A 230,686-nucleotide genomic window follows, 5' to 3' on the forward strand; every position below is an offset into this window, starting at 1 on the left:
TGGAACTTTATTTGCAGGTATTTATAGAGGATTTGTGAATTTGTATAAAAGAGGGAAAACATCTCGTATACCTAAAATGATTGCGGCATCTTCATCTCATAAAAATCCAATTGTAGAATCATATCTTCAAGGGTTGGATCATTGTAAAGATTTGAATCCGGCTGCTATTAAAGAAACGAAATATAACGAGCCATTGATCAACTGGCATAGTTTCGATGGCGAAGAGGCTTTATATGCTTTGCAAGAATCTGAAGGAGAAGCTTTTAATATTAGTGACAAAAAATTAAAGGAGATGACTTCTCTTTTACATAAAAAGGAAGGATTTAGAATTTTACCAGCTTCCACAGCTGGTTTGATCGGACTTCTTGAATTAGATGAAAAAATGAATTTTGAGCCCGATCGTTTTGTGGCGGTGCTCACTGCAAAAAATTAAATAGATAGATGAAAAAAGTTATTGACGGTAAAGCACTGGTATATTGTGAGGGAGCATTTAATACTCCTAATGGTAAAACAGCACATGGTTTGGTTCGTTTTACCGAGCGTTATGAGGTGGTTGGGGTATTAGACGAAAAATATGGTGGTAGAGATGCTGGTGAGGTTTTGGATGGTAGACCTAATGGAATTCCGGTTTTTAGAGATTTAGAGGCTGCAATTGCTACTTTGACCGCAAGTAATAATCTGCCAAGTTACTTAGTAATTGGTTTGGCACCAGATGGTGGTAAATTGCCAAAAGAGGCTAAATCGACTATTAAGGCTGCATTGCAACAAGGTTGGAATGTGGATAGTGGTCTGCATGATTTTCTAACTAATGACCAAGAACTGGTTGCATTGGCAAAAGAAAAGAATGTGAAGATCAGAGATGTTAGAAAGACTCCGGATCGTGACCAATTACATTTTTTTACAGGCGATATTGAAAAAGTCAATTGCCTAAAATTAGCAGTTCTTGGTACAGATTCAGCGTTGGGTAAACGTACCACTGCTTGGATATTGGTACATGCGTTTCGTAATGCCGGTAAAAAGGCTGAAATGATCGGAACAGGTCAAACAGGATGGATGCAAGGTGCTAAATACAGCATGGTTATGGATAGCTGTATCAATGATTTTGTATCTGGCGAAATTGAGCATGCTGTGGTAAGTGCATGGAAAAATGAAGATCCAGATGTTATCGTTATTGAAGGTCAAGGTAGTTTAATGAACCCAGCCTATCCTGGTGGATTTGAAATTCTAGCTGCTGGCAGACCAGATTATGTAATTCTGCAACACGCACCAAAAAGAGTAGAGTATGACGGATTTCCAGGGTATAAATTACATTCTTTAGAGGAGCAAATAAGGGCAATTCAGGTTATTTCCGGTAAAGAGGTAATTGCGATTACCGTTAACCACGAAGACATGAAGAAAGAGGAAATTCTAGATGTTTGTAAAGCAATAACAATAGAAACTAAATTACCTGCTTTTGATGTTTTAGAGTACGGAGCTGAAGATTTAATTTCACTTCTGATGGCAAAGTTGAAATGAGAATAACCAATATTTCTTTTGAGCGTTTAGATCTTAAATTATCTGACCCTTATACCATTGCGTATGAAACTATTGATCGTACCAGCAATTTTATTCTAAAGGTTGAAACTGATGGAAAAATAGTTGGTTACGGTTGTGCAGCACCAGATCCTGTGGTTACTAATGAATCGCCCAGTGATGTAACTTATGCTATTAAAAATATCATTATTCCTTATTTACAAGGAAAAGACCCATTTACTTATGCACTGCTATTATTAGAGCTGAAGGAATTATTGGGCAAAAGGTCATCGGCTTTGGCTATGGTAGATTTGGCATTGTTCGATATTATGTCGAAAAAAGCCGAGGTGCCTTTATATAAGTTTTTAGGCGGATTTCGTAATCACATAGCTACTAGTATTACCATTGGTATTATGGGCTTGGACGAAACCTTATCTTATGCTAGTGAATTTATAAAACAAGGTTTTACAATTCTTAAAATAAAAGGCGGGTCTAATTTAGAAGAGGATATTGCTAAAATGAGATCTATTCATGAGAAATACCCTAACATCGAATTAAGGTTTGATGGAAACCAAGGGTATTCTGTGAAAGAATCTGTAGATTTTGTAAAAGCTACGGCAGCCATTGGTATAGAAATTTTTGAACAGCCAACAAAAGTCGAATCAGAAGAAAGATTAGGTGAAGTAACCGACCAGGTCAGTATTCCTGTTATGGCAGATGAAAGCTTAAAAACATTGACTGATGCATTTCGTTTAGCACAGAATGAGCGTGTGGATATGGTCAATATTAAATTGCAAAAAGTGGGCGGTATCTGGGTTGGTATGCATATCAATTCCGTTGCTAAAGCCGCTAAATTAGATGCCATGGTGGGCTGTATAGATGAATGCGGATTAGGTATTGCTGCAGGGCTACATTTTGCCTTGTCAAGACCTAATATTGTGTATGCTGATCTTGACGGACATTTAGATATTATAGATGACCCATATCATTCTATTTTTAGATTGGAAAAAGGAATTTTATATCCCACCGAAAAACACGGGTTGGGTTTTTCTGAAGCTAACATTTAATCATTTTCCATGTATTTAACTTTACTTGCCGTATTTATCGTTGGGTATCTTTTTATAGCATTAGAACACACGATTAAAATTGATAAAGCCGCCACAGCATTACTTACCGGTACGCTATGTTGGGTGATTTTTATAATTGGGAGAGATTCTTTTCTTGTAAATATTTCAGGAGACGAATCTATTCATTTTGTAACAGAGAGTCTCCGTGAGAATTTAGGGGAGATTTCAGAGATTTTATTTTTCTTACTTGGTGCCATGACCATTGTTGAAATTATCGATGCTCATGAAGGCTTTTCGGTAATTACAGATAAGATTACCACAACCAATCGTGTAAAGTTATTATGGATTCTGTGTTTATTGACCTTCTTTCTATCTGCAGCTTTAGATAACTTAACTACAGCTATTGTAATGTCTGCTTTACTAAGAAAGTTAATACACGACAAAAAGGACCTTTGGATGTTTGCAGGGCTTCTTATTATTGCCGCAAACGCAGGTGGTGCGTGGTCACCAATTGGCGATGTAACAACCATTATGCTTTGGATAGGTGGTCAGGTAACGGCTATGCATATTATTAAGGAAATTTTCTTGCCAAGTTTGGTTTGTTTATTGGTGCCATTGGCCATAATATCTTTTCGTTTTAAAGGGCATATTACCAAACCAACGGAACATTATATTTTAGATTCTCATGGATATCAAGTAAGTAGTTTTGAGAAAAACTTGGTTTTTGCTATTGGTATAGGCGCACTTTTATTTGTACCAATCTTTAAGACCATTACCCACCTACCGCCATTTATGGGAATACTTTTAGGTTTAAGTGTTGTTTGGATAACTACAGAAATAATTCATAGAAATAAAACTATTGAAGAAAAGAAAACCTTGGCAATTTCTAATGTGTTGAGAAGAATTGATACGCCCAGTATCTTATTCTTTTTGGGGATATTGGTAGCAGTTGGTGCATTACAATCTGCTGGACATTTAGGTGATATGTCTCGCTTGTTAGATGCTAATTTTGATAGCATTTATGCAGTTAACTTCATCATTGGGGTGTTATCTTCGATAGTAGATAACGTACCACTTGTTGCGGGTACAATGGGAATGTATAGTTTAGAAACCTATCCGCCAGATGCTGATTTCTGGGAATTACTTGCTTATTGCGCAGGTACAGGTGGTAGTATTCTTATTATAGGTTCAGCTGCAGGGGTTGCCATTATGGGCATCTTGAAAATTGATTTTATGTGGTACCTAAAAAATATTTCTTTACTGGCTTTTATTGGCTATGTAGCAGGTATACTCACTTTTATGTTGATCAATTAAATATTACTAATCTTCTAATTGCTCAATAAGATTGGCAACTAAAGCTGTCCAGCCTGTTTGGTGAGAAGCCCCTAGACCACGACCGTTTTCTCCATGAAAATACTCGTAAAATAATATCAAGTCTTTAAAATTAGGGTCTTGGTAGTATTTCTCATAGTTCTTGTTAATGGCGCGGTTGCCATCGGCATCTTTCTCGAACATATGAATGAGTCGTTTGCTCAACTCATCACTCACCTGTTTTAGGTTGAGCAATTTTGAGCTTCCCGTTGGGTATTCAAAAAGAAAATCATTACCATCATACCATTGGTATTCGCGAAGTGCCTGAATGAATAAGTAATTCATAGGCATCCAAATAGGACCACGCCAGTTAGAATTGCCTCCAAATAGGGAAACGGTAGATTCCGCTGGTTCATAGTCAATAGAGTAGTCTATACCATCTATATGAATTTGATATGCCTTTTCGTGCACCTTAGATAAAGATCTTATGCCGTATTCACTCAAGAATTCTTTCTCGTCTAAAAGTGCGGTTACCAATTTTTGCATTCGGTCTTTTGGAACTAACGATAAAAGTAAATCACCATTTTCTTCATACTGCTGTATAACCTCGTATTTTAAATTCTCTGCACGGTATTTTTTAAACCAAAGAACACTTGCTTTAAATTTCGGGAACTTATCTAGAACGCTTTTTTTAATAGTTAGTACTGCGGCTAATGACAACATACCGGCAATTGATCGTACTTTTATAGTGGTAGATTGCCCATCTGGTAAGGTTAAGCGATCATAGAAGAACCCTTCAACATCGTCCCAGGTATTGGCTTTATCGGTATCCATTTTATTCAGAGCTTCCGCTATGAATACAAAATGCCCAAAATATTTGGTTGCCATATCTTCATAAGAATCATCATGTTCTGCGATTCGCAAACTTATTTCTAGCATATTCAAGCTATACATCGCCATCCATGCAGTACCATCTACTTGATCTAATGAACCACCACCGGGTACACCATGGCTACGATCAAATACTCCAATATTATCAAGACCTAAGAACCCGCCTTGAAAAACATTGTTGTCATTTCTATCTAAACGGTTTACCCACCAATTGAAGTTCAGCGATAACTTATTGAACATTCTCTTTAAGAACTTGATATCTGGTTCACCGGTAATAGATTTATCTGTGCCATAAATTTGTAAGGTTGCCCATGCCTGTACTGGCGGATTCACATCACTGAAATTCCATTCGTAAGCAGGTATTTGTCCGTTAGGCGACATATACCATTCTTTAGTGAACAATAGTAATTGTTCTTTAGCAAAATCTGGGTCTATTGAAGCGAACGATACACAGTGAAAAGCAGAATCCCAAGCGGCATACCAAGGGTATTCCCAAGCATCTGGCATGGAAAGTATATCGTGGTTTCGTAAAGTTTTCCAATGGCTATTACGCCCGCTTAACCTTTCTTTTGGTGGAGGTGTGGTTTTGTAATCCCCTTCCAGCCATTTTTCTACTTCGTAATTATAATATTGTTTCGTCCAAAGCAAACCTGCAAATGCTTGTTTTAAGATAGCCTTTCTATCTTCGGTTGCTTTTGGTGCAATGTTCTCATAAAATTGAGCGCATTCATTTTGTCTTTTCTTAAATATGACATCAAAATCATCAAAAGGTTCTTGCAGATTTTCTTCCGTTAATCGCAATTGAAAAGTTGCAGATTCACCACCTCCTATAATCTTTTGATACATTGGGGCAAACTTGGTGCCCGAGTTATTTTTGGTAGCCAGGTCATAGTCATTATTGCACACGGCGATGTTGAATAAGTCTTTTTTAAACGGATGATCATTCACATCTTTATAAACCCTTTCTCTGTTGGTTTCGTTTTCAGTAAATAATAACTTGTCTGCAGGCTGAAAATAGAAATTGTATTTACCCACGTACGGGTGATCTATAACTACCGAAGTGTCTTTGCCTTTTTTAACGGTTGCTATTACCGGTTTCTGAGACATTTCTTTAAATGACCAATGATTACGCATAATCATCTGTGGCAATAAGGTTATGGGAGCAGGTTTGCTATTTCTGTTTGTAATGGTAATTTGAATAAGAATATCGGTTTCATTGCCTTTCGCATATTCTGTACTGACATCGAAATAGGTGTTGTCATCAAAAATACCCGTGTCCAATAATTCGAATTCCAGCTCTTTACGATTGCGCTTTTGATTTTCCTCGATCAATTGATTATATGGATATTCTTTTTGAGAATATTTGTACAAATACTTCATATAAGAGTGCGACGGAGTATTTTCTAAATAGTAGTATAGCTCCTTTACATCTTCACCGTGATTTCCTTGCGGTCCTGTTAACCCAAAAAGGCGTTCTTTAAGAATAGGATCTTTTCCGTTCCATAAAGCAATACTAAAACACATATTGCAATAGCGATCGCTAATACCTGCTATGCCATCTTCTCCCCAACGAAAAGCGCGACTTCTAGCATGGTCATGCGGTAAGTAGTTCCAAGCATCGCCACCCGCACTATAATCTTCCCGTACCGTTCCCCATTGACGTTCACTTAAATAGGGACCCCATTTTAACCAGTCTTTTTCTTCTTTTTGATGTTGTGCTAAACGTTCTTTTTCTGGGTTCTTCATGCGGAATTTAATTAAGTAATTGCAGGATGTTGGTCGTACAGGATATTATAAACTATTGTTTGCTGGTGTCAATTTTAAAAAGTTCTGCAGCATTTTTCCAAAGAATCAGTTCTTTTTTTTCGTCGGCCAAATCTAATTGACCCATAAATTTTAAATAGGATTTCATATTAGAGATGGGCCAGTCCGTTCCATAAAGTAAGTATTTTGGGTCGCCTGCATAGGTAATCATTTCTTCGATTTCCTTTTTCATGTAGCGTTCAAACTTATCGGAGAAATCACCCAAAACCAATCCGGATATATCTGCGTAAACGTTTTTGTTTTTATAAACGACCTCCATACAATCTTTGATCCACGGGTTACCTACATGGCAAATGACAATTTTTAATTCTGGATAATCAACAGCTAAATCATCAATATGAATAGGGTGGGAGTATTTTATTTTTCCGGTAGGGGCGTAGGTGTCACCAGAGTGAAACATGACAGGTACATCATACTCAATTGCCATTTCATACATTAATTTAAAACGAATATCATTCGGGTAAAATGGCTCGTAACCAGGGTAGAATTTTAATCCTTTAATGAATCCTTTTTCAAGGTAATCGCTAATCTCAATAACATCTCTGTGGTTATAATGTAAATAACTAATGCCTGATACCACACCTAGATTGTTATATCCTTTAATTGCCTCTACTACTTGTTTGGTACTGGGTCTATGTTCATTGACTTTATATGACGTAAGTACTAAGGAATAATCAATGTTATTATCCTTCATGTTTTGTGAAAGCTTGTCTAAACTCTCGTTTAATGACACCACTCTGTCTTCATGATAGTTGTTGATGTGGGTATGTACGTCTATAATCATTTGATTTTTTTAAATAAAATTGAGTCATAATTCAATTTTATTTAAAACAGAATCATAACTAACAATAAAGAATAAGTGGTTTATAAATGTTAGGTTATATTATCGATTAATAATTTTTGAAATTACCAAACGTAGAAAAATATGAATGTCTTAATTAACACATGTATTTAAAACTTTCTATAATCTTAATCAGTTGCCAGTAATTATATCATCAAGTAAATCGTCTACGCCATATACTTTTGATTTGACAATTTGATATAACTCATTAAAACTTTCGAATACTTCCTTGGTTTTAAAATCTGAAACCTTATAAACTATAAATTTAGTATCTGGCCATACTTCAATTTTCGATAAGTCTTCAATTGAAATGTCTTTTTCTGGATATAAGTATAAGAGTATTTCATTTGGCTCTTGATTACTTTCGTGAATAGACCATTTGTATTTATTATTGTAAACAAAAAATATTTCTTCTTCAGTTTGTATAACGTTTGTAATTCTATCTTGATTTTCAATCATAGAATTGATTGCTTGTATGATTTTCATTTTTTTATAATTTTATTATATGAATCAAAATCTAAATTCCTGATACTTTCTCTTAATTCATGGACTAAACTCCTTTTTTTAGGTTCGTTAAGAGATTTTGGTTTATCAATAAAACCTTCAATCTTCAAGATTATATTTTTTAAATTTTCTTTTAAAAAATCATTACCAGTAGTTTGACCTTGGATTTCGTGGAGAATATTTATTACCTCAATTTTTTGTGTTGAATCACTTGCATTGAAATGATTTAACCTATCTAATTTTGATTTCAATTCAGATAATGTTAATTGAGTAGAATAATTTAGCAATAAATTAAATGCATTGGATATTTTACTTCTTTGAAATAAAAAAAGATAAATAGCAATTCCAGAAGCCACAATTGTAAAAATATCGGCAATCAAACTTACTATTTCACCAGATTGCAGCATGTTTCGTATTTTACAATTAGTATTAAAAAATTTTTTTTTGGTCTGTATTTTATTGAGTTCTAAACCGCCCTTTGCACTACCTCAAATACTTTATTGGCATCACACTTAATTGTTTTAGAAGGAAATTTTAATATTAAGGCATAGTCATGTGTTGCCATTAATATGGTTCTACCAGACTTATTGATTTCCTGTAAAACTTTCATAACCTCTACACTGGTTTGTGGATCAAGGTTTCCGGTAGGCTCATCGGCAATAATTAATTCTGGGTCGTTTAATAATGCACGTGCAATAGCAATACGTTGTTGTTCCCCACCAGAAAGTTCATGTGGGAACTTAAATCCTTTGGTTTTCATTCCTACTTTTTCAAGCACGTTAGAAACCTGAGTATCCATTTTTGCCTTATCCGTCCAACCAGTTGCTTTTAGAACAAAAAACATATTCTGGTTGATATTACGGTCTGGTAATAGTTTAAAATCTTGAAAAACAATACCTAATTTTCTACGTAAAAAAGGAATGTCACTTTCCTTTAAAGTTTTAAGGTTGAATTCACCCACATGACCTTCACCTTTTTGCAATGGTAAATCGCCATAAAGTGTTTTCATGAAGCTACTTTTACCGCTTCCGGTCTTACCAATGAGGTAAACGAATTCCCCCTTAGCAATTTTTAAGCTCACTTCGCTCAACACCAAGCTCTCTTTTTGAAAAATAGAGGCATCCTTAAGTTCTAAAACAATCTCTTCCATAACGCAAATGTTGATATAAAAGTAATAAGTTCCATTTGATATTAGAGAACCCTTAATCAAAATCTTTTCTTTTGTATAGGTATTGCACATACTTAGGTACAATTTTTGTCGTTATCACATGTGATAACGGTACTTCTAAATAGTAACAGAACACTATGCTTAAAAAAATCACCGCTTTTATTCCAATGGTACTCGGTTTGGTCGCATTGACCACAGCCCAAGAGTCTAAGATTTACACCCATGAACAAAAAGCATTTCAAGACGCGCTAGCGCTTTACAACAACGAACAATATCAAGCGGCACAGACCATTTTTGAAAAGGTCAAAGTGTCTACAAAAGACGAGGAGACTGCTGCCAATAGTGCATATTATGCAGCCAATGCGGCAGTACGCCTAAACCAGATCGGTGCAGATCGATTAATGGAAGATTTTGTTGAAAAATATCCTACGTCTACCAAGCGTAATTCTGCTTTTGCAGATGTGGCAGAATATTATTTTCAGACAGGGAAATATCCTTATGCTTTAAAATGGTACGACAAGGTTGACCAGAACTCATTGTCTCGTGGTGAGCTGGATAAGTTCAATTTCAACTATGGGTATTCGCTATTCTCATCCCGTAAGACAAAACAGGCAGAAAAGTATCTTGAAAAGGTAACTACTTCTCAGGTATATGGGTCTCAGGCAAAATATTACTTGGGGTATATCTCTTATCAAGAAGATGATTACGAAACGGCAAATCAGCGTTTCGATCAAATTACCGATCAAGATGTTTTAGAAGAGAAGTTGAGCTATTACCAGGCAGATATGAATTTTAAACTTGGTAAGTTCGAAGAGGCAATTGCCGTGGCTAAAAAACAAATACCAAAATCTGATAGAAGGGAAGTTTCTGAACTAAACAAGATTATAGGGGAAAGCTATTTTAACCTGAAGCAATACGAAAATGCAATTCCGTATTTAACCGAGTATAATGGTAAAGGTGGTAAATGGAGCAATACCGATTACTACTACCTGGGTTATGCTTATTACAAGGGAGGAGATTATGCGAGTGCTATAGCCCAATTCAATAAAATTATTGGCGGTACCAATAGCGTTGCACAGAATGCTTACTACCATTTAGCAGAGTGTTATTTAAAGCTTGATAAAAAGCAAGAAGCATTGAACGCTTTCCGTAATGCTTCTCAAATGGATTACAGTGCCGAGATTCAGAAAGATGCATTTTTAAATTATGCACGTTTGAGTTATGAGGTGGGTAATGCCTATGAGCCGGTACCACAGGTAATAACTAATTACTTGAAAACTTACCCGAAAGATGAGCATCAAGAAGAAATGCAGACCTTATTGGTAGATTCATACATTACTTCAAAGAATTTTGAGGGCGCAATGCAATTGCTAGAAGAGAATAAGAATTATGCTAGTAAAGCGGTATATCAAAAAGTAGCTTACTATAGAGGTATTGAACTTTTTATGGAAGGTGATTACAATGCTGCAGCAGAGAATTTCGGTAAATCTTTAAACAGTGCAGAAGATATGTTGTTCAAAGCAAGAGCAAATTATTGGAAGGCGGAAGCTGATTATAATAGCAACAGATTTGATGATGCCGCAAAAGGATTTTTAGCTTTTAAGAATAATCCGTCAGCAAAAAATACAGAAATGTATGCCGATGTAGATTATAACTTGGCATATGCATACTTCAAGCAAAAAGATTATACCGATGCTATTACCTATTACAATGCATTTACCGCTAACGGAAATGCAGAGGTAGAGAAATTGCATGATGGATTTTTAAGATTGGGAGATAGCTACTACGCTACTAGTAAATACTGGCCAGCTATTGAAACATATAACAAAGCACTTGCATTAACAGGTCCTGAGAAAGATTATGCTTTCTACCAAAAAGCAATGAGCTACGGTTATGTTGATAGAGGTGCAAGCAAAATTGAGAATTTAGAGGAGTTCGTAAACCAATACCCGAGATCTAGTTTTAAAGATGATGCCTTGTTTGAGCTGGGTAACACCTATGTATCGCAAGGGCAAGAGAACAAAGGTCTTGAGGCTTATGATAGATTGATTAGTGAATACAGAGGTAGCTCTTTAGTGCCACAAGCATTAATGAGACAAGGTCTGGTTAATTATAATGCGAGTAGAAACGAAGCTGCTTTAGCGAAGTTTAAAACTGTTGTTCGTGATTTTCCAAAAACACAAGAAGCCATACAAGCGGTAGCTACTGCAAAATTGGTCTATGTTGACATGGGGCAAGTAAACGAATATGCAGAATGGGTACGCGGACTTGATTTTGTTGAGGTGACCGATGCCGAATTAGACAACGCCACTTTTGATGCTGCGCAAAAGCAGAATTTAGAGGGTAATGTAGATGCTGCTATTAAAGGGTATAAAAATTACATTCAGCAATTCCCAACTGGATTACATGCTGTTGACGCCAACTTTAGTCTAGCACAATTGTACTTTGGTAAAGGGGAGAAAGAATCGGCTTTACCATATTATAAATATGTTGCCGATAGAAGTACAAGTGAGTATGCAGAACAAGCATTAACCCGTGTTTGCGAGGTTTATATTTCTAAAGATGACTACCAAATTGCTTTGCCATATTTATTGAAATTAGAGAGTCAGGCAAATATTCAGCAGAATAGAACATTTGCACGCTCTAACTTAATGAAAGGCTATTATGGTGAGAAGAATTATCCAAAGACTTTAGAGTATGCCGACAAGGTATTGTCTACACCAAGTATAGATAATAGAATTAAGAGTGATGCACATATTATGATCGCTAGATCTGCCATTGCTACCAATGACGAGCAAAAAGCAAAGTCAGCATATGCAGAGGTTTTAAAAATTGCATCTGGGGCTACGGCTGCAGAAGCATTATACTATGATGCCTATTTTGAGCATAAAGATGGTGCTTATGAAAACTCAAATGTCGCCGTACAAAAACTGGCTAAAGACTATGCGGTTTATAAAGAGTGGGGTGGTAAAGGTTTAGTGTTAATGGCTAAGAATTATTATGCACTAAATGATGCCTACCAAGCAACTTATATTCTTGAAAGTGTGATTACAAATTTTAGTCAATATCCAGAAATTGTATCAGAGGCAAGGGCAGAGCTTGCTATTATAAAGTCGAAAGAGGCTAAGAGTAACTCATCAGTTGATCCTAATTAAAAACTACGTACACCAGTAAAAGAACACCTATGTACAACAAACATATATTTGCGCTTATTTTTTTAACGCTTGGTTTTCAAGTTGTTTTTGCTCAAGAGGAGGAAAAGGATTTGGGAACGGAGACCGTAACGGTTACCAAAGCATATACGCCAACCGTTTCAGATGCTTTTAAAATTAAATCGGTTCCTAATATGAACGATTCTATCGTACTACAGAAAAAACCGATTACCTATAGCATTTTTTCAGTGCCTGTAGCGTCTACGTTTACACCATCTAAAGGCACGGCATCTAAAGTGGAAAGATTGCCGCCGCCAGTACTATATAATTCGTATGCTTCTTTAGGAGCAGGCTTATATGGTAATGTATTGGGTGAATTTTATACCAGTAGAACCATTAATAGAGATGAAAATTTTGATATTGGTTTCAATCATTTATCCTCACGAGGTGGAATTGATGGTGTTGAGTTGAATGATACTTTTTATGATACCAGATTAGATGCATCATATGCAAAACGCGACCGCGATTTAGATTGGGGAGCGGCAATTGGGCTACAACATCAATTATATAATTGGTACGGTATAGAGCCAGGCGTGTTCAGTGAAACAGTTATTAATAGTATAGACGAACGTCAGAACTATTTTATGGGTGAGGCAAGTGGTCACATCAATGTAGAAGATGCTTATTTTAAAAGAGCGGACTTAACTTACCGTAGATTTTTTAATGCTGTAAGTTCTGGAGAAAACAGGGCTATCTTTAATACAGGTTTTGAGTTTCCTGTAAACGACGAGGTATTCAATGCCAAGGTAAAAGTTGATTATGTGGGCGGTACTTTTGAGAACGCAGATGTTAGCAGTACTACTAATGACAATGGAATTTCTTATGGAAATTTACAAGTAGGTGTTAATCCGTCTTTAAAAATGTTACGTGATGACCTATCATTGAACTTGGGAGTGAATTTAGTATACGGAATGGATTTAGAGAATAGCGAAAGTAACTTCTATATCTATCCTGCGGTAACCGCATCATATCGTTTGTTAGATGAATCTGTTATTGCTTATGGTGGTGTTACGGGTGAGTTGAAGCAGAATTCTTATTATGATTTTGTGGAAGGCAATCCGTTTGTTTCTCCAACGCTAACCGTTGCTCCAACAGATAGTCAGTATAATGCCTATGTCGGCTTTAAGGGGCAATTATTGCCAAATTTAAGTTATAACGTTAAAGGGTCTTATTCGGCAGAAAATAACAAACCATTATATGTTTTAAACCCTAGAAACGATTTTAGGTCTGATGAGAAAGGGTATTATTACGGAAATTCATTTGATCTGTTTTATGATGATATAAAGACATTGGGCATATTTGGGGAATTGAATGTTGACGTAAACCGTAATTTCACTTTGGGTGTTAATGCTGAGGTTTATGACTATAATACAGAAACGGGAAACCCAGCTTGGAACTTGCCAAACTTAAAAGCATCTCTTTTTATGGATTATCAGATTGGAGAAAAATGGTATGCGGGAGCTAATTTATTTTATGTTGGCGAACGTGATGATTTTTCATCAAACGTAATTCAGAATGCACTGCCTAGCGATTTTCCTGCTACACAAATTACTTTAGACGGCTTTTTCGATGCAAATGCGCATATTGGCTATCGCTATACAGATCAATGGTCTTTCTTTATAAAAGGGGCAAACCTATCTAATAATGATTACCAACGTTGGGCTAATTTTCAAGTTCAAGGTATTCAGGTTTTGGGAGGAGCAACGTATAAGTTCGATTTCTAGAATCTTATAAAATTTATATTTCAAAAAGCCCTTCTATTTATTTAGAAGGGCTTTTTGATATGTCTAATCTTAATTTTATAGGATTTCTGTACTTTAGGGAATCTGTACCATACTCATGTTAGCTAAAACTCAACATATAAAACTTTTACTATCGCTACTGTTTGTTATGCCTTTCTTTGGGGTTGCACAAAACCTGGTTCTAAATCCTAGTTTTGAAAGGTATATAAATTGCCCTGTTAAATTGGGGAATCTAGAAAAGGATGTTGAAGATTGGAATATGCCTACACTTGGTTCTACAGATTATTTTAATGGTTGTAGTAAAGTCATGGGTACTCCCGAGAATTTCAATGGCCAGCAACCAGCTAATTTTGGAGTTGGCTATGTTGGGTTTTATATGTATGCCCCAAACGATTATCGCGAGTATATAGAAGCACAAATGAGTTCTACTTTAAAGAAGGGGGAACAATATAATATCTCATTTTATGTAAGCCTGGCAGAACGTTCAGATTTTGCAGTAAAGGAATTTGGTATACGGTTTACCGAGCTTCCTGTTTCCGTAGAGACGAGTAAAGTATTGTCTGGCTTGCATTTTTCTAAACTACAAGGAGATATATCCGAAGAACTTGAAATCACATATTCAAAGTATTATTCCGATGAAATAAAATGGGTTAAGCTAACTACAGAATATGAGGCTACCGGAACTGAAAATTATATGATTATCGGTAATTTCAAGAATAATAAACGGACACAGAAATATCAAACAAAAAGAAAAATTACCAAAGGGTCTTACTACTATCTTGATATGGTCTCAGTAAAGAATGTTAATTCAAAAAATGAAAATGTAATAGTCTCCAATGATAGAGAATATCAACTAGATAGTATTCATGTTTTTAAAGATATCTACTTTAATTTCAATAAATCTAAAATTAGAGGAAACCACCAACAAGAAATGGAGTCGCTATTGTCTTACTTGAAGTCAAATACAGATATTAATATTAAGATTATAGGTCATACGGATAATAAAGGCACTGATGTTTTTAATCAAAAATTATCCATAAAACGAGCTTCTGAAATAGTAGCTTATTTAAGTAAAAATGGAATCCCTGAAAAAAGAATCACTACAGAAGGGCATGGTAGCCTAAAACCCATTTTTACTAATAATACTGAAGCCGGTAGATTTCTCAACCGGCGTGTAGAATTTGTTCTTAGTAAAAAAGATTAGTAATCTGAATATTCAGTAGGGTACAAAAGATAAATATCTGCATGGCTAACCGTGTTTTGGTATTTGTCGATTACTGAAATTTCTTTCCATTTATCAGAAGACCCAAAGTCTTTCCAAAGTGCATCTCTCTTTTCCATGTTGGTAAAAGTGGTCATATACATTAGGTTAGGCATTTTGTCGCCAGAGATAACATCTGCATAAAAAACGGCATTGAAGCCTAGGCTTTCAAAAAGTTCAACTTCACCGCCTTCATTAAACATATTAACTTTTCTATTGTACATGGCTTCTGTTGGGCCTTCATAGCTTCGTAACTCGTAAACCCTATCAACACGTTTGCCCTCAACCTTACTAGGCTTCATTTTTGGCATATCAGGAAAAGCTCTCAATAGTATCGAGCTTATTCTTTCATATGGTTTTTTGTCATGTGTAGCATTTATGTATTCAGCACCTGCAGATAAATGTGTTTTGTCTACTGCAAGCATCGACTCCAATTTGTCAAACTCGGCTAATGATTGAAACGGAATCAGTACATAAATTTTGTCACTTACCTTAAACTTATCAGGTCTAACCTTAAAGACGCCTACAGGTTTAATACCCATTCTTTTTAAAGCAGGTAAATACGCATGTTCTAAGTAATTGTCGACCATTTTTTCTTGGTCGTCATTTTTAATGGTATAGGTTTTTAGTTCGTAGTACTCTTTTTCTTGAGCATAACCAGAAATTGATGAGATAACCATAATCAAAAGTGTAAGCAATGGTAACCGAAATGTATTCTTCATGAAGTTGTGAGTTTGTTTTAGAATTAGAAAGTTAATCATAAAAAAAATGATGCCTATGATGTATTTTTGTAGTAGTAATTTTTCTATGTCAAACTTCCTTAAAAAATCATTAATTGATCCAGCCAAAAGTCCCGTTTTTTATGGTTATGTAATTCTGGTAATTGGTACAATTGGTATCTATTGTAGTATTCCCGGGCAAACAATTGGGGTATCCGTTTTTACAGATCCGGTAAAAGATGCACTGGGGCTTTCTAGAAATCAGTTTAGTAATGCTTATATGATTGGTACCATTGTTAGCTCTTTAGTTATAGGTAGGGCAGGAGTTTGGTTTGATGTCTATGGCGCAAGATATGTAGCTTTCTTTGCATCACTTTCATTAGGTGTAACCCTGTTTTTATGTTCATGGTCTGCGGTAATGAGTTCATATATTAAAGAAGTGCTTTCTGTGGATACATGGATGGTACCTTTTACGTTAATGACGGTCCTTTTTTTCTTATTGCGTTTTGCTGGGCAAGGTGTATTGACCATGGCTTCACGAAATGTAATCATGATATGGTTCGATAAAAATAGAGGCAAGGTAAATTCGTTTAGTAGCGTAGCACTTTCTTTTGGGTTTTCTTCATCTCCATTATGGGTAAATGCCTTAATTGAAGGATATGGTTGGGAGAGTACTTGGCAGTTTTTGGCAATTGGCTTACTAGTTTTTAGTATGTTTATTTATACTTTTTATAAAATATCTCCTGAGAAACATGGTTTGTTACCAGACGGCGCAAAATCACTAACTGTAGAAGAGGAAGAGAAGAAAATAGTTCCTAAACAATTTACACTTGAAGAAGCAAAAAAAGAAAGGGCTTTCTGGATGTATGGTTTAACCCTTGCTTTCAATAGTTTTTTTATAACTGGACTAACTTTTCATGTAGTATCAATTTTTACTCATGAAGGTTTTGTGAAAGAGGATGCAATTGCTATTTTCTTACCAGGCTCAATGGTAGCGGTAACGGTATCTACTTTGTTTAATTTTCTAAGTGATTATTTACCATTAAAACTGTATTTATACCTTATGCTACTTGGTGGTTTTTTAGCATCCTTAGGGTTCTTGTTTCTATCTACGGCTGCTGGTGTACCTATGTTAATTGCTGGTTTTGGTATTCTTGGCGGATTCTTTGCAGTGCTTAATGCAGTGGCATGGCCTCGGTTTTTTGGCAGGGCTCATTTGGGTAGTATTACCGGTAAAATAATGAGTATTTTAATTTTAGCGAGTGCTTTGGCACCAAGTATTTTTAGTCTATGCCTCTCTACATTTGGGTCTTATAAAATGGTAGGGTACTTAGGTTTGGCTTTCTTAATATTTTTGGTAATAGCCTCTGTTAAGGCAGATAATCCGCAATAAGTAGTCATTTTGAAAACTTAATGCTTAACATCTTGCAGTTCAAGTAGAAATCGATTTATCTTTACAGTAAAATAGTACAAATGGATTTGAATTTAGCAGTATTAATTGATGGTGATAATATTCCGTCTGCCTACGTAAAGGAAATGATGGAGGAGATTGCTAAATATGGCAACCCAACTATAAAACGTATTTATGGTGATTGGACCAACCCAAGATTAGGAAAATGGAAAAATGTATTGCTTGAAAATGCAATTACTCCCATTCAACAATATGGTTACACCCAGGGGAAAAATGCTACAGATTCTGCCATGATTATTGATGCTATGGATATTCTGTATACTGGTAAGGTTAATGGCTTTTGTATTGTTAGTAGTGATAGTGATTTTACTAGGTTGGCTACTAGATTAAGAGAAGCAGGTATGCAGGTCTTTGGTATTGGTGAACGCAAAACACCTAATCCGTTTATTGTTGCTTGCGATAAGTTTATTTATATAGAAATTCTTAAAAGCAGAACTGAAGAAGAATCATCTGATACAGCTGATAAGACACCTGCCGAAAAAAATACTGTTGATAAGATTACCCCAAAAGCATTACGTTTTATAGCTACTACAATTGATGATGTTGCAGATGACGATGGTTGGGCATTTTTAGGTGATGTTGGTAGCTTACTACAAAAGAAGCAACCAAACTTTGATTCTCGTAACTACGGTTTTCAAAAATTAACTCCATTAATCAACTCAATTCCTCATTTTGAAATTGAACGTCGTGAAGATTCCAAAGGGCGTAAAAAATTAATTTACGTGAAAATTAAGGAGAAGGGTAATTCTAAATCCAAAAAATAAATCGTTTTCATTTTTCAGTAAAATTGCAGCAGAACAATCTTATTAGTTTTTGTATTTTTCCATACAAATTCTGACATCATGATTCGTACGCTTTGGCTTTTGTTATTTATTGTTGTTTTTAATTCCTGTAAGGATATTTCAAAGCAAGATAAACCCATTATACAAAAACCTATAGCTGATGTTTTTGCTGAGTTTTATGAATTCAAGAAAAGCATCAATCCTATAGAGGCTACAAAGGCTGGGTATTCAAAATATAATGATACCATAGCTAACTATATTTCTGACGACTACATCTTACATTTAAAAGACCGCTACACTTACTTTTTAGATGAATTAGGTAAATATGATTCTACCCAAATAAGTTCAGAAGATTATATGAGTATGCGAGTAATGGAGTGGGACTGTACTGTTAAATTAGAAGGGGTAATGAATCCTATGGTTACCGTTGCATCTCCTATTTATGACTTGCCAAGTTTTGAATTAATGCCGCTTTTTCAAATACAATCTTTGCATTTGTATGTTGCGCAATTAGCAAGTGGTGTAAGTGTACAGCCATTTAAATCCATAGAAGATTATAACAATTGGTTAAGTAGGTTAGATGATTACTTGATTTTTTTAGATACTTCCATTGATAAAATGAAAAGAGGTATGGATACGGGCGTTGTTTTGCCAAAGGTTTTAACGCTTAAAATGTTGCCTCAAGTTCGGTCGTTCATTGATGTTCCACTTGAAGAGAATCTTTTTTATCAGCCCGTATTAAATTTCCCTGATGGACTATCAGATGTTGATATGGACATTATAACAAGTAATTATGCAGCGTTTATAAAAGATAAACTGACACCAAAGTATGAAATGTTAAATACATTTTTGACAGAGGAATATTTACCTGTTTGCAGAGATACGGACGGACTACAAGATTTGCCTAATGGAAAAGAAACATATCAATATTTAATAAAATTACATACGACTACCAACATGAATGCTGATGAAATTCATGAACTTGGCTTGTCTGAAGTGGCTCGTATTTCAAAGGAAATGGATTCCGTTAAAAATGAAATTGGTTATAAAGGCGATTTAAAATCGTTCTTTAATTCATTGAGAAATAAAAAAGAATTGATGCCATTTTCAAAACCAGAACAGGTAATAGAAAGTTTTAATGCTATAAATAACCGTATTGCCTTACGTATAGATTCATTATTTAACCTAACTCCTAAAGCTGGCTTTAATGTCAGGAGAACAGAAGCCTTTAGGGAAGCATCTGCAAGTGCAGAGTATGTGCCAGGATCGAAAGACGGATCTAGAGCCGGTATATTTTATGTTCCAATTCCTGATGCTAAATCATATAACGTTGTGCATGATGAGGCGCTGTTTTTACATGAAGCTATACCTGGACACCATTTTCAATTAAGCTTACAGCAAGAGAATACCAATCTGCCGGAATTTTTACATCCAGAAAGTATGGGTGTTTTTGTAGAAGGTTGGGCATTGTATGCAGAATCGTTAGGTAAAGAGTTGGGTATTTACACTGATCCGTACCAATATTTTGGAATGTTAAGTATGGAGATGCATAGGGCAATAAGATTGGTAGTAGATACGGGGTTGCATGCTAAAGGTTGGACAAGAGAAAAAGCAATTGAATACTCCCTTGATAACGAAGCAGAATCTGAAGAAAGTATAATTGCTGAAATTGAGCGTTATATGGCAACACCAGGTCAAGCCCTATCCTATAAAATGGGTCAATTGAAAATTAGGGAATTAAGAACGAAGGCAGAAAAAAGCTTAGGCTCTAATTTTAATATTAAGGAATTTCATAGTCAAATTTTAAATTCAGGTAGTTTACCTTTGGTTTTATTGGAAGAAAAAATAAATAATTGGATTGTACTACAACAAAAATAATGTAGTTAAAGCCTTACAATTAAATAAAATATAAAAATAAAATCGACGTTTAGTTTACATAGTTAACATAACCATTAATGAAAATTACCCGTTTTATATTTCAAGGAGTACTACTAGTATTTGTTTTTTGCTCATTTTCAACAATTGAATCTAATAGAACTACCTATTCTAATCAACAAATATTAAATGAAACTACTACTAATGATTCTGTAGTGGGCGTGTGGAAATATTCGATGTCTAATGTTGATGCACCTTATGAGAATGGGGTATTCTTTATTACTCAAAAAGAAGACTCTTATGATGTGGCCTTAAAATTATCTACAGGTATACTAACAGGTCAAGATGTAATTGTAACTGAAAACGGCATTGATTTCAATGTAAATTTTGAAGGATTAAAACGTGTTTCTTTTGTGCTAATAGTCAAAGGAGATAAAATTATGGGAGAGACCTTTTCTGAAATAGGCTCCAGTGAAATTTATGGAGTGCGTCAAATTCCAGGGCGTTAAAGATTTAAATCTTTCCAAAAAAATACTTAGTTTTCAATATAATTTAAAGAGGGTGGTATGCCCATGCTTTAATGATTTTGCTAACTAACTATTCTATTTTGAAAAAACTACTTCCTGTTCTACTTGTATTGTTGTCTGGTTGCGAACTCATGAAAGAGAAAGTTGACCTTGTTATTGTAAACGCTAAGGTTTATACTGTTGATGATTCTTTTTCTGAAGCACAAGCATTTGCTGTGCAAGATGGTAAATTTATTGCCGTTGGTACTACAGATGAAATTAGAGATGTGTATACTTCTGATCAGTTAATTGATGCAGATGGTAGGGCAATTACCCCTGGTTTAATTGATGCACATTGCCATTTTTATGGATTAGGACTTACCCAGCAAATAGTAGATTTAGTAGGAACTACAAGTTTTAAAGAGGTGTTGGAGCGTGTAAGGGCTTTTCATACTGCCAACCCAAAGTCGTTTGTTAGAGGTAGAGGTTGGGATCAGAATGATTGGGAAATAAAGGAATTTCCGACCAAAGCACAATTAGATACTATTTTTCCAGATATACCTGTTGCCTTAGAACGTGTGGATGGTCACGCCTATTTGGTAAACCAAAAGGCTTTAGATATGGCTGGTATAGATTGGAGTACCAAAGTTGAAGGTGGTGAAATCGTAAAATTATGGAAGAATGGTTTTTCTGGTATTACTGGAATTTTAGTAGACAACCCAATGACGCTTATTGATAGTATAATGCCATTGCCATCTCTAGAAGATAATATTAAGGCGTTGAAAGATGCGGAGAGAATTAGTTTAAACCATGGACTTACCACCGTTAACGATGCAGGTTTAAGTAGAAGTACTATAGAATTGATCGATAGTCTTCAGCAAGCTGGCGAATTGTCAATTAGGGTATATGCTATGGTAAGCAATAATAAAGAAGATGTAGATTATTTTATAAATAAAGGTCCTATAAAAACTGATAGATTAAATGTTAGGTCTATAAAGGTTTATGGTGATGGAGCTTTAGGTTCTAGAGGGGCTGCGCTAAAAGAAGAGTATAGTGATTTGCCTGGTCATTTTGGAGCTATGATTACTCCCGTTGAAGATATTGAGGCTTTGGCAGAAAAACTTGCATTATCAGAATATCAAATGAATACGCATGCTATTGGCGATTCTGCCAATATTGCGGTATTAAGAGCCTATAAAAAAGTGTTGCAAGGTAAATCTGATAGGCGATGGAAAATTGAACACGCTCAAGTATTAACAGAGGGGGATTTTGATTATTTTGAAGATGGTATTATTCCTTCGGTACAACCAACACATGCAACTAGCGATATGTATTGGGCTGAAGACCGCTTGGGAGAACGCGTAAAAGGTGCTTATGCCTATAAAACATTGTTGAATAAAGCGGGAACCATAGCTTTAGGAACCGATTTTCCTGTAGAAAATGTAAGTCCGTTTTTAACTTTCTACGCAGCAGTTGCTCGTATGGACACTAGTGGGTATCCAAAAGGAGGTTTTCAAATGGATGAAGCATTGTCTAGGGAAGAAGCCTTAAAAGGGATGACAATTTGGGCAGCATATTCCAATTTTGAAGAAGATGAAAAAGGAAGTATAGAGGCAGGAAAATTTGCCGATTTTGTGATTTATGATAAAGATATGATGACTGTACCGGTAGAGGAAATTCCTACCATTCGTGCAGAACAAACTTTTATAAGTGGTATAGTTAGATAAAAGTATATGCTTAAAAAAAAAGCCTCGGTCCATGACCGAGGCTTTTTTAATTTATATGAATTGCTAAATTACATAGTAATAGGAACAGCAACTCTTGTTTTGTCCCAGCCCATTACTAATTGAGCACCACCGTTAGCATCTTTGAATGCGATAGAGAATTCTTCAAGAGATGAGGTGTCAGAACCATTAGGCACTGTCACACGAGCAACATCAGCAGCTTCATCGTAAAAATAAGAACCCCATTGGTTTAAGTTTTTGTTTAAAATAACTGTCCACTCGTCTGCACCTGGTATAGTGAATAATGAATATGTACCAGCTTTAACATCTTTTCCACCGAATTTTACATCTTTGTAAAATGTAATTTCAGGAGCTTCATTTGCTCCTGTTCTCCAAACTTTTCCTGTTGGAGCTAATTCTTCCATAGAACGACCTTTTAATTGTGGTCTTCCGTAAATGATACGAACAGCCTTTTCAGATACCTTGTAATCTGTTGGGTAAGCAGCCATATCCATTGGGCTCTTGTCGATTCCTGAGAAATCTTGAGCAGATACCGTAGTGGTTAAAACTATGGCTAAAATTAATGTTGCGAGTGTAAATACTTTTTTCATAATAATTGTTTTGGTTTTCTAGGTCATAAAACTAAGCAGTTCCTTACAGTCCTATTAATAAAAAGAAGTTAAATTTTAGATAGTTACATTTCAACAGGTTTTAAACAGAATAAAGTTAAAAAACCTTTGAATTTGAACTGAATATCATTTTTATTATTACAATATGTAAGCATAATTCAAGTATATGTTTGTTAATTGAAACTATAAATAGATATTTGTATTCGAATTGATATAATAATTAGATTATGTGTGGAATTGTATGTGCATTTGATGTTAAGGAAAGTACAGAAGTACTTAGGCCTCAACTTTTAGAAATGTCAAAGAAAATAAGACATAGAGGTCCAGATTGGAGTGGCATCTATGCAGATGATAAAGCTATATTGGCGCATGAGCGTTTGGCTATTGTTGATCCAGCTTCTGGAAAACAACCTTTATTGAGTCCTAATGGTAAATTGATATTAGCTGCCAATGGTGAAATATATAATCATAGAGAGTTACGTAAGCAATTTGAAGGTAAGTACGATTTTCAAACGGAGTCTGATTGTGAAGTTATTTTGGCTTTATACCAAGAAAAAGGAGTAGACTTTTTAGATGAGATGAATGGTATTTTTGGCTTCACTATTTATGATGCTGAAAAAGATGAATATTTTGTGGCTCGTGATCACATGGGAATTATTCCATTGTATATGGGCTGGGATAAGAACGGTACATTTTATGTTGCTTCTGAATTAAAAGCTTTAGAAGGTACATGTACCAAAATAGAATTGTTCCCTCCAGGACATTATTTACATAGTTCTGACGGAGAATTAAAAAGATGGTACTCTAGAGATTGGATGGAGTATGATGCGGTAAAAGATAACGCAACTAGTATACAAGAGATTAAAGAAGCATTAGAAGCAGCTGTTCACAGACAGTTAATGTCAGATGTACCTTATGGTGTATTATTATCAGGTGGTTTAGATTCTTCTGTAACCTCTGCCATCGCTAAAAAATATGCCCAAAAGCGTATTGAAAGTGGTGATACTACAGATGCTTGGTATCCACAATTGCATTCTTTTTCTGTTGGACTAGATGGATCACCAGATTTAGCAGCTGCTCAAAAAGTTGCAGATCATATTGGTACAGTACACCATGAAATTAAGTTTACTATTCAAGAAGGTTTAGATGCTATAAAAGATGTAGTGTATAACTTAGAGACTTATGATATTACTACAATTCGTGCTTCTACGCCTATGTATTTAATGGCTCGTGTTATTAAGTCGATGGGGATAAAAATGGTATTGTCAGGTGAAGGAGCAGATGAACTGTTCGGTGGATATTTATATTTTCATAAGGCACCAAATGCTAAAGAATTTCATGAAGAGACCGTTCGTAAATTAAGCAAGCTTCATATGTATGATTGTTTGCGTGCAAACAAATCTTTGGCATCTTGGGGTATAGAAGGTAGAGTTCCGTTCTTGGATAAAGAATTTATGGATGTAGCTATGCGTATTAACCCACAAGATAAAATGATCAACGGTGAGCGTATGGAGAAATGGGTTGTTCGTAAAGCTTTTGAAGATATGTTGCCAGAAAGTGTGGCATGGAGACAGAAAGAACAATTTTCTGATGGTGTAGGATATAGCTGGATTGATACCTTGAAAGTAGTGGTTAACGAAGAAGTAAGTGACGAACAGTTGGCAAATGCTAAATTCAGATTCCCTCTTCAAACACCAACATCAAAAGAAGAATTTTACTATCGTTCTATATTCGAAGAGCATTTCCCTTCAGATGCAGCTGCTTTGTGTGTGCCACAGGAAGCTTCTGTAGCTTGTAGTACCCAAATTGCTTTAGAGTGGGATGCAGCTTTCAAAAACATGAACGATCCTTCTGGTAGAGCTGTAGCAAATGTTCATTCAGATGCATATGTTAAACAATAGGGTTTGAATTAGTCATAGTATCTATTGTTAAAACCCCGTCTACTTAGTAGACGGGGTTACTTTTTATAGCACATATGAATCTAATGTTTTACATATTGTCTATCATTTGCTTTAATTTTTCTTTAGACTCTCCGGTCTTTTCTTGTATTCTACCAAGTAATTCATCAGATTTACCTTCAGCGTACTTTAGGTCATCATCTGTAAGGTCTGCATATTGTTGTTTAAGCTTACCTTTTGCTATATTCCATTTCCCTTTAAATTGCTCTTCATTCATGATATATTGTTTTAAGATTTATAGCTAAGTTAGTATCGATATGTAAATGAAATCTTAATATTTTTAGTATTCAATCGATAGCGCACACATTGATTTTGATACCGTTAATTATGGGCTGGGATTGTTAAGAGATCATTAATTTTTAAATGGATTTCTTGAGATGAAAATGTAATTGTACTGGCTCAATTTCGAAGTTATATCGGGAATTGCAGTATTCTTTTATCGTTTTACCTAAATAAATGAGGATTCAATAGTTATGTCTATTCTGTGTTTTAAAGAACAGACTGTAATTTTCCACAATAATTGTTGATAACTTACAATTGCTCAATTGCTAGAAAGTCCATATTTCATGGGGTATTGCGTATATTTGTAAGATTGCAAAATTTGAAGTAAAACAACCTTAATTTTATGAGCGAAGAAGCAAATAAGAAAAATTATTCGGCAGATAGTATTCAGGCCTTAGAGGGAATGGAGCACGTACGTATGCGTCCATCCATGTATATAGGTGATGTTGGGGTCCGTGGTTTGCACCATTTGGTATATGAAGTAGTAGATAACTCTATTGATGAGGCTATGGGTGGTCATTGTGACACTATTAGCGTAATCATAAACGAAGATAATTCCATAACCACAAAAGATAACGGTAGGGGTATACCTGTTGATCTTCATAAAAAAGAAGGTGTATCTGCATTACAGGTCGTAATGACCAAAATTGGTGCGGGTGGTAAATTTGATAAAGATTCTTATAAAGTTTCTGGTGGTCTTCACGGGGTTGGTGTTTCTTGTGTTAATGCACTTTCTGATCATTTGTCTGCAAAGGTATTTAAGGAAGGTGTTATTTGGCAGCAAGAATATTCTAGAGGTAAGGCTTTGTATCCTGTAAAACGTATTGGCGAAACTACAGAAAGAGGTACAGAGGTAACTTTTCACCCAGATGATACCATATTCACTCAAACAATAGAATATAGCTATGAGACTTTAGCCAATAGAATGCGTGAGCTTTCTTTCTTGAATAAAGGGGTAACCATTTCTATTACCGATAAGCGTCAGAAAGACGAAAAAGGGGAATATGTTGGTGAAACTTTTTATTCTGATGAAGGTCTTAAAGAGTTTGTTAAGTTTTTAGATGGTAACCGTGAGTCTTTGATTCAAGATGTTATTGCAATGGAAGGGGAAAAGAATGATATTCCTGTTGAGGTTGCAATGATTTATAATACGAGTTATACTGAAAATTTACACTCGTACGTAAACAATATTAATACACACGAAGGTGGTACGCATTTATCTGGTTTTAGAAGAGGTTTAACTTCTACTTTAAAGAAATATGCAGATGCTTCTGGAATGTTGGATAAATTAAAGTTTGAAATTCAAGGAGATGATTTCCGCGAAGGTTTAACTGCAATTGTTTCCGTAAAAGTTTCTGAACCTCAATTTGAAGGTCAAACTAAAACTAAATTAGGTAACCGTGAGGTTTCTGCGGCTGTTAGTCAAGCTGTATCGGAAATGTTGACCAATTACCTAGAGGAGCATCCAGATGATGCTAAAATTATCGTTCAAAAAGTAATTCTTGCAGCTCAGGCTAGACACGCAGCTTCTAAAGCGCGTGAAATGGTACAGCGTAAGAATGTTATGAGCGGTGGCGGATTACCAGGTAAATTATCAGATTGTTCTGAACAAGATCCTGAAAAATGTGAAATATTCCTTGTCGAGGGAGATTCGGCGGGTGGTACCGCAAAAATGGGTCGTGATCGTAATTTTCAAGCGATTCTTCCTTTAAGAGGTAAGATTTTGAACGTTGAAAAAGCCATGCAACATAAGGTTTTTGAAAATGAAGAAATCAAGAATATGTATACTGCTTTGGGTGTTACCATTGGTACAGAAGAAGATAGTAAGGCATTGAATCTTGCTAAACTAAGATATCATAAGGTAGTCATCATGTGTGATGCCGATGTCGATGGTAGCCATATTGAAACATTAATATTGACCTTCTTCTTCCGTTATATGCGAGAGTTGATTGAGAGTGGTCACGTTTATATTGCAACGCCGCCATTATACTTAGTGAAAAAAGGTCAGAAAAAGAGATACGCTTGGAGTGATAAAGAGCGTGACGAAATTGCTGAAAGCTACAGTGGTGGAGTTAGTATTCAACGATACAAAGGTCTTGGGGAAATGAACGCCGAGCAATTGTGGGATACTACTATGAACCCTGAGTTTAGAACCTTACGTCTAATTCAAATTGATAATGCGACAGAAACAGATCGTGTTTTCTCAATGCTTATGGGTGATGAAGTACCGCCTAGAAGAGAATTTATTGAGAAAAATGCTGTTTATGCAAACATTGACACATAGAAAATACCATTTACACAACAAAAACCTGCGTCTACGGCGCAGGTTTTTTAGTTTTAAGAAAATTTACAATTATGAAAAATTTACTTACTTGTGTTTTTCTTGGAACTTGTATAACGGCTACCGCACAAGCAGACTTTAATAATGTGCTATCAGCAGGCGTAGAGGATGCAGAAAGATTTACTACCGATTATATGGAACCACTCTCTGAAAGTGTGGTGTATAGTATTTCTACAGGATGGTACAATACGGCCGATGCAAAACCTTTAGGTGGGTTTGAAATCTCGATAGTTGGAAATATCACTGGTTTTAAAAATAAAGAGGATAAGAAGACTTTTCTTTTAGATCCAAATGATTATGAGAATCTAGATTTTGTTGATAATCCAGGTGTGGCAAGAGAGGTTTCTACTGCATTAGGTGATATTTCAGGAACAGAAATGTTCGTTGAAGGAGAAGTATTGGGTGTTACGGTTCGAGAGACGTTTGAATTACCATCAGGATTAGCTGGTGAAGATATTAATTTCGTTCCATCAGGCTATGTGCAAGCAAGTGTAGGCTTGATAAAAGGGATAGAGATAAAAGCAAGATTTCTTCCTAAAATGGAATACGAGGATGCTTCAATAGGTTTATACGGAATTGGTATTCAACATGATATTACCAAATTATTGCCTGCAGATAAAATTTTACCTGTTGCTATTTCTGCAGTTATTGGGTACACTAATATTAGTGGTGATTATGACCTGACCAATGCAAGGCTAATAGATGGAGAAAATCAGCGAATAGAGGCACAGATTAATAGTTGGGTATTTGGTGGCGTAGTTTCAACTAAACTCCCAATAATTAATTTCTATGGCGGTGTTAATTATATTACAGGAAAATCTGTTACTGATGTTCTTGGAACTTATAGGGTAACGAGTGGTCCTTTTGCATCAGAAACCTATGTAGATCCTTTTTCTATAACCAAGAAGGTGAGTGGTGTAACCGGTACTTTAGGTACTAAACTAAAATTAGGTTTTTTTAGGCTGAACGCTGAATATAATTTAGGAGAGTTTAATACTGCAACCGTAGGTATTAATTTCGGTTTTAGATAAAGACAAGTTATAAATTTAAAAAGGTCCGATAGAAATTATCTCTAATTCCGTCGGACCTTTTTTTGTGCTTTAAATAAGCGTAGGTAATACTTTTTAAAAGCTAAGTTAGAACAACAATGGGTATAAAAAAGACTGCCCAGATCCCTCCGGACAGCCTTTTTCCCATGGCCCTGTTAAAATCGTTTATTCCCTTATAGCCAATGTAGCACCATCTTTCTTTAGAAGATAGAATCCATCTTCAGTAGCTTTAATGGTAATTACATTGTTGGGCTTGCCGTCAAGACCTTTATACTCTACAGTATAAATATCGTCTTGCTTGGACCAGTTGAAATCTGTTTTTAAGGTAATGGTATTGCCGTCAATTTCATGATATCTTCCTAAGAACACATCATTGAAAATCCATTCTTTACGTACGGTTTGTTTCGCAGAATTTTCTGTTGTAATAGTGTTAGATTGAGACCATATCCCAATAATGGGGTCGGTATTCTGTTCTATCCTAGAACAGTTTGCAAGCAACACTATGGCACAAATGGCCAACAAAGAGAGGAACTTCTTAGTCATAAGTAGGTTAATTTAATTTTGGATTTGGGATCCACAGTTATTAACGTGATGAATTTTGTGTTATTACTTTAATTCGACGTATGGTAACTATTTGACGATTTCTTCGTTAAAGCGCAATTTTTTTTAACAAGACGTGTATTTTATCGATGTTTTTTAGGGCTTTCAAGAGTAATTAAATCACAGGTCCGATAGCATATTTTATCAATAAATACCTATTTTTGGAGTGAAAATTCAATAAACATAGGGTGGGCGTTCCATTTTATATATAATAATTCATAAAATAAGAATAAATGAAAGTTACAGTTGTAGGTGCTGGTGCAGTAGGTGCTAGTTGTGCAGAATACATTGCCATTAAAGATTTTGCGTCAGAGGTGGTTATTTTGGATATTAAAGAAGGTTATGCTGAAGGTAAGGCTATGGATTTGATGCAGACAGCATCATTGATGGGGTTTGATACTAAAATCTCGGGTAGTACTAATGATTATGCTAAAACTGCCGATAGCCATATTGCTGTAATTACCTCTGGTATTCCAAGAAAACCAGGAATGACTAGAGAAGAATTAATAGGTATTAATGCAGGTATCGTAAAAACAGTATCAAGCAACCTTTTAAAGCATTCTCCAAATGTTATCATTATTGTTGTAAGTAACCCTATGGATACTATGACATATTTGGTACATAAGACTACTGGTTTGCCTAAAAATAGAATTATAGGTATGGGTGGTGCTTTAGATAGCGCACGTTTTAAATATCGTTTAGCAGAAGCAATGGAAGCTCCTATTTCTGATATTGACGGTATGGTAATAGGTGGTCATAGTGATACTGGTATGGTGCCATTAACATCTCATGCAACTAGAAACAGTATTCGTGTTTCTGAGTTCTTGTCAGAAGATAGATTGCAACAAGTTGCAGACGATACTAAAGTAGGTGGGGCAACTTTAACCAAATTATTAGGTACAAGTGCATGGTACGCGCCAGGTGCTGCAGTTTCTTCTATGGTACAGGCAATTGCATGTGATCAGAAGAAAATGTTTCCTTGTTCAACAATGTTAGATGGTGAATATGGCTTAAATGATATCTGTATTGGTGTTCCAGTAATTTTAGGAAAAGACGGAATTGAAAAAATAATAGATATTCCTCTTAGTGATGCTGAAAAAGCAAAAATGAAAGAGAGTGCCGCTGGAGTTTCTAAAACAAACGGACTTTTAGAGTTGTAGTTCATATACTCATATATAATAAGAAGCCTTTATAGTTCAACTATAAAGGCTTCCTTTTTGTAAGAGGTTGAGCTTTAGAAATATTTATATTGTAGAAAATAGACTACCTAGTATAATCTTTCTTTTTATATTTGCCGCATGAATGCAAAATGGTGCGTAAGTACTTTAATTATTATTCTAGCCTTATTCGGGCTAAGTCAAGAGCAATCAAAGGCTTCTAATCAACAAATTGTATTACAATTTACTGATGTAGAATTAGCTTCAGAAAGTGCTCATGATGATGTTTTGGCAGCTATAACCAAGAAGTTGCAAGTATTGGGTGTTGATGCTATTGAAATCATAGAAAATGATGGCAGACAACTAAGTATTCGTTATTATAGTGATGTTGATGCAATAAGAGTTGAAGAGTTTCTTTCTCAAGAAGACCAACTGTCATTAACAAATGAAGATGAATTTCCTTCAGATTACCCAAATGAACAACTTCCGGAAAAATATAACCTAGTAGTATCGGATCTTCATCAGCAAGCTGAGGGAGGATTTAAGTTACAAGCAAATCTTGTTTTAATTCAAAAGCAAGACTATAGTAGATTTTATAGCCCGGTAACTCTACATTATAACAATACAATTGTTTTTAAACAAGAAACTGTTGTTAATGTAGCTTTTAAGATTAATAGAAACATTGCAATTGCAATAGATAATACTTCACCAATTATTCCAGAAGTTAGGGCAGGACCTAATGTTTATGGGAATAGCTAATTCCGCTAAAAATTTCACTAAGGAACGTAATTACTTTGCGTAAAAGTAATTTGTTTTAGATTTTAAAAATATTCAAAACAATAATCAACATAAATTAAATTATTACAAATGCAAAACAAAGGACTTATAAAGCTTTTTGCTTTATTATTTGGGTTAGTTAGTATCTACCAGCTATCCTATACTTTCATAACAAGTAAAGTAGAAAAAGAGGCGAATGTCTTTGCTGCAAGCCGTGTTTCGGAAGCAGAAGATGGTTATATAGCGCAAAGAGAAATTGTAGCTGCAAACTACCTAGATTCAATTGGTAACAATACCATTTTAGGGTATACTAATTATCATGAAGCAAAAAAGAAGGAATTAAATAAAGGTCTTGACCTTAAAGGTGGTATCAACGTAACGTTACAGATTTCTATTAAGGATATCCTTAAAGGTTTGGCTAACAATACAAAAAGCCCAGTTTTTAATAAAGCATTGGCTGATGCAGATGTTGCTTCTAAAAGTAGTGATGATACATATATCGATTTGTTTTTTGAAGCTTTCGATAAGATTAAGGGAGAAACTAAATTAGCTTCACCAGATATCTTCGCAAACAAAGGTCTTAGTGATGAAATTAATTTTCAAATGTCTGATGATGAGGTTAAGCCTATCATCCGTAGAAAAATAGATGAGTCTATAGTTTCTGCTTTTGAAGTACTAAGAGAACGTATAGATGGTTTTGGTGTTACCCAACCAAATATTCAAAGAGAAGGAAATTCTGGTCGTATTTTGGTTGAATTACCAGGTGCTAGAGATATCGCTCGTGCACAAGACTTATTATCAAGTACTGCTCAATTAGAATTTTGGGAAACATACAAACAGAGCAATACAAGTTTTAGTACTTTTCTTATTCAAGCAAACGAAAAATTAAAGACGATTGTTGAGGTTAAGCAACCGGAACAAGTTAAAGAGGAAACAGAATTAGATTCGTTATTATCTGATGTATCTGCAGATTCTTTAGATTTAGCTACTCAAGTAAATCCGTTATACGAATTATTGATTCCTGCTAACCCAGGAAGTAATGCAATGTTTCGTGCTGCTATTAAAGATACGGCAACAATTGGCTCGTACTTAAGAATGCCAGAAATTAGAAGGTTGTTGCCTGCTGATATTCAGTTTACAAAATTTGTATGGGAAAGACCATCAACTGAAGATACCGAAGTAATAGATTTATATGCTTTAAAATCAAATCGTGATGGTACGCCAAGAATTAGTGGTGATGTAGTTAGTGATGCTAGAGCAGATTTCGATCAGTTCAGCAAGCCAGCTGTTTCTATGACCATGAATACTAAAGGTGCCAAAGAATGGGAAAAATTAACTGGTGATGCATATACTAACCAAACTGGTATTGCTATTGTTTTAGATAACAAGGTATATACTGCTCCTGGTGTTTCTTCAGGTCCTATCTCTGGTGGTCGTTCAGAAATTACGGGTGACTTTACAGTAAATGAAACTAAAGATATTTCTAACGTACTAAGAGCTGGTAAACTTCCTGCTTCTGCAGAGATTATTCAATCAGAAATTGTTGGTCCTTCTTTAGGACAAGAAGCTATTGACAGTGGTTTTATGTCTTTCTTGATTGCTATGGCAATCGTGCTTTTATGGATGATCGCATACTACGGTAAGGCTGGTGTTTTTGCAGATGTCGCTTTGTTATTGAACATCTTATTGATTTTTGGTGTGTTAACTAGCTTAAATGCGGTATTAACATTACCTGGTATTGCAGGTATCGTTTTAACTATTGGTATGTCGGTGGATGCTAACGTACTGATCTTTGAGCGTATTAAAGAAGAATTGGCTAAGGGTAAAGGCAAGAGTCAAGCGGTTGCTGATGGTTTTGGTAATGCATTGTCCTCTATTTTAGATGCGAACATTACAACTGGTTTAACTGCAATTATCTTATTCATTTTTGGTTCAGGACCAATTAAAGGTTTCGCAACTACATTATTAATAGGTATTATAACATCTCTATTTACAGCAATATTCATCACTCGTTTATTAGTTGATTGGTATATTGGAGGAAAAGGTAGAAGCTTAGATTTCTCTACAGCTATCACTAAAAATCTTTTCAAAGGAATCAATATCGATTTCTTGGTAAAAAGAAAGATAGCTTATGTACTTTCTGGTATACTAGTAGCTGTTGGTTTGTTTTCTTTGTTATTCGGACCTGGATTACAAAAAGGTGTAGATTTCATCGGTGGTCGTTCTTATACAGTTCGTTTTGAACAAGCGGTTAATCCTTCTGAAATAGCATCTGAATTAAATACTGTATTTGGTAGTGGTACAAACGTGAAAACTTACGGTGAATCTAACCAAGTAAAAATTACTACACCTTATAAAGTAGATGTTGAAGGTATTGAAGTTGACACTGAAATTCAGGATAAATTATACGCATCTCTTCAAAAGTACTTGCCAGATGGTATTAGTAAAGAAGCTTTTAAACTAGGTGGTGTAGATGCTGAAGCTGTTGGTATTTTGGCATCGGTTAAGGTTGGTCCTACGATTGCAGATGATATTCAGAAAAATGCGTTTTTAGCTATTTTAGGTTCATTGGCAGTAGTATTCCTATATATCTTATTTAGATTTAGAAGATGGCAATTCTCATTGGGTGCTGTAATTGCAGTATTCCATGATGTATTGATAGTACTAGGAGTGTTCTCTATATTTGGTAAATTAATGCCATTTAATATGGAAATTGATCAAGCATTTATAGCGGCGATTCTTACCGTAATCGGGTACTCATTGAATGATACCGTGGTTGTGTTTGACCGTATTCGTGAGACATTGGCAGAACGTGGCTGGAAAGGTGGTTCAAATATCAATTACGCTATAAACAGTACGTTGAGTAGAACATTAAATACTTCGTTAACTACCTTGGTAGTATTATTGGCTATCTTCATTTTTGGAGGAGAGTCATTAAGAGGATTTATGTTTGCAATGATCGTTGGTGTAGTTGTAGGTACATACTCATCGGTGTTTATTGCAACTCCTGTAATGTTCGATGCATTAAGCAAGAAAATTACTTCTGGAAAACAAGAATAGATACAACTAACTCAAGCAGAAAAAGCCGTTCAGAAATGAACGGCTTTTTTTATTTTTATAATATGAGATTAAATTATTTTACCCAAAGATCCATTTTCACTGGGTATAAGGTTTAAAATCCGTTTGGGTTTTAGACCTTTTTCTTTTCTATGGGAAACAAAGATTATAGCGGTATCTGTTTCTTCTGAGAATTTATTGACCAATGCAACCAATAAAGCAGCTGAATCATCATCCATACCTGCCGTTGGTTCATCTAAGATTAAAATTGGTGGTCTTTTTACCATAGCACGGGCTGTCATAACCAATCTTTGCTTACCTGTAGATAAGGTATTAAAATATGCATTCTTTAAGGCATGTAGGTCTAGTAAGGTTAGCCACTGCTTCACAATTCTTTTTTGTAATTCTGTTGGTATCGTATAGAGTCCTACAGAGTCCGTTAATCCAGAGATAAGCATATTTTCTATAGAGTGCCTGCCGTTGAATTTATTGGTCATTGCAGGAGCGTAATAACCGATTTTGTTTTTAATATCCCAAACACTTTCTCCGCTTCCTTTCTTGTTTCCGAAGAGATAAATATCTTGCCCAAATGCTTTTGGGTTGTCTCCAAAAATCATGGAAAGAATGGTAGATTTTCCACTACCATTAGTACCAGATAGTTGCCAGAAATCACCTTTGTTAATTGTCCAATTAATATTGTTTAATATTCTTATCTCTCCGTAAGCGACATTTACATTTTTGAAATTGATTAATGGATTTTGAAAACCGGAATATGTTGTTATAGCATTTGGAATGCTAACTTGGCTAAAGGCTTCAATTGAAGAGTTTTCGTTAAATTCTATATTTTTAATAACAGAAAATTCATCCTTATCAAGTTTTCCATAGTTGTTTATAAATGAAAGAGTGTCTGCCTTGCGACTTGCTAATAGAATAAACGAAATATAAGAAGAGTGAGATTTAAGGATATCTTTTAGTTGCGCTTGGAAAGTTATATCTAAATTATCAAAAGGGTTATCTAATATTATATAATCAGGGTTTTTACTTAGTAAATGATGTAATAAAGCTCTTTTTTGTTCACCACTAGACATGCTCTCAAGAGATTGATGCGCAGTACTAATAATTTTTTTATCATGCTTATCTTCTTCATCAATAAGTTTTTCTAAAGTAAAAGGGGAGAATAATTTTCCCGTTTTATTTTCAAATTCAAGAAAATTTATAGGCATTTTCCCTTTTTGAAAATTTTTTAAAAAACCTTTCTTGTTAGAGTTATTATCTAAATATATTACCCAATGATTCATTTATGCATGTATTCTAAAAATATGAACTTCGTTGTTGTGGTAGGTGGTTGTAAAGTCTAAAAACATTCCGTTTTTTAAGGCTGTCTTTTGCGAGGGGATATTATTGATCTGAATAATAGAAATTAGGCTTTTCGCCCATTGTTTTTCAAAAGCTACCAATTTGCATTTTTCTGCGGCTTCAAAAGCAAAACCTTGCCTCCAGAATTTTGGAAGAATGGAATAGCCTATTTCTAACTCTTGTTTATCATCTACTTGTTGTACCAATAAACCGCAAAGCCCAACCAAAGTGTTGGTATTCTTTAAAAATAGTGCGTTCATTCCGCCTAAATTTTCATTGTAGCGCTCAAAGATTCTGTCAAATTGTTTTTGACAGGCTACTTTAGGGTCTTTTGGTAAACCAGACCAATATTGACTACTTAAAGGTTCTTTGTGAAATGGAAGCCACTTTTCAAAATCAGCTGGTTGTACTTTTTTAAAAAGTAACCGTTCAGATTCTTCACTGGTCAATAAGTATGCTGACATTGTTGTAGTAAATAAGATAAGTAGAGGAACGCTGGGGCTACTTTCTATTGAAACTTATGCTATCACCTATAGATAGCCCCAATTCTTGCGCTAAACCACTATTAACTTCGAGTACGTATTTTATAGGAACTTGTGACGATAACCCGTTTTCGTTTAATGGTTGTGCATTTTCTTGAAAACTGGCGATCCTTTGGTTTTCTTTTATATAAATAATATCTAAAGGGAACTCTGTATTCTTCATATAAAAAGAATGCATAGATTCATCTGGAAAAATAAACAGCATTCCTTGATTATTTTTCATTCCCTTTCTGTACATAAGTCCCGTTTGGGTCTCATATTCAGTTTCTGCAAATTCAATATTGAATTTAGTTTTTACGGTGTCGCTAGCATTTAAGTAAACGGTTAAGTCCCCTTCATGCGTGAATTCAATATTTTGAGTAGCTATAGTTTTTTTAGAATCTTCTTTACAAGAAAAAACTAGCATTGACAATGTTATTATAAAAACCCAGCTCTTGTTGATTTTATTAAACATTAAGCAGTTTTTGTTTTTCTGAACATAAAATAAAACCCAATAATAATAAATGGTATACTTAACCACTGACCTGTGGAAAGTAATCCTAACGATTCTTCAAAACCACCTTGACTTTTCTTAACGAATTCTACGAAGAAACGTACTGTCCATAGCAACACAAAAAATAAGCCGAATAAGTAACCTGGTTTGTTCTTTTTGTCTGTCTTCCAGTATAAGAAATAAAGTAAAATGAAGATAAGAATATAACCGATACCTTCATACAATTGTGCCGGATGACGGTAAGGAATTTCGGCTAAATACTGAGAAAATTGCGGATTGTTTTCAATAGCGGCATAGGCTGCGTTTAATGTTTTTTCTCCTGTAATGCCCAGAGCTTTTGAAGGGTGTAAGTCATCAGAATCGCGAATGAATTTGGTGGCAAAGATGAAATTTTCATCAACTATTTTACCATTTATTTCAGAATTGAAAAAATTTCCAAGTCGTACACAAAAGCAACCAATGGCAACAGGTATAACCATCCTGTCAAAAATCCATAACATGCTAAATTCCGGATATTTTCTTGTATACAAATAAGTACCAATGATAATACCAATTGTAGCACCGTGACTTGCTAAGCCAGTGAAACCGGTAAATTCATAGCCATTTATTAACCCGAATAATAAGCTGCCAGAATCACTTTCACGAACCGGAATTAAAATTTCTACCAAGTGGTTAGAATAGTATGCCCAATCATAGAAGAAAACATGACCTAATCTAGCACCTAACATGGTACTTAAAACCGTGTAAATGAAAAGAGAATCTAATTGTTCTATAGATTTTTTTTCGTTAAGGAAAATCTTTTTCATAAGAAACCAGCCTAATGCAAAGGCGGTAATCCAAAGAAGATTGTAATACTTTATTTGTATAAATCCGATATTGAAAAGTGTTTCATTCGGATTCCAAGTAATTCCTAAGAAATGCATGTGTTGAATTTTGAAAGGCTAAGATAAGAAATAGCCATTAGACAAATCGATTTTGAAAAATAGAGTTGTCATAAATATTATAGAAAGTTGCTGTTTTAAGAATGAATTAATATTTCCCGTTCATGGAACGGGATCGTACCCTTTACCACCCCAGGGATTGCAGCTAAATATGCGTTTTGTCGCAAGCCAACCTCCTTTAAATAGCCCATGTTTTTTTAAAGCTTCTAATGTATATTGCGAGCAAGTAGGGGAGTACCTGCAGGTAGCAGGCGTATATGGTGATATGGCCAGCTGGTAAAAACGAACAAGTAATACAAAAGGCGTAATCAGTATTTTTTTGATAGATATCTTCACAGTGAATAATTGATAGTACAAATTTACTACAAAAGTGCTAACCCTTTAAAAGAAGAAGTCCGGATGATTAACAGCCGGACTTCATTACATTAAATAATCACTTTTTAAGCTCCGATTCTGATCGGTTCTAGGTGTTCTGCCTCTTTTTCAGTATACAGTCTAGATTTAATAATAAAACGTATGCCCATTGGTATTTCTAATGAAAAACTTGAACCGATACCAGGTGTAACATCAAGCGTTAACTGAGTATGTTTCCAATATTCATATTGATCTCTTGACATATGAAAATCACAGCCTTCTATATTGCCTAGACAAACATCGTTATCATCTAGCATTAAATCGCCTTTCTCAAAACACATAGGGGCGGACCCATCACAACACCCACCACTTTGGTGGAACATGAGTTCTCCATGTTTTTCTTTGAGTTCAGCAATAACTGCAGCTGCTTTTTCGGTTACTAATACTCGTTTCGTTTTCATCTTGTTTCGGTTATTAAAAGAATCCCATTTTCTTTTTATCGTAAGAGATAAGCATGTTTTTTGTTTGACGATAATGTGCTAACATCATTTTATGGTTTTCTCTACCAATACCAGATTTTTTATATCCGCCGAAAGGAGCATGTGCAGGGTATAGGTGGTAGCAGTTTACCCAAACTCTACCTGCCTTAATGGCTCTGGAAATTTGATATGCTTGGTGTGTATCTCGTGTCCAAACTCCGGCACCTAATCCATATAATGTATCATTGGCTATTTCAATTGCTTCCGCCTCATCTTTAAAAGTAGTAACACAAAGAACAGGTCCAAATATTTCTTCTTGGAAAACACGCATCTTATTATTTCCTTTCAAGATGGTAGGTTGTACATAATAACCACCTTCTAATCCTTCATTATAAGCTTGATCACCACCGGTTAGCACTTCGCAACCTTCTTCTTTTCCTATTTGAATATAGTTTAGAATTTTCTCAAACTGATCATTAGATGCCTGTGCACCCATCATTGTATTAGGGTCTAACGGATGTCCTATTTTAATTGCTTTTGTGCGTTCTATTACTCGTTCAATAAATTTATCATAGATGCTTTCCTGTACTAACATTCTCGATGGACATGTACATACCTCACCTTGGTTTAAAGCAAACATGTTAGCGCCCTCTAAACATTTATCGAAGAATTCATCATCGGCATCCATGATGCTCTCAAAGAAAACATTTGGAGATTTACCACCAAGTTCTAAGGTTACGGGAGTGATATTTTTGGAAGCGTATTGCATAATTAATTGTCCGGTGGTGGTTTCTCCGGTAAAAGCAATCTTGTCAATTCTTGGGCTTGATGCTAGTGGCTTTCCTGCTTCTGCTCCAAATCCATTTACAACATTTAGTACGCCATCTGGCAAGATACCTTCAATAATCTCCATAAGAATAAGAATGCCCACTGGTGTTTGTTCTGCAGGCTTGAGAACAACACAGTTACCAGCCGCCAGTGCTGGTGCTAATTTCCATGTAGCCATTAATAAAGGGAAATTCCAAGGAATAATTTGACCGACGACACCAAGTGGTTCTGTTACATTTAAAGCGACCGTGTTAGAATCTAATTCACTGACCGATCCTTCTTCTGCTCTAATAACACCTGCAAAGTATCTAAAGTGGTCTACTGCTAAAGGTAAATCTGCAGCTCTGGTTTCACGTATGGCTTTACCATTGTCCCAAGTTTCTGCTCTCGCTAAAACTTCTAGATTTTGTTCTATTTTATCTGCAATTTTTAAAAGCATATTACTTCTCTCCGTAGCAGAAGAGGTATTCCATGATGGGGCTGCTTGCCATGCGGCATCAATAGCTTTCTCAATATCTTCCGCAGTGGATCTTGGTATTTTCGTAAATGCTTTTCCGTCTACAGGTGAAATATTATCAAAATACTCACCTTTGCTAGGTGCCACCCATTTTCCACCAATAAAATTTTCGTATTGATTTTTGAATTTAGGTTTTTGAAGTACGTCTTTTTCTACAGTTGCTGTTGTGCTCATATTATGTGATTTAAGTTAATAATAGATGTAAGTTTTTATGATATTCTAAATGTACTTACCAAGTTCTTATTACATCTGACGCATTCTACGAATAATGTGAACTATTCTATCAATAATTGATTTTATGATTTTTTTAAGTATAAATTTTTGTAAATTCCATAAAATAAAATCAAAATAACTGTGATTCAATTATCCGACAATTTCTTTAATGGAAGACGTTTAGAGACAATGGTGGAAAACCAAACCTCTTATACCATGAATAATGCGGCTATGCATGTTTTTGAAACACATGAACAGGCAGCTAGTGTTTTATTGAAATTTGAACAACCTGTTTTAGCAAGTATGATTCAAGGAAAGAAAATTATGCATCTGCGCGATTTTGAATCATTTGATTTTTTACCTGGAGAATCTTTAGTATTGCCAGCCAATGAAGGCATGTGCATTGATTTTCCTGAGGCTATGGCAAAAAATCCTACGAGGTGTTTAGCTATGGCCATTTCAGAAGATAAGATTAAAAAAGTATTAGAGTTTATGAATGAAAACATGCCCAAGAGTACCAAAGAGCCATGGGGATTAATGGATTATAATTTTCATTTTGTAAACGATAGAGGAATTTTTCAAATTATACAGCGCCTATTGTTTTTGTTTTCTGAAGACCATCCTTCAAAAGACTTGTTCGTTGATAACATGTTGCGTGAACTTATTATTAGAATATTGCAGACTAACGAACGTAAAATATATAGTAATGCAACCTTGACCATTAAGAAAGAAAGTAGGTTAACCGAGGTCATTAGATATATTAGAGATAATGTTCATAAAGCTATACAAGTGGATGATCTTAGTAAAATAGCCTGTATGAGTCCATCTCATTTTTATAGAACGTTTAAATTAGAGCTGGGTATTTCTCCTGTTGAATTTATTAATAACGAGAGAATAAAATTAGCAGTTGGGTTATTGCAAGACCCAAGTAGAAGTATTAAAGATGTATATCTGGACTGCGGATTTGAAAGTAGGTCCTATTTTAATAGAGTATTCAAAACAAGGCAAAACTTAGCACCTGGCGAATACCAGTCTAAAATACAAAAATCTAGATTTTTAGATTAATATTAAAGGCTATATGTAGTTCCTTCTTTACCGTCTTTTAATTGAATACCTAACACTGCAAGTTGGTCACGAATTTTATCTGATGTGGCAAAATCTTTATTTTCTCTTGCTGTCTTACGTAATTCAATCAATAATTCTACAACACCGCCTAATTTCTCAGAATCAGCATCAGAACTACTTTTGTTTTCAAGACCTAAAACATCAAACACAAAACTATGAAGGGTGCTTTCTAATTCTGCTCTATCTTCTTCAGTAATTGATTCTGAACCTTCTTTAATTAGATTTATATGCTTAACAGCGTCAAATAATTTTGCTATTAAAATTGGCGTATTAAAATCATCGTTCATTGCAGCATAGCACGAAGATTTCCATGCACCTATGTCAAAATTAGTTGACTTGGCAGTGTTTAAAGATTTAACAGCATTAATGGCTTCCATCAATTTATTAAAACCTTTTTCTGAAGCCAAAAGCGCATCATTACTCATATCTAAAATACTGGTATAATGAGCTTGCATCATAAAGAAACGCACCATAGAAGGTGAGAACGGCTTGCTAAGAATTTTGTTTTCACCAGAGAATATCTCTCCAGGTAGAATACTATTTCCTGTAGATTTTGCCATCTTTCTACCGTTCAAGGTTAACATATTTGCGTGTAACCAATAGTTTACGGGGCTTTGATCATTACAAGCTTCTGCCTGTGCAATTTCACATTCATGATGTGGGAATTTTAAATCCATTCCGCCTCCGTGAATATCAAAGGTTTCACCTAAATATTTAGTGCTCATGGCTGTACACTCTAAATGCCACCCTGGAAATCCATCTCCCCATGGCGAAGGCCATCTCATAATATGTTGTGGTTCGGCCTTTTTCCACAATGCAAAATCTTGTGGATTATGCTTATCGTCTTGTGCGGCAAGATCGCGTGTGTTGGCGATCATGTCTTCAAGCTTGCGTCCACTTAATTTACCATATTCATGCTTTTCATTGAACTTAGCAACATCAAAATATACAGAACCATTGGTTTCGTAAGCAAATCCTTTTTTAAGAATATCCTTAATAATTTCAATTTGCTCTATAATATGGCCTGTAGCTGTAGGTTCAATACTAGGAGGTAAGAAATTGAATTTCTCCAAAATATTATGAAAGTCAACAGTATATCGTTGAACAACTTCCATAGGTTCCAATTTTTCTAAACGTGCTTTTTTTGCAATTTTATCTTCGCCATCTTCCGCATCGTCAACCAAATGGCCGGCATCGGTAATATTACGAACATAACGTACTTTATAACCAAGATGTCTAAAGTATCTAAAAATCATATCAAAAGACATGAAAGTTCTACAATTACCTAAATGCACATTACTATACACTGTAGGTCCACAAACATACATGCCAATATGACCTGTGTTAATGGGTTTGAAAACTTCTTTTTTACCTGTTAAGGAATTGTATACTTTGATTTCTTGACTTTCGTATAATTGCATGAAGCTATATGCTATTAAAAATGGGTATCTAGATTAAGGTAATTCAAAAACTCACGGCGTACCAATTCTTCTTTGAATTTACCGCCATATTCTGCCGTTACGGTACTACTATCGATATCGCGTATACCTCTAGAGTTTACACAAAGGTGTTTTGCATCTATTACACAAGCAACATCTTCAGTACCTAAAGCTTTTTGTAATTCTCTTACAATTTGAATATTTAAACGTTCTTGAACTTGAGGGCGTTTAGCATAATAATCAACTATACGGTTCATTTTAGAAAGACCTACAACCGTACCTTTAGAAATATATGCAACGTGCGCTCGACCTACAATAGGTAGTAAATGATGCTCGCACGTAGAATATAGGGTAATGTTTTTTTCAACTAACATTTCGCCATACTTGTACTTATTATCAAAAGTAGAAGCCTTAGGTTTCTTGGCTGGGTTTAAACCACCAAATATTTCATTTACATACATTTTAGCAACTCGGTTAGGAGTTCCTTTTAAGCTGTCGTCAGTTAAATCTAAACCTAACGTAAGCATGATTTCACGAACGTTTTCGCGAATGCGTTCAATCTTTTCGGCATCATCAAGGTCAAATGCATCTGAACGTAATGGAGTATCTTCTGAAGTGGAAATATGATCATTTCCTAATTCCTCAAATTGATTTTCCAATGTATCCTCAATTTTCATTTTATCTATCTTTTAGAAGCTGCAAAGATATACAATATGTGCCACTTTATAACTAAATGCGGGCATTACACAACATTAATTAGCCATAACGTTAAGGTCTAGTTAATTTTATTTTTCCAATTTAAAAGGCCTTTATGACCAAGTATGGTATAACCATTTTTTTAATTAGCTTACTTTGCTTCTTTACTTCGTTCGCTCAAGTGTCCGCAGATTGTGCAAATGCGGTACCTATTTGCTACAACACACCGGTAAACGGAGGTACTAATGGTTACGGAATTGATGATTTTAACGGAGCATCTATTTCTGGGTGTATTACACAGGGTAGCGGAACAATAGAAACCAATTCTGCTTGGTATAAATTTAAAATCGGGGAAATTGGTCAATTAGGCTTTAATATAGGATTCGATTCTAATGAAGATTGGGATTTTGCCTTGTACAGAACTAATGACTGTAGTTCATTAGGAGAACCTGTAAGATGTAATTATTTTGATAATTCTGATGATAGTAGTTATATAGGTGTTGGTGAAGATCCTACCGGATTGGATAATATACAATATGATGATTGGTTAGATGTTGAGCCAGGAGAAGAGTATCTCTTGATGATTAATAATTTCAGTAATAATAATTCCGGATTTTCTATTCAATTTTCAGGAAACATTTTTGTAGAGTTCCCTAATTCAGCCTTGGATTGTGATATAATAGATAACTTATTAGGACCACCTGTAATTGCATGTGATAACGAAACGGTTATTTTAGATGCAACTACTACGGATGCATTAGATTATGAGTGGTACTTAGATGCTGGTGCCGGCTTTCAACTTATTCCTGGTGAAAATGACCCGCAATTATCAATAGCTGTTTCTGGAATGTATCGTGTTTTAGTGATAAGACCATTAGGAAATAATTTAATTAGTGAGACACAGGTAGCATATGCGCCATCACCAGAAACGTTTCCTTTAGAAAATGAGACTGCTTGTTTAGATGGTACGGCTATAGATTTTAATGTAAAAGATGCTGAAGCTTTAGGAAGTCAAAGTCCTTTAGAATTTAGAGTGTCTTATCATGATAGTTTTGAAGATGCCTTTGATGGTACCAATGCACTTTCAAAAGAGTTTATTCCATTACAAGAAGCGCAGACTATTTATGTTAGAACTACCTCTTTAGAGAATTCAATGTGTTTTGATGCTTCAGAAACTTTTGAAGTAAACGGAATTGAGTTACCGTTTTTAGATTTTGATACAGAAGTTTTTATATGTGGTGATGAACCTGTTGTTACCATTGGGCAACGTATACCAAATAGTGATTTTTCATATGAATGGAGTTCAGGGCAAACCTCTTCTTTAATTACCGTTGCAGAACCAGGTGTGTATACTTTGTCTGTTACCAATACACAAGGTTTAATTCAATGTATAACTGTTCGTTCTGTGACCGTGGTTTTTTCTAGTCCGCCAGTTATTTCAGATATCACTATTGAATATGAAGATGATGCATCTAATGTTGTATCCGTTTATGTGGAAGAAGAAGGTGATTTTCAGTATCAAATAGATAATGATATACCACAGGGTAATGGCGTCTTTAATAATTTGTTTCCAGGCGAACATACTATAACGGTCAGCGATATAAATGGATGCGGTTCTGATACTAGAGATATCGTTGTTGTTGGTTTTCCAAAGTTTTTCACTCCCAACGGAGATAACGTAAATGATACTTGGAAAGTCGATGGGTTGTCTGCCTTAGATAATCCTGTAATTACAATATATGATCGTTACGGTAAATTACTGTATCAAATAATTAATGACTCCAGTGGATGGAACGGTACATTAAATGGATCTTTATTACCAGAATCTGATTATTGGTTTAAGCTTTCCTATACTAATTCTTTAGGGGAGAATACTAGCGCATCATTCATCAATAATCACTTTACTTTAAAGCGTTAAGCCTAATAATTAGGCTCAAAAAGTGCATTTTATCGATTAAATACCAGAATCTTTGTTGTAAGATACTAAAGCGGAGCATGTGTAGTTATAATATACATTACCTATACTAATAGATACGCTTTTATGAGAACACTTATTTGTTCTATATGTTGTATGTTTCTTTTCTATTGGAACGCAACTGCACAAAATTCTGCCGATTGTAGAACGGCTATACCTGTTTGTGCCGATCAACCTATTATGGGTATTGCTGGTGGAACCGGTGATGTTGATGATTTTGATCCTGATGTTATTCTTCAAACTGGGTGCCTTGAAAAAGGTAGCCTTTCTTCCGCAAATATTGAGTTTAATACCTCTTGGTTCGTTTTTAGAGCGGGAACAGGTGGTCAGGTTGGTTTTGATATTGAAGCTTTAGCGACTTCAGGATCTACACCTACGGCCGAATGGGATTTTGCTGTTTATGGTCCAGATGTAGATTGTGCTGATATTAGCAATGGTACCGCGCAACCTATTCGATGTAATTATGAAGTAAACGACACTAATTTTACGGGATTAGGTGTAAACCCTGATAGCGGTCAAGAAGGTCAAGCATCTTTAACCGGTAGTCAAAATACTTATGATGAATATTTAGACGTACTTCCTGGAGAGATATATTATATTTTAATAAATAATTTTGCTGATAATTTTACGGGAGACCCTGAACCTTTTATGTTGACTTTTACGGGTAGTTCTGTTAGTGATAATCAAGATACTGCTTTAGATTGTACTTTGCGTGATGAGTTTTTGGGATTGGATATCATTGCTTGTGAAGGTGATGATGATATAACTATTAGTGCATTGAATTCTCCTGCGGGCGCAGATATTGCAAGTGTAGAATGGACTGTTGATTATGAAGATGATGGTGTTGTTGATGATACGCTTACCGGTTCTGGTGATTTTGGAGCAGAACTAATTGTTGCTAGTCCTAATTCGGGTCGTTATTTCGCTACAATTACAACCATAACAGGTACGCCGCCAACTGTTAGAGATGATAGTGGAGTGTTAATTACATTTTTTGGCACCCCAATTTTAGACCGAGTAGAAACATTGGATACTAATCTTTCAATTGATCCAGACCAAAACAATGTTGAGTTTTTTGTGGACGGTGATGGGGATTATGAATATGCTATTAATAATGGCGTATTTCAAGATGATGCTGTTTTTATGAATGTGCCTCCAGGAATTAATACTGTAATTATCAATGATAAAAATGGATGTGGTATAACTGATCCAATTGAATTTTTGGTAGTAGGTTACCCTAAGTTCTTTACTCCCAATGGTGATGGAACAAATGATGATTGGAATGTAAAAGGTATAGAAACATTAAATAACCCAGTTGTATTTATATTTGATAGGTATGGCAAGCTATTAAAACAATTAGGTGCAGCCGATGGTTGGGATGGTAATTATAACGGTCAACAAATGCCTTCTACAGATTATTGGTTTCGTTTTGAATATGGAGAACAAGAAGATAATTTAATGGTTGCCAAAACAAGGAAAACACATTTTTCTTTAAAGAGATAACAAAAAAAAGGGAAGCAAATTTGCTTCCCTTTTTTTATAAATATAATCTTTTAACTTAAAAGTTAATGGTATAACTTAAAGTAGCGTTTGTTATGCTCCTGTCTATTGTTGCGGGTGTGGTAATACCGGCGTTAAATAGTCTTTCGCTAACATCTTGTTGAGATTGACTAAGAGCAAAATCTAATTTACTTCCGCCAAAATTATATCCTATACCTGCAGAAACAGCATTTAAATCTCCAATAGTATTTCCATTGGCATATGGGCTTTGTTCAAAACGATATCCAGCTCTAAAGCTTACTTGTTGAACTCTGTATTCACCACCAAGTCTAAATGTTGAAACTGAACCAAGATCACTAGAAATTTGAGTATTTACAGATTGAAAACTTGGGTCGTTTGTAGGGCGTAATTCAGATTGAGAAAAATCTTGATATCCGTAATCAAAACTTAATAGACCGTCCTTGGCAAAAATTACTGCTAAACTACCTGTTAATTTACTAGGTGTTTTTACGGTATAGCTTTCAAATAGGTTAACAATATTGAAATTGATAAAATTAATATCATCGTCTGCTAAATCAGAATTAATGCGTTGAGACAAATCGTCTTCTAATCTATACCAAGTAGGGGACTGGTAGCTACCGCCTAATCTTACGTTATCATTCAATTTTGCAATAGCTCCTAAGCTAAAGGAGAAACCGTTACCTTCTGTTTGTAAATAATTATCAAATGTTGTGCGTGTAATTTCAGAATTAGGCTCGTATCCACTTTCAGTAAACTGATCATATTGCGTATATAATACATTGTGAAAGTTTAAAGAAGCACCTATGTATATATTCTCTTTGTATTGAGACGCTGCGTTTAAAGTGAATTTACTATTGTAGCCAGAAGTTCTTCTTAAGAAATCTTGTTCCACTCTATCATAAAGACTGTTGCTAATATAATTGGTGTTATTATCAGCATCTGTCTCTGGGTCAAAAATACCGCCATAATAGCCTAAAAAAGCTTGCTGGTCACTAAAACCTTGAACTGCACCTATATCCAGATAGCCTTCTTCAATAAACTCTCCTTCTTGTAAAAGAATTGATCCAAAAGGTGTGCCTCCTGCATATTCTAAAAAATACGTATCAATACCATCTACTGCACTTCCGGTAACATAATATTCGTTATCAAAATTATCGACAACATCGTAGTTGAAGGCCAAAGTAAATTTTTGCCAATCAGAATTAGAGTCGGTGTTTTTAAAAACAAAAGCACCACCTATTTGATTTAATTCTATGTTGTTGTCTTTTGTAATTAAAGCATCTCCAAAATAGCGAGCGTCGTTATTTGTATGATAGTTAGATCCTGTTACGGTAAAAAGGCTGTTGTTAAATACAGCAGACCCAGCAGGATTTACGTTTAAAGATGATAAGTCGCCACCTAATGCGCCAAATGCACCACCCATAGCTTGAAAACGGGCAGTACCTTGAAGGTTTTCGGTACCATAACGTAAAGCGTCATTTATATTTTGTGCACTACCAATGGCACATGAAGCTAGTATTATGAAAGTTAAATATCTTTTCATAGCAATATTCAATTTTAAAAATAATGTTAGATTTTAGTTTCTTCTTCCGCTACTTCTGCTAGATGAACCTGAAGATCTTGATGAAGAACCACTGCTAGAACTTCTGGTGCTGCTACCAGAACTTCTGTAAGAACTTCCGCTAGAGCTACTTCTTCCAGAGCTATAGTTACTACTTCTAGAGCTACTTCCAGAACTACGGTAAGATCCACTTCCAGAACTTCTTGTGCTTCTGCCAGAAGAATAACTTCTAGATGTGCTTCCAGAATTTCTATACGTAGAAGTTCTAGGCACAGCTACTCTACTACTTGACCTTGCAGAGCTAGGGCTGCTACTATATCTACTACTACTACTACTACTTCTTGTTGAGGAGTTGCTGCTGTATCTTGGAGTGGCTCTAGTGCTTCTACTTGTTCTGTATGCTCTATTTTGATCAACGCCTACAGTTCTTCGCGTTGTCGTATTTCCTGAATATGTTCTTGAGCTACGTGTATTTGCAGAGCTTCTAGCGGTTGCTGTACGAGATGTGTTGCTTCTGTATCTTGGAGAATCACCTCTTGTGTTTACATTTGATCTTCCACGTAATGCAGTTGAAGACAAACCGCTGTTATTTATATTTGCTCTTGTGTAATTTCCTCTTCTAGAATTATTTAATGCATAATTTCTATTAGAAAAACGATTATTTCTGCCGTAATATCTATTGCCGTAGCCATACCCGTATCCATAACCATAATAAGGTCTGTGCCATCCAAATCCAAATCCTCTATATCCTGCGTATCCGAATCCGAAACCTGAATATCCCCAATTGTTCCATCTGTTCCAGCCCCAAGGTTGGTTCCATCCGTAATTATAAAAACCTCCGTAACCCCAGTTGTTCCAACCCCATCCAAAAGAATTGCCATAACCCCAGTTATTCCAACCGTTATTATGAATATAAATGCTAACATCGGCATTATTGCTACCCCAACTTCCGTAACCTTCGTAATCATTGGTTGTGGCGTAATAATCAGTTAGTTGATCTTCTGGTATAGTATCGTCTATTTCATTGCTAGAATAAGAATCAACATCAGTGAAAATTTCACTGTCCAATATTTCATCATACTGATTTGCTTTTTCACCAAAGTAATTAGAATAGGTATCCGTTTCGGGATTATTCTGATTATAATTTTTCTGTTGAGGTCTTCTTTCTGTGGTTGGTGCGTCATCTGAATATATGCCGTCATTGTCGTAGTATGAAGATTGTTGGTATGAACCGCAAGAAGCTGCCAATACAGCTAGGGTCACCATCATTGTTATGTTTCGAATTTTGTTGTGGGGCAAAGAATATATCATCGGATCAAAATTATATTGTTGAACATATTAAAAATAACTAGTTTTACTCAATTATTGTATAGTAATATTCACAAAATTTGTGCCAAAGTCCAGATAATGAGTAAAAATTTGACAAAGAGAAGCGAGGATTATTCCAAGTGGTATAATGAATTAGTGGTTAAGGCAGATTTAGCCGAGAACTCTGGTGTAAGGGGTTGTATGGTCATAAAACCATACGGCTATGGTATTTGGGAGAAAATACAAGCAGGGTTAGATAAAATGTTTAAGGAGACAGGTCATGAAAATGCCTATTTTCCTTTATTCATTCCTAAATCCTACTTAAGTAAAGAAGCTAGCCATGTTGAAGGGTTTGCTAAAGAATGTGCGGTTGTTACGCATTATCGATTGAAAAATGCAGAAGATGGTAGTGGGATCATTGTTGATCCAGATGCCAAATTAGAAGAGGAATTAATTGTTAGACCAACTTCTGAAACCATAATTTGGGATACCTATAGAAAGTGGATACAATCCTATAGAGATTTGCCATTATTAATAAACCAATGGGCAAATGTGGTACGATGGGAGATGCGTACTAGATTATTCTTAAGGACAGCTGAGTTTTTATGGCAAGAAGGGCACACCGCTCATGCAACCGAAAAAGAAGCAATTGAAGAGGCAGAGCAAATGATGAACGTTTATGCGGATTTTGTTGAAAACCATATGGCGATACCTGTCATAAAAGGAACTAAAACAGAGAGTGAAAGATTTGCCGGTGCTATAGAGACATATTGTATAGAGGCATTAATGCAAGATGGTAAGGCTTTACAAGCAGGTACATCGCATTTCTTAGGGCAGAATTTTGCAAAGGCTTTTGATGTGAAATTTGCTACTAAAGAAGGTGGTAAAGAATATGTATGGGCAACTTCTTGGGGGGTTTCTACAAGATTAATGGGTGCCTTGGTAATGACACATAGCGATGATAATGGATTGGTAATTCCACCAAAATTGGCGCCTATACAAGTTGTTATTGTACCAATTTACAAAGGAATGGATCAATTGGACCAAATATCCGATACGGTTAATCCATTAGTAAAAGAATTAAGGGCTAAAGGTATTTCTGTGAAATTTGATAATAGGGACACACATAAGCCAGGATTTAAGTTTAATGAGTATGAAATGCGTGGAGTTCCTGTTAGATTGGCAATTGGACCAAGAGATATGGAAAATGGCACGTATGAAGTTGCAAGAAGGGATACATTGCAAAAAGAAACAGTTTCTGCGACTGATGTAGTAGCTAAAATTGAATTTTTAATGGAGGATATTCAGAAGAATATGTTCCAAAAAGCACTCGATTATAGGGCTGATCATATTACAGAAGTGGATTCTTATGATGAATTCAAGAAAGTTTTGAATGAAAAAGGTGGATTTATTTCAGCTCATTGGGATGGTAGTAAAGAAACTGAAGAACGTGTAAAAGATGAGACAAAAGCTACGATAAGGTGTATTCCTATTGATGCGAAGGAAGAAAAAGGTGTTTGTATGGTTACTGGAAAACCATCTAATAAAAGGGTACTATTTGCTAAAGCGTATTAATTTTTTCAAAAAATTATAATCAGGTGTTGTGATAGTAAAAAATATTTGTATTTTTGCATCCGCAATTGCGCAAAGTATGGTCCGTTCGTCTAGGGGTTAGGACGCCAGGTTTTCATCCTGGTAACAGGGGTTCGATTCCCCTACGGACTACTAATTAACATTTGGATGTATTTCCAAGCATTGACATATAATGGTCCGTTCGTCTAGGGGTTAGGACGCCAGGTTTTCATCCTGGTAACAGGGGTTCGATTCCCCTACGGACTACAAAAATTGAATGGATGAGAATCCGAAGAAATTATAATAAATTATAAAATGGCAAATCACAAGTCGGCATTAAAGAGAATCAGAAGAAACGAAGCAGTTCGTTTACGTAACAGATATCAGCATAAAACTACGCGTAACGCTATAAAAAGATTACGTGGAGAAGAATCTAAGAAAGATGCAGAGGCTCTTTTTCCAAGTGTTGTTAGTATGATCGATCGTTTAGCAAAACGTAACATTATACATGATAATAAAGCTGCCAACTTAAAAAGCAAATTAGCTAAGCACGTAGCTGCACTTTAATTTAGCTTTAAGTTAAAAGTATAGAGCCTTCCTTTAATTAGGAAGGCTTTTTTTGTTTAGTTTTTTTAAATTGTTTCGTTCGTTATTCTTAGTCTCTTCATGAATAATAGCCCTAGAATAATACAAGAGTAGAAAATTCCAATAGTGGCGTAATGGTATTTAGATAAATTATAAGCGGTAAATAACTCGTAATTAAAGGATAATATATACATGGTAATTGGGTAACACGTATAAAAAATTAAAATACCAACACTGATCCAAAATAGAAGATTTGTATGTAATGGCAACTTGTGTTTAATCGTAATTAATTTATACAAATAGATTATTGCTGCGTATAACAAGATTATTGAGCCTGCAATAATTCCAAAATTTTGAGGTTCCGTAAAAAAATCTTGATAAAATAAATTTACTATACATGTTATTACAAAAAATACACTACCGTATTTAATTATCTTCTTTGTTATTGGATATTTACTTAAATGGTAATAAATGTAAAAGAAGTAAAGAAAAAATATAATATCGAATACATTAAAAATGATAGTATTGTAATTGTGAAATTCTTGCTTGTAAATAAGTTGAATGTCATCTACATCTCTAACTATTAAGCCTAGGACTTCAGACAAAAAAGTATATGCGAGTAGAATTGGGAAATATCTTAATACAGTATCATAATAGCGTTGATATTTAGCTATGGACAGAACCAACGCTATAAAATAGAGTAATATAAAATAATTCTCCAATAGGTATTCCAGCATAATTCAGCTCAAGTGTTTACAAGATGATTAATTTTTTGGTGGTGGTACGCCTGAGCCTCTATTGAGCGTTAAACTTTGTTGACCTTGAATGTTTAAAGGTTTTGCGGCTGTTTTTGAAATTGGTGCAAATGATGCATGCGCTTTGTTGTTTTCATTTGTATGTATGCTGTAACCTTTTATATTTTCAAAATCATTGTTTAAAGGAACTGCTTGTTTGCCTTTTGCACCTTGCCCTATGTAGAACAGATAATCTCGTTTTCCATCATTATAGGTTGGTGAAAGCATAATTGAATTCTGTCTTGGGTGTTTAATGGAATCTTTTGAATTCGGGAAAAACACATCATCTGGGTAATTAGAATAGTATAATCTTAAAGTCGATATTTCTACGTTGGCATCTGCAGCTTCCTGTTCAATAAATTTTAGATACTGCTTTAAGATTTTATAATCGTAATATACATATCTGCCAACATCAAATTCTTTGTCATCTTTATAATGCTGGTTTATAGAATCTTCGTAATGTTGAATTAGAGGAACCCTTCTTTTGCTATAAGAATCAAACATGTTTTTAGCTTGTGATACTTCTACAATTTGAGCAGGAGCTTCTACAGTGGGTTTATCATTTTTATCAGGCTCATTGGGCTTTTGTACTTGGTTACAGCTAACAAGCGCTGTGAGCATCAAAATAAAGGTGATTCTAGTCAGTAACATGGTTGGTCTTTTCATTTTCCAGGAATTAGATTAATTAGTTAGAAAATAGAAAAAAGACTGGGGGAGATATCTTTCTCTAATTATGATAAAGATATTAAAAATAATGTAGGACTGCTCATAGATGACTTTGGGTTTTAAAGGAGTTAAGATTATGGAAGTTTATAAAAACAAAAATCCCGATTTCTAATAGAAATCGGGATTTTAAAATTATTTATAAAATTCTATTGATTCATAGTCATCAAGAACTCTTCATTATTTTTTGTTTGCTTAAAGCGTTGCTCAATAAATTCCATTGCTTCCACAGGGTTCATATCCGCAAGGTATTTACGCATAATCCACATACGCTGTAAAGTGCTTTCGTCTAAAAGCATATCATCTCTACGTGTACTAGAAGAAGTAAGGTCAATGGCAGGGAAGATTCTTCTATTGGCAATCTTACGATCTAATTGAAGTTCCATGTTACCAGTACCTTTGAATTCTTCAAAAATTACTTCGTCCATTTTAGAACCGGTCTCCGTTAATGCAGTAGCAATAATAGATAATGATCCGCCACCTTCGATATTACGTGCTGCACCAAAGAATCTTTTTGGTTTGTGTAATGCATTTGCATCAACACCACCACTTAATACTTTACCTGAAGCTGGTTGTACAGTGTTGTAGGCTCTTGCTAAACGTGTAATGGAATCTAAAAGGATAACAACATCATGACCGCATTCTACCAAACGTTTTGCTTTTTCTAAAACAATGTTGGCAACACGTACATGTTCTGTTGGTTCTTTGTCAAATGTAGAAGCAACAACCTCGCCACGTACATTACGCTGCATATCGGTAACCTCTTCTGGTCGTTCATCAATTAATAATATAATTTGATAAACCTCTGGGTGGTTTGCTGCAATACCATTAGCTATATCTTTTAAAAGCATGGTTTTACCAGACTTTGGTTGAGATACGATCATTCCTCTTTGTCCTTTTCCAATAGGAGAGAACAAATCTATAATACGAGTAGATATCGTGCTTTGACGCTCAGCTAAATTAAATTTTTCTTGAGGGAATAATGGAGTCAAATGTTCAAAGGACACTCGGTCACGAACTATTTGAGGGTCGATTCCGTTAATTTTATTCACCTTAATAAGCGGAAAATATTTTTCCCCTTCTTTTGGTGGTCTTACATTACCCAATACGGTATCTCCAGTTTTTAAACCGAAAAGACGAATCTGAGACTGAGAAACATAAATATCATCAGGAGAGGATAGGTAATTATAATCAGAGGAACGTAAAAATCCGTAACCATCTTGCATAATATCTAAAACTCCTTCACTAGCTATAATAGAATCGAACTCATATTCAGGTTCCTTATACCTATTCTTTAAGTCCTTGTCAAAATTGCTTTTGTCATGGGTAGGTCTAGGGTTTGGCTTCTTATTCTGATTATTATTCTGCTGAGGATTCTTTTGCTTATTAGGCTGGTTAGCAGGTTTTGGCCTAGGTCTAGGTCTTTTTTGCTCTACTGGTTCTTTTGACTCAGTTGCTTGCGTTACCTCTTTTTTTGCTGGAGCTACTTTTGTAGGCTCAGTTTTTGCAGGGGCATTTCCATCCTTGTCCGTGTTTTTTTCAACACGTGGTCTAGGTCTAGGTTTTGGTTTTGGCTTCGGCTTTTCTTCTGCTGGTTTGCTTACTTCTTCAGTTTTTGAAGGAGCTATAGCTGCAGCCACTTTAGGATTAGCTGCCTGTAAGTCCAAAATTTGATAAACTAAGTCTAGTTTTTTCAAGGTTTTGAATTTAGGAACCTTTAGTCCTTTAGCAATTTCCTGAAGCTCAGGTAGCTTTTTTGATTTTAAATCTGAAATCTCAAACATTAAGTAGTAGAATAAATTATAAGTAGTTTGTATTGTAAGAAGTAAATAATTTTATTTGGATAATCTCAAGGAATGTTTTCCTTATTGGTAGGCGTTATGACTTGATAACGTAGCAATATTACAAATTATTTTGAATTAAATGGCTATAATTTTTGAAAAGACCTGTATTTTTGCAGTGTAAAGTGGTAATTGATTTATGATTCAAAGAATACAAAGCCTTTATTTAATAGTTGTAGCAATACTTACAGGTGTTCTACCGTTCTTCTTTAACCTATGGGTTAATATAGATGGGGCAGAAGTATTCGCGAATAATGAAATGCTTATTTCTATTGCCTTTTATGCGAGTGCAGTATTAGCTGTTTGGGCTATAGTACAATTTAAAAAAAGAAAATCTCAGTTTGTTATAAACAGGCTGAACATGATATTAAATGTTTTTTTATTAGGATTTTTCGTTTACCGATCACTAAACTTATCCGGAGAGACCTTGGTCTCTGAGAAGGGTATTGGGATGCTGATTCCAGTATTTTCTATCATTTTTTTGGTCCTTGCAAATAGGGCTATAAAGAAGGATGAAGATCTTGTAAAATCTGTGGATCGCTTACGTTAAGCCTATAATCTTAGTAGTATTAGTGCGTTAAAACCCGGGGTAGTTTCCGGGTTTTTTTATGCCCTTTTATTTCTGAAAACAAGTTTCTTCTTTTCAATTATCACAAAACTGTTGCAGGATTTTAGCCTAATGTGATAAACTCTTTATGTTTTCTTGAATTCTTCGTGATACCGCATTTTTATGTTTGTTCCAAGAAACAGAAAGGCTAACGATAGCCGTTAGTTATGCTGTTTAAAACAAAAACAAATTTAAAAATTACGATTATGAAAAACAGAAAATTTACTCTTGTATTATTAGCTAGTGCCATGACAACTTTTTTTATTAGTTGCTCTGATGATGATGCTGAAGTAGTAACAGTGACAGAAACGGTGGTTGAAACAGAAACTGTTGAAGTGGATTCTTCTTTGCCAGTAGGTGATTTGATGGTAACATTAAGTGGAAATTTGGTTGCTGAGAGTGGTACACCAACACAAGGTTTGGTTGAAGTTGGTGTTGATGCAGAAGACGTTAATTTTGTTCGTTTTGCAGATGATTTTACAACCGAGCTTGGCACTGGAACAGTAGGTATTTTTCTTTCTACATCAGATGTTTTTACTGCTGATCCTGCTAATGGAAATCCAGATTTAATGCTAATTGGTAATGTTGCGGATAATGGTGAAATGTTCATTAAATTGAGCGATACGCCCGATGCTAAATACACACACATCATTCTTTGGTGTGCTACAGCTAACATACCATTTGGTAATGTAGCTTTAAACTAAAATAACATATTACTGCCTTTGGGAATAGAGACACATGATTCTGTTTTTCTATGTCTCCCAAAGGCTTTTTTTCGGGATACACTTTCTGTATTTCCTGAAATTTAATATCACAGAATTATGAAAAAAATAAAAAATTTAATTTTTGTATTTTTTTGCTTCTCTGCCGTTTGCTTACAAGCCCAAAGTGGTTGGACGAGAGAAGCCAAAGGATTATATCTACAAGCTTCGGCATCACATTTTTCTTCTAATGATTATTATACTACAGAAGGTAGATTAGCTGATCAAGGAAGTACTTTTAATACAAGTGCTTTTTTAATTTATGGAGAATATGGAATATCTAATAGACTTACCGCTATTGTTGATTTACCGTTAGTTCGTTTAAATAGTTTTAGTACAACAGAAACTGTAGGCGGTGTTGGTAACATTCAGCTTGGTGTAAAGTATAAGTTGTTAAAAAACTTTCCATTGTCTTTACAAGTAGCATTAGATATTCCTAGTAATGATGGCAACAATTTTGCGCAATCAAAAAATGCAAATGATTTTGGGGAATTTGATGAGATAAATTTACCGCTTTCTGATGGTGAGTTTAACATTTGGACCACCTTAGCTGCATCTCATGGATTTAAAAATGGAAAATCATATGTTTCTGCATTTTCAAGCGTAAACTTTAGAACAGAGAATTTTAGTAACCAGTTTCAGGCTGGGGCAGAAGTAGGTCATTTGTTCTTTAATAAATTGTATTTGATAGGGAAGTTGAAAATTCAGGAAAGATTGTCTTCTGAGAATAATGTACAAAGCGGATCATTTTTATTTGGAGAGGGAACAACGTTTACAAGTTATGGTATTACCTCAATGTATAAGTTGACCGATCATTTAAACTTAGTGGCTCAATATTCAGATTACGCAGGTTTTTTAGTAGAGCGTAAAAATATATATGACGGTGGTACATTTTCATTAGGGGTGGCGTTTGAATTATAATTTGCGGTATTACAGGGTGTGTTCATTTAAATTCGCCCTGTTTCTATCTTTTGCCAAGTTCTATAACTTCTAAATCTTTTATATTATCCTCTTCAATAATAAAACGTAACATGGTTCGCATTTGGTGAAAACCGTGTTTTCCGCAAGCACCAGGGTTCATGTGCAGAACGCCTAATTTTTTGTCCATCATTACTTTTAGAATATGAGAATGCCCAGAAATGAATAATTTCGGAGGATTTTCTCTTATCATATCACGAGTTCTAATGTTGTATTTAGGGGGATAGCCTCCTATATGTGTTATAAGTACATCAACACCTTCGCAAAAAAATCTATTGTTTTCTGGAAATTCTTTTTGGATTATATGGTCGTCTATGTTACCATATACACCTTTTAAGGGTTTTAATTTTGCTATGGCATCAGTAACATCTAAAGTTCCTATATCGCCGGCATGCCATACTTCATCTGCCCATTTTACATGTTTTAAAATGGCGTCATCTATATGGGAGTGGGTATCGGAAAGTAAAAGAATTTTGGTCATTAAAAGTTTAGGTTTGATGAAGATTTAAGTTTTACTCTGAGTAATTGGCTAAAGGTGATTAAACGTATCCTTTTTAATACCTTTGCAGTATACAAAATTAGTACATCCTTTTGAGATTCTTCATTCAATTTTCATACTTCGGTAAAGCTTATCATGGCTGGCAGTATCAGCCTAATGCCATAACAGTGCAAGAAGTACTTGAAAAAGGTATGTCTAAACTTTTAAATGTCCCTATTTCACTTATGGGCGCAGGTCGTACAGATACAGGTGTGCATGCAAAAGTTATGTATGCCCATTTTGATGTTAATAGTTTAGACAATATTCCAGAATACATTTTTAGATTAAATTCTTTCTTGCCAAGCGATATTGCAGTTGGTCGTATTTTTGAAGTTAAGGATGATGCTCATGCTCGTTTTCATGCTACATCACGTACTTATGAATATCATATAACAAAAAAGAAAGACCCTTTTTCTTCAGATTTAGCCCATTTTATTAAGAAAGAGCTGGACTTGGAGCAAATGAATATGGCTGCAAACCTGTTACTGGGAAAGAAAGATTTCGAATGTTTTTCAAAATCGAATACTGATGTTTTTACTAATATTTGTGATTTGCAGAAAGCGGAATGGACATTAGAAAATAACACTCTTGTTTTTACGATCACGGCAGATAGATTTCTTAGAAATATGGTTAGAGCTATCGTAGGAACACTATTAAATGTAGGATTGGGTAAATATTCTGCCGACTATGTTAATACCATATTAAAAAGCAAGGATAGAACAAAAGCTGGTGTTTCTGTTCCTGCAAAAGGACTATATTTGACCTCTATTGTTTACCCCAATACTATTTTAAAGAATGGATAAGGATTCTGGAAAAGCATTTGACACTCGTCTTTTTAAACGCTTACTAGCCTATACAAAACCGTATAAAATCACTTTTTATGGCGTTGCTTTGGCTGCCATTTTATTGTCTGTTTTTGCCATTCTTACTCCTTTAATTGTTAAGAAAATAATTGATGAAGCCATAAAGGGCAACAACGAAGAAATGTTGTTGTACCTAACGATTGCTATGCTGGTGGTTTTATTAGGGCAAGTAATATGTCAATTAGCTTTTAATTATTATGCCAACTGGCTAGGAGAATCTGTTATCAAGGATATCCGTATTGATCTATTTAAGAAAATGCTCTCTTTTAAAATGAAGTATTTTGATAACTCTTCATTGGGTGTTTTGGTGACCAGAGCCGTAGCAGATATGCAAAGAATTGGAGAAATTTTTAGTCAAGGCTTTTTTGTGATTGTGGCAGATTTACTTAAAATGGTCGTTGCGGCAGTTGTAATGCTATTTATAAATTGGAAGCTCTCATTGATTGTTTTTGCTTTATTACCAATAATAGTATATGCAACAAGATGGTTTCAAAAGGCAATGAAAGTTGCGTTTACCGAAGTTAGGGCAGAGGTTTCTAACTTAAATTCTTTTGTTCAAGAACGTATTACGGGAATGAAAATAGTACAACTATTTACCCGTGAAAAAATTGAGAGCGATAAGTTTAGAGAAATTAATGAGAAGCATAAAAAGGCTTGGTTAAAAACAGTTTGGTACAATTCTATATTTTTTCCAATTGCAGAGATAGTTTCGTCTTTAACCGTTGGGTTAATCGTGTGGTATGGAGGTTTACAGAATGTGGCAAATATTACAACCGATATTGCAGGTACGATTTTTGCTTTTATCATGTTGATTGATTTATTGTTTAGACCACTACGTCAAATTGCAGATAAGTTCAATACACTTCAAATGGGTATGGTAGCTGCAAATAGAGTATTTAAAATATTAGATACAGACAGCCATATACAAAATGTTGGTTCTTTTGAGAAAGATGTAGTTAGTGGAGATATTAAGTTTGATAATGTTCGTTTTGGGTATTTGGAAGACGAAGAAGTTTTACACGGAGTTACTTTTGATGTAAAAGCAGGGGAAACCGTTGCTATTGTTGGTGCTACAGGTGCTGGTAAAAGTACTATCATCAATTTATTAAATAGATTTTACGAAATCAATTCAGGTTCTATTATGGTTGATGGTGTTGATATTAAAGAGTATAATTTATCTTCTTTACGTAAACATATTGCCGTAGTATTACAAGATGTCTTCTTGTTTGCCGATACGATTGCAAATAATATTTCTTTAAAGGATGCTACCATAAGTGTAGATGATATCGAAAATGCAGCTAAAGCTATTGGTGTAGATGAATTTATTTCTAGTCTCCCTGGCGGATATCAATACAATGTAAAGGAAAGAGGTACTATGCTTTCTAGCGGGCAACGACAACTAATAGCATTTTTACGTGCATATGTTAGCAACCCTAGCATTTTGATATTAGATGAGGCTACATCGTCCGTAGATACATATTCTGAGCAATTGATTCAATTGGCTACAGATAAAATTACACAAGGAAGAACATCAATTGTAATTGCTCACCGTTTGGCTACAATTAAGAAGGCAGATAAAATTATTGTAATGGATGCCGGTAACATAGTTGAGACAGGTACACATAAAGAACTTCTTAAAAAAGGTGGTTATTATAGTAATCTGTACGAGGCTCAGTTCTTAGCTGAGGAGGTTGCTTAATCAAGGAGTCATTTTCTGAAATGTGTCCGTGAAAAAAGCCAAATAAGCAGATATTCCGATTATAAAAAACGTAAACACAGCGCCTAATAAAACTAGAAATAATAATAGTTTTAGTATGGTTTGTTTTATAGTGAGATTAAAGATTTTGTAAAATACCCAAGTAAAAAATAAAATTTGGAAAATCATATTTCCAAAAGAGACATAATACAGCATTTTAGAACTCCAAATAGTCAACAGATATAAGGTGTTGATGAGAATCGACATTTGAGAGTATGCATAAATGTTGATTACAAAATGTTCACTCAGATTAAATTGTTTTTTGTTGATAAATACAAGTCTAGATATCAGTGCTAGAAATGGAAGCATGGCTATATATGCGAGACTTTGATATTTAAACAGATAAGTATTCCATTGTTTTTGAAAATCCTGTCCCATTTTTTCTGCTTCGGTCATAGAATCTCCACTTTGATATAGAAAATCAAAGTCTAAAGCTTTTGGGAAAAATTCTGTGTAAACATAAACAAACAAACCCCCAAGGGTAATGGCTATTGTGAAATAGCTAATGGGGTTTAAATACTTCTTTCTAACACCATTAATGTAACCTCCAATAACTACATCTGGTTTTGTAAAAAGGTGTTTGAAAGTTATAAGAAAGGTGTTGTCAATGTTGAAAAATCGCTCGGTGGCATCATACCATAGATTTTTCACGGTAAGCCTATTTCGAATTACTTTAGCCCCACAATCGGGGCAGTAACTATAATCTGTTCTTAGGTTGTTTTGACAATTTTTACAATCCATTAAGCTAAATCTTGTTTAATCATATTACTTAACTGTGTAATAGAATCATAAAGAACAAATTCACCGTTTTTGATATAGGAAATTAAACCGGTTTCCTCACTAACCACTATGCTTAATGCATCGGTCTTTTCACTAATGCCAACGGCAGCTCTATGTCTTAATCCAAATCTTAGCGGAATATTACGCTCATTAGAGACAGGAAGAATTACCCTGGTTGCTACAATATAATTTCCAACTATTACTGCAGCGCCATCATGTAAGGTGCTGTTCTTATAGAAGATACTTTCTAGAATTGGTTGGTTAATTTCAATATTCATTCTATCCCCCGAACTTTTAATGAAATCTAATGAGTTGCTACGCTCTATTACTAAAATAGCACCTGTTTTAGTACTTGCCATTTTTTCACAAGCTTTAATTATAGCGTCTACATCCGTATCGGTAGATATACCTTCTTGTTTTAAAAACTTAAAGTGTTTTACAAAATTTCTTTTGTTAGCAAAATTGGTAGACCCGATCATTAATAAGAATTTTCTAATCTCTTGTTGAAAAACGATGATTAGCGCAATAAGTCCTACTTGCATAAATGCACCAACCATACTGCTGATCATTTGCATGTCTAACAATTCGGTCAATTTCCAAAAAGCCCAAACTATTACAATTCCAATAAAAATGTTGATAGCAACAGATCCTCTAACCAACTTATATATGTAGTATAGAAGTACGGCAACAAAAATGATGTCTAAAACATCTGTAATCTTAAAGTCAATAAAATTTAAAAAATCCAATCGGTACTTTTTTAGTAAAATTAAGAAAATAGATTACAAGTAATTCATATAAACTTAGGCATTTAATTGTTCATATAGTTTTACACATTCCAAAGCTTCTTTTACATCATGCACCCTTAAAATATTTGCACCTTTTTGTAGGCAAACCATATGTAATGCCGTTGTGCCGTTTAACGCTTGGTCAGCAGTAGTTTTTAGTGTTTTGTAAATCATTGACTTTCTGCTAATGCCTGCTAAAATAGGATGCTCAACAAAATTCATAATTTCCATTTGTTTTAAAAGTTCATAGTTTTGTTCTAAGTTCTTTGCGAAACCAAAGCCTGGGTCAATAATGATATCTTTGATTCTTAAAGCTTTTGCTGCTACAAGTCTTTCTGAAAAAAAGGAAAGAACCTCCTTTAAGATATCATCATAGTCTGTATGTTGCTGCATGTTTTGTGGTGTACCCCGCATATGCATCATAATATAGGGTACATTTAATTTTGCAACGGTAGGTAACATTTTGTCATCTTGTAATCCTGCAGAAATATCATTAATAATTGCAGCACCATTTCCAATACATTCTTTAGCCACCTTACTTCTAAATGTATCAATTGATAAAATAGTTTTTGGAAATTTTTGCAGAATCAAGCTTACTATGGGTAAGATGCGTTTTAGTTCAATTGCCTCATCTACTTCTAAAGCGCCAGGTCTTGTGCTATATGCACCAACATCTATAAAAGTAGCGCCATCGTTTAACATTTTTTCGACCTGATTTAAAATACTAGACTCATCTTTATATTTTCCGCCGTCATAGAAAGAATCTGGAGTAATGTTTAAAATACCCATTATTTTGGGCTGGTCTAGAGATATAAGATTACCGTTGCAATTTATGGTCATTATCAATATTTAATAGGAATTTGTGGCATTTTCCAAGTTTAAACCGTCAATCTTGATGGTTACAATTTTTTAAGCGAAATTTACACAAATTAGAAAGAATTACATGCTAGATACGGCAAAGGAATACGATGAGGTAATTGAGGTTTGTTTAAATCTGTACCAGAAAAAAATGTCAGATTACGGTAGTGCGTGGCGAATTTTGAGATTGCCATCACTTACAGATCAAATATTCATAAAAGCGCAACGTATACGTGGCCTTCAAGAAAATGATGTTCGTAAGGTTGATGAAGGTGAACAATCGGAGTTTATCGGTATCATAAATTATTCTGTTATGGCATTAATTCAACTTGAATTGGGTGTTGCTGAACAACCAGATTTAAACACAGAAGAAGCGGTAGCATTATATACTAAGCATATTAAGATTACTAAAGATCTAATGCTAAATAAAAACCATGATTATGGTGAAGCTTGGCGAGATATGAGAGTAAGTTCGCTTACAGATTTAATTTTGCAAAAATTACTTAGAGTAAAGCAGATTGAAGATAATAAGGGAAAAACTTTAGTAAGTGAAGGTATTGATGCCAACTATCAAGACATGATTAATTATGCAGTTTTTGCATTGATACATTTAGGGTCAGAATCAGATAAATAAGAGTAAGAATGAAGTATTTAGTAGGGGTCGTTAGAATTTTTGTAGGTATTCTTTTTATTATTAGTGGGTTTATTAAATTGAATGATCCGGTAGGATTCTCATTTAAACTAGAAGAATATTTTAGTCAAGGTGTTTTGGACCTTCCTTTTTTGACGCCTTTTGCCTTGGCAATATCTATTCTTGTAGTTATTGTAGAAGTAATGGTTGGGGTCATGCTAATTTTGGGGTACAAGCGCAAAATTACGGTTTGGACCTTGCTGGCAATGATAATTTTCTTCACTTTCCTTACGTTCTATTCGGCTTACTTCAATAAAGTGACCGATTGTGGTTGCTTTGGAGATGCTATAAAACTGACTCCCTGGGAATCATTTACAAAAGATATTGTTCTCTTGGTACTGATTCTAATTATTTATATTGGCAGAAAATATATTACTCCGTTGGTAAATTCAAAAACGTTGATGACTTTGTTGATCGGGTCTTTACTTGCTTGTGTGGCTTACGTGTATTACGTATTAAATCACTTGCCGGTTATAGATTTTAGACCATATGAAATTGGTAAAAATATTGAAGAGGGCATGAGTACGCCAGAAGATGCACCAAAGGCAATCTTTGAATATAAGTGGAAATTTAATGTAAACGGCAATCAAGAAATTTATGTCACTAATGGAGATTACCCAACTGTTGACGGAGAATTTATTGATGTTGAAACTAGTGAGATTCAGGCTGGGTACGAACCACCTGTTCATGATTTTACAATTGAACAAGAAGGAGAAGATTTTGCAAGTTCATTATTACAAGAACCAAAGTTGGTCATGGTCATCGCTTATGATTTAAGAAAATCTAACCTTGAAGTTTTTAAGGAAATTAAAACGGTTACAGATAAAGCTTTAAAATCAGGTTACAAGGTCATTGGAATGTCTGCTTCTGGTCCTGATCAAACAGATGCGTTAAAGAAAGAGAATAATCTTGGATTCGATTTTTACTTTACAGATGAGACTACGTTGAAAACCATAGTAAGATCAAACCCTGGTATATTGGTTTTAGAGAAGGGTACAATAAAACAAAAAGTACATTATAACGATTTAGAAAATTTAGTATTCGAGTAAGATTTTAAACGGAAATAGTATAATTAGAAATATAATAACATGAGAGCAAAGATAGTAGCAGGTAACTGGAAGATGAATAAGAATTTAGCTGAAACAGAAGCGCTTTTGGCAGAGTTATCGGCAAAATTACCAGATACAAATGCAGAGGTAATGGTAGCACCTACATATGTTAACTTAGCTAGTGCGGTACGTACTTTAGAATCTTCTAAAATAGAAGTTATTGCACAGAATATGCATTATGCGGAAAGCGGTGCTTTTACTGGTGAGATATCTGCAGATATGTTATTGGATATAGGTATTGATACAGCAATAATTGGACACTCTGAAAGAAGAGCATATTTCGGCGAAAGTGATGAGATTCTATCAAAAAAAGTGATTACGGCCTTAAACAAAGGTATTCGCGTAATGTTCTGTTTTGGTGAAGAATTAGAAGATCGTAAATCTGGAAACCATTTTAAATTGGTTGAAAGTCAGTTGAAAAATGTACTATTTAATTTAGAGCCTTCAGCTTGGACAAATATCGTGTTGGCATATGAGCCAGTTTGGGCCATAGGTACTGGTGAAACAGCTTCTCCGGAACAAGCTCAAGAAATGCACGCATTTATACGTAAAACTATTTCAGAAGCTTTTGATGCTACTATAGCAAATAATGTAACCATTCTATACGGTGGTAGCGTTAAGCCAGGTAATGCTGTAGAAATTTTCTCTAAGCCAGATGTTGATGGTGGTTTAATTGGTGGAGCTTCATTAGTAGCTGACGATTTTATTGCAATCATTAAGGCTATATAAGCGAAAAAGTAAAAATGAGCGATACAGTATATATTGAATACCGTTTTACGGTAAAACCAAAAGAACCGGCATCAGACCTTCTTATAGCAGAATTGGGTAATGTTGGTTTTGAAAGTTTTGTTGAAGAAGAAGATGATGTGTTGGCGTACATTCAGAAAACTGATTGGTCTGAAAATATCTTAGAGAATGTTCAGATTCTTGATAATCCCAGATATTCATTTACTCACGATTATAAAGAGATTGAGCAAGAGAATTGGAATGCCACATGGGAGCAAAATTTTCAACCTATTATAGTTGATGATGTTTGTATGATCAGGGCTCCTTTTCATGAGAAAATTAAGGTTGAATATGACATTGTTATTGAACCTAAAATGAGTTTTGGTACAGGTCATCATGAAACAACCCATATGATGCTTCAGCATATTTTGCAGTTAGATGTAAAAGATAAAACTGTTCTAGATATGGGAAGCGGTACAGGCGTATTGGCTATTTTAGCAGGTATGAGAGGGGCAACAACAATTGATGCTATAGATATCGATAATTGGTGTTACTTAAATGCCAAAGAGAATGTTGAGCGTAATAATATGGATTTTATATCTGTGTATGAAGGTGATGCTGCGTTATTAAAAGGGAAAAAGTACGACTTAATAATAGCAAATATCAATAGAAACATATTATTGGCAGATATGCCTAAATATGTACAATCTTTAAATTCTGGAGGGGTATTGTTATTAAGTGGTTTTTATACAGAAGACTTAGATATGATTACACAAAAGTGTGTCGATTTAGAGTTAAAGTTTGAAAAAAACCTTGAACGTAATAATTGGGTTGCAGCAAAATATGTAAATTAGACAGTATTAATTAAATTAATATGAGCACTAAAGAAGAAATTTACGAAGAACTACTTTTAGAAGAAGAGACGGTTCAGCAAAATGAAATCGTTCTTTTCAATGATGAGGTGAATACTTTTGATCATGTAATAAATACATTAATTTCTGTATGTGAACATTCGCCAGAACAAGCAGAGCAATGTTCTTTAATTGTACACTATAAAGGAAAATGTACTGTGAAGACGGGGGAGTATGAAGAACTTAAACCACAATGTTCAAAATTGTTACAAGCGGGTTTAAGTGCTGAAATTACTTAAGACTGAGATTTTATTCATTATCTATTAAAATAAAAAAGACCCCTTATTTCTATAAGGGGTCTTTTTATTAGATTAATCTAAAAAATAAATTATATGATAGATAGAAGTTTATACCAATGGTACACCATTCAGTCTCTTTTCAATCTTCTTCTTTTTCTCGGTTAATCTTTTCATTACGTCCATTAAATTAGAATCCTTAGTTTCTTTATAAACCTCGTTGATGCTCAAGATAAGTGCTTTCGCCTCTCTTGATGCTTCTACTCGGTCACTAGTGGACATATTGCTCATTTTTCGACTTTCAAATTCCTGAGCTTTTTCAAGTAACTCCATGTGATGCTTTTTTTTCAAAGTTAACATAATATTCAAATTACGCAATTCTTTGTTGATTGTATATAGTTATGAGGCTATTAGATAATAGTATTTATGAACAATTTAACAAAAATGGGGGGTTTAGAACCTTTTTTTCGGAAGGGAGTGCGATTTTTATTTCATTTTTTTAATCTGTGATTTATAAATTTATAATTTGAGGTGATTTTTTAGTTTAATTCTGTTATTCAAGGTCTTAAATTATATATCAGATAAATTGTAGTACTTTAATTGATGATTAATCTAATTTTAAGTCTATTTAGTTGCTAAATATTTAAAATTGGATATATTTGTGTAATCGATTGCATTAATTTACAACGCGAATTATTTTTTGTGAAAATTTAGTGTTTTTTCATTCTAGAATAGTAATGCAATACGTCGTTTAATATCAAATAAAGGGAAACCTTCAAACAAAAAGTAATGAGTAAGTCCGTAGTAAATAATAAAACATTCATAACAGAAGATTTTCTATTAGAAAATAAATTCTCCCAACGATTATTTCATGAGTATGCGGCTCAAATGCCAATTATAGATTACCACTGTCATTTGCCACCTAATGAAATTGCAAACAATCGTCAGTTTGAAAATCTGACTAAGATTTGGTTAGATGGTGATCATTACAAATGGCGTGCAATGCGAACTTTTGGTATAGATGAAAAGTATGTTACGGGTAATGCATCAGATAAAGACAAATTTATTGAATGGGGTAAAGCGGTACCTTATACATTGAGGAATCCTTTATATCATTGGACACATTTAGAGTTACAACGCTATTTTGATATTGATACTTTATTAAATGCCGATACGGCAAATGATATTTATGATGAGGCCACGGCAAAACTACAAACACCTGAGTATAGTTGTCAAAGTCTTATTAAAAAAATGAATGTTGAAGTTATTTGTACAACTGAGGATCCAATTGATAGTTTAGACCATCATACTACTATTAAAAATAGTGATTTTGATACTACTGTAAGTACTGCATTTAGACCAGATAAGGCAATCGTAATTTCTAGCGAAACTTATCTTGAATATATAGAAAAGCTATCTACAGTTAGTAAAGTGACTATTAATTCATACAAAGCTTTGTGCGATGCACTTTTGGTAAGATTAGATTATTTTGAAGAGAATGGCTGCACTCTTTCTGATCATGGTTTAAGTTATGTTCCTTTTAGCACATTTACAGATGCTGAGATAGAAATCATTTTTCAAAAAAGAGTTGCTAAAAAACAATTGTCTTTAGAAGAGGACGAGAAATTTCAAACGTCCATTTTATTGTTTTTATGTGAAGAGTATCATTCTCGTGGATGGATACAGCAATTTCACCTTGGGGCATTACGAAATAATAATGCTAGAATGACACGTATTCTAGGTCCAGATACTGGCTGGGATTCTATAGGTGATTATTCTCAAGCTAGAACACTTTCTAGTTTCTTAAATGCTTTAGATGCTAAAGACAAGCTTACTAAGACTATTTTATATAACCTTAATCCTGCAGATAATGAGGTATTGGCAACCATGATCGGTAACTATAATGACGGTAAGATAAAAGGTAAAATGCAGTTTGGTTCTGGTTGGTGGTTTTTAGACCAAAAAGATGGCATGACAAAGCAGTTGAATGCGCTATCTAATATGGGATTGATAAGTTGTTTTATTGGTATGTTGACAGATTCTAGATCTTTTCTTTCATACCCTAGACATGAATATTTTAGAAGAATTGTATGTAACCTTTTTGGACAAGAAATGCAGAGGGGCGAACTACCACAAGATTTTGAATTGGTTGGTAAAATAATTCAAGATATAAGTTACAATAATGCCAAAGCTTATTTTAAATTTTAAGCAATAAAAGCTATGAAAACTAAAAAAATTGTACTGTTATTCATTTTAATTGGCACCTTTTTAGGTTGTGAAATACAAAGTGATGTAAAGACTTTGCGTTTGGGTCACGGTCTAGATGTTAGCCATTCTGTACACAAGGCAATGGTAAAAATGGGCGAAGATTTATTAAAGCGCTCAGGTGGTAAACTTAAGCTTGAAATTTATCCTAGTCAACAATTGGGTACAGAACGAGAATGTTTGGAGCTTTTACAGATCGGTAGTTTAGATATGACCAAAGTATCTGTTGGCGTTTTGGAGAATTTTGCTCCTAAAATGAAGGTTCTAGGTCTTCCTTTTTTGTTTAGAGACCGTCAACATTCATTTAATGTACTTGACGGACCTATTGGTGAAATGTTGTTGAATGACGGTGAAAAATATTGGCTAAAAGGTTTAGGATATTATGATGCCGGTAGCCGTAGTTTTTATACTATGAATAAACCTATTGAAAAACCAGAGGATTTAGTTGGTGAAAAAATACGGGTTATGGAAAGTGCTACTGCCGTTAATATGGTAAAAGCCCTTGGCGGTTCGCCAACTCCAATTTCATGGGGAGAATTATATACTTCGTTGCAACAGGGAGTAGTGGATGGTGCAGAAAATAATCCTCCTAGTTTTTATCTGTCTAGACATTATGAGGTTTGTAAATACTATTCTCTAGATGAGCACACCGTATTGCCAGATGTTTTATTAATGGGTACATATGTTTATGACAAATTAAACGAACATGAGCGAAAATGGCTTAAAGAAGCAGTGACAGAATCGGTGAAATACCAACGTATTCTTTGGGCAGAAGCTGAAGAGGAAGCATTACGCGAAGTTCAAAAAGCGGGAGTACAAGTCATTAGACCAGATAAATCATTATTTGCGGAAAAGGTAAAAGGTATTTTCGAAGGGTATAAAGATGATAAAGATATTTACCCACTTATCAAACAAATTCAAGAAACTAAATAGTTTACTATGCGAAACAAAATAGATTCCATTTTGGGCAAGACATTGGTGCTTATCATGTCGATTATGGTCATAAATGTACTATGGCAAGTATTTACAAGATATGTAACGGGCAATCCAAGTTCTTTTACAGATGAGCTGGCGCGTTATCTTATGATTTGGATTGGTGTACTTGGAGCTGCATATGTTTCTGGACGTAATTTACATGTAGCCATAGATATTTTACCGCTTAGACAGAATAAGAAAACACAGAAGAGACTTAAAGTTATTGTTACCGTACTGATTATACTTTTTGTTCTTTTTGCTTTTGTAATTGGCGGTTCACGCTTGGTGTACATATCCTATGTTCTAGGGCAACAATCACCAGCTTTACAGGTGCCATTGGCACTTGTTTATATTATTATTCCAATTAGTGGATTATTGATTATGTATTATAAAATTTCTGACTTAAAAAATATTGAATCATGATGGAGCATTTACCAATTCTTGTTTTAGTTATTAGCTTCATATGTTTATTGTCAATTGGTACTCCGGTAGCTTGGAGTATTGCTATTTCATCTTTATTGACAATGCTGGTAAGTATACCTGCAATGCCGGCATTTACCACGGTATCTCAACGTATGGCAACTGGTCTCGATAGTTTTGCCCTCTTGGCTATACCTTTCTTTGTGCTTTCTGGTGAACTGATGAATAAAGGTGGTATTGCCCACAGACTCATTGCTTTTGCAAAAACTTTGGTAGGGTCATTTCCTGGCGGCTTGGCTTTAATTAACGTAATTGCTGCAATGTTAATGGGAGCTATCGCTGGTTCGGCAATGGCATCTGCATCTGCAATGGGAAGTATTTTAGGTCCAGAAATGGAAAAAGAAGGGTACTCTAAAGAATTCGGTGCAGCAGTAAATATAACATCAGCGACCACAGGTTTAATTATTCCACCAAGTAATGTATTGATCGTTTATTCATTAGCAAGTGGTGGTGCGTCTATTGCAGCTTTATTCTTGGCAGGATACATTCCAGGTATTATGACAGGTTTATTTCTAATGATAGTTGCATCTTTTTGGGCGAAAAAGAAGAAATATAAAGTAGGTAAACGCAGTAGTTTAAAAGAGGTAGGTAAAACATTTATTGATGCATTACCTAGTCTTTTTATGTTGGTCGTGGTTATTGGAGGTATTGTTACAGGGATTTTTACAGCTACAGAGGCTTCTGCTATTGCTGTATTATACAGTTTAATTTTAGGTTTTATTTACAAGGAGATTACCTTGCCAAAACTACCTCAAATTTTATTGGATTCTTCGGCAACAACTGCAATTGTAATGTTATTGATAGGTTCTTCTATGTGTATGTCATGGGCATTGTCTTATGAAAACATTCCACAGGATATTAGTAGCGGACTTTTAAGTTTAAGTGATAATAAAATTGTTATTCTGTTGATTATAAACTTATTGTTATTGTTCGTAGGTATTTTTATGGATATGACTCCTGCGGTATTAATATTCACTCCAATATTTTTACCAGTTGTAACAAAACTAGGTTTGGATCCTGTTCACTTTGGTATTATCATGGTTCTTAACTTATGTATAGGATTGTGTACACCACCTGTAGGGTCGGTCTTATTTGTTGGGGTTGGTGTAGCCAAAACTACCATTGAGAAAGTCTTTAAACCTTTATTGCCTTTGTTTATAGCAATGATTATTGCACTGTTTTTGGTAACCTATATTCCACAGTTAAGTTTATGGTTACCTAGCTTATTTGATTTATAATTTTATACTAAAAATCATGCAGAAATTAAATAGAAATAATATTGAGGTTTCTGATGTGTTACCTATAAAAATTGTTCAATTTGGGGAAGGTAATTTTTTGCGAGCCTTTGTAGAATATGCCTTTCAGACTTTAAATAATGAAGTAGGGTTTAATGCTGGTATTGCCGTGGTACAACCTATTGACAAGGGTATGGTGTTAATGTTAAATGATCAAGACGGTCTGTATACACTTTTTACAAAAGGCTTAGAGAATGGTGTTGCTGTTGAGAAAAAAGAACTGATTACTAATATAGTATCGGGCATTGATCCTTATTTAAATTTCAATGATTTTTTAAATCTATCGAGAGAGCCGGAATTAGAATTTGTAATTTCAAACACTACAGAAGCAGGTATTTCATTTGTGGAGATAGATGAATTTAATATGGCTCCGCCAAGTTCGTTTCCGGCAAAGCTTACAAGATTATTATTTGAACGTTTTACTTATTTTAATGGGGCAAGTGATAGAGGTTTAACCATAATACCATGTGAACTTATCAATTATAATTCAGATACTTTAAAACAAATAATCCTGGATTATATCTCTCTTTGGAATTTATCAAAAGAATTTAAATATTGGATTTTAAATTCCTGCACATTTCACAATACATTGGTAGACCGTATTGTACCTGGTTATCCTAGAGATCAAATTGAAGCTTATAATAAGCAGTTAAACTATCAAGATAATTTAATTGTAAGCGCAGAAACCTTTTTTTTATGGGTAATAGAGGGTGATGAAGCGTTAAAGAAGAAATTACCATTTCATAAAACTAGCTTAGACGTTAAAATTGTAAATGATATGCAGCCTTTTCGTACCAGAAAAGTTCGTATTTTAAATGGTGCGCATACTGCTATGGTTCCATTTTCATTATTGTACGGTAACGCAACAGTGAAAGAAACTGTGGAGGAGGATTTTACGGGACCATTTATTCGTTCTTTAGTATTTGACGAAGTTATTCCAACTTTAGAAATGGAAAAAGAGGAGCTGAACGAATTTGCTAATGCAGTTTTTGATCGATTTAGAAATCCGTTTATAAAACATCAGTTAGCAAGTATTGCTTTAAATTCTATTTCGAAATTTAAAGTTAGAGTGCTGCCAAGTTTGCTCATGTACCACCAAATAAAAGGAAATTTACCGACTAAAATGGTATTTGCATTTGCTTGTTTAATACGATTTTACAAAGGAAATTATAATGGAAATGTTATGCCCGTTAATGATGATAATGATGTTGTTTCCGAAATGGCGTTGCTATGGAAATTATGTTCCATGAATGAAATTGCCACGAAAGTTTTGGGTAAAACTCAGTATTGGGGGCAAGATTTAAATGAGATTGAAGGTTTGACCAATGCTATAACAACATCTTTAGAACTCATAGAAGAATACGGTATAGAAAAAGGATTTTTGAAATTAGGTCAGTCGTAAATACAAGGCAATGCAAAAGAAAATAATTAAAGTTCAGGAAGAGGATAATGTGGCAATTGCTTTGATAGACCTTGTAAAAGGAGACCGTTGTGAATACAATGGTGAAGAGATAATTATTTTATCTAACACGAAGGCAAAACACAAAATAGCATTCGTTGATTTGGCTATCAATGATTCTATTTATATGTATGGCGTATTGGTTGGTAAGACAGTTGTTTCAATCGCAAAGGGTGATCTGTTGACCACGGAGAATGTAAAACACCAAAGTGATAAGGTGGTGGCTAAAACCAAAAACATAGTTTGGAATGCACCCAACATTTCCAATTGGAAAGACAGAACTTTTATGGGGTATCATAGGGCAGATGGTCAAGTGGGTACCCAAAATGTTTGGTTATTTTTTCCATTGGTCTTTTGTGAGAATAGAAATATAGAAGTACTTAAAGAGGTTTTTGAAAAAGAACTTTCTATGGGGAAGGAGCGTAAGCAAAGACAATTGCTACGTAATCTTATAAATGGTAATGATGTAGATTTTAATGATGGTAAACAGCAAGTTTCTGAGCAAACTTTTGATAATGTAGATGTAAAGTTTATAACTCACCAAGGGGGTTGTGGCGGTATACGTCAAGACTCACATACATTAGCCAAATTATTGGCAGGTTATGTGAAAAATCCTAATGTAGCTGGTGCAACGGTATTAAGTTTAGGTTGTCAAAATTTACAGATAGATATTTTTAAAGATGCCTTGAATTCTATTGATTCCAATCTAGACAAACCAGTGCTAATTTACGAACAGCAGCAAATGGGTACGGTAGATGATATGTTGAATATCATAATCAAAGATTCATTTGCGGGTATTAAAGCAGCTAATTCTATTGAACGTAAACCAGCACCAATATCAAAATTGAAAATGGGTTTGGAATGTGGAGGTTCAGATGGTTTTTCAGGTATTTCTGCAAATCCAGCTTTGGGTTATGCTTCAGATTTTTTAGCTGCTGTTGGTGGTTCACCAATTCTTTCCGAATTTCCAGAGTTATGTGGTGTTGAGCAAGAGTTGGTAAATAGATGTGTAGAAGATGGGGACGCAGAAAGGTTTATGTTTTTAATGAAAGCGTATGAGGCTTCAGCAGAGGCGGCTGGTTCAGGATTTGATATGAATCCGTCACCAGGCAATATTAAAGATGGTTTAATTACCGATGCAATGAAATCTGCGGGTGCTGCAAAGAAAGGGGGTACATCACCTATTGAAGCTATCTTAGACTATGGTGAGTATGTTACTAAACCGGGCCTAAATCTACTTTGTACACCAGGTAACGATGTAGAAAGTACAACAGGTATGGTAGGTTCAGGTGCCAATATCGTTGTTTTTACAACTGGCTTGGGGACACCAACAGGAAATCCTATTGCTCCTGTTTTAAAAGTTTCTTCTAATTCTATATTGGCGGAGCATATGCCTGATATTATCGATATAGATACGGGTGCTGTTATTAGGGGAGAAAAGACCATTCAAGAAATGGGAGAGGAGATTTTGGAATATGTAATTCAAGTAGCCAGCGGTGAGAAAAAGGCAAAAGCTGATATTTTAGGTCAAGATGACTTTATTCCGTGGAAAAGAGGGGTTTCACTTTAATAAAGTAGCAAATGTTACTACTGCTTACTTGATGATTTTCTAATAATTAGTTTGGCAGGCAATACAACGTTTTCATCTATTCCACTTTCATCATTTTCAATTTGCTTTAAAAAAACTTTAGCAGCCATTTTACCCATTTCCATAGGTGATTGGTCTACAGAACTAATGGATGGTTCCAGAAATTGAGTGAAAGGTTCGTTACTGAAACCTACTACACAAAAATCTTCTGGTATTTTTACAGATATACTTTGAAGATATTTTACAGCTCCCAATAAGCCGTTATCCGTGGAAGAGAAAATAGCATCTGGCGGTACGGGTAATTTCATAAGTTTTTCTGCAGCCTCCTTTCCTGCTTCCATATCACTGGTTAACGAAATTATATAATCACTATGGTATGCAATTCTATGTTTTAAAAGGGCATCTTTATAACCATTTAGTCTATTGTTATAGAGTTCAATATTTTGGTCTACATAAAAATGGGCTATTCTTTTACAACCTTGATATATTAAATGCTCGGTAGCATCAAAACCACCTTGATAATCATCTATAGTTACCGTACTGGTGCCATCAAAATTCAAAACACGATCAAAAAATATAAAAGGGGTAGATTTTTTTAATTCTTGATTTAGTTGCTCTTTATTCTCGTTGGTAAAAGATGTAGAGATAAGAATACCATCTACTTGGGCATTTATTAAATTTTGAATAATCTTTTTTTCACGGTCAACATCTTCATGGGTCTGGGATATAATTACGTGAAATCCTTTTGGGTACAGTTCATCTTCAATACCTCTAATAACAGATGCGAAAAAGTTTTTATTAATGAACGGTACAACTACACCTACATTTTTGCTTTTACCGCTTTTAAGGGCCAATGCTAATTTATTCTGCTTGTAATTCATTTTTGCAGCAGTAGCATGTACAAGCTCTCGTGTTTTTTTACTGATTTTAGGATTATTGTTTAAAGCCCTAGAAACAGTAGCTGCTGTTATTTTTAGCTCTTTTGCAATGTCGTAAATAGTAGCTTTTTTGCTCATAGGAAAGTGTATTACGAATTTACGATTATTGAATTAAAAAAAAGTAAAGTAGAAAGCTTAATAATTAGCACGTTTTAAATTTTAGAAATTTAATAATTCACTGTTTTTCTGTGTTGTTTATTTTCACGAAATTCAAGGGATAGAAACTCCAATTTTACTACATATTTTTATATTTACAGGTAAACATGGTATCTTATGTTTTTAGCGAAAATGAGTAACACTACAATATTATTTATCATTATTTTAATGCCTTATTTAGCTCATCATTCCAATTTTGAAAATATGATTAAAAAAGATTTAAAAGATGCTGTTACGATTGAAAAAAGAAGTTATGGTACAACTACAGATGGTGAACTAGTAGATCAATTTAGCTTAAAAAATAAAGGAGGAATTGAAGTTCGTATTATAACCTTTGGTGGAAGAATTACTGAAATAAACACAGCTGATAAAAATGGTAAACTAGAAAATGTTGTTTTAGGCTTTAATAGCTTAGAACAATATGAGAAAAAGAACCCATTTTTTGGTGCTTTGGTAGGTCGTTATGGAAATCGTATATCTAAAGGAAAATTTAGCTTAAATGGAACGGAGTATTTATTGGCTAAGAATAATGGAGAAAACAATTTACATGGTGGTTTAAAAGGCTTTGATAAAGTAGTTTGGATAGTTGAAAATGTAGAGGAATCTACTTCTTTTGCTTCTTTGAAATTGAGTTATTACAGTGCGGATATGGAAGAAGGTTTTCCTGGTAATTTAAAAACTACCGTTACATACACGTTACATAGTAACAATAGCTTGGACGTATTGTATGAAGCAACTACTGATAAAACCACAGTAATTAATTTAACACAGCATTCTTATTTTAACTTATCAGGTAATTTTTCTCAGTTGATAGAAAATCACGAAGTTGAAATAGATGCGGATAAATTTGTTCCGGTTGATGCTTCGTTAATTCCTACGGGTGAATTGGCTTCTGTTGAAAATACCCCTTTTGATTTTAGAAAGTCAAAAATTGTGGAGACTGCTATCAATAGGGAACATAAACAATTAAAAATAGGCGGTGGTTTTGATCATTGCTGGGTACTCAATGGTAAAGGGTATAGATTGGTAGCAAAAGCACATCATAAAGAATCGGGTCGTGTAATGGAGGTTTTTACCGATCAACCTGGTATGCAATTTTATACTGGTAATTTTTTAGATGGTACTTTGCCAGCCCCAAATAACAGAGTTTACGTAAAAAGAAGTGGTCTTTGCTTTGAGACACAGCATTTTCCAGATTCTCCAAATCAACCACAATTTCCAGATACAACTTTAGAACCAGGACAGAAATATGAAACTAAAACTACTTTTAAATTTTATATTAATAGTTAATTTTAGACCAGTTCCTTTCCATTTTTAGGACATTATTTATTTGGTATTATTTACATGGCAATCTCGTGTTAGTAATTTTTGTTATCGCGATAATTTAAATCGGTATTGACGAATATATTTATTCATAAAAAAAGAACATCATGCAAAAACCAAATAAAAGATTAGAAGGTCAAACTTGTATAGTTACTGGCTCTAGTGACGGTATCGGTGAAGCGGTAGCAAAAGCTATGGGAATGGAAGGCGGTAATATCGTTGTCAATTATCACAGCAGTAAAGAAGAAGCAGAGGAAGTTGCCCATTGGATCAGTACAAACTCTAATTGCGGTAGTGCAATAGTCGTTAAATGCGATGTAAGCAAAGAAGATGATGTAAAGAACATGTTTAAACAAACAATTGCAGAATTTGGTACTGTAGATGTCTGCGTAGCTAATGCTGGTTTGCAATTAGATCACCCATTACATGAGATGCCTTTAAAAGATTGGCAGCGTGTAATAGATGTGAATCTTACAGGTCAGTTTCTTTGTGCAAAAGAAGCTATTATAGAATTTAAACGAAGAGGTATGAGACCAGAGGTTTCTAAATCTCTTGGTAAAATAATTCATATGAGCTCGGTTCATGAGGTAATTCCATGGGCGGGTCATGCAAATTACGCAGCTTCTAAAGGCGGATTGGTAATGTTGATGCAAACTATTTGTCAAGAATACGGTCCAGATAAAGTAAGATGTAATTCAATAGCTCCGGGAGCAATAAAAACAGATATCAATAAAGAGGTTTGGAGCACAAAAGAAGGAAGAGATGGTATGTTGAAACTTATACCCTATAAACAAATTGGTGTGCCAGACGATATTGGAAGCGTTGCCAGTTGGTTAGCATCAGATGAATCTGAATATATTAATGGAACGACAATTTTTGTAGATGGAGGCATGACATGTTACCCAGGTTTTACGGCAAATGGGTAGTTGTGAATAAAAAAAGCCGCCCAATTAGGCGGCTTTTATATTTATAATTCAAATGATTATTTCATCATTGGCTTGTAATCAAATTTTTGTCCACCAACAGATGCATCTGCCATTAAACCAGCTTTTGGTAAAGCGAATACGGCAACACCATCTCTATATTTGGCATTAACTGAAACTCCAGATTTTAAAGCAACCGCAGAAGCTTCTGCAGAGAATTCAAAATCACCTTCTTTAAACTCAGCTAAATCATCTGCTGTCTCAAAGAATATTACTTCGGTAATTGCTTGTCCACCAGCTTGTAATCCTACACTTAATTTTTTCAAATCAGCCATTCCAATCATAGTACCATTTTCATATACTACCCCATTACCAGATGCTCCACCAATTATAAACCCTCCTTTACCTACATTAGGAAAAATCACATAACCTGCAGAATTATTGAAGAAATTGTCTAAACCAACTTCCATTTTCATTAGTTTATCTTTTGCCTTATTGGCATCTTTTATAACTTTTTGGTCTTTGCTGTTTTGTGCATTTAGCCCTACTGCTAAGAATAACAAGGTTGTAAATGCAATCGATTTTAAAATTTTCATATGTTCTAGATTTTAGGTTTAATAATTTTTATTAACAGTACAAAGCTAAATTTTACTTGTGTAATGAATTGACTTATTAGCCTTAAATCTTAATTCAAATAAGTGTTAAATATATGTGAATCAGTTAATTAGAAGTTAAATTATGATTTATGTAAGAGAATAATTTCTTCTAACTTGTTTATTGATAGGAATTTATCTAGTAAATTGATTTCTTAAAAATTTGTTAATTATTACTAATAGTTATATATTCAATAAATAATCTAACTCATAACATAATAAGATGGGGAACCAAGAGAATTTTTTTGATTCAAAAATGATAGCAAACCTAATTATAGCTTTCGCTTTGTTATTTTCTGCCATTTATTATTTCAATTACGCTCAAGAAATTGAAGATGACATTAATACTGTTATTGTAAATTCTCTTAAAGATGCAAGCAATAGCTTGGCTGAGCAGGAGACTGCACATAAATAATTTAAATTTCTGACCATAACTATAGGCTGCCAATTCATAGTGATCGGTAGCTTTTTTTATGCCTCTTTCAATTATCTTTTACCCACAAGAACATTAGTTACTAACGCTGCTACTATCATTAGGATACCTAAAAGGCTCCAAAGAGAATAGATGTCTCCGAACCAGAAAATACCGACCATAATTGTAAATATGACTTCAATGTACTTTAAGGGAGCAACTAAATTGGTTTTGGCAATTTGAAATGCTTTGGTCATAAAAATCTGTCCGAAAAAACCAAAAACCCCTAAACTTAGAAGTATTAACCAGTCCATACCTTCCGGGTTAATCCAATTATTAATACTTAGTAGACCACCAATAACAGTACCTGTGAACATAAAATAATTAACAATAACCAAAGGGTGGTCACTGTTTCCTATTTTTCTAATTAGTACATATACTAAACCGCTAAACACAGAAGCCGCTAAAACTAGAAGTAAGCCTGTAGTGTTTATATTTTGATCAAATCCTTTTAAAACCAGTACTCCCGCAAAAGCAAATAGAAATAGAAACCATTGAATTGGTTTTAATTTCTCTTTAAGTAAAAAGACGGCAAACATTGCGGCATAAATTGGAGCAAGATATCTTAGGGAAACAGCGGTTCCAACTGGTAGGTATTGTAAAGACATAAAAAACAAACTCATAGCCGTTAAACCAACTAAAGCTCTATATATCATTAATTTACGACTATTTCCGAATATAGGTATGCCTTTAATTAAAATTAGGGCGGTTCCTAAAACAAGTGAGCCAATAGCTCTAAAGAAAACAATTTCGAAAGTAGGGTAGTGATTTAGGTATTTTACGAAAGAATTCATTAAACTAAATGAAAACGTACTAATAATCATATATAATATTGCCTTCTTCACAGTCTTAATTTGTGATTGCAAAGTTACTCGTGACAAATAGAATTAAGTCTTAATACAATGAAAAATAACTATTTAACTATAAGTTTTACGATACCCATAATTTTATAGTTATATATGTTGCTGTTCAATGACATATTGAAGATTAAGGTTCATAAATGAAAATAAACCCTTATGTTTTTTGATTAATCTATTTTCTATATTTTTCTGTTAATAAATGTTCTGTATTTAGTTATAATAGGTTGAACGTTATGTATCATTTTAAGAAATCTCTTAACTTGGCAGAACAAAACAAATTGATTGGTTTAAGCCATTTTTTTAATTGGAACTTAATCTTATCAGATTGAAAAAACAGAATTAATATGAACGAATTGTTATCGTTGAAAGATAAAAATTATGCCCTATCTGGGGGAACAGGAACCTTGGGTGGTTCAATTGCTAAATATTTAGTGGAAAATGGAGCAAGAGTTCTTTTATTAGGTAGATCAGAGGAAAAATTAAAAGAGAAGCAAGAGGAGTTAAATAGTCTTGTTGCTGATAGTACATTTATTTTTAAGGTAGATGTAATGGATGAGAGTGATCTTATCAATTTGAAGAATAAAATTAAAAAAGAATTTAACCACTTAGACGGGTTGGTGAATCTTGCCGGAGGAAATATACCAGGAGCTACTTTAAAACCTGATCAAACAGTTAGAGATATCGCTATGGATGATACTAGAAAAGTAGTCGATATTAATTTATTCGGTACCGTTACACCAACGGTTATTTTAAGTGAGTTAATGGTAAAACAAGGTTATGGTTCTATTGTGAATATTTCATCTATGGCTGCCAAGCAAACTATTTCTAGGGTTCTCGGGTATTCTATGGCCAAAGCTGCAGTTGATATTTTTACGAAATGGATGGCAAATGAACTAGCGTCTAAACATGGAGATAAAATTAGGGTGAATGCAGTAGCTCCTGGTTTTTTCATAGGAAATCAAAACAGACGATTACTTACTAATGAAGATGGTTCATTTACAGATAGAGGTAATAGTATTATTAAAAACACCCCAATGGGTCGTTTTGGTGATGCATCAGAACTTAATGGTATGGTTCATTATTTGCTTAGTGATGCCTCAAGTTTTGTAACTGGTAGTATCTTTGATGTAGACGGCGGATTCAGTTCTTTTTCAGGTGTTTAAATAGTATTTAATAGTTAGAACAGTATTTATTTTTGCAATCGATTACATATGTAATATGTGATGATTTGTAACATGTAGAACGTATGGATTATTTAAAGAAAACCTTTCGCTGGTTTGGACCTGATTTTGGAGTTAGCTTAATAGATATAAAGCAGCTTGGTATTGAAGGTATTGTAACGGCATGTCAAGAAATTCCAGTAGGTGAGGTATGGCCATTAGCTTCAATTGCTAACTTGAAATCACAAATTGAAGCTAACGGAATGGAATGGTCCGTTGTTGAAAGTGTTAATATCCATGCAGATATTAAGTATGGGCTTACTAACAGAGATCGGTACATTGCTAATTATATTCAAACGCTTAAAAACCTTGCTGAAAATGGTATTTATGATGTTTGCTATAATTTTATGCAATTAATTGATTGGACACGAACCGATTTAGATTTTAAATTACCCTCAGGAGCATCAGCTCTAAATTTTGATCCTATCGCGGCAGCAGCTTTTGATTTATACATATTGGCTCGTGAAAACGCAGAACAATCTTATTCAGATGCTATTTGTAAACAAGCCAAAAATTATTTTGAGGCACTAACGGATATTGAAAAAATAAATCTAAAAAATGCGATTTTGGCTGGTATGCCAGGTTCTAGGAAGTTGATTGCCTTAGATGATTTTAAAACAAATCATGCGGCTGTTTTAAAAATTGGTAAGGAAAGTTTACAAAATAATTTATCTTATTTTTTAAATGCTGTAATACCAGAAGCGGAAAAAATTGGCATTCGTATGGCAATCCACCCAGATGATCCACCATTTTCAGTTTTTGGTGTTCCAAGAATCGTTTCTAATTACCAAGATATTAAGTTTATACTTGAGTGTTGTCCATCCACTAGTAATGGATTAACATTCTGCTCAGGGTCGTTAGGAGCATCCGAAGAAAACAACCTGGTTAAGATGATTGAAGATTTCGGGGATAAAATCCACTTTCTACATTTAAGAAATGTTAAGCGTTTAGAAGATGGTAGTTTTTATGAAGCTGATCATTTAAATGGTTCAGTACCTATGCAAGAGGTAATGAAAGCTATTATAATAGAACAACAGAAAAGAGTAAACAACGGTAAGGGCATCGTTAATATTCCTATGAGACCTGATCATGGTCACGTACTTTTAGATGACAAAAAAAGAATAGATGAATTCTACTCCGGTTACTCCTTAATAGGCAGGGCAATAGGTTTGGCTCAACTTTCTGGTTTGGAATTAGGTATTAGGAATGGTCTTAAATTATAATTCTTAGTATCGAAAAAATAAATTAATATTTAGGTTATAATCACATATAGTTTCATGCGCATATCATTTTTATTCTTACTAATTATTTCATCACTATTATTTTCTTGTCAATCTAAGTTTAATGAAACTATAGTTGCTTTAGATTCTTATAAAATTGAAGACGGATTTAATTTAAAAGTGATAGCTGCAGAGCCACTTTTAAAAGCGCCGGTGGCTATAGATTTTGATGCAAAAGGTCGAGTTTGGGTAGCACAGATGCCGGGTTACATGAATGATTTACAAGGGTCTGGTGAAGAAGACCCTTCTGGTAGTATTGTTATTCTGGAAGATTTGGATAATGACGGTATTGCTGATCATTCAAAAGTTTTTATGGATAGCCTAGTGATGCCCCGTGCATTGGCACATGTCTATGGCGGATTGTTATATGCAGAACCACCATATTTATGGTTTGTTGATATTAAAGATGATAAGCCTGTAAATAAGGTGATGGTAGATTCTATGTATGCTGTTGAGGGAAATCCGGAGCATCAACCAAACGGACTAGAATTAAATATTGATAATTGGATTTATAATGCGAAATCTAATTTTAGATATAGAAGAAAAGCTGGGAAATGGGAAAAAGAACCTACAACTTTTAGGGGACAATGGGGTATTACCCATGATAATTTTGGGAGGTTATATTACAATGATAATTCTAGAATATTACTAGGGGATTATGCTCTGCCAAATACATTTATCAATAATAAATTTTTCACGCCAAAATCTAGTTTAGATAAGCTTCTGACTAGTGATCAAAGGGTATATCCTGTATTTGCTGGTTCGGTTAATAGGGGGTATGCAAAAGGTGTTTTAAATGCTGATAGCATTTTAGTAAATGCAACCGCTGCATGCAGTCCTTTAGTGTATAGGGGAGGTGAGTTTACAGAATCTTATGACGAAAATGTTTTTATCTGTATACCAGAAGGTAATTTAGTAAAGCGAGCACTATTGACTTTTACGGGAGATTCTGTTATTGCAAAACAAGCTTGGCAAGAAAAGGAATTTATAACTTCTACCGATGAAGGTTTTAGACCTGTAAGTTTAAAAAATGGTCCAGAAGGTAGTATGTATATAGTGGATATGCATAGAGGGATGATAGGTCATCATGCGTACATGAGTCCGTATCTAAGAGATAAGGCAAAGGCTAAGGAATTGGACACTATTATAAACTTTGGGAGGATACTAAAAGTTGCTCACGAGAATTCTACAGCTGATAAAATACCTGACTTTAATGCTTTGAACGGAAGTGAACTGGTGAAATTACTATCTAACGATAATGGTTGGATTCGAGACCGTGCACAGCATTTTCTAATTTTTAAAGAAGTTAAAGATGTAATTGATGAAGTAAAAGAAGTAGCACTTAATTCTGAAAATCAGTGGAGTCAAATTCATGCATTGTATGTGCTGGAGGGCTTGAATGCCTTATCGTTTGATTTCTTGATAACCATAATAGATAAGAGTAATAGTCAAGTAGCTTCTCATGGCTTGGTCCTATTAAAGGAATTTGCATCCACAGCGCATATAGAAAAGGCGCTAGTTTTATTTAATAATGTGATAGAACGTAATGAAATAGAATTGGACTTGTACTTAGGGAATAGTTTAGGAACTTGGATGAGTTTAGATGAAAGGAAATTCACACCTGTTATGATGAAAATCTTAACAAGAAAACCGGACAATAACACTTTAGCAGATGCTGTAATTGGTGGTTTGTCTGCTGTAGATACAGAGGTCTACAACAATTTCGTTATCATGGATAGTTTAAAGCATACGCCGTTTGTAAACAAGTTGGCAAGAACTATTTCAGATAAGAATGCAGGTAAGATGAACGCCATTTTTACTAAAGAAAAAACTAAAGAAGATACCCGCACTAGTGGTGCAAGAATGTTTTTTCAAATTTGTGCATCTTGTCATGGAGCCGGAGGAAAGGGCATAGAAGGTTTGGCACCTCCTTTAATGAACTCTGAGCATGTAAAAAATACAGAGAGATTGGCCCTTATAATATTACATGGTCTTGAAGGACCTGTACACGTTAATGGTGAACTTTATAATATAAACTTGGCAATGCCTGGTCTTATACGTAATGAGAGTATAACCGATAAAGATATTGCCAATATTATATCATATGTAACCAATGCTTTTTCTGATAAACCAAAAAGATTGAGCACCACACGTATACAGGAACTAAGAAATGTAAAGTCTTCCTCTGGTATGGAATTTACAGAGAAAGAACTTCAAGCACTTGATAAATAATTACCAAGCTATTTAAAACTTTTTCTAATGCCCATTTCTAGACCTCGTAGCTCAGCTAAACCTCTTAGTCTACCTATGCCAGAGTAACCTGGGTTTGTTTTCTTTCTTAAATCATCTAACATTTTATGGCCATGATCTGGGCGTAATGGCATTCTAGTATCTGTTCTGCCAGAGGCTTTTCTCTTTTCTTGTTCTTTTATCAATGCCTGCATAACCAAAAACATATCTACATCTCCTTCTAAATGATTTGCTTCATGAAAATTACCATCGGCATCACGCTGTGTACTTCGTAAATGAATAAAATGAATACGATCACCTAAGCGCTCTATCATTCCTGGTAAGTCATTATCTGGTCTAACACCAAATGAACCTGTGCAAAATGTAAGTCCGTTGTTTGGGCTATCAACAGCATTGTAAAGGTCAATGATATCTTGCTCTGTACTTACAACTCTTGGAAGTCCTAAAATAGGAAATGGAGGGTCATCAGGATGAATACACATACGCACACCAGCCTTTTCAGCTACCGGAATAATATTAGATAAAAATTCGAATAAATTATCTTTAAGTTCTTTTGGTCCAATAGCGTCATAGGTAGCTAAAATTGTATTGAACTCTTCTAGAGAATATCCTTCTTCTGCACCAGGTAGACCAGCTATAATATTGCTGATTAATTTGGTTTTATCGTCTTCAGAAAGCGACTTTAAGTATTCTTTAGCGGCAGTTTTTTGGGCTTCTGAGTAGGTATCTTTAGATCCTGGTCTTTTCAATAGAAATAATTCAAAGGCCGCGAAAGCAGCAGCTTCAAAACGTAGTGCGGTAGAGCCATCTTCTATTTCATAATCTAGATTGGTCCGTGTCCAATCTAATACAGGCATGAAGTTGTAACAGACCGTATCTATACCACATTGACCGAGGTTAGCAATGGTTTGTTTATAGTTCTCATAATAAACTTTATAATCCCCTTTTTGGGTTTTTATTTGTTCATGAATGGGAACGCTCTCTACAACAGACCATGTTAAGCCAGCGGCTTCTATTATATTTTTACGCTCAATAATTTCCTCTACCGGCCATACCATGCCATTAGGAATATGATGCAAAGCACTAACTACACCTGTTGCACCTGCTTGTCTAATATCTGATAATGATACGGGGTCATTTGGACCGTACCAACGCCATGTTTGTTCCATTTTTCTAAATTATATTTTATTAAACTCCACTAAAAGCACTAAAACCTCCGTCAATTGGGACTACTACGCCAGTTACAAATTTTGATGCCTCTGCGCATAGGTAATGAATAGTACCATTTAATTCGTCCGTCTCACCAAATCTTTTCATGGGTGTATTTCTAATAATGGTATCACCTCTGTCAGTAAAATTACCGGTTTCTTGGTCAATTAAAAGATTTCTATTTTGATTTCCGATAAAAAAACCGGGAGCAATAGCATTAACACGTAAACCTTCTCCAAATTTTGTAGCTAATTCTACAGACAACCATTTCGTGAAATTATCTATAGCTGCTTTTGATGCAGAATAGCCTACCACCCTAGTGATTGCACTTTGTGCAGTCATTGATGATATATTAATGATAACACCTTGTTTATTCTTTACCATTTCTTTGCCGAAAACCATTGCGGGTAGAATGCTGCCAAATAGATTAAGGTCTACCACTTTTTTAAAGTGATCAATGTTTACATCAAAAATAGTTTGGTCAACACCTATAGTTGCACCAGGCATATTACCGCCTGCAGCATTTATTAGGATATCTATTTTACCATGTTGCGCTATAATTTCATCTGAAACTCTAATTAGACTTTCTTCATCTAAGGCATTACACACAAAACCGGATACATTATCGCCTATGGTTTTAAGTTTTTCAACGGCTGCGTTTACAATGTCTTCTTTGTAATCTAAAATAACGATTGTAGCGCCATTTGAAAGTAAGTAATTAGCCATTTCACCGCCAAGTACTCCGCCACCTCCGGTAATTAATATTACTTTGTTTTCTATACTAAATAAGTTCATATTGTACTATTTATTGTTTCAATTCAATGGTATGAACACCACTTGTAAAGTATACAGTGTTATTGGTTATTTTTACCTTTTTACCATTATGTTTAATTTTTGAAAAAATTGGGGGAACTGTAAATTCTGCGGTCATTTCCTTAGGAATCTCAATGCTGTAATGCTCTGTATTCTTGTCTTTTTTAAAGCTAGCGGTTATGATGCCGTTTTTTGTAGGTACTTTAATATTGGAAAAAGTTAAGTCTGCCAATTGAGGTTTAATTTCAGCTACTTTAAAACCGGCTATTTTTGGTTTTATACCCCACATGTAACGAGTAGTAATGTTCAAAGGCGCTGTACCCCAAGCATGATTCCAATCAGAATTCGGTTTGTACTTTACATCCCAAGCTTCTAAAGTCATGGTTGCACCTATTTCAATCATATTCCACCAACTTCTATCGCTTTCTGTTTCTGTGATTAGGTCTAATGCGTACTGTGCCTCGCCACTTTTATATAATCCTTCTAATAAGTATTGAGACCCATAAACACTACAAGCCATTCCTCTGGTTTTTATAAAATCTGTAACGGATTTAATATGTTCTTTAGGTACTAGACCAAAAGCTAGTGGCATCATATTGCCATGTAAAGAAGAATGAGTAGAGTTTTCTCCATCTAAGTAATACCCTTTTTTAGTATCAAATAGTTTAGTGTTAATAACGCTCTTGATGGTTGCAGCCTTATTTTGAAAAAATACAACATCATCGTCTTTTTCAAGAAATTCAGCAACCTTTGCCATTAGGACAAGGTTGTAGTAATAAAAAGAATTAACGACTGTATTCACTGGTACTATTTCATAACCATCTCTTTCGCCTTCTGCGGTAGCCAATTCCCAACCTGTATCTTTTTGTGCCGGTGGCCAATCTATAATGTCTTTAATTTTGGTGTCTGGTTTCTTGAAACCTAATTTTATAATTAACTCTTCGTTCATTTGCGGAGAAGAAGAGCTGATGAGTCCGTCTTCACGTTCCAAATCCATTAAAGTCTTTAACTTTAGATTCTCATAATGCTCCTTCAGTGGTTCCAAATCGCCCGTATACATATAATCTGCATAAAACATGGGTACGGTATGTAGCAACCATTCTGTAGGCCAAGTTGGGTTTTTTATAAAGTAGGCATTGGTTCTTCTTCCCATAGCATAAAGACTATCTACGCTATAATGACTTAGTTGATTTATATAGGCATCTGCTTCATACGGTATTCTTTCACGGTCACCATCTATATAATAACCCGTAAAACTGGTAGCTTTAATAGTATGCTTACAAAGTTTCCATATAGAGTCTAATATTGCATTTGATGAGGAGAAACTACTTGCTTCTTCATTAAAATTATTATGTGTCGCTTTTTGAAAGACTTCTATATTTTCAATAGGTATTTTTAAATTCTCAATTTCACAATACCTAAAAGGCATAACTACGCCTATACTATTAGGTAACAGTATAGCTGCACCAGATGTATTTCTTTTGTTAGGGATCACTTCAATATTGGTAATCGTATTTGCTTGTAGATTATGCAATACAATTCTTTGATATCTAATAGACCCACCTGGATTTCTGTCTATTCTATTTTGTGCATTTAATTTTTCACCAAGGTGAATGACTAACGAATCGTTTTGAGTTGTCGTACTTTTCAATTCAACTGTACCAAAATATGCTTTACCAAAATCTAATAAATACGTGTCTGTTGATACTTCACTTATTTCAACAGGACTGTTGAAAGTAGTTCTCAAATTGATATCACTGGTACTATTTTGAGCTTGACAATAGAAAATAGAAAGGGTGATAAGACATATGCAAATATGCTTTTTCATAGGTTTTACGGTAAGTTGATTTATGATAAGTAGTACTAGATACTATGTTGTTTAAAACATAGTATCTAGTTTATTTACTTTTAGATTGTACTACACCTTTATCATTCTAGATACTTTCCAAACTCTATAGAAAAGTAGATGCAGTAGTGTTTTTAATCTTATTAATATGAAGAGATTATACAGGTTTAATTTCCCAACCTGGCTCATAGGATCTAGACCATAATTTCATAGCCTCTCTATTAAATATACGACCAGTTGTTTCATCTATTTCAAAAGAGTCATCTATTCTTGACGCTATATTTGCGTAATGCGTAAGCATTTGGCTAATAGCACCTTCATCTATTGGTGAAGTTAATTCAGCTTTACCTCTTATTGCATCAAAAAAGTTAACCGTGTGCAATGTTGACATATCGCCACCACCACCAAGTGCTGTACCTGCTTCTTCATTCGCTGAAATATTTTCTTTGATAAGACCTCCTTTTTGGTCGAATAATTTATATCCGCCACGATCAATGTAAGCTGTACCTTCAGAACCAGCTACTATTGTACCTCTACCATATTTGTTGCCGTATTTATGATATCCGGTTCTACTGTTACCGTCCCATTTTATGGTTTTATTGCCAGCAAATTTAAATGTAGCTTCCATAGTATCATACATTTCCCAGCCATCATCTTTGTAGTGATATTTACCTGCATCAACAGATACCTTTTCAGGATATTTTACACCTAATGCCCATCGTGCAATATCTAATTCATGGGTAGCATTATTACCCATTTCTGCGGTACCATAATCCCAACCATACCAGTGCCAGTTATAATCCCAAGTGTTATCTGTATATGCTCTTCTTGGAGCAGGACCTTGAAATAAATCCCAATCTAAACCTTCTGGCGGATTTGCTTTTGTTTGATGTGGTACACGACTTCTGGCACTAACATAAAAAGCAGTTGCTTTATATACATCACCAATAACACCATTGTGAATTTCTTTTATTATTTCTTGAGACTCTGGTGCTGAACGTTGTTGGTTACCCATTTGCACCACTTTATTGAATTTCTTTTGATAAGCAACAACCAATTCTCCCTCACGAGGATTATGGCTACACGGCTTTTCTAAAAAAACATGTTTACCGGCTTGCATTGCCATACATGCACCAGGAGCATGCCAGTGATCTGGAGTTGACATAAATATAGCGTCAACCTCTTTATCATCTAGAATTTTACGAATGTCATTTTCTAATTGTGGCTTATAATTAATTTTAGAAGCCAATTCGGTAGCAGCTTTATCTCGCTGACTTTTCATGACATCACATAAATATTTAAGCTCTACGTTATTTTTTTTATGGGCTATTGCTGGTATATATGCACCATATCTTCTTCCCAAACCTTGTATTGCAACATTAATTCTGTCGTTTGCACCTATTATTTTGGAATAACTCTTAGCTGTCATAGCATTTGCACTAGAGCCAACTAAAGTAGCCCCAACGGCTCCAATTGCAGTCTTCTTTATAAAATCTCTTCTATTTGAACTCATGTTGTTTATTCTTTAGTATTACTAATTGAACGAATCTTTACATTTTTGAAAGAAACCAAATCACCGTGGTCTTGAAGTAAAATTTGACCTTTGTCCAATTCTCCAAAATTGGGCCACTTAGCATATTTACTTTCAGAAACTAACTTTCTGTATGCATCGCTCTTTCGTTCGTATTCTAAAACCTTTGTACCATTTAACCAATGTTCTACGTGGTTATCTTTTGATATAATGTAAGCTGTATTCCATTCACCAATTGGGTTAATAGGTTTATTTACATCAGCCTGAATTAAATCGTATAGTGAACTTACCGTTCTACTACCTTCATGATTTCCTAGTTTAGCATCTGGATGTAGGTTGTCATCTAATATTTGATATTCTAGTCCTATAGAAGAACCTTCACCTTTATTAATATTGGTATCTACATAATACTTGATTCCACTGTTAGCACCAGGTGTCAATTTAAAATCTACTTTTAATTCAAAATCTCCATACAGTTCTTTGGTAACAATATCACCACCGGCAGAAGATTCTGCGCCTCCTGAAGAAAGAACACTTAAAATTCCATCTTCAATTTTCCAACCCTGTTCTGGGAACTCTTCTAGCTTGGCACCTCTCCACCCGTTGGTAGTTTCTCCATCCCAAAGTAATTTCCATCCATCTTTTTTCTCATCAATAGTTAATTGATTTTTGGTGATGATAGGAGTAAGTGGCGATTTTCTAGAATATTTAGAAACGCTATCGGTAACTATTTTTACATTTTTCCAAATAATATCCGTTCCAGCTTTTTGGTCATCATGTATACTGTGTACTTGCAAACAGATAAATCCTTTTGCAGTTTTATCATCAATTAAGTAAGCTGCAGGAACATCGTTTACCCAGGTTTTAATAGTGTCGCCAATTGCTTCTATACGATAATGGTTCCAGTCGTTTTGCTTAAACGCTTTTTGCGCAGCCGGGTTGTCTGTCATTGGGTTTAACCATCCACGTCTAGACTCGTCATATATACCACCGCTCCATGCTCTTTCAGATGGATCAATTTCAACTTGGTATCCATGTACTCTACCATCTCTATAGGTAGGTATGCTATTACTTCTAATCTGTATACCAGAATTCATAGTCGAATCAACTTTATAGTCTAATTCTAAAATGAAATCATCATACATTTTATCTGTGGTCAAAAATGTATTCGGTGTATCATGGGTGGTAGTGCCTACAATTGCACCGTCTTTTACATTATAGGTAGCATCGCCACCTAGTTTATGCCAACCGTTTAAAGTTGTGCCGTCAAATAAATCTACCCAAGGGGTTTCATCTTTAGTGTTTTCGGTACAGCTAACTATTAATGCTAGTGCTGTTACCATCAGTAATTTACTGGTTGAAAGGTAATTTTTCATTATTAATTTATTGGTTTTGGAATGGCTCTACAAAGTACAGCGATTGTGGTTTTAAGGGATGGACATTTTAATACAAAGCATGGATTTAGCATTCTAAACGTTAAATGGTGTTATGTATTGAAAAATGAAAATATGTAATTTTTTGTCTAATAGCTATATGAAATATTTAAAAATTAAGGAGATTATTTGATGATTTAGCAAGATAAAAATAATTCATTTTTTTATGGCTGTCCATATTTCCGATGAATATGTCCATTCGTTAACATGGTCTTAACAATACATTAGTAGTCAATTAACTTAACAATAACAAAAATGAAAAAACTAAAACTATTAATGGTATTCCTTTTATTGGGCATGTCATCAGTACTATGGGCGCAGAGTAGCGTAACGGGTACGGTGGCAGATGACCAGGGTATGCCTATTCCAGGAGCATCTATTGTAGTAAAAGGAACATCAAATGGTACGGTAACGGATTTTGATGGAAATTTTAGCATTTCAGTAGAAGAAGGAAATGTATTAAGTGTATCCTATTTAGGTTATAAACCTGTAGAGGTAGCTTATTCCGGTCAATCTAACATATCGGTAACTATGACAGAAGATACTGCACAGTTAGATGAGGTTGTAGTAATAGGATATGGGTCTGTAAAGAAAAGTGACTTGACCGGTGCTGTTGCTTCAGTTGATAGTGAAACACTAACAGAACAGAGAAAGACCGATATTGGTCAAGCAATTCAAGGTCGTATTGCGGGTGTTGATGTTAGAACATTAAACTCTAAGCCTGGTGCGCCATTATCTATTAAAATACGTGGTAATACGGTTATTACTGCAAATCAAGGTGGTGAGCGTGATGGTGTAAGTGATGATTTAGCAGATGATCCTTCTAAACCGCTATTTGTGGTTGATGGAATATTTTTTGATGACATCAGTGTTTTAAATCCTTCTGATATTGAGCAGATGGATATTTTAAAAGATGCTTCCGCAACCGCTATTTATGGTTCTAGAGGTGCAAACGGTGTTGTTATCATTACAACTAAAAGTGGAATTGAAGGCAAAACTGTTTTTACTTATGATTCTTCTTTTGGTTTGCGTTCGGCAACTAACATACCAGAACTTTACTCGGGTCCTGAATATGTTCAGTTTGTTGATGATGTTTTAAGAGCAAGAGCATGGCAAGGTACAGATAGAACTGTTGCATCTTATAATAGTGTAGAAGTAGATAGGTCTACAGAAATTCAATCTTCTAACGAAGAAGCATCAAATGTTGCAAATGGTAGATATACTGATTGGATGGATACATTTAGAAAATCTGGCTTACAAACAAGCCATACCGTTGGTATGTCTGGTGGTAGTAATGGTTTGGTCTACAATGGATCTATAGGTTATTTACATGACGAAGGTGTTATGGGAATAGAAGAGTACGAAAGGTATAACTTAAGTGCTTCGCTATCTAAAAAGGTATCTGATAAGGTAACTGTAGGTATTAAATCATATTTAGCCCTTTCTGAAAGAGAGCAGGGTAGTAGAGAATTGTTTAGAAGTACGTTACGTTTAGCGCCAACGGTTAATCCTTATGATGAAAACGGAGAGCCTATTCTATTTCCAGATGATCAAGATTTAAGATTTGTTAACCCTATATATGATGCGGAAGGTGCATGGAGGTTAAACAATAGATCTTTAGACGTTATTGCAAATGTGTTTTTCAACTATAAGCCAAACGATTGGATCAACTTTAAAACACAATTTTCACCAAATATTTCTGCACAACGTTTTGGAGAATATCGTGGCTTGTTAACGAAGTCTTCTAGAAATGATCCTTCAAGAATTCAGTCTCATTATCAATCAGATTTTAAAACATCTTATACTTGGGATAATATTCTTGATTTCGATTTTGATATTGCTGAAGGTCATAATCTTAAAACAACTTTAATCAATTCTATATATTATTCTAACCCTGAAGGGAGTGATATTCAAGTACGTAATTTTGATACTGATGCTTACTTATTCTTTAATACACAAGGTGGCTCTGATGTACCTAGAGACTATGGTAGTTTTTATGAAAAGGAGACATTAGCTTCTTTTGCAGGTCGTTTAAACTATAATATAAAAGATAGATACCTATTTACTTTTACAGGTAGATACGATGGTTCATCTAAATTGGCAGTAGGTAATAAATGGGCATTCTTTCCATCGGCAGCTTTTGCATGGAGAGCAAGTGAAGAACCATTTTTAAAGGATGTAGACTGGCTTAGTAATTTAAAACTACGTTTAAGCTATGGTGAGTCTGGTAACGATAAAACAGTTAATCCATATAGTTCACTTGCCTTCTTATCTCAAGACAGTTATTTGTTTGGTGATGATTTTAGCATTGGTAAATCTGTTGCAGGTCTTTCTAATGCAGATTTAACTTGGGAAATTTCTAAAGAATATAACTTTGGCTTAGACTTATCGATCCTTAACAGTAGAGTTAATTTTGGTTTTGAATACTACAGTAAAGAAACAGAAGGAAGTATTCTTGCCCGTCAATTATCTTTTGTAACCGGTTTTGGTGATTCTGGTACCATAGGTAATTTTGGTTCTGTAAGAAACAGAGGTGTTGAACTTACTTTAAACACTGTTAACGTACGTACAGATAATTTTACATGGCGTACGAATATTAACTACACTAAAAATGATAATGAAATACTTGCCCTTTATGATGATATAGACCAGATTTTGGTTGGGTCAGATTCTAGATTAAACGGTGTTTTACAAGTAGGCGCACCAATTGATGCTACATTTGATTATGAAGTTGACGGTATTTGGCAAATAGACGAAGCTGCAGAAGCAGAATCTTTTGGACTATTACCTGGACAATATAAATATGTTGATCAAAATGGTGATGGTGTAATTAATCAAGAAGATAAAAGGGTTATTGGTTCTCAATCCCCAGATTGGATTGCAGGTATGACAAACACGTTCAATTATAAGAATCTTGAAATGAACGTGCAAGTGAATACAAGACAAGGGGTATTCGGTCATTCAGAATTTCATCAAAATTTTGCGAGTTTCAATGGTGACGGTGCTGTATTCAACAGCTTAAAACAAGATTATTGGACACCTAATAATCCTGATGCTAAATATCCTTCACCAGAATATGGAGAGTCTTCTTATCCTTGGTTCTATGAAGATATGTCGTTTGTAAGAATTGGTAATATTGGTCTTGCCTATTCATTTCCTCAAGACCTTTTAGACAAGTTGAAAATGTCCACGTTACGTTTATCACTTGATGTTCAAAATCCATTCACTTTTACCGATTTTGCTGGTCCAGATCCAGAAACAGGTTTGCAGAATTCCTATAACATGGGGTATTCGGTTAAAACAGTTTTATTCGGATTAAAATTATCGTACTAATTTTTAAACTATAAAAAGATGAAACTATTTAAATATATAAAGATTATAACGGTCTTCTTGGTTATGCTGTCGCTGTCTTATGCATGCGAGGATTATTTAGAAGAAGAAATATACTCAGACATTACTTCTGAGAATTTTATTACTCAAGACAATGCAGATCAATTAGTGATCGGTGTATATAGTAGTCTGCGAAATGTATATAATGAGTATACGTACCAATTTTTGGGCACAGATATTTTTACAAGTAAAAGTGAAATATTCTCTTTTAGCGCAACTAATGACTATTTCAATTTAAACTCTGGCACAGGCTTAGCGGTTTGGTCAAATAACTATAGTGTAATTGGTAAAGCGAATACCGTTATTAATAGGTTTGAAAATCAAATAAGCTGGAGCGATGCTAATTTAGGCGATAGAGATTATGGTATTGCACAAGCAAAAGCACTTAGAGGTTTGGCATATTTTAATTTAGTGCAGCAATATGGTGGTGTAGTTATAGAACTGGAAGAAGCCCAAACTATTCGTACAGATTATGCTAGGTCTTCTGAGGCTGAAACATATGCTCAAATAATTTTAGATTTAGAAGAGGCTATTCCTACATTGATAGATAACCCTAGTACAGGTAGAATATCTAAAAGAGCGGCACAACATTTATTGGCAGAGGTATATCTTACAAGAGCGTACACATCTGCAGGTAGTTCTGCCGATTTTGATACTGCTGCAGCATTGGCTGAGCAGGCAATTGGTAATTATGATATTCGTAGTCAATCATATGCTGAGGTTTTTGATTATGATAATCAAGAAAATGATGAAATATTGTTTGCCGTACAATATGGAAATAGCGGTTTAGCGGCAGATAAAAGCAATAACAAGCATTCACTTTTTATGAATCAGGTTTTTAATTATCCTGGTGTAAATAGAACTACAACTCCATATGGTGTAAGTAGTTTTGGAGCAATGCCTACTCCTTTCTTTTATTCTTTGTTCGCTGATAATGATACAAGAGAAGATGCCACAATACATCGTGCAATTATTGCAGATAGCGATGAGCCAGATGGTCCAGATAATATTGTTGCTGGTGATACGATTGTGTATTACCCAAAGAATGCTTTAGATGCGGAAGAATTGGCAGAACGTTTAGATCGATATTGGGTATACCAACCAGATCAATATCTTTTTGGATTACCAGAAGATGTACCGGGAGTTAATTATTTATACTCTTTGAATATTGAACGTACAAATTTCCCAATATTCAAGAAATTTGATGATCAAGATTTTAATGAAGATACCGACGGTGCTAGAGATACATTTGTATACAGAGTAGCAGGTACACATTTAATTGCTGCAGAGGCTTATTTAGGAGCAGGTAATACTGCAGCTGCATTAAATCATTTAAATATAGTTCGTGAGCGCGCTACTGGCGTGGCAAATGAATATACCTCGGTTACTATTGACGATATTTTAAATGAAAGAGCATTAGAGCTTGCAGGTGAAGATAATAGATGGGCCGTGCTTAAAAGAACAGGTAAGTTAGAAGAGCGAATAGAACTTTACAATCCTCATGTTATTGATCATGGAGCTTTTGATGCTAGTATTCATTTATTAAGACCTATACCTGCAAATGAATTGCAGTTGTCAGATGGTTCTTTGGTGCAAAACCCTGGTTATTAATATTTAGTAGTTGTATAAAATAAATAAGAAGTTAGTTTTTATTGAGTGAGTTAATATGGGCAGGTGTAAAACCTGCCTGTATTTTACACTATATCCGATAAAGACTAGATTCTTCTGTCTTAGCCAAAAAATGTTCATTAATTAATATTCAATTTAAACGGAATTTTGAGATTCGCTTTTCTTTATCAGTTAATTTGAAATTTAGATATTCGATTTCATTGAATAACTTATCATATTTATTCTATCGCAATATTATATTCTAAAGTAGTAGTTGCAACTGTATTTTATCTTATACCTAATATGAGCAAATATGTATGTGACTTTAAAGATTCATTGTCCCAAAACCTAAGTAAATAGAAAGACCTAAACGAATGATTAAAAAATATAGATTAACACAATTCTTATTACTTGCCATGTGCATGGTATTTTGCCTGGCATGTAATACTGGTGTTGAACAACCATCAACTGTTTATTTAATTACAGGTGAAAATTCTAATGCTGTTGAAATTTCTACCATAAATGATTTAAAGAAAGACTTAGAAAAAGTTTTAAAAGAGGAGGTGCACATTGTAAAAGAAGGTGTGGAAATTCCGAATAAATCTTTGGTTTTTATAGTAGGTACAGCAAATTCCAATACCATTATCACGGATATGGCGACAAATGGGGAATTGGTTTTAACAGATTTACAACCAGGTCCTCGTGGTGGTATTTGGTCTAAAAATACATACACCGATTCTGATGTCATTGTAATAGCGGGATCAGATGTACAGGGATTACAATATGCAATATATGATTACTCAAATCAGGTCTTAGGCGTAGATCCATTAGAATATTGGACAGGTAAAACACCGGTAGCATTAAAAGTTAATGATATTTACAATTTTGAACCAAAAACAATTGAACCACCTAGAGTTCCCAACTTAACATATTTTGAAAATGATGTAGATGAATTGGCAAACTACAGAGGTGAGTTATTAAAATACGATTGGGAGAGTTATACTGAAATGATCAATTCTCTGGTACGCCTTCGATACAATTCAATTCAACTTTTTGATATGTTGGGTAGACCCGAGTTTTTTATTAGACCCGAGTATAAAGCCTTAAAACCAGATTATCAAATAGATATTGATTATGTGGAGAAAATGATAGATTATGCCCATGAGAAAGGAATGAAGATAGCTGTAGATTTTGCTTTAGGTTATCAAATCCATCCTATGGATGCCGAGAAAGCAGATTGCTGGAAAACATATAAAGCAGATTGGTTACAGGCTTGGCGCTATTATTTTGAACATACACCATTGTCAAAAACAGATATTTTTATTTTACGACCACGGCATCAAGTTTGGGATTGGGAATATGAAAGTACTTGTGGAGAAAGCAAAATTGAAGTATTCAATGAGGTTTATGCTGCTTTTGGAGAATTAGTGGATGAATATAAACCCAATTCTGAAAAAGTACTCGTATGTTATTCTGATGGTATGGAAATGTGGAACGAAGGTTTTAGACCTCCTACAGATTGGACAGTACTTTGGTCTGATCACGGATTTGGTGAATTTGAACATTTACCAAATACTACAGATGGTTATGATTTTGGCACCTATATGCATGCCGGTTATTGGTTGAACCATACCGTTCACAATCCTTATCCAGGGAAGGTGGAATTGGTAATGAAAGAAATGTTTCAGAAATATGAAGCTGACAATTATTGCTTGGTTAACGGTCAAAATTTCAGGCCATTTTTGTTGAACCTGGTCGCTTATAGTGAAGTATGTAACAATCCAGATACGTTTAATGCAGATGCTTTTTACAAAGAATGGACAGAACAATATTTTACACCTAAAGCAGCTGAACACGCCGTTCAATCAATGAAATGGTTAAGCGAAGCTCAAGAAGGTAGAAAAGGGTATGTAGAACATTTATGGGAAATTAGAGAAGCTGTTTCATACCTTTCTAATGCACCGATCGTAAGACCAGGTAAATCTCCTGTACCATTTGATTATAATCGTGTAATTGGAGATGTGGAGAATGTAAAACGAGTGAAAGAAGTTTTAGAGAAATCACTTTCAGAGGCAGAATTAGGATATGAACTATTGAAGAGAAACGATAATTTTTACCATTCTTATATTCTTCTACCTGCTCAGCTTTATTCTGATTTAATAACTTTTGAAACAGAATTACACAACATGGCATTGCTTAAAAAGCAGTTTGAAACTACTAAGGATATAAAGTATTTAAACGAAGCAATTTCTTTGCTGCCAACGGCAAAGAATAAACTTAAAATCGTTTTTGATCATAGAAGTTCTGGTGATATCGATGACAAATGGAAGAATTGGTATTCGATAGCAAATAGAAGACAAAACAATGGTTTTCCTACCTATGAAATGCTAGATGCGATTGAGGCTAATCTTAATAAAATGACACTTTAAATTGAAACTAATGACATTTGCTCACACATTAAAAAATAGCGTTGTCTTACTAAGTATTTTAATCTTGTTTTTAGGCTCTTGTAAACAACAGGTCAATGAAACCAAACCGGTCAGTGCTCCAGAAATTGACTATGCGGCAAAGGTATATCCGCTTTTAGATACAGAAAATTCTAGGTGGTTTTACTTCTCATCGGCAAGTAGACCTTTTGGTATGGTCAACCTGAGTCCAGACACCCAAATTGGTGGCGCTTGGGGAAGTGGTTACCGATATAAGACAGATACTATAAAAGGTTTTAGCCATATTCATGCATGGCAAATGTCTGGTATTTCAGTGATGCCCGTAACTACCAATGAGAAAACCAAAGATGATATTTTTAAAGATTTTTATTCAAAATTCAATCATGATAATGAGGTTGTTATACCAGGTTATCATAAAGTTGAATTAGACAGATATGCAATAGAGGCTCAACTATCGAGTACTAAAAGAGTTGGTTTTCATCAATACACTTACCCGGATAACGAAGAGGAAAAGGCCATACTTTTTAATTTAAATACGTTATTAGGACCAAGTAGTAACATAGATGGAGTTTTGAATCAAAATTTTGACAATGAACTTTCAGGAAAAGTTACGATGGAGCCTACGCATAGGCGTCCAAAACCTATGACCGTTTATTTTAAAGTACAGCTGAATACTCAAATATCTTCTATTGAAAAAGATGATAGTACAGGAAATTATCTCATCATATTAAATGAAAATAAGAATGATGTTTTAATGAAAGTGGGTATTTCTTATACCTCGGTTGCCAATGCTGAACTTAATATAATTACAGAATTACCTAACTGGCAATTTGAAAACGTAAGAAGTGAAGCAAAACAAGAATGGAATAGTTTATTAGGCAGAATTGATGTTAAAGGCGGTTCTGACCAAGATCAAAGAAGATTTTATACAGATTTATGGCATGCTTTACAGGGACGCAGAATTATAAATGACGTAAATGGTGCTTATCCTGATAATACTGGCGAAATTTTTAGGATTGGACAATTGCCATTAGATGCTAATGGTACACCTAAGTTCAATCATTTTAATTCAGATTCTTTTTGGGGAGCACAATGGACTTTAAACACGTTGTGGGGCTTGGTGTATCCAGAAATAATGTATGACTTTTCAAATTCTTTAATGCAGTATTATAAAGATGGCGGACTCGTACCACGTGGTCCTTCGGGAGGTAATTATACCTACGTGATGACAGGGGCAAGTGCTACACCTTTTATGGTTACTGCAATACAAAAAGGAATTATTGTAGATGAATTGGAAGACGTTTACCAAGCTTTAAAGAAAAATCATTTAGCTGGAGGAATTATGGAGAAAGCCGGCTATGAGCACACTACTAATGTTGGTGGTGGCTTAGAATATTATATGGATCAAGGTTATGTGCCTTACCCTATTCCAGAAGGTAAATTTGGTAGCCATCAAGACGGTGCTAGTTTAACCATGGAATATGCGTACCAAGACTGGACGTTGGCGCAATTAGCGAAAAAGATGGGTCACAAAGAAGATTATGATTATTTCTTGGCGAGATCTTCTAGTTATAAAAATGTTTTTGATTCCGAAATAGGATGGATGCGTCCCAAAAATGTTGATGGAAAATGGAAAGCCGATTATGATCCATACCAAGCAGAAAATGGCTTTATAGAATCTAATGGAGCACAATCTACATGGTTTGTCCCTCATGATATAAAAGGACTGGCAAGCTTAATGGGAGGTGAAGATGCTGCTATTAGAAAGCTAAATGAACAGTTTGAAACTGCAGAAGATTTAGGTTTTACGGCGGGTACATCACATTCGGTAGAATTACATCCTGAGTATAGTAGAATTCCAATCAATTTTGGAAATCAACCTTCAATACAATCAGCTTTTATTTTTAGTCAATTAAATAGACCAGATTTAACCCAATTTTGGTCAAGAAAAGTGGCGAAAACTGTATTTGGCGGCTTATCACCATCCACCGGATACAATGGAGATGAAGACCAAGGATTAATGGGCAGTTTGGCTGTACTTATTAAAATTGGAATATTTCAAATGAACGGTGGTACAGAAGCTAATCCTGAATACCAAATAGGAAGCCCTATTTTCGAAGAGGTTACTATTAAATTGAATAAAGATTTTTATAGTGGCGACCTATTTACCATAAAAGCGAACAACAATAGTGATGCTAATTTTTATGTATCAGAGGCCGAGTTTAACGGAATATCAATAAAAGCTAATAGCTTAAGACATGAAGATATTGTAAAAGGGGGCGAGCTAATTTTGGAAATGACCAATACAGTAAAATAAAAATATGAGAATCAAGGTATCAGTTCTATTGGCTCTTTTTTGCTCTACAATTTATTCACAAATAAATAATAGGGTAGATTTAGAACAGGATTTTATGGATATGGGATTTGGGATATTTGTGCATTGGAGCGTTGATTCCCAATTAGGTAGTGTAATAAGTCACTCATTGGTAGGAGCATCAGATGATTATGTTAATCGGTATTTTAATGAACTTCCTAAAACATTTTATCCAGATAAGTTTAACGCAGACGAATGGGCAAGGTTATTTAAAATAACTGGTGCTGAATACGTTGTATTTACTACCAAACACCATAACGGATTTTGCATGTGGAATACGGAAACCACTGATTTTAACATCATGAATACTCCTTACGGTAAGGACATTACTGGTGAGCTTTTTAATGCATTACGTAAGCAAGGGCTAAAGGTAGGTGTGTATTTTTCTCCTGAAGATTTTAACTTTTTAAATAAGCAAGGAGAACTCATTTCAAGAAATAGTAGAATGAGTCAGATTACAGAAAATGAAGAACTGCTGGAGTACGATAAAATACAGGTCAAGGAATTGGTGAGCAATTACGGACCTATTGACGTAATATTTTTCGATGCTTTTAAAACAACACCTATAGTACAGTATGTACATTCTTTAGACCCAAATATTGTAGTTACAAGAGGAGAAATGGAAACTCCAGAACAGAGTATACCCAATACAGCAATGCAAGGACCATGGGAAACCTGTATGACCATGGGAACCCAGTGGCAGTATAAACCTACTAATGAGTCTTATAAAACTGGAACTGAATTAATTGAAAAACTAATAGAAATAAGAGCAAAAGGAGGTAACTTTTTAATGAATGTTGGTCCTAAGCCTAATGGCGAAATTCCAATAGAACAAGAAGAACGGTTAAGAGAAATTGCCCTTTGGATGTATGTAAATAGTGAAGGGATCAAAAACGTAAGACCTGTGCCAACTATAATTAAAGATGGCGATATGTGGTTTACTAAAGGTAAAGATGAAAATACGGCATATGTTTTTATAACTGGTCAAAAAGATTGGTTTAAAGGTTTTAGAAGAAATTTTCTGCTTAAAAATATGAAGGCAACTAAAAATACGGCTGTTTCTGTTTTAGGGCAGAATGATTTAGTGGTTGAATATTGGCCGGAAAACACACCTAAATCTCAATTTGTTCAACATAAAGATTTACTGGAAATCTCAATAAGTAGAGCACAACGGCTCTACAATGATAAGGTTTGGCCTAACCCTATTGTGGTTAAGGTGACAAATGTGGAATTTATTAAATAGTAAGGCCGTCTGAGTAAGTTTATCAAAATACGATTTATGTCGATTAAGAAAATTGTACCATTATTCGCAATATTTATATTGATTCCCTTAGCTGGTTTCTCACAAAATCAATGGGAATTTCAAAATCAAGATTTACCGTTAGAAACAAGGGTAGATGATTTAATGACTAGACTATCTATTGAAGAAAAGGTTTCTTTGTTGATATCTACTTCAGAGGCTATTCCAAGATTAGAAATAGAAAATTATTATCATGGTAACGAAGCGTTGCACGGTGTAGTAAAAGGTGGTCGATTTACTGTTTTTCCGCAAGCAGTGGCATTGGCTTCAACATGGAATCCTAATTTAATACAACAAGTTTCAACCGCTATTTCAGATGAAGCTAGGGGTAAATGGAATTTCTATAACCAAGGTAAAGATCAAAAGAATGTTTATAGTGATCTATTGACATTTTGGTCTCCGACCATTAATATGGCTAGAGACCCACGCTGGGGTAGAACTCCTGAAACTTATGGTGAAGACCCATATTTAACGAGTAGAATTGGTGTTTCCTTTGTCAAGGGATTACAAGGCGATGATGATAAATATCTAAAAGTAGTTTCTACACCGAAGCATTTTGTAGCCAATAACCAAGAAGAAAATAGGTTTGCTTACAACGCCAATATTTCAGAAAAATCTTTACGGGAATATTATTTCCCTGCATATAAAATGGCTGTTCAAGAAGGTAATGCCCAATCTATTATGAGTGCATACAACGCTTTAAATGGAGTGCCTAGTACTGCAAATGGTTGGCTATTGAATACTGTTCTAAGAGATGAATGGGGTTTTGAGGGTTACGTAGTTAGTGATTGTGGTGCGCCCACCTATATTCAGAAATCGCACAAATATGTGAATACAAAAGAAGAGGCTGCCAAGGTAGCTCTAGAAGGTGGACTTGATTTGGAGTGTGGAGACGATATTTATGCTGAACACCTAATAAAAGCATATGAAAATGGGCTGGTGTCCCAAGAAAATTTAGATAAGGCGGTAAAAAGGGTTTTAACCGCTCGTTTTAAATTAGGGATTTTTGATAAAGTTGACGACAACCCTTATACTAAAATCTCGCCAGATGTAATTGGATCTAAAAAGCATCAAGAACTGGCATTGGAAACATCTAGACAATCTATGGTTTTGTTGAAGAATCAAAATGATATTTTGCCTTTAAATGTAAGTGATATTAAAAAAATTGCGGTTGTTGGTTTTAATGCTAATCAAGTTGTTTTTGGTGATTATAGTGGTCTTCCCGTAATTAAACCCATATCACCTTTAGAAGGTATTAGAAATAAAGTCGGTGATAAGGCAGAGGTCACTTATGTAAAATGGAAAACGGCGGCTAGAAACTTAAATTTAATTGAAGCTGAAAATTTAGTGAATGACCAAACTGGTGAACCGGGTTTGTACGGAGAATATTATGATGACAAGTTTTTAGAGGGCACGCCACAAACGCGCGTTGATAAAGTGGTGAATTTTGACCCGGTAAATAATCCACCAGATCCGTTTACCAACTTTCGTCATAAATCTATGCGTTGGTCTGGTTACATAACTCCAAACTTTTCAGGAGTGTATAAGATTGGGGTGAATTCTGATGATGGGGTTCGTATGTGGTTGAATGGTGAATTGGTAGTTGATGAATGGCACAACCGTGGTATGACCACAGACCAGGTAGAATTAGATATGGAGGCGGGTGAAAAATACGCTATTAAATTAGAGTATTTTGATAATGGAGGCGATGCCATTTGTCAATTGCTTTGGGAAGTACCAGCAACTACAGACGATTTATATACGGAGGACAAGCAGGTTGCCAAAGAGAGCGATTATGTGATAGCTGTAATGGGTATTAATAAATCAATTGAAAAGGAAGGTCGCGATAGAACTTCGTTAGCGTTGCCAGAAGACCAGGTCAATTATTTAAAAGAAATATATGCCGAGAACAGAGATCTAATTGTTGTTTTGGTTGCTGGTAGCTCTTTGGCTATTAATTGGATGGATGAAAATGTACCTGCAATTATAAATGCATGGTATCCGGGTGAAGCCGGCGGTACTGCCATTGCAGATGTATTGTTTGGAGATTACAATCCTGCAGGTAGATTGCCATTTACCTTTTACAAATCGGTTTCAGATTTACCTGATATGGATGATTACGAGGTGTCTAATGGTAGAACATATATGTATTTTAAGGGAGACGTACTGTATCCTTTCGGATATGGATTAAGTTATACCCAATTTAAATATGATTCTTTAAAAGTAAAGTCTGAATCTGATGCTGTTTTAATATCTGCAACAATTAAAAATACCGGGACATTTAGTGGCGATGAGGTAGTGCAGTTGTATTATACGGTTAATAATTCAGCTGTAAAAAGACCTATTAAAAAATTGATAGGGTTCGAAAGAATCAGCTTAAATGTTGGAGAATCAAAAACTATTGAATTTAAAGTGACTAAAAATGACCTGCAGTATTGGGATGAAAAAGCTAATCAATGGTCGTTCGAAAAAGGCGAATATCAATTTATGATAGGGTCATCTTCTAAAGATATACGACTTCAAAAATCAAAAAAAATAAAATAATGAAACAGACCATTGCTTTGTGTATGTTGTTATTTGCTTTTGCATTCGTAGGCTGTAAGAGCAAACATGTGTCACTAAACGATATTCAAGTAATAGGTAGTCATAATTCATATAAAATTGCGATTGAAAGACCGTTGTACGACTACTTACATACGGTGGAACCAAAGAAAATAGAAAGTTTGCAATACACCCATATTTCTTTAGAGGAACAATTGAATTTAGGTTTACGGAATTTAGAATTGGATGTTTTTTATGATCCAAAAGGAAATCATTTTTCTAACCCTAAAGGATTAGAAATAGTAAGATCTCTTGGTCAAGAACCTTTGACTTTTGATGTGGAAGAAAAGTTGAAACAACCCGGACTTAAAATGTTTCATGTTCAGGATATTGATTTTAGAAGCCACTATTTATTGTTTTCTGATGGATTAAAAGCCTTGAAAAAATGGTCGGATAACAACCCAAATCATACTCCTTTAATTATTCTCATCAATACGAAAGATCAAAAAGTATTACAAACCAGAGAACCTTTGTCATTTGATAAAAGCGCCTTAAATGCGCTTGATGATGAAATAAAAAGTGTGCTTCCTGCAAGTCAATTAATAACTCCAGATGATGTTAGGGGTGATTTTGAATCCCTTGAAAAAGCTATTTTAACAAAGGGGTGGCCAAGCTTGAATAGTGTAAAAGGGAAGTTCTTATTTGTATTGGATGAAAAAGAAGAGCGTATTCAGAATTATTTACAAGGTCATGAATCGCTTAGGGGTAGGGTGCTTTTTGTGAATAGCAAAGAAGGTAATCCTGAAGCTGGTTTTAGAATAGTAAATAATCCGATTAAAGAGTTGGCGTATATAAAAGAACTGGTTTCTAAAGGGTATATGGTTCGTACTAGGGCAGATGCCGGTACCAAAGAAGCAAGAACAAATAGCTATGAAAAATTTGAGAAGGCAAAGGCATCGGGAGCGCAAGTAATCTCTACAGATTATTATGTGCCTTCCACATTATTTGATTCTGATTATAAAGTGATTTTTGAAGATGGAACGTATGAGAAAATTAAGAAAAAGTAACTTAATAAAGAAGATAGTTGTAACGCTCATTTACATTCAAGTGGCAGTATTAGCGGCACAAGAGCAAGCTACTTCTGATTTTGTACTAGTAGCGGGAAATACGATTGCCTCTATTTTAGTAGATAAGAAAGATGCAAAGGTTGTAACTATAGCATCAAATATATTTGCAACTGACGTTTATAACATCACAGGAAAAAAGCCTGTTGTCTCCACTAAAGATAGTAGGTCTGAAACTACAATAATTGCCGGTACAATAGGTAAGAATAAATGGATTGATAGCATGATCGCTGCTGGTAAAATTGATGTTTCTGAAATTGAAAATCAATGGGAACGATATAGTATTCAAATAGTTGAAAACCCAACATCCACCATTAAGAAAGCTTTAGTTGTTGTAGGTAGTGATAGAAGAGGAACAGCTTATGGTATTTTAGAACTTTCCAGAAATATAGGCGTATCTCCATGGGAATGGTGGGCAGATGTTACACCAGAAAAAAAAGAGTCGCTCTCAATTTCTATAGAAGAAGAAGTTTCAAAATCTCCTTCCGTAAAGTATAGAGGAGTCTTTTTAAACGATGAAGATTGGGGATTACAACGTTGGGCAGCTTTAAATTATGAGCCAGAAACTGGTGATATAGGTCCAAAAACTTATGCCAAAGTATTTGAATTGTTATTACGATTAAGGGCAAATACTATTTGGCCTGCCATGCATTCTAGTACTAAACCTTTTTATTCGTATCCAGAAAATAAGTTTGTGGCAGATGATTATGCCATTGTTATTGGTACATCGCATGCTGAACCCATGCTTAGTAATATAAATACCGAATGGAAACATGACGAAATGGGGGAGTATAGGTATGATACCAATTCAGAAACCATTAAGAGTTTGTTCACCAAAAGAGTAAAAGAAACAGCCAAATTAGAAGGTATTTACACTACGGGTATGCGTGGTGAGCATGATTCTCCAATGATCGTTGGTGAGGATGATACTGATGCTCAAGTACATTTATTGGAACGTGTAATTACCGACCAACGAGCCATTTTAAAAAAGGAGACCAAGAAAGAACCATCAAGTATTCCACAAGCTTTTGTGCCATATAAAGAGGTGTTGAATTATTACCAAAGCGGACTAAAATTACCTGAGGATATCACTTTGGTTTGGACCGATGACAACTACGGGTACATTCGTCAATTAAGTAATCCGCAAGAGCAAAAAAGAGCTGGTGGAGCTGGGGTATACTATCATACCTCATATTGGGGTAGGCCGCATGATTATTTGTGGTTGAATTCTACCAATCCGGTTTTAATGTGGGAAGAAATGTCCAAAGCTTACGAGTTCCAATCTCGTGATATTTGGATTCTAAACTGCGGTGATATAAAACCACATGAATATAACATTGAACTGTTTTTAGATATGGCTTGGAATATGGAGGACTTTAAAGAAAGTTCGTCTGTAAAAGAGCATACCAAAAATTGGTCTTCGCGTGAATTTGGTGAAGCATCTGCAGCTAAAATAACAGATGTATTATTTGAAAATAACCGCTTGGCGTATATAAGAAGACCGGAGTTTATGGCGTGGAGCCAGGTGGAGCCCGTAACTAAAGAAGGCGAAACAGAATTAACACAGTTTCATTATGGTGATGAGGTTTCAGCACGCATAGAAAGCTATCAAGGTTTAATTGATATTACTGAAAGTTTATATACTGAAATACCAGCCTATAGAAAAGATGCTTTTTATCAATTGGTGTATTATCCGGTTATTGGCGCTTCAAAATTAAATCAGAAATGGTCGTATAGTTTTAAGAACAAGTTTACCGCAAAGCAAGGCAGACAAAGTGCTAATGCTTTTGGGGCTTTATCTGAAGAAGCTTATAATCGAATTCGTAAAGAAACCGATTACTACAATACAGTGCTTAAAAATGGTAAATGGAATCATATTATAACGATGGCTCCACGTTTTCTTTCTGTTTTTGCACAGCCAGCAACATCAACTATTACTAGCAGCGAAAAAACTAGTTTGGGTTTAGCCTTGGAAGGGTATCAGATGGAGGTTAATGATAAGGTAATTAATAGCTATGCAGATGTACTTCCTGTTTTTAATAGCTATACTAAGAGTACTTATTATATTGATGTTTTTGCAAATGGTAAGGGTACGGTTAATTGGGAAGCAAAACCCAAGGCAGATTGGATTCGTTTATCAGAAAGTAAAGGGACCTTAACTTCCGATAATTTAGAAAAACGTATTTGGGTCAGTATCGATTGGAGTAAAGTTCACCAAGGCGAGAATAAAAAAGAAGCTCCACTAGGGCACGACTTTCAATTGATTCCGCCGAGTTATAAGGTGAATAGTGCTATTGAATTTATATCAGAAGGGAAAACTACTACCATTGGTGTATCTGCTTACAATCCTAAATTCGAGGCATTAAAAAACTACAATGGTTTTGTTGAGGATAAGGGTTATGTATCTATACATGCCGAAAACTTCACCAGAATGAAAGAAGGTAATGAGGCAAATTGGAAGTTATTTGAAGGAATGGGCTATACCAATAAGGTCATAACTGCACTTCCTAGAACTGCAACGCCTTTGGTAGATTTAGAGGAAATAAAAGCGAATAGTCCGGTTTTGGAATATGATTTTTATACTTTTAATTTTGGTGAGGTAGATGTGAATATACAAGCGGTGCCCACTCATGCCCCATATGCTGGAATAGGTGTTCGCTGTGCAATTTCTATTGATGATGCTACACCGGTATTTGTAGATTTTGAAACTACAGGTCGTAGTGAGGAATGGAAAGAAAATGTGCTTAAAAATGCATCGGTACAAACGGCAAAACAAATTGTAAATAAGGCAGGAAAACATACATTGAAAATATGGATGGTAGATCCTGGAGTACTAATAGATCAAGTGTTGATAGATTTAGGTGGATGGAAAAAGAGCTATGCGTTTCCGAAAGAAACGGTCAAAAAGTAAATCAAATTAGTATAAGATGGCACTATAGATTTTTATGTGTTGCTGTGCTATTTTTGATATTTTCTTGTGATAATAATAGAGAAGAGGAATTTAAAGAAACGAAAATTGCATTCATTGCAGATGCCCATTTTCAAGATATCTATGCACATTTCGCAGATGCCGATTACAAAGGAATAGAAAACCCACAAACGGGCGGCTTTGTGAACATTCGTACCATGAATGCGCAATTACAGTCTACCAGAATATTCAATGAAAATTATTTTGCATTTATTGAAGCACTAGATGATATTGTAACCAAGGGAATTAAATTAGTAGCATTGCCAGGAGATTTTAGTGATGATGGGCAACCTGTTCACGTTAAGGGTTTACGAAAGATTTTGGACAAGTATTCTAAAGACCATGGAATACTCTTTTTTGCAACTACGGGAAATCATGATCCTGTAAAACCTTTTACACAAGAAGCGGGTAAAACAGATTTTTTAGGTGTAGGAGGTAAAGAGCAAATTATTACAAGTTCTATTAAAAATATTAAGGGTACTGTCGCGGGTCAGCTTACACCGATTATTACTTCGGGAATTCAAAAATGGGGATACCAAGATATATTAAATGAAATGTCTGCCTTTGGTTTTTATCCAAAGAAAGAATATTTGTATTGGGAAACTCCTTTCACTGAATATGCTTACGAAGAGTATACTTTTGATACAGCGATAAAAGCATCTACATTAAGCAAAAGAACCTATGCTATTGATGAATTTAATAAGCACCCAGATGCTAGTTATTTGGTAGAACCAACTGAAGGCGTTTGGTTATTGGCACTAGATGCCAATGTATATCTGCCCAAAAAAAAAATATCAGAAGTTTCTGAAAATGCCAATGATTTTGAAGGTGCCAGTATTGGTTACAATAACGTGCTTTTACAAAAAAGACATTTAATTGATTGGGTGAAAAAAGTATCAGAGAAGGCTAAAAAAATGAACAAGGTCTTAATTGCTTTTAGTCATTACCCTATGGTAGATTTTAATGACGATGCATCAGAAGAAATGATACATTTTTTTGGTGGAAATAATATGCAATTACACCGAGTACCAAAAGAAGAGGTAGCAGAGCTATTTGCAGATGCAGGTATTGAAATTCACTTTGGTGGTCATATGCATATTAATGATACTGGTGTAAGAATAAGTACAAAAGGAAACACTTTATACAATATTCAAACTCCGTCATTGGCAGCTTATGCACCTGGTTATAAGATTTTAACTATACATTCTACGAATGATTTTGAAGTAGAGACTGTGGTGATTGAAAAAGCCAAAAACTTCAATAGTTTGTATTCTTTATATGAGCAAGAACATGATCATTTAAAAGAAACGCAAGCACCTGAAATTTGGAATAAAGACATTTTAACAGCTGAGAATTATAGAGATTTTACACAATGGCATTTAAAGGAATTGGTTAGGCTTCGTTTTTTGCCAAATGATTGGTCTCAAAAATTTGTTGAATCTTTTATACATAAAACAGGTGAAGAGCTTTTAATGGCTCAAAACGATGATCTTGACAATAGTTTTAATAGCGCCAATTTATCTAGAGGTGATTTTAAGGCCTGGACGGGTTTTGACATGATATATGATTTTTATCGCTTAAGAAGTGCAGATGAATTGGCTTTTACAGATATTGGTGAAGCTCGTTTAAAACAATATGAAATAGTTTGTAAGCAGTTGAAAGAATCTGAAAATAGCGCTTACAGACTATGGGCCAATATTTTCGAGAAGAGTATAAATGGCAAACCTTCCGATCATTTTAAAATAGATTTAAAACAAGGTACTATTGAAAGTATAACACCTTAATAAGGTAATAAAAAACTATTGCCAGAAGCTTTTGTACATTTATAATAAACCTAACTCAAACATTTAAAACAGTACATGCGAAATGTTTTCTGCATATTTATAAGTATTATTTTATTTGCTGCAAGCCTAACGGCTCAGGATATAAAATTTGAACATTACAATGACGACAGTGGGTTGTCTCATAATGCTGTTAGGCATATTGTACAAGATAAACATGGGTTTTTATGGTTAGGTACATTCGCTGGTTTAAATAGATTTGATGGCTATGAGTTTAAATCTTACTTAAGCTCTTCTACAGATAAGACCAAACTACATAATGATGATATTACAGCTTTAGAGTTAGATGAGGATTCTAACAGCTTATGGATCGGTACCAGAAATGGTCTGTCCCTTTTTAAAACCGATACCCACACATTTAGCACCTATTTGCCAGAAAAGAATAATGAAAACAGTCTTCCAGAAGGAGAGATAAGATCTGTTTATGTCGATAAATTTAAAAGGATTTGGGTTGGTACAAAGAACAGTGGACTCTATATTTTAAAAAGTAAAACGGATACATTCAAGAAAGTAGAAATTAAAAATTTCAACTATATAAAGGCAATTGTTGAAGATAAGAACGGAGATATATGGATAGGTAGTTATGAATCTGGTGGTGTAGCTAAATTGACTTTGGGCGCAGAAGGAGAAATTATTCAAAAAAATATATATAACCTTTCGATACCAAATTCGGTTGAAAAAAATCCGTACTTAAACTTTATATATGAAGATGCAAAATCGGATATTTTCATAGGTACTAGAGTAGGACTCTATAAACTAAATAAAACCACTAATGAGTTTGTAAACCTTGAAATTGAAGATCCTGGGATTAAAGATGGTTTAGGACCTTATTTTCTTTCAGTAACTCAAGCACCAGATGGTAAATATTGGGTAGGTACATTAGGAGGTTTACTAGTTTGCGATCAGTTAGAAGATATAGGTAAAGGTGAATTTAAATGGCATTATTCCGTATTGCCAGATGATACCTCTTTGGTAGATAATTTGGTGTCAGCACTATTTTTTGATGATTCAGGAGTGTTATGGATTGGTACTGAAGATGGTTTGGATAAATATGATCCATTTGAAAATCAGTTTAATAGCAATAAGGACATTTCCTTACATATAAATAATCAGGTTCCAAGAATTAGAGGATTTAGCAAAACCTTTGATAATAAAGTGGTAGTTGCAACAAGGCACAACGGACTTTTTATATCAAATGAAGAAGATTTTTTACCGCTTTATAACAACCAAAAAGATATTGCAAGTATTTATTCTATAGATGGCACTATATTTTACTGTGGTTTATGGAATGGGAATTTATTGGTATATGATTATAAAGCAAACTCGGCTAAAGAAATTTCGGTTGGTTTTGAACAATCACCAATATTTGCTTTTGAGGCGTTAGATGAAAATCATTTACTATTGGGCTCTTTTGGGGAGGGAACTGTGTTATTGAATACCAAAAGCCTTAAGAAAGCAGATAGTACAGCTATAATTTTAAATGGATATCAAATAAATGAAATCGTTAAGCAAGATGATTCCAATATTTGGTTTGCTACCGAGACTGGGGTTGTTCACTTTTTAAGGGATAAAAACACTTTTGAATATTATAAATCTACTGATACACCAAACGTAGGATTGCTACATGATAATGTGAGTGATATTATGTTTGATAACGAAGGGCGACTGTGGGCGGCAACAAGAAAAGGTATTAGTCTTTTTGATTTTGAGACCAAAGAATTTAATCCTTTAGAGGAACCTGTAGAGTTAAGGGATAAGTGGATAACCGATATGCTTACCTATACCAATGGTGATATCTGGTTTAACATGAACAGTAACAGTGTAGCCAGGTTAAAATCAAATTTAAAAAATTACAATATTTATGATGTTAAAAGTGGTAATAGGTTAGATGTTTTTAGCTCAAGTGGTTTTTACAATTTTGAAAATTCCAATATATATTTAGGAGGAAAGAATGGAATTATCTATTTTTCACCATATGCCATAAGTGAGAACAAAGTTGCCAAAAAGCCAATGATTACTGAGTTTAAGATTCAGAATGAGGTGATACATCCAGGTACTGAAATTAATGGCGAAATTCCATTAAAGAAAAATTTAAACGAAACTAAAAGTGTAACCTTAGATTATAAGAATAGAAATTTTTCACTTCAATTCTCTGCACCTTCATACGTAAATGAAAAGCTTAACAAGTTTGAATATATGCTAGAAGGTTTTGATGAAAACTGGATTTCTACAACCAGTAATTCAAGAACCGTACAATACACCAACTTGTTTCCTGGCGACTATACTTTTAAAATTAAATCTAGTAATAGTGATGGTTTTTGGAGTGATGTAAATTCATATAATATTACAGTAACTCCTCCTTTTTGGTTAACCTATCAAGCATTGATATTATTTCTAGCCTTATTCGCTTTAATCATATATTTCATAAGGAAAGAAATGAAAAACAGGTTGCGTTTAAAGCAAGAACTTGTTACCGAAAAAGTAAATAGGGAACGCGATATTAAGTTGAATAATGAAAAGCTTCGCTTTTTTACAAATATATCTCACGAGCTAAGAACTCCTTTGACTTTAATATTAGGTCCTGCAAAACAGTTGTTAGAAGAAAGCAACGAAAACAGTAGCGAGTATCAAAAAAGCAGATTTAATCTAATTCATCAAAATGCAAGTAGACTTTTAAATTTAGTGAATCAGGTGCTAGATTTTAGAAAGGCACAAACGGGTGAATTAAAACTTAAGGTTTCTAAAACAGATGTGCTATTATTTACCACCAACACGTTTGAATCTTTTAAGGAGTTTGCTTACAATAAGCAAATAGAACTGAATATTAATAGCGAAGTAGAGACGCTATTTGGTTGGATAGATAGAGATAAATTCGACAAAATTTTATATAACCTTTTGTCTAACGCCATTAAGTTTACCAACAAATACGGTCATGTAGATTTATTTCTAAAGCTAAAAGAAAACAATAGTGAAATATTGGTTATTGAAGTTAGCGATGATGGTATTGGTATACCCTTAAAAAGTCAAGAAAAAATATTTACCAGATTTTACCAAGCCACCAATAGTAAAGAGAACAATACAGGTTCAGGTATTGGTCTGTCACTTGTAAAATCTCTTGTAGAATTACATAAGGGAACTATAGTTGTAGAAAGTAAACCTAATGAAGGGAGTACGTTTACGGTAGAAATACCTATTAGTCGAGATAGTTATACTAAAAAAGAGGTCTTTGAATTTATTTCTAATACTGAGGTAGAAGAGCCAGAAACGTTTATTCCTATTAAAAGAAAAACAACAAATACAGAAATCAAGGATAAGATTTTAGTGATTGAAGATAATATTGAATTAAGAAAATATCTTATTGACTATTTATCTGCGTACTACAAGGTGTATGAGGCTGAAAACGGTAAAGAAGGATTGCAGCTTTGTAGAAAAATTAAACCAATGTTGTGCGTTGCCGATGTTATGATGCCGGTAATGGACGGTCTAGAATTTTGTAACGAATTAAAGAACGACGAATTTATTAGTCATATCCCAGTGATTCTTTTAACCGCATTATCGGAAAATGAAGATAAGGTTAAGGGCTATGATGTTGGGGCAGATTCTTACCTAGTAAAACCCTTTGACCCCTCATTATTGAAATCGGTAATTGTAAATACCATTAAAACTCGTTTAGAGCTCAAAGCTAAATTTTCTGACGAGGTAGAGAGCGAAATAGGGTTGCTCACTCACTCACCCATTGATAAAGAATTAATGGAGCAAATCACTACTATTATTGAAAAGAATATAGATGATGTAGATTTAACTACTAATTATTTATGTCAAGAATTGGGTATGAGCTCTTCAAAACTATACCGCAAAATAAAAGAGCTTACAGATTTAGCGCCAAACGAATTCATACGTACTATTAGATTAAAAAAATCTGCACAGTTATTAAAAACAAAAAAGTATAATGTGTCTGAAGTCACCGATTTAATTGGCTTCAATGATCCCCTATATTTTAGTAGGTGTTTTAAGAAGCAATTTGGTTTCCCGCCCAGTAAATTATTGAAGTAGAGATTTTTAGGTTTCTATGGTTTGTTAAGTAATCCATATTTATGATGGTATTATCCATTAATTTATGACATAAATACTATAAATTGCAAGTAGATATACTGTACATATCAAAACAACAAATCAACTTACTCAAAAACATTAATAACAACTTTTATGGAAAAAGCGTTGAACAACAATCAGAACCATCCCATGGATAATATTGATGATTGGGAAGATAACTTACTAGAGAGATACCCTGATCCGGAAGAAACTACAAAAGAAAAAGAAGAGTTTAGAAACTATGTCGACTCTGATAGGATGGACACCGTTAAAGAGTTTTATAAAATAAATCATGAATTTCAAACATATGATTTTGTAGTTGAAAAGGAGAAAGAGTTTCTACAATTCAATAAAAAGGAAATGTCAATTTGGGAGGCTGTAGACTTTCTAAATACATTGGTAGATGATAGTGACCCAGATATAGATTTAGATCAGTTACAGCATTTATTACAGACTTCTGAGGCAATTAGAGCAGATGGTCACCCAGATTGGTTTGTACTTACTGGATTCATTCATGATTTAGGTAAAATACTTTGTTTGTTCGGTGAGCCACAGTGGGCTGTAGTAGGAGATACTTTCCCCGTAGGATGCGCTTATTCAGACAAAATTGTCTATCCAGAGTTCTTTAGTGCAAATCCAGATGCTACAAATAGTAAGTACAATACAAAGTACGGCGTATATGAGCCAAACTGTGGTTTGGATAATGTAAAAATGAGCTGGGGACATGATGAATATTTGTACCAGATAATGAAAGATTATTTACCGGAACCTGCACTTTACATGATCCGTTATCACTCATTTTACTCTCAGCATAGAGAAAATGATTACACGCATTTAATGACAGCAAAAGATATTGAGATGTTTGAGTGGGTGAAGAAGTTCAATCCATACGATTTATATTCCAAGGCACCTGTACCACCAGATGCAAAAGCATTACTTCCTTATTATAAAGAATTAGTATCGAAGTATTTACCCGAAAAATTGAATTTTTAGAATTCTAATTATTTGAGTTTAGCAATGCTCTAGCCCTTCCAACTAGAGCATTTTTTTTACACCATAGTACCAAACCAACCAATCTACACATGTATACAGCTATTACTTTCATTGCATTTACTGCTTTTGTTGCATTCTATTCATGGTATAAACTTAGAAAAGAAAAACTGGACTCTAAAGACGGTTATTTTCTTGGAGGAAGAAGTTTAACAGGCGTTGTCATTGCAGGCTCCATGTTGTTGACGAATATTTCTACAGAGCATTTAATTGGTATGAATGGGTCGTCTTACAAGAACGGATTTATTATAATTGCTTGGGAAGTAACTTCTGCATTGGCTTTAGTTGTAGCGGCAATATATTTTGTTCCAAAGTATTTGAAAATGGGTTTGACGACCATACCAGAATATTTGGAAAAAAGGTTTGATAGTACAACAAGAACGCTAGTTGCTTTGTTTTTAATGGTGTCTTTTATTGTAACATTATTACCAATTGTATTATATACTGGTGCCATAAACATTGAGAGTATTTTCAATATATCAGAGGTTCTAGAGGTATCCAAAGAAGAAGGACTTTGGATTACCGTAATTTGTATAGGTGTACTAGGTTCTATTTATGCCATTTTCGGCGGATTAAAAGCTGTTGCCATTTCAGATACAATAAATGGATATGGGTTGTTGATTGGTGGACTTGCAATTCCAATCATTGCTTTGGTTAGTATAGGAGATGGTAATTTGTTTGATGGTTTGTCTAAAGTATATAACCATAGTCCAGAAAAATTTAATGTAATAGGGGCAAAGGATTCTGTATTGCCGTTTGAAGTACTTTTTACGGGTTTGATTATTAATCAGTTGTATTTCTGGAGTATGAACCAAACTATTATTCAGCGTGCGTTAGGTGCCAAGAATTTGGTAGAAGCTCAAAAAGGTTTATTGTTTACCGGTGTTTTAAAGATTTTGGTACCGATTATAATTATTTTACCAGGCGTTATTGCGTTTTATTACTTCGGTGATTCTTTATATGAGAATCAAGATATGATTTACCCCGAGTTGGTTAAAAAGGTGCTACCAATTGGTTTTGTAGGTGTATTCGCAGCAATTATCATGGGTGCCGTTTTAAGTACTTTTAATAGTGTTTTAAATAGTGCGGCTACAATTTTTAGTATTGACGTATTTAAAAGACATTTTGGTAAGAACGCTAGCGATAAAAAGTTGGTTAGAATTGGTAAGATTACCTCTACTGTACTAGCAATATTTGCCATATTGGTAGCTCCTATGGTGGCAAATGCACCAGATGGTTTGTATCAATTGCTACAGCAATTAAACGGTATTTTCTTTATACCAATAGCTTCAATAATGTTGGCAGGGTTTTTTCTTAAGAAAATTTCTGCAATAGCTGCTAAAGTTGCGTTACTTGTTGGTTTAATGTTTTACATTCTAACAACATTTATTTTTAAGGTCGATATTCATTTCGTTCACATTTGGGGAATAGAATTTGTATTGAACGTAGTGGTAATGTTTTTGGTTTCTTACTTCTATCCAAACCATAAAGCTACCATTGAAGAGGGTGAAGATTATGTAGAAATGAAACAATGGAAATACACAAAGCCAATGGCCATTATGTTATGTGTGGTTACTGTTGTTATCTATGTAATTTTAGGGACTAATTAATGAGTGTAATTATTCTCGTATTAATAAGTTGAAAATCTGAATTTTAGTATTGCAATAGGATCATATTTAGGGAATGCTAAATTTGACTGTCTATTAATTATTTCCATTTTTTTGAAAGGGGAGAAAAGATGCTGTTGTATATCCTTTTTTTAAGATAATTAAATTTTGAAATCAAATCCCTCATCAGATTTACGCTTATATTTCTCTTCATTAAATCGATATAAAAATGAACCTTTTCTAGAACTCGTCATATCCTTTTCATCGAGTTTGTCTAAAATATCAAGAAGGTTTACTTTGTTAATGAAGTTTCGTTTATCTAATTTTTTATCTAATATAGATTCATATAAACTCTGGAGTTCGCGCATGGTAAATTTTTCCGGAAGTAATTCAAATCCGATCGGTTTTACAAGCGCTTTACGTCTTAGACGTAAAATAGCCTTTTCAATCATTTCATTATGATCAAAAATTAACTGTGGTACTTTGTTAATTTCAAACCATTTCGCAGAATCAATCTTAATCTTATCGAAGTTTTTCGCATTCAAATCAATCAATGCATAATAGGCAACAGAAATAGTTCTCTGCCCAGGATCTCTATCTATTCGGCTATAACTATATAGCTGTTCCATATAGATATCTTTAAGTCCGGTTAAGGCATTCAATACGCGTATTGCTACTTCGTCTAGATTTTCACTTTTCTTTAAAAATCCACCTATTAAAGACCACTTACCCATTTCTGGTTCAAAATTTCTTTTTACAAGAAGAACCTTCAATTCTTTTTCGTCGAACCCGAATATTATACAATCCACAGACAATAGAACCTGGTCTTCCTTTTGGTAGTACTGGAGTTTTGTGTTAGCATCTTCGTTTTGCGAGGCGGTACCTAATTTCATTATCTATAAATAAATTTTCTTCAAGTTTGATTGTCAATCGTTTGCTAAAATAACATTTATTAACAATTTAGTTGGTTAGTTTTTTGTCTTATCAGTAGTATTCTGTTCTTATCGTAAGTAAATAAGGTAAATGTTGTGGTAATGGTATTTTATGAATAATGAATTATGATTCTATTTCTAAAGCCTTTTAAACAAAGGGAATTTAACTATAGGATATTTTATGGCTCTAGCCTTGTTTTGATTTCAAAGAGAATCATTAATTAACGCTTCCAAAATAGAGTTAGGCTTACGGAAATTTTTGGAAGAAGGCGATTTTAAAGCCTTTACCGATACTTTTGAAAATCTGGGCGAGCTAAAGTAACTACCGGGTCTTGCCGTACAAAAATTAATGGCAGATGGATATGGATTTGGAGGAGAAGGCGATTGGAAAACTGCCGCTATGGTTAGGGTTTTAAAAGTTATGAATACAGGTTTAGAGGGTGGTGTTTCGTTTATGGAAGACTACACGTATCACTTCACGCCACAAGGATGATACGTTTTAGGTTCGAATATGTTAGAAATTTGTCCATCTATAGCAAATGAGCATAAACCTTCGTGTCAAGTACAATCCTTGGGATAGGAGGTAAAGAGGATCCTGCTAGATTAGTATTTAATACAGCAACTGGTAGTGCTATGAATGTCTCATTGGTAGATATGGGTAATAGATTTAGAATGGTAGTAAATAAAGTAGAGGCTGTAAAACCTGCCAAAGATTTACCTAATTTACCTGTTGCAAGAGTTTTGTGGGATGCCAAACCAAATTTGTAAATTGCGGCAACCGCGTGTATTTTAGCAGGTGGAGCACATCATACAGTGAATTGTCAAAATCTTAATGCAGAGTATATGGAAGACTTTGCGGACATAGCAGGTATAGAATTACTTGTTATTGATGAGCGAACTACTGTGCGAGATTTCAAAGATAGAATTAATGCTGATGAAGCATACTATCATATGTTTCAACATAGGGTTTAATTAATATCAAATTCACTAAGAACAAATAAACTATGGGGATTATTTCATTTATAGGGTTTACATTACTAGTAGCTATAATAGCGTATGTATCAACGCGTAAAACGGATGAAAAATCCTCTGATGGTTATTTCTTAGGTGGAAGAAGTTTAACAGGACCGATCATTGCTGGTTCGTTATTATTGACAAACCTTTCTACGGAACAAATTGTAGGAGTAAATGGTGTGTCTTTTAGAGACGGATTGCCAATTGTTGCGTATGAGGTTTTAGCTGCCGTTGCCATGGTGTTTACCGCTTTTGTTTTACTACCCAAATATTTAAAAAGTGGGATAGCCACAATACCTCAATTCTTAGAAAATAGATATAGTAAATCTACCAAAACTATTGTTTCATTATTGTTTCTATTAGGTTACGCAATATCAATGCTGCCAACGGTTTTATACTCTGGTGCATTAGCGATTAACACGATGTTTGATATTCCCGAGGCTTTAGGTGTAGGACCAGAACAAGCACTTTGGATAACGGTTTGGTCTATTGGTTTAATAGGTAGTGTCTATGCTATTTTTGGAGGTTTACGAGCGGTAGCGGTGTCAGATTCAATTAATGCTGTTGGTTTGATAATTGGTGGTACACTTATTCCTGTTTTTGGTTTAATGTATATTGGTGATGGTAATGTGTTTACTGGTTTAACTACTTTGACTACAGCCCTTCCCGAAAAATTTGATATTATTGGTGGTCCTGATTCCGATGTGCCTTTTTGGACCATATTTACAGGTATGATTATTGTAAATTTTTATTATTGGGGTACCAACCAAGCAATTATACAAAGAGCGCTTGGAGCTAAAAATTTAAAAGAAGGTCAAAAAGGTCTATTATTAGCTGCATTTCTAAAAATATTAGGACCAATTATAGTGGTATTGCCAGGTATTATTGCCTTTTATATTTTTAAAGGTAATTTGGCAAATGCAGATGAAGCCTACCCTATGTTGGTAAAAAAAATACTTCCTACAGCATTTGTCGGCTTTTTTGCAGCTGTTCTTTTCGGGGCTATTTTAAGTTCGTTCAATAGTGCCTTAAATAGTTCTGTAACACTATTTGGGTTAGATTTCTACAAACAATATATTGATAAGACCGCTTCTGATGTAAAGATTGTAAAAGCTGGAAAAATATTTGGAGCCTTTTTAGCTATATTCTCTATGGCTATAGCGCCACTTTTATATGGTGTGCAAGGGGGAATTTTCACATATTTACAAGAGTTGAACGGTACGCATAGTGTGCCAATTTTAGCCATTGTAATTGTTGGTATTTTCTCTAAACGTGTTACGGCTAGGGGAGCCAATATGGCAATTTTGTTTAGTGTAATAACGTACTTGGTCGCTTTATATGTGGTTAGACCAATTAGTATAGAGAATGGTACCTATTTCCCGCATTTTTTACATCTTATGGGAATAATATTTGCTTTGGCATTAATAATCATGTTTACGGTAAGTTACTTTAAACCAAGGGAAACTGATTATATTCAAGAATATACGAAACAAGTTGATATTCAAAACTGGAAGTACCTAAAACCTGTAGGATTTAGTATTTGTGGAATTGTATTATTAATTTACATCTACTTTGCTAATTAAATCTATGTCATTAGTAATCAATATACTTGGGTAATTGAGGTATTTATGGTTGCTGTAATTGTGCAAGCGATTACTAGTTTAGAATAGATTTATAAAAAGCAATTTGTAATGATAGTAGATACTATTGCAAATGCTTAGTATGTACTTTATAAAACAAACCAACACTTTATATCATGTATAGAATTTGCATTACTACAATTGTCACTCTAGTTCTTTTTGTAGCTCTTAGTTGCAAGAATACCTCTGCAAAACAGTCCATATCAGAGATGATTTCTATAGATTCATTATTGCAAAATCGTTACGAAAAACTGTTGGGGTATCCTGTAGACTCCTTATCTATCCCACGGAGTTATAATCCTATAACTAAAGAAATTAAAGTAGTCGAATCTAAAGATTGGACAAGTGGTTTCTATCCTGGTAATTTATGGCAATTATACAAGTTAACAGGTAAAGAAGCTTTTAAAAATAAGGCTGTTGAATGGACTGCATTTATAGAGAAAGAAAAATATAATGGAGGAACCCATGACATGGGTTTTAAAATCTATTCTAGTTTTGGAGAAGGTTTTGAAATTACTAAAAATGAACATTATAAAGATGTAATTGTTGAGAGTGCGAATACATTGATTACTAGATTTAAGGAAAACGTAGGTAGTCTTCGTTCATGGGATTTTAATGCTGATATCTGGGAGTTTCCTGTAATTATTGATAATATGATGAATCTTGAACTATTGTTTGAAGCTACAAGAATTTCAGGAGATAGTATTTACCATAATATTGCTGTTAAACATGCTAATACTACACTTAAGAATCATTTTAGAGAAGATAACAGTAGCTATCATGTGGTGGTTTATGATACTGTTTCGGGAGGAGTGAAAAGTAAAGTTACGCACCAAGGTTTTAATGATAATTCTGCATGGGCTAGGGGGCAAGCTTGGGGTATTTATGGTTTTACTATGTGTTATCGTTATACTCAGGATCCTAAGTATTTAGAGCAAGCGGAACAATCAGCTGCATTTTATTTACAGCATGCTAAGCTTCCTGAAGATGGAATCCCGTATTGGGATTTTGATGACCCTAAAATTCCCAATGCAGTAAAGGATGTTTCGGCTGCAAGTATAGTGGCATCTGCGTTGGTAGAGTTATTCATGTATACCAACAATGACGCTTATCTAGACTACTCAAATAAAGTTTTAAATTCTTTAAAAAGTGAAGAATATATAATACCAATAGACATAGAGGCTCCGTTTATTTTAAAGCACAGTACTGGTAATTGGCCTAAAAATGATGAAATGGATGGCCCTATAGTTTATGGTGATTTTTATTTTTTAGAATTAATGCTGAGGATAAAGGAGTAAAACCTAGGCAATCATTTTATTATTTAATGGAATAGATGAATTATTGACTGAAGTAAGATTTCTAGAAATCATTAACGCACTTAGCATAAATAATTATAAAAGAATATTAAGACTAAGCTTTAATTATTAGCTGTTTTTTTCTTTTTTAGAAAAAAAAATTAACGATCTTATGCATCTAATTGCTCATTTTAAAGCTCTTTATTAACAAATTAGAATACACATTTTTGTTATTTCTTGCAGATTAATTTAAACACACTTTCTAAAATTATTTTAATTTTTATATGAAATACTTAGTAGCCTTTTCCTTGCTTATACTATTTACAATATCTTCTTGCAATACCCATGAGTCAAAAACACTTTTTAGGCAGTTGCCATCACAAACAACAGGTATTACATTTAATAATACAATTGTTGAAACAGATAGTTTCAATATAATCTCAGAAGAATATATTTTTAACGGTGGTGGTATAGCTGTAGGGGATTTTGATAATAATGGCTTATCGGATCTATTCTTTACAGGTAATCAAGTTTCAAATAAACTTTATTTAAATTCCGGTAATTTTAAATTTACCGATGTGTCCGCTAGTGCAAATATAGAAGCGGAAAATAAATGGAATACCGCTGTAGCAGTTGTAGATATTAATGCTGATGGTTGGTTAGACATTTATGTGTGTTCTGCAATGCAAAGACCTTTAGACAAAAAAGCAAATCTACTTTTCATTAATAAAGGGCTAAACGATAAAGGTGAATTAAAATTTGAAGAGCGTGCTAAAGAATATGGTATTGCAGATACGGGTAATGCCATGGGGGCAACATTTTTTGATTATGATAAAGATGGGTATTTAGACCTATATATAGTAAATAATGAAGAAGCTTACAATCAGCCAAATACCTATAGAAAAAAAATTGAGGATGGAACAGCTATAAGCAACGATAGATTATATCATAACAATGGCGACGGTAGTTTTACAGACCAAACTTTAGCAGCTGGTATACGTTATGAAGGTTATGGATTAAGTGTTGCAATTTCTGATTTAAATTATGATGGATGGCCGGATATTTATGTGACGAATGATTATTTAACCAACGATTTATTATATATAAACAATCAAGACGGTACGTTTACGAATGATATAAAAAATCATATAAAGCATCAAAGTAAGTTTAGTATGGGTTCGGATATTTCGGATTTTAATAATGATGGGTATTTGGATATCGTAACATTAGATATGCTTGGCGAAACTAATGAGCGTATGAAGACCAATATCGCGGGTAATAATTATATGAATTACCTTTTTAACGAACGGTTTGGGTTTGAATATCAGTATAGCAGAAATATGTTGCAATTAAGTAATGGTCCTGAAATTCCTTTTAGTGAAATAGGAATGCTTGCAGGTATGTCGAAAACAGATTGGAGCTGGTCTCCTTTGTTTGCAGATATTGATAATGATGGTAATAGAGATTTACTAATAACAAATGGTTTTCCAAGAGATATAACTGATATGGATTTTGGGGAATTTAGATTAGAAATGTCGCAGTTTCTCAATGAGGCGAAAATGCTAGATTCCATTCCCATAGTTAAGGTTGCTAATTATGCATTTAAAAATAATGCAGATTTAACTTTTGATAACGTAAGTGAAGATTGGGGATTGAAAATTCCCTCATTTTCTAATGGTGCGGCTTTTGTGGATTTAGATAATGATGGTGATTTGGACTATGTTGTAAATAATATAAATGATGAAGCATTTGTTTTTGAAAACACAATTCAAAACTCGAATAGTATTCAGTTAAAACTAAAAGGGCCTAAAAATAATTCTTTAGGGGTAGGAGCAAAAATTAAAGTTTCACTTACCAATGGCGATTTTCAGTTTTACGAGCATCATTTAACACGTGGTTATATGTCTTCCGTAGATCCTAAAATTCATTTTGGTTTAGGTGCAAGCGCCAAAGTTAAGGCAATAACTGTATTATGGCCCGATGGTAATTTGCAGGAGATTGTAGACCTGAATGAAGATGCCCTATTTGAGATTGATTATGCAAATGCAAGTCAAGATGCAGCTTTAGGATTTCCGTTTATGAAAGAGAGTTCTAAAAAGGTATTCAATGAAATTGGTGATAGCCTTGGTATTAAATATGTGCATCAAGAATATGATATTATAGACTATAGTATTCAACGGACTTTACCTCATAAACTATCTCAAAATGGACCAAGTATAGTTACAGGAGATATTAATGGTGATGGACTTCAAGATTTCATCGTTGGCAGTTCATCTCGTTACTCACCTATGATTTTTGAACAACAAGGTAATGGCATTTTTACGAATAGACCTCTTTTTGAAGAGATTGCTGATAAAATGAGAGAAGAAGAGGATTTGGTGTTGTTTGATTTAGATAATGATGGAGATTTAGACTTGTATCTAGTTGGTGGCAGTTATGAGTTTTCTGGAGATTTGAGTAGATATAATGATCAATTATATATAAATGATGGAAATGGTAATTTTAACTTGTCGACTAATAAATCTCCGTTGGTTACCAGTAATGGTTCTGTAGCAGTAGCTGCCGATTTTAATAATGATGGATATCAAGATTTATTTGTTGGAGGAAGAACTCCTGCAGGTAAATTTCCACTTTCTGATAATAGTTATCTTTTGCAAAACCAAAAGGGAAATTTAGTTGATGTTACGCAAAGCCTACTTCCCGAAATTGAAAATTTAGGTATGATAACCGATGCAGTGTGGACCGATGTGGATAAAGATGGGTTACTAGATTTAATTGTTGTTGGAGAATTAACTGAAATAACCCTATTTAGGAATACAAACGACGGATTTGTAAAGCAGGAAATCCCTGATTTCAAAGGTTTGTATGGTTGGTGGGAGAGTATAGTGGTCGCTGATTTTGACAACGATGGAGATGATGACTTGGTAGTTGGTAATGTGGGTAGAAATAATTTCTTTCAGCCTACAAAAGAAAAGCCGGTACATTTAATAGCCAAAGACTTTGATGCAAATGGCAGTATTGACCCTGTTTTATTTACATATTTATTAAATAAAGAGGGAGATTATAAATCATACCCAGCAAACTTTTGGGGAGATTTATCAAAGCAAAGTCCGTTGTTTAGGTCAAAATTTAATTTTTATAAAGATTTTGCAAAAGTCAGTAGAGAAAATTTATTTACTGCTAAAGAAGTAGAAGGAGCCATAGAGTTAACTGGTAATTATGATAGAAGTGTTTATATTGAAAACCTAGGTGATTTCAAATTTAAAATCAATGAACTCCCTATCGAAGCTCAATTTGCACCAATAAATGATATGTTAACCGGAGACTTTGATTCTGATGGTTTTAAAGATATTTTAATGGTAGGCAATGATTATGGAAATGAAATCTTTATTGGTCGTTTAGACGCTTTAAATGGACTGTTCTTAAAAGGTGATGGAAAAGGTAATTTTAAGATTGTTTCTGCCGAGATGAGCGGGTTTTTAGCTAGTGGTGATGCCAAAAATATTACTACAATAAAAACATCTAATAACGAAGATATTATCTTGGTGACTCAAAATAAAGGTAGGCTCTTGATTTTTAAATGAACCTTTGTAAAGGGTCTATAATTCTTCTGAATTAGAATTAAATTTTATATTAAGTATAATGTGCAGTAAAGCATGTTAATATGAATATTAAAACTTTATGTTGCCCCAAGATGTAAACGTTCCATATTGTACAAAATAATACAAGTAGCATAAATGTATTATTGAAATTAACGCTTAGGCAAAAGTAATTTTAATAACAACGATAAATATTGAGTATAAAAAAACCCCATAATATATGGGGTTTTCTTGTGACCTCGACAGGATTCAAACCTATTGTTTAAAATGCCTGAATACAGAGGGTTCTGCAAAATTTTATTTTTACTGTTGTCGATTTGTTATCGACAATCATTATTAAAAAGTTAAATGACTAATGTCTTACATTCAATATAAAGAATCTAAAATAGAAATTTGTAGTTCTTGATTGTATTAATCTTCATTTTTAATTCTCACTTACATTTTATGATTCCTAAGTTTCTAACATCCCATCTAAAAAATGAGTTGAAGTAGAGATTGTCATGAATTAATTAATTCCATACCTAATTCATGTTTGCTAATATTGCCTTGAGACCAATTGTGTAAATTTTCAAATGTTATGTCGGCAATATTTTTTAAAGCTTCTTTGGTAATGAAAGCTTGGTGGGGTGTTAGCAACACATTGGGGTAGGTTAACAATTTCCATAAACGTTTATCCTTAATTCCATTTTTAGAATGGTCATTAAAGAAAACACCTTGTTCTTTTTCATAAACATCAGTTGCATATCCTGCGATAAGTTTTGCTTCTAAAGCTTCTATTAATGCATTGGTGTCCACAAGTTCTCCTCTGGCGGTATTTACTAGTATTACATCATTCTTCATTTGTGCAAGTCTTTCCTTATTAATGAAATGATAATTTTCATAATTCATTGGTATGTGAAGACTAATAATATCAGAATCATTACATAGAACATCTAAATGGGTATATGTTACATTACAAAGCTCTATAAGGTCGTGGTCAGGGACAAGGTCGTATGCAAGAATTTTGCATCCAAAACCGTTCATAATTTTTGCCATAATACTGCCAATTCTTCCAGTACCAATGATACCCACAGTTTTACCATGTAAATTATATCCCATTAAAGCATTTTGAGAGAAATTATAATTATGGACCTGATTATCTGCCAAAACTATTTTTCTATTTAGTGCCAATAAAATGGCGGTAGCATGTTCGGCAATAGCATGGGGAGAATAGTCTGCGGCATTGGCAACATGAAATCCGAATCGCTTTGCAGTTTTTAGATTGAGGTTATTGTGTCCACTTGAGCGTAAAGTAATATAGCGTACACCAATACTCCATAATTTTTCAAGTACTATGGCTGATGCATCGTCTCCTGAAAAAATGGAAATTGCTTTATAGCCAATGGCATTTAATGCTGTTTGACTGTTTAATGCATTTTGAGTATAGGTAACTTCAAAACGATTGTTATTAGCTTTTTTTAGAAAAGGAATTTCAAATTCTTTTGCACTATATACCAGTAGTTTCATATTTCTTTTAAATTTAATTATGAGCTGATTTCTTCTTGATAGTAGAAATAGTTTGTATTAAAGACCTCATTTATAAATTGATTGTTTAATGAAGTACTAGTATTTTCAAAACTACACTTCATTTAAAAAAGTTTGAGCTATTCATTGTTGTTTGACGGTTTTGTTGTTTTCATTATCGATGTTAATTTTGCCAAACCTCTTTCTTTTACTGTTCTATAATCCAACAGATATTTGTTCATACTCTTAAATAATTCTTTATGGGTTTTCTTATAGCCATGTTCCATTTCTAACTGATTTACGCCGTCAACCAGAATTTTTAATTGGTTCATATGTTTTTTTACCTGTGAGATTTTGCTATGCAACATAATCTCGTTTTCATTAATTGAATTTTTAAAATCTTCTAATTGAGCTAGTTGATTTTTACTGATTCTTTTTGTTGAAAAAGATTGAATTAGGTTGAGCAGAAACTGTTGCTCATCTTTAATGAATAAAAGTTCGGACAACCATTTTTTAGAGTGTTCGTTTAGTTCATCTGCACTATACCATTCTGTATAATTATATTTTATTTTCTCGGATTTCATCCTAAATCTTTTATTAATATAATATCTAAGTTATGATAACCAATATTTGATGTAAATGATTTAAATCAGGTAACAGACGTATTTTGTTTCTACTTTTTTTAGGTGATAAGAATGGTACCTGTATAATTGAAAATTTCAGATTTCAGTGTTTGAAAATTTTTGTAACAATTGCTTATATCCGTGTTAAGTTGGTTATGAACTTGATAGTATTGTTGATTATTTTTATTTTCGGAAACATCTAATATTTTACCTAAAGAATTCTCATGAACAGATATAGAATTGCGAATAGTTTTTAGATTATATTTCAGTTCTTCTATTTTTGTTTTATAATCTTCTAAACGCTCAAAAAGATTTGGAGTATTAGATTTAAAAGCAGAACTGTTAAGCAAACGTTCTAAAAAAAGAATTTCATCATCTATTACCTGAAATTGAGTTTTCCACTGCTGAATTTTCCAATGCAGCTCTTTTAATTTTTCGTTTTGCTTTGATGTAATTTGTTGTTTTGCCATTGCATACCTTTGTGTTTTTACAAACTACAACCCAATAAATTCCCGTACAATGATATAAATCAGATGCAGTACAATAATAGTATAATGACCTAGTTATTTAAATGAATTCTATTGTTTCATGGAACAAAGTTGATTGACATCATCTAATATTCTTTCTTTTCTTGAAGTGGAAATACCAAGGTGGTCTAAAAAGAATTTGTCTTTCCAAAGCTGTCTGTATAAAACTATATCCCTACTTAGTAAAAACTGCTTTTCTCTATTAGTTAATAATGTCGAAGCGGTTATGGGATATAAACCCAATTTGTCTATTCTATCTTTCAGACCATTTTTATGCGGATAATCCCAACTTAATAAATATAGTTCTGCACATTTTCCATATTTAATGGCATGTTCGGTAAAACGTGTGTTAGTTACAACCCACCCTTTATTTAACTTGTTATTTTTAGATTGTTTTTTATTCCATAACGTATGAACGTCTTTAAACCTTGAGTGTATATACAGTGGTGTTTCTACAGTACAATTTAAACCTTCTTCGCCATGAAACTTACATTCAATAATTGTTGTTTCTCCGTTTTTTTCTGCAACCACATCTAGTTCATGTGTTACGCAAACACCCTCCATAATTACGTTGCATTTAGTAGAATAATCAGAATATCTTAATAATGAACTAATAAAACGCCCAAAAGGAAAACCGGTTAGACCAAGTTCATATATGGCCTTTTTTAATTTGTATCTAGATGCAAATACCGATTTTTTATTTTTTAATAATGCAAATGCCCTATTGTAGATTTCATTAGTAGTTATACCATCATAAATTTCTCCACCAACCTTACCTACAATTTCTTCAATCATTACATAATCCGCACCACTATGTTTTAAGGAATTTCGGAGTTTGTCTAAAGAGAATTTCACTTGTATTCCTGAAGATTTTATGATGTCAATTTCTACTTTATTTTCCATTTTTTTAATTTAATCTACTTCTTAAGTAAAAAGCACTCACCGCCTAAGCCTTAGTATAGTTTGGTTCATGCTATCTTTCTTTTTCTGATATGTAGGTTTTTAGCATGATATGCATTATTAGGAGTTTTATTTTTATTCCTATTGAATTTCTAAATAGTTTTAGTGCAATGCCAAAATAGGTATGGTAGCCTTATATCCAATTTCTTTGACTAATGGCTTAGAAAATATATTATTAAAGAAAATGTGTTTTTTATTTATAAAGGCGATCATATCGCTATTTCTACTTTCTACAAATGTTGTAATACCATCTGCTACATTTTTTTTGGATAGCGTATGAAAACTATAATTTACTTCACTTAAAATTGCTTCAAGTAATTTTTGATTATTTACCTGTTTTTCATTTAAATCAGAATTTTTATCGATATATAAAATTCTAATGTTTACGTTGTGTATTTTAGAGATTTCAATTAAGTATTTTAATTCTTTGCGTTTGAATGCTGTCGTATAATCTGTTGGAAATACGATTTCTTTTAGTGAGGAAAAACGAATAGTTTCAGGAATAGCCAAAACGGGGCATTCCCTTATTTTTTCCATAGTTTGTACAGTATTGGTTCCAAAAATGACACCGGTGGTACCAGTAGTACCTTGGGTACCCATAACCACCAAATCAATATCTTTTTCTGCAATTGTTTGCCTTATGGCTTCTGATAAAAAGTTATAAGTAGAAATAGTGTGATACGTATGTTTAGAATTGTCATGGTGTAATTCTAAAATATCTAACAGTTTAATAAATTCTTCTTCTGAATTTTTCTTTGCAGCTTCATATTCACCACTACCAGGTTCAGGAATAAATAGACTATCGGTGTTGTAACTATATAACCTGAAAACGTTTAAAAAGTAAAATTCACATTTAATTTCTTTATAAAGATTAAGCGCATACCTAATTGCATTTAGCGCATTTTTAGAAAAATCGGTAGGTATTAAAATTCTCTTGTCCATTGCTTATTTTTTAAGGATTTTTTATAAATATTTTTTTATAAATGGTTTTATTATGATTCTAATCAGTCTTGCGATGGTAGAATTAAAAAAGGAGTTTTAGCATACATACTAACATCTTTTATAACTGGTTCATGAGTTAGTTTTTCGAAAATATTATGAGAGCGGTTAACCATTGCGTATAGGTCTATGTTTAATTTTTCTATAAATTCATGAATAACTTTTGCCTTATCGTCAAATAATTGCCTCCAATAAAAAGTATGGTCAATATCTTTCAAACAGATATCTAATAATTTTCTGTTAGACTCTTGTTGAGTATTTAAAATTTCTTCTTCTGTAATATGCAATACCCTAATCTGTGCACTTGTAATTGAGGCTATAGATAACAATGGTTCTATCGTATTTTTTGTACAACCTTTTTTGAAATCTGTAATGAAAGCAATTTCATTCGGTTCTTTGTATTCCATTTCCCCTGGAATGGCAAGTATGGGGCATTTATTAATTTTGTTGGCAACCTGAATAGTATTGCTGCCAAAGAAAACATCAGCAGATTCATTAAGACCCTTATTGCCCATTACAATCAGATCAATATGGTTTGTATCAAGGGTTTTTAAAATGATTTTTGTTAAAATTCCTTTTTTTGATAGGGTATGAAACTGATGTTGCGGGTTTTCATTGTCCAAAACAATTTTATGCATTGTGCTGGTTAAATTCTCTTCAGATGCTATTTGTAATTTTTTTAAAAGCTTTTTGCCAACCAGTAATTTTGTTTTTTTTCGTTGTAAAGGTGTCATTTCGTTAAACACATTTAGTAGATAGAAAGTACATGGCTCTGAAGCCAATAGTTTGGTAGCATAGAAAAGTGCACAATATGAGTTGTTTGAAAAATCTGTGGCAACCAGTATATTCTTCATAATTTTAATTTTGTGGGAGTACCATAAAGGGAACATTAATATGTAATCCTATTTTTTTTATTATCGGTTCAATAAATAATCGCTCTAAAAATGTGTGTTTATTCTTGACCATTACAAGCAGGTTTATTTTATACTTAATCTGAAATTCATTAATTGCCTCTATAATACCATTGTCTGGTAATTCATGTGACAATGCATATTTTCCTAATATTTTTTCAAGCACTACTTTGTTCTTTTGCTGAATTTCAGTGAGGTCATAGCCTGTTCGTACATGCATTACATTTATTCTTGATTTGTGTTGGGTGGCTATTGCCAACAAACTTTTCATATTTTCTTTTTTATATTCAATTTCATAATCAGTAGGAAACAATATTTCTAAAGGAGCTTCATATTCAAAATTTGGCGGAACGGCAATTACGGGGCAATTTGCTTTTCTTATTACGTGAACCGTATGTGTGCCAAATAAAATATCATTGGCACCGGTAACGCCTTTTGTTCCCATTATTATAACATCAATATTTTCTGCGGTCACAGTTTCTAAAACTTCACTTATTAGTGTGTTAAAAGCAGAATGAACAATAAAAGTATGGTTAGGGTTTTGATATTGATGTTCTAGTAAATCTTTTAATTTCTCTAATTGTGTCATGCTATTTTCTTGAAAAACATCACCTAAACCAATTTGACCCGGACTGCCAATAATGTATTCTGTTTGATAAATAGGGGGAGTGTAGGTATGGAGTAAATAGAAGGTTGCTTTTATATTCTTATAGATATTTAACGCGTAACGAATTGCTTCAATTGAATTTTGGGAAAAATCAGTTGGTAAAAGAATTCGTGACATGTCTATACAATTTATGATTAGACATAAAATTAGAGTAGAGGTATTTCTTTGACCATGATCTTGGTCAGTTCAATTAAATTTGTATTTAATTATTTAATTAAAAAGATTAAATATCCTTAAAATCATAGAACTTATTTCATTGGTAATGTAAACATTTTGAGTATAATTTGCTATATAGGGTTTGTTTATGACAATTGAACTATATGAACATATTTGCATAATTAAAAATAGATTTTCAACAGAGTGAAAAGTGATTTTTAGGTGGATATTCTACTCATGAATTACCAAAAACGGAACAGTAGTATGGTAACTGATTTTTTCAACTTTTGGTCTAATAAGAATACGTTGTATAAAATTTAAGTTTTTTGCGACCATTACAATCATATCCAAATTGCAGCTTTCAACAAAATGCTGAACGGCAATGTCTAATTTTTTTTCTTTTAGAATATGAAATGAATAGGCAATATTTTTAAAATATTCTTTTAAAAATTCTCGATTTTTTAATTGGTCTAAACTTAGTCCGTTACCTTTTGATGCGACGTATAAAAACCGAATGGCAGAATGATGAAGTAAGATAATATCTTTAATCTTTTTCATAATTTCGGCATCATAGCCCAAAAGAAAATCTGTAGGGAAACCTATTTCCTTTGGGTAGTGATATTTTGTTTTTTCTGGTATTGCCAGCACGGCACATGGCACTTTTGTAATTACATTACCTGTATTGCTCCCAATAGAAATGGCTTTTGTACCAGAAGCTCCTTTTGTACCCATTATAATAAGTTCAATTTTGTTATTCAATACTTCTTTCTTTATAGAATCGGTAAAAAAGCCATAAACAGCTTTTGTTTGAAATGTATGCTTATTATTTGAGGGTAATTTTTGAATCTTTTCAAGTAATGATTTTAGCTTTTTTCTACTTTGGGTTAAAATACTCTCTTCAAGTATTTCTGGAGGTATGAACATGGTGGGTTCATTACCTGAATAGGGTTTAATAGCATTTACATCAATCAAGTAAAATGTACACTTAACTTTATTAAATAACGATACTCCATAAAAAAGGGCATTCCATGCATTTTCAGAGAAATCTGTTGGTATTAGTATGTTTTTCATAGAGTGCAGTTATTTATATCTGGTTGTAATTGAATCATTTATTTTATTATCATTATTATGCATGAGTCAAATGGTCTAATTCTAACCATGCTAGAGCTGCTGGTCCTAAAACAGCTTCGGCACTGGTAGCATTCGATAATAGTACCTCGATTTTACCTTTATATGCATTAAACAAACGTTTCTGCATATATCTTTTTATCGGCTTTAGAAGTATATCGCCAGCTTTGCTCAACCCTCCAGACAGTATAAAAGCCTCTGGGTCTAAATGGGCAACGGTATCGGCCATTTTGCTTCCTAGAATTTCACCCGTTTTTTCAAAAGCTGTCAATGCAATTATATCTCCCTTTAGTGCAGCATCAGAAATATCGGTTCCCGTCATTTCCTCAAAATTTATTTTTCTTAAAGGTGAATCTTCACACCTATCTGCCATTAATTCAAAAACGGTTCTTTTAATACCGGTTACCGATGCATACGTTTCTAAACAACCTTGTAATCCACAATTACACATCCTTCCGGCAGGGTCAACATTTACGTGGCCTATTTCACCAGCAGTACCATGTTCTCCAATCAATAGTTTACCGTCTACTATAATTCCGCTTCCCAGACCAGTACCTAATGTTAGCGCTATAAAATTTTTCATCCCTTTTGCAGTTCCATAAAGCATTTCTCCAAGAGCCGCTGCATTTGCATCATTAGCTAATGAAACAGGTAGATCGAATGTTTGCTCAATAATTTTTTTTATAGGTGTAACACCTCCCCATTTTAAGTTTGGTGGATTTTCGATTTGCCCCGTGTATGAATTGGCATTTGGGGCCCCAACACCTATAGAAAGTATGTGTATAACATCTATCCATTTAATTATCAATGTATCTACTTCTAATTTTAATTTGTCCATAAAATTTGAGAACTGATGTTGAGCATCGGTCTTAAATACAATTTTATCCAAAACCTTACCTTCTCTATTTACAAGACCTACCTTTGTTAGTGTTCCACCTATATCAATGCTCAATACTACCTCTTTTGACATTTTATTATGATTAAGATTTTATGATTCTTTTCTATCGTTATATTCAGTGAGACCCATTAGTTTTTACATGTTAATATTTTAAAAGTTATACCGTTTCAGAATTTCTTTCTTTATCTATTTTTTTAACGGGCACTTGCTGACTTTCGGGTATTGTCATAAAAGGAATTGCAATATGTAACCCTATTGCGTCTACATTTGATTTTTCTCTAAGCCTTTCCAAAAAAGAATGTTTTCTATTCATCATTACCAATAGATCAGGTTTGTTTTCTTCAATATATTCATGAATTGCTTGTGGCATTAATTTTCCTCTTTCCTCGACAAAACTTGGCTCAAGCTTTTTAAAATGATCTGCAAGAACTTTTATATTCATCTTCTGTTCATCGTTCAAATCATACTCTTCTTTAATATGTAATATGGTTAATTGAGCTTTAAGCGTATTTGCAAGGGTATATAAGATGTGCAAATTTTTCTTTTGATATGATTGTCTATAATCTGTTGGGAAAACAATAGATTTTATTTCTTTAAACTCATAGCCAGAAGGCACGGTCAATACGGGAATTGTAGATTTTCTTATGATGTGCACTGTATTTGTTCCTAAAAAAATTTCTTTTGCACCGGTTGCACCTTGTGTACCCATAACTATAAAATCAAATTTATTAGTTTCGGTAAGTTCTTTAACCTCGTTGGTAAGAGTATTAAAGGCAGATCTGATCTTAAAAATATGTTTGGCGTTTTTATATTTAAGTTTTATATCTACTAGTGTCTTATCTAAGCCTGCTTGAGCAATGTCTACACCCTTATCTGGGACAGCGCTAAAAGTTGGCCCGCCAATTATATAATCTATTCGGTAGAAAATAGGGGTATAGGTATGAAGTATATGAAATTCGCATTTCTCATTTTTAAAAAATTCTAGGGCATAGCAAATTGCGTTCCACGCGTTATTGGAAAAGTCGGTAGGCAAGAGAATCTTTTTCATAGCTGCGTTTTTAAATATTATCTTGGTAGGTTCTGCATAACCAAGAATGGAATTTTAGGGTTTAATCCAATATCGTCTACTGTTGATTTATAGAGCATATCTTCAAGAAATGAGTGTCTTGCATTGACCATTACCAATAAATTAATGTCATTTTTTAAAATGAATTCCATAATGGCCTCTCCTTTGTTTTTAACGGGCGAACGCTCATGAAATATATAGGCATCGGGTAAAGATTCTTGTAAAAACAACTTGTTGTCAGCTTGTCTATGACTTAGGTCTTCAAAATCTGAAATATAAAGACAATGTACTTTCGATTTAAATTCTGCAGCTAACGTATTTAAGAGTTTAAGCTCTCTTCGTTTATAGGGTAGCATATAATCTGTAGGAAATAGAATTCTTTTAGGTTGTTGATATTCATAGTTTTCTGGAATGGCCAGAACAGGACATGAAACATACTTAAATACTTGTACGGTATGGCTACCAAAGGTTATTTTTTTATTTGCGGTTTTACCCTGGGTACCCATTATTGTTAAATCAATATTTATTTCGTTAACAACAGTATTAATTGCATCAACCAATGCCTCAAAAGATGATATAAATTCAAAATGGTGTTTTGGGTTGTGGTAAGTATTGGTGAGATCCGTTACTAATTTTTTCAATGTCTCATGTACATAAGTACGGGTTATTTTTTTTTGCTCTTCTATTGAATTACCTCCGTTGTTTTTAAATGGACCGTAGACCTCGTCTGCATATGCATGTAAAAAATAGAAGTTGGTACGCTCACATTTGTACAGTTCAAGTGCATATTTTATAGCATGCATTGCATTAACAGAAAAATCGGTCGGAATTAAAACTGTGGTCATAATTTTTTTAATTATTATTTAAAAATATTTCTCTCGTAACTTCATTGCAATGACATAGGTCATTAGAAATATGTAAGAAAATATGGAATGTTTTACCCTTGAAGCGAAAGAAGAGGAATGCTTGTTTCAAAACTTACTTCTTCTACGGTGGTATCGAGAAATATTTTTTGTAATAAATTATAATCTTTTGAAACCATTATGATCAAATCTGCATTTATGCTTTTTGAAAATGATTGAATTCCATCTTCTATCTTTTTAGACACTACCCTGTGAAAGCTAACATTATTCGGTATTTTTAAAGAGAGACGCTTTGCAAATTGTTTTTGAAGTACTTCAATTTCCTCTAAAAGTGGAATTTTCGATTTGGTAACATATAATAAATTAATATGTGTACTCTTAGAAATTATATAGTTTGAAATTTTAAATAAGGTGGTATCGTCATAGGTAATTTCAAAATCAATTGGTAATACTACTTGTTCAAAGTCTTTGAACTTTGTATTTTCTGGAACTACTAGTGTATCACATTCTACATTTGTAATTACATCGCCAGAACGGCTACCAATAAAAAACTCTTTAATTTCAGAAGCGCCTTTAGTACCCATTATTATGAGCTCTATTTTCTTTTCTTCAATATGTCGTTGAACCGAAGTTAAAAAATAGCCTTGTTCGCAAATTGATGTAAAATGATGATGTTCTTTTTTTGAGGAAACCGCCATTATAAACTTTTCTAAGTCTTTTAATTTTTTATTTATGGCTTTCGGCTCTAATTCAACTAGAATATTTGTGCCAAACTCATAAATAGGCTTTTCTGTAAATTTTGAACCCTCAATGTTGATGTATAGTAAATAAAACTGGCAAGGAGTTTCTTTAAAAAAATCAAGTGCATAACGTATGGCATTTTTTGAATTTTTTGAAAAATCTGTTGGAATCAAAATTTTTTTCATAGGTCTTACTTTTTCATTTCATTCCATGAAAAATACTTTTGATAATAAACAATAACAATGATTTTAATCATTGATGTTTTAGCAAGTACATTCTATATTTAAAATTTTCAATTGTGATTTACTGAAAATGGAAAATACATATCAAATTAAGAGTGAGCTTTATAAAAGCCTAGGCAAATTATTTTACGCGGTTGCCATATGTGATGGCAGTGTTTATTTAAAAGAATGGGATAAAGTTGAAGAAATGGTAAAAAAGTATTGGCGTAAGGTTGATGATTTTAAAGATAGTAGTGGTACTGCTTTAGCAGATCAAATTGAAGTTGTTTTCGATTGGCTTTTAGAATATGAAAAGACTAGCGATGAGTGTTTTGAAGAATTTAGAGAATTCTATGAAAAAAATCCACAGGTCTTTACTAAAAAAATCAAATCATTGATTAAGAAAACCACTAAAGCAATTGCCAATTCATTGTTGAAGAAAAAAAAATCGGAAAAAAAGATTTTAAAAAGAATTGATTTGTTATTAAAATAGTAAGTGGGTTTAGCGAATATGTTGCTTGATATTGTTCTTCAGCTATTTAGATTTCAAGGTCAATACAGGTAAATTTGCATGGTTGGCTATATCTTCTCCAATGCTTCTGCTACCTAAAAGAAAATGGGTAAAAGGTTTTCTACCTCTTGTTGGTATGGCCAGAATATCGAAATTGCCCTTTTTAGAATAGTTCATAAGGCCATGTTCTACGCTATAATCATTGTAGATAGCAACCTCTTGCTCAATAGTGTTAGACTTATAAAAGAATTTTGATATTCGCTCTGCTATTTCGGTATTACTGTTAAAATCGTAATATGGCGTATTAATGTAGATTAGATTTAATTTGGCAGAAAAACTCGCTGCAAACTCCCTTACATTTTTATAGGCTAAAATGGAACTTTCTTTGAAGTCGCATGCGAATAATATGTTTTCAACTTTAAAATCAGAATTTGGTGTTTTAACGACAAGAACAGGTACTTCTGATGATCTAACTACTTTTTCAGTGTTGGATCCAACAAAAACATCGCCTAGACCACTGGTACCATGTGAGCCCATTACAATAAGGTTAATGTGCTGTTCTAGGGCCACGGTATTCAACTCTTTAAAATCTTTATAATTTTGAATAATTTCTCTGACTTTTATATGTTTTAGATAGGTTTGGTTTAAAAAGGGCTTAAAACGTTTTCTGGCAAGGTCCATGTAATATTTTGCTTCTTCATATTCTTGGGCTTCATCTTTTGCAAGAATTGCTTCAGAAATACCCATCATATGTAATACAATAATTTCTGCCTGTACTTGCTTGGCGATTTTCGCTGCAATATGTAAAGCATATTCAGAATGCTTAGAAAAATCTACTGGGACTAATATTTTTTTCATGTTATATAGCTTTTTTACGCTGTTGAAATTTTTCTTTACGCTTTCTCAATTGGCGTTCTAGATCCCTTAAAGTATTGGCGGCAGATTTTTCAAAGTTGTTTTCGTTAGATTTTGCAAATATTCTTGGTCCTGGAGCACTAAGTTGTATTTCACAGATTTTATCATTGCCATCTGTACTGTTTCCCAATTTGAAAAAAACCTCGGCACGAATGATAAACTGATATTTGTGTTGAAGTTTTTGAAGATTACGGGTTACTATTTCACTTAGCGAGTTGCTTTCAGGCATATGAAGGTATTGGAAATTAACGGTCATAAATTTAATTTTTGGTTCTGTTCAAAAATATTAATGTTGTTCTTTTCTTAAAATGACTTGTGTCATTTCAATACCTAACTAAATTTTTAAAATTTATGACTCATTATAAAAACACACTATCATGGCACTTAATTTTAATAAATATGCAACAGAGGGTAATACTTTTTTAAAGGACTATTCTAAAGAAATGAATATGGCAAATGATCCTGATAAAGCAGGAAGAATTTTTACAGCAATTATGCACGCACTTAGAGATATTATTCCAACAGAAGAGTCTTTACAGTTTATATCTCAACTACCTATGTTTCTTAAGGCGGTCTACGTTAATGGTTGGGCAATTAAGAAGAATAAGCCCAAAGTTAAAAATATGACAGAGTTCTTAGATTTGGTTCGTTCTCATGATTATCCGGCAGCAACTAATGATTTTGAATATGACAACGAGGTAGCAGAACGCTATGTAGACACCACTTTTATATATCTCAGAAAATATGTTTCTTTGGGTGAAATGGAAGATTTGCGAGATAGTTTACCTAAAGATTTAAAAAGTATGATATACTTGAACATGATGTTTTGAAAGTAATATCAAATTGGCAGTAAATAATAAATTAGAGACCTATCTAAATTAGTAGTAAACTAAAAAAAATAAGATATTAGCATACTATTAATGCGTACTAATTTACTACTACTGCCAAATGAAGCATAAGATATTTTAATAATCAATGAATGCTATTTATTGGAAATAGAATAGGGCAATTAATTACTTTATAACACCTTCTTTTTCCAATTGTAGTATTATTCTTTTAACGTAGTCTTCAATAGTAGAAGTTATGTTATTTGGATCAACAATATCAAATGTACCCACCCAAACTAATGATTCGTCATCACTGGTCTTTAAATTGTAAATGGAAGTTTCTATATGAAAAATTTTATAGTTTGAGTAATACTCAGGTGTGTAGTATACATTTTGAAAACGATAATAGTAACGACCAAATCGATACCAATTATTGCCAATAGTATAATAACCAGAATTATAATCTTGTTTATCATCTATACCAACTACTGCGGTAATTGCAATAGCGTCAAAGCCCTTGTTCAGTAACTCTTTTTTAAGGACATCTATTTCTGATTCATTTTTTTTTGAATCGGTAAATGTCATGCTGATTTCTTCACTACTTTCAATCGCATTTATACCTCTCAGGTAAAGGGCATTTTTCATTTTCTCCTCAAAAATTTTACGAGCCGTTAAGTTATTCGTCATACCTATAACCAACATTTTTTCGGGTTTGAAGACCGTAATTTCATTGTTTTTCCAACTATCTATAAACCTTGTTGAAGAGCAAGAGGTCAATAGAACAACCAGTATTATATAGCCTGCTGTTTTCATCTTTTTAGTTTAAAATTTGTAGATAAAACTAGTATGTTAATTAGCATATTAAAATGATGTAAGTCATCCTATACTCAATTACATTGGTACAATTGAAGACAAAAACGATGTTCACATGACCAGCATCATTTTTAAATACACTGTAGCGGAATATTTTTGTAAAATCATAAAACCCAATTATCATGAAATATTTTATTATAACATTTTTTATAGTAGTTTTTTTCTTACCGGTTACAATGAGCGCACAAGATTTAAAGGATATTGATGAAATTGTACCTTTTAGTGAAGGTTTGGCAGCTATAAGAAGAGGAGAACAGTGGGGCTTTATAAATGAAAAGGGAGATTTGGTAATACCTTTTAGGTATGATATTTATTGGGATAAAAATGCGGATACATCTAAATTAGATTTATCCGGTGTACGATATCCTATGTTTAAGGAAGGTAGATGTTTAATAAGTAAAATTGTAGAGGACGGTATTACCGTTGTAGGCTTTATGGATACTGCTGGAAAAGTTGTTATAGAACCACAATTTTTAAATATTTATCCATTTAAAGATGGTTACAGCACAGGTGTCTTATTTGATAAGGCATATAAGGGTGAGAATGAATTTAAACTAAAGATTTATGATTTAAAATTCTTTGATGTATTGGTGGATACTTCTGGTCATATTGAAGAATATTTTGAAAGACGACATAATATTCAAATGACCAAAAGGAGATACAAATTACCACCCATTATGGCAAAACGATTAGTGGGTAATCTGGTTGCATTACGTAGCGAAGGTGATGGCTGGGAAATTCGTAAAATAGAATACAAGTAAATAAGAATATATTGACCACCGTACATTTGAAATTATATCATCAGTAATTATTTGAATGCATGTGAATAATTTCCGACCGATAGAAGATAACAATGATAAGTTGAGACATATGAGAACTAAAATAATTATGCTTTTGCTTGGCTTTCTCTTGCTTAATTGTAAAGATCAAACACCGGCTATAAAACAAATAGACAATACTAGTTTAACACAAGAAAAAGTAATTACGCCTATTCCTTCCGTAATAAATGATTTGGGCGAATTTATTGATATTGCTTTTTCAGACTCCTTAACAGTTGATGATGTTTTTAATTTTGAAAAGATAGATTTAAATAATGTTGTTACCAGTACTGACATGACACAATCGGTACTACTTTATAAGAAAATGACTAAGCGAGAAAAGGCAAGCTCTTTTCCAATTTTTGAAGTTAAGAATACTAATAATGTAATTTTGCCTGTACAAGGTTTAGGTTTTGGTGGTCCAATCTGGGCAATAGTCTTATTGGATACAAATACATTGGAAATTAAAAATATAGCATTTGACCATTTTGCTGAAAGTGATGGGTATGGGGCAGCAATGACTCATTCTACTTTTGAAGATGAGTTTATTGGTTCAGTTATAAATTTAGAAGATGATACGTTTATGATACAAAAAAACTTAGATAGTAGAATTGATGACGGTGTAATTATTGACGGAATATCTGGAGCTACCATGACTAGTTCTGCAGCAATTCAAATGGTCAACGAAGGATTGAAGCGGTATAAAGAATACCTAAGACCCTAGAAGTTGTAAAATAGAATCGTAATTGAAACTATAAATTATAGGTTATCGATTTATTGTTCACCTATAACGATGTAAAAGATAAAAAATAGTACCATTATATTCTCACTATTCAACAGGTTTAAGACCTTTCCATCTTCTTAGATTTGGTAGTGTGCTGTGTGCCAAAATAGTGGCATCTTCTCTTCGCATTCCTCTTTTTTCTTCAAATGCGATATTCTGTTCTATTTTTTGATCAAGTGTAATACCATGATCTACAAATTTGCCTTTTACAAAACAAAATCGGCAGTAGTCCGTGTTAACAGTGCTATCTTTATTAGTGCCGAAATCAATTAAATGATGCATAGGCATTCCACAACTTTGACAAATATTAATTGATGGTTTCATTTTCTTTGTTTTTTACGTTATTACTTTAACAACCAATAAGTTAGTTTCATTAAATAGTTTATTAAATGATTTTGGTCAGGCAGGTTATTTTTTTCTTATAACTATCGAGGTGAATAACCCTAAGCCATCAAAAGCTGGGTTACTTGGGTGATTATAACCGAGACCATTAGACAAATGAAATCTGTTTATTCCGAAAACTATTTGTTTATTATCGTCAAAATGCATTGCTATACCTACACCTGGTCTTGCTGTAAAATTAAGTTTGGTACCCTGGTAAGGAAATCTTTCAAACGTATAGAGTATACCACCGCCCACATCAATGAATACTTTCATTTTTCCCAAATGTAAAGGATACCATCTTAGTAGAAAGGAAGTGCCAAGTCCAAAGTTTTCTTGTCTAATTTTTGCTGAATTTTCAAAAGTTCTTACTACTTGAAAACCATTGGTTATTGAGAGGTCTAAAAAACTAGAAATAGTCAAATTTTTTAATAGCATTGAACCGTAACCGGCCCGTAGAGAATAACATTCTAAAGAAGTATTAAAACCAGATACGTGTTCAAGCCCTAGCGAGAAAATTTTTCCACCTTTTTCATTAAATTTATTGCTGTAATTATGTTGGGCATTTGCTATATGAAAGGATATTAGAAAAGTGATTACCAAAAGAAATTGTTTCGGTATTTTTTGAATAGTATCACGCTCGTTCTTGGGTATTGCTTTATTTAACTGCATACATCTTCCTTATTGAATCCGCATAATTGTAAAATTTGATTGTCTCTGCTACCGTTACGGTAAATTGTAATTCCTTTCAATTTATACTTCCAAGCAGTTTTGTAGATTTCAGATACTTCTTCAAACGTGGTAGTATTCGGTAAGTTTATCGTTTTTGATACAGCATTATCGGTATATCTTTGAAAAGCTCTTTGATGTAATAAATGATACTTCCATGAAATTTCTAGACTTGTTTTAAAAAGGATTTTTAGGTAAGTTGGTATTTTTTTTACATGTTGAATACTACCCTTTTCAATAATTTCAGAACGTAGGTGTTCTGACCATAACCCCAAAGATTTCATTTTATCAACGAATGTTGCATTTATCTCCATTTGGGTGGTATTCTCAAGTATACCAGTTCTTTTGTATGCCAGAGCATAAAGCGGTTCAATAGCGTAAGAGGTGTCTGCTATTATTGAGATACTACCTGTGGGGGCTATACTATTGCACGTGGCATTGCGCAAAAGCATATGAGGGGAAAAACTACTTTGTTTCCATGAAGGAAAACAGCCTCTTTTCTTTGCTAATAATTGTGAGGCATTATAACTTTTTTCATGAATAAACTTCATAACAGTTTCGGCAAGTTCTACTGCTTTATTAGAAGCATAAGGTATCTCGAGCATAATCAAAAGTTCTGCCCACCCCATAACGCCCAACCCTATTTTTCTATTAGATAGCGTTATTTCTTGAATCTGTGGTAATACAAAGTAATTACAACTTATGACGTTGTCTAAAAACCGAATAGCAATGGTAATGGTTCTTTCAAGCTTTTTCCAATCTATTTCAATATTGGTTGAATTCTGTACTACCATTTTTTTTAAGTTGATAGAGCCAAGATTGCAACTCTCGTAATTGAATAACGGTACTTCTCCACAGGGGTTGGTACTTTGTATTTTACCTAGTTTATTTAGTGGATTGTTTTGATTAATCGTATCTAAAAAAATAAGTCCTGGATCGCCTGTCTTTAAAGCTTGTTCTATTATTAAGTCCCAGAGTTTTTTGGCACTCAAAGTTTTTGAAATCTTATTTGTGCGTGGGTTGACCAATTTCCAATCTTTGTCTTTTTCAAGGGCGTACATAAAATCATTGGTTATACCTACTGAAATATTGAAGTTCTGTAAACTATGTAAATCAGATTTGGAGGAAATAAATTCTTCAATATCAGAATGGTTTATATTTAAGATGCCCATATTTGCGCCACGTCGTTTACCTGCTTGTTTAACATATTCCGTTGCAGTATCATATATTTTCATAAAAGAAACAGGACCGGTGGAAGAGCCTTCTGATGAAGAAATTAAATCATCTTTCGGTCTAATTTTTGAAAAATTATAGCCTGTACCACCACTATTATGATGAATTAAAGCAGCATTTTTAAGAGTGGTGAATATGGCATTAAGATTATCTTCAACTGGGAGTACAAAACAGGCACTAAGCTGACCATTTGGTAAACCTGCGTTCATAAGTGTAGGACTATTAGGTAGAAATTCAAGATTACGCATTACCTTATAGAATCTATCAAACCATAAATCTTTGTTCTCATTTTCTACGGTTGCTATATGTTTAGCAACTCTTTTGAAAAGATCTTCTGGGGTTTCTATTCCATCTGTTTGGCGTAAATAACGAGCTTTTAGTATCTGTCGAGCATTTGAACTTAGATCAATCATACAGAAATATTCTCTATTACTGTTCTTAGTTTTTCGCGTACGGTTTCGGCTATTTTTATTAATGCTTCGTTATTTACGGCTTTCATAGACGCCGCTGGGTCTACTGCGGCAATCTCTATAAAGTTCTGCTCTTTTTCTTGTAAAATAACATTACAAGGTAGCATGGTTCCAATTTTGTCTTCTGCCTTTAATGCCTCATAAGCCAAAGAAGGGTTACATGCCCCTAATATTTTATAATTATGAAAGTCTACATCTAATTTATTTTTAAGTGTGGCTTTCATATCTATTTCAGTAAGCACACCGAAACCTTCTCTTTGCAGAGCCTCTTTAGTTTTTAGTAGTGCATTGGCAAATGATGAATTCTTTAGTTGCGTTAAAAAATAATAATCCATAATATAATATTTCAAAGGTTTTGTAGTCTTAAGCATTTACGCTCAAATCTTTCTTTGTAGTTGTATTCGCCATGATCCATGAATTCAATTCTTCCACATCATTTTTTTTGCACAGTTGTGTACCTTCTGTCATTGTAGCGGCTGTGCCACAGGCTACACCGAATTTTACCACTTCGGTGAAAGGTTTGCCTTGTGCCAGGGCATAGACCATACCTGCAACCATACTATCTCCTGCACCAATGGTACTTTTTTGATGCACTATAGGGGCCGCAATATATTCCACTTCTTCATTGGTGACCATAATAGCACCTTGCGAGCCTAATGAGATTACCAATATCTCACAAGTATTGTTTCTGATAAATTCTTTGGCGACCTTTTCTACATCTAAAAAAGAAATACTCTTTACGCCGCAAAGCGTTGCCAGTTCCCCTAGATTGGGCTTTAATAAATAAGTGCCTGCTTGCGCACCATTTATAAGCGCTTCACCTGAGGTGTCAAGAATAAATTTTGCTTTTTCATTTTGGGCTATTTTTGAGACTTGGGCAAAATAATCTTTTGGCATACCTGGGCAAAGACTACCGCTGGCGATCAAAAAATCACCAGGCGCAAGTATCGACTCTAGTTGCCTTAATGAATTTTTCCATTCGTACTCGTTCACAAAAGGACCGGGCATGCCAAATCTAAACTGTTGGTTGTTCGTTGTATCTGTTACTGATAGATTTTCACGCAACCAACCTGCAATTGGTATTACCTGTTGTTCAATTTCTAAATCAACTAGTAATTCATGCATTTGGGTTCCTGTTGGTCCACCTGCCATATACATACAGAAGGATGTACCTCCTAGTTCGTTTATAACACGAGAAATGTTAATGCCACCACCACCAGCTTCAAAAATAGGTGCGGCACAGCGCAGTTTACTATTCGGCTTTATACCTGCCACTGTAGTACTTTTATCAATGGCGGGATTGACGGTAAGGGTAATTATCTTTTTCATATTTAGTCCTTTTTATTGCTATGATATAACCAAATGTAGTAGTTGAGTGAAAATTTACAAATGACTAAAGTCATTGTTAAACAAATGCTTACGAAATAAATTCATTAAAATTTTTTATATGAAGGGGTTCTTGGAATTAGGTAAGATTTTAGGTATAAAAATTGAGATACATTGGACGTTCGCTTTGTTGCTCATATGGATTGGATTGGTAGAGTTTGAAAATAGCGGCAACCTTGAAAAAGTTATTATAAGTCAAGGTTTAATTTTGGTCCTTATGGCTTGTGTAGTGCTCCATGAACTAGGCCATGCCCTTATGGCCAGAAAATTTAATATAAAAACAAATTCTATTATTTTATTACCTATAGGTGGTGTGGCAACCTTAGATGAAATACCAAAAAAACCTAAACAAGAGTTGTTAATTGCCTTAGCAGGACCAACTGTTAACATAATCATTACTCTCATATAGGCTCTGGTAATTCCTTTACGAAGCTACTTTAACTTTGATACTGTTCTAATTGATGAACAGCTTTATGAACCTACGTTTCAAAATTTATTGTTTTACCTATTCATTGCAAACCTAATGTTGGTAATCTTTAATTTAATACCTGCTTTTCCAATGGATGGCGGTCGCGTACTCAGAGCACTTTTATCTTTTAGATTAAGTCGTGTAGAAGCTACTAATATAGCTTCGGGTATTGCACAGGGGTTGGCCATTTTATTTTTTATTGTTGGGTTATTATTTAATCCGTTTTTAGTATTGATTGCTTTTTTTATTTTTTTCGGGGCCTACGGTGAAAATCAAATGGTAAAGCAGTATTCTATTTTAGAAGGGCATATTGCAAAAGAAGCTACGCTGACCAATATTACTTTATTGAATTTAACTACAAAACTCGAAGAGGTCATAGAACTGGTTTTAACTAGTTCTGAAAAGGATTTTGTGGTTTTCGATAATCAACAAGTAGAAGGTGTACTATATCAGAAAAAAATTATAGAAAATGCACAATCAAGATCTCTTTTAGTGGGCGATATTCTAGATAAGTCAGTTGGTTTTATTGACGCAGACACCCCAATTACGGAGGTTTTGGAACGTATGCAAAAAGAAAAGAATAATTTCTTTCCGGTTACCGAAAATGGTGAAATCATTGGTGCTATGGACAGGTCTAATATTAGCGAGTTTATTCTTTTAAAAAGTACTTAAAATTAATAGATTACTTCAGATTATAGTTTTCGTCTTCTTTCTATTATTTAGATTTTGGGTTAGTGTAATTCGAAAATTCCAATACTCATTGCATCTATTAATCGTGTTAAGAAACCTCTTCTAAAAGCATCTCTATGATAATTTTTACAACGGAATACTAGAATTTTCAACCACACTATTTTTTTTGATTTTAGTATTACTGACGTAGGTCATTTCGTTTTAAAATACTGTTTTTCAGCTTTGTATTCTAGAATATTTTAGGGTTTACAAGTTTTTTAAACTCTATTTAATGTTAACTAAAACTACTATATATCATGAAAGTAGAACAAATTTATACAGGCTGTTTAGCGCAAGGTGCATATTATATAGAAAGTAACGGCGAAGCTGCAATTATAGACCCATTACGTGAAGTTGAACCATATATAAAATTGGCAAAAGAGCGCAACGCAAAAATTAAATATGTTTTTGAAACTCACTTTCACGCAGATTTTGTTTCAGGTCATATTGATTTGGCAAAGAAAACAGGTGCAGATATCGTTTATGGCCCAACAAGTATGAAAACGACTTATAATATTATTGTTGGTAAAGATGGGGAAGAATTTAAATTGGGTAATTCAAAAATTAGATTAATACATACTCCTGGTCATACTATGGAGAGTAGTTGTTATTTGTTAATTGATGAAAACGGCAAAGAAACATCTCTTTTTACCGGAGACACGTTGTTCATTGGTGATGTTGGTAGACCAGATTTAGCGCAAAAGGTCATAGCTGAGCTGACCCAAGAAAAATTGGCAGGGCACTTGTACCATTCGTTACGTACTAAAATTATGCCCTTACCAGATGATATAATCGTATATCCTGGCCATGGTGCCGGTAGTGCTTGTGGTAAAATGATGAGTAATGAAACTACCGATACTTTAGGTCATCAAAAAAAGACCAATTATGCGTTAAGAGAAGATATGAGCAAAGAAGATTTTATTGATGCCATTCTCACTGGTTTAACACCGCCCCCAGGTTATTTTCCTCAGAATGTGATGTTGAATATACAAGGGTACGAAAGTATTGATGAAGTTGTCAAAAAAGGGACTAAACCATTAAAAGTCGATGAATTTGAATCATTATTAAAAGAAGAATCAGCAATTGTTATAGATACTAGAGAAGCTCAGGTTTTTGCCAAAGAATATATTCCAGATTCTTACAATATAGGTATTGACGGAAGTTTTGCCAACTGGGTAGGAACAACTATTGTAGATGTTAAAAAGCCAATATTGATAGTTGCCGAAAAGGGTAGGGAAGAAGAGGTGGTTACTCGCTTGGCTCGAATAGGTTTTGATAACACCTTAGGATATTTAAAAGGCGGTATTAATGCTTGGAAAAAAGCCGGTAAAAAAATAGAGACCATACCAACTATAGAGGTGAAAGCACTTGCACATAAAATGATAGATGCCGATTTAAATATATTAGATGTACGTAGAGCAAGTGAATACAATAGTGAACATATTGAGGGAGCCATTAATGCTCCACTTGACTATTTAAATGATAGTATGACCAAAATAAATAAGAACAAAACATACTATGTTCATTGTCGAAGCGGATATCGTTCAATGGTTTTTGTGTCAATTCTAAAATCATTGGGGTATACCAATTTAATAGATGTTAAAGGCGGCCTAAAAGCAATAAAGGAGTTGGGAAAATTTAAACTATCCGATTATCATGAACCAACTACCATGCTTTAATTAAAATCAAACAAAATGAAATCAAGGTATCAAATATTGATTATAGGGGGAGGTACGGCAGGTTTAATGACCGCAAGCAGTTTATTACGTAAAAACCCTAAGTTGCAGGTAGGTATTATAGAACCATCTGAAGATCATTGGTACCAACCCGCCTGGACTTTGGTTGGTGCAGGCACTTATGATTATAATAATACTAAAAGACCAATGGCAAAAGTTATTCCAACCAATGCAGATTGGATTAAAGACAGTGTCAACTCTATTGATCCAGAGAACAATAGCCTTGGTTTAAAATCTAACCGAAAATTGGTCTATGAATATTTAATTGTTGCACCCGGTCTTAAACTAGATACCAGTTTAGTAGAAGGTTTATCAGAGGCTATTGATAAAGGGGTAGTTTGTAGTAACTATACCAACCCGAACCATACGTGGCAAGTTATTAAAAATTTTAAAGGTGGTACAGCATTGTTTACACAACCACCTAAGCCCTACAAATGTGGTGGCGCACCACAAAAGATTATGTACTTGGCTGATGACCATTTTAAAAAAATAGGTGTTAAGAAAAAGACTAAAGTTGTTTTTGCAACCTCCGGCGATGCTATATTTTCGGTTCCTGAAATAGCCAAAACTTTAATGAAAGTAATAGATGAAAAAAGTATTCATATTAAATTTTCTTACGAATTAAAAAAAATAGAAAGTAAGAAACAAATAGCTTGGTTTTTGGTAAGTCCGCAATCTAAAGAGCATAATCCGATAACGCTAGATATTTTAAAAGAGAATGGTTTAGTAGGTATAAAATACAACATGTTACACCTTGTACCACCAAATACGGCTCCAGATTTTATAATAAATTCACCACTTGCAGATTCTTCTGGATGGATGGATGTTAATCAATATTCCTTACAGCATACTAAGTATAAGAATATTTTTGGTTTAGGCGATGTAACCAATGTGCCTACATCTAAAACCGGTGCAGCAATACGTAAACAGGCCCCGGTCGTGGTACAAAATATGTTGTCGTTGATAGGTAACGGCAAATTAAGCTCTAAAAAATATGATGGGTATTCTTCATGCCCCTTTGTTACAGGTTATGGCAAAATGGTATTGGCTGAATTTGATTATACCAAGAAATTTACACCAGACCCTAAGCTAAAACGAATGCTCATTAAAGATTCTTCAAAAGAACATTGGCGACTTTGGATTCTTAAAAAATATATACTTCCATATCTATATTGGCACAAAATGCTTAAAGGAAAAGAGGTATAGCTATGTTGTTTCTAAACTCAAATATAAATTTTTAAGGTACGGCTACACAGTTTTATCAAGCAAATTATAAACTGTAAAAAACAGTCATATTTATCTATTTAACTGATCTATAATGACTTGAGTCATTTCGATGTTTTGTTAGATAAAATACATTTGTTAAAGGAATTTAATTTATTAAAGCTATAACAATGAAAAATTTATACTTATTACTATTATTTACAATGTTGGGAACAAGTATAACTATTGCCCAAGATCAAGTACAAGATCGTGATCAAGACCGGCTCATGATGGTAGATGGCGATGTACTTCAAATTCGCGATCGTGATCAAATTCGTTTGCAAGAACCTATCATTTTAAATGATGGTACAGTGGTCAACTCAGACGGTTCGTATGTGACTAAAGACCGCAAGAGATTAGTTTTAAAAGATGGCGAATGCTTAGATAATGATGGTATCAAGTATAGAAATGAATACCAATATAGATATAAAGTTAAGCGAGAAAATACGGGGTTAAATCAAGATCAAATTAACGAGCGTAACCAAAATAGATATCAAATAATGAAGATTGATGGTGAAACCTATCAAATTAGAAATAGGGAACAAAATCGAATTCAAAATCAAGTAAATCTTGGTGACGGTATCATAGTAAACCCAGATGGATCTTATCAAAATGAAAAGCGGGAACAATTGCGTCTAAAAGAAGGGGAATGTTTGAATATGAACGGTGCCATGTTCAAAAATCTTTATCAACATCGTAAAATGACGGTTCAAAAAAATAAGATGATCAATAGAAATACAATTAAATCTGGCGTAAAAAAGCCTAATACCAAAAAGAAGGGTAAAAAATCGGGTCAATAAAGACATTTTAATACACCAATACTAATTTATCATGAACGTTAAAATTCTCTCTTCTTTGTTGTTTTATGGTTTGCCCATAATTTTAATAGCTCAGAATAATAGAGAAATAGCTAAAGAAATTTCTAACGATATTGAATCTTATTTTTTAATGGATATTAGCTATATTAATGATGCTGTATTTATGGGAAGGAGAGATTCAATAGCGGCACCGTATATATATCCTTCTATAGGTTATTATAATGCATCGGGCTTCTTTGTTGATATTTCAGCATCTTATTTAGTTGGGTCAGAAGATAATAGAGTTGACCTATTTATGCCCAGTTTAGGATATGATTTTAGCGATCTTCAATTAAGCGGAAGAATTTCTGGTACTGCGTATTTTTTTAATAAAGAAAGTTATAATGTAAAATCTGGGGTGCTTGCAGACGTTTCGGGCTTTTTGAGTTATAATCTGAAAATACTTGAAGCAACTCTTATGACCAATATCTTTTTCAATGATGGCGGCACGTCTGATTTTTTTGTTGGGTTAATGGTCAACCGTATATTTTACACCAATGATCGTAATTTTTTAGTAAATCCTACAATAAGCCTTTATGCCGGATCTCAAAACTTTTATGAGGTGTATTATAAAACAAGTAGGTTGGGTAATCGTAGAGGCTCTGGTCAAGGTTTGGGAGCAACTAATTTAAATTCTGCAACTACGGTTGAAATCTCAGAAGCGACTAAATTCAATATTTTAAATTTAGAACTTAGCCTTCCACTACAATATTATCATAAGCAATTCATTTTTTCATTGAATCCAATTTTAGCAATACCTCAAAGTAGTGCAACTATTACAACAGAAGATTCAGTTATTTCTGAAGATTTAGAAAGCACATTCTATTTTACTGCGAGTATTAGTTATTGGTTTGATATGGCTAAAAGAAAGTCTTAAAATCTTTTTTATAGAAAATTCTCAGCATGAAATTGAGTACGGCTTGATTCTGATAAGTTTGTGAAATATTATTTTTGAAATTTGGATTTTTAAGTTTCAAACTAGTAATAGAATTCTTTACTTTATATTCATTTTCGTCAATAAAAAAAGATGGTACGTACTATCACTTTTTATATAATTCGATAAGGGTTATTTCGGGTCTCATACCCAACCTACCAGGAAAACCCATCCAACCCAATCCACGAGTTACATATAGATATTGATTATTTTCTTTGTACAAACCTGCCCAATGTTTGTATTTATACTTTATAGGGCTCCATTTTTTTGTTCTAAAGTTGATTCCTGCTTGCATACCATGTGTATGTCCTGATAGTGTTAAGGTAATATTGGTATGGTGGGCAACTTCTTCTGGCCAATGGGTAGGGTCATGAGACAGTAGTATATTGAAGTTAGCACCATCTACGTTTTTCATTGCTTTTTGCAAATCACCATATTTTTTAAATTCTGGATTGCCCCAGTTTTCAACACCAATAATAGACAAAGATGTATTAGCTTTTTCTATTAATTTTGCTTCGTTTCGTAAAAGTGAAAAGTCTGTTTTTATGTAAAATTCTTGTATTTCATTAAAATTTCTTCGCTTTTCTTCTGGCGTCGCCCATTGACTATAATCACCATAATCGTGATTTCCTAGCACTGCAAATTTTCCATATTTGGCTTTTAGTTTTTTTAATACCGTGTGCCACCCTCTAAGTTCCCAAGAAAAATTATTTACTAAATCTCCTGTAAAGAAAATTAAATCAGGATTGAGTTCATTTATCTTTTTAACGGCACGTTCTAAAATATGATACTTGTAATTAAAACTACCTAAGTGAAGGTCAGATATGTGAACGATACGTATACCGTTAAACTGCTGAGGTAAGGTTTCTAATTTTAACCTGATAAGATGAACCTTAAAACGGTAAACAGCACTAAAAATGGCATAAAGAATTATGAAGAATGGTAAAAACCCTGAAAGAAGACCTATAACAGGTATAACAATTAATGATGCTTCTTGTGAAAACATAAAATTAGAAAAGTAGAGTAGACTAATAACAATTACGAAAATAAGTTTGGGGATAAATGAAGATACGGTTAAACCATATAATTTTGATATAATCAATTGTTGACGCTCTGGTGCAACTAAATCTAGTTTTATTTTAAGAAGTAGAATAGCGGTAATTAAACCAATGGTGAAAACCCAGAAAAGAATATATATTAAGTTTTTTAAAATTTCAGATTCAATTGGTCTTGTTATTGAAAGTAACCAGTAGAAAGCAAAAATATCAATACCTAATATCACTAAACATAAAAGAACAATAGAAAACAAAGAATAGGATCGCATATTATGATTTATTATTTATGTCTTTTGATCTTCTTTCATCGTTTAAAGCATAAAGAAAACTTTTTACATCTGCCACCCAAGTATCGTACATAAAAATGAGGGTAATTTCTTCAATGGTTTCCAAAAGTCCGATAACGATCATACAATAGAACAACCAGTAAACAGGACCAAAGAATAAAAACCAGATAATAAATACTGCCTGTACAACAGCAGATATTTTCGCTAAATAAGTGTGAAACGCGGTCGCCTTACCATATTTTACGAATGCAATAGCCATTTGAAGTAAATAAGGTATAAAAGCTATTGATATCAAAACTAAATTCTCTTTAATGAAGTTAACTTCAAAGACTAACAGACCAATTAGACCCATAATAAAGGTTAATTGATCTCCTATCGAATCTAATTGCGAACCTCTCTCGCTCGTAATTTTTAGTTTTCTGGCTAAATAACCATCAATAGCATCTGTACTATAACTTATTAGAAGAAACCATGTAAACAGTTTTCTCTCATTAAACCATAAAAGAAGTATTAAGATAGGTATTGCAGCTACCCTATAAAATGAAAACCAATCTGCAATATTAAAATTTTTAAATTTCCACATAGGTGTTTCTAAACAATTAGTTTCTTGCTATTTATGATATTTTAAACAGGTATTTGTTGTCCTAAAGCTATAGAAATTAAAGGGTTGTGTAAATGATATTTATCATAGAGGTAATTGTTGTAAGCTATAATGAACTTTAAGATTTTCTAACTTATATAGTAAGGTTTAATGTAAAGAAAATGTGTGCTATAAATTATCTTCTACTAATTATGAGATAGGTTTAAAAAGTAATTGTAAAAAAATATACTGACTGACCTACATCATTTTGAACGCTTAAAGTTGAGTGTATTTTTGGTATATAATTTAATGTATAACCTTAAAACAAATTAATATGTCACTAGTAAAATTTAAAAGAAGACCTTTCGGGAACTTGATTACACAAGATTTTTTTGACATGGATGATTTTTTTGATAATCGCCAATGGGTAAGAAATATGATGCCAGAAAATTTTTGGAACGGTAAGAGATCAGAACCTGCTTTAAACATCAAAGAAACTGATGATAATTTTGAAATTGAACTTGCTGCTCCGGGCTTTAGCAAAAAAGATTTTGAGGTAACCATTGAAGATGGGTGTTTGAACATTAAGGCTGAAAAGTCTACTTCAGAAGAAGAAACAGACGATAATTACACGCGTAGAGAGTTTAGTTATAATGCTTTTGAGCGGTCATTGCAACTACCCGATAGTATTAAACAAGAAGCTATTAAAGCAAAGTATAATGATGGTATTTTAAGCTTCAACTTAGCAAAAAAAGAAGAAGCGAAAAAACTACCGCCTAAAAAGGTACTTATTGCTTAGAAATTGTCTTAAAGACAATTTTAACCCCACATTTAATACCCTTCAAACCTTAACCTATTTAACTTTTAAGTTAGTAGATAAGGTTTAGAGGGTATTATAATTTATAATCAACTGATTTCATTAATAAAAATAAACTAATGGTCCAAAAACCGTTTGCTCTGTCTATTGAAAAGGTTGTAACTATTTTAGAAAGCAATGCTCAATCTGGACTTGAAGAACAACAGATTCAAAATTTATTGAACAAATATGGCCCAAACCAAATACCAAAAGATGCACCTAAAAAAAGGTGGCGTATACTAGTAGACCAGTTTTTAAATCCTATTCTATATATTCTAATAGCTGCAGCCATACTAGCTTTCATTTTTAGTGATGTCATAGAAGGTTTTGCTATTCTTGTTGTTATAATAATTTCAGCTGGTATTGGTTTTTTTATGGAACTAAGAGCAATACGATCTTTAGAAGCACTTCGTAAAATGGGTCAATCTAAAATACATGCTATAAGATCAGGAAAAAGGGTTCATATTAAAGGGATGGAGATAGTGCCCGGTGATATTATTTTATTGCGAACAGGTGACATTGTGCCTGCCGATGCCCGTTTAATTACGGTAGATAATCTATTGGTCAAAGAATCTGCATTAACTGGCGAAAGCGTACCAATACGCAAAGTGGTTAAGGTATTAAAGGGAGATTCGCCAATTACCGATCAATACAATATGGTCTTTAGAGGTACCATGGTAACTTCTGGGTTTGGAAAGGCAATTGTTACCTCTACGGCAAAATTTACCCAATTAGGTCATATACAACAACTAGGTATTGATGCATCGCAAGAACATACTCCATTAGATAAAAAGCTAAATCATTTAAGCAAATGGCTCATTTGGCTCACTTTATTTTTTGCACTCGTAGTTATTGTTGCAGGTTGTATTAGGGGAAAGGATATTTTATTAATGATTGAAACCGGTGTGGCGTTAGGGGTAGCGGCAATACCGGAAGGTTTGCCCATTGTTGCTACCATTGCCTTGGCACAAGGTATGTTGAGATTATCTAAAAGGCAGGTTATTATTAAAAAAATGGAAGCTGTACAAACCCTTGGAGCTACAGATATTATCTGTACAGATAAAACTGGTACCCTAACAGAAGATCGTATGAAAGTACATACCATTCTTTTTGGCGACAAATCTTTGGATGATGTTTTTATGACCGATGTTTCGATGGCAATCAGAGAACAGCCTATTTTTAAAAATATAATTTTTGCTAGTATTCTGTGTAACAATGAAAATCTGGGTACTGCAATTGAGGGTCAAGGCGACTCAATTGAACAGGCATTACTAGAATTTTTTAAGTACTTAGGCTATGACTCTGTAGCTATAAAAAATGCTTATCCAGAAGAATTGGAATTACCTTTTGATGCGACCAGAAAATTTATGGCGACAGCACATAAAAATGATAAAATTATTAGAGTATACGCAAAAGGAGCATTTGAAGCTCTTATACCTCATTGCGATTATATAATGGATGAAAAAGAAATTATACCTTTTAAAACGAAAAGTGAATGGCATACTAAAGTGAATACTCTTGCTGACCATGGTCTACGTACTTTGGCCTTTGCCTTTAAAGAAATGAATGAGCTACCGACCTCAGAAACTATAGTTGACCGATTAGTATTTTTAGGAGTAATCGGTTTTCTTGACCCGGCACGTAGCGACGTTATGGCGACTATTGATGTTTATAAAAAAGCTGGAATAAAAGTCGTTATGGCTACTGGTGACCACCCTGGGACCTCTAAAAAAATTGCGGAGGAAATTGGTTTGTTGAAAAGGGATGCTGATCCAGATGAGGTATTAATAGCCCAAAATCTTAAATTCATAGAGCATATAGATCCAACATTATTTGAAAAAATTTCTAAAGCTTCGGTCTTTGCCCGTGTTTCGCCAAAGCAGAAATTAGATCTTGTTAAATTTTATCAAAAAAACAACCATATTGTAGGTATGATCGGTGATGGAATCAACGATGTACCGGCGTTAAAAAAAGCTGATATTGGCATAGCAATGGGCATTCGAGGTACAGAGGCAGCTAGAGAGGCAGCAGATGTCATTTTAAAAAACGATAAGTTTACAGCCATAGAAATGGCCATAAAACAAGGTAGGGTAATCCTTGAAAATATTAGACAGTTTGTGGTTTATCTTCTTTCTTGTAATCTGGCAGAGATTCTTTCTGTTGGTATAGCGGCATTTTCCAATTTACCATCACCTTTGTTACCAATGCAAATTTTGTTTCTCAATTTAATAACCGATGTTTTTCCCGCATTGGCGCTAGGTCTTGGAAAAGGAGAAAATGACATAATGGAAAGAGCTCCAAAAGACCCCAAGGTACCTATCATTAGTAAAATGGACTGGAATTCAATCGTTTTATTTGGAATGTGCGTAAGTGTAGCAGTTATAGGTATAGTTATGTATACCCATTTTGTGTTGAATTTATCAGAAAAAATTATAAATAATATGGCTTTTTATACATTAGTAATGGCGCAATTATTCAATGTTTTTAATTTACCACGCCAGACCGAATCTTTTTGGGTCAATGAAGTCACTACCAATATATGGGTATGGGCTGCAATAGTCATATCTCTATTGTTAACATTTGGAGTAACTCTTATTGCCCCAATTTCTAATGTTCTTTCATTGGGATCTATTTCAATTTATCATTTGTTTTTAGTAATTATATTTGCGATTGGGTCATTAGTATTAGCGCAGATTATAAAGCGGTCTATAAAGCTATTTTAAAAAATTAGATGTAAAAAATGAAATTTGATGCAGTAGAGTGCTCATTCATTACATTTTTAATTATTTATAGTATACAAATGCCTTGCCAAAAAAACCAAATCTTCTTTCCAAAACATCATTGGTTTTATACTATTCAAATACATGATTATTATCATTTGAGATTATAGCAATGACCAATGTCATTTTTATAATTATGTATGAATAATACATTTATAGAACAACGTGTTATGTTTTAAAGTTTCTTAATAGCGAAAGAAACAGTAATTATCTAGAATTGGTAATATGTACTTCGTTTCACAAAAAGTGTCAAGTATTTGACCGCAGAATATATTGGTATGAATTAAACTCTGCAAACCCAAGGGTGAAGCTGGTTACAAATGCCTCGGTTTAAGAGATAGGAGATATAGAAGACTATAAACTAAGCTTTTACATTAATTAAATTTTATATGTTTTATACTTAAAGTCTACTGTTTTAATTAATAGGTGCCATTTATGAAATTGTAAATAGTGAAGACAAACAATGATAATGTTTTGAATTATTTGAACTAAAATGACAGAACTAAAAAAAATAGTAAATAAAAAGCTAGAGGTTAGCGAAGCTGCCTTATTCCAAGCTGTATTTGACTCATCAATGGCAGGTTTGTTCGTTATTGATAGCAGTGGTTCTATTTTGAAGGTTAATGATCAAGCTGTACAAATGTTCGGTTACTCAAAGAGTGCTTTAATTTCAGAAAAATTAGATATTATCTTTTTGAACGATAATTATAAAACCATTGAATTATTAATGAAAAATTCAACCTCTGAGCATGTTCAGCTCATGGGTTTGCATACAAGTGGAAAAAAATTTGAAATAGATCTTAGATTAGTTAAAACCCTTGCAGAAGGACAAACGGTTTTCGTCATTTTCTGCAAACACGTCGATATTTCGGTTTTTGAAAGTGATAGAAAACTCCGTTACCTTATTGCTAATGTGCCAGGCATTGTTTTTAGGTGTACAACTGATGAAAATTATTCTATAGAGTTTATAAGCAATGCATGTGAAACTATTACTGGTTATTTACCATCGCAATTTTATGACTCTGGAAATTTAAAATGGTTATCACTAGTTCATTTTGAAGATCATGTTATGGTAAAGGAGCAAAGAAGAAAAGCCATATCAGAGGAAAAAACCTATCAGATATCTTACCGTATTAAAACTAGAACAAACAAAATTAAATGGGTGTCAGAAATAGTCTCTTGTGTTCAAGACCGATTAGGCAAAGTAGCTTTTTTAGAAGGTTTTATTCAAGATGTTACAGAACGTACCGAAGCGAAAATATTATTGACCAAAGAAAAACAACTGCTTTGGAAATATTTAGACACTACAGCTTCTGTGTTTTTAGTCATAAATAAAGATCATACTATTAAAATGGTCAATAGAAAAGGGTGTGAGGTTCTGGGATATAGTGCCAAAGAATTAGAAGGTAAGAATTGGTTTGACATATGTATTCCAAAAGAAAAGAGAAATAAACTAACTCATTTTTTTGATGATTTAATTAATGGAGAACAAGAAGTACCCGAAATTAAAGAGAACTGGGTATTAACTAAAGGAAATACAAAGAAGTTCATTCGTTGGCAAAATGCATTGTCTAAAGACGAAAATGGAGTGGTGACAGGTATGATTTGTTCTGGCATTGATGTTACTGAGAAAGTATTGGCAGAACAAAAGCTACATTTCAGTATAGAAAAGAATAAGGCTATTTTAAAAGTGGTTCCTGATGTAATGACAGTGCATGATAAAAAGGGAAATGTTTTAGAAATACATATACCTGCAGATTCAAATACAATTCTCTCAAAAGAAGATATTGAAGGTAGTAGTTTAAATGAGCTTCTTCCATTAAGAGTTGCAAATATGCTTAAAAAAGCTATAGCTAATGTATTTCAAAATCAAACAATGCAAATATTAGAAATACAAGCGCCTATAAGAAATAGGATATTTGATTTTGAGTGTAGGCTTGTACCGTTAAATAATAATCAAGTTCTGACCATATCTCGAAATATTTCTAAAACCAAAGAAATTCAACAGACCTTACGTTTAAGAAATAAGGCTTTGAATGCTGCCGGAAACGGAATTGTAATTGTAGATGCCCAGAAATCCAACTTACCTATAATCTATTGTAATGATGCTTTTACTGAAATTACTGGTTATGACAGAGAAGAGGTAATTGGCATTAATTGTAATTTTCTCCAGAACGATGATAGAGATCAAGATGCAATTTCAACTATGGGAAATGCTATTGAAAAAGGGGAAGCATGTAGGGTGCTTTTAAGAAATTATCGAAAAAATGGTGTTTTGTTTTGGAATGATTTGAGCATAACACCTCTTTTTAATGAAAAGAAAAATCTAACTCATTTTATAGGAGTTCAAAATGACGTTACAGAAATTCAAAGAGATAAAAATCAATTAGAACAATACGCAAATATACTTGAAGAAAAAGTTGCGGACCGTACAAAGGAAATAGAATCTACGGTGCAAAAATTAGTAGAGAATAATCTTATTCTTGAAGATCAAATTTACGAAACCAAACTAGCAGAAAGAAAAGCACAAAGAAGTCAAGCTCAACTTATTGCAATAGCAGAAAATTTTCCTAATGGGTTTATTTCTGTTTTCAATTCTGATTTTGAACTCGTATTTATAGAAGGTGAAGAATTAAAACGCATGAACCTAAATAAAGGTAAGTATGAAGGTAAACACGTTGATCATATTTCCGTTTTTTCTAAAATACAATTACAGAATATAAAACGTAAAATTTCAACTACCTTTTCTGGTACGAGTCTTTCTTTTGAAGTTTCGTTCGGGGAACATATTTATGCAGTAAACACGACTCCTTTAAAATCTGATAACGAGCAAATAATATGGGCTCTTTTTGTATATAATAATATAACCCAACAAAAGAAAGTTCAGGAAAAATTAGCTAAAGCTTTAAAAATTGAACAAGAACTTAATGAGTTGAAATCACGTTTTATTTCAATTGCTTCACACGAGTTTAGAACGCCTTTAAGTGCTATTTTATCTTCTGCAATTTTAATTGGAAGGCAAAATGAGCCAGGTTTGGAAGATAAACGCCAAAAACATGTGACAAGAATTAGAACTCATGTAAAACGTTTGGTTGTCATATTAAACGACTTTTTATCGTTAAGCAGGCTAGAAGAAGGTAAGGTAAAAGCAAAACCTAAGTTTTTTGAATTGATAAAATTCTGTAAAACGCTAATTGATGATATGGAATCTGCGAAAAAGGATGAACAAAGCATACATATTATTCATACTGATGAAGAAATAATGGCTTTTTTGGATCCAAAATTATTAAGTCATATTTTAACTAATCTGCTATCAAATTCATTAAAATATTCAGATGAAGGCAAAGTAGTTGTTTTAGAAATAAAAAGAGATAATAAAATAATAGAATTCAATATTATTGATAATGGAATTGGTATTGAAGAAAAAGAGCAAAAGAGATTATTCGAACGTTTCTTTCGTGCAGACAACGCTACATATATTCAAGGTACTGGTCTTGGACTATATATTGTAAAACAATATGCTGAGTTAATGGGAGGTACTGTAAGTTTTAAAAGTGAAATTGGCATTGGTAGTACGTTTACTGTGCAACTTAACCTTAACTATAACCTAGATGAATATGAAAAAGATTTTATTAATAGAAGATAATGATGATGTACGTGAAAATACGGCAGACATTTTAGAACTTGCCAATTACGAGGTCATTACTGCCGAAAATGGTAAAATAGGTATTCAAAAAGCTAAAGAATTTTTGCCCGATTTGGTAATATGCGATATAATGATGCCACAAATGGATGGTTTTCAGGTCTTACAAAATTTTGAGAAAGATATTTCAATGGCAAGTATTCCCTTTATTTTTCTTACAGCTAAAACAGAAAGAGAAGATATACGTACAGGTATGAATCTTGGTGCTGATGATTATTTAACGAAACCTTTTGAGGAGAATGAATTGTTAGGGGTAATCGCATGCCGTTTAACTAAACATGATAACCTGAAAAAGGAAATTACAAGAAATCTGAAAGGTATAAATAGTTTTATTGAAGAGGTTTCAGATTATGAAGATATGGAGGGTTTGTCTAAAAATCATATACTTAAATCTTATGAAAAAAAGGAAATTATATTTTGGGAAGGTGATAATGCCCATTCATTATTTTTTATTGAAAGTGGTAATGTAAAAACGTATAAGGGTACTGAGGCAGGTAAAGAACTGGTAACGGGACTCTATGGACCTGGTGACTTTATCGGTCAATTGTCACTTTTACATGCGGCAGGTACTTATGTAGAAAATGCCGTTATTTTAGAAGATGCACAACTTTGTGCCATACCAAAGGCAGATTTTATAAAATTGTTATATGGCAACCCTTCGGTCTCACAAAAATTTATAGCTATAGTATCTAATAATTTAATCAATGTACAGTCTCATTTGGTTGATATGGCTTTTGCTTCGGTAAGGCAGCGTGCAGCAAAAGCTTTATTAGAGTTATATGAAAAAGGGCTAATAAAAGATAAGCCCAATGGAGGCATGTCAATACCCCGTGAAGATTTTGCAGGTATGATTGGTACGGCAACTGAAACAGCCATTCGTACACTTTCAGATTTTAAAGATGAGGGTTTAATAACAACTGATAGTGGTAGAAGAATTATAATTCTGAATAAAGAAGAATTGTTAAGTATTGCAGATTTTTAATTTTAAAATAAATTGTGATAAAATTTATAACTGATTTTGGTCATTCTTTAAGGTACTGCTTTTAATTAAATTAGATATCTCGGAAAGTGTTTTAATACTATTAGAACCGAACTTTCTAAGTTATGAAAGCAATTCGTTTAAAACAGGAGCAACAAATTTTTTCAATTAATAGTTATCAAAAACTTTGGCAATTGAAGACAGTAATTCATCAATTGAATATGCTTACTGCAAATAGTTTACAACTTTCTGTTCTAGGTAAACTAAACCAAAATGTAGTATTGAAAAGTAGCCAGAATGAACAAGCTAATACGGAGTTAAATCAAAACTTAAAAAGTATTTTTGGAATTGAAACCGATTTTGCAACTTTTAACAATCCAGAAATAGGTACGCTTTTTATCACCGGTACCGTAGTATCCCATTTTTTACAAGAGATGTATGGCAGCAAACAATTGGGAGAATTCCCTTCTGGACCATACGGCATACTTAGAGGTCTTGGAATTACTGAGAAAAATACATACAACTGTCTGCAAGACTTGAATAATAACTATTTTCTACTCATCATAAGATGTCAAAAACGTGAATTGAAGTTTGTAAATGAATTGTTTCAATAAAAATAAATCAATACTATATGCTAACTGTTGTTATAGATTCTTCGAATTTTAAATAAGAACAAAAAAAAACAGGAAACCAAAGTCTCCTGTTTTCCCGCAATACTTTTGAATTTATGTATGCTTTCAACCAAACTTGTACGCCATCTTATTTCTAAAATGATTTATAAATCGATTTAAACAATCACAAATTTTCCAGCATCACTATGGTCATCTTTTCCTTACGGAAATGAAAACCAATATCATTTTTTAAAAAGAAACCGAGGTGCCGAAGTACCTCGGTTTCCTAGAAGATGTTCTTCAACCCAACCGCCACTTAATGATCCTACTTAAATATATTGCTATAACCGTTCGAGATACAATTAGTATTGAAAGAGTGTTCGTAACCTCATCTTTTCTTAGATTCTAGGCTTTTAATAAAAAGCTAGATCTGTATGGTTTTCAATGAACGTTTAATTATACAGCTAAAATACAATGTTGTGTCGTTGTTTAAAATGACCTAGGTCAGTTTCTCTATTTTTTTAAACAAATTCAGGATATGATTGTACTACTATTTCATTTTGTACATTTCTTACTCCGGCAGCTTTATATGCTGTTTTTTCAATTAATTCTCTTTCTTTTATAGAATGCACCCTTCCCTTTAATTGTACTGTGTCACCATCAACTTGAACTCTTATACCTTTTGCCATTATACTGGTATAACGTTCTAAGGCTTTGGTAATTTGATCTTCAATATTATCAGCTTTTAATAAAGGTGTTATTTCTATGTTATTGACGACACCTTTTACACCCAAAAGATTTTGAAGTATATTTTTAGCAGCTTCACGTTGGTGAGACCAGGTTACTTCTCCTGATAAATAGATATATCCGTCTTCAACAAAAATTTTCACTTTTTCGCTAGGTATAGTAGCATTCCATTCAAGGGCATTAACTGCTGCTTTTGCAATTTCTTTATCCGTTTTAGCATATTCGTCACCATATTTTACTTCTATATCTTCGGCAACAGCTTTTACACCTTTAACACGTTTAGCAACCTTATTGGCTAAAGCTTTTTTAAAATATTCGTTGACTACACCACTTAAAGTAACAATACCGTTTTCTACAGTAACTCCAATTTGAGTTTCATCAATATTAGGTTCAAAAACAAGTTCGTCTAAGATGTCTTGTTTTATTTGTGCATCTGTTTTCATATGGCTTTATTTTGAATAAAAATACGTTGTACTATTCATTTGTAAAATGATGTAAATCAGTAATGCATATTGTTCTCTTTCAGTTTATAAGGCGATAATTGACACTGATCTAAATCATTTGATAGTTTCAAGCAAATTTCAATTTTTGGGGGGTATTAATATCTAAATTGAATGAAAATGACAACAACAAAAACAAATACAAAAGCTGCATTATTGTTATTAGGAGCAAGCCTAGAATTGCTGCATCAAGAGAGTATGGAATGGTTAGACATTGTTGCCTTTTGGAAAGATGAGACAAAATTCTTCGCCAATCTTTTAAAAAATAAAAAGACTACGGGTTCTGAGTATGCGAAAATGCTTGAAAATCTAGATGAAATTCATGAAAACCTATTTGATTATTTAGAAGATGATATAATACTTCATGAAAAGTTATTATCTCGTTTACATAAAGGTGAAAAAGGGTTGTCTGATTGGGATTATCGTGAAAAACATAGAAGTTTAGGGGAGCGAATGGATTTGTTTACCACCGACTTTTGGGAATTTAAAAAAATGGTTTTCGGCTATGTAAAGAAGCTTTAATAATTAAAAACATAAGCTATGGAAATGACCATCTTTATTAAAGAATTTAGACAGTTAGATAGTATTGCCCGATTCATGGATTTTTACCATAGCTTACAAATGAACTATTTGGCAAGTGATTTGTTAGAACAAGGTTTATCACCACAACAGATTACAGATGCTGTAATCAAAGCAATTAACATTGGCAAGGTCTCAGGGTTGATGATGAAAGAGCATTTTAAACCTGTTTTTAGTGGTTTTAACAACGAAATAATTAACGATTGTAAACTATCTCATTTGGCATATGGTCTTGTATTGTTAAATGCCGATATAAAACTTACTGTAGTAGGCAATTTTCAGATAAGTGTTTTGAGGTCTCATATAAATAGATCTTAGTGCATATAAAATCTATAGGAGATTACAATGGTGGTTAATTAGGCACTATATAAACTCTCTTTCTAACGACTAACTGCCCTAATTTTAGTTGAAATCAGCTACACACATTTATAGATTATAGGGTAATATTTAAATAAAGCACATTGTATTTTTCATTAAAGCTCACAATTCTTTTATTTGAATGGCAGCACTGATTATTTAAGGGGTGGTTCTTCTATGGAGCACTATTTAAAAATCTATTTTTTAAATCTCATTTAGTTAAAACAATCTTACGGCTACAATGTCTTTAATGTTTGACTTTTTTTTGCCCATGTTTTTCTGTGACTTTTTATAATTTAATTCTTCTTATAAAATATTAAAAAGCCTTCGTTTACTAGTTAAACGAAGGCTTTTATTGGTTGGAGTATAGTAGGTTTTAATTATTATTATACATATGAAGGGTAATATTGTATTTTAAGTTTGTTAACAACATCTAATACCCCTGGAGCTCTATAAGCAGCTTTTTCAGCTTCTTCTTTCTCTTTTATAGAATGTACTTTTCCACTAAGGGTAACGGTGCTGCCATCTGCTGTTACCACAATGCTTTTGGCATCTATACGTGCAGACCTCTCAAAAGCTTCCTCAATAGTATCTTTTACTAAAACTGGTTTAACTGTTTGTTTTAATTTTATATTATTGGAAACACCTTTTACACCTACTAAATTTTTAATAGCATTTGAAGCAGAATATTTTTGGTAAGACCATTTCACTTCTCCCGTTAGGTATACCCAACCATTTTCAACTTTAACAATTACAGCATTGTTTGGTACTGATGAATGCCATTCTAAAGCTTCTACCGCTGCCTTAGCTATATCGGTATCTGATTTATCTATACTTGATGGATATTTAACTATAATGTCTTCTGCTACAGCTTTTACGCCGCTAACACGTTTGGCCGCTTTTTCTGCTGCGAGTTTTTTAGAGAAGCTATCCACCTCACCGCTTAAGGTAACAATACCTTCGTCTACTGCAACACCAATTTTTGTTTCATCTATACTAGGTTCCCAAGATAATTCGTCTTGTACATCTAGTTTAATTTTTGCGTCTGTTTTCATCTTTATATAATTTATAAGTTACTATTCTTTTTTACTATTTATAGTTTAGGCTAATTGAAGATTTACTTGTTTTTATTCATTTTTATTAGATTTAGGTTATACTTATACAAGCAAATGTATATTGATAATGAACTGGTTAAAATGATGTTTATCAGTATCTTATATTTTAACAAATGGTTATGTTGTCTTTAAGAAGAATGATTTAAATCATGTTCAAGATTATATTTTATTGCCTTTTCAAATTTCTAAATAGGCATTGGTCTAACATCTATTTTAAACTGATGCCTATGTTTTTTTATGGTCAATTTTGTGTTTGTAGACGAGAATCAATACAAACTACCTCTCAGTTTTTAGTTGTAGATCGTTGAATACAAATAAAAATGTTTGAGTTACCATATCATTTTTATATCTAAATATGGTTTATTACCGTAGAATGATGGTCGAGCGTTTATGAACTATTTTAAAGATCGCTACTTTCTATTTTAAGTACATTAATTAAAAAAATCAAATTCTAAATTTTTACATTCCGTCGTAGCCATTTAAAAATGAGCTCTACATCTTTAAGTTGACAAAGTTTAGTTCCTCTTTTGAGTGTGGCTGCGGCGCCACATGCAATACCATATTTGGTCATCACTTTGGCATTTTTGCCTGCTTGTGCTTTTATGAGCATACCAGCTAACATGCTGTCGCCAGCACCGATAGTATTTTTTTCATCGACAATAGGTGCAGCTATGTATTGAAATAGATTTGATGTGACCAATAAGGCACCACGCTTTCCTAATGATACCACCATAATTTCGCAAGCATGAGTAGCCATAAATTTTTTTGTTGCTTCTTCTAAAGATTTTGTAGATAAAGTCTGTTCATTGTAGAGGCTCGCAAGTTCATTTAGGTTGGGTTTAAATAAATACATTTCAGATGTTATGGCATGTGCTAAAGCTCTACCTTTTGTGTCTACTACAAACTTTGCCTTTTTTTGCTTTACTATGTCACCAACTAGTTTATAATAATTATCAGGAATACCCGCTGTCAACTTTCCGCTAGCAACTAAAAAATCATTTTCATTTAATAAGCCTTGGATCTTTTCTAAACTATTTTGCCATTCATGTTTTTGTACAAAAGGACCAGGTAAGCCAAATCGATATTGTAAATCAGAATTTGTATCATATACAGAAAGATTTTCTCGGGTATTATCCTTCAAATTAATTATACATTGGTCAATAGAATCCTTTGATAATAATTCTTGAAGATGATTCCCCGTTCTACCTCCTGACAGGTATAGTGCAGTTGATTTGCCACCCAAATTTTTAATAGCACGAGAAACATTAATACCACCGCCTCCAGAATAAAATATAGGTTCGGTACAATTTAATTTTTGATTGGGAATTAAGCTCGGTATTGTAGTGCTTTTATCAACGACAGGGTTTACGGTAAGAGTTAGTATACGGCTCAAAAGAGTTATTTTAAATGAATATTTAGTCGCTAATCTCGGTTACCTTCTTAGTGGTATGTTTTTGTTCTGCCTTGTTAATGTTTTCAATACCTTGAAGTAAAGCATCTGGATTAAAGGAAATACTATCTATGCCTTCATCGACCAAGAATTGTGCAAATTCAGGAAAATCACTTGGCGCCTGTCCGCATAACCCAATTTTTGTATGGGTTGATTTTGCGCTTTGTATCGCCATTGAAATCATTTTTTTGGTAGCTACATCATTTTCATCAAATAGCTTTCCCATTATTTCAGAGTCTCTATCTATACCTAAGGTTAGTTGGGTAAGGTCATTAGAACCAATTGAAAATCCATCGAAAATTTCAGCAAATTCTTTTGCGAGAATAACATTGCTCGGTATTTCTATCATGGTATAGATTTTTAAATTATTATCCTTTCTTTTCAGTCCATTTTCAGCCATTACGGTAACCACTTTTTTTCCTTCTTCTATAGTTCTGCAAAATGGTATCATAACCTTTAAATTGGTTAAGCCTATGTCTTCACGTACTTTTTTAATTGCGGCACATTCTAGTGCAAATCCTTCTTTATATAGCTCATTATAATATCTGGATGCCCCTCTAAAACCTAACATCGGATTTTCTTCGTGGGGTTCAAAATCGGCACCACCTATTAGGTTTGCATATTCATTCGTCTTAAAATCGCTTAAACGTACAATGACCTCTTTTGGGTAAAAAGCTGCAGCAATGGTAGCAATACCTTGAGAGAGCTGGTCAATGAAATATGCAGGTTTGTCTGCATAGTTTTTAGTCAATTTTTCAATTTCTTTTCGAGTGCCCGCATTTTTGATCTGGTTGAATTTCACCAATGCCATTGGGTGTACTTTGACTTTATGAGTAATTATGAACTCCATTCTAAGTAGCCCCACACCGTCATTTGGATAGCGAGAAAGGTTGAAGGCATTTTCTGGGTCTGCAAGAATTAATTTAGCCTCGGTAAGTGGCATCTGTATTCCAGAAAAATCTATTTCTCTCTCTTTAAAAGATAAGTTTCCTTTATATACATATCCTGTTCTTCCTTGTGCACAAGACAACGTTATTGTTTCGTTATTTAGAATTTGTTCTGTTGCATTGCCACACCCTACTATTGCCGGTACGCCCAATTCACGAGCTACTATGGCCGCATGGCTTGTTCTACCACCTTTATTGGTGATAATTCCGCCTACTTTTTTAAGCAATGGATCCCAATCTGGTGTAATAGTGTCGGTTATTATAATCGTATCCTTAGTTAAACTTGGCGCTTCGTTCGGGGATTTTAAAATAATAGCTTTGCCCACTTTAATTTTTGATCCAATAGCATTACCCTGGGTATAGATTTTGCCTTTTTCCAATAATTTATATTCAACATGAATTTGTTTGTCTTTGTTTTGATGAACGGTTTCTGGTCTTGCTTGGGTAATAAAAAGTTTATTTGAAATTCCGTCTTTTGCCCATTCAATGTCCATAGGTTTTTTGTAATGCTGTTCAATCAACAACGCCCAATTGCCTAAGGTGATAATCTCATCATCTGATAATACATAGGTTTCTTGTTTTTCTTTTTGTGTAGGTACATTTAGGGTGGTCGCCTTTTCGGCCTCGTCGGCATAAACCATGGTTAGTTTTTTATCCCCTAATTTTTTTTGCACGATCGGATACTTTTTTTTCAATAAACTTGGCTTGAATACATAAAACTCATCTGGGTTTATTGTTCCTTGAACAATGTTCTCGCCTAAGCCCCATACTCCAGAAAGTAATATAACATTCTCGAAACCTGATTCTGGCTCAATAGTAAACCCCACTCCAGAACAACCTTTATCTGAACGGACCATTAACTGTACCCCAACAGAAAGGGCTATGTCTTTGTGCAGAAAGCCTTTGTCTTCACGATATTTAATAGCTCTATCTGTATACAAAGAAGCAAAGCATTTTTTTACAGCTTGCAATAATGAGTCTCTCCCTTTTATATTCAAAAAAGTATCATGTTGGCCTGCAAAACTGGCATCTGGCAAGTCTTCTGCGGTAGCGCTACTTCTAACGGCTACGGCCATGTCAGTATCACCACATAAATCATTGTAGGCATTTATGATAGATTCTGTTAATGCTTTTGATAATTCACTTTTAAGAATTAGATTTCTTGCTCGGTCCCCTATCAGTGCTAAATTGGAATATTCTAATCGATCTAATCCGGATATGACATTTTCTAAAGCCTCTTGAATATTATTTTCTTTTAAAAATTTCCAATAAGCAGAAGATGTGGTTGCAAAACCATTGGGTATACCAACACCTTTAGAAGTTAATTGATTGTACATCTCTCCAAGCGAAGCATTTTTTCCCCCTACTAAAGAAATATCGGTGATACCAATATGTGAAAATTTTTTAATAAGCATATGGCAATGGTTTTAATGTGAAACCAAAATTATCTTAAGGAGGTTTAATTTGGTATGATGTAGGTCATTACCATATGTTTGATTTACTTTTTTTCAGAAAATTGTATTGGCAAATTTCAGTAATGGTACAGTTATACTCTACATGTATAATGTACTTGAGTATAAGAAGGTAGATTATCTTTTATTTAACTTTCTTTCAAAGCCAAAATTCAATTGCTATTCTTAAATCTATTTTTTGTGTGGCTTTCATTTCATGGTTTTCATGATTGCTCTACCATTGTCTGCAAGTTTGTTTATTTCAATATTCTTAACTGACCCACGTCATTGTAATCATTGACATACCTAAATAAATTAGCCAATAATACCAAGAGAAATATTAAGTAAACACAAACTTTTAAGTATTAACTAAAAATTAAAAATCATGAAAAAAGTATTATTAGGATTATTAGCAATTGGGTTCACCGGTCAGGTTTTTTCCCAAATTATTAAAACAGAACAGCTTTCTGAAGTTACTGTTTTTGCCACAAATTATAAGTATTTAAGCGATATGAATACCAAAGAAGAGGTATCTATACCTGTTGAGTTATTACAACGTAAGGTAGCGGCATTCGATGTAAAAGAGTCAGAGTTTTACCAAGATGATTATGATACATACCAAATCAATTTTTTTATACCAGAAGGAACTATTTTGGCTGCATATGACGCAGATGGAAAACTAGTACGAACTGCAGAAAGATTTAAAAATGTCAATTTGCCAAAAGCGGTAAGAGAATCTGTATATGAGCGTTTTCCTGGGTGGACAATTACAAAAGATATTTATTTGGTTAATTATCAAGAAGCCAAAGGAGCAAATAAGAAGTACAAATTGAAATTAGAAAACGGTGAAAAAGTTGTAAGGGTAAAGGTAGACGAAATGGGAAATTTCCTTTAAAAGATATAGAGTATTAATTTAAAAAATAGAAATTATGTCAGTATTAAAGGTCATTGAACTTATGGGGAACTCTACCGAAAGCTTTGAGAAAGCAGTTGAAGATGTTATCTCGCAAGCCTCAAAAACGGTTAATAATATTAAATCTGTCTACATTCAAGATATGCAGGTAACGGTAGAAGACAATCAAATTGTTCAATATAGAGTAACTACAAAAGTTACCTTCGAAATTTCAATGCAAGAAGCATTTTAATTATTAATTGAGAGTGTTGTTATGAACTATAGGTTTATATCAACCTCTCATTTATTTATCAATAAGAAAAATAGAGCACAATAAAAATATGTTATGGAACCTCAAGTTGTATCAAAGACGCCCCGTCGTCATTTTAGAAAGAATAGAAGTAGTTTGGAACTCGTGAAACCCAAAATAGGGATTACGGTAGAAGCTAGTAGTTTACAGGAACTATTTAAAAAAAGTTTAAAAAATATGGCGAACACCTTAAAAAGCAAAATTTACGATCCTACCAGACATACAGATTGTATGATGAAAATTGAGGTTGAAGCATTAAACAGTAAAAACTTACTTAAGAAATTTTTAAATCAAGTTTTAGAATTGACCCATGAGCATCATACTATTTTTTGTACAATGTATATAGAAGAGCTAACAGAGAATAAAATCAATGCACAATTGTTTGGTAATTGGTTTGATGTATTTGATAATAAATTAAAATCTATTCCAGAAAATGGCATTATTTTGATCATTGATAAAGAATCATTACGCCCTTTTAATAGCTCAATCATTTTTAACTATGAGAATGATCTATAGCCTTTTTAATAAGTGAGTTCGTGGTAGGTTTATTGTTATAATAATTTAACCAATGTAATGTCATTATTTGTTGCAATACAAATTGATTACCATATTATTGCCGTATTATAATTTTCTCAAACTTTTTCTTACCTATAATACATGTATAAGTTAGTTGCTTTTTTATATATAGTTAATGTAGCTTGACTTTCAATAACTATTAAATTGAGTATTATAAATTAATTTTACTTAGCACAAATATTCTTGAAACAAAAAAATGGAATTAGTTCAATTTTTAGTTTTTAAAATTTAGAGTTTTCTCTCTATGAAATAGGGTATATACAATCAGTCCATATCCAATTGCTATGACGATGAATGCCAACAAGGACCCTAAGAAAGGTATGAAGGTCATTAAACGTATTGCTGCAGCTATACCTAAGGCTATAAATGCCCTGGTCCACATACCCCAATTTTTGTTTTCTTTAGTTTCTAAAAAGTAGGTGAATAACAATGCAGTTACCAAATGGCCAAATAATAAACTAAACAAATAAAAGCCACCCAAGAATATACCAATAGGAATACCGATAATTATTATAAATGAAACTAAAATAAGAAGAGGTATGCCAAATATGTAGATGGAACCGTACCCTAAATTTCGTAAGAAATTAGTATCTAAATTGGCAGAGATAGTACGGAGAAAATTACCGAATGCCCAATTTAAAATAAGAATAACCAAAAATGCAGATAAGAGATAGAATATCCAAAATCCAATGGCGGCAATGCCAAAACTTTTCATTGTAAAATCTTTTCGGTCACCTTTAAGCGATTCATCAAAACTAGCGTTTACACCAACCAGTGAATTTTTAAAATCTAAACTACCTTCTTCAGACCAATAATTAACATTGTTGTTGAAGATGGCATTTTTACCAATGGTTATTGACTCTGCTGCAAGTTTAGAAGTTCCATTTATTATTCCGTCTATATAAATTTTTTCAGCATTTATCTCGGCTTCTTTTTCAACAGTTCCGTTTATTTTTATTTCTCCGGAGTACGATTTTATATTTCCTAAAATTTTGCCGTTCATTTCAATATCACCCGAAAAATTAATCAGATTACCATGAATGATTGCGTTTTCGGTAATTAGAACTTCACCACCAGCTATTATAATGTCATCGCCTACCTCGGTATCAATGGTCAATTTTCCACCCGCAGCTCTAATATCATCTTTAATAAAACCCTTAACTATGATTTCCCCTCCGGCTACGATAAGATCTTGGTGAACGGTATCTTTTACGGTAATGTTACTGCCGGCCAATACCAGGTCTCCATCTATAATTGCATTGATTTTTATATTTTCACCAGCCAAGTAGAAGTCGTCCGTTTGATGTTCGGTTATATTTATGTCCTTATCTTTTTCTTTTTGACCAATTGCCGTAATTGAAATGAGGAGCGTAAAAAAAAGTAGTAATGTTTTCATAATGATTGCTTTAAACTGTTTGTGCGAGCTTAAAGGACATAAATTCTAACCTAGCATGAAATGATCTGTATCAGCCATCTTTATTTCAAATTTTAAATAGTAGATTTTTTTACTTTTTGACCTCTTTTAAAAAAAGTTAGAGTTGAATTTATTGATCTAACTGCTAAAAAGTAACCAAAGTTGAGTTACAAAAAAGCAAACTATAAAACCTATAGTCAATGGTAATAATGCAGAAATAGCGGTCCATTTTATACTTTTGGTTTCTTTGTAAATTGTGTAGAGTGTAGTTGAACAGGGGTTGTGAAGAAGGCTGAACAGCATTAAATTAATAGCTGTTAAAAGTGTCCAGCCGCCAGCGGTTAATATTCTTTTGGTATCTGCTACAGAATCAAGCTCAAACATAACACCGGCACCTTCGCCAATACCAGTTAAACCTGAATTTATTACGGTTAGCATAAGTATGGTAGGAATTACAATTTCATTTGCAGGTATGGCAATAATGTAAGCAAGCAATATTACCCCGTTAAGACCAAAGTAAAAAGCAAAGGGATTTGCCCAATCAATAAAATATTCAGCTAAGCTTAATTCACCGATATATATGTTAGCTACCAGCCAAATAATAATGCCTGCCGGAATGGTAAAAGCAATAGCACGCCAAAGAACAAGAATTGTTCTATCTATTAATGACGTATATAATGTTTGTAAAATTCGAGGAGGTCTATATGGTGGTAATTCTAAGCTAAAAGTAGATGCCTGCCCCCTTAAAATAGATTTGCTTAAACCCCATGATACTAAAAGACTGAAAACAATACCTAATACAGCAATACTAACTACTGCTCCTGCAGATACCAATCCTGCCCAATGAGATGGAACCAAACCACCGATAAATATAGTTGCTATTAATATTTGCGTTGGCCACCTACCATTGCATAGCGAAAAGTTATTGGTGATAATGGCTATTAATCTTTCTCTAGGACTATCAATAACCCTAGTTGCGACCACACCGGCAGCATTACAGCCAAATCCCATGCTCATGGTCAAGGCTTGTTTGCCATGTGCGCCAGCTTTTCTAAAAAGGCTATCCATGTTAAAGGCTACTCTGGGCAGGTATCCTAGATCTTCCAATAATGTGAATAAAGGAAAAAAGATAGCCATTGGTGGTAGCATTACCGAAACAACCCAGGCAAATGCCATATAAGCCCCGTCGATTAAAACACCATCTAACCACCAAGGCATTCCTATTTGCGATGCAATATTCTTTAAAAACGGATGAATAGTATCCAATAATATGGCAGCTAACCATGAAGATGGAATATTTGCGCCAGCTACAGTTATCCAAAAAACGATTGCCAATAGCAAAAACATTATAGGAAAACCAAACCATTTACTGGTTATTATGTTATCTATTTTTTGATCTAAAATAGTACTGTTCTTGGCATCTTCTATTTGTATACTTTGCTTGGCAATTTTAGAGGCATCTGCGTAAATTGACTCTATAATTTTATCATGAAAATCTATTCCCAACTCCCAACGTAACGTGTTGGTCAATGAGATAATATCATCGCTTTTTATTTCTTGATTATTGAACATTATTTAAAACAAAAGTTATTATACCGATTTTAGATTTTCACTTAATTGTCCTAATTCTTCTGTCCTTACTGCTTCAATAATGTGTTGATCTCCTTCTAAAAGCCTTAATGCGACCCAATTTAGGTTGGGTATGTTTTTAAACTTTCTTGAAAGTTTTTCTACTAAAAGAGCAACTGCATGATCTAGTTTGGGAGAAAAGCTCTTAATACGATGTGGCTTGCAAACATATTTTCCTGTGGCTACGTTCTCAATAGTATTTATGAGTACATCCATTCCTTTTTTTTGACGGGCCACCGCTGTAACAACAGGTATACCCAATGCTTTTGATAATGCCCTGTCGTTTATTTTAATATGGTTGCGTTCGGCCTCGTCCATTAAATTAAGACATAGTACTGCTTTATCTGTAATCTCAAGTATTTGAAGTACTAAGTTAAGGTTGCGCTCTAAACGGGTTGCATCGGCTACTATTACAGTGACATCAGGTTGTCCAAATAAAATAAAATCACGTGCAACTTCTTCCTCTTTGCTCGTGGATAGTAAAGAATATGTGCCAGGTAAATCTACCAGTTTATACTGCTTGCCTGCATATGAATATCCACCTTCAGCTCTGGTAACGGTTTTTCCCGGCCAATTGCCGGTATGTTGGCGTAGCCCTGTTAGATTATTGAATACCGTACTCTTACCGGTATTTGGATTACCCGCAAGGGCAATGACATAGTCGTATTGATCTATTTCAATGCCAAGTCTAATTAATTGTTCTTTACGATACGCTTGACAATTCTCGCAACCTCGCTGTTTGCTCATTTCTATTTTGCCTTGATTTTATATAAATATTATCTGCTTGCTTTTTTCTGATAGCAATGGTAGCACCCATTATTTTGTATGCCGTAGGATCGCCAAAAGCACTCTTTAATACTGCAGAAATTTCTGTGCCTGGTACAATGCCAAGATCCATTAAACGTATACGCTCTTGACCACGACATTTAGGTGAAATTCCAATAACCTGGGCTTTGTCTCCCACATTTAAAGAAGAAAGTGTTTGATATTTTTTTTGTGTAGGCTCAATTTTAGATAGCTTTTCTACGGTAATGTTTGACGCAAAAAGAACATTGAGAATACACTCTTTTCCGTTTGCCGCAAATTGAATCTTTTCATCTGTAACATCCATAATATAAACTTCCATGCCCGGGTAAAGGTCTAAAGCGACTAGTTGGGCATATATGATAGAAGGTTCGTCTTCTATATGGGTAATTCTGGCTATATCTCCCTCTTTCAATGAACTTAAAGAAGATTGCACTTGGTATGTAGGTAATTCTCCTTTATTTGTAGGTATTGGGTCGCCATGTGGATCAAAAACGGGGTTACCCATATTTGCGGCTAAAATATCAACTTCTTTTAATGACATAAGGTGTTCTTTTGAATCTGCCCCATGATGCCATTCTACATTACCAATTGCAGTTTCATCAGCCAGGTACTTTTCCCATAAACGGTGTATTCTTATTATTTTAAGCGCATCTGATCTACCAGCGTCAGTTAGCCTAATTTCGTCTTCTTTCATTACAATTAGACCTATAGATTGTAACTGTGTTATAATCTTGGCAGCTTTATTTGTAGATAGGTTCATATTGCCCGAAATTGAATGTAAACCACAACTTTTATGTTTGTACTCACAATCAAAAATAAATTTTAGCGCATCTTCTTGTAGCTTCCGTTTCATGTTCTGTGATCTTTTTGACCAAAATGAAATAAGCCCTTTTCTAGGCCAAAGTAGCCATGCCAATAGCATCAGAAATATAGTTCCAATTAATAGTGCAGTAATTGGCCTTAACAAAAGTACCATGAGTTTCATTTTGGTTTTGATCGCTATAATTCAGGCTTATTGACGACAGGGCATAAAAACCGTGTATTAAATTTAGAAAGAACTAGAAAAGGAAGAAATGATTAAAATCAGTGCAATTAAAGATTTGGTAACTAGAAAATGTTATTCAATTAAAAGTTTAAATGCAATTTTTATGGGTTTCTAAATGATGTTTCAATAATTGCTTTAAACTCTCTAAATAATCTTGCATGGTCACTTGATCAATATGTGGATGGTCATTTGTAGGTATCGTAAGAGGGTTTTCATCTAGAAACCGATAAAGCTCGGGGTAATTGGTTTCTATAGTGTTGGTAAGCTGAGTGATTTCTACGAGTACATTGCTTAAATCGTTCATTTTTAGAATTGTTGAGTTTTAGACATAAATATATTCCGTGATTTAATTTAAGCACATGACAGAGGTCATTTGAAAGCATATTGAATACTGATATTTTTGTTTTTGACCATAAAGACACGCAAATTGAAAACAATAGTATACGCTACAGATTATTCAAAGAATTCTGTTGAAGCATTGAAATATGCCTACTACTTAAATACCCAATTAGGTACTCGCTTAGTCATAATGCACGTATTCGATTATCCTACAGTCTTAGGTACCAAAGCACTTTCAGAACCTTTTCCCAATTTAGAAAAGGACAATTTTAAAATGCATCGTGGCAAATTAGAGGAATTTTGTACCGAACACTTGGGCAATGATTGGAAAGAGTCTAATATTCATTTAGAGATAAAAGAAAATAAATCTGTAATAAAAGGTATTTTTTCAAGTGCAGCTGAATGGCATGCAGATTTAATTTTAATTGGTATGAAAGGTGGTAGTGGTATTCGTGAAATAATAGTAGGAAGCACTACCAAACAACTTATTGAAAAAGCACCTTGTCCCGTTTTGGCAATACCTACTAAGGTTGGTTATAGACAGATTAAAACAATTGTTTATGCTACAGATTTTGAAGAAGAAGATATTCGTACCATAAATCAACTTGTTGAAATAGCAGAGCCGTTGCAAGCAAAAATTCACATTACACATATTTCTACTCAAGATGAATACAAAGGTGATATGCAGATGGAGTGGTTCAAAGATGCACTTAAAGAAAAAGTCAGCTACAAGAATATGATTTTTAAACTGGTACTATCAGATGATATCTTTAATGCACTTCGCATTTATTTAGGTGATGTTGGTGCAGATATGGTAGTCATGCTTGAAAGGGAAAAGAAAGGTTTTACAAAAAAATGGTTTCATAAAGACATTGTTAAAAAGATGGAATCATATGGTAAAATTCCCTTATTAAGTTTTAATGAATTTAATCATCAAACTCTCTATTATTAATAGAACCGTTTAAATAATTACTTATGTCTAGACGAATATTTAGATTAATTATAGTATTTGCCATACTGTTGGCAATTTATTTGGTTGCTTTGAAAGACGACCACTCTAAAGTATTTTTAATTGTTGCTTCTAGTATCACTTTTTTGATATTCAGTTTAGGAATTCACGGACTTATAGCACATTCTATTAGACCAGATACAAAAGGGAATATTATTGTATACCCTCTATTAATGTGGACGCTTTGGGCTATTCTTTTCTTACTTTTTGTATTTTTTATAATACCTGTGTATTGTCCAGATTTTTTAATTGAATTATAGATTTTAAACTTCTTGGCTTCTACTGATTTGCATCATGGTAATGATGTAATGTTGAACGTAATTTTAAGGTGATATAAAAACTATATTATGCTAGATACTAGTTTACCGCAAGAAGAACTAAATTACTTTCAACAACTGGCGTCTGTGGAGATTGATAATCAAATTTGGTTTGTAGCCGATGATGTTACTAAAATGTTGGCATTGAACGACCCAGTAAAAGTGTTGGAAATTTTAGATGAAGATGAACGAAATTTAGCTGAAATTTATAGGGATGGTAAGTTGAAATCAAAGAACTTAATTTCTGAAAGTGGATTATATGCATTGATCTTACGAAGCGATACCGACAATGCCCATAAATTTCGAAAATGGATAACCAACCATATATTACCATTACTTAGAGTTCAGGGATATTATACCACAAAACGTCTAGAAATACCAAACTTTGTTATTCGTTTTAATGATAATTGGAATAGGGTAGATAAGGGATATTTTTCTGTGTTGAGCGAATTGTTTATTCGTTTATATGGTCGATTTGAACACGAAGGTTATACCTTGCCAAGTAGGGCATTGAACGGTAAAGAAATGCGTCCAGATATTAGTGTAGCCAATTATTTTGACGAATATTTAAAAGAAAAGCATCCCGAAAAAAGAGACAATTATAAAATTTATAAACATCGACTGCCCAATGGTAGGGAAATAGAAGCGAGACAATATCCAAATTACTTGCTTCCTGTTTTTATTGATTTTATTGATGCTGTATGGCTTCCTAATTATGCCTATAACTATTTTAAGAGTAGAGATATGAAGGCATTGGCATATTTGCCTAAATTAATATTGAAATAGCTTTTTATTTTCTTTAAAATATATCATTTCGAACTATAGAAAATCTTGGTTTTTTTGTTCAGATGTATAGTATCAATTTTTTTTGGGTTACCTGTAACGTATATTTTACCACTGCCTTGACCATTTATTTTAAAACGATCAGCTGCAAATACCTCGGTATCTTCAGAATTTAATGTGTGTAGGTACACGTCTTTAGCCAATAGTGCCCATGCAGATAATTTTGCTTTATTCTCAATGGTAGCACTTAATGATTTAGCTTTTCCTTTTATGCTAACCATACTTTTGTCTGCTTGGTTAACAATCACTTTATCTGCAATAATTTTCATTGAAGCTGCAGAAGTACCTTTTGCATCAATTTTTACATTTTGGGCATTTATAGATAAATTGCCCGTACCGGCTATCTCTGATATTAATTGAAAATCTGAACAATCTACAATAAGGTTATAGGTTGAATCGCCCAAAGAATATATCGTTAAATTATTTGAAATTACTTTGTTATTAGCTTCTATAGAAGCCTTTTCTGATAGTATTATATTTTTAGGTTCACTAACGTATAATATAATTTCTATAGAGCTGGCAAACATATTTTCTTGTACGGTAAATACTTTTAGAGTGCTATTTTGGTAATTCCATTTAATAATGTCCTTCAAACTTCGGTTTCCTTTCATCTGTAAACCATTGAAGTAAGTAGGGTATAGTGTTACACAAAGATTATCATGTATCTCTATTGTTTTTAAGTCATCTAAGGTCATATAGGTGCTAAAAGTTTTATTGTCTTGAGCTACTACGCAAAAGAAACATAACAACGTTATAAAACATACTGTTCTCTTCATAATTATAAGATTATATGAATCTGTAATCTATGTAGGATTACAAAATTTAAAAATGACCTCAGTCATTACATATGATTGTAAAAGGCTATAGATTAACATTTTGAAAATTACAATATGTATGAAGGCAGCGTATCTTGTTAAATATGGAAATGCCGAAAAGGCGTTTCAAATAGGGGAAGCCAATAAACCTCACCCTAAACCAAATCAAGTATTAATAAAAGTTGAGGCCTTCGGTTTAAATTTTGCAGATGTTATGGCGCGTTTGGGACTCTATAAAGCTGCGCCTAGATTACCTGCTATTTTAGGATATGATGTGGTAGGTAAAATAGAAGAAATTGGTGCAATGGTAGACCATGTAAAGCTAGGCGACAGGGTTGTTGCATTGACCAAGTTTGGCGGATACGCAGAATTTGCATTGGCAGACATAGATGTTGTACATAAAATACCTAATTCTTTCTCTGCAGGTGTTGCTGTTGCTCTGGCTACCCAGTATAGTACAGCATATTTTTTAAGTCATAATATGGCCAATTTACAAGAACAAGACAGTGTACTTATACATGCCGCAGCCGGTGGGGTAGGAACGGCACTTGTACAAATGGCATTGCTTAAAAAGTGTGTCGTTTTTGGTACTTGCGGTTCTCAAGAAAAAATAGCTTATCTAAAGAGTAACGGTGTGCAATACCCAATAAATTACCGAATAAATGATTTTGAAAAAGTGGTTGGTAATGTAATGGAGAATAATGGGTTAGATGCGGTTTTTGATCCAGTTGGCGGGTTGTCGGTTAAAAAAGATTATCGGTTGCTTGCGGCTGGTGGCAGGGTATTTTCTTTTGGTGTTTCTAGTATGAATAAGACTAAAACCATATTTGGAAAATTACGTGTGCTTTGGCAATTTGGGTTATATCATCCAATTCAATTTTTGAGTGGTTCTAAGGGAATGATAGGAATTAATATGTTGAAAGTTGCAGAAGAAAATCCAAATAAAATTGCAAAGGTTATGCAAGAGGTCATTCGCTTGACAGAAACAAAAATTCTTAAGCCACATATTGGTGGAGAATATCAAGTTGAACAACTTGCAGAGGCTCACGCATTTTTAGAATCTCGAAAATCAATGGGTAAAATTGTTATAAAATGGTAATGTTATGAAAAACAATTACTTGAAAAATAAAGTGGCTTTGGTAAGCGGCTCTAGTATGGGTATAGGTAAGGCAATTGCTTGGGAGTTGGTTCAGCAAGGTGCAAAAGTAATTTTAAATGGGCGTGATCATGAAAAGTTATTACGTATAAAAAATGACTTTTCTACTAACGGTTTTAAGGTGAAGTCAGTAATTGCAGACATTCGGGATCAAGATGAATGCAAGTTTTTGGTTGAGCAGACCATAAGTATTTATGGTCAACTAGATATTTTGGTGAATAACGCCGGCATGAGTAGTAGAGGGTCTATTGAACATTCTGCAGATAAAAATTTTACTATTCTTTCTGAAACTAATTTTACCGGTGCCGCCCACTTAAGTAAATATGCAATACCCTTTCTAAAAGAAACAAAAGGTCATGTTGTATTTATTAATAGCGTGGCCGGCTTAAGAGGAATGCCTTTCAATTCCGCTTACAGTGCTTCTAAAATGGCTCAAGCAGCCCTGTCAGAAGCATTAAGAATAGAGTTATATGATTTTGGTATTCATGTTGGAATTGCCTTTGTGGGGTTTACTCAAAACGATCCGGATAAAAAAATTTTGGACGTCGATGGTTCACTTGTGTATTTACCTAAACGTAACAATTTGCGATTGGCCACTGCGGAATCTGTGGCAAAGAGTATTCGTATAATGATTGAAAAAAGGAAAAAAAGAATAACCTTAACAGGATTGGGAAATTTAGCCAATTTTATATTTCGTTATTTTCCTATATTTAGTAATTGGTTGATCTGGCTTAATCGTGAAAAAATAAAAAGCCAGTATACAATGATCGGCGGTAAAAAAGTAATTGAAATTGCTCAGGTAAATAACCAATATCAAGAAATTATTACAGGGGTAGAAGGTAAGGTAAAAACGGTTTTAAAGTCCCCCAATATTAAAACTTATTAAAGGCACGGTACTTCTCTTTGCCATTTGTTTTACCTTGTCTAATTGAAAGTGTTTTTCATAAAAAGTAGAATTTTTTCTCTCTAACATAGCTACTATACCAGCGTTGTTATTTTCAAGGTACCATAGCAAGTCTTCCAAAATATTTTCTGAAAAAATTAGGTCAAATTCTATTTTGGCATAGTTTACTTTTGCTCTTACGTTTTCTTTAAACCATTCCATTTTGGCCTCTATTTCGTATTTCTTTCCTGTAGTTATATGTACAACCCTAATTTGCGCATCAAATTTTTTAGCAATTTTTGCCAATTTATTAATAGCAAAAACATCTGCGGACTCAAAATCTGTCGCATAGATCATTTTATTTAACTGTGTGTTTTCATCTCGTTGAGGTACGATCATTAATGTACAAGGAGATTTTTTCAGAAGTGAAATAGCTGTGTTTCCTAATAGAAATTCTTTAACCGCACTTGTTCCTTTAGCACCAACACATATCAGGTCTACGTTTAACTTAATAGCTTTTTCTAAAAGGCTATTCGTAACCGAATTTTCTTCGTCAACCACAAAATTTAAATTCAAATTTTTAACTGGTTCGCCTATATATTGTGCAAAAAAGTCTTTTAACATCTTGCGATTTTTGACATAGTGTTTTTTTTCTTTTTTCAAATAGGTTAAAGTTACGGTACTGGCAAGTGTTATAGGTATTTCAAAAACGTGCATGATAATTAATTTAGCATTGAATTTTTTAGCTAAAATATGTGCAAACTTTAATGCCGAAACAGAATTTTCTGAATAATCGGTAGCATATAGAATAGTCTTCATGACAATAGTTTTTTGTTTGTAGTTATGAAACTAAGGTTGTCGCTTTTTAAAAAAAATGATGAAGGTCATAACCGGTTTTTTATAGTAATGATTTAGATCATTTGTTTAAGGGTGTTACTCTTATAGATTTACATTACAGGGATAAAATTGTTGATTATGAAGGATTTAAACTATAGTAATGATTTAAAGTTTTTAGATAATGGCCCATGGGACGAGCTTTATGTTTTGACCAATCACTGGGTTTCAGATCTTGAGTTTTATAGGGATGATCTTAAGTTTTTAAATCATCTAATAGAAAAATATTTCATTTGGCTTTCAAAAGAAGAAAATCTGCAAATAATTAAAGAGCTAAAATTAGGTTTACAGGAAACCAATATAATGGTTAATGATTTACTTGAAAAAGTAAGTAAGCATAGAAATAGATTAGGTCTTTTAGTGAAAGATGCCAATAGAAAAGATGCAGGTGTAATAGTCATGGAGCATGAACATTTGGAAGAGGAAATAATCCGCTTTGTTTCATTTTTTAGATTAAACAGAAAAGAGACTTTTAAACTAACCGAATATATAATGGATAGCGAAGAACTTTCAATAATTATTAGAGGATAGGTATTTTTCTTATAAACCAGTAGTTATGAGCTCTTTTCTGAAAATAGCGATTTACCATTAGCATACGGTAAAATTTTATTTGTCCTCAAAGTGTTCAGATCTTATTTGAGCTTTCCATTTTTATTCAGCAATAAAATTGCAAAGACCGAAAGGTGGAGAAGACCTTATTAAAATAAGCATTAATCTAAAAACTAAAATATGAAACGTTTTAAAAAAATTCTATTTCGAATTTTAGCTGTAATGGTCGCCTTCTTTTTATTTCTTGTTTGGTACCAATATAAATATTCTATGGATGTTGTGACCCCTTATAACATTAATTCACCAACCTTGGATAAGAAATTGTTGATTGCCACCCAAGGAAGTGATTTTAAGGATAAAGTGACTAGTGATATTGTTGATCATTTTAAATCTGACTCGGTCTATATTGAGGTCGTAGATGTTGAGTCTTTGAACGATATAGATCCAAATAATTTTAATGCGCTGGTTATAATACATACCTGGGAGAATTGGAAACCACCATTAAGTGTGCAATCTTTCATTGATAAGTATGGTAATGAAAGTAATAAAATTATTGTCTTCACCACATCTGGTGATGGTGATAATACTATGGAAGGAGTAGATGCTATTGCTGGCGAATCTAAATTAAGTGAGGCACCTCTATTTATAAATAGAATTATTGACCGTTTGAACAAACTGCTAATGTGAATTTATAAGAAAGAACCGTGAAAATTATGAGATGATGAAACCTAAAAGAATTGGAACAGATAACATCACATTTGAAAAGTTATTGTTGGTTATTCTAATAGTTTTATTAGTCATAGATTTTATCATTGGAGTATTTGTCATGTTTGGTTTTATTTTCTAATACTCTTAGGGTTTTGTATAAGTAAAAGTCTGATTTACTTTTTTTAAAATTATCATGACCCTTAGTTTTTAATTATATGTATCAACTTTTTAACTTAAAAATCGATAAATGAAAAAGGGGTTAAATTATAGTCTGGGTATCATTTTTGTAATAATGATTTTAGGTTCTTGTCAGCCTTCAGTAGTATTTGGCGATGCACAACCGGTTACTGTTGATCCACTGACAAATATTCCCGATATTTATAGGGGAATATACTGGTGCAATGTAGATAGTGCTTCTTTATATGTGGATGATAAAGCCATTGTAAGGCGTAAGGAGTTTTTGATAAAAACAACGCTGCAAGAAATAGAGACAGACCCTGATTTGGAATTAGTGAAAGATAAACTATATGTAAATGATTGGGAAGGTTACTTTCCCGTTACTGAAAAAGGCGATACCATAACTTCTCAAATAATATTACGCGATACTATTTTTGCAATAAGTGATAAACAGCTTGTAAAAACCTTTAGAGGTCACCTTGTTTTAAATTTTAAATTGAACAATGATAGTTGGGAAGTTTTAGTTGTTTCTCAAAGTAGTGATGGAGTATTGACAATTTCAAAAGCGGCAATACCAGAAGATTTAGCAAAATTAGATTCTATTACTGCTATTAATTTTCTAAAAGACTCAGAAAGAACTCAAACTCAAATTTACTTGAAACCTACAGCTAAAGAGTTCGCAAGAATTTATGATGATGGCTTACTTTTCTCTAAGTCATGTACATATTACGAAAGAATTTTTCCTTTGAAAGAGATTATTGATTAATAAAATACCAATCTATTCTAAAACAATAAATGAATATTTTTTTTACGTTATTAGATTCTTTAAATAAATGAGAGTGTTAAAATAACGGTGGATTTCTTTCTGGTAATTGTATTTTAAACGTACTGCCCTTATTTAATGCGCTCACATATTCAATACTACCACCTAGGAGTTCTACATATCTTTTTACAATACTTAAACCCAAACCTGTTCCTTGAAAATCTCTAACATTTTCAGCTCTAAAAAACCGTTTAAAAAGATTTTTTTGGTCTTCTTGAGGTATACCAATTCCTTTATCTTTAACAAAGATGGTTAATTCACCATTATTATTTATAGTATTTAAAACCACATCTGTTTCTGAGTATTTTATAGCATTGGTCAAGAGGTTAACCAATATATTATGAAGTATTTTTTGATTCTGTAAAATCAAGGGGTTTCCTTCATGTGAATAATGAATATGCTGTTCTGGTTTAAGAATGCTTTCCATTTTATCTGTCAGTATACGTGCAAAATCTAATATGTCAAAACTCTCTTTTTTTACTCTTACAATACCCTTTTCTAATTTTTCCAGAGAAAGAAAATCATCCAATATTGAAGTGAAGTTTGTAGTGGCTAATTTAATACGTTGAATATGCTTGTCTAGTTTATTGTAATCTCCAATATTTTTAAATTTCTCCATTAGAATTACTGATGACATAATAATTGTTACCGGAGTGCGTAGTTCGTGTGAAGCAATAGAGATAAAGGCGCTTTTCATTTCGTTAATATCTTTTTCAGATTCAAGTGCCTCGCTCAATTCTTTGGTCCTCTCCAAAACTACTTTCTCTAGTTCTAGATTGTATTTTTCAATTTTTATGTTTTCTTTCTCTAGGTCTTCATGCCGGTCTTGCAAAATTTCCATATTTCTAATTTCAGTAATATCTTGCATGGCAACACGACAAAAACGTTCATTATTATTAGGGTTGGTGTCAACTGTACCGCTTAATAGAGCGTAAAAGTTAGTTTTATCTTTTCGGTTTATAATAAATTCAATATTTTCTAAAATGCCTGTGTTAAAAGCCTGCCTAAGACTAAGAAAAAATGAATTTGCTTCACCGATCATTAAATATGCTGAAAATGGTTTGTCTTTTAGTTGTAAACGATCCACACCTAGCATATGACATGCAGTTAGATTTATGTTTACAATAGTCCCTTTCTCATCTATAATTAGATAGCCTACTGGGGCAAAATCAAAGAGATCAGAATATTCGTCTCTTGATTTTTCTAGCAGTTGTTGGGTTTCGCGTAATTCTTGATTCTGCATTTCAAGTTCAACTTGATGTACTTCAAGTTCATGCACTAAACTTTTAACCTTATCCATAGTTAAGTCTAAAGGAGATAGGGGTGTACTTTTAACCTCTGCTTCCGCCTTTTGTCGTAACGCTTTATTAACTGGATTTAGGGCCATTATTTGAATTTTTTTTAAGTTTTGCTATATTTTTTTCAGCTTCATGCAATTCTGTTATGTCAATTAGGGTACAAGCAATTCCTTCTACGGTATTATTCTTTAATATTGGTCTAATCATTACATCATATAGATAAGCGGTATTGCCAATATTTAGAGATACATTTTTACGAATGGCCTTTTTATTTTTTATAACCTCCAGTTTCAATTCTTCTAACCTAGCTGTATCTTCTTTAGAGTAAAAATCACTGTCTTTCTTTCCAATCATTTTTACAAATTGAAAATTAGGTTGAATATTACCAATTGTGGTATAGACTAAATTTTTGTCTTGGGTATAGACAATGGTTCTTGACATCTCTAATAAATGCTCATAATTTTCCTTGGCAGTTTTTAGCTCATTGGTCAATTGTTTTTCATGAGTAATATCAACAAAAGTAATTACTACCCCTTCGATCATATTCTCAGAGGTGCGGTAGGGCAAAATTTGCATTTTGTACCATATGCCATCGCCACTTTTAACAGATGTGGTAATTGGGGTAAGTTTATTCAATACCTTTTCTACATCATTACTAAGGCCATCGTAGATTAGGTTCGATGATAAATGATTTATAGGGCGCCCTATATCTGTTTGAATCAGATTAATGATTTTAGTCATCGGCGGGGTAAACCGTTTAATTTTCAATTGGGCATCAAGAAAAATAGTACCTATTTCAGTACTTGCCAATAAATTGTTCATGTCATCATATGCCTGGGCCAGTTCATCTATTTTTGATGAAAGCTCTGTATTCATAGTAACAATTTCTTCATTTACGCTTTGTAATTCTTCTTTTGAGGTTTCAAGTTCTTCATTTGTACTTTGTAGTTCTTCATTACTTGACTGTAATTCTTCATTACTTGATTTTAACTCCTCGTTAGAGACTTCTAATTCTTCAATGGTAGAACGTAAATATTCTTTAGTAGCGGTTAGTTCTTGTTCTAATGCAAACATTTCAGACACTTCATGTGTTTGAACAGGCTTAACTTCTATAGTTGTTGCCTCAATTTGTGCCATTTCTTCAAAAGTTATCATATAATAACCTTCATAGTTTTTGGGCGATTCAAATGGTTTTATTTTAAGGATAATTGTTTCGAATTTTCCATTCGTTTTTACATTTACCCCTTTACGAACTTCTGTTTTTTTACTTTTTCTTGCCTTTACTATTAGTGCACGCAGATCGGTTTTGAGCCCTTCACGCGCCATCTCAACAATATTTAATTTAGCCTCGCCTGGTGACGGTTGTAGATATTTACCCGTATTACCAGAGAAATATACAGCATCACCCTCATTATTAATAATAGTGCAAGCGGGTGCATATGTAGCCAAAAGAAGTCGTTCGGTTATACCTGATAAATTTTCACGTGGTTGTATTTTTATAGGGATTGAATTTTCTGTATTAATTTGAATAGGCTCATGAAATAGTTGAGTTATATCGGGTATTTTTTTAGTAATGACATCTTTGTGTTTGAAAATTTTATTTTTTCGGTCTATAACAGAATACAGGTTGGCAAACTCTCCTAAAGATTCTGAATTTCCTAAAAATAGCAAAGCACCTGTGTTCAATGCATAGTGAAAAATAGTATATACCCTTTTTTGGGCCTCTAAATTCAGATAGATCAAGAGGTTTCTACAACTTACCAAGTCTTGTTTAGAAAAAGGAGGGTCTTTTATTAGATTATGTTCCGCAAAAATAATTTGATCGCGAATTTCTTTTTTAATTCTATAGGTAGATTTTTCTCCTTGAAAATAACGTGAAAGACGTTCTGCACCTACATCTACAGCAATAGTTTCAGGATAAACACCTTGTCTGGCCAAACCTATTGCATTAACGTCTAAATCTGATGCGAATATTTGAACTTTAAGTTTTTTGGTTCCTTTTCGTATTTCTTCATCAAAAAGTATAGCTAGTGAATAAGCTTCTTCGCCTGTTGAACAACCTGCTACCCAAATACGAATAGTTTCGCCATCTTTCTTTTTATCTAATATCTCAGTAATAATAGCTTTGCGTAAAGCCTCAAAGGCCTCTTGATCACGAAAAAAACTAGTAACCCCTATAAGTAGTTCATTAAAAAGTTTTAATACTTCATCACGTTCTTTTTGTAGATACTTAACATAATTTTCTAGTTTATCTATTTGATTTAGAGCCATTCGTTTATCAATTCTACGAATAACAGTACTGCTTTTATAATCCCCAAAATTACATCCTGTCTCGTTTCGTAATAAAATGAAAACTTTTTCTAAATGTTCTTTTGCTGAATCAAAATTCGAAACTTTTTTATTCGGACCGAATTTTCGATTCTTTGCGTATTGTAATAATTTTTGAGGTATATCTTTTACAGGTAGTATAAAGTCGTGGGCATTAGCCGCGATTACACTTCGTGGCATACCGTCATATTTTGCGCTTTTTGGTTCTTGCACAATGGCGAGGCCACCTTGATTTTTGATGTTTTTTAAACCTAATGTACCTTCGGTACCAGTGCCAGATAGTACAATGCCAATGGCTTTATCCATTTGATCTTCTGCCAGAGAACGAAAGAAATAATCGATAGGCTTTCGAAATCCACGTGCTTGGGTGGGATCCATAAGGTGTAAAATACCATTAAAAATTGCCATGTCTTTATTGGGCGGAATAACATAGATATGGTTAGGTATTACTTTGGTATGATCAACAACCTCAGATATTTTCATCTGGGTATGTTTTTCTATTAAATCTACCATTAGACTTTTGTGGGTAGGATCTAAGTGTTGCACTAGAACGAATGCCATGCCTGAATTTTCTGGCATGATTTCAAAAAAATCATTGAAAGTCTCTAGACCACCAGCCGACGCACCCATGCCAACAATTAAAAAATTGTTTTCAGAATTTTCATTGGTACTCTTTTTTAATGGAGCATTTGTTTTACTACTCTTTGGAATGGGTGCATTTTTTTTGGCCATAACCTCTTTAACTATACCTTTATTGATGGTTACCAAATATAAGCAAAAGCACATACTTGATTCAATTTTGGTTACTTACAAGATATATTTAAAAAGCGAAATGTTTAATGATAAAAATCATTTATCAAAAGTATAAATAGGTCAATTTTAATTTTGTAATTAACTTATTTATAACATCGTTAACAGTCTTCTATTACATATATTTTGAAAGAAATTTAAAAAATTCTTTTTTTAGATCAGCATAGATTTGTCGTTGGGTTTCCATCTGATTTCTAAATTCTAAATGTTTTTTTGTTAGCACAGTGTCCATTGATTCTTGACTTGTTTTTGACTGACCTGCAATACGAGTCTCATGCTTTTCTATAGTTTCTTGAAGTTTATCGATTATGCCTTCATGAAGTATAAATTCATTTTGGTAATGTTCTAACTGGGCTAAAACTTCTTTGTTTGTCCAACGATTAATTAATTCGCTTAATCTATTCTTGAAAGATTTTAACTCATCTTCCCAAAAAGCAAGTTCACTATGCCATTGTTTATGTTCAAAATGTAAATCTTCATTGCTAAGTACTTCGTTTATTGTTTTCATATCATTAGTATTTAAATTAGTTCTCTAGTTCGTTTATTGATTTTAATTCTTTTATCATTCTTTTTGTTATTGTTGCTTTTCTACTAATTCTTTTAATTCTCGTTTGCCAAGCAAATGTTCCAAACTATCTTTTTCTACCACTTCTTGTTCTAATAAGAGTTGGGCTAGTTTTTCAAGTTTATCTCTATGCTTTACTAATAAATTTTTTGTTCTCTCGTAGGCAGTAGTAATCAATGCTTGTACTTCTTTATCTATAAGTTTCGCCATTTCTTCACTATATGGTTTGCTTAGTATATGTTCGTTTTGCCCAGTAGAATCGTAAAAACTAATGGGTCCTATTTCTTTATCCAAACCATAATAGGCAACCATTGCATAGGCTTGCTTGGTTACTTTTTCTAAATCGTCTAAAGCACCTGTAGATATTTCGTCAAAAATGATTTCTTCTGCTACTCGACCACCTAACGATGCACAAATTTGATCCATGAATTGTGCTTTGGTTACTATTTGGCGCTCTTCGGGTAAATACCATGCAGCGCCTAAAGATTTTCCTCGTGGTATTATAGAAACCTTTAACAATGAATCAACATGCTTTAAATACCAACTAGCAACGGCATGACCAGCTTCGTGATAGGCTACTATTTCTTTTTCTTTGGCCGAAATAATCTTGCTTTTTCGCTCTAATCCTCCAATTACACGATCTCTTGCTTCCATAAAATCTGCATGTTCTACTTCTTTTTTGTTCTTTCTGGCTGCAATTAAGGCTGCTTCATTGCAGATATTGGCAATATCAGCTCCAGAAAAACCAGGGCTCAGTTTGGCAAGTAATGAACTATCAACATTTTTTGATAGTTTTAAAGGGCGTAGATGTACACCAAAAATCTCTTCTCGTTCTTCTTTTGTTGGTAGTTCTAAGTAAATATGGCGATCAAAGCGGCCGGGTCGTAAAAGTGCCTTGTCTAAAACATCGGGGCGATTAGTCGCTGCCAATACGATAACGCCGGTGTTTTTTCCAAAACCATCTAGTTCTGTAAGCAATTGATTTAAGGTACTTTCTCTTTCGTCATTGGCTTGAAAGGCATTTATTTTTCCACGAGAACGGCCAACGGCATCAATTTCGTCGATAAAAACAATGCTTGGGGCTTTTTCCTTTGCCTTTTTAAACAGGTCGCGAACACGTGAAGCACCGACCCCAACGAACATTTCTACAAACTCAGAACCAGAAATGGAGAAAAAAGGCACCTTGGCTTCACCTGCCACTGCTTTGGCCATTAATGTTTTTCCTGTTCCGGGAGGGCCAACTAGAATTACCCCTTTTGGAATTTTAGCACCCAGTTTGGTATACTTTTCTGGGTTCTTTAGAAAATCGACCACCTCCATTACTTCGGCTTTAGCCTCTTTAAGACCGGCTATGTCATTAAAGGTAAAACTACTTTTAGTGTCTTTCTCTGTTAAGGTAGCGGTAGATTTTCCAAAATTAAATAATGTACCACTTGCAGAATTTCCACTTCCTAGTCTTCTTAGTAGATAAATCCAGAAAAAAATAATGAAGACAAGTGGCAATAACCATGCTAGTATATTTGTCCAAGAAGTTTGGGTATTATATTTTACATCAATTAATTCTTGTTTAGAAAAATCTTGTTGGGCCTGTTGTAGTTTATTTTCAAAAGTTTCTACAGACCCTATGTTCATTCTAAAGTGTGGACCCATTTTTTTATTAAAGAACCCATCGGTAATCCATTTATACTTTTCTTTTTCAAAAAGCTCGGGTTTAATATAAATATCGGCAATCTCTTTATTGATTACCACAATCTTTTCTACATCATGTTCTGCTAAAATTTCTTGCTCAAAAGTTGACCATCCTATTTCTTTAGTTTTATTTGTACTTGAGACTGTTATGTAAAAAATAGTCATTAAAATAAACAATATGATGTAGAACCAGCTATAGCCATAACTGCCATAAGGTGGTGTTCTATTTCTATTTTTGTTATGTATATTCTTATCTTCTGTATTATTCGAATTTTTCATTCCTTATAGAATATTACTCTTTAACTAACTCATCTTGGGTTCAAAACTATTTCAATAGAATTAGTCATAAAATGATTCAGGTCATTTACAAACTCTTCATAATCGGCTTCTTTTGTTGTATAAAATTCAAAGTGATGGATAGCAACCAAGAGAACAAATCATTAATGTTATTTATAATCGTGTTGATTTTATTATTCTTGGCCAGTTGTGGCCCCGTAGTATTATCAAGTAGAATAGGTGAGCCACCACCATCATGGTTCTATCCAAATCGTTTGGAGGTTGTTAGGTATGTATATTTTCCTGAATACAGTTTTTATTATGACCTCTCTGCAAGAACATATATTTACCTAGATGGTGGTGTATGGGTTAGGCGCAATGTATTGCCCACTAAATACCGGCATGTCGATTTAAACAGAGCGCGGTATGAGCGTATTCGTAATTATAATGAAGAAAATATTCGTCGATATCATGAAGAAAATAATGCAAATAGAGGTAGAAGCAATAGAACTGCTACTCGCTCAAATTCAAGAAGAAATTAATCTATAAATATGTAAAAATGAAAACTCAATTAATTTTAATACTGGTATTAATGTTTACTGCGTGTAAGGGTCAAGAAAAAGAACCAATAACCAATGAAATAGAAAAAGATTCGGTTGATGCACCTAAACCTAAACGTTCGTGGAATGTTAATAGGGAATATGATGAACAGGGCAATTTAATTAGATATGATTCGGTATACTCTTATTCATATACTAATATTAAAGGTGATTCTATTAAAGTAAATTTAGATAGTATAATGGGCTCTTTTAGGTCTTACTTTAAAGAAAATACACCTTTTGAATGGGAAAATGATTTCTCATTTTTTCCAAAGAACGATTCTCTTTTTATGCGAGATTTTTTCAGGGACGATTATTTCTTTGATCGCTGGGAAAGAAAACCTATAGAAATGGAAGAAATGATGCGAAGAATGGATTCTACAAGAAATGCGTTCTTAAAAAGATTTCATCCAGGACTCATAGAATCTAAAGAAAAAGATTGATTAATCTTAATTTTTATAAACTACGGCAATCATTAAATATTATTTTAAGACTGGCATTATCATTATAGGTACTTCAGTCTTAAAAGTCATATTGCGAATAATTGGTTCGTTTATTAGTTTTTTAAAAAAGCTGTGTTCAGTTTTGAGAAAAGCGACCATACAAATATTTTTATAGCCTTTTTCTAAATCTTTTAAGGTTGCCGTAACTGAACTCTTTTTTTTGACCTTTATAAAGCGGTGTTTCGTATTTTTTAAATGTAGATCAAGTAATTCTTTGTTTGATTGTTGAACGTTTTCAAGTTCCTTTTTAGAATTTACGTATACTATGTTTATTATAGAACCCCATAGCGATGCTATTTTTATAATTGGGGACAATTCTGCAGGTTTGAACGTATGTTTATAATCGTTTGCAAAAAGAATGTCATCGGGTACATCATAATCATATTCGCCGGGTACAGCTATAATTGTGCTGCTGTTTATATTCTTTAATACACTTGTGGTAACGCTGCCCATAAATACATCTTGTACGGCAGAAAAACCTGTGGTTCCCATAAAAACGAATTGTATATCTTTTTCTACAATTGTCTTATCTATAGCACCTAAAGCTGTATCAGATACTAGAATACTTTCAAAAGTATGTTTATCACTTTTTGTAGCTTCTAGTTTTTTATACATTGAATCTAATTCTATACTTGCATCGAATTTGGTTCCTGTTTCAGAAGGTACTTGGTAATATGCATGTAATAGATAAAAAGTACATGGCTCACGTTCAAAAAGATAAATGGCATAATCAATGGCATTTTGTGAGTTTTTTGAAAAATCTGTGGGTAGTAGTATGCTGTGCATTGTCTTCTATTTTTTTAAAAATAACCAGGTCAGTTATAGAAAACCATGATTCTAATCAGCTGGCATTAATTATAAACTGAGTTATTCTATTAATACAATGTTGAAATGATCTTAATCATTTTAAAAAAAGAAGTTATTCGTCAATTTTATATTTACTTATAAAGTATAGTGTCAACTAAAACTTATAGAATGGCTTCAATAATACATTTTAATATTTCTGCAGAAGACGTGCTAAGGGCCAAAAAATTTTATGAAAAGCTATTTGGTTGGAAAATAGAAAAGTTTCCGAAAGGACCAAAGGAATATTATCTAATTGAAACCCTAGCTAAGACCGGAGAAAAAGGAGTAGGAGGCGGTATTAATAAAAGACAAAAAACAGAACAACAAATTACCAATTTTATCGAGGTTGATTCAATTGATGAAGCTATTGCAAAAGTTAAGGAATTAGGAGGTGAAATCGTTGATTCAAAATCAATAATTGACAATACAGGATTTATAGTAAGGTGTAAGGATACCGAGGGAAATATTTTTGGGTTAATGGAAATGGTGAATTAATAACCATCCTAGCCACAAAGTATACGTTTATCAAGGAAATTTGATACAGTTACAGTTCACTGACCTAAGTCATTTTCAACCTTTTTTATTAGATGTAGTTTTAAAATAATAGGTTGTTACTATATCCTACAACTTAAAGAATTGATATAATGAAATTATAATACTTAACTTATATGGCAAAGACCAAAGATATATATACCGACAAACTGGAATATGACTTTCAACAATTTTATAAAGAATTGGAAGATTTTAATTATGATTTAAAAGAATTTATTCACGGTAGTTTAAAGGCTGCAGAAAATCAAGGTCATCTTGATAAAGGCTATTATAAAGCTGATGAAATTCTTGATGAAATCTATATAGAGATTTACGAAAATTATTCTTTAATTACTGATATATCTGAATTTCAACGATTACTTTTTAGAGCGGGAATCAATAAACTAGAAGCGATAAAATCTGAAGAAGTGCCAGATGATATTACCTATCATTCTCTATTAAAGGCTGAATTAAAATCTTTAAATGAAAACTTCACTACAGACGGTGATGGAGACCGCATAATGTTCGAAGAATTAGATGACATTTCATACGTTCAAAATAAAGGTTGGTTAGACAACATTTTCTTATATGAACCATTAGAAAGACAGTTGGTACATAAATTAGGGCTAAATGAAGCCGCATTGTTATCTGTTGAGAAAAGAAAGTTATTATGGGTATTGTATTCAACTATACCAGAAAGAAGTAAAACTGTGGTAGAGTTACTAGTTTTTGGTAATCAAGACTTAAAAACTATTGCTGAAATATTAGATGTGCCACTAGAATTTGTTGATAGAATTATATTCAAGGTCAAGGAAAGATTTAGGTTAGTATAAATTCTAAATCATTTTAACCTATGCAAAAATACACTCTCAATTTAGCTAATACTTTTTATTTTTTATTTTCCATAACGCTATGCGTTTGGATGTTAATTGCCGCAAAGGTGATTATTATACCCTTAGTTTTTAGTTTTTTTTTGCCCTAATGTTAAAGCCCATAGTAACTTATTTTGAGAGTAAATTCAGTAATAGGATTTTAGCAATATTTACGTCTTATGTTTTAGCTGTTGCACCTCTGTTTGTTCTAATTTTTTTCTTCTTCAATCAAACTAGAATTCTATTTGGTAAACTACCATCGGTTCAGGACAGACTTTCGGAAATGATTATCGTGTTTTCAGAATCGTTCGACCAAAAATTCAATCTAGAGGCAGATACAACAGCTAGTTGGATTTCAGAAAATGTTTTGGCCATTTCTGATTTTTCAATTGATATTATTAGAGGAAGCCTGCAGTCTACTTCAACGGTATTGGCGCACTTGGTACTCATTGTAGTTATAACTTATTTTATGCTACTTTACAGTACCGCATTCAAAAATTTTCTGTTGGCACAATCTAATAAAGAGAATAGAAATAGGCTTGATCAACTATTCAAAAATGTCCAATATTTAGCAAAACGATATATGCTAGGGCAAGGTATGATCGTACTAATTTTAGGATTATTAATAGGTGGCGGACTTTGGTTGATAGGAGTTCCTTATCCTTTTTTTTGGGGGTTTTTAGCTGGTTTTCTTGAAATTATACCCTATATAGGCACATCTATAGGTGGTGTTTTACCCGTAGTTTATATGTTTATGATTTCTGATAATTTTTGGCAGCCAATTGCAGTCATTGTCCTATATCTTATAGTGCAACAATTAGAAGGAAATCTAATTTCACCAAATGTTATGGGAGCCAGCGTTAGAATTAACCCATTATTCGTGATTTTAGGGCTTTTTATAGGGGGTGTTTTATGGGGTATTGCCGGTATGATTTTGGCCTTGCCCATATTAGCAATGTCAAAAGAAATATTTAGAACTTATGATATGTTCAAGCCCTTGAGTTATCTTATGGAAGATGGTTTGTTGCGTAAAAAAGATATTTTTTTAGAACGATTTGATGATGAAAAATATAGGTTATTTAACCTTTTTTTTAAAGAAGGAAAAGAGAAGAAAAATTTCTGACAAATTAATTTTATATTTTTTTACTTCGTATATCATCGGTTTGCCTTAGCATCCTGTACAAAGCTAAATCTAGGGCAATGAACCATATAATAAATAGCGAAAAGGTGATTTTTTGTACAACAGGTAGTATATGTATAATTATACCAGTTTCATAAATATAATAATTGGCAAGAAAGATAAAAATGCAAACTACACCTAGTATAAATAGTTTTTTATAGCTTGTTTTATATAGTTCTATACAACAAGTGATAAAAGCAACAAGACCAAATATACCTGCTATGCGAACAACTATATCATGGTAGTCAAGCACTAAAAATAAAATTGAAAATAAAGATAGATATCCAGATCCACCCATCAATTTTTGGATGTTATTTTTTGTTTTGAATAATTTAGGTAGTAAAAACCAAATAAATAATATACTTGTACATAGTAAGCATAATGCTACAATTGCATATAATCTAGCTTTGTTAGGCTTACCGTTAATGGCATTGAAATCTAAAAGATCGCAAAGATAATTGTGCCAAAAACTAAAACCATTTATATCTGGTTCTAACCAAGATCCTCCAGGATAATGTATGGCAGCAATAACATAGAAAAAAATAAAGAATATAATACCTAATAAAGATAAATATAATAGAAGAAGCCCATAGGTCTCCAATACTGGCTTAGTCTTCATTGAGCTGGTATTTATATTTGATTCTAAAATAGAAACAGGAGACCTAAGGTCTCCTGTTTCCTTTGAAGTGTTCGTTTTATTCTTTGTGTTACATCTATCCTTAAGTCATCTTATTGCTAAAATGATATAGGGGTGATTTCGACAATTAACAATTCGAACACTTTCCGGTATTTCTTACCTTACAATAATAATACCTTTTCTTAATATGTTTTTTAAAAAGGACCGGAATGCCAGAATATCCGGTCCTTTATTATAGATATTGCAATTCTTTAAATTTTGAACGCAGACCAAGTAATTATGTACCAACTACATATTCAGCTTGTAATTCTAGTAAAAGAAATATTTGCAATATCATTATATGACTACTAAGGCATTACTGCTTAGAAGCCTTTTTTGTAATTACATTTTAAAGAAAAAACAGGAAGCCAAAACTTCCTGTTTCTCATAAAGAATAGAATTTGTTGTTGCCTTAAATCAATCTTTTAATTAACCTATTGCTAAGTTGATTCGAAAATTAATATAGATTACTACAGCATCTTTTTCTTTACTATGATCTGTACTATCTTACGATAATCCAAATCAATGCTTTATAATTTTATAAGAAACCAAGTCATCGCAATGACTTGGTTTCTAAGAAGTCGGTATTTTTTTCAAATTACACTTACACTGATCCTTTTTTATGATTATTTCTAAACATATGAAGAATTCAAATGGTCTTTTGAATTTGAAATACTTTCTTCTTTTTGAATTGAATCTTGGTTCCCTCGAACAAGATTCAAATAGCTATTTATTTCAAAGAACTTAGATTAATTATAGTGCTAAAATAATACGAACATTATCTTTTTAAAATGACCTAGATCAGTTTGGTGAAAATTTTTCAGTTTTCGGAATTATAAATGCTAAATTCATGATTTTGCCTTTTCTTAAGATTTTAGCTTTCAGGGTGTCACCATGTTGTAGGTTATGTATAATAGACCAGGCTTTGCCCATATTTTTCTCATTTGTTAATGGTACGTCATTAAAGGATAATAAAACATCGCCACCGACAGCTAAATTATCACCATCAATCTGTAGGTGATAATACGATTCTTTTAGACCTAGGTTATCTCCTAATGATTGTGGGGCTACTTTTTGTACCATTACTCCGGCAATTTGTGGTAAATTCAATATTTCTGCTAATGATCCGGTAATGAAATAAGCCTCAATACCGGTCCAAAGAGGTCTTTCATCACAAAGTAGTTCTTTGGCAATGTTTGAAGTAGCTGCAAAAGATATCCCTTGAAAACCTTCAGAATGGCTTATAATAAAGCTAGCAATACCTATTACCTCTCCTTTCATATTAAATAATGGTCCGCCAGAACTACCCTCGTTTACGGCGGCATCGGTTTGTAAGAAATCTGTTTTTATAAATCCGCTTGATACTTGTTTGGGAGAATACTTACCACTTACATAACCAACGGATAAAGAATGCCCTAGACCAAATGGTGAACCAATAACAAAGACTTGGTCTCCTATTTTAACTTTATCCGAATCTGCCAAAGTAACAATTGAAAGTGGAGTATTTTTTGATTCGGTCAATCTAATTAATGCAACATCGGCAGTAGGGTATGAGTAAAGGACTTTCGCAGGTACTTCTTCTCCATCTGAAAAAACGACTTTAATAATGGTAGCATTTTGAACAATATGTGCAGCAGTCATTATATCACCATCATTTGAGATGACAAAACCTGATCCAAGACCTTCTAAGGTTACCAGGGTTTTCATTTTTCCTTGGCTATATATTTCTGGTTGCCATGTTTTAATGAGAACAACAGATGCATTGGCCTCTTCATACAATTTGCTTATACTTTGAGCTGTAATGTGTGTGGTGTAGAATATGAAAAGTAAAATTGTAATTATTTTCATGGCTAGATGTTGTAATTAAGTACTATAATTTTCAACATTTGATATCTTTTGTTTCAAGAATTTGAAGAACTGCTCTAATCTTAAGAATTCAATGATATTAAAGTTGAAGATAAAAGAAACTGACAGTAAACTAAGATTAGTGATTCAGGTGTGAAATGATTTAAGTCATACAGTTTTTTACAGAATCTCTTGCCTTAATGTATCATCTAATATTATTGAATTAAATAGGAACATTTAACAAGTATCGATTTAATCATGAAATTATTTCTTACCAAGATTGTAGTTTTTTTTGTATCTTTTTTATCCCCATAAGCTTGAACTTAATTGGTTATACCATGATCAGTATCCTTATAATTGAAGATGATAATGATATACGGGAAAATACTTCTGAACTTTTAGAACTCGAAGGGTATGTTACGTTAACAGCATCCAACGGAAAAATTGGTTTAGAAAAGATTAAATCTAATGTTCCAGATTTAATCTTATGTGATCTTCTTATGCCCGAAATGGATGGATTTACCGTATTAAGTCACCTTGGTCATTATCCAGATTTAAAAAGAATTCCATTTGTTTTTTTTAGTGCTAAATCTGAAAAACTTGAAATTAAAACTGGTATAGATGCTGGTGCGGATGGGTATTTAGTAAAGCCTTTTGAGCTGGAAGATTTGTTGTCCATTATTGAGAAGTGTCTAAATAAAGGAAAGAGTTCTTCATTACAATAAATTGGATTTTTTATCTATACTATTTTTTCAGATTTAATCAGAATTTCTTTATACCTGATTCAAATCATTTAGCTGCTTTATCGTATTAAGTACTTTGGTAGAAAATAGATAGAACATGTATACTGCTGAAAAACTACCATTGCCAAAATCTACCTTTGAATCTTTAATGGCAAAAAAAGCCCTTCATTGTGTTTCCATATATCTTACAATGGATAAAAAAGGAATGGAACAAAATCTTCACCTAGCTCAAGCTATATTAAAAAATTGTCTAGAAGAGGTGCGCACGGTATTATTGCAATATCAATTACACGATAATGAAGTAGAAGATTATCTTGATCCAATAACACAATTATTAGATAGAGTGGATTTATGGCGAAACCCATCGGATGGACTGGCTATTTTCTTAAATCCAGATACTGGATTGCAGTATTTTCAAGTACCACTTTTATTTGAAATACAAACATATGTAGCAAACCATTTTTATCTAAAGCCTTTATTACCAATGTACCACAATAACGGTACCTATTACCTACTTGAACTTAGTAGAGATTATGTTAAGTTGTACAAAGCATCACGATATCAATTTAAGGATTTATTTGTTGAAGATTTTGCGCCAAAGCGGCTAGAAGAAGCCGTTGGGTTTGATTATAGACCGAAAATGTTACAATTTAGAAATGCGCAGAATTTGGGTAGGGCTGGTGTATTTCACGGTCATGGAGAAGGAAAGGATGATGATAAAAAAGAGATGGTAAAATTTTTTAGGGTTTTAGATAAAGGGATAAAAAAGACAATTGAAAATCAAAATGCACCTTTAATATTAGCCTGTACCGACTATTTGTATAGTATTTATAAACAGACAAGTACTTATAAAAATATTTATGATCGGCATTTGGGGGGTGATCCAGAATTTAAAGTAAAGACTTCATTACATCAAGATTCTTGGGAGTTAATCGAACCCTATTTTAAAATTTTAGAATCTGAAATGATACAAAAATTTAAGGATTTAAGTTATTCGCAAAAAACCTCATACGAAATAGATGAAATACTTAAAGCAATTTTTCAAGGTACTGTAGAGGTTCTATTCGTTGAAAATGAAAGTGATGTTTTTGGTACGTTCAATTTAAAAACCAATAGAGTAACTGTAGAGAAATCAAAAGATATAAGTAATACTTCTTTAACCAATTTAGCTGCTATAGAATGCTATAAGCTTGGTGGAAAGGTATTTCTTTTACCTGCTGAACATATGCCAATGAAAAATAGTAATCTAAATGCAATATTTAGGTATTGACCTTTCAACTTGGAACTGGCAAATATTTACTAAGAGAATATTTGGTGACATTAAGATTATTTAGATCAGTTAAATTATTTTTTGATTGATCGAATCTTTTAAGAAACTAAAAAAAAAGACATGAAACTAAAGTGTATTGTATTGGAGAATTCGATTAAACAGCAAAAGATAATGGAGAAAATGGTTAACTGCCATCCTAATTTAGAATTATCTGGAGTGTATAACAATGCGTTAGAAGCCAATCGACATATAAAAAATTCTAATATTGATTTAATGTTTTTAAGTGTAGATATGCCATGATTTCTGGATTTGATTTTTTGGAATCTATAGAGCATCCGACGAAAACAATATTGATGTCAAATAATGCTGATTATGCAGTTAAAGCATTTGAATATACTATTTCTTATTATTTGCTAAAACCTATAACATTAATCAGTTTTAATATTGCGGTCAGAAAGGTCTTAAAACACCATAACCTGATATATCCAAAAAATGGCGAGGGTGAATTTGTATTATTGAAAAGTAATTTAAAAAAAGTAAAAGTTGTATTACGCGATATTAAATGGGTAAAGGCAATAGGTGATTATGTAAAAATCGTAACCGATAAGCAAAATTTTGTTGTTCAATTTACTATGAAGCGATTTGAAAAAATGTTACCAGATGACAAATTTTTAAGAATTCATAAATCATATATAGTAAACCTTAGAAATGTTGATCAGTTTAATGGTAGACATGTTGAGATAAATGGAAACTCGTTGCCTTTGAGCAGGAGTAAAAAGGAGTTGCTTGAAAATAAATTAATGTTCAGCTGAAAACAAATTTATCTACTATGATATCGTATTAGATAATTAAAAGAAGAAGGTTTGGTAAAATTTGTTTTGAATTGGTTTATCTATTGGTTTGAATTTTTGATAAAAAATATTTATTGTGATTCAGGTCTTTTTACGGCTCTTTAATTCTTTCGACTTTTAAGTAATCAATAAAAATAAGTTATGATGAATACAGAAATCTTTAATCAGAATGTTGAAGCATATGAGCAATGGTACAAAGATTACCCTCAGGTATTTGAATCAGAACTTTTGGCGATAAAAGAACAGTTACAGAAACTGCCAGAGAACCTTAAAGGTATTGAAGTGGGTTTGGGAACAGGTAGATTTTCAGAACTTTTAGGTATAAAAGAAGGAGTAGAACCATCAAAAGAAATGGCTGCATTGGCTATTAAAAGAGGGGTTTCGGTTTTAAACGGTTATGCCGAACAGTTACCTTTTGGAGATTTAAAATTCGATTTTGTTCTATTTGTTACAGTTTGTCATTTAGATAACATAAAACACGCATTTGCCGAAGCATATAGGGTTCTTAAACCTGCAGGAGCAATAGTAATCGGTTTTTTGGATAGAGAAAGAAGTGTAGCTCAACAATATCTAGAAAGACGTCATAGAAGTACTTTTTATACTGTTAGTAGAATAGAGGTTCTTTTGAAAGAAGCAGGCTTTAAAAGTTTGGAATTCAACCAAACACTATTTGGCAACTTAGATGACATAAAAGAGGTTCAAATGTCTAAAGAAGGTTTTGGAGAAGGATCTTTTATAGTTGTAAAAGCCACTAAAAAATAGCAAATAGTATAACAATTGAGAAGATTAAATTATTTGATTGGAAATATTTAATTACATCTCTGAAACTTTTTTAGAATTGAAATAATCTAATATCTGAATGGCTTTTCGGTCGGTTACCTCTTCAAAGTTTTTATAAAATTGCCCTACGGCCCTAAAATTGTCTGGTTGTAAAATACAAATGACTTCTTCTACATGTTCTAAATTACTTATTTTATTAATAGCAGATGGTGGTGCTACGGGTATTGCTATTATAATTTTAGAAGGTTTTTGTTTGTGTACCAAAGCTATTGTTGCCATAAGGGTATTACCGGTTGCAATACCATCATCAACAATTATTACCGTCTTATTCTGTAATTTTTTAGGAGAGCGATTTTTATAATATTGTTTGTGTCGCTCTTTTAGTGTTCTACGAATACGTTCGGTCTCTCTTTCAATATAATAATTATCTAAAATATTAGAATTTGAAAGTATTATACTTTCAAGGCTAACTGCGCCAATCGCATATTCTTTATTATTTGGATGACCTATTTTTTTAGTCAGTACCACATCTAATGGCGCATTTAAAAAGGTAGCAACAGATGCTCCAATAGGTAAGCCACCTCTTGGTATTGCCAACACTATTACTTCATCATCTTTGTATTTTGCTAATAGTGTTGCTAATTGATTTCCTGCATCATTTCTATCTTTAAACATTGTTTTGTTTTTTAATTTTACAAATACATAGCAAACCAACTAGCTGATATTTGTGCCACTTCATTTAATTTGCCCGATTCTTCGAATAAGTGACTTGCATTGGGTATTATTTCTAGTTTTCTTTGACATTGTAATTTCTGATAAGCTTTTTCATTAAGCTCAATAACAACTTCATCATTGCCGCCAACTATTATTAATGTGGCAGCTGTTATCTTATTAATGTCGTTTAAAGCAAGGTCTGGTTGCCCCCCTCTTGAAACTACCGCTTTAATTGTTTTTTCGTAAAATGCAGCGGCCCTTAATGCCGAGGCAGCACCTGTACTTGCTCCAAAATATCCAAGAGATAAATTTTTTGTTTCTTTTTGTTGTTGAACCCATTGCGTTACGTCAATAAGGCGTAGGGTCAGTAAATCTATATCAAATCTATTTTTGTAAACACTATCTTCATCTTCTGTCAATAGATCAAAAAGTAAGGTGGCCAAATCATTTTTTCGTAAAACTTCGGCAACAAAGTTGTTACGTGGGCTTAGACGACTACTTCCGCTACCATGAGAAAAAATGACCAAACCAATAGGATTTTTAGGTATAACTAAGTTTCCTTTTAGTATAACTCCGTCTATCTGTATATTGATGACTTTACGTTTATAGTCATTATTCATTTTGTAAATTTTTCACAAAGATTTAAATGTAATGGTAGGGCTGAATTATACAAATGACCCAAGTCATTTATACAGTTTTTGGGAGGTTAATTTACAGGGTCAAATAGAATTATTCGATAATTTTAATTTTTAAGTATCTAGAAATTATATCGAATAATTTATGTTCAGTTTATCTCAAAATCAATGAGTTGAGATAAGAAAAGCATACTGTGCATTGAAAGCGGGATTTAAATTTTCATTATTTTTTGTTGACACTTAAATATCTTAAAAATTCATGCGCGTTTAATACAAGCCTTCTGTTTATAGATTGTTTAATTTTTTTTCTTGTTTCTCTAATTTTCTAAAGTAGCCTCTAGTTAAAAAATTATGCTTTAGTGCTTCCATGTTTTCGTTGAATCTTTCTGTACCCTGTTCTATATTTTCCATGCTTTTCTCAAGCTGGTTTACAAACAAAGAGTCATTTGCCAGATAAGAAATAGCGCCTTGTCCATCATTGATTTCAGAAATGATGAGATTTAAGTTCTTAGACATTTCATCAATTTCAAAAGAGGTTGTCTCTAGGTTTTTAATTACGTTTTTTATTTTTTCGCCAGAAATGGTATCGTTGAATAATATGTCAGCAACACTTTCCTTAAAATTTAGTTGCCCAACTATATCGTTTAAATGAGTAATAGTTGAATTTGCTTTATAGCTTGTATATTTTAAATTGACCATTGTTTTATACAAGTCGTTCGCCATTATAGTATCATTGAGTAACCTGCCTAAAGTTCCTTGCCCATTTGTTAAGGTCTTTGAGATTTTCAATAAATCGGCAGTCAGTAAAGCGGCATTTTCATTGGTAATACTTAAAGTACTCATCATATCTTGAGTGCCTATTTTGTTTGAAGATAATAGTTCATCTCCTGGAGTTATTAAGGAAGAAGTACCTAAACCAGGAATAATATTGATTAACATGCTGCCAACCAATCCATTTGTGCCAATACTGGCAATGGCATTTTTTTTGATATGGTGACGCATATTATCTTGTATTACCATACGAACTTGTATGGTAGTATCGTTGATCATTTCTATGCCATTTACAGTGCCAACATTAATACCTGAAAATCGAACGTTATTTCCATTTTGTAGTCCGGTAGCATTTTTAAATACAGCTGTAATTTCAAATGTTTTACTAAACATATTTTGTCTATTTCCAATAAGGTATGCTGCAAATAGAAGAAGTATGGTGCCTAAAACAACAAAAATACCCAACCTCAAATTTTCTAATTTTGTTTTTGCCATAATTTTATTTTTTAAAGAATGCTTCTACTTTTGGGTCTGTCGATGCCGATAATTCTGAATAGGTGCCTTCGGCATAGTTAATTCCATCTACTAAAAGAACCATTCGTTCAGAAATTACTCTTGCACAGTCCACATCATGAGTAATAATCAAGGAACTTGTACCGTACTTTTTTTGAATACTTCTCATTAGCTCAATTATTTCTTTTGCCGTTATGGGATCTAAACCACTGGTAGGCTCGTCATATAGAATAATCTTTGGTTTCAATATTAGTGTTCGTGCTAGTGCTACACGTCTTTTCATACCACCAGAAAGTTCATCTGGCATTAAATTCATGGTATGTGCTAAACCAACATTTTCTAAGGCTTCCAAAACAAGCGGAGTCGTATCTTTTACATTACCCAGTTTGTCTCTGTGTCGTCGCATCGGAAATTCTAAATTTTCGCGAACTGTCATAGAATCATACAAGGCACTGCCCTGAAAAAGAAAACCAATATCTGAGCGTAATTTATCTAAGGTTTGTCGATCTAATGTCGATATTTCTTTGCCCATTACTTCTATATAGCCGCTGTCGGGAGCCATTAATCCTACTAGACATTTAATCATAACCGATTTTCCAGAACCCGATTTCCCCATAACAACTAGATTTTCACCTTCGTAAAGCACTAAGTTGAATCCATTTAAAACATGGTTGTCACCAAAAGTTTTGGTGACATTATTTATGCGAATGACTGCGTTTCCTTCTAAATGGTCTATCAACTTATGCTGTTCATTATTTTTTATTTTTTGTGTATCCTTATTCATATCATAATTCATAGAAAATATCAGAAACAAATACTGCAATAAAATCAACTATAAATAATAATAAAGATGCCATGACCACGGCCGTGTTTGCAGCTATACCGACGCCTACAGTTCCTTTTTTACAATGATAGCCCTTAAAACAACCAACCAGACCAATGACAAAACCAAAAAAGAATGATTTTACGGTTGCAGGTATTAAATCTCCAAAGCTAAGTGCATCAAAAACTGTATTAAAATAGAGTTGAAAGGAAACTTGACCTTTCAGGTTCTCTACAAGCGCCGAACCTAATAATGCAATTAAATCTCCAAATACTACTAAAATTGGAATCATTAATGTTGTAGCTAGAATACGTGTTACAACTAAATACTTAAAAGGGTTGGTGCCTGATACTTCCATTGCATCTATCTGTTCTGTAACTCTCATGGAACCTAATTCGGCACCTATACCCGATGCAATTCTACCAGCGCAAATTAGGGCGGTTATTACAGGACCTATTTCCCTTACTATAGAAATACCTACCATATTCGGCATCATTGATACTGCGCCAAACTGAATCATTGTAGGTCTAGACTGTAATGTAAGTACCAAACCTATAATGAAACCGGTCATACCTACTAGCATTAAAGATCGGTTACCCATTTGATAACATTGGCGCAATAACTCTTTAAATTCGAAAGGCACAGAGAATAGTTCTTTAAAAAAACGACGTGCGAAAAAAGACAGTTCTCCAATTTGTATAAAAAACTGTTTTATTCGCTCAAGTATTTTAGATATTTCAAATACTGAGGGTATTCTCTCTGCCATACCCAAATGTAAAAGGAAACAGTAGTTCTTAAAATGACTAATGTCATGGCGGATCTTTAAAAATTGTTATGTCAAAGAAATTAGATCTAAAGTGTAGTTATGACAAAACTTTTTTATTCTTAAGACGAATTTAAAATCAAAAAACCCTACAAATTTAGTAGTTTGTAGGGTTCTGTTACTAGTGACTCGACAGGATTCAAACCTTTTATTAGAAATGCTTGAATACAAAGGATTCTGCTAAATTTTATTTTTTCTGTTGTCGATTTGTTGACCTGAATTAAAAATCTCTAGATTTAAATATAGCTGATAAAACTGATATTTTTAAATTTTGTTAGCAACTAATTTTCTTTAAAGGCTATGCTAGTGTCAATGACGATTTCTTTTCAAAGATTTGTGAATTGAGGGCAAAACCAAGTACCTTGACGAGCTAAGTATTTTATTAGTGTTGCTTTTTTCTCAAAATAGCTTTTATTACATGAGTTTCTTATTGAGAAAGCTTGAAGTTTAGTATTAAAATGGGTAAACATTATATCTATATAAAAAAATCGGTCAATAGTTGTGATGTTAGGTAGTCAAAAGTATTAGCTTTCTTCAAATTTGCCTTATAGTCCACCATTATATTAATTTTATATGCGGTACAAAATTTTCTGATGCCAACTTATTTTAGGCGAGATTTAATTCCGATAAAATTTCATTTTTAATTTATTCTAAAAATCAAGTATTTTTCTTTTGAGATAACTTGCTAAATATTAAAAATAAAGCGCCACATAACAACCAGGCAGGTAATGTTACAAAAGAAAGAAATACATCAAATTGAACAGAGATAAAATAGAATAAGCCAAAACTAATGCCCCACGCCATAAAAACTGATTTGTTGAATTTGATATTGGCAACTTCCGCATAATTCTGGACTATATCTGCTTGTTTATGAAAGAAATGCTCAAATACGATAACGGCACCGACAGGGGCTAAAATAAATCCGTAAAGTGCTACAAAGTCTAATAATTTCATTGCAAAGGCAGGAAATAATCCTGCAATTGTGGCAATTGAACCAGCTAAAATGGTTACCCAAAAAGTTGATGCTTTAGGCAAAACTGCTTGAAATGCGAGTCCGGCCCTATAAATGGTAGGGTTTGCTGTTGTCCAACCTGCTAACACCACTGCAATTATTCCAAAAACACCAATAGCATTATATGCCAAAGGACCTGGCGCTACATTGGGTGCCTGACCTTGCGCCAATAAAGCCTGTGCTTCTGGAGATTGCACATAAACGGCATACAATAATGCAGCTGCAATCCAAGCCATGTAATGACCCACATACATACCCGCAGCGGTGGTCCAGCCAGAATTTGATTTTTTTGCGAATCGAAAAACAGAAAGGTCTGACATGCCTATATGCATTGCGGCATTTGCAAACCAAGACCAAAAAAACACATGCCAGAAGGTGTATTTTATCTGTCCAGGGAAAGGTTCACCACCTTCGCCCCAGATATTCCAAAAATCTTTAAAACTGCCTACACCCAATTGCTGTAATGCTACAATACCACAAGCAACGAAAGCTAAAACAATTATTGGGGACATCCAATTTGCAGCTTTAGATACCGTATCATATCCTTTAGATGCTATCAGTGAAATTACTGCGCCAATAATTACTACGATAATTACCCATGTAGCTCCATTTGGCATTGTATCGGTTAGTTTTGGCATTTCCATATCGAATGGAATTCCAACTGCAGTTGCTGATACCGTAATCATTGCTCCTGCTAGAAAACAAAATAAAATTCCGTTTGCCAAATTATATCCAACAACTAATCTTTTACCACAGATTTTTTCTAGCTGGTAGTATAACGTCAATCTTCTTTTTACAGCTATTTCAGAAGTGAAAAATCGCCAGCTTAAAACAGCCATAAAATTTCCTAATAATAAACCAATAATCAAATCAAAAGCACTCACACCAGTAGTCAAGAATAAGGGACCAATTACAAATTCGGTACCGGCTGCATGTTCACCAGCATACATTCCAAGAAAACTTTTCCAGCTTTTTAGTTTGGATTGTGGTACTGGTTCTCTTTCAAACTCGCCACCTACCATTTCCTCTAGTAATATTTCTTCGTGATGATTTTGACTCATAATAGTACTTATTAATTTGTTATTAGGTGATTTGGTAAATCTTCGATACGTTCACAACATAGTTGATCCATTACTTGTTTAAACTGAGTTTTAAGCATGTCAATGGTATGATCGCCACCTTTATTTCCTAGAGCACCTGTGCCATAGACAAAAGAACGTCCCATAAATGTGAATTTTGCACCGCTGGCCATGGCACGTGCTATATCTGGACCAGAACGTAAACCGCTATCCATCATTATTTCTATCTGATCACTATATTTTAAAGCTATTTCTTGTAAGGAGTTAATAGTTGATTGTGCTGCATCTAACTGTCTGCCACCATGATTTGAAACTATAATTCCATCAAACCCCATACGTATAGCATCTTGTGTGTCTTGTTCTGAAGCCACTCCTTTTAAAACTAATTTCCCCTTCCATTTATCTCGTATAGGTTTTATCTTTTCTTCGTTTAATCTGCCCGAAAATGTTTTATCCATAAAGGCTCCTAATTGTTTTAGGTTAAGGCCTTCAGGAGTATAAGGTTTTAAAGTTTCAAAAGTAGGCTGCCCATATTTAAGAGTGTTATAGGCCCAAGTTGGTTTGCCTAGTATCTGTAATATATTGGCAATAGTCATTTTTGGAGGAAGTGCTAACCCATTTCTAAAATCTCTTGGGCGATAGCCAAAAGTGGGTACATCACAAAGCAAGACCAAAACAGGACAACCTGCTGCTTCTGCGCGTTCAATAATATTATCCCGAATAGCATTATCTACTGGATTGTATAATTGAAACCAGGCATTACCCTCTGTAAGTTCGCTGGCTTTTTCAATATCCATTGTAGTTACAGTACTAAGAATAAATGGAATATTATGCTTATAAGCAGCTTTTGCTAAAATGGCAGGTGTATTTGGCCACATTAACCCTTGTAGTCCAACGGGGGCAATACCAAAAGGAGCATCGAATTCCATGCCCATTATTTTTGTTTTTATTGAACTTGTCCCGTAATTTCTTAGGTATCTTGGTTGTAATTGTATTTTTCTTATCTCAGATGTATTTCTTGACAGACTTACATCTTCATTGCAACCTCCATCTAAATATTCAAATGCGAATTTGGGTATTCTTGACTTTGATTTTGTTCTTAAATCATCTACAGAAGGATAGTCTGAATTGAAACTCATAGCCATAATACTATTTATTTAAAATGAAAGGTGCGTGTTTCTTTATAGCATAATTTTTATCAAGAAATGAAGCTTCTAAAGTTATATCTGAAATAGCTATTGCTGCACCTAAGGCAGATCCCAAAGAGGAATCTGTGGTGCTAAGTTTCATATTTCCCATATAATGGGATAGCAATTGAATATAAACTTGGTTATCGCTAAAACCACCATCAACAAAGAGTTGTTTTATTTTAGAATTACCCATAGCAGCCCTAATATTTTTTTCTTGAAGTAAAACCAATTCTAACATTAGCTGGTGGTAGGCATGTTCAAATTTATCAAAAGGTATAGTGGTCTCCTTAGGCATATCTTCAGAAGAAATGGAGGACCATTTAAACATGTTTACAAAATCTTTATTGATTTCAAAAAAGGTGTTTTGATTAAATTTTACTTTTTTATGGGCATCATCTGAAACATTAAAATGTTCTGAGAGAACTTTTACTTGAATCTTGTATTCATTTCCTAAAAATAATCTAGAAACTTTTACGGGACTACCATCTATTCTCATATTAAAAAGAGAACCATCTTTAATGTCATTGGATGTCAGCATTCCTTCATTAAAAGGGTTAATTGAAATACTCCATGTTCCGGTTGAAATTAATAAAAATGATTTTGTGAAACTTCTAATATAAGGTAATAAAGCAGAGGAACTATCATGGATGCCTAGTCCCATTTTAATAGAATTTCCTTTATAATTAATATATGTTGTTTTTCTAGCAGAATAGATTGGAGGTAATTTTTGATCAATTTTTTCTTTGTATACCCAATCGTGATAGTCATTTTTCTCAAAATTCCATAACATAGTATGGCAGCCAATACTTGTATATTCACTGACAGGAACTCCTGTAAATAAAAAGCTTAAATATTGAGGAAGGTGCAAAGAATATTTTATTTTGTTGAAAATTTCAGGCTTGGTTTTTTTTATCCAATATAAGTGCATACCAGTATTCAGCATACCTAATTTTGGAGAGCCTGTTTTTCTGGAAAATTCTATTTCATTTCCGTAATTCTCATAAAATGAATCAATTATTTCATCTTTTAGAGGCTTCATATAATTGTAAAGAGGTGTAAGCGCTTTCCCATCGTCATCAATATGGATCAAGCTTGCTCCGTAACAAGAAAAATTTAATGCATCTATCTGGTATTCAGAAGAATTAAGTATTTTGTCAAATACTTCTTTTACCCATTGTTCTAATGCTTGTAGATTTTCAGTAGGGTAACCATCCTCATCCTTAATTTCGTCAAAACGAATGTATTCACGATGCACTTCTTGAAATTTTTCATCAAAAAGAAAGAACTTTTTATTAGTTCTACCTATATCAAATACAGCCGTTACTTTAATTTTCATAATATTTTGGTTATAATCCGGACGCAATAGAATTTACACCTCTTTGTTTTATTAAACTCTCGCGAACTTTTAATGAACGATATGAATTTAAAGGATCTATAGCGCCACCACTTAATACTCTCGCTTGTGCCAATAATGGACGGACATCCGTCCTGTAAGCATCCTGTAATATTTCTTGACAAAGCGTAACATCATTTCTTTCTTGGGCCGCTTTTAATTCCTCTTGATCAATTAATAGCGCCTTCGCATAAGCTTCTTGTATAGCCTCTAAGGACTGCAATAAGTCTTCTAAGGGGTCTTTTATATTATGACTAGCATCAATCATCCATGCTAAATCAGGATTCTGCGAATTATTTGCCATTCCATATACCAATTCATTAAAAATTAAAAATAGGGCATATGGTTTTACGCTACCCACAGTACTGTCGTCATCACCATATTTACTATCATTAAAATGGAAGCCTCCTAATTTACCTTTTAACATTAGAGTAGAAACAATTTGTTCAATGTTGGTATTAGGTAAATGATGTCCTAAATCGACCAATGTATATGCTTTTTCTCCACAAGCGTTAGCTAACATAAATGAGGTGCCCCAATCTTGAATTACAGTGCTATAGAAATTAGGTTCGTAAGGTTTGTATTCGATGAACATTTTCCAGTCTTCAGGTAATTCTGAATAAATACTTTTAAGGCTGTCTTCTGTATGAATCAAAGAAGATTGAAAATTACGTTGCCCTGCAAAATTTGCGCCATCTGCTAACCATACTGTTAAACTTTTTGAACCAAGTTTATTACCAATCTTAATTACATCAATATTATGTTGAATAGCTTGATCTCGGACCGAAGAATTTAAATTGGATAATGAACCAAAACGGTAACTTTCTTTAGCGTTTTTTTGGTCTTGAAAAGTATTTGAATTTACTGCGTCAAAAACTAGTCCATTTGCCTTTGCTAATTCTTTAATAGCATTATAATCTTGAGGAATATCCCATGGAATATGCAATGATACAGCTCCTGCAGTTTTTGTCAAGGCATGTAATATACCTACATCTTCAATTTTTTGCTCTAACGAAGCCGGTTCTCCAAAGAATCCGAATCTTCCAAAACGTGTGCCGCCAGCACCTAATGCCCAACTAGGAATAGCAACTTGAAAATCAGCTATTTTTTTAAGAATGTTATTGACATTCTTTCCTTTATTTTCCAACTGTTTCGATAAAAAATCAAAATTATCTGAATGATTCGTTTTGAATTTCTTATTTTCTGTTAAAACTTGGTCTATATTTAATTGCATAGATTGTTTTTTAAAATATACCTGTTGATTTTTATGGCCAAGAGGTTTTTTATGATTCAATTATCTAACAAATGCATTGGCCATTCCACCATCTACATTTATGATATTTCCTGTGGATTTATCTAAAACACCCACAAAAGCAAAAACACCGTTTGCAATATCCTTAGGATAAATAATTTCATTTAATAGATTTCTTTTTGCGTAATGTGCTGGAAGCTCTTCTACTGAAATCCCGTATGCTTTTGCTCGACCTTCAGCCCAATCACCTTCCCAAATCTTACTACCGACGATAACACCGTCTGGATTTACAGTGTTTACACGGATATGATCACCTCCTAATTCTGCAGCCAATAAACGGGTCATGTGCTGTTGTGCTGCTTTTGCAGTTCCATATGCAACATTGTTAGGTCCGGAAACTAACCCGTTCTTACTTGCGATATGAATAATATCTCCACCTAAATTTTGTTGGCGCATTATTGCAACGGCTTGTTTTGCTAAATCAAATTGTCCTTTTACCAATACGTTTTGTAAAATGTCCCAATCTTTATCGGTAGTATCTTCTAATGGTTTTGAAATTGCCAAGCCTGCACTGTGTACAATGATATCAACGCCACCAAAATCTAGGCAAGCTTTTTTGTAAGCAGCCGTTATAGATTCACTTTTTGTCACGTCACAGATAGCATAACTCGCAGTATCACTAGGGTAGGTAGCTATAGCCTCCTTTAATCGATCTTCTGCAATGTCAGTAAGGACAATATTAGCACCTTCTGCAGCTAATTTATCAGCAATAGCTTTACCAATACCACCACCAGCACCTGTTACTAAGGCTATTTTTCTAGATAATGGCTTTTCTTTAGGCATTCGGGATAGTTTTGCTTCTTCCAATAACCAATACTCAATATCAAAAGCTTCTTGCCTAGGTAAGGAGGTATATGCTGTCATTGCCTCTGCACCACGCATAACATTAATAGCATTAACGTAGAATTCATTAGCAACACGGGTAGTCTGTTTATTTTTAGCAAAACTGAACATTCCAACACCGGGATAAATTATAATGACTGGATTTGTATCACGTATTGCTGGACTATTGTCTTTTTTACAAGTTTCATAATAATCCTTATACTCTTGACGATATTTTTCGAACGAAGGCTTTAGTTTTTTTAAAATTTCTTCTGTATCGTTTATATCAGCCTCTGTACCCAAATCCAAAACCAATGGCTGAATTTTTGTACGTAAAAAGTGATCAGGACATGAAGTACCCATAGGGGCTAAACGTTCTAAATCATTACTATTTATATATTCTAAAACTACATCATTATCATTAAAATGACCAATCATTCTAGCTTCGGAAGAACATAACCCTCTTAACATTGGCATTAGCAAAGCGGCTTTTTCTAACCGTTCTGCTTTTGGAAGTGATTTTACTTTCTGACCACCAAAAACACTGCCTTTTTCCTTTATTTTCTTCTCTATATACTCTGATGCCATTTCAATGACCTCAAGACTATTTACATATGACTCGTAAGAAGTGTCACCCCAAGTAAACAGACCGTGACTACCTAAAACTATTCCTCTTATACCGGGATTGTCATTCAAACATTTTTCTAGCTGTAACCCTAAATCAAAACCTGGTCTTTGCCATGGTACCCAGCCCATAGTATCTCCCCAAATCTCTTTGGTTACTTTTTCGCTATCCTTAGCGGCTGCAACAGCAATTAAGGCATCAGGATGTAAATGGTCAATGTGCTTAAACGGAAGCAAACCATGCAAAGGTGTATCTATTGAAGGAGCTTTACTATCAAGATCGTATATACAATGATTAAAAAGACCAACCATACGATCTTCATCTTCCAAACCACCATAAACTTTTTTTAAATCACGCAAACGTTCAGTATACAAACCTGCAATTCCAGCTTTAGTTAAGGTACCAATATCGCCGCCAGATCCTTTTATCCACATTATTTCAACATCTTCATTTGTTAATGGGTCTTTTTCTACAGTTTTGCAACTTGTATTACCACCACCATAGTTAGTTATTCTCAGATCAGCACCTAGAATATTTGACCGATATAGAAAAAGGGCTACTTGATCATCACCTAACGCCGCGGCTCTTTTTTTATCCCAGAGGTAATCCACGTGCTTGAATTTTTGCGTTGTATTTTTCATTTGTATTGTCATTTTATATTTGCCGAAATTATACGATAACATAAAGTTTCCTATCCTGTACTGTACCGTACCTGTAAAGATTTTAAATGTTTATTATTGAAAAGGTGTGCAAATTCTTTATTATACTTGCGTAAATAAAAACCTAAAAGAAGTGAGTGTATGAATATATTAAATCTTATTAAAATTGACGAAAAGTCAAGAATACCTAAATACAGGCAGATAGTAGATTCAATAGTTTATAATATTTCTGAGGGTAATTTAAAGATGGATGATAAAATTCCTTCGATTAATGTTTTTAGTGAAGAATATCTTCTCTCTAGGGATACAGTAGAAAAGGCATACAATATCCTCAAAGAACGAAAAATTATTTTATCGATTAGGGGAAAGGGGTTTTACATTGCTCGTACAAAATTGATTTCTAAGGTCAATATTCTTTTTTTAATTAATAAATTGAGTTCGTACAAAATGCGTATTTATAATCATTTTATTGATGGTATCGGTGGTACCGCTCATACGGATTTGCATATTTATCACTGTGAGGAGGAACTCTTTCTTAATTTATTGGAAAAGAATAGAGGTGGGTATAATTATTATGTGATAATGCCACATTTTAAAACAGAAAAGCTTAGCCATATAAGTTTTACCTCCAAGGTACTTAACGCAATTAACAAAATACCTAAAGATAAATTAATTTTATTGGACAATCCTATTTCGGATATTAAAGGGGCATTTGTTGAGATTTATCAAGATTTTGAGGATGACATTTATAATGCTTTAAAGCAAGGTTTAGAAAAAATTAAAAAGTATGAAAAGTTGATTATGGTTTATCCAGAAAGTTCTGTATACCCTTATCCAAAAAGAATCTTGCACGGGTTTAGAAAGTTTTGTGTTGAATTTTCATTAGAGTTTGAGATTGTAGATGAAATCTATGATGATATGATTCTCAAAAAAGGTGATTTGTTTATAACTATTAGTGAGTCTGATTTAGTGAATCTTATGAATCAAATTAGGGATAAGGAGTTTGCTTTAGGTGAGGAGATTGGTGTAATATCTTATAACGATACACCTTTAAAGGAATTATTGGGAATCACTTGTATATCAACAGACTTTAAAGCAATGGGGGAAACAACGGCTCAAATGATTTTGAATAAAGAAAAAGGAATAGTTAAAAACCCTTTTAGTTTCATTGATAGAAATTCCTTATAGATTTGTGATAAGTCTATGTAATTACATTTTTTTTAAAATTCTTATTTAAAAGTTACTTCTAACTTTAGAATACAAGCTTAATTTTTATTTGTTAAGCTCCTCAAAGAACTTTATTATTATAAATAAATTTTTCTATTTTTATTTGAAGGGCTTAGTAATTGATTACAAGATTTCCTTATCTAAGTTTGATTAATTACTTCATTGGCCAATCTTCATATTCTACTTTTATAGGTGCTGAATTATTTTGTAAGCAGTACACAGCAGGATGGGTATTTTTTAACGTTTATTAGATTTGCTTTATTGTTTAATAAAGCATTTAGATTCATCTATTTATATAAAACACTACATTTTAATGACGTTAAAAGTTGTAATTATTACTTGTATTTTATTTTTATTCCAAGGATGTAAGCCTGAAGATAAAAGGTTAGAGAAGTCAATTTCGGAAAGGCCAAATATAATTTTTATTTTAGCGGATGACTACGGAATTATGGATAGTCAAGCTTATGCTGAAAAATTTACTGGAGCTAAAAGTTCTGAGATGTTTTACGAAACTCCAAATATAGATAGGTTGATCAGTGAAGGAGTTGCTTTTTCTCAAGCATACACAAATCAATTATGTTCGCCTACACGGGCGAGTATTTTGACAGGTAAATATGCAAGTAGATTAGGCTTTACTACAGCAATGCCCCCTAGAGAAACTTATTATAATCAAAATTTACCAACACCTGAAGGTTATTTTCCTAATGATGTATTAGAACATAGCGATAATATTTTAATTGAGCAGGCATTGCTAAATGGTATTTCAAATTCTGCTGTACCATCTGGCTTAGCCATAGATCAAGGTAAAGATGAGATTTCGATAGCTGAAGCTTTGAAAGATTATCATTCTGCATTTATAGGTAAATGGCATTTAGGTGGGTTTGGGGCTAAAGGCTATCAACCAGCTGACCAAGGCTTTGAGCCATTAGCATGGTTCGATGCCGGGGGGTCTGTTTATTATGATTGGAAGAAAGGCTGGGATAATAAAATTAAAACTCGTTTTCCAAAGATGCCACAAGAGCAATCGGAAATTGGAGATTCTGGTGAAGAAACAGATGAAGATTATCTGACCAACGATTTAACGGTACAGGCCTTAAGATTTATTGATAAAAGTGCTGAAATTAATGATAAACCTTTCTTTCTATACTTCTCTCATTTTGCAGTGCATTCACCATATCAAGGTCAAAAAGATGAAATCGACTATTTTAAGAGTAAGCCAACCAAAGGGTGGAACAACCAAAAGGATCCAACCTATGCTGCCATGATAAAAAGTATGGATAATTCGGTGGGCCAAATCTTGAAGAAATTAGAAGAAACAGGACTTGACAGAAATACATTAGTAATTTTCATGTCCGATAATGGGGGAATAGATTCAAAAATAACGCCTAATGGCGATGGTACCGATAATAGTCCATTTTTAGGAGGTAAAGCTTGTTTGACCGAGGGTGGTATTCGGGTACCTCTTATTTTTAGATGGCCGGGCAAAATTAAAGAAGGTCAATGGGTAGACGTTCCTGTAGATTGTACAGATATTTATCCAACCATTTTAGATGCTGCTAATTACGATGCAAAAGCAATTGTACATGAAAATGTATTAGATGGGCAAAGTATATTTCCTTTGCTCTCAGATGTTGAGAATATTCATAAAAACTATAGTAAAGAAACTCATTATTGGCATTACCCATTCAATGTAATATATAATAGCCCTTATGAGCCATATGCTCTAACACCTCATTCTGCAATTAGAGATGGAGATTATAAGTTGATTTTTGACTGGTATGGTCGTTTTTATTTATATAATATTAAAACTGACCCATTTGAAAAAAATAATTTGGCTGTCGAAAAGACAGACTTAAAAAATGCATTATTTAAAAAATTAATGACTTGGATATCAGAAAATGTAGAAAAACGATACTGGCCAAGAGTAAATCCAGAATATGATGCAAAAAAAGAAGTGAGAGGAATACCCTTTAATAATTTTTTTATAGAGTATTTGGAAAAATAGAACTCTTGTTGAGTTTAGGTCATGTATTAATTAAAATCTATGAAATTTATATATACTTAATCTAAGGTAGCCAAATGCTAGCAACATCCATAAAATATGGACTTATAAAAGCATATATACTGAACGAAGATTTATGTATATGCACTATTTTATAGAAATCAACTAGAATTATAATTATATTCTAGTTTAAAAAAGGAAAATTCTAATTTCATAATATAACTAAGCTTTTAAATATATTGTAATTGAATATGTTGCTAAAATATAAAATTATGTTTTTTCGTTTACCCTACAAAAAGTGAAAATCTTAAAGAATTTGATAATAGAACTTTCTACACGTAAACCAAACTTAATCTAAATTTTTTTTAAAACTTTTTAAATAAGGAGCTGGGAGAATATTAAAAATATGATTTAAAATTACTTCTGTTCTAATTATAAAGGTACCCTACTGCTCTTTTATTAAAGATATGGATTAAACAATTGTAAAAAATTTACGCTGGAATATGCGATACTAATAGCTATACTAGTTTCTTGTCAAAGTGCCAATTGTAATATTTATAATAATCTCTCATATTCCTAACCCTGAATTAAAGTTATAGTATTTAAGGGAACCTATTAATTATAAAGTTTTTAGGAAAAAATTAAGGCGGTTTTCATAAATGTTTAAGCTTTTTATTTTACATCGTAATTTCAAATGGATTCATTATTGATAGACCATTTGTTATTCAAATAAAAAAATTCCGTCACTATAGTGTCTTTCCTAATCCATAAACGGTAAGTTGATAAGATTATAAAAAAGAATTTAAATAATATTCGATTTTCAACTCTTTAAAATACCGTAGATTTTTTACTTGGCTTTCTTAGTTTAACAGGATAGTACAGGATAGTACAGCATTGTGCAGGATGAATTAATAATCTTACAACTATATTTTTGAGTATCTGATAAAAGTTCAACTATTTTTTTCAGGACAACTCAAAAACTAACCTTATAATTCAAGATTATGAAAAAAAGATTTTACAGGAATTCTAGGAAATTCCTTTTAGTTTTTTCCTTACTATGGGGAATTACTGTCATGGCTCAAGAAGCTACAGTTACAGGTACTATAATTTCTTCCGAAGATTCATTGCCTTTACCAGGTGTTAATGTGATAGTTAGTGGTACCACTGTAGGTACAGTAACAGATTTTGATGGTAACTATTCAATCCAAGTTTCTTCAAGTAATAGTTCATTATTGTTTTCTTATATTGGTTTTACTACACAAACGATAGCGGTAAATGGTCAAAGTCAAATTAATGTTAGCATGGTTCAAGATGCCGCAGCTTTAGATGAGGTTGTCGTTGTTGGTTATGGTACTCAAATTAAGAGGAAAGTTACCGGTTCAGTTCAAACTGTAGATTTGGAAGATTTTGCAGATATTCCAGTTACACAAGTTACGCAAAAACTACAGGGTCAATTGGCCGGTGTTCAGATTAATCAAACAACTGGTAAACCAGGTCAAGGTATATCGGTACGTATAAGAGGGCAGTTGTCGGTTTCTGGTGGTAGTGATCCTTTATATGTGGTAGATGGATTTCCAATTGCAGGAAATATTAATACATTGAACCCTGCAGAAATAGAAACTATTTCAGTTTTAAAAGATGCTGCTTCTACTTCTTTATATGGTTCAAGAGCTGCGAATGGCGTTGTTTTAATTACAACTAAACAAGGTAAAACTGGCCAGACCAACGTTAGCCTGAATATATCTACAGGAATACAAAGTGTGCCACAACGTGGTAGAATTGATATGATGGATGCTGTAGAGTTCGCTCAGTTTAAAAAGGAGTATTATGAAGATCAAGGTAGTCCAGTGCCAGATATTTTTCAAAACCCTTCTCAATATGAAGGTCAAACTAATGACTGGTATGATGCACTTTTGCGTACGTCGCCTCAAACTATCTATAGTCTTGCAATATCATCTAATACCGAAAAGTTAAGAAGTTCTGTCGTAGCTGGTTTTACAGATAGAGAAGGTGTAGTGTTAGGTAGTGATTGGAGACAATATACGCTAAGAGCAAATTTGGCTTATGATATATCTGATGACATAACAATTGGGGTTAATGTCGCGCCAAGTTGGGTGATAGATAATACACCTAGAACAGATGGAACAAGAGGTCAAGGTATTTTATTTAATGCCATACATACATGGCCAATAATGCCAATTTACAATGACGATGGTACGAGAACAGAATTTAATAGATTTCCGGCAGATACCGGTAACATATTTTCATATGCAAACTGGCTTAATTCTGCAGAGAGAATTACAGAAGAAACTAAAAACCTTAATTTACTTTCTAATGCTTATATAGAATGGAAACCTGTTAAAGGTTTAAGTATTAAATCAAGTTTAAACGCTGAATTCTATAGAAGTCAATATAAATATTTTAGCCCTACAAATGCTACTTTTAGAATTAATGCGCCAATACCAACTAATAATGAAGCAATTTGGGATAATAGAGATACTTTTTCTTGGTTGAACGAAAATATTGTCACATACACGAGATCTTTCGGTGAACATAATTTCTCTCTTTTAGGTGGTTTTACGTATCAAAAATTTCGATTAGATAGAAGTAGGTTAGCGGCAAGTGATTTTGCTGATGATAGATTGCCAGTTATACAAGGTGCAACGAACATCAATAGGGCAGGCACATTTGATCAAGTTCAAGAAAATACTTTAGTATCTGGACTTTCTAGGTTAACTTATGATTACCAAGGTAAATATTTGCTTACAGCTTCTATTCGTAGTGATGGTTCATCTCGATTTGGTTCAGAGAATAGATGGGGTACTTTCCCATCTATATCAGCAGGTTGGATAGCTTCTGACGAGTCCTTTTTAGAAAATTCTGAGAGTATTTCTTTACTGAAATTAAGAGGGAGTTGGGGTATAACAGGTAACAACAACATAGGAAATTATACACAATATGCATTAATTGACAATAACGTTCCTGCTGTATTTGGTGATACTTTTGCACCTGGATCGGCAGTAAATTCATTATCAAATCCAAACTTAGGTTGGGAAACCACTAAGCAGTTTGATTTAGGTATTGATTTGAGTCTTTTTAATGACAGAGTATCTTTTATTTATGATTATTACAAGAAGAATACGACAAATTTATTGTTTAACATTCAAGTGCCAAGAGAGTCTGGTTTTTCTAATTTCAGTGATAATATTGGAGAAATTAAATTCTGGGGTCATGAGTTCTCGTTAAATACTGTAAATACAACAGGAAAATTTAAGTGGACAACAAATGCAAATATTTCATTTAATAGAAATGAAGTAGTAGCGTTGGCAGAGGGAATCGATCAAGTATTTGGCGATTATCATATTACACAATTAGGACAGCCTTTTGGTCAATTTTATGGTCACGTTTCTGATGGTGTTTATTTAAATCAAGCTGATTTGGACAGTTCTCCTCAAGTTCCTGGTCGTTCTACAGTTGGTAGTATAAAGCTAGTTGATGTAAATGGTGATGGGGTAATTACACGAGGTGGTCTAAATGATGACCGTGCAATAACAGGTAATCCGTTTCCAGACTTTACTTATGGTATTACGAATAGAATTACTTATGACAATTGGGACTTTTCTGTAGTAGGTACAGGTTCTCAAGGAAATGAGGTATTAGTGAGACATTTATTCAGTACTGCAAACCTAGATGGTGTATTTAATTTACTTGCAAGTGTTAAGGATCGGTTTAGATCAGTTGAAAATCCAGGGGCAGGCTTTTTCGGCACTACGGTTGGTGGAGGTAACGTAACTGGTATCGAAAGAGATTGGATCAACGATCGTTTTGTTGCTGATGCTTCTTATTTTAATATTAGAAATATTACGTTAGGGTATACGCTACCTGGTTTAGAAAAATACTTTAAATCAGCTCGTATTTACGGATCAATTCAAAATGTGCACATCTTTACTAAATACTGGGGTGGACAAAATCCAGAAGTTAGCTCTCAAGATGATGGGCAAGGTGATGGTGGAAACTTAAGCCAAGGTGTTGACCTTACCGGCTACCCTGTTCCACGTATAATTAATATTGGTGTAAACCTTAATTTTTAAATTACAAAACAAAATTAAAAAAAGTATTATTTAGATAATATAAAACTAAAAAAGATGAAAAAAATAATCATACTACTTGTTCTCTGCACTTTGGGGATTAGCTGTGACGATGAGCTGACCATATTTCCTGAAGATTCACTAAGTGTACCAACTTTCTTTAAAACAGAAGAAGATTTTACTCAGGCAATCAATGCAACTTATGAACCCTTAAGAAATATGTATAATCAATCAAAACCATTTCTTACCGAAATGAGCTCTGATAACACTTACTATGCCAGAAATACAGCATTTGGTGCTACTGAACAGCAAGAAGATATAGCTGACCATTCCATTCCAAGTGATGGTGGTATAACGGCGAATAGTCATGTTACGAATGTATACCGTGATCTTTATGCAATAATTGCAAGGGCAAATCAAATATTAATTACTATAGACGAAGCAGAAATAGATGAAACCGTAAGAGCAAATGTTAAAGGTCAAGCTTTATTCTTAAGGTCATTTGCTTATTTTGATCTTGTTCAATTATATGGTTCTGTTCCTATGCATTTAGAACCGGTAACGGATCGAGAAGGTGCTGCTTTGCCACTTTCTACAGAAGATGTCATTTATGCTCAAATAGTGCAAGATGCACAAGGTGCTATTTCGTTATTACCTTTAAAATCTATCCAAGAACCTGGTAGGGCGACATCTGGTGCCGCACGTACTTTATTGGCGAACGTTCATATAGTACTTGAACAATGGAATCAAGCAGAGATATTATTGAAAGAAGTGGTTGGTAGTGATCAGTATATGCTGATGCCAAATTATGAGGATGCTTTTTCTGAAAACAGCAGTAATAAGAATAATATGGAATCTGTTTTTGAAATTCAATACAGAGAAGGTGCGGAAGGATTACAAGGGAATTTTTTATATAACTTTTTACCAAGACCTATTGAAGCCGACGAGGTAGGGGCTATTACTGGTACATCTAATCCACAACCAATTAATGGTGAAGGAAATAACATACCTACCCCAGATATTATTGCAGCCTATGAGGAGGGTGATCTACGTGAAGATGCTTCAATTCAATATGTAACATTGAGTGAAAGTTTTTGGAACGATGGTGTATACCCTATTATTAAGAAATATGTAGAACCACATGCATTACACCAGAATCATGGAATGAATTTTCCTGTTTATCGCTACTCAGAGGTGCTTTTGTTTTTAGCAGAAGCGTTGGAAGAACAGGGTAAAGGAGGAGAAGCACTTCCTTATTTAAATGAAGTGCGAGCACGTGCAGGTTTAGGTGACGCAACTGGCGATCTAGAAGAAGCTATTTTTGAAGAAAGAAGGGTAGAATTGGCTTTTGAAAATAAAAGATGGTTCGATTTGGTTAGAACTGGTCGTGCTAATGAAGTAATAACTGCTTTCGGTGCTCGGGTATTTAGTAATCCAAATGATTACTATTATCCTGTTGGGGCTGAACCTAGAGGAAATTCATTTAGTAATATTAGATTACGTTATGCATTGCCAGCTTCTGAATCTGAGTTTAACCCAAATTTCTAAATCATATAGATGAGAAAAAAAATATTTAATAATAGCTGTATAGTCTTAATTCTATTGTTTTCAATTTCTTGCGAAAGCGGAAAAGAAAAGCCAGTTGCTGAACAGTTACCTCCTAAACTGGAAAAACTAAAGCTACAACAAGGCTTTAAGGCCGAACATCTATATAGTCCGTCTGAAAATAATCAAGGGTCATGGGTTGCCATGACCTTTGATAACAAAGACAGGTTAATAGTATCGGATCAGTATGGTGCCTTGTATAGAATGGAAGTGCCTGCAATAAATTCTGGGGAAAGTATTTCAAAAATTGAAAAATTAAAAATTCAAACTTCAGAAAAAGTAGCAGATTCAATTATTCAAATAGGGTATGCACAAGGCTTATTATACGCTTTCAACAGTCTTTATGTTATGGTTAACCATAGAGGTAGCGATGAGTTCGAGAAAACTAGTGGTCTATATCGTCTTCAAGATACTAATAATGACGACCAGTATGATAGTATAACCCTTTTGAAATCTTTGAATGGAGCAGGGGAGCATGGTCCACATAGTATAGTTCTTTCACCTGATGGAAAATCTTTATACGTAATAGCTGGTAACCATACCGATTTACCTGAGATGGATAATTATTTTTTACCTAATAATTGGAAAAATGATAATCTTCTGTATGAAATTAAAGATCCTAGAGGTCATGCAAATGATCGTGCAGCACCAGGTGGTTGGGTTGCAAATCTAGATCCTGAAGGAAAAAAATGGGAATTGGTTGCTGCTGGTTTTAGAAACCCTTTTGATCTAGCTTTTAATGAACTTGGTGATATGTTTGTATATGACTCTGATATGGAGTGGGATTTGGGGATGCCTTGGTATCGACCGACAAGAATTTGTCATGTTACAAGTGGATCTGAATTCGGTTGGCGAACAGGTAATGGTAAATGGTCACCTGCATATCCAGATAATTTACCTCCAGTACTAGATATAGGTCAGGGTTCACCAACAAATGTAATTTATGGTATGAACGCCAAATTTCCAGAGAAGTACAAGCATAGTATTTTTGCTTTTGACTGGAGTTTTGGAATCATTTACGCTATGGAGCTAGAAACAGATGGATCTTCATATTCTGGTAAAAAAGAAGAATTTCTTTCTGGACTTCCTTTGCCACTAACAGATGGTGTTATTGGTCCTGATGGTGCTATGTACTTTATGACGGGTGGTCGAAAATTAGAGTCTGATTTGTATAGAGTATTTTATAATGGTTGGGGCGATAATATTCCAGAGAAAAGTATTGCTTTAGAGCAAACAGAAGAGAATAAGATTCGCAAAGAATTAGAAAAGTACCATGTTGGTATCAATGATAAAGCTGTAGATGCAGCTTGGCCATATCTAGATAGTGAAGATAGATTTATTAGATATGCAGCTAGAATAGCAATTGAACAGCAACCGGTAGCCACATGGCAAAATAAGGTGTATGCCGAAGAAAATTCTGTTAAAAAGATTAATGCAGCAATTGCATTAGCAAGACAAGGAGCCGAAAATCAGCAAGATAAGTTAGTGGGTTTATTAACTACTATTGATTATAGTAAATTAACTTTAAGTCAGCAGGTTGATTTGGTAAGGGCTTTTGAATTGTGTTTGTCAAGGTTAGGTGAGCCAAATGGAAAAGTTAAAAATACAATAGCTGGTTATTTGTCACCTCATTACCCTTCTGAAAGTGATGTTCTTAATCAACTCTTGAGTAAAACATTGGTATATGTTGATGACGCTTCTATCGTATCAAAAACACTCACGCTTTTAGAAACTCCACAGGGTGAAAATGTTGATGTTATGGCAAATACGGCTACAGATGCTGCAGATTTGATTTTAAGAAATCCGCAATATGGTATGTCAATAGCAGAAACATTAAAGAATATGCCTCCAGCACAAAGTACTTTTTATGGTAATGTTTTGAGCAATGCAACAAAAGGTTGGACACCAGAATTACATGAGAGATATTTCAAGTGGTTTTACAAAGCATTTTCATTTAAAGCAGGAATGAGTTATATAGGTTTTATAGATAAGGCTCGTAAAAATGCTTTAAGTAAAGTATCTAAAGATAAATTTGAATTATACAATCAAATGTCTGGGGATTCTCTGTTAAGTAGCTCAGGCAATGAATTGGCAAGTCATGCAATTCAACCTAAAGGACCAAGAAAAAATTGGGCAGAAGAGGATATCGCTCCTTTATTGGCAGATGGTTTAACTAATAGAAATTTTGAACAGGGTAGAAATATGTTTTTGGCTACCAATTGTATTACTTGTCATTCCATGAAAGGAGAAGGGCAAAATATTGGACCAGAACTTTCACAGATTGGAACACGATTCTCTCCTGAAGATATGTTGATGTCAATTATTGATCCAAATGATGTTATCTCAGATCAATATAACTCTACCGTATTTATTCTCAAAGATGGTAATTCTGTGGTAGGTAGAGTAATAAGTGAAAATGATGAAGAATATAAAATATCTCAAAATCCTTATGCTCCAGATGTAATCAGAAGTATTTCTAGAAGTGATGTGGTCAGTACTAAAATGTCTACAGTTTCATTAATGCCACCGGGAACTATTAATAGATTAAACGATGATGAAGTTAAAGATTTATTAGCGTATTTAATTGCAGGTGGAAATTCTGACAATGCTATTTTTAAAACATCAGAAAAGGGTGTTAGTGCAAAATAGGTAGTATTATTTATGAGTATGTGTTCTAAGAATGTGCTTACGAAGAGTTAGAAATGATAAATAATTTGATTTTAAAATGATGCTGATTGAATTAAAATCATCTTCCGTAAGTACATTCTTAAAACTAAAGCATCACATTGGTTTTACGCGCTCTTTTTTTATGGAAATAAAGTAATTTGTATGTATTCAATAAGACGATAGTCTAACTATTGAATTACGTTTCTCAAACAAACATTATCAAGTTTTATACTTTTTTATAGAAGTTATGAATTGGCATTAATTACAGATTTTCACTAGATATTTATATGTGTTATTAAATGGTCTTATAAGTATAAATGAAGATGTAATTAAATCTAGCATATAAATTAATTATTAGAACAAATTTAAGAATTTAAAAAATGAAAATTGCTTTTTTGAAAATAGGCTTAGTGCTTCTTCTACTACTGGGATTATCTAGTTGCAAACAAAAAGAGGGCTCAAAAGATAATGCCAATACCGAGTTGACAGAGGTTTCGGAAGAAAGTGGATTTATTGAAATTTTCGATGGAAAAACTTTGTCTAACTGGAAAGGGGATCCAACTTATTGGAGCGTTCAAAACGGAAATTTAGTTGGCGAAGTTACACCTGAAACCCTTCTAAAAAGTAACACTTTTATTATCTGGCAAGGTGGTCAACCAGATGACTTTGAATTGAAGCTAGAATTTAAGATTGCTACATCGGGTAATAGCGGCATAAATTACAGGAGCGAGCTTTTAGATACAATTCCAAATGCCTTAAAAGGTTATCAAGCAGATATTGATGGTAAAATGAGGTATACAGGGCAAAATTATGAAGAAAAAAAACGGGCAACTTTAGCCTATAGAGGAGAGAATGTTATAATAAATACTCAAAATAATTCGAATGAGCCAGAATCCTTAAGAGCAAATGTGAAAAAAAATTGCTGGCAAAGTAGAGAAGTGATCGGTTCATTGGGTGATTCAGATTCACTTAAATTGAACATTAAAAGTGATGATTGGAACGAAGCTCATTTGATAATAAAAGGTAATAAACTGCAACATTATATAAATGGGGTTTTAATGAGTGAGGTAACCGATAATGATACCGTTAATAGAAAATTAAAAGGGTATTTGGGTGTACAAGTTCATGTGGGGCCACCAATGAAAGTCGAATATAGAAATATTAGATTAAAAAATTTATAGTTTATGAGTAAAATCGGTTTTGATGTATTGGCTTGGTCAGCTGGTCTTTCTGATGATTTGTTTTCCATAATGGATCGTTTAAAAGAAATTGGTTATGATGGAGTAGAATTTTTCGTAGGGTCACCAGAAGTTTCTGATTATCGAAAGATTGGTAAGCATGCCAAAGATATCGGCTTGGACGTAACTGCAGTTACCGTGCTCAGTCCTGAAGAAAATTTGATTGATTCTTCACCAAACGTACGGGCAAAGGGTTTTGAGAGATTGAAATGGTCTATTGATCGTTGTCATGACTTGGGTGCAGAAGTTTTATGCGGCCCGTTTCACTCTGCTTTTGCCACATTTGCCCAACATGCTCCTCAAGAGCAAGAATATGATTGGAGTGCTGAAATATTACATCGGGTCGGAGATTACGCCCAACAAACAAATCTCATTCTAACACTTGAGGCATTGAACCGATTTGAATGCTACCTGTGTAATACGATGAGTCAGCTAAAATATTTACTAGAAAAGGTAAATCACCCTAATGTAAAAGGAATGTTTGACACACACCATGCGAATATCGAAGAGAAAAGTTTAGGAAATGCCATAGAGACGATTGCCCCTTATCTAGAGCACGTTCACATTAGTGAGAACGATCGCGGTACACCAGGTGAGGGTCATATACCTTGGGAGGAGAGTTTTTCTGCCTTGGCTAAGGTAGGTTATGATGGCTGGTATACCATAGAGGGTTTTACCAGAAATGATATTGATTTTGCCAATTCTATAAACGTTTGGCGTGAATTTGCCCAACCTTGGGATATGGCCGAAAAAGGATTCAAATTTATTGAAGAAATGATTCAAAAACATAGCCTATAAACACTAATGCCTAATACAGAAGCTATACATAACGGTAAAGACAAAATTTCGAATGCCGCACAAATAGGTGGTATTGAGACATCTGTCTTAGATAATGGACTAGGTCGCGGTACTCGCATTGCCTGGATTAATACAGGTACAGGGTTACGTTACAAGGTAATTATTGATCGTGCTATGGACATTGCAGATGCATTTTTCAATGAATACAGTTTATCATGGTTAAGTAATTTGGGAACAACAATGCCTGAACGTTTTTCAGATTCAGGAATGCAATGGATACGTAATTTTGGTGGAGGTCTTTTAACTACTTGTGGATTATCACATGTTGGCGGACCAGAAAAAGATGAATTCGGTGAGCGCGGTCTTCACGGTTTAATAAGTAATACACCTGCAGAGATTATTTCCATTATTCAACCAAATCCGGCAGAGGGCAAGATGGATATGAGTATTACTGGTATCGTAAGACAGACTCAAGTGTTTGGACCTATGCTTGAATTAAAACGTACAATTTCTGGAAAATTGGGTGAAGCTAAAATCACTATTAACGATGAGGTTATAAATGTAGGTAATATAAAAGCCCCTCATATGCTGTTATATCATATCAATTTTGGATGGCCATTAGTAGATGAGGAAACCAAATTACTTTGGAACGGAGAATGGGAATCTCCTACCCCAGACTCGGCAGCTAAGATTTTCAAAAAAGGTGCTGATTTTAAAACCTGTCCGGCACCTCTAGAATCACATTCAGGTATTGGAGAAGATGTAGCCTTTATTGATACTACGGCAGATAAAACTGGTACTGTTCATTGTGGTTTACATAATAAAAAAATCAACTTGGCTGTATCTCTGTCGTTTCCTAAAAAACAGTTGCCATGGCTCATAAATTGGCAACATTGGGGTAAAAAGGAGTATGTAACAGCATTAGAACCTGCGACGAATCCTCCAATAGGTCAAACTAAGGCTAGAGAAGAGGGTAGTTTAGAATTTCTTGAACCTGGTAAGAGTAGAAGTTACTCATTAAATTTAGAGGTATTACAGAATACTGAAATAGATAAATTTTTAAACAATTTTAAAAAATAAATAATATGGCAACATTAGCTAAAAAAGCCTTGGAGCAAGGAAAAGGAATTTTACGTTTGGCACCAACGTGGGTG

Annotated in this window: 190 protein-coding genes, 2 tRNA genes and 3 pseudogenes (2 of these 195 running past the window's edge); 110 read left to right on the forward strand and 85 right to left on the reverse strand. The window is 33.6% G+C overall.

Annotated features, from left to right (window positions below):
• The 4 genes in view from BM296_RS08045 to nhaD are tightly spaced (at most 9 nt apart) and all read left to right on the forward strand, a layout consistent with a single transcriptional unit that may run on beyond the window.
• A protein-coding gene (locus BM296_RS08045) for a pyridoxal-phosphate dependent enzyme (RefSeq protein WP_027064696.1) crosses the window boundary here: on the forward strand, positions 1 to 433 show its end. It extends 629 nt beyond the left edge of the window; 433 of the gene's 1,062 nt are visible here — the last part of the coding sequence; the start codon falls outside the window, past its left edge; it ends in the stop codon at positions 431 to 433.
• A gap of 8 nt (positions 434 to 441) precedes the next feature.
• Positions 442 to 1,515 (forward strand): N-acetyltransferase DgcN family protein, encoded by a 1,074-nt coding sequence (locus BM296_RS08050; RefSeq protein ID WP_091902582.1) that lies wholly within the window; start codon positions 442 to 444, stop codon positions 1,513 to 1,515.
• A complete protein-coding gene (locus BM296_RS08055; protein WP_027064694.1) occupies positions 1,512 to 2,579 on the forward strand; it encodes a mandelate racemase/muconate lactonizing enzyme family protein in 1,068 nt (355 codons plus the stop codon). The genes BM296_RS08050 and BM296_RS08055 overlap by 4 nt, the downstream gene beginning before the upstream one ends.
• Before the next feature lie 9 nt (positions 2,580 to 2,588).
• Positions 2,589 to 3,893 carry a sodium:proton antiporter NhaD gene (gene nhaD / locus BM296_RS08060; protein ID WP_091902583.1) on the forward strand — a complete coding sequence of 435 codons (1,305 nt, stop codon included), beginning with the start codon at positions 2,589 to 2,591 and terminating at the stop codon, positions 3,891 to 3,893.
• Positions 3,894 to 3,899: 6 nt separating this feature from the next.
• Here nhaD and BM296_RS08065 read toward each other — a convergent pair whose 3' ends face one another.
• The 5 genes from BM296_RS08065 to BM296_RS08085 all read right to left on the reverse strand — a co-directional run bounded on the left by BM296_RS08065 (position 3,900) and on the right by BM296_RS08085 (position 9,100).
• Positions 3,900 to 6,527, reverse strand: a complete 2,628-nt coding sequence (locus BM296_RS08065; RefSeq protein ID WP_091902584.1) for an MGH1-like glycoside hydrolase domain-containing protein — start codon at positions 6,525 to 6,527, stop codon at positions 3,900 to 3,902.
• Positions 6,528 to 6,579: 52 nt separating this feature from the next.
• Complete coding sequence (locus tag BM296_RS08070) at positions 6,580 to 7,389, reverse strand: amidohydrolase family protein (protein ID WP_091902585.1); 810 nt, start codon at positions 7,387 to 7,389, stop codon at positions 6,580 to 6,582.
• A 189-nt stretch (positions 7,390 to 7,578) separates the two neighbouring features.
• Positions 7,579 to 7,932, reverse strand: coding sequence for a hypothetical protein (locus tag BM296_RS08075; RefSeq protein WP_091902586.1), 354 nt, complete (start codon positions 7,930 to 7,932; stop codon positions 7,579 to 7,581).
• Positions 7,929 to 8,357 carry a hypothetical protein gene (locus BM296_RS08080; protein WP_091902587.1) on the reverse strand — a complete coding sequence of 143 codons (429 nt, stop codon included), beginning with the start codon at positions 8,355 to 8,357 and terminating at the stop codon, positions 7,929 to 7,931. The genes BM296_RS08075 and BM296_RS08080 overlap by 4 nt, the downstream gene beginning before the upstream one ends.
• A 59-nt stretch (positions 8,358 to 8,416) precedes the next feature.
• The gene (locus tag BM296_RS08085) at positions 8,417 to 9,100 is read right to left on the reverse strand and encodes a cell division ATP-binding protein FtsE (protein ID WP_027064689.1); all 684 of its coding nucleotides are present in this window, start codon (positions 9,098 to 9,100) and stop codon (positions 8,417 to 8,419) included.
• Between the two features lie 155 nt (positions 9,101 to 9,255).
• On the opposite strand from BM296_RS08085, the gene BM296_RS08090 reads away from it, so the two are divergent.
• The 3 genes from BM296_RS08090 to BM296_RS08100 all read left to right on the forward strand — a co-directional run bounded on the left by BM296_RS08090 (position 9,256) and on the right by BM296_RS08100 (position 15,276).
• Positions 9,256 to 12,273 carry a tetratricopeptide repeat protein gene (locus BM296_RS08090; RefSeq protein ID WP_091902588.1) on the forward strand — a complete coding sequence of 1,006 codons (3,018 nt, stop codon included), beginning with the start codon at positions 9,256 to 9,258 and terminating at the stop codon, positions 12,271 to 12,273.
• 29 nt (positions 12,274 to 12,302) lie between these two features.
• Entirely contained in the window at positions 12,303 to 14,054 is a 1,752-nt protein-coding gene (locus tag BM296_RS08095; protein WP_091902589.1) for a TonB-dependent receptor, read from the forward strand.
• Positions 14,055 to 14,295: 241 nt separating this feature from the next.
• The gene (locus BM296_RS08100) at positions 14,296 to 15,276 is read left to right on the forward strand and encodes an OmpA family protein (protein ID WP_245786982.1); all 981 of its coding nucleotides are present in this window, start codon (positions 14,296 to 14,298) and stop codon (positions 15,274 to 15,276) included.
• Here BM296_RS08100 and BM296_RS08105 read toward each other — a convergent pair.
• Complete coding sequence (locus BM296_RS08105) at positions 15,273 to 16,055, reverse strand: NIPSNAP family protein (protein ID WP_091902591.1); 783 nt, start codon at positions 16,053 to 16,055, stop codon at positions 15,273 to 15,275. The genes BM296_RS08100 and BM296_RS08105 overlap by 4 nt on opposite strands.
• A gap of 85 nt (positions 16,056 to 16,140) precedes the next feature.
• Between BM296_RS08105 and BM296_RS08110 the strand changes: the two genes are divergently transcribed.
• The 5 genes from BM296_RS08110 to BM296_RS08130 all read left to right on the forward strand — a co-directional run bounded on the left by BM296_RS08110 (position 16,141) and on the right by BM296_RS08130 (position 22,413).
• The gene (locus tag BM296_RS08110) at positions 16,141 to 17,445 is read left to right on the forward strand and encodes an MFS transporter (RefSeq protein ID WP_091902592.1); all 1,305 of its coding nucleotides are present in this window, start codon (positions 16,141 to 16,143) and stop codon (positions 17,443 to 17,445) included.
• A gap of 80 nt (positions 17,446 to 17,525) precedes the next feature.
• On the forward strand, positions 17,526 to 18,287 hold the full coding sequence (locus tag BM296_RS08115; protein WP_027064683.1) for an NYN domain-containing protein: 762 nt from the start codon (positions 17,526 to 17,528) through the stop codon (positions 18,285 to 18,287).
• A gap of 78 nt (positions 18,288 to 18,365) precedes the next feature.
• Entirely contained in the window at positions 18,366 to 20,183 is a 1,818-nt protein-coding gene (locus BM296_RS08120) for a DUF885 domain-containing protein (RefSeq protein ID WP_091902593.1), read from the forward strand.
• A 77-nt stretch (positions 20,184 to 20,260) separates the two neighbouring features.
• Positions 20,261 to 20,689, forward strand: coding sequence for a hypothetical protein (locus BM296_RS08125; RefSeq protein ID WP_091902594.1), 429 nt, complete (start codon positions 20,261 to 20,263; stop codon positions 20,687 to 20,689).
• A 98-nt stretch (positions 20,690 to 20,787) separates the two neighbouring features.
• Positions 20,788 to 22,413: an amidohydrolase gene (locus BM296_RS08130; protein ID WP_394365299.1), complete on the forward strand. Its 1,626-nt coding sequence runs from the start codon at positions 20,788 to 20,790 to the stop codon at positions 22,411 to 22,413.
• 68 nt (positions 22,414 to 22,481) lie between these two features.
• Here the strand turns inward: BM296_RS08130 and BM296_RS08135 are convergent, their stop codons facing one another.
• On the reverse strand, positions 22,482 to 23,021 hold the full coding sequence (locus BM296_RS08135; RefSeq protein ID WP_091902596.1) for a DUF2911 domain-containing protein: 540 nt from the start codon (positions 23,019 to 23,021) through the stop codon (positions 22,482 to 22,484).
• Between the two features lie 245 nt (positions 23,022 to 23,266).
• Here BM296_RS08135 and asnB point away from each other — a divergent pair, with 245 nt between their 5' ends.
• Positions 23,267 to 24,940 (forward strand): asparagine synthase B, encoded by a 1,674-nt coding sequence (gene asnB, locus BM296_RS08140; protein WP_027064678.1) that lies wholly within the window; start codon positions 23,267 to 23,269, stop codon positions 24,938 to 24,940.
• A gap of 88 nt (positions 24,941 to 25,028) precedes the next feature.
• Here asnB and BM296_RS08145 read toward each other — a convergent pair whose 3' ends face one another.
• Positions 25,029 to 25,214, reverse strand: coding sequence for a CsbD family protein (locus BM296_RS08145; protein WP_027064677.1), 186 nt, complete (start codon positions 25,212 to 25,214; stop codon positions 25,029 to 25,031).
• Between the two features lie 408 nt (positions 25,215 to 25,622).
• Between BM296_RS08145 and gyrB the strand changes: the two genes are divergently transcribed.
• Together gyrB and BM296_RS08155 are read left to right on the forward strand one after the other, a co-directional pair.
• Positions 25,623 to 27,563, forward strand: a complete 1,941-nt coding sequence (gene gyrB / locus BM296_RS08150; protein ID WP_091902597.1) for a DNA topoisomerase (ATP-hydrolyzing) subunit B — start codon at positions 25,623 to 25,625, stop codon at positions 27,561 to 27,563.
• Between the two features lie 71 nt (positions 27,564 to 27,634).
• Entirely contained in the window at positions 27,635 to 28,651 is a 1,017-nt protein-coding gene (locus tag BM296_RS08155) for a DUF6588 family protein (protein WP_091902598.1), read from the forward strand.
• A 183-nt stretch (positions 28,652 to 28,834) separates the two neighbouring features.
• On the opposite strand, the gene BM296_RS08160 is transcribed toward BM296_RS08155, so the two are convergent.
• Positions 28,835 to 29,212: a hypothetical protein gene (locus BM296_RS08160; RefSeq protein ID WP_036145588.1), complete on the reverse strand. Its 378-nt coding sequence runs from the start codon at positions 29,210 to 29,212 to the stop codon at positions 28,835 to 28,837.
• 290 nt (positions 29,213 to 29,502) lie between these two features.
• Between BM296_RS08160 and BM296_RS08165 the strand changes: the two genes are divergently transcribed.
• From BM296_RS08165 to secDF, 3 genes are all read left to right on the forward strand, one after another.
• Complete coding sequence (locus BM296_RS08165; RefSeq protein WP_091902599.1) at positions 29,503 to 30,429, forward strand: malate dehydrogenase; 927 nt, start codon at positions 29,503 to 29,505, stop codon at positions 30,427 to 30,429.
• Between the two features lie 138 nt (positions 30,430 to 30,567).
• Complete coding sequence (locus BM296_RS08170) at positions 30,568 to 31,185, forward strand: hypothetical protein (protein ID WP_091902600.1); 618 nt, start codon at positions 30,568 to 30,570, stop codon at positions 31,183 to 31,185.
• 108 nt (positions 31,186 to 31,293) lie between these two features.
• Entirely contained in the window at positions 31,294 to 34,263 is a 2,970-nt protein-coding gene (gene secDF, locus BM296_RS08175) for a protein translocase subunit SecDF (protein ID WP_091902601.1), read from the forward strand.
• A gap of 68 nt (positions 34,264 to 34,331) precedes the next feature.
• Here the strand turns inward: secDF and BM296_RS08180 are convergent, their stop codons facing one another.
• The 7 genes from BM296_RS08180 to exaC form a co-directional block, all read right to left on the reverse strand.
• Positions 34,332 to 35,483 carry an ATP-binding cassette domain-containing protein gene (locus BM296_RS08180; RefSeq protein ID WP_245786983.1) on the reverse strand — a complete coding sequence of 384 codons (1,152 nt, stop codon included), beginning with the start codon at positions 35,481 to 35,483 and terminating at the stop codon, positions 34,332 to 34,334.
• Positions 35,484 to 35,558: 75 nt separating this feature from the next.
• Positions 35,559 to 36,080 (reverse strand): GNAT family N-acetyltransferase, encoded by a 522-nt coding sequence (locus BM296_RS08185; RefSeq protein ID WP_091902603.1) that lies wholly within the window; start codon positions 36,078 to 36,080, stop codon positions 35,559 to 35,561.
• 37 nt (positions 36,081 to 36,117) lie between these two features.
• On the reverse strand, positions 36,118 to 36,564 hold the full coding sequence (locus tag BM296_RS08190) for a DUF192 domain-containing protein (protein WP_245786984.1): 447 nt from the start codon (positions 36,562 to 36,564) through the stop codon (positions 36,118 to 36,120).
• Between the two features lie 47 nt (positions 36,565 to 36,611).
• Positions 36,612 to 37,574 (reverse strand): prolipoprotein diacylglyceryl transferase, encoded by a 963-nt coding sequence (lgt, locus tag BM296_RS08195; protein WP_091902605.1) that lies wholly within the window; start codon positions 37,572 to 37,574, stop codon positions 36,612 to 36,614.
• A gap of 120 nt (positions 37,575 to 37,694) precedes the next feature.
• Complete coding sequence (gene yidD, locus BM296_RS08200; RefSeq protein ID WP_081819430.1) at positions 37,695 to 37,916, reverse strand: membrane protein insertion efficiency factor YidD; 222 nt, start codon at positions 37,914 to 37,916, stop codon at positions 37,695 to 37,697.
• Positions 37,917 to 38,032: 116 nt separating this feature from the next.
• A complete protein-coding gene (locus tag BM296_RS08205) occupies positions 38,033 to 38,407 on the reverse strand; it encodes a DUF779 domain-containing protein (RefSeq protein ID WP_027064666.1) in 375 nt (124 codons plus the stop codon).
• 13 nt (positions 38,408 to 38,420) lie between these two features.
• Positions 38,421 to 39,944 (reverse strand): acetaldehyde dehydrogenase ExaC, encoded by a 1,524-nt coding sequence (exaC, locus tag BM296_RS08210; protein ID WP_091902606.1) that lies wholly within the window; start codon positions 39,942 to 39,944, stop codon positions 38,421 to 38,423.
• A 180-nt stretch (positions 39,945 to 40,124) separates the two neighbouring features.
• Here exaC and BM296_RS08215 point away from each other — a divergent pair, with 180 nt between their 5' ends.
• Positions 40,125 to 41,048, forward strand: a complete 924-nt coding sequence (locus BM296_RS08215) for an AraC family transcriptional regulator (protein ID WP_231500495.1) — start codon at positions 40,125 to 40,127, stop codon at positions 41,046 to 41,048.
• A 2-nt stretch (positions 41,049 to 41,050) separates the two neighbouring features.
• On the opposite strand, the gene cysS is transcribed toward BM296_RS08215, so the two are convergent.
• Complete coding sequence (gene cysS, locus BM296_RS08220; RefSeq protein WP_091902607.1) at positions 41,051 to 42,529, reverse strand: cysteine--tRNA ligase; 1,479 nt, start codon at positions 42,527 to 42,529, stop codon at positions 41,051 to 41,053.
• Positions 42,530 to 42,543: 14 nt separating this feature from the next.
• Positions 42,544 to 43,224, reverse strand: a complete 681-nt coding sequence (gene folE / locus BM296_RS08225; protein WP_027064662.1) for a GTP cyclohydrolase I FolE — start codon at positions 43,222 to 43,224, stop codon at positions 42,544 to 42,546.
• 134 nt (positions 43,225 to 43,358) lie between these two features.
• On the opposite strand from folE, the gene BM296_RS08230 reads away from it, so the two are divergent.
• Positions 43,359 to 45,161, forward strand: coding sequence for a T9SS type B sorting domain-containing protein (locus BM296_RS08230; RefSeq protein ID WP_091902608.1), 1,803 nt, complete (start codon positions 43,359 to 43,361; stop codon positions 45,159 to 45,161).
• Positions 45,162 to 45,284: 123 nt separating this feature from the next.
• Positions 45,285 to 46,721, forward strand: a complete 1,437-nt coding sequence (locus tag BM296_RS08235) for a T9SS type B sorting domain-containing protein (RefSeq protein WP_091902609.1) — start codon at positions 45,285 to 45,287, stop codon at positions 46,719 to 46,721.
• 55 nt (positions 46,722 to 46,776) lie between these two features.
• On the opposite strand, the gene BM296_RS08240 is transcribed toward BM296_RS08235, so the two are convergent.
• Together BM296_RS08240 and BM296_RS08245 are read right to left on the reverse strand one after the other, a co-directional pair.
• Positions 46,777 to 48,282: an OmpP1/FadL family transporter gene (locus BM296_RS08240; RefSeq protein ID WP_027064659.1), complete on the reverse strand. Its 1,506-nt coding sequence runs from the start codon at positions 48,280 to 48,282 to the stop codon at positions 46,777 to 46,779.
• 33 nt (positions 48,283 to 48,315) lie between these two features.
• The gene (locus BM296_RS08245) at positions 48,316 to 49,569 is read right to left on the reverse strand and encodes a hypothetical protein (protein ID WP_091902610.1); all 1,254 of its coding nucleotides are present in this window, start codon (positions 49,567 to 49,569) and stop codon (positions 48,316 to 48,318) included.
• A gap of 138 nt (positions 49,570 to 49,707) precedes the next feature.
• Here BM296_RS08245 and proS point away from each other — a divergent pair, with 138 nt between their 5' ends.
• From proS to rpsT, 4 genes are all read left to right on the forward strand, one after another.
• Positions 49,708 to 51,183, forward strand: a complete 1,476-nt coding sequence (proS, locus tag BM296_RS08250; RefSeq protein ID WP_027064658.1) for a proline--tRNA ligase — start codon at positions 49,708 to 49,710, stop codon at positions 51,181 to 51,183.
• Between the two features lie 78 nt (positions 51,184 to 51,261).
• A tRNA-Glu gene (locus BM296_RS08255) sits at positions 51,262 to 51,333 on the forward strand.
• A gap of 42 nt (positions 51,334 to 51,375) precedes the next feature.
• Positions 51,376 to 51,447, forward strand: a tRNA-Glu gene (locus BM296_RS08260).
• A gap of 48 nt (positions 51,448 to 51,495) precedes the next feature.
• A complete protein-coding gene (gene rpsT / locus BM296_RS08265; RefSeq protein WP_027064657.1) occupies positions 51,496 to 51,747 on the forward strand; it encodes a 30S ribosomal protein S20 in 252 nt (83 codons plus the stop codon).
• Between the two features lie 782 nt (positions 51,748 to 52,529).
• Here the strand turns inward: rpsT and BM296_RS08275 are convergent.
• Both BM296_RS08275 and rho read right to left on the reverse strand, forming a co-directional pair.
• Entirely contained in the window at positions 52,530 to 53,225 is a 696-nt protein-coding gene (locus tag BM296_RS08275; RefSeq protein ID WP_091902612.1) for a hypothetical protein, read from the reverse strand.
• A gap of 206 nt (positions 53,226 to 53,431) precedes the next feature.
• Positions 53,432 to 55,066, reverse strand: a complete 1,635-nt coding sequence (gene rho, locus BM296_RS08280) for a transcription termination factor Rho (protein WP_091902613.1) — start codon at positions 55,064 to 55,066, stop codon at positions 53,432 to 53,434.
• Between the two features lie 196 nt (positions 55,067 to 55,262).
• Between rho and BM296_RS08285 the strand changes: the two genes are divergently transcribed.
• The 3 genes from BM296_RS08285 to BM296_RS08295 all read left to right on the forward strand — a co-directional run bounded on the left by BM296_RS08285 (position 55,263) and on the right by BM296_RS08295 (position 57,412).
• Entirely contained in the window at positions 55,263 to 55,673 is a 411-nt protein-coding gene (locus BM296_RS08285) for a DUF4293 domain-containing protein (protein WP_027064653.1), read from the forward strand.
• 263 nt (positions 55,674 to 55,936) lie between these two features.
• Positions 55,937 to 56,434: a DM13 domain-containing protein gene (locus BM296_RS08290; RefSeq protein ID WP_091902614.1), complete on the forward strand. Its 498-nt coding sequence runs from the start codon at positions 55,937 to 55,939 to the stop codon at positions 56,432 to 56,434.
• Between the two features lie 117 nt (positions 56,435 to 56,551).
• Positions 56,552 to 57,412 carry a hypothetical protein gene (locus BM296_RS08295; protein ID WP_091902615.1) on the forward strand — a complete coding sequence of 287 codons (861 nt, stop codon included), beginning with the start codon at positions 56,552 to 56,554 and terminating at the stop codon, positions 57,410 to 57,412.
• Between the two features lie 43 nt (positions 57,413 to 57,455).
• Here the strand turns inward: BM296_RS08295 and BM296_RS08300 are convergent, their stop codons facing one another.
• On the reverse strand, positions 57,456 to 57,950 hold the full coding sequence (locus BM296_RS08300; protein ID WP_091902616.1) for a metallophosphoesterase family protein: 495 nt from the start codon (positions 57,948 to 57,950) through the stop codon (positions 57,456 to 57,458).
• Positions 57,951 to 58,060: 110 nt separating this feature from the next.
• On the opposite strand from BM296_RS08300, the gene truA reads away from it, so the two are divergent.
• Together truA and BM296_RS08310 are read left to right on the forward strand one after the other, a co-directional pair.
• The gene (truA, locus tag BM296_RS08305; RefSeq protein WP_091902617.1) at positions 58,061 to 58,810 is read left to right on the forward strand and encodes a tRNA pseudouridine(38-40) synthase TruA; all 750 of its coding nucleotides are present in this window, start codon (positions 58,061 to 58,063) and stop codon (positions 58,808 to 58,810) included.
• Positions 58,803 to 60,569, forward strand: a complete 1,767-nt coding sequence (locus tag BM296_RS08310; protein ID WP_027064648.1) for an ABC transporter ATP-binding protein — start codon at positions 58,803 to 58,805, stop codon at positions 60,567 to 60,569. The genes truA and BM296_RS08310 overlap by 8 nt, the downstream gene beginning before the upstream one ends.
• Here BM296_RS08310 and BM296_RS08315 read toward each other — a convergent pair whose 3' ends face one another.
• From BM296_RS08315 to folP, 3 genes are read right to left on the reverse strand one after another with little or no spacing between them, the layout of a single operon-like run.
• A complete protein-coding gene (locus BM296_RS08315) occupies positions 60,570 to 61,367 on the reverse strand; it encodes a DUF3667 domain-containing protein (RefSeq protein ID WP_091902618.1) in 798 nt (265 codons plus the stop codon).
• Positions 61,367 to 62,152 carry a diadenylate cyclase gene (locus BM296_RS08320; RefSeq protein ID WP_027064646.1) on the reverse strand — a complete coding sequence of 262 codons (786 nt, stop codon included), beginning with the start codon at positions 62,150 to 62,152 and terminating at the stop codon, positions 61,367 to 61,369. Before BM296_RS08320 ends, BM296_RS08315 begins: the two co-directional genes overlap by 1 nt.
• A gap of 54 nt (positions 62,153 to 62,206) precedes the next feature.
• Positions 62,207 to 63,031, reverse strand: a complete 825-nt coding sequence (folP, locus tag BM296_RS08325) for a dihydropteroate synthase (protein ID WP_091902619.1) — start codon at positions 63,029 to 63,031, stop codon at positions 62,207 to 62,209.
• 103 nt (positions 63,032 to 63,134) lie between these two features.
• Between folP and BM296_RS08330 the strand changes: the two genes are divergently transcribed.
• From BM296_RS08330 to BM296_RS08350, 5 genes are read left to right on the forward strand one after another with little or no spacing between them, the layout of a single operon-like run.
• On the forward strand, positions 63,135 to 63,683 hold the full coding sequence (locus BM296_RS08330; protein WP_091902620.1) for a DUF1599 domain-containing protein: 549 nt from the start codon (positions 63,135 to 63,137) through the stop codon (positions 63,681 to 63,683).
• 8 nt (positions 63,684 to 63,691) lie between these two features.
• The gene (locus BM296_RS08335; RefSeq protein ID WP_091902621.1) at positions 63,692 to 64,789 is read left to right on the forward strand and encodes a BT_3928 family protein; all 1,098 of its coding nucleotides are present in this window, start codon (positions 63,692 to 63,694) and stop codon (positions 64,787 to 64,789) included.
• A 39-nt stretch (positions 64,790 to 64,828) separates the two neighbouring features.
• Positions 64,829 to 65,578: a triose-phosphate isomerase gene (tpiA, locus tag BM296_RS08340; protein WP_091902622.1), complete on the forward strand. Its 750-nt coding sequence runs from the start codon at positions 64,829 to 64,831 to the stop codon at positions 65,576 to 65,578.
• Positions 65,579 to 65,592: 14 nt separating this feature from the next.
• Positions 65,593 to 66,429 carry a 50S ribosomal protein L11 methyltransferase gene (gene prmA / locus BM296_RS08345; RefSeq protein ID WP_091902623.1) on the forward strand — a complete coding sequence of 279 codons (837 nt, stop codon included), beginning with the start codon at positions 65,593 to 65,595 and terminating at the stop codon, positions 66,427 to 66,429.
• 20 nt (positions 66,430 to 66,449) lie between these two features.
• Positions 66,450 to 66,725: an ATP-dependent Clp protease adaptor ClpS gene (locus BM296_RS08350; protein ID WP_027064640.1), complete on the forward strand. Its 276-nt coding sequence runs from the start codon at positions 66,450 to 66,452 to the stop codon at positions 66,723 to 66,725.
• A gap of 108 nt (positions 66,726 to 66,833) precedes the next feature.
• On the opposite strand, the gene BM296_RS08355 is transcribed toward BM296_RS08350, so the two are convergent.
• Positions 66,834 to 67,055: a hypothetical protein gene (locus BM296_RS08355; RefSeq protein ID WP_027064639.1), complete on the reverse strand. Its 222-nt coding sequence runs from the start codon at positions 67,053 to 67,055 to the stop codon at positions 66,834 to 66,836.
• A gap of 456 nt (positions 67,056 to 67,511) precedes the next feature.
• Between BM296_RS08355 and uxaC the strand changes: the two genes are divergently transcribed.
• Genes uxaC through BM296_RS08385 form a run of 6 tightly spaced genes read left to right on the forward strand, consistent with a single transcriptional unit; the run spans position 67,512 to position 74,766 of the window.
• Positions 67,512 to 68,930, forward strand: coding sequence for a glucuronate isomerase (gene uxaC, locus BM296_RS08360; RefSeq protein ID WP_091902624.1), 1,419 nt, complete (start codon positions 67,512 to 67,514; stop codon positions 68,928 to 68,930).
• 12 nt (positions 68,931 to 68,942) lie between these two features.
• Entirely contained in the window at positions 68,943 to 69,920 is a 978-nt protein-coding gene (locus tag BM296_RS08365) for a TRAP transporter substrate-binding protein (protein WP_091902625.1), read from the forward strand.
• A gap of 6 nt (positions 69,921 to 69,926) precedes the next feature.
• Positions 69,927 to 70,385 (forward strand): TRAP transporter small permease, encoded by a 459-nt coding sequence (locus BM296_RS08370; RefSeq protein ID WP_245786985.1) that lies wholly within the window; start codon positions 69,927 to 69,929, stop codon positions 70,383 to 70,385.
• Positions 70,385 to 71,680: a TRAP transporter large permease gene (locus BM296_RS08375; RefSeq protein WP_027064635.1), complete on the forward strand. Its 1,296-nt coding sequence runs from the start codon at positions 70,385 to 70,387 to the stop codon at positions 71,678 to 71,680. Before BM296_RS08370 ends, BM296_RS08375 begins: the two co-directional genes overlap by 1 nt.
• A gap of 16 nt (positions 71,681 to 71,696) precedes the next feature.
• Positions 71,697 to 73,139: a tagaturonate reductase gene (locus BM296_RS08380; RefSeq protein ID WP_091902627.1), complete on the forward strand. Its 1,443-nt coding sequence runs from the start codon at positions 71,697 to 71,699 to the stop codon at positions 73,137 to 73,139.
• Between the two features lie 10 nt (positions 73,140 to 73,149).
• Positions 73,150 to 74,766, forward strand: coding sequence for a UxaA family hydrolase (locus BM296_RS08385; RefSeq protein ID WP_091902628.1), 1,617 nt, complete (start codon positions 73,150 to 73,152; stop codon positions 74,764 to 74,766).
• Between the two features lie 17 nt (positions 74,767 to 74,783).
• Here BM296_RS08385 and BM296_RS08390 read toward each other — a convergent pair whose 3' ends face one another.
• Positions 74,784 to 75,800: a LacI family DNA-binding transcriptional regulator gene (locus tag BM296_RS08390; RefSeq protein ID WP_091902629.1), complete on the reverse strand. Its 1,017-nt coding sequence runs from the start codon at positions 75,798 to 75,800 to the stop codon at positions 74,784 to 74,786.
• Between the two features lie 195 nt (positions 75,801 to 75,995).
• Here BM296_RS08390 and BM296_RS08395 point away from each other — a divergent pair, with 195 nt between their 5' ends.
• Together BM296_RS08395 and BM296_RS08400 are read left to right on the forward strand one after the other, a co-directional pair.
• Positions 75,996 to 77,168, forward strand: a complete 1,173-nt coding sequence (locus tag BM296_RS08395) for an aldose epimerase family protein (protein WP_218157869.1) — start codon at positions 75,996 to 75,998, stop codon at positions 77,166 to 77,168.
• Positions 77,169 to 77,308: 140 nt separating this feature from the next.
• A complete protein-coding gene (locus BM296_RS08400) occupies positions 77,309 to 78,127 on the forward strand; it encodes an SDR family oxidoreductase (protein ID WP_091902631.1) in 819 nt (272 codons plus the stop codon).
• 56 nt (positions 78,128 to 78,183) lie between these two features.
• On the opposite strand, the gene BM296_RS08405 is transcribed toward BM296_RS08400, so the two are convergent.
• Positions 78,184 to 78,720, reverse strand: coding sequence for a lipid-binding SYLF domain-containing protein (locus tag BM296_RS08405; protein ID WP_027064629.1), 537 nt, complete (start codon positions 78,718 to 78,720; stop codon positions 78,184 to 78,186).
• 313 nt (positions 78,721 to 79,033) lie between these two features.
• Between BM296_RS08405 and BM296_RS19405 the strand changes: the two genes are divergently transcribed.
• Positions 79,034 to 79,192, forward strand: coding sequence for a hypothetical protein (locus tag BM296_RS19405; RefSeq protein ID WP_218157870.1), 159 nt, complete (start codon positions 79,034 to 79,036; stop codon positions 79,190 to 79,192).
• Positions 79,193 to 79,263: 71 nt separating this feature from the next.
• On the opposite strand, the gene BM296_RS08415 is transcribed toward BM296_RS19405, so the two are convergent.
• Positions 79,264 to 80,094 carry a DMT family transporter gene (locus BM296_RS08415; protein ID WP_262493275.1) on the reverse strand — a complete coding sequence of 277 codons (831 nt, stop codon included), beginning with the start codon at positions 80,092 to 80,094 and terminating at the stop codon, positions 79,264 to 79,266.
• A 359-nt stretch (positions 80,095 to 80,453) separates the two neighbouring features.
• On the opposite strand from BM296_RS08415, the gene BM296_RS08420 reads away from it, so the two are divergent.
• The 3 genes from BM296_RS08420 (at position 80,454) to BM296_RS08430 (ending at position 84,841) form a co-directional block, all read left to right on the forward strand.
• Complete coding sequence (locus tag BM296_RS08420) at positions 80,454 to 81,272, forward strand: SDR family oxidoreductase (protein WP_091902632.1); 819 nt, start codon at positions 80,454 to 80,456, stop codon at positions 81,270 to 81,272.
• A gap of 83 nt (positions 81,273 to 81,355) precedes the next feature.
• Positions 81,356 to 82,552, forward strand: coding sequence for a mannonate dehydratase (gene uxuA / locus BM296_RS08425; RefSeq protein ID WP_091902633.1), 1,197 nt, complete (start codon positions 81,356 to 81,358; stop codon positions 82,550 to 82,552).
• A 54-nt stretch (positions 82,553 to 82,606) separates the two neighbouring features.
• Complete coding sequence (locus tag BM296_RS08430) at positions 82,607 to 84,841, forward strand: DUF7133 domain-containing protein (RefSeq protein WP_091902634.1); 2,235 nt, start codon at positions 82,607 to 82,609, stop codon at positions 84,839 to 84,841.
• An 8-nt stretch (positions 84,842 to 84,849) separates the two neighbouring features.
• Here BM296_RS08430 and uxuA (BM296_RS08435) read toward each other — a convergent pair whose 3' ends face one another.
• The 5 genes from uxuA (BM296_RS08435) to BM296_RS08455 form a co-directional block, all read right to left on the reverse strand.
• Positions 84,850 to 86,028, reverse strand: coding sequence for a mannonate dehydratase (gene uxuA / locus BM296_RS08435; RefSeq protein ID WP_091902635.1), 1,179 nt, complete (start codon positions 86,026 to 86,028; stop codon positions 84,850 to 84,852).
• 19 nt (positions 86,029 to 86,047) lie between these two features.
• Complete coding sequence (locus BM296_RS08440) at positions 86,048 to 86,863, reverse strand: SDR family NAD(P)-dependent oxidoreductase (protein ID WP_091902636.1); 816 nt, start codon at positions 86,861 to 86,863, stop codon at positions 86,048 to 86,050.
• A 10-nt stretch (positions 86,864 to 86,873) separates the two neighbouring features.
• On the reverse strand, positions 86,874 to 88,709 hold the full coding sequence (locus BM296_RS08445) for an alpha-L-rhamnosidase-related protein (protein WP_091902637.1): 1,836 nt from the start codon (positions 88,707 to 88,709) through the stop codon (positions 86,874 to 86,876).
• A gap of 175 nt (positions 88,710 to 88,884) precedes the next feature.
• Complete coding sequence (locus BM296_RS08450; protein ID WP_091902638.1) at positions 88,885 to 90,240, reverse strand: Gfo/Idh/MocA family protein; 1,356 nt, start codon at positions 90,238 to 90,240, stop codon at positions 88,885 to 88,887.
• Between the two features lie 5 nt (positions 90,241 to 90,245).
• Positions 90,246 to 91,634 carry a 3-keto-disaccharide hydrolase gene (locus BM296_RS08455; protein WP_027064620.1) on the reverse strand — a complete coding sequence of 463 codons (1,389 nt, stop codon included), beginning with the start codon at positions 91,632 to 91,634 and terminating at the stop codon, positions 90,246 to 90,248.
• Positions 91,635 to 91,946: 312 nt separating this feature from the next.
• Between BM296_RS08455 and BM296_RS08460 the strand changes: the two genes are divergently transcribed.
• From BM296_RS08460 to BM296_RS08515, 12 genes are all read left to right on the forward strand, one after another.
• Positions 91,947 to 95,024, forward strand: coding sequence for a SusC/RagA family TonB-linked outer membrane protein (locus BM296_RS08460; RefSeq protein ID WP_091902639.1), 3,078 nt, complete (start codon positions 91,947 to 91,949; stop codon positions 95,022 to 95,024).
• 18 nt (positions 95,025 to 95,042) lie between these two features.
• Positions 95,043 to 96,692: a RagB/SusD family nutrient uptake outer membrane protein gene (locus BM296_RS08465; RefSeq protein WP_091902640.1), complete on the forward strand. Its 1,650-nt coding sequence runs from the start codon at positions 95,043 to 95,045 to the stop codon at positions 96,690 to 96,692.
• Positions 96,693 to 97,063: 371 nt separating this feature from the next.
• Positions 97,064 to 99,118 carry a glycosyl hydrolase 115 family protein gene (locus BM296_RS08470; RefSeq protein WP_091902641.1) on the forward strand — a complete coding sequence of 685 codons (2,055 nt, stop codon included), beginning with the start codon at positions 97,064 to 97,066 and terminating at the stop codon, positions 99,116 to 99,118.
• Between the two features lie 10 nt (positions 99,119 to 99,128).
• Positions 99,129 to 101,453 carry a GH92 family glycosyl hydrolase gene (locus BM296_RS08475; protein ID WP_091902642.1) on the forward strand — a complete coding sequence of 775 codons (2,325 nt, stop codon included), beginning with the start codon at positions 99,129 to 99,131 and terminating at the stop codon, positions 101,451 to 101,453.
• Between the two features lie 4 nt (positions 101,454 to 101,457).
• A complete protein-coding gene (locus BM296_RS08480) occupies positions 101,458 to 102,753 on the forward strand; it encodes an alpha-L-fucosidase (protein WP_091902643.1) in 1,296 nt (431 codons plus the stop codon).
• 36 nt (positions 102,754 to 102,789) lie between these two features.
• Positions 102,790 to 105,354, forward strand: a complete 2,565-nt coding sequence (locus tag BM296_RS08485; RefSeq protein ID WP_091902644.1) for a glycoside hydrolase family 3 protein — start codon at positions 102,790 to 102,792, stop codon at positions 105,352 to 105,354.
• Positions 105,354 to 106,418 carry a phosphatidylinositol-specific phospholipase C1-like protein gene (locus tag BM296_RS08490; RefSeq protein WP_091902645.1) on the forward strand — a complete coding sequence of 355 codons (1,065 nt, stop codon included), beginning with the start codon at positions 105,354 to 105,356 and terminating at the stop codon, positions 106,416 to 106,418. Before BM296_RS08485 ends, BM296_RS08490 begins: the two co-directional genes overlap by 1 nt.
• Positions 106,396 to 109,386 carry a glycosyl hydrolase 115 family protein gene (locus BM296_RS08495; protein WP_177214931.1) on the forward strand — a complete coding sequence of 997 codons (2,991 nt, stop codon included), beginning with the start codon at positions 106,396 to 106,398 and terminating at the stop codon, positions 109,384 to 109,386. The genes BM296_RS08490 and BM296_RS08495 overlap by 23 nt, the downstream gene beginning before the upstream one ends.
• Positions 109,341 to 111,227 (forward strand): metallophosphoesterase family protein, encoded by a 1,887-nt coding sequence (locus tag BM296_RS08500; RefSeq protein ID WP_091902647.1) that lies wholly within the window; start codon positions 109,341 to 109,343, stop codon positions 111,225 to 111,227. Before BM296_RS08495 ends, BM296_RS08500 begins: the two co-directional genes overlap by 46 nt.
• A 75-nt stretch (positions 111,228 to 111,302) precedes the next feature.
• A complete protein-coding gene (locus BM296_RS08505; protein WP_091902648.1) occupies positions 111,303 to 115,337 on the forward strand; it encodes a hybrid sensor histidine kinase/response regulator transcription factor in 4,035 nt (1,344 codons plus the stop codon).
• A 153-nt stretch (positions 115,338 to 115,490) separates the two neighbouring features.
• On the forward strand, positions 115,491 to 116,369 hold the full coding sequence (locus BM296_RS08510; protein WP_091902649.1) for an inositol oxygenase family protein: 879 nt from the start codon (positions 115,491 to 115,493) through the stop codon (positions 116,367 to 116,369).
• Between the two features lie 89 nt (positions 116,370 to 116,458).
• The gene (locus BM296_RS08515; RefSeq protein WP_091902650.1) at positions 116,459 to 118,036 is read left to right on the forward strand and encodes a solute:sodium symporter family transporter; all 1,578 of its coding nucleotides are present in this window, start codon (positions 116,459 to 116,461) and stop codon (positions 118,034 to 118,036) included.
• Between the two features lie 158 nt (positions 118,037 to 118,194).
• Here BM296_RS08515 and BM296_RS08520 read toward each other — a convergent pair whose 3' ends face one another.
• Positions 118,195 to 118,926 carry an NUDIX hydrolase gene (locus BM296_RS08520; RefSeq protein WP_091902651.1) on the reverse strand — a complete coding sequence of 244 codons (732 nt, stop codon included), beginning with the start codon at positions 118,924 to 118,926 and terminating at the stop codon, positions 118,195 to 118,197.
• A 244-nt stretch (positions 118,927 to 119,170) separates the two neighbouring features.
• Between BM296_RS08520 and BM296_RS08525 the strand changes: the two are divergent.
• The 4 genes and pseudogenes from BM296_RS08525 to BM296_RS08540 all read left to right on the forward strand — a co-directional run.
• Positions 119,171 to 119,937: pseudogene (locus BM296_RS08525) on the forward strand (L-arabinose isomerase family protein); the annotation flags it as partial.
• Positions 119,938 to 119,969: 32 nt separating this feature from the next.
• Positions 119,970 to 121,562 carry a solute:sodium symporter family transporter gene (locus BM296_RS08530; RefSeq protein ID WP_091902652.1) on the forward strand — a complete coding sequence of 531 codons (1,593 nt, stop codon included), beginning with the start codon at positions 119,970 to 119,972 and terminating at the stop codon, positions 121,560 to 121,562.
• Positions 121,563 to 121,735: 173 nt separating this feature from the next.
• The gene (locus BM296_RS08535) at positions 121,736 to 122,917 is read left to right on the forward strand and encodes a glycoside hydrolase family 88 protein (protein WP_091902653.1); all 1,182 of its coding nucleotides are present in this window, start codon (positions 121,736 to 121,738) and stop codon (positions 122,915 to 122,917) included.
• Between the two features lie 281 nt (positions 122,918 to 123,198).
• A complete protein-coding gene (locus tag BM296_RS08540) occupies positions 123,199 to 126,498 on the forward strand; it encodes a VCBS repeat-containing protein (RefSeq protein ID WP_091902654.1) in 3,300 nt (1,099 codons plus the stop codon).
• Between the two features lie 513 nt (positions 126,499 to 127,011).
• On the opposite strand, the gene BM296_RS08545 is transcribed toward BM296_RS08540, so the two are convergent.
• The 12 genes from BM296_RS08545 to BM296_RS08600 all read right to left on the reverse strand — a co-directional run bounded on the left by BM296_RS08545 (position 127,012) and on the right by BM296_RS08600 (position 137,740).
• Positions 127,012 to 128,019: a 2-hydroxyacid dehydrogenase gene (locus BM296_RS08545; RefSeq protein ID WP_091902655.1), complete on the reverse strand. Its 1,008-nt coding sequence runs from the start codon at positions 128,017 to 128,019 to the stop codon at positions 127,012 to 127,014.
• 137 nt (positions 128,020 to 128,156) lie between these two features.
• The gene (locus BM296_RS08550; protein WP_073243067.1) at positions 128,157 to 128,600 is read right to left on the reverse strand and encodes a hypothetical protein; all 444 of its coding nucleotides are present in this window, start codon (positions 128,598 to 128,600) and stop codon (positions 128,157 to 128,159) included.
• A gap of 98 nt (positions 128,601 to 128,698) precedes the next feature.
• On the reverse strand, positions 128,699 to 129,109 hold the full coding sequence (locus tag BM296_RS08555) for a hypothetical protein (RefSeq protein ID WP_091902656.1): 411 nt from the start codon (positions 129,107 to 129,109) through the stop codon (positions 128,699 to 128,701).
• Positions 129,110 to 129,217: 108 nt separating this feature from the next.
• The gene (locus BM296_RS08560) at positions 129,218 to 130,069 is read right to left on the reverse strand and encodes an ATPase (RefSeq protein WP_091902657.1); all 852 of its coding nucleotides are present in this window, start codon (positions 130,067 to 130,069) and stop codon (positions 129,218 to 129,220) included.
• A gap of 159 nt (positions 130,070 to 130,228) precedes the next feature.
• Positions 130,229 to 131,068: a universal stress protein gene (locus tag BM296_RS08565; protein ID WP_091902658.1), complete on the reverse strand. Its 840-nt coding sequence runs from the start codon at positions 131,066 to 131,068 to the stop codon at positions 130,229 to 130,231.
• Between the two features lie 62 nt (positions 131,069 to 131,130).
• Positions 131,131 to 131,979 (reverse strand): universal stress protein, encoded by an 849-nt coding sequence (locus BM296_RS08570; RefSeq protein ID WP_177214932.1) that lies wholly within the window; start codon positions 131,977 to 131,979, stop codon positions 131,131 to 131,133.
• Positions 131,980 to 131,983: 4 nt separating this feature from the next.
• Positions 131,984 to 132,820: a universal stress protein gene (locus tag BM296_RS08575; protein ID WP_073243075.1), complete on the reverse strand. Its 837-nt coding sequence runs from the start codon at positions 132,818 to 132,820 to the stop codon at positions 131,984 to 131,986.
• A 270-nt stretch (positions 132,821 to 133,090) separates the two neighbouring features.
• Entirely contained in the window at positions 133,091 to 133,930 is an 840-nt protein-coding gene (locus BM296_RS08580) for a universal stress protein (RefSeq protein WP_091902660.1), read from the reverse strand.
• Positions 133,931 to 133,985: 55 nt separating this feature from the next.
• Complete coding sequence (locus BM296_RS08585) at positions 133,986 to 134,957, reverse strand: ROK family protein (RefSeq protein WP_091902661.1); 972 nt, start codon at positions 134,955 to 134,957, stop codon at positions 133,986 to 133,988.
• A gap of 85 nt (positions 134,958 to 135,042) precedes the next feature.
• A complete protein-coding gene (locus BM296_RS08590) occupies positions 135,043 to 135,933 on the reverse strand; it encodes a universal stress protein (RefSeq protein WP_091902662.1) in 891 nt (296 codons plus the stop codon).
• Positions 135,934 to 135,950: 17 nt separating this feature from the next.
• Complete coding sequence (locus tag BM296_RS08595; protein ID WP_091902663.1) at positions 135,951 to 136,796, reverse strand: universal stress protein; 846 nt, start codon at positions 136,794 to 136,796, stop codon at positions 135,951 to 135,953.
• Between the two features lie 92 nt (positions 136,797 to 136,888).
• Positions 136,889 to 137,740: a universal stress protein gene (locus BM296_RS08600; protein WP_091902664.1), complete on the reverse strand. Its 852-nt coding sequence runs from the start codon at positions 137,738 to 137,740 to the stop codon at positions 136,889 to 136,891.
• A 127-nt stretch (positions 137,741 to 137,867) separates the two neighbouring features.
• Here BM296_RS08600 and BM296_RS08605 point away from each other — a divergent pair, with 127 nt between their 5' ends.
• Entirely contained in the window at positions 137,868 to 138,269 is a 402-nt protein-coding gene (locus BM296_RS08605; RefSeq protein WP_091902665.1) for a hypothetical protein, read from the forward strand.
• 42 nt (positions 138,270 to 138,311) lie between these two features.
• On the opposite strand, the gene BM296_RS08610 is transcribed toward BM296_RS08605, so the two are convergent.
• Both BM296_RS08610 and BM296_RS08615 read right to left on the reverse strand, forming a co-directional pair.
• Complete coding sequence (locus BM296_RS08610; RefSeq protein ID WP_091902666.1) at positions 138,312 to 139,145, reverse strand: universal stress protein; 834 nt, start codon at positions 139,143 to 139,145, stop codon at positions 138,312 to 138,314.
• A gap of 1 nt (position 139,146) precedes the next feature.
• Positions 139,147 to 139,458, reverse strand: coding sequence for an HPF/RaiA family ribosome-associated protein (locus tag BM296_RS08615; RefSeq protein WP_091902667.1), 312 nt, complete (start codon positions 139,456 to 139,458; stop codon positions 139,147 to 139,149).
• A 121-nt stretch (positions 139,459 to 139,579) separates the two neighbouring features.
• Here BM296_RS08615 and BM296_RS08620 point away from each other — a divergent pair, with 121 nt between their 5' ends.
• A complete protein-coding gene (locus tag BM296_RS08620) occupies positions 139,580 to 140,032 on the forward strand; it encodes a DUF2267 domain-containing protein (protein WP_091902668.1) in 453 nt (150 codons plus the stop codon).
• 183 nt (positions 140,033 to 140,215) lie between these two features.
• On the opposite strand, the gene BM296_RS08625 is transcribed toward BM296_RS08620, so the two are convergent.
• Positions 140,216 to 140,842 (reverse strand): hypothetical protein, encoded by a 627-nt coding sequence (locus tag BM296_RS08625; protein WP_073243094.1) that lies wholly within the window; start codon positions 140,840 to 140,842, stop codon positions 140,216 to 140,218.
• A gap of 182 nt (positions 140,843 to 141,024) precedes the next feature.
• On the opposite strand from BM296_RS08625, the gene BM296_RS08630 reads away from it, so the two are divergent.
• Positions 141,025 to 141,663 (forward strand): WG repeat-containing protein, encoded by a 639-nt coding sequence (locus tag BM296_RS08630; protein WP_091902669.1) that lies wholly within the window; start codon positions 141,025 to 141,027, stop codon positions 141,661 to 141,663.
• Between the two features lie 109 nt (positions 141,664 to 141,772).
• A complete protein-coding gene (locus tag BM296_RS08635) occupies positions 141,773 to 142,444 on the forward strand; it encodes an FMN-binding protein (RefSeq protein WP_177214933.1) in 672 nt (223 codons plus the stop codon).
• Between the two features lie 105 nt (positions 142,445 to 142,549).
• On the opposite strand, the gene BM296_RS08640 is transcribed toward BM296_RS08635, so the two are convergent.
• The 5 genes from BM296_RS08640 to BM296_RS08660 form a co-directional block, all read right to left on the reverse strand.
• Positions 142,550 to 142,828: a zinc ribbon domain-containing protein gene (locus BM296_RS08640; RefSeq protein WP_084134973.1), complete on the reverse strand. Its 279-nt coding sequence runs from the start codon at positions 142,826 to 142,828 to the stop codon at positions 142,550 to 142,552.
• A gap of 84 nt (positions 142,829 to 142,912) precedes the next feature.
• Complete coding sequence (locus BM296_RS08645) at positions 142,913 to 143,557, reverse strand: acyloxyacyl hydrolase (RefSeq protein WP_091902671.1); 645 nt, start codon at positions 143,555 to 143,557, stop codon at positions 142,913 to 142,915.
• A complete protein-coding gene (locus tag BM296_RS08650; RefSeq protein WP_245786986.1) occupies positions 143,548 to 145,260 on the reverse strand; it encodes an adenosylcobalamin-dependent ribonucleoside-diphosphate reductase in 1,713 nt (570 codons plus the stop codon). The genes BM296_RS08645 and BM296_RS08650 overlap by 10 nt, the downstream gene beginning before the upstream one ends.
• On the reverse strand, positions 145,257 to 145,652 hold the full coding sequence (locus tag BM296_RS08655) for a DUF302 domain-containing protein (protein ID WP_091902981.1): 396 nt from the start codon (positions 145,650 to 145,652) through the stop codon (positions 145,257 to 145,259). Before BM296_RS08655 ends, BM296_RS08650 begins: the two co-directional genes overlap by 4 nt.
• 28 nt (positions 145,653 to 145,680) lie before the next feature.
• The gene (locus BM296_RS08660) at positions 145,681 to 146,646 is read right to left on the reverse strand and encodes a 1-phosphofructokinase family hexose kinase (protein WP_091902672.1); all 966 of its coding nucleotides are present in this window, start codon (positions 146,644 to 146,646) and stop codon (positions 145,681 to 145,683) included.
• Positions 146,647 to 146,764: 118 nt separating this feature from the next.
• Here BM296_RS08660 and BM296_RS08665 point away from each other — a divergent pair, with 118 nt between their 5' ends.
• From BM296_RS08665 to BM296_RS08690, 6 genes are all read left to right on the forward strand, one after another.
• Positions 146,765 to 147,112, forward strand: a complete 348-nt coding sequence (locus BM296_RS08665) for a site-2 protease family protein (RefSeq protein WP_091902673.1) — start codon at positions 146,765 to 146,767, stop codon at positions 147,110 to 147,112.
• 48 nt (positions 147,113 to 147,160) lie between these two features.
• Positions 147,161 to 147,844, forward strand: a complete 684-nt coding sequence (locus BM296_RS08670; protein WP_262493894.1) for a CBS domain-containing protein — start codon at positions 147,161 to 147,163, stop codon at positions 147,842 to 147,844.
• A 314-nt stretch (positions 147,845 to 148,158) separates the two neighbouring features.
• Positions 148,159 to 149,580 carry an MBL fold metallo-hydrolase gene (locus BM296_RS08675; RefSeq protein WP_091902675.1) on the forward strand — a complete coding sequence of 474 codons (1,422 nt, stop codon included), beginning with the start codon at positions 148,159 to 148,161 and terminating at the stop codon, positions 149,578 to 149,580.
• Between the two features lie 15 nt (positions 149,581 to 149,595).
• Complete coding sequence (locus BM296_RS08680) at positions 149,596 to 150,843, forward strand: NAD(P)/FAD-dependent oxidoreductase (protein WP_091902676.1); 1,248 nt, start codon at positions 149,596 to 149,598, stop codon at positions 150,841 to 150,843.
• A gap of 188 nt (positions 150,844 to 151,031) precedes the next feature.
• Complete coding sequence (locus BM296_RS08685) at positions 151,032 to 151,700, forward strand: DUF6799 domain-containing protein (RefSeq protein ID WP_091902677.1); 669 nt, start codon at positions 151,032 to 151,034, stop codon at positions 151,698 to 151,700.
• Positions 151,701 to 151,731: 31 nt separating this feature from the next.
• Complete coding sequence (locus BM296_RS08690; protein ID WP_245786988.1) at positions 151,732 to 152,634, forward strand: hypothetical protein; 903 nt, start codon at positions 151,732 to 151,734, stop codon at positions 152,632 to 152,634.
• Positions 152,635 to 152,797: 163 nt separating this feature from the next.
• On the opposite strand, the gene BM296_RS08695 is transcribed toward BM296_RS08690, so the two are convergent.
• Together BM296_RS08695 and BM296_RS08700 are read right to left on the reverse strand one after the other, a co-directional pair.
• Positions 152,798 to 154,015, reverse strand: coding sequence for a metallophosphoesterase (locus BM296_RS08695; protein ID WP_091902678.1), 1,218 nt, complete (start codon positions 154,013 to 154,015; stop codon positions 152,798 to 152,800).
• A 1-nt stretch (position 154,016) separates the two neighbouring features.
• On the reverse strand, positions 154,017 to 154,616 hold the full coding sequence (locus tag BM296_RS08700; RefSeq protein ID WP_073243116.1) for a CDP-alcohol phosphatidyltransferase family protein: 600 nt from the start codon (positions 154,614 to 154,616) through the stop codon (positions 154,017 to 154,019).
• A 331-nt stretch (positions 154,617 to 154,947) separates the two neighbouring features.
• On the opposite strand from BM296_RS08700, the gene BM296_RS08705 reads away from it, so the two are divergent.
• The 5 genes from BM296_RS08705 (at position 154,948) to BM296_RS08725 (ending at position 163,545) form a co-directional block, all read left to right on the forward strand.
• A complete protein-coding gene (locus tag BM296_RS08705; RefSeq protein ID WP_073243118.1) occupies positions 154,948 to 155,412 on the forward strand; it encodes an Hsp20/alpha crystallin family protein in 465 nt (154 codons plus the stop codon).
• 137 nt (positions 155,413 to 155,549) lie between these two features.
• A complete protein-coding gene (locus tag BM296_RS08710; protein ID WP_091902679.1) occupies positions 155,550 to 158,192 on the forward strand; it encodes a cation-translocating P-type ATPase in 2,643 nt (880 codons plus the stop codon).
• A 550-nt stretch (positions 158,193 to 158,742) separates the two neighbouring features.
• A complete protein-coding gene (locus BM296_RS08715) occupies positions 158,743 to 161,895 on the forward strand; it encodes a PAS domain-containing sensor histidine kinase (protein WP_091902680.1) in 3,153 nt (1,050 codons plus the stop codon).
• Positions 161,867 to 162,934, forward strand: coding sequence for a response regulator (locus BM296_RS08720; protein WP_091902983.1), 1,068 nt, complete (start codon positions 161,867 to 161,869; stop codon positions 162,932 to 162,934). The genes BM296_RS08715 and BM296_RS08720 overlap by 29 nt, the downstream gene beginning before the upstream one ends.
• A gap of 122 nt (positions 162,935 to 163,056) precedes the next feature.
• Entirely contained in the window at positions 163,057 to 163,545 is a 489-nt protein-coding gene (locus BM296_RS08725) for a hypothetical protein (RefSeq protein ID WP_091902681.1), read from the forward strand.
• A gap of 518 nt (positions 163,546 to 164,063) precedes the next feature.
• Here BM296_RS08725 and BM296_RS08730 read toward each other — a convergent pair.
• Positions 164,064 to 164,732 (reverse strand): BON domain-containing protein, encoded by a 669-nt coding sequence (locus BM296_RS08730; protein WP_073243128.1) that lies wholly within the window; start codon positions 164,730 to 164,732, stop codon positions 164,064 to 164,066.
• 177 nt (positions 164,733 to 164,909) lie between these two features.
• On the opposite strand from BM296_RS08730, the gene BM296_RS08735 reads away from it, so the two are divergent.
• Together BM296_RS08735 and BM296_RS08740 are read left to right on the forward strand one after the other, a co-directional pair.
• A complete protein-coding gene (locus BM296_RS08735) occupies positions 164,910 to 165,311 on the forward strand; it encodes a hypothetical protein (protein WP_091902984.1) in 402 nt (133 codons plus the stop codon).
• Between the two features lie 18 nt (positions 165,312 to 165,329).
• Positions 165,330 to 165,686: a hypothetical protein gene (locus tag BM296_RS08740; protein WP_073243130.1), complete on the forward strand. Its 357-nt coding sequence runs from the start codon at positions 165,330 to 165,332 to the stop codon at positions 165,684 to 165,686.
• A 425-nt stretch (positions 165,687 to 166,111) separates the two neighbouring features.
• On the opposite strand, the gene BM296_RS08745 is transcribed toward BM296_RS08740, so the two are convergent.
• The 3 genes from BM296_RS08745 to ppsA all read right to left on the reverse strand — a co-directional run bounded on the left by BM296_RS08745 (position 166,112) and on the right by ppsA (position 170,652).
• Positions 166,112 to 166,780 (reverse strand): BON domain-containing protein, encoded by a 669-nt coding sequence (locus BM296_RS08745; protein ID WP_091902682.1) that lies wholly within the window; start codon positions 166,778 to 166,780, stop codon positions 166,112 to 166,114.
• Between the two features lie 511 nt (positions 166,781 to 167,291).
• Positions 167,292 to 168,233, reverse strand: a complete 942-nt coding sequence (locus BM296_RS08750) for a 1-phosphofructokinase family hexose kinase (RefSeq protein WP_091902683.1) — start codon at positions 168,231 to 168,233, stop codon at positions 167,292 to 167,294.
• Positions 168,234 to 168,255: 22 nt separating this feature from the next.
• On the reverse strand, positions 168,256 to 170,652 hold the full coding sequence (ppsA, locus tag BM296_RS08755; protein ID WP_091902684.1) for a phosphoenolpyruvate synthase: 2,397 nt from the start codon (positions 170,650 to 170,652) through the stop codon (positions 168,256 to 168,258).
• A 421-nt stretch (positions 170,653 to 171,073) separates the two neighbouring features.
• Between ppsA and BM296_RS08760 the strand changes: the two genes are divergently transcribed.
• From BM296_RS08760 to BM296_RS08770, 3 genes are all read left to right on the forward strand, one after another.
• A complete protein-coding gene (locus BM296_RS08760; RefSeq protein ID WP_091902685.1) occupies positions 171,074 to 171,583 on the forward strand; it encodes a nicotinate-nucleotide adenylyltransferase in 510 nt (169 codons plus the stop codon).
• A 34-nt stretch (positions 171,584 to 171,617) separates the two neighbouring features.
• Complete coding sequence (locus BM296_RS08765; protein WP_091902686.1) at positions 171,618 to 171,833, forward strand: dodecin family protein; 216 nt, start codon at positions 171,618 to 171,620, stop codon at positions 171,831 to 171,833.
• Positions 171,834 to 171,926: 93 nt separating this feature from the next.
• The gene (locus BM296_RS08770) at positions 171,927 to 172,406 is read left to right on the forward strand and encodes an archease (RefSeq protein ID WP_091902687.1); all 480 of its coding nucleotides are present in this window, start codon (positions 171,927 to 171,929) and stop codon (positions 172,404 to 172,406) included.
• A gap of 274 nt (positions 172,407 to 172,680) precedes the next feature.
• On the opposite strand, the gene BM296_RS08775 is transcribed toward BM296_RS08770, so the two are convergent.
• The 4 genes and pseudogenes from BM296_RS08775 to BM296_RS08790 form a co-directional block, all read right to left on the reverse strand.
• Positions 172,681 to 173,862: a polymer-forming cytoskeletal protein gene (locus tag BM296_RS08775; RefSeq protein WP_091902688.1), complete on the reverse strand. Its 1,182-nt coding sequence runs from the start codon at positions 173,860 to 173,862 to the stop codon at positions 172,681 to 172,683.
• A gap of 156 nt (positions 173,863 to 174,018) precedes the next feature.
• Positions 174,019 to 176,256 (reverse strand): annotated as a pseudogene (gene feoB / locus BM296_RS08780) (ferrous iron transport protein B).
• Positions 176,213 to 177,169 (reverse strand): metal-dependent transcriptional regulator, encoded by a 957-nt coding sequence (locus tag BM296_RS08785; protein ID WP_177214935.1) that lies wholly within the window; start codon positions 177,167 to 177,169, stop codon positions 176,213 to 176,215. Before BM296_RS08785 ends, feoB begins: the two are co-directional and overlap by 44 nt.
• 280 nt (positions 177,170 to 177,449) lie before the next feature.
• The gene (locus BM296_RS08790) at positions 177,450 to 177,665 is read right to left on the reverse strand and encodes a hypothetical protein (RefSeq protein ID WP_091902690.1); all 216 of its coding nucleotides are present in this window, start codon (positions 177,663 to 177,665) and stop codon (positions 177,450 to 177,452) included.
• A 123-nt stretch (positions 177,666 to 177,788) separates the two neighbouring features.
• Between BM296_RS08790 and BM296_RS08795 the strand changes: the two genes are divergently transcribed.
• From BM296_RS08795 to BM296_RS08805, 3 genes are all read left to right on the forward strand, one after another.
• Positions 177,789 to 178,652, forward strand: a complete 864-nt coding sequence (locus BM296_RS08795; RefSeq protein WP_177214936.1) for a universal stress protein — start codon at positions 177,789 to 177,791, stop codon at positions 178,650 to 178,652.
• A gap of 23 nt (positions 178,653 to 178,675) precedes the next feature.
• Positions 178,676 to 178,969 (forward strand): hypothetical protein, encoded by a 294-nt coding sequence (locus BM296_RS08800; protein WP_091902692.1) that lies wholly within the window; start codon positions 178,676 to 178,678, stop codon positions 178,967 to 178,969.
• An 87-nt stretch (positions 178,970 to 179,056) separates the two neighbouring features.
• Positions 179,057 to 179,812 carry a BRO-N domain-containing protein gene (locus tag BM296_RS08805; protein WP_091902693.1) on the forward strand — a complete coding sequence of 252 codons (756 nt, stop codon included), beginning with the start codon at positions 179,057 to 179,059 and terminating at the stop codon, positions 179,810 to 179,812.
• Between the two features lie 23 nt (positions 179,813 to 179,835).
• On the opposite strand, the gene BM296_RS08810 is transcribed toward BM296_RS08805, so the two are convergent.
• Positions 179,836 to 180,645, reverse strand: a complete 810-nt coding sequence (locus tag BM296_RS08810) for a GIN domain-containing protein (protein WP_091902694.1) — start codon at positions 180,643 to 180,645, stop codon at positions 179,836 to 179,838.
• Between the two features lie 118 nt (positions 180,646 to 180,763).
• Between BM296_RS08810 and BM296_RS08815 the strand changes: the two genes are divergently transcribed.
• Positions 180,764 to 181,783, forward strand: coding sequence for a quinone oxidoreductase family protein (locus BM296_RS08815; RefSeq protein WP_091902695.1), 1,020 nt, complete (start codon positions 180,764 to 180,766; stop codon positions 181,781 to 181,783).
• A 4-nt stretch (positions 181,784 to 181,787) separates the two neighbouring features.
• On the forward strand, positions 181,788 to 182,726 hold the full coding sequence (locus BM296_RS08820; protein WP_091902696.1) for an SDR family NAD(P)-dependent oxidoreductase: 939 nt from the start codon (positions 181,788 to 181,790) through the stop codon (positions 182,724 to 182,726).
• Here BM296_RS08820 and BM296_RS08825 read toward each other — a convergent pair.
• Positions 182,697 to 183,542, reverse strand: coding sequence for a universal stress protein (locus BM296_RS08825; protein ID WP_091902697.1), 846 nt, complete (start codon positions 183,540 to 183,542; stop codon positions 182,697 to 182,699). The two genes, BM296_RS08820 and BM296_RS08825, sit on opposite strands and share 30 nt — an antisense overlap.
• A 156-nt stretch (positions 183,543 to 183,698) precedes the next feature.
• On the opposite strand from BM296_RS08825, the gene BM296_RS08830 reads away from it, so the two are divergent.
• From BM296_RS08830 to BM296_RS08840, 3 genes are all read left to right on the forward strand, one after another.
• Positions 183,699 to 184,148, forward strand: a complete 450-nt coding sequence (locus BM296_RS08830) for a hypothetical protein (protein ID WP_091902698.1) — start codon at positions 183,699 to 183,701, stop codon at positions 184,146 to 184,148.
• 198 nt (positions 184,149 to 184,346) lie between these two features.
• Positions 184,347 to 184,853: a hypothetical protein gene (locus BM296_RS08835; protein ID WP_091902699.1), complete on the forward strand. Its 507-nt coding sequence runs from the start codon at positions 184,347 to 184,349 to the stop codon at positions 184,851 to 184,853.
• A 268-nt stretch (positions 184,854 to 185,121) separates the two neighbouring features.
• Positions 185,122 to 185,817 (forward strand): hypothetical protein, encoded by a 696-nt coding sequence (locus tag BM296_RS08840; RefSeq protein ID WP_091902700.1) that lies wholly within the window; start codon positions 185,122 to 185,124, stop codon positions 185,815 to 185,817.
• 76 nt (positions 185,818 to 185,893) lie between these two features.
• Here BM296_RS08840 and BM296_RS08845 read toward each other — a convergent pair whose 3' ends face one another.
• From BM296_RS08845 to ftsH, 4 genes are all read right to left on the reverse strand, one after another.
• Positions 185,894 to 187,261, reverse strand: a complete 1,368-nt coding sequence (locus tag BM296_RS08845; RefSeq protein ID WP_091902701.1) for a PAS domain-containing sensor histidine kinase — start codon at positions 187,259 to 187,261, stop codon at positions 185,894 to 185,896.
• Positions 187,242 to 190,286: a CheR family methyltransferase gene (locus BM296_RS08850; RefSeq protein WP_091902702.1), complete on the reverse strand. Its 3,045-nt coding sequence runs from the start codon at positions 190,284 to 190,286 to the stop codon at positions 187,242 to 187,244. Before BM296_RS08850 ends, BM296_RS08845 begins: the two co-directional genes overlap by 20 nt.
• A 139-nt stretch (positions 190,287 to 190,425) precedes the next feature.
• Positions 190,426 to 190,818, reverse strand: coding sequence for a hypothetical protein (locus BM296_RS08855; protein ID WP_091902703.1), 393 nt, complete (start codon positions 190,816 to 190,818; stop codon positions 190,426 to 190,428).
• A gap of 66 nt (positions 190,819 to 190,884) precedes the next feature.
• On the reverse strand, positions 190,885 to 192,843 hold the full coding sequence (gene ftsH, locus BM296_RS08860; protein ID WP_091902704.1) for an ATP-dependent zinc metalloprotease FtsH: 1,959 nt from the start codon (positions 192,841 to 192,843) through the stop codon (positions 190,885 to 190,887).
• A gap of 134 nt (positions 192,844 to 192,977) precedes the next feature.
• Between ftsH and BM296_RS08865 the strand changes: the two genes are divergently transcribed.
• Both BM296_RS08865 and BM296_RS08870 read left to right on the forward strand, forming a co-directional pair.
• The gene (locus tag BM296_RS08865) at positions 192,978 to 193,382 is read left to right on the forward strand and encodes a hypothetical protein (protein WP_245786989.1); all 405 of its coding nucleotides are present in this window, start codon (positions 192,978 to 192,980) and stop codon (positions 193,380 to 193,382) included.
• A gap of 17 nt (positions 193,383 to 193,399) precedes the next feature.
• The gene (locus BM296_RS08870) at positions 193,400 to 193,882 is read left to right on the forward strand and encodes a hypothetical protein (protein WP_143099056.1); all 483 of its coding nucleotides are present in this window, start codon (positions 193,400 to 193,402) and stop codon (positions 193,880 to 193,882) included.
• Positions 193,883 to 193,921: 39 nt separating this feature from the next.
• Here the strand turns inward: BM296_RS08870 and BM296_RS08875 are convergent, their stop codons facing one another.
• Positions 193,922 to 194,728 carry a universal stress protein gene (locus BM296_RS08875; RefSeq protein WP_091902706.1) on the reverse strand — a complete coding sequence of 269 codons (807 nt, stop codon included), beginning with the start codon at positions 194,726 to 194,728 and terminating at the stop codon, positions 193,922 to 193,924.
• A 189-nt stretch (positions 194,729 to 194,917) separates the two neighbouring features.
• Between BM296_RS08875 and BM296_RS08880 the strand changes: the two genes are divergently transcribed.
• The 3 genes and pseudogenes from BM296_RS08880 to BM296_RS08890 all read left to right on the forward strand — a co-directional run.
• The gene (locus BM296_RS08880) at positions 194,918 to 195,283 is read left to right on the forward strand and encodes a VOC family protein (protein ID WP_091902707.1); all 366 of its coding nucleotides are present in this window, start codon (positions 194,918 to 194,920) and stop codon (positions 195,281 to 195,283) included.
• Between the two features lie 173 nt (positions 195,284 to 195,456).
• Complete coding sequence (locus BM296_RS08885; RefSeq protein ID WP_091902708.1) at positions 195,457 to 196,152, forward strand: hypothetical protein; 696 nt, start codon at positions 195,457 to 195,459, stop codon at positions 196,150 to 196,152.
• A gap of 145 nt (positions 196,153 to 196,297) precedes the next feature.
• Positions 196,298 to 197,314, forward strand: a pseudogene (locus BM296_RS08890) (AI-2E family transporter); the annotation flags it as partial.
• A 10-nt stretch (positions 197,315 to 197,324) separates the two neighbouring features.
• Here BM296_RS08890 and BM296_RS08895 read toward each other — a convergent pair.
• The gene (locus BM296_RS08895; RefSeq protein WP_091902710.1) at positions 197,325 to 197,990 is read right to left on the reverse strand and encodes a hypothetical protein; all 666 of its coding nucleotides are present in this window, start codon (positions 197,988 to 197,990) and stop codon (positions 197,325 to 197,327) included.
• An 858-nt stretch (positions 197,991 to 198,848) separates the two neighbouring features.
• Entirely contained in the window at positions 198,849 to 199,895 is a 1,047-nt protein-coding gene (locus tag BM296_RS08900; protein WP_091902711.1) for a S1C family serine protease, read from the reverse strand.
• 335 nt (positions 199,896 to 200,230) lie between these two features.
• On the opposite strand from BM296_RS08900, the gene BM296_RS08905 reads away from it, so the two are divergent.
• From BM296_RS08905 to BM296_RS08920, 5 genes are all read left to right on the forward strand, one after another.
• Complete coding sequence (locus BM296_RS08905; protein WP_091902712.1) at positions 200,231 to 200,617, forward strand: response regulator; 387 nt, start codon at positions 200,231 to 200,233, stop codon at positions 200,615 to 200,617.
• A gap of 115 nt (positions 200,618 to 200,732) precedes the next feature.
• The gene (locus BM296_RS08910; RefSeq protein ID WP_091902713.1) at positions 200,733 to 201,905 is read left to right on the forward strand and encodes a baeRF7 domain-containing protein; all 1,173 of its coding nucleotides are present in this window, start codon (positions 200,733 to 200,735) and stop codon (positions 201,903 to 201,905) included.
• A gap of 120 nt (positions 201,906 to 202,025) precedes the next feature.
• Positions 202,026 to 202,205, forward strand: coding sequence for a chemotaxis protein CheB (locus BM296_RS19615; RefSeq protein WP_245786990.1), 180 nt, complete (start codon positions 202,026 to 202,028; stop codon positions 202,203 to 202,205).
• Between the two features lie 53 nt (positions 202,206 to 202,258).
• A complete protein-coding gene (locus BM296_RS08915) occupies positions 202,259 to 202,717 on the forward strand; it encodes a LytR/AlgR family response regulator transcription factor (RefSeq protein ID WP_245786991.1) in 459 nt (152 codons plus the stop codon).
• Between the two features lie 180 nt (positions 202,718 to 202,897).
• The gene (locus tag BM296_RS08920; protein WP_091902714.1) at positions 202,898 to 203,518 is read left to right on the forward strand and encodes a class I SAM-dependent methyltransferase; all 621 of its coding nucleotides are present in this window, start codon (positions 202,898 to 202,900) and stop codon (positions 203,516 to 203,518) included.
• A 51-nt stretch (positions 203,519 to 203,569) separates the two neighbouring features.
• On the opposite strand, the gene BM296_RS08925 is transcribed toward BM296_RS08920, so the two are convergent.
• The 10 genes from BM296_RS08925 to BM296_RS08970 all read right to left on the reverse strand — a co-directional run bounded on the left by BM296_RS08925 (position 203,570) and on the right by BM296_RS08970 (position 215,889).
• The gene (locus tag BM296_RS08925; RefSeq protein WP_091902715.1) at positions 203,570 to 204,211 is read right to left on the reverse strand and encodes a phosphoribosyltransferase; all 642 of its coding nucleotides are present in this window, start codon (positions 204,209 to 204,211) and stop codon (positions 203,570 to 203,572) included.
• A 17-nt stretch (positions 204,212 to 204,228) separates the two neighbouring features.
• Positions 204,229 to 204,870: a dienelactone hydrolase family protein gene (locus tag BM296_RS08930; RefSeq protein WP_091902716.1), complete on the reverse strand. Its 642-nt coding sequence runs from the start codon at positions 204,868 to 204,870 to the stop codon at positions 204,229 to 204,231.
• Positions 204,871 to 205,170: 300 nt separating this feature from the next.
• Positions 205,171 to 206,151 (reverse strand): MlaD family protein, encoded by a 981-nt coding sequence (locus BM296_RS08935; RefSeq protein ID WP_091902717.1) that lies wholly within the window; start codon positions 206,149 to 206,151, stop codon positions 205,171 to 205,173.
• Positions 206,152 to 206,155: 4 nt separating this feature from the next.
• Positions 206,156 to 206,953 (reverse strand): ABC transporter ATP-binding protein, encoded by a 798-nt coding sequence (locus BM296_RS08940; RefSeq protein WP_091902986.1) that lies wholly within the window; start codon positions 206,951 to 206,953, stop codon positions 206,156 to 206,158.
• 1 nt (position 206,954) lies between these two features.
• A complete protein-coding gene (locus BM296_RS08945; protein WP_073243194.1) occupies positions 206,955 to 207,758 on the reverse strand; it encodes an MlaE family ABC transporter permease in 804 nt (267 codons plus the stop codon).
• 714 nt (positions 207,759 to 208,472) lie between these two features.
• Positions 208,473 to 209,888, reverse strand: a complete 1,416-nt coding sequence (locus BM296_RS08950; protein ID WP_091902718.1) for a purine-cytosine permease family protein — start codon at positions 209,886 to 209,888, stop codon at positions 208,473 to 208,475.
• Between the two features lie 11 nt (positions 209,889 to 209,899).
• Positions 209,900 to 211,051 carry an alpha-hydroxy acid oxidase gene (locus BM296_RS08955; protein ID WP_091902719.1) on the reverse strand — a complete coding sequence of 384 codons (1,152 nt, stop codon included), beginning with the start codon at positions 211,049 to 211,051 and terminating at the stop codon, positions 209,900 to 209,902.
• A gap of 4 nt (positions 211,052 to 211,055) precedes the next feature.
• Positions 211,056 to 212,432 carry an FGGY-family carbohydrate kinase gene (locus BM296_RS08960; RefSeq protein ID WP_091902720.1) on the reverse strand — a complete coding sequence of 459 codons (1,377 nt, stop codon included), beginning with the start codon at positions 212,430 to 212,432 and terminating at the stop codon, positions 211,056 to 211,058.
• A gap of 10 nt (positions 212,433 to 212,442) precedes the next feature.
• Positions 212,443 to 213,723, reverse strand: a complete 1,281-nt coding sequence (locus BM296_RS08965; RefSeq protein WP_091902987.1) for a sugar isomerase — start codon at positions 213,721 to 213,723, stop codon at positions 212,443 to 212,445.
• 60 nt (positions 213,724 to 213,783) lie between these two features.
• Entirely contained in the window at positions 213,784 to 215,889 is a 2,106-nt protein-coding gene (locus BM296_RS08970; RefSeq protein ID WP_091902988.1) for a bifunctional aldolase/short-chain dehydrogenase, read from the reverse strand.
• Positions 215,890 to 216,048: 159 nt separating this feature from the next.
• On the opposite strand from BM296_RS08970, the gene BM296_RS08975 reads away from it, so the two are divergent.
• The 9 genes from BM296_RS08975 to BM296_RS09015 all read left to right on the forward strand — a co-directional run.
• Positions 216,049 to 217,095 carry a GntR family transcriptional regulator gene (locus tag BM296_RS08975; protein WP_091902721.1) on the forward strand — a complete coding sequence of 349 codons (1,047 nt, stop codon included), beginning with the start codon at positions 216,049 to 216,051 and terminating at the stop codon, positions 217,093 to 217,095.
• A 352-nt stretch (positions 217,096 to 217,447) separates the two neighbouring features.
• Positions 217,448 to 219,139 (forward strand): sulfatase, encoded by a 1,692-nt coding sequence (locus BM296_RS08980; protein WP_091902722.1) that lies wholly within the window; start codon positions 217,448 to 217,450, stop codon positions 219,137 to 219,139.
• Positions 219,140 to 220,137: 998 nt separating this feature from the next.
• Positions 220,138 to 223,227: a SusC/RagA family TonB-linked outer membrane protein gene (locus BM296_RS08985; RefSeq protein ID WP_091902723.1), complete on the forward strand. Its 3,090-nt coding sequence runs from the start codon at positions 220,138 to 220,140 to the stop codon at positions 223,225 to 223,227.
• Between the two features lie 54 nt (positions 223,228 to 223,281).
• Positions 223,282 to 224,772 (forward strand): RagB/SusD family nutrient uptake outer membrane protein, encoded by a 1,491-nt coding sequence (locus tag BM296_RS08990; protein WP_091902724.1) that lies wholly within the window; start codon positions 223,282 to 223,284, stop codon positions 224,770 to 224,772.
• A 9-nt stretch (positions 224,773 to 224,781) separates the two neighbouring features.
• Entirely contained in the window at positions 224,782 to 227,478 is a 2,697-nt protein-coding gene (locus BM296_RS08995; protein ID WP_091902725.1) for a c-type cytochrome, read from the forward strand.
• 398 nt (positions 227,479 to 227,876) lie between these two features.
• On the forward strand, positions 227,877 to 228,677 hold the full coding sequence (locus BM296_RS09000; RefSeq protein WP_091902726.1) for a 3-keto-disaccharide hydrolase: 801 nt from the start codon (positions 227,877 to 227,879) through the stop codon (positions 228,675 to 228,677).
• A 3-nt stretch (positions 228,678 to 228,680) separates the two neighbouring features.
• Positions 228,681 to 229,532: a sugar phosphate isomerase/epimerase family protein gene (locus BM296_RS09005; protein ID WP_091902727.1), complete on the forward strand. Its 852-nt coding sequence runs from the start codon at positions 228,681 to 228,683 to the stop codon at positions 229,530 to 229,532.
• A gap of 6 nt (positions 229,533 to 229,538) precedes the next feature.
• Positions 229,539 to 230,612, forward strand: coding sequence for an aldose 1-epimerase family protein (locus tag BM296_RS09010; RefSeq protein WP_091902728.1), 1,074 nt, complete (start codon positions 229,539 to 229,541; stop codon positions 230,610 to 230,612).
• Positions 230,613 to 230,617: 5 nt separating this feature from the next.
• Positions 230,618 to 230,686: the start of a class I mannose-6-phosphate isomerase gene (locus BM296_RS09015; protein WP_091902729.1), read on the forward strand. It continues 1,140 nt past the right edge of the window; 69 of the gene's 1,209 nt are visible here — the first part of the coding sequence; it begins with the start codon at positions 230,618 to 230,620; the stop codon falls past the right edge of the window.

The organism is Maribacter stanieri (assembly GCF_900112245.1).
Lineage (GTDB): Bacteria > Bacteroidota > Bacteroidia > Flavobacteriales > Flavobacteriaceae > Maribacter > Maribacter stanieri.

Coding starts and splice junctions, on each gene's coding strand:
- BM296_RS19405 (WP_218157870.1), top strand. CDS start 79,034: ATGATAGCAAACCTAATTATAGCTTTCGCTTTGTTATTTTCTGCCATT.
- BM296_RS08640 (WP_084134973.1), bottom strand. CDS start 142,828: ATGAAACCATCAATTAATATTTGTCAAAGTTGTGGAATGCCTATGCAT.
- BM296_RS08375 (WP_027064635.1), top strand. CDS start 70,385: ATGGAGCATTTACCAATTCTTGTTTTAGTTATTAGCTTCATATGTTTA.
- BM296_RS08955 (WP_091902719.1), bottom strand. CDS start 211,051: ATGGCTATGAGTTTCAATTCAGACTATCCTTCTGTAGATGATTTAAGA.
- BM296_RS08135 (WP_091902596.1), bottom strand. CDS start 23,021: ATGAAAAAAGTATTTACACTCGCAACATTAATTTTAGCCATAGTTTTA.
- BM296_RS08485 (WP_091902644.1), top strand. CDS start 102,790: ATGTCGATTAAGAAAATTGTACCATTATTCGCAATATTTATATTGATT.
- BM296_RS08240 (WP_027064659.1), bottom strand. CDS start 48,282: ATGAAAAGATATTTAACTTTCATAATACTAGCTTCATGTGCCATTGGT.
- BM296_RS08625 (WP_073243094.1), bottom strand. CDS start 140,842: ATGAAAACAGCAGGCTATATAATACTGGTTGTTCTATTGACCTCTTGC.
- uxuA (WP_091902635.1), bottom strand. CDS start 86,028: ATGGAACAAACATGGCGTTGGTACGGTCCAAATGACCCCGTATCATTA.
- BM296_RS08850 (WP_091902702.1), bottom strand. CDS start 190,286: ATGTGCTTTTGCTTATATTTGGTAACCATCAATAAAGGTATAGTTAAA.
- BM296_RS08975 (WP_091902721.1), top strand. CDS start 216,049: ATGAATATATTAAATCTTATTAAAATTGACGAAAAGTCAAGAATACCT.
- BM296_RS08745 (WP_091902682.1), bottom strand. CDS start 166,780: ATGAAAACAGACGCAAAAATTAAACTAGATGTACAAGACGAATTATCT.
- BM296_RS08390 (WP_091902629.1), bottom strand. CDS start 75,800: ATGAGCAAAAAAGCTACTATTTACGACATTGCAAAAGAGCTAAAAATA.
- BM296_RS08785 (WP_177214935.1), bottom strand. CDS start 177,169: ATGAAACGGAAGCTACAAGAAGATGCGCTAAAATTTATTTTTGATTGT.
- BM296_RS08565 (WP_091902658.1), bottom strand. CDS start 131,068: ATGGACAAGAGAATTTTAATACCTACCGATTTTTCTAAAAATGCGCTA.
- BM296_RS08460 (WP_091902639.1), top strand. CDS start 91,947: ATGAAAAAACTAAAACTATTAATGGTATTCCTTTTATTGGGCATGTCA.
- BM296_RS08675 (WP_091902675.1), top strand. CDS start 148,159: ATGAAAGTAGAACAAATTTATACAGGCTGTTTAGCGCAAGGTGCATAT.
- BM296_RS08765 (WP_091902686.1), top strand. CDS start 171,618: ATGTCAGTATTAAAGGTCATTGAACTTATGGGGAACTCTACCGAAAGC.
- BM296_RS08735 (WP_091902984.1), top strand. CDS start 164,910: ATGACAACAACAAAAACAAATACAAAAGCTGCATTATTGTTATTAGGA.
- gyrB (WP_091902597.1), top strand. CDS start 25,623: ATGAGCGAAGAAGCAAATAAGAAAAATTATTCGGCAGATAGTATTCAG.
- BM296_RS08900 (WP_091902711.1), bottom strand. CDS start 199,895: ATGAAAATAATTACAATTTTACTTTTCATATTCTACACCACACACATT.
- BM296_RS08720 (WP_091902983.1), top strand. CDS start 161,867: ATGAAAAAGATTTTATTAATAGAAGATAATGATGATGTACGTGAAAAT.
- cysS (WP_091902607.1), bottom strand. CDS start 42,529: ATGCAATTATACGAAAGTCAAGAAATCAAAGTATACAATTCCTTAACA.
- BM296_RS08500 (WP_091902647.1), top strand. CDS start 109,341: ATGGAAAAAGAGCTATGCGTTTCCGAAAGAAACGGTCAAAAAGTAAAT.
- proS (WP_027064658.1), top strand. CDS start 49,708: ATGAGTAAAAATTTGACAAAGAGAAGCGAGGATTATTCCAAGTGGTAT.
- BM296_RS08590 (WP_091902662.1), bottom strand. CDS start 135,933: ATGAAAAAGATTCTCTTGCCTACCGACTTTTCCAATAACGCGTGGAAC.
- BM296_RS08075 (WP_091902586.1), bottom strand. CDS start 7,932: ATGAAAATCATACAAGCAATCAATTCTATGATTGAAAATCAAGATAGA.
- BM296_RS08845 (WP_091902701.1), bottom strand. CDS start 187,261: ATGGCCCTAAATCCAGTTAATAAAGCGTTACGACAAAAGGCGGAAGCA.
- BM296_RS19615 (WP_245786990.1), top strand. CDS start 202,026: ATGAAACTAAAGTGTATTGTATTGGAGAATTCGATTAAACAGCAAAAG.
- BM296_RS08970 (WP_091902988.1), bottom strand. CDS start 215,889: ATGAAAAATACAACGCAAAAATTCAAGCACGTGGATTACCTCTGGGAT.
- BM296_RS08830 (WP_091902698.1), top strand. CDS start 183,699: ATGAAGGATTTAAACTATAGTAATGATTTAAAGTTTTTAGATAATGGC.
- BM296_RS08300 (WP_091902616.1), bottom strand. CDS start 57,950: ATGACCAAAATTCTTTTACTTTCCGATACCCACTCCCATATAGATGAC.
- BM296_RS08710 (WP_091902679.1), top strand. CDS start 155,550: ATGGTCCAAAAACCGTTTGCTCTGTCTATTGAAAAGGTTGTAACTATT.
- BM296_RS08875 (WP_091902706.1), bottom strand. CDS start 194,728: ATGCACAGCATACTACTACCCACAGATTTTTCAAAAAACTCACAAAAT.
- BM296_RS08330 (WP_091902620.1), top strand. CDS start 63,135: ATGCTAGATACGGCAAAGGAATACGATGAGGTAATTGAGGTTTGTTTA.
- BM296_RS08335 (WP_091902621.1), top strand. CDS start 63,692: ATGAAGTATTTAGTAGGGGTCGTTAGAATTTTTGTAGGTATTCTTTTT.
- BM296_RS08515 (WP_091902650.1), top strand. CDS start 116,459: ATGTATACAGCTATTACTTTCATTGCATTTACTGCTTTTGTTGCATTC.
- BM296_RS08685 (WP_091902677.1), top strand. CDS start 151,032: ATGAAAAATTTATACTTATTACTATTATTTACAATGTTGGGAACAAGT.
- BM296_RS08580 (WP_091902660.1), bottom strand. CDS start 133,930: ATGAAAAACATACTAATACCAACAGATTTCTCTGAAAATGCATGGAAT.
- BM296_RS08160 (WP_036145588.1), bottom strand. CDS start 29,212: ATGACTAAGAAGTTCCTCTCTTTGTTGGCCATTTGTGCCATAGTGTTG.
- BM296_RS08705 (WP_073243118.1), top strand. CDS start 154,948: ATGTCACTAGTAAAATTTAAAAGAAGACCTTTCGGGAACTTGATTACA.
- BM296_RS08430 (WP_091902634.1), top strand. CDS start 82,607: ATGCGCATATCATTTTTATTCTTACTAATTATTTCATCACTATTATTT.
- BM296_RS08550 (WP_073243067.1), bottom strand. CDS start 128,600: ATGAAATCCGAGAAAATAAAATATAATTATACAGAATGGTATAGTGCA.
- BM296_RS08495 (WP_177214931.1), top strand. CDS start 106,396: ATGAGAAAATTAAGAAAAAGTAACTTAATAAAGAAGATAGTTGTAACG.
- BM296_RS08815 (WP_091902695.1), top strand. CDS start 180,764: ATGAAGGCAGCGTATCTTGTTAAATATGGAAATGCCGAAAAGGCGTTT.
- BM296_RS08455 (WP_027064620.1), bottom strand. CDS start 91,634: ATGAAAAATTACCTTTCAACCAGTAAATTACTGATGGTAACAGCACTA.
- BM296_RS08690 (WP_245786988.1), top strand. CDS start 151,732: ATGAACGTTAAAATTCTCTCTTCTTTGTTGTTTTATGGTTTGCCCATA.
- BM296_RS08700 (WP_073243116.1), bottom strand. CDS start 154,616: ATGTGGAAATTTAAAAATTTTAATATTGCAGATTGGTTTTCATTTTAT.
- BM296_RS08145 (WP_027064677.1), bottom strand. CDS start 25,214: ATGAATGAAGAGCAATTTAAAGGGAAATGGAATATAGCAAAAGGTAAG.
- uxaC (WP_091902624.1), top strand. CDS start 67,512: ATGAGTAAGTCCGTAGTAAATAATAAAACATTCATAACAGAAGATTTT.
- BM296_RS08290 (WP_091902614.1), top strand. CDS start 55,937: ATGAAAAACAGAAAATTTACTCTTGTATTATTAGCTAGTGCCATGACA.
- BM296_RS08770 (WP_091902687.1), top strand. CDS start 171,927: ATGGAACCTCAAGTTGTATCAAAGACGCCCCGTCGTCATTTTAGAAAG.
- BM296_RS08820 (WP_091902696.1), top strand. CDS start 181,788: ATGAAAAACAATTACTTGAAAAATAAAGTGGCTTTGGTAAGCGGCTCT.
- BM296_RS08465 (WP_091902640.1), top strand. CDS start 95,043: ATGAAACTATTTAAATATATAAAGATTATAACGGTCTTCTTGGTTATG.
- BM296_RS08170 (WP_091902600.1), top strand. CDS start 30,568: ATGAATGCAAAATGGTGCGTAAGTACTTTAATTATTATTCTAGCCTTA.
- BM296_RS08775 (WP_091902688.1), bottom strand. CDS start 173,862: ATGAAAACATTACTACTTTTTTTTACGCTCCTCATTTCAATTACGGCA.
- BM296_RS08155 (WP_091902598.1), top strand. CDS start 27,635: ATGAAAAATTTACTTACTTGTGTTTTTCTTGGAACTTGTATAACGGCT.
- BM296_RS08865 (WP_245786989.1), top strand. CDS start 192,978: ATGGATAGCAACCAAGAGAACAAATCATTAATGTTATTTATAATCGTG.
- BM296_RS08680 (WP_091902676.1), top strand. CDS start 149,596: ATGAAATCAAGGTATCAAATATTGATTATAGGGGGAGGTACGGCAGGT.
- lgt (WP_091902605.1), bottom strand. CDS start 37,574: ATGCATTTCTTAGGAATTACTTGGAATCCGAATGAAACACTTTTCAAT.
- BM296_RS08730 (WP_073243128.1), bottom strand. CDS start 164,732: ATGAAAACAGATGCACAAATAAAACAAGACATCTTAGACGAACTTGTT.
- BM296_RS08275 (WP_091902612.1), bottom strand. CDS start 53,225: ATGAAAAGACCAACCATGTTACTGACTAGAATCACCTTTATTTTGATG.
- BM296_RS08605 (WP_091902665.1), top strand. CDS start 137,868: ATGGAAAATACATATCAAATTAAGAGTGAGCTTTATAAAAGCCTAGGC.
- BM296_RS08405 (WP_027064629.1), bottom strand. CDS start 78,720: ATGAAAATTTTAAAATCGATTGCATTTACAACCTTGTTATTCTTAGCA.
- asnB (WP_027064678.1), top strand. CDS start 23,267: ATGTGTGGAATTGTATGTGCATTTGATGTTAAGGAAAGTACAGAAGTA.
- BM296_RS08070 (WP_091902585.1), bottom strand. CDS start 7,389: ATGATTATAGACGTACATACCCACATCAACAACTATCATGAAGACAGA.
- BM296_RS08950 (WP_091902718.1), bottom strand. CDS start 209,888: ATGAGTCAAAATCATCACGAAGAAATATTACTAGAGGAAATGGTAGGT.
- BM296_RS08595 (WP_091902663.1), bottom strand. CDS start 136,796: ATGACCACAGTTTTAATTCCGACCGATTTTTCTGTTAATGCAATGCAT.
- BM296_RS08645 (WP_091902671.1), bottom strand. CDS start 143,557: ATGCAGTTAAATAAAGCAATACCCAAGAACGAGCGTGATACTATTCAA.
- BM296_RS08115 (WP_027064683.1), top strand. CDS start 17,526: ATGGATTTGAATTTAGCAGTATTAATTGATGGTGATAATATTCCGTCT.
- BM296_RS08230 (WP_091902608.1), top strand. CDS start 43,359: ATGACCAAGTATGGTATAACCATTTTTTTAATTAGCTTACTTTGCTTC.
- BM296_RS08285 (WP_027064653.1), top strand. CDS start 55,263: ATGATTCAAAGAATACAAAGCCTTTATTTAATAGTTGTAGCAATACTT.
- BM296_RS08510 (WP_091902649.1), top strand. CDS start 115,491: ATGGAAAAAGCGTTGAACAACAATCAGAACCATCCCATGGATAATATT.
- BM296_RS08110 (WP_091902592.1), top strand. CDS start 16,141: ATGTCAAACTTCCTTAAAAAATCATTAATTGATCCAGCCAAAAGTCCC.
- BM296_RS08165 (WP_091902599.1), top strand. CDS start 29,503: ATGAAAGTTACAGTTGTAGGTGCTGGTGCAGTAGGTGCTAGTTGTGCA.
- BM296_RS08055 (WP_027064694.1), top strand. CDS start 1,512: ATGAGAATAACCAATATTTCTTTTGAGCGTTTAGATCTTAAATTATCT.
- BM296_RS08905 (WP_091902712.1), top strand. CDS start 200,231: ATGATCAGTATCCTTATAATTGAAGATGATAATGATATACGGGAAAAT.
- BM296_RS08445 (WP_091902637.1), bottom strand. CDS start 88,709: ATGAAAAAGCATATTTGCATATGTCTTATCACCCTTTCTATTTTCTAT.
- BM296_RS08885 (WP_091902708.1), top strand. CDS start 195,457: ATGGCAAAGACCAAAGATATATATACCGACAAACTGGAATATGACTTT.
- BM296_RS08315 (WP_091902618.1), bottom strand. CDS start 61,367: ATGGATTGTAAAAATTGTCAAAACAACCTAAGAACAGATTATAGTTAC.
- BM296_RS08920 (WP_091902714.1), top strand. CDS start 202,898: ATGATGAATACAGAAATCTTTAATCAGAATGTTGAAGCATATGAGCAA.
- folE (WP_027064662.1), bottom strand. CDS start 43,224: ATGAAAATTGAGGATACATTGGAAAATCAATTTGAGGAATTAGGAAAT.
- BM296_RS08945 (WP_073243194.1), bottom strand. CDS start 207,758: ATGGCAGAGAGAATACCCTCAGTATTTGAAATATCTAAAATACTTGAG.
- BM296_RS08895 (WP_091902710.1), bottom strand. CDS start 197,990: ATGAAGACTAAGCCAGTATTGGAGACCTATGGGCTTCTTCTATTATAT.
- BM296_RS08395 (WP_218157869.1), top strand. CDS start 75,996: ATGTTTTTAGCGAAAATGAGTAACACTACAATATTATTTATCATTATT.
- BM296_RS08575 (WP_073243075.1), bottom strand. CDS start 132,820: ATGTCACGAATTCTTTTACCAACTGATTTTTCCCAAAATTCAATTGAA.
- nhaD (WP_091902583.1), top strand. CDS start 2,589: ATGTATTTAACTTTACTTGCCGTATTTATCGTTGGGTATCTTTTTATA.
- BM296_RS08930 (WP_091902716.1), bottom strand. CDS start 204,870: ATGAATAATGACTATAAACGTAAAGTCATCAATATACAGATAGACGGA.
- BM296_RS08365 (WP_091902625.1), top strand. CDS start 68,943: ATGAAAACTAAAAAAATTGTACTGTTATTCATTTTAATTGGCACCTTT.
- BM296_RS08925 (WP_091902715.1), bottom strand. CDS start 204,211: ATGTTTAAAGATAGAAATGATGCAGGAAATCAATTAGCAACACTATTA.
- BM296_RS08090 (WP_091902588.1), top strand. CDS start 9,256: ATGCTTAAAAAAATCACCGCTTTTATTCCAATGGTACTCGGTTTGGTC.
- BM296_RS08570 (WP_177214932.1), bottom strand. CDS start 131,979: ATGAAGAATATACTGGTTGCCACAGATTTTTCAAACAACTCATATTGT.
- BM296_RS08790 (WP_091902690.1), bottom strand. CDS start 177,665: ATGAACGATTTAAGCAATGTACTCGTAGAAATCACTCAGCTTACCAAC.
- BM296_RS08235 (WP_091902609.1), top strand. CDS start 45,285: ATGAGAACACTTATTTGTTCTATATGTTGTATGTTTCTTTTCTATTGG.
- BM296_RS08370 (WP_245786985.1), top strand. CDS start 69,927: ATGCGAAACAAAATAGATTCCATTTTGGGCAAGACATTGGTGCTTATC.
- ftsH (WP_091902704.1), bottom strand. CDS start 192,843: ATGAAAAATTCGAATAATACAGAAGATAAGAATATACATAACAAAAAT.
- BM296_RS08095 (WP_091902589.1), top strand. CDS start 12,303: ATGTACAACAAACATATATTTGCGCTTATTTTTTTAACGCTTGGTTTT.
- BM296_RS08650 (WP_245786986.1), bottom strand. CDS start 145,260: ATGATTGATCTAAGTTCAAATGCTCGACAGATACTAAAAGCTCGTTAT.
- BM296_RS08190 (WP_245786984.1), bottom strand. CDS start 36,564: ATGCTAGTTTTTTCTTGTAAAGAAGATTCTAAAAAAACTATAGCTACT.
- BM296_RS08995 (WP_091902725.1), top strand. CDS start 224,782: ATGAGAAAAAAAATATTTAATAATAGCTGTATAGTCTTAATTCTATTG.
- BM296_RS08530 (WP_091902652.1), top strand. CDS start 119,970: ATGGGGATTATTTCATTTATAGGGTTTACATTACTAGTAGCTATAATA.
- BM296_RS08715 (WP_091902680.1), top strand. CDS start 158,743: ATGACAGAACTAAAAAAAATAGTAAATAAAAAGCTAGAGGTTAGCGAA.
- BM296_RS08805 (WP_091902693.1), top strand. CDS start 179,057: ATGCTAGATACTAGTTTACCGCAAGAAGAACTAAATTACTTTCAACAA.
- BM296_RS08350 (WP_027064640.1), top strand. CDS start 66,450: ATGAGCACTAAAGAAGAAATTTACGAAGAACTACTTTTAGAAGAAGAG.
- BM296_RS08880 (WP_091902707.1), top strand. CDS start 194,918: ATGGCTTCAATAATACATTTTAATATTTCTGCAGAAGACGTGCTAAGG.
- rpsT (WP_027064657.1), top strand. CDS start 51,496: ATGGCAAATCACAAGTCGGCATTAAAGAGAATCAGAAGAAACGAAGCA.
- BM296_RS08600 (WP_091902664.1), bottom strand. CDS start 137,740: ATGAAAAAAATTTTGATTCCAACAGATTTTTCAAAAAATTCAAAAAAT.
- BM296_RS08400 (WP_091902631.1), top strand. CDS start 77,309: ATGCAAAAACCAAATAAAAGATTAGAAGGTCAAACTTGTATAGTTACT.
- BM296_RS08380 (WP_091902627.1), top strand. CDS start 71,697: ATGCAGAAATTAAATAGAAATAATATTGAGGTTTCTGATGTGTTACCT.
- BM296_RS08585 (WP_091902661.1), bottom strand. CDS start 134,957: ATGTCAAAAGAGGTAGTATTGAGCATTGATATAGGTGGAACACTAACA.
- BM296_RS08085 (WP_027064689.1), bottom strand. CDS start 9,100: ATGGAAGAGATTGTTTTAGAACTTAAGGATGCCTCTATTTTTCAAAAA.
- BM296_RS08120 (WP_091902593.1), top strand. CDS start 18,366: ATGATTCGTACGCTTTGGCTTTTGTTATTTATTGTTGTTTTTAATTCC.
- BM296_RS08935 (WP_091902717.1), bottom strand. CDS start 206,151: ATGGCAAAAACAAAATTAGAAAATTTGAGGTTGGGTATTTTTGTTGTT.
- BM296_RS08245 (WP_091902610.1), bottom strand. CDS start 49,569: ATGATGGTGACCCTAGCTGTATTGGCAGCTTCTTGCGGTTCATACCAA.
- rho (WP_091902613.1), bottom strand. CDS start 55,066: ATGTTTGAGATTTCAGATTTAAAATCAAAAAAGCTACCTGAGCTTCAG.
- BM296_RS08655 (WP_091902981.1), bottom strand. CDS start 145,652: ATGGATTATTATTTTTTAACGCAACTAAAGAATTCATCATTTGCCAAT.
- BM296_RS08660 (WP_091902672.1), bottom strand. CDS start 146,646: ATGAAAAAGATAATTACCCTTACCGTCAATCCCGCCATTGATAAAAGT.
- BM296_RS08475 (WP_091902642.1), top strand. CDS start 99,129: ATGACATTTGCTCACACATTAAAAAATAGCGTTGTCTTACTAAGTATT.
- BM296_RS08615 (WP_091902667.1), bottom strand. CDS start 139,458: ATGACCGTTAATTTCCAATACCTTCATATGCCTGAAAGCAACTCGCTA.
- BM296_RS08440 (WP_091902636.1), bottom strand. CDS start 86,863: ATGAACTTATTTAGTATAGAAAACAAAGTAATATTAATTACCGGAGGT.
- BM296_RS08420 (WP_091902632.1), top strand. CDS start 80,454: ATGAACGAATTGTTATCGTTGAAAGATAAAAATTATGCCCTATCTGGG.
- BM296_RS08620 (WP_091902668.1), top strand. CDS start 139,580: ATGGCACTTAATTTTAATAAATATGCAACAGAGGGTAATACTTTTTTA.
- secDF (WP_091902601.1), top strand. CDS start 31,294: ATGCAAAACAAAGGACTTATAAAGCTTTTTGCTTTATTATTTGGGTTA.
- BM296_RS08385 (WP_091902628.1), top strand. CDS start 73,150: ATGCAAAAGAAAATAATTAAAGTTCAGGAAGAGGATAATGTGGCAATT.
- BM296_RS08635 (WP_177214933.1), top strand. CDS start 141,773: ATGAGAACTAAAATAATTATGCTTTTGCTTGGCTTTCTCTTGCTTAAT.
- BM296_RS09000 (WP_091902726.1), top strand. CDS start 227,877: ATGAAAATTGCTTTTTTGAAAATAGGCTTAGTGCTTCTTCTACTACTG.
- BM296_RS08555 (WP_091902656.1), bottom strand. CDS start 129,109: ATGGCAAAACAACAAATTACATCAAAGCAAAACGAAAAATTAAAAGAG.
- BM296_RS08450 (WP_091902638.1), bottom strand. CDS start 90,240: ATGAGTTCAAATAGAAGAGATTTTATAAAGAAGACTGCAATTGGAGCC.
- BM296_RS08960 (WP_091902720.1), bottom strand. CDS start 212,432: ATGAAAATTAAAGTAACGGCTGTATTTGATATAGGTAGAACTAATAAA.
- BM296_RS08470 (WP_091902641.1), top strand. CDS start 97,064: ATGATTAAAAAATATAGATTAACACAATTCTTATTACTTGCCATGTGC.
- BM296_RS08065 (WP_091902584.1), bottom strand. CDS start 6,527: ATGAAGAACCCAGAAAAAGAACGTTTAGCACAACATCAAAAAGAAGAA.
- tpiA (WP_091902622.1), top strand. CDS start 64,829: ATGAGAGCAAAGATAGTAGCAGGTAACTGGAAGATGAATAAGAATTTA.
- BM296_RS08050 (WP_091902582.1), top strand. CDS start 442: ATGAAAAAAGTTATTGACGGTAAAGCACTGGTATATTGTGAGGGAGCA.
- ppsA (WP_091902684.1), bottom strand. CDS start 170,652: ATGCTTATTAAAAAATTTTCACATATTGGTATCACCGATATTTCTTTA.
- BM296_RS08965 (WP_091902987.1), bottom strand. CDS start 213,723: ATGCAATTAAATATAGACCAAGTTTTAACAGAAAATAAGAAATTCAAA.
- BM296_RS08855 (WP_091902703.1), bottom strand. CDS start 190,818: ATGAAAACAATAAACGAAGTACTTAGCAATGAAGATTTACATTTTGAA.
- BM296_RS08610 (WP_091902666.1), bottom strand. CDS start 139,145: ATGAAAAAAATATTAGTCCCAGTAGATTTTTCTAAGCATTCTGAATAT.
- BM296_RS08835 (WP_091902699.1), top strand. CDS start 184,347: ATGAAACGTTTTAAAAAAATTCTATTTCGAATTTTAGCTGTAATGGTC.
- BM296_RS08740 (WP_073243130.1), top strand. CDS start 165,330: ATGGAAATGACCATCTTTATTAAAGAATTTAGACAGTTAGATAGTATT.
- BM296_RS08125 (WP_091902594.1), top strand. CDS start 20,261: ATGAAAATTACCCGTTTTATATTTCAAGGAGTACTACTAGTATTTGTT.
- BM296_RS08540 (WP_091902654.1), top strand. CDS start 123,199: ATGAAATACTTAGTAGCCTTTTCCTTGCTTATACTATTTACAATATCT.
- BM296_RS08185 (WP_091902603.1), bottom strand. CDS start 36,080: ATGTCAGCATACTTATTGACCAGTGAAGAATCTGAACGGTTACTTTTT.
- exaC (WP_091902606.1), bottom strand. CDS start 39,944: ATGAGCACAACAGCAACTGTAGAAAAAGACGTACTTCAAAAACCTAAA.
- BM296_RS08840 (WP_091902700.1), top strand. CDS start 185,122: ATGAAAAAGGGGTTAAATTATAGTCTGGGTATCATTTTTGTAATAATG.
- BM296_RS08910 (WP_091902713.1), top strand. CDS start 200,733: ATGTATACTGCTGAAAAACTACCATTGCCAAAATCTACCTTTGAATCT.
- BM296_RS08535 (WP_091902653.1), top strand. CDS start 121,736: ATGTATAGAATTTGCATTACTACAATTGTCACTCTAGTTCTTTTTGTA.
- folP (WP_091902619.1), bottom strand. CDS start 63,031: ATGACCATAAATTGCAACGGTAATCTTATATCTCTAGACCAGCCCAAA.
- BM296_RS08725 (WP_091902681.1), top strand. CDS start 163,057: ATGAAAGCAATTCGTTTAAAACAGGAGCAACAAATTTTTTCAATTAAT.
- BM296_RS08080 (WP_091902587.1), bottom strand. CDS start 8,357: ATGCTGCAATCTGGTGAAATAGTAAGTTTGATTGCCGATATTTTTACA.
- BM296_RS08105 (WP_091902591.1), bottom strand. CDS start 16,055: ATGAAGAATACATTTCGGTTACCATTGCTTACACTTTTGATTATGGTT.
- BM296_RS09005 (WP_091902727.1), top strand. CDS start 228,681: ATGAGTAAAATCGGTTTTGATGTATTGGCTTGGTCAGCTGGTCTTTCT.
- BM296_RS08800 (WP_091902692.1), top strand. CDS start 178,676: ATGTCTAGACGAATATTTAGATTAATTATAGTATTTGCCATACTGTTG.
- BM296_RS08825 (WP_091902697.1), bottom strand. CDS start 183,542: ATGAAGACTATTCTATATGCTACCGATTATTCAGAAAATTCTGTTTCG.
- BM296_RS09010 (WP_091902728.1), top strand. CDS start 229,539: ATGCCTAATACAGAAGCTATACATAACGGTAAAGACAAAATTTCGAAT.
- BM296_RS08505 (WP_091902648.1), top strand. CDS start 111,303: ATGCGAAATGTTTTCTGCATATTTATAAGTATTATTTTATTTGCTGCA.
- BM296_RS08545 (WP_091902655.1), bottom strand. CDS start 128,019: ATGAAACTACTGGTATATAGTGCAAAAGAATTTGAAATTCCTTTTCTA.
- BM296_RS08480 (WP_091902643.1), top strand. CDS start 101,458: ATGAGAATCAAGGTATCAGTTCTATTGGCTCTTTTTTGCTCTACAATT.
- BM296_RS08940 (WP_091902986.1), bottom strand. CDS start 206,953: ATGAATAAGGATACACAAAAAATAAAAAATAATGAACAGCATAAGTTG.
- BM296_RS08980 (WP_091902722.1), top strand. CDS start 217,448: ATGACGTTAAAAGTTGTAATTATTACTTGTATTTTATTTTTATTCCAA.
- BM296_RS08695 (WP_091902678.1), bottom strand. CDS start 154,015: ATGCGATCCTATTCTTTGTTTTCTATTGTTCTTTTATGTTTAGTGATA.
- BM296_RS08870 (WP_143099056.1), top strand. CDS start 193,400: ATGAAAACTCAATTAATTTTAATACTGGTATTAATGTTTACTGCGTGT.
- BM296_RS08985 (WP_091902723.1), top strand. CDS start 220,138: ATGAAAAAAAGATTTTACAGGAATTCTAGGAAATTCCTTTTAGTTTTT.
- BM296_RS08490 (WP_091902645.1), top strand. CDS start 105,354: ATGAAACAGACCATTGCTTTGTGTATGTTGTTATTTGCTTTTGCATTC.
- uxuA (WP_091902633.1), top strand. CDS start 81,356: ATGGATTATTTAAAGAAAACCTTTCGCTGGTTTGGACCTGATTTTGGA.
- BM296_RS08560 (WP_091902657.1), bottom strand. CDS start 130,069: ATGGAAAATAAAGTAGAAATTGACATCATAAAATCTTCAGGAATACAA.
- BM296_RS08355 (WP_027064639.1), bottom strand. CDS start 67,055: ATGGAGTTACTTGAAAAAGCTCAGGAATTTGAAAGTCGAAAAATGAGC.
- BM296_RS08990 (WP_091902724.1), top strand. CDS start 223,282: ATGAAAAAAATAATCATACTACTTGTTCTCTGCACTTTGGGGATTAGC.
- BM296_RS08520 (WP_091902651.1), bottom strand. CDS start 118,926: ATGAAATTAGGTACCGCCTCGCAAAACGAAGATGCTAACACAAAACTC.
- BM296_RS08205 (WP_027064666.1), bottom strand. CDS start 38,407: ATGAAAACGAAACGAGTATTAGTAACCGAAAAAGCAGCTGCAGTTATT.
- BM296_RS08915 (WP_245786991.1), top strand. CDS start 202,259: ATGTCAAATAATGCTGATTATGCAGTTAAAGCATTTGAATATACTATT.
- prmA (WP_091902623.1), top strand. CDS start 65,593: ATGAGCGATACAGTATATATTGAATACCGTTTTACGGTAAAACCAAAA.
- BM296_RS08310 (WP_027064648.1), top strand. CDS start 58,803: ATGGATAAGGATTCTGGAAAAGCATTTGACACTCGTCTTTTTAAACGC.
- BM296_RS08630 (WP_091902669.1), top strand. CDS start 141,025: ATGAAATATTTTATTATAACATTTTTTATAGTAGTTTTTTTCTTACCG.
- BM296_RS08295 (WP_091902615.1), top strand. CDS start 56,552: ATGAAAAAAATAAAAAATTTAATTTTTGTATTTTTTTGCTTCTCTGCC.
- BM296_RS08760 (WP_091902685.1), top strand. CDS start 171,074: ATGAAAAAAGTATTATTAGGATTATTAGCAATTGGGTTCACCGGTCAG.
- BM296_RS08180 (WP_245786983.1), bottom strand. CDS start 35,483: ATGCCTATAAATTTTCTTGAATTTGAAAATAAAACGGGAAAATTATTC.
- BM296_RS08810 (WP_091902694.1), bottom strand. CDS start 180,645: ATGAAGAGAACAGTATGTTTTATAACGTTGTTATGTTTCTTTTGCGTA.
- BM296_RS08665 (WP_091902673.1), top strand. CDS start 146,765: ATGAAGGGGTTCTTGGAATTAGGTAAGATTTTAGGTATAAAAATTGAG.